This window comes from Bacillus sp. D386, assembly GCF_006346415.1.
This window is the reverse complement of sequence record NZ_VEMV01000004.1, coordinates 115,344-346,029: the sequence shown is the minus strand read 5'-3', so window position 1 is coordinate 346,029 and position 230,686 is coordinate 115,344. Positions and strand designations below refer to the sequence as shown.

213 protein-coding genes, 6 pseudogenes and 1 riboswitch (2 of these 220 only partly in view) are annotated in these 230,686 nt (G+C 38.7%); of the genes and pseudogenes, 40 read left to right on the top strand and 179 right to left on the bottom strand.

All coding sequences use genetic code 11. The features are described 5' to 3' along the window. The 8 genes from secA to FHY45_RS13640 all read right to left on the bottom strand — a co-directional run. Positions 1 to 1,242: the 5' portion of a preprotein translocase subunit SecA gene (secA, locus tag FHY45_RS13675; RefSeq protein WP_139892182.1), read on the bottom strand. 1,263 nt of this gene lie to the left of the window's left edge; the window shows 1,242 of its 2,505 coding nt (coding positions 1-1,242); it begins with the start codon at positions 1,240 to 1,242; its stop codon lies beyond the left edge, outside the window. 443 nt (positions 1,243 to 1,685) lie between these two features. Beyond that, positions 1,686 to 2,234, bottom strand: coding sequence for a ribosome hibernation-promoting factor, HPF/YfiA family (gene hpf, locus FHY45_RS13670; protein WP_066106072.1), 549 nt, complete (start codon positions 2,232 to 2,234; stop codon positions 1,686 to 1,688). Between the two features lie 179 nt (positions 2,235 to 2,413). After that, positions 2,414 to 2,767, bottom strand: coding sequence for a flagellar protein FliT (gene fliT, locus FHY45_RS13665; protein WP_139892181.1), 354 nt, complete (start codon positions 2,765 to 2,767; stop codon positions 2,414 to 2,416). Between the two features lie 68 nt (positions 2,768 to 2,835). Continuing rightward, positions 2,836 to 3,273, bottom strand: coding sequence for a YaaR family protein (locus FHY45_RS13660; RefSeq protein WP_066106067.1), 438 nt, complete (start codon positions 3,271 to 3,273; stop codon positions 2,836 to 2,838). Positions 3,274 to 3,291: 18 nt separating this feature from the next. Next, positions 3,292 to 4,116: a flagellin N-terminal helical domain-containing protein gene (locus FHY45_RS13655; protein ID WP_139892180.1), complete on the bottom strand. Its 825-nt coding sequence runs from the start codon at positions 4,114 to 4,116 to the stop codon at positions 3,292 to 3,294. 20 nt (positions 4,117 to 4,136) lie between these two features. Continuing rightward, a complete protein-coding gene (fliS, locus tag FHY45_RS13650; protein ID WP_139892179.1) occupies positions 4,137 to 4,562 on the bottom strand; it encodes a flagellar export chaperone FliS in 426 nt (141 codons plus the stop codon). Between the two features lie 42 nt (positions 4,563 to 4,604). After that, positions 4,605 to 4,904 carry an EscU/YscU/HrcU family type III secretion system export apparatus switch protein gene (locus tag FHY45_RS13645; protein ID WP_139892178.1) on the bottom strand — a complete coding sequence of 100 codons (300 nt, stop codon included), beginning with the start codon at positions 4,902 to 4,904 and terminating at the stop codon, positions 4,605 to 4,607. After that, the gene (locus FHY45_RS13640) at positions 4,901 to 7,117 is read right to left on the bottom strand and encodes a hypothetical protein (RefSeq protein ID WP_139892177.1); all 2,217 of its coding nucleotides are present in this window, start codon (positions 7,115 to 7,117) and stop codon (positions 4,901 to 4,903) included. The genes FHY45_RS13645 and FHY45_RS13640 overlap by 4 nt, the downstream gene beginning before the upstream one ends. A 236-nt stretch (positions 7,118 to 7,353) precedes the next feature. On the opposite strand from FHY45_RS13640, the gene FHY45_RS13635 reads away from it, so the two are divergent. Further along, positions 7,354 to 7,557, top strand: a complete 204-nt coding sequence (locus FHY45_RS13635) for a hypothetical protein (RefSeq protein ID WP_139892176.1) — start codon at positions 7,354 to 7,356, stop codon at positions 7,555 to 7,557. 65 nt (positions 7,558 to 7,622) lie between these two features. Here FHY45_RS13635 and fliS (FHY45_RS13630) read toward each other — a convergent pair whose 3' ends face one another. From fliS (FHY45_RS13630) to FHY45_RS13540, 20 genes are all read right to left on the bottom strand, one after another. Further along, on the bottom strand, positions 7,623 to 8,024 hold the full coding sequence (fliS, locus tag FHY45_RS13630; protein WP_139892175.1) for a flagellar export chaperone FliS: 402 nt from the start codon (positions 8,022 to 8,024) through the stop codon (positions 7,623 to 7,625). A gap of 21 nt (positions 8,025 to 8,045) precedes the next feature. Beyond that, entirely contained in the window at positions 8,046 to 10,010 is a 1,965-nt protein-coding gene (gene fliD, locus FHY45_RS13625; protein WP_139892174.1) for a flagellar filament capping protein FliD, read from the bottom strand. 12 nt (positions 10,011 to 10,022) lie between these two features. Then, complete coding sequence (gene flaG / locus FHY45_RS13620; protein WP_139892173.1) at positions 10,023 to 10,385, bottom strand: flagellar protein FlaG; 363 nt, start codon at positions 10,383 to 10,385, stop codon at positions 10,023 to 10,025. A 229-nt stretch (positions 10,386 to 10,614) separates the two neighbouring features. Then, the gene (gene hag / locus FHY45_RS13615; protein WP_139892172.1) at positions 10,615 to 11,448 is read right to left on the bottom strand and encodes a flagellin Hag; all 834 of its coding nucleotides are present in this window, start codon (positions 11,446 to 11,448) and stop codon (positions 10,615 to 10,617) included. A 201-nt stretch (positions 11,449 to 11,649) separates the two neighbouring features. Continuing rightward, positions 11,650 to 11,814 carry a carbon storage regulator gene (locus FHY45_RS13610; protein WP_066106037.1) on the bottom strand — a complete coding sequence of 55 codons (165 nt, stop codon included), beginning with the start codon at positions 11,812 to 11,814 and terminating at the stop codon, positions 11,650 to 11,652. A 305-nt stretch (positions 11,815 to 12,119) separates the two neighbouring features. After that, on the bottom strand, positions 12,120 to 12,893 hold the full coding sequence (locus FHY45_RS13605) for a flagellin N-terminal helical domain-containing protein (RefSeq protein ID WP_139892171.1): 774 nt from the start codon (positions 12,891 to 12,893) through the stop codon (positions 12,120 to 12,122). Positions 12,894 to 13,017: 124 nt separating this feature from the next. Continuing rightward, the gene (csrA, locus tag FHY45_RS13600) at positions 13,018 to 13,257 is read right to left on the bottom strand and encodes a carbon storage regulator CsrA (RefSeq protein WP_139892170.1); all 240 of its coding nucleotides are present in this window, start codon (positions 13,255 to 13,257) and stop codon (positions 13,018 to 13,020) included. A gap of 3 nt (positions 13,258 to 13,260) precedes the next feature. Then, positions 13,261 to 13,701, bottom strand: a complete 441-nt coding sequence (gene fliW, locus FHY45_RS13595) for a flagellar assembly protein FliW (RefSeq protein ID WP_139892169.1) — start codon at positions 13,699 to 13,701, stop codon at positions 13,261 to 13,263. A gap of 139 nt (positions 13,702 to 13,840) precedes the next feature. Beyond that, positions 13,841 to 13,972 carry a hypothetical protein gene (locus tag FHY45_RS20980; protein ID WP_257469099.1) on the bottom strand — a complete coding sequence of 44 codons (132 nt, stop codon included), beginning with the start codon at positions 13,970 to 13,972 and terminating at the stop codon, positions 13,841 to 13,843. 79 nt (positions 13,973 to 14,051) lie between these two features. Next, positions 14,052 to 14,927, bottom strand: a complete 876-nt coding sequence (gene flgL, locus FHY45_RS13590; protein WP_139892168.1) for a flagellar hook-associated protein FlgL — start codon at positions 14,925 to 14,927, stop codon at positions 14,052 to 14,054. Between the two features lie 10 nt (positions 14,928 to 14,937). Then, entirely contained in the window at positions 14,938 to 16,542 is a 1,605-nt protein-coding gene (flgK, locus tag FHY45_RS13585) for a flagellar hook-associated protein FlgK (protein ID WP_139892167.1), read from the bottom strand. A gap of 21 nt (positions 16,543 to 16,563) precedes the next feature. Next, the gene (locus FHY45_RS13580) at positions 16,564 to 17,058 is read right to left on the bottom strand and encodes a flagellar protein FlgN (RefSeq protein WP_139892166.1); all 495 of its coding nucleotides are present in this window, start codon (positions 17,056 to 17,058) and stop codon (positions 16,564 to 16,566) included. 60 nt (positions 17,059 to 17,118) lie between these two features. Further along, complete coding sequence (flgM, locus tag FHY45_RS13575; protein WP_066106018.1) at positions 17,119 to 17,382, bottom strand: flagellar biosynthesis anti-sigma factor FlgM; 264 nt, start codon at positions 17,380 to 17,382, stop codon at positions 17,119 to 17,121. A 223-nt stretch (positions 17,383 to 17,605) separates the two neighbouring features. Beyond that, positions 17,606 to 18,019, bottom strand: a complete 414-nt coding sequence (locus FHY45_RS13570; RefSeq protein ID WP_066106015.1) for a TIGR03826 family flagellar region protein — start codon at positions 18,017 to 18,019, stop codon at positions 17,606 to 17,608. Positions 18,020 to 18,083: 64 nt separating this feature from the next. Then, a complete protein-coding gene (locus tag FHY45_RS13565; protein ID WP_066106012.1) occupies positions 18,084 to 18,776 on the bottom strand; it encodes a ComFC family protein in 693 nt (230 codons plus the stop codon). Further along, on the bottom strand, positions 18,773 to 20,155 hold the full coding sequence (locus FHY45_RS13560; protein WP_306821557.1) for an ATP-dependent helicase ComFA: 1,383 nt from the start codon (positions 20,153 to 20,155) through the stop codon (positions 18,773 to 18,775). Before FHY45_RS13560 ends, FHY45_RS13565 begins: the two co-directional genes overlap by 4 nt. Before the next feature lie 66 nt (positions 20,156 to 20,221). Further along, positions 20,222 to 21,070 (bottom strand): DegV family protein, encoded by an 849-nt coding sequence (locus FHY45_RS13555; RefSeq protein ID WP_139892165.1) that lies wholly within the window; start codon positions 21,068 to 21,070, stop codon positions 20,222 to 20,224. 113 nt (positions 21,071 to 21,183) lie between these two features. Next, positions 21,184 to 21,684, bottom strand: coding sequence for a GNAT family N-acetyltransferase (locus FHY45_RS13550; RefSeq protein WP_077248102.1), 501 nt, complete (start codon positions 21,682 to 21,684; stop codon positions 21,184 to 21,186). A gap of 161 nt (positions 21,685 to 21,845) precedes the next feature. Then, complete coding sequence (locus FHY45_RS13545) at positions 21,846 to 22,532, bottom strand: response regulator (protein WP_066106006.1); 687 nt, start codon at positions 22,530 to 22,532, stop codon at positions 21,846 to 21,848. A gap of 118 nt (positions 22,533 to 22,650) precedes the next feature. Next, the gene (locus FHY45_RS13540) at positions 22,651 to 23,805 is read right to left on the bottom strand and encodes a sensor histidine kinase (RefSeq protein WP_066106003.1); all 1,155 of its coding nucleotides are present in this window, start codon (positions 23,803 to 23,805) and stop codon (positions 22,651 to 22,653) included. 300 nt (positions 23,806 to 24,105) lie between these two features. On the opposite strand from FHY45_RS13540, the gene FHY45_RS13535 reads away from it, so the two are divergent. After that, a complete protein-coding gene (locus tag FHY45_RS13535; RefSeq protein ID WP_066106000.1) occupies positions 24,106 to 24,738 on the top strand; it encodes a YigZ family protein in 633 nt (210 codons plus the stop codon). A 535-nt stretch (positions 24,739 to 25,273) separates the two neighbouring features. Beyond that, complete coding sequence (locus FHY45_RS13530) at positions 25,274 to 28,360, top strand: S8 family serine peptidase (protein ID WP_139892164.1); 3,087 nt, start codon at positions 25,274 to 25,276, stop codon at positions 28,358 to 28,360. 269 nt (positions 28,361 to 28,629) lie between these two features. On the opposite strand, the gene rfbD is transcribed toward FHY45_RS13530, so the two are convergent. The 22 genes and pseudogenes from rfbD to FHY45_RS13420 form a co-directional block, all read right to left on the bottom strand. Continuing rightward, positions 28,630 to 29,475 carry a dTDP-4-dehydrorhamnose reductase gene (gene rfbD, locus FHY45_RS13525; protein ID WP_139892163.1) on the bottom strand — a complete coding sequence of 282 codons (846 nt, stop codon included), beginning with the start codon at positions 29,473 to 29,475 and terminating at the stop codon, positions 28,630 to 28,632. 1 nt (position 29,476) lies between these two features. Beyond that, complete coding sequence (gene rfbB, locus FHY45_RS13520; RefSeq protein ID WP_139892162.1) at positions 29,477 to 30,463, bottom strand: dTDP-glucose 4,6-dehydratase; 987 nt, start codon at positions 30,461 to 30,463, stop codon at positions 29,477 to 29,479. Then, positions 30,463 to 31,023, bottom strand: a complete 561-nt coding sequence (rfbC, locus tag FHY45_RS13515; RefSeq protein ID WP_139892161.1) for a dTDP-4-dehydrorhamnose 3,5-epimerase — start codon at positions 31,021 to 31,023, stop codon at positions 30,463 to 30,465. The genes rfbB and rfbC overlap by 1 nt, the downstream gene beginning before the upstream one ends. Then, a complete protein-coding gene (gene rfbA, locus FHY45_RS13510; RefSeq protein ID WP_139892160.1) occupies positions 31,020 to 31,919 on the bottom strand; it encodes a glucose-1-phosphate thymidylyltransferase RfbA in 900 nt (299 codons plus the stop codon). The genes rfbC and rfbA overlap by 4 nt, the downstream gene beginning before the upstream one ends. Before the next feature lie 719 nt (positions 31,920 to 32,638). After that, entirely contained in the window at positions 32,639 to 35,287 is a 2,649-nt protein-coding gene (locus FHY45_RS13505; RefSeq protein WP_139892159.1) for an SH3 domain-containing protein, read from the bottom strand. 302 nt (positions 35,288 to 35,589) lie between these two features. Then, a complete protein-coding gene (locus FHY45_RS13500) occupies positions 35,590 to 38,268 on the bottom strand; it encodes an SH3 domain-containing protein (protein WP_139892158.1) in 2,679 nt (892 codons plus the stop codon). 265 nt (positions 38,269 to 38,533) lie between these two features. Next, on the bottom strand, positions 38,534 to 41,908 hold the full coding sequence (locus tag FHY45_RS13495; RefSeq protein WP_180349978.1) for an SH3 domain-containing protein: 3,375 nt from the start codon (positions 41,906 to 41,908) through the stop codon (positions 38,534 to 38,536). 266 nt (positions 41,909 to 42,174) lie between these two features. Then, positions 42,175 to 44,757 (bottom strand): SH3 domain-containing protein, encoded by a 2,583-nt coding sequence (locus FHY45_RS13490; protein WP_180349977.1) that lies wholly within the window; start codon positions 44,755 to 44,757, stop codon positions 42,175 to 42,177. Positions 44,758 to 45,508: 751 nt separating this feature from the next. After that, a pseudogene (gene tagH, locus FHY45_RS13485) lies at positions 45,509 to 46,288 on the bottom strand (teichoic acids export ABC transporter ATP-binding subunit TagH); the annotation flags it as partial. A gap of 18 nt (positions 46,289 to 46,306) precedes the next feature. Next, positions 46,307 to 47,113 carry an ABC transporter permease gene (locus FHY45_RS13480; RefSeq protein ID WP_139892154.1) on the bottom strand — a complete coding sequence of 269 codons (807 nt, stop codon included), beginning with the start codon at positions 47,111 to 47,113 and terminating at the stop codon, positions 46,307 to 46,309. Positions 47,114 to 47,172: 59 nt separating this feature from the next. Further along, entirely contained in the window at positions 47,173 to 48,369 is a 1,197-nt protein-coding gene (locus tag FHY45_RS13475) for a CDP-glycerol glycerophosphotransferase family protein (RefSeq protein ID WP_139892153.1), read from the bottom strand. Next, on the bottom strand, positions 48,362 to 48,760 hold the full coding sequence (gene tagD / locus FHY45_RS13470; protein ID WP_066105967.1) for a glycerol-3-phosphate cytidylyltransferase: 399 nt from the start codon (positions 48,758 to 48,760) through the stop codon (positions 48,362 to 48,364). Before tagD ends, FHY45_RS13475 begins: the two co-directional genes overlap by 8 nt. Positions 48,761 to 49,025: 265 nt before the next feature. Continuing rightward, on the bottom strand, positions 49,026 to 51,308 hold the full coding sequence (locus FHY45_RS13465; RefSeq protein ID WP_139892152.1) for a bifunctional glycosyltransferase/CDP-glycerol:glycerophosphate glycerophosphotransferase: 2,283 nt from the start codon (positions 51,306 to 51,308) through the stop codon (positions 49,026 to 49,028). 26 nt (positions 51,309 to 51,334) lie between these two features. Then, entirely contained in the window at positions 51,335 to 52,588 is a 1,254-nt protein-coding gene (locus FHY45_RS13460; protein WP_139892151.1) for a CDP-glycerol glycerophosphotransferase family protein, read from the bottom strand. An 87-nt stretch (positions 52,589 to 52,675) separates the two neighbouring features. Continuing rightward, positions 52,676 to 54,595 (bottom strand): CDP-glycerol glycerophosphotransferase family protein, encoded by a 1,920-nt coding sequence (locus tag FHY45_RS13455; protein ID WP_257469096.1) that lies wholly within the window; start codon positions 54,593 to 54,595, stop codon positions 52,676 to 52,678. Positions 54,596 to 54,713: 118 nt separating this feature from the next. Next, complete coding sequence (locus FHY45_RS13450) at positions 54,714 to 55,874, bottom strand: CDP-glycerol glycerophosphotransferase family protein (RefSeq protein WP_139892150.1); 1,161 nt, start codon at positions 55,872 to 55,874, stop codon at positions 54,714 to 54,716. Between the two features lie 34 nt (positions 55,875 to 55,908). Beyond that, positions 55,909 to 56,940: a ribitol-5-phosphate dehydrogenase gene (locus tag FHY45_RS13445; protein WP_139892149.1), complete on the bottom strand. Its 1,032-nt coding sequence runs from the start codon at positions 56,938 to 56,940 to the stop codon at positions 55,909 to 55,911. Then, positions 56,933 to 57,649: an IspD/TarI family cytidylyltransferase gene (locus FHY45_RS13440; RefSeq protein WP_139892148.1), complete on the bottom strand. Its 717-nt coding sequence runs from the start codon at positions 57,647 to 57,649 to the stop codon at positions 56,933 to 56,935. Before FHY45_RS13440 ends, FHY45_RS13445 begins: the two co-directional genes overlap by 8 nt. 159 nt (positions 57,650 to 57,808) lie before the next feature. Then, positions 57,809 to 59,821: a glycosyltransferase gene (locus tag FHY45_RS13435; RefSeq protein ID WP_139892147.1), complete on the bottom strand. Its 2,013-nt coding sequence runs from the start codon at positions 59,819 to 59,821 to the stop codon at positions 57,809 to 57,811. 165 nt (positions 59,822 to 59,986) lie between these two features. Beyond that, complete coding sequence (locus FHY45_RS13430) at positions 59,987 to 62,359, bottom strand: N-acetylglucosaminidase (RefSeq protein ID WP_139892146.1); 2,373 nt, start codon at positions 62,357 to 62,359, stop codon at positions 59,987 to 59,989. Positions 62,360 to 62,793: 434 nt separating this feature from the next. Then, positions 62,794 to 63,969 (bottom strand): DHHW family protein, encoded by a 1,176-nt coding sequence (locus FHY45_RS13425; protein WP_139892145.1) that lies wholly within the window; start codon positions 63,967 to 63,969, stop codon positions 62,794 to 62,796. Positions 63,970 to 63,981: 12 nt separating this feature from the next. Further along, positions 63,982 to 65,400 (bottom strand): MBOAT family O-acyltransferase, encoded by a 1,419-nt coding sequence (locus FHY45_RS13420; protein WP_139892144.1) that lies wholly within the window; start codon positions 65,398 to 65,400, stop codon positions 63,982 to 63,984. A gap of 309 nt (positions 65,401 to 65,709) precedes the next feature. Between FHY45_RS13420 and FHY45_RS13415 the strand changes: the two genes are divergently transcribed. Together FHY45_RS13415 and FHY45_RS13410 are read left to right on the top strand one after the other, a co-directional pair. Further along, positions 65,710 to 66,444 (top strand): WecB/TagA/CpsF family glycosyltransferase, encoded by a 735-nt coding sequence (locus tag FHY45_RS13415; RefSeq protein WP_139892143.1) that lies wholly within the window; start codon positions 65,710 to 65,712, stop codon positions 66,442 to 66,444. Between the two features lie 293 nt (positions 66,445 to 66,737). Beyond that, positions 66,738 to 67,811 (top strand): glycosyltransferase family 4 protein, encoded by a 1,074-nt coding sequence (locus FHY45_RS13410; protein ID WP_139892142.1) that lies wholly within the window; start codon positions 66,738 to 66,740, stop codon positions 67,809 to 67,811. 239 nt (positions 67,812 to 68,050) lie between these two features. On the opposite strand, the gene FHY45_RS13405 is transcribed toward FHY45_RS13410, so the two are convergent. From FHY45_RS13405 to FHY45_RS13395, 3 genes are all read right to left on the bottom strand, one after another. After that, the gene (locus FHY45_RS13405; RefSeq protein WP_139892141.1) at positions 68,051 to 69,067 is read right to left on the bottom strand and encodes an LCP family protein; all 1,017 of its coding nucleotides are present in this window, start codon (positions 69,065 to 69,067) and stop codon (positions 68,051 to 68,053) included. Between the two features lie 166 nt (positions 69,068 to 69,233). Continuing rightward, a complete protein-coding gene (locus FHY45_RS13400; RefSeq protein ID WP_139892348.1) occupies positions 69,234 to 69,779 on the bottom strand; it encodes a class D sortase in 546 nt (181 codons plus the stop codon). A 52-nt stretch (positions 69,780 to 69,831) separates the two neighbouring features. Beyond that, the gene (locus FHY45_RS13395; RefSeq protein WP_139892140.1) at positions 69,832 to 71,022 is read right to left on the bottom strand and encodes a processed acidic surface protein; all 1,191 of its coding nucleotides are present in this window, start codon (positions 71,020 to 71,022) and stop codon (positions 69,832 to 69,834) included. 190 nt (positions 71,023 to 71,212) lie between these two features. On the opposite strand from FHY45_RS13395, the gene FHY45_RS13390 reads away from it, so the two are divergent. Next, complete coding sequence (locus FHY45_RS13390) at positions 71,213 to 73,342, top strand: LTA synthase family protein (protein ID WP_139892139.1); 2,130 nt, start codon at positions 71,213 to 71,215, stop codon at positions 73,340 to 73,342. A 51-nt stretch (positions 73,343 to 73,393) separates the two neighbouring features. On the opposite strand, the gene FHY45_RS13385 is transcribed toward FHY45_RS13390, so the two are convergent. The 5 genes and pseudogenes from FHY45_RS13385 to FHY45_RS13370 form a co-directional block, all read right to left on the bottom strand. Then, a complete protein-coding gene (locus FHY45_RS13385; RefSeq protein ID WP_139892138.1) occupies positions 73,394 to 74,416 on the bottom strand; it encodes a DUF6270 domain-containing protein in 1,023 nt (340 codons plus the stop codon). A gap of 137 nt (positions 74,417 to 74,553) precedes the next feature. Then, positions 74,554 to 74,637: pseudogene (locus FHY45_RS21250) on the bottom strand (hypothetical protein); the annotation flags it as partial. Continuing rightward, positions 74,628 to 75,059, bottom strand: coding sequence for an Ig-like domain-containing protein (locus FHY45_RS13380; RefSeq protein WP_373925488.1), 432 nt, complete (start codon positions 75,057 to 75,059; stop codon positions 74,628 to 74,630). The gene FHY45_RS13380 and the pseudogene FHY45_RS21250, both read right to left, overlap by 10 nt. Before the next feature lie 85 nt (positions 75,060 to 75,144). Further along, entirely contained in the window at positions 75,145 to 75,747 is a 603-nt protein-coding gene (locus FHY45_RS13375; protein ID WP_180349975.1) for a S8 family peptidase, read from the bottom strand. 8 nt (positions 75,748 to 75,755) lie between these two features. Further along, positions 75,756 to 76,079 carry a S8 family serine peptidase gene (locus FHY45_RS13370; RefSeq protein WP_139892135.1) on the bottom strand — a complete coding sequence of 108 codons (324 nt, stop codon included), beginning with the start codon at positions 76,077 to 76,079 and terminating at the stop codon, positions 75,756 to 75,758. A 166-nt stretch (positions 76,080 to 76,245) separates the two neighbouring features. Here FHY45_RS13370 and FHY45_RS13365 point away from each other — a divergent pair, with 166 nt between their 5' ends. Then, positions 76,246 to 77,505, top strand: a complete 1,260-nt coding sequence (locus FHY45_RS13365) for a C40 family peptidase (RefSeq protein ID WP_139892134.1) — start codon at positions 76,246 to 76,248, stop codon at positions 77,503 to 77,505. A 160-nt stretch (positions 77,506 to 77,665) separates the two neighbouring features. Further along, a complete protein-coding gene (gene tagU / locus FHY45_RS13360; protein ID WP_139892133.1) occupies positions 77,666 to 78,604 on the top strand; it encodes a polyisoprenyl-teichoic acid--peptidoglycan teichoic acid transferase TagU in 939 nt (312 codons plus the stop codon). A gap of 37 nt (positions 78,605 to 78,641) precedes the next feature. Here the strand turns inward: tagU and FHY45_RS20595 are convergent, their stop codons facing one another. Together FHY45_RS20595 and wecB (FHY45_RS13355) are read right to left on the bottom strand one after the other, a co-directional pair. Next, positions 78,642 to 78,803: a YwzD family small protein gene (locus FHY45_RS20595; protein ID WP_180349974.1), complete on the bottom strand. Its 162-nt coding sequence runs from the start codon at positions 78,801 to 78,803 to the stop codon at positions 78,642 to 78,644. Positions 78,804 to 78,911: 108 nt separating this feature from the next. Further along, positions 78,912 to 80,063, bottom strand: coding sequence for a non-hydrolyzing UDP-N-acetylglucosamine 2-epimerase (gene wecB, locus FHY45_RS13355; protein WP_139892132.1), 1,152 nt, complete (start codon positions 80,061 to 80,063; stop codon positions 78,912 to 78,914). 425 nt (positions 80,064 to 80,488) lie between these two features. On the opposite strand from wecB (FHY45_RS13355), the gene FHY45_RS13350 reads away from it, so the two are divergent. Both FHY45_RS13350 and FHY45_RS20590 read left to right on the top strand, forming a co-directional pair. After that, complete coding sequence (locus tag FHY45_RS13350; RefSeq protein ID WP_139892131.1) at positions 80,489 to 80,809, top strand: hypothetical protein; 321 nt, start codon at positions 80,489 to 80,491, stop codon at positions 80,807 to 80,809. A gap of 138 nt (positions 80,810 to 80,947) precedes the next feature. Beyond that, complete coding sequence (locus FHY45_RS20590) at positions 80,948 to 81,124, top strand: hypothetical protein (protein ID WP_180349973.1); 177 nt, start codon at positions 80,948 to 80,950, stop codon at positions 81,122 to 81,124. 64 nt (positions 81,125 to 81,188) lie between these two features. Here FHY45_RS20590 and galU (FHY45_RS13345) read toward each other — a convergent pair whose 3' ends face one another. Then, positions 81,189 to 82,067 (bottom strand): UTP--glucose-1-phosphate uridylyltransferase GalU, encoded by an 879-nt coding sequence (gene galU / locus FHY45_RS13345; protein WP_139892130.1) that lies wholly within the window; start codon positions 82,065 to 82,067, stop codon positions 81,189 to 81,191. Positions 82,068 to 82,334: 267 nt separating this feature from the next. Between galU (FHY45_RS13345) and FHY45_RS13340 the strand changes: the two genes are divergently transcribed. Beyond that, positions 82,335 to 83,387, top strand: a complete 1,053-nt coding sequence (locus FHY45_RS13340; protein ID WP_180349972.1) for an acyltransferase family protein — start codon at positions 82,335 to 82,337, stop codon at positions 83,385 to 83,387. A 414-nt stretch (positions 83,388 to 83,801) separates the two neighbouring features. Here the strand turns inward: FHY45_RS13340 and FHY45_RS13335 are convergent, their stop codons facing one another. Beyond that, positions 83,802 to 84,047, bottom strand: a complete 246-nt coding sequence (locus FHY45_RS13335; RefSeq protein ID WP_139892128.1) for an Ig-like domain-containing protein — start codon at positions 84,045 to 84,047, stop codon at positions 83,802 to 83,804. Between the two features lie 217 nt (positions 84,048 to 84,264). After that, positions 84,265 to 84,352: riboswitch (cyclic di-GMP riboswitch) on the top strand. Positions 84,353 to 84,368: 16 nt separating this feature from the next. On the opposite strand from FHY45_RS13335, the gene FHY45_RS20975 reads away from it, so the two are divergent. Then, positions 84,369 to 84,500 carry a hypothetical protein gene (locus FHY45_RS20975; RefSeq protein WP_257469093.1) on the top strand — a complete coding sequence of 44 codons (132 nt, stop codon included), beginning with the start codon at positions 84,369 to 84,371 and terminating at the stop codon, positions 84,498 to 84,500. A 32-nt stretch (positions 84,501 to 84,532) separates the two neighbouring features. Here the strand turns inward: FHY45_RS20975 and FHY45_RS21245 are convergent, their stop codons facing one another. The 22 genes and pseudogenes from FHY45_RS21245 to FHY45_RS13225 form a co-directional block, all read right to left on the bottom strand. Beyond that, entirely contained in the window at positions 84,533 to 84,637 is a 105-nt protein-coding gene (locus FHY45_RS21245) for an IS3 family transposase (protein ID WP_139892347.1), read from the bottom strand. Positions 84,638 to 84,705: 68 nt separating this feature from the next. Further along, positions 84,706 to 85,113: pseudogene (locus FHY45_RS13325) on the bottom strand (DDE-type integrase/transposase/recombinase); the annotation flags it as partial. After that, positions 85,110 to 85,229 (bottom strand): annotated as a pseudogene (locus FHY45_RS21240) (IS3 family transposase); the annotation flags it as partial. The pseudogenes FHY45_RS21240 and FHY45_RS13325, both read right to left, overlap by 4 nt. Before the next feature lie 93 nt (positions 85,230 to 85,322). Beyond that, complete coding sequence (locus FHY45_RS13315) at positions 85,323 to 85,889, bottom strand: helix-turn-helix domain-containing protein (protein ID WP_139892126.1); 567 nt, start codon at positions 85,887 to 85,889, stop codon at positions 85,323 to 85,325. 404 nt (positions 85,890 to 86,293) lie between these two features. Continuing rightward, positions 86,294 to 87,289 carry a UDP-glucose 4-epimerase GalE gene (gene galE / locus FHY45_RS13310; RefSeq protein ID WP_139892125.1) on the bottom strand — a complete coding sequence of 332 codons (996 nt, stop codon included), beginning with the start codon at positions 87,287 to 87,289 and terminating at the stop codon, positions 86,294 to 86,296. A gap of 68 nt (positions 87,290 to 87,357) precedes the next feature. After that, positions 87,358 to 88,452, bottom strand: coding sequence for a non-hydrolyzing UDP-N-acetylglucosamine 2-epimerase (gene wecB, locus FHY45_RS13305; RefSeq protein ID WP_139892124.1), 1,095 nt, complete (start codon positions 88,450 to 88,452; stop codon positions 87,358 to 87,360). Between the two features lie 70 nt (positions 88,453 to 88,522). Further along, entirely contained in the window at positions 88,523 to 89,557 is a 1,035-nt protein-coding gene (locus tag FHY45_RS13300; protein ID WP_257469121.1) for a GDP-mannose 4,6-dehydratase, read from the bottom strand. Continuing rightward, positions 89,557 to 90,918, bottom strand: a complete 1,362-nt coding sequence (locus FHY45_RS13295) for a UDP-glucose dehydrogenase family protein (RefSeq protein ID WP_139892123.1) — start codon at positions 90,916 to 90,918, stop codon at positions 89,557 to 89,559. The genes FHY45_RS13300 and FHY45_RS13295 overlap by 1 nt, the downstream gene beginning before the upstream one ends. A gap of 44 nt (positions 90,919 to 90,962) precedes the next feature. Next, a complete protein-coding gene (locus tag FHY45_RS13290) occupies positions 90,963 to 92,240 on the bottom strand; it encodes a flippase (protein WP_139892122.1) in 1,278 nt (425 codons plus the stop codon). Positions 92,241 to 92,267: 27 nt separating this feature from the next. Next, entirely contained in the window at positions 92,268 to 93,539 is a 1,272-nt protein-coding gene (locus FHY45_RS13285) for a hypothetical protein (protein ID WP_139892121.1), read from the bottom strand. A gap of 21 nt (positions 93,540 to 93,560) precedes the next feature. After that, positions 93,561 to 94,673, bottom strand: a complete 1,113-nt coding sequence (locus tag FHY45_RS13280; RefSeq protein WP_139892120.1) for a glycosyltransferase family protein — start codon at positions 94,671 to 94,673, stop codon at positions 93,561 to 93,563. After that, entirely contained in the window at positions 94,670 to 95,845 is a 1,176-nt protein-coding gene (locus tag FHY45_RS13275) for a glycosyltransferase family 4 protein (RefSeq protein ID WP_139892119.1), read from the bottom strand. Before FHY45_RS13275 ends, FHY45_RS13280 begins: the two co-directional genes overlap by 4 nt. Then, positions 95,845 to 96,921: a sugar-transfer associated ATP-grasp domain-containing protein gene (locus FHY45_RS13270; RefSeq protein WP_139892118.1), complete on the bottom strand. Its 1,077-nt coding sequence runs from the start codon at positions 96,919 to 96,921 to the stop codon at positions 95,845 to 95,847. The genes FHY45_RS13275 and FHY45_RS13270 overlap by 1 nt, the downstream gene beginning before the upstream one ends. Continuing rightward, positions 96,918 to 97,838, bottom strand: a complete 921-nt coding sequence (locus FHY45_RS13265; protein WP_139892117.1) for an ATP-grasp fold amidoligase family protein — start codon at positions 97,836 to 97,838, stop codon at positions 96,918 to 96,920. Before FHY45_RS13265 ends, FHY45_RS13270 begins: the two co-directional genes overlap by 4 nt. Positions 97,839 to 97,843: 5 nt before the next feature. Beyond that, positions 97,844 to 98,944 carry a glycosyltransferase family 4 protein gene (locus FHY45_RS13260; protein WP_139892116.1) on the bottom strand — a complete coding sequence of 367 codons (1,101 nt, stop codon included), beginning with the start codon at positions 98,942 to 98,944 and terminating at the stop codon, positions 97,844 to 97,846. A 1-nt stretch (position 98,945) separates the two neighbouring features. After that, positions 98,946 to 99,809: an NAD-dependent epimerase/dehydratase family protein gene (locus tag FHY45_RS13255; RefSeq protein ID WP_139892115.1), complete on the bottom strand. Its 864-nt coding sequence runs from the start codon at positions 99,807 to 99,809 to the stop codon at positions 98,946 to 98,948. Next, positions 99,806 to 100,441: a sugar transferase gene (locus FHY45_RS13250; RefSeq protein ID WP_139892344.1), complete on the bottom strand. Its 636-nt coding sequence runs from the start codon at positions 100,439 to 100,441 to the stop codon at positions 99,806 to 99,808. The genes FHY45_RS13255 and FHY45_RS13250 overlap by 4 nt, the downstream gene beginning before the upstream one ends. 410 nt (positions 100,442 to 100,851) lie before the next feature. Next, positions 100,852 to 102,681, bottom strand: coding sequence for a polysaccharide biosynthesis protein (locus tag FHY45_RS13245; RefSeq protein ID WP_139892114.1), 1,830 nt, complete (start codon positions 102,679 to 102,681; stop codon positions 100,852 to 100,854). 59 nt (positions 102,682 to 102,740) lie between these two features. Further along, positions 102,741 to 103,616 carry a UTP--glucose-1-phosphate uridylyltransferase GalU gene (gene galU, locus FHY45_RS13240; RefSeq protein WP_139892113.1) on the bottom strand — a complete coding sequence of 292 codons (876 nt, stop codon included), beginning with the start codon at positions 103,614 to 103,616 and terminating at the stop codon, positions 102,741 to 102,743. A 345-nt stretch (positions 103,617 to 103,961) separates the two neighbouring features. Further along, the gene (locus FHY45_RS13235; protein WP_139892112.1) at positions 103,962 to 104,726 is read right to left on the bottom strand and encodes a tyrosine-protein phosphatase; all 765 of its coding nucleotides are present in this window, start codon (positions 104,724 to 104,726) and stop codon (positions 103,962 to 103,964) included. Positions 104,727 to 104,813: 87 nt separating this feature from the next. Continuing rightward, positions 104,814 to 105,512 carry a CpsD/CapB family tyrosine-protein kinase gene (locus FHY45_RS13230; RefSeq protein ID WP_139892111.1) on the bottom strand — a complete coding sequence of 233 codons (699 nt, stop codon included), beginning with the start codon at positions 105,510 to 105,512 and terminating at the stop codon, positions 104,814 to 104,816. Then, on the bottom strand, positions 105,502 to 106,245 hold the full coding sequence (locus tag FHY45_RS13225; RefSeq protein WP_139892110.1) for a YveK family protein: 744 nt from the start codon (positions 106,243 to 106,245) through the stop codon (positions 105,502 to 105,504). Before FHY45_RS13225 ends, FHY45_RS13230 begins: the two co-directional genes overlap by 11 nt. A 632-nt stretch (positions 106,246 to 106,877) precedes the next feature. Between FHY45_RS13225 and FHY45_RS13220 the strand changes: the two genes are divergently transcribed. The 5 genes and pseudogenes from FHY45_RS13220 (at position 106,878) to FHY45_RS13200 (ending at position 114,329) form a co-directional block, all read left to right on the top strand. Next, positions 106,878 to 107,642 carry an SGNH/GDSL hydrolase family protein gene (locus FHY45_RS13220; RefSeq protein ID WP_139892109.1) on the top strand — a complete coding sequence of 255 codons (765 nt, stop codon included), beginning with the start codon at positions 106,878 to 106,880 and terminating at the stop codon, positions 107,640 to 107,642. Positions 107,643 to 107,972: 330 nt separating this feature from the next. Further along, positions 107,973 to 110,036: an N-acetylmuramoyl-L-alanine amidase family protein gene (locus tag FHY45_RS13215; protein ID WP_139892108.1), complete on the top strand. Its 2,064-nt coding sequence runs from the start codon at positions 107,973 to 107,975 to the stop codon at positions 110,034 to 110,036. A gap of 320 nt (positions 110,037 to 110,356) precedes the next feature. Next, entirely contained in the window at positions 110,357 to 111,991 is a 1,635-nt protein-coding gene (locus FHY45_RS13210) for an N-acetylmuramoyl-L-alanine amidase family protein (RefSeq protein ID WP_139892107.1), read from the top strand. Positions 111,992 to 112,120: 129 nt separating this feature from the next. After that, positions 112,121 to 112,681 (top strand): annotated as a pseudogene (locus FHY45_RS21235) (DUF6944 family repetitive protein). A gap of 976 nt (positions 112,682 to 113,657) precedes the next feature. After that, positions 113,658 to 114,329: a TcaA second domain-containing protein gene (locus FHY45_RS13200; RefSeq protein WP_139892105.1), complete on the top strand. Its 672-nt coding sequence runs from the start codon at positions 113,658 to 113,660 to the stop codon at positions 114,327 to 114,329. Positions 114,330 to 114,695: 366 nt separating this feature from the next. Here FHY45_RS13200 and FHY45_RS13195 read toward each other — a convergent pair whose 3' ends face one another. Beyond that, positions 114,696 to 115,130 carry a ribosomal eL19 family protein gene (locus FHY45_RS13195; protein WP_139892104.1) on the bottom strand — a complete coding sequence of 145 codons (435 nt, stop codon included), beginning with the start codon at positions 115,128 to 115,130 and terminating at the stop codon, positions 114,696 to 114,698. 198 nt (positions 115,131 to 115,328) lie between these two features. Here FHY45_RS13195 and FHY45_RS13190 point away from each other — a divergent pair, with 198 nt between their 5' ends. Then, a complete protein-coding gene (locus FHY45_RS13190) occupies positions 115,329 to 116,240 on the top strand; it encodes a helix-turn-helix domain-containing protein (protein WP_139892103.1) in 912 nt (303 codons plus the stop codon). Positions 116,241 to 116,480: 240 nt separating this feature from the next. Here FHY45_RS13190 and FHY45_RS13185 read toward each other — a convergent pair whose 3' ends face one another. From FHY45_RS13185 to FHY45_RS13170, 4 genes are all read right to left on the bottom strand, one after another. Beyond that, entirely contained in the window at positions 116,481 to 116,981 is a 501-nt protein-coding gene (locus FHY45_RS13185; protein ID WP_139892102.1) for a VanZ family protein, read from the bottom strand. A 133-nt stretch (positions 116,982 to 117,114) separates the two neighbouring features. After that, positions 117,115 to 117,405 (bottom strand): hypothetical protein, encoded by a 291-nt coding sequence (locus FHY45_RS13180; RefSeq protein ID WP_139892101.1) that lies wholly within the window; start codon positions 117,403 to 117,405, stop codon positions 117,115 to 117,117. A gap of 183 nt (positions 117,406 to 117,588) precedes the next feature. After that, on the bottom strand, positions 117,589 to 117,918 hold the full coding sequence (locus tag FHY45_RS13175; protein WP_066105755.1) for a hypothetical protein: 330 nt from the start codon (positions 117,916 to 117,918) through the stop codon (positions 117,589 to 117,591). 187 nt (positions 117,919 to 118,105) lie between these two features. After that, on the bottom strand, positions 118,106 to 119,014 hold the full coding sequence (locus tag FHY45_RS13170) for an LCP family glycopolymer transferase (RefSeq protein ID WP_139892100.1): 909 nt from the start codon (positions 119,012 to 119,014) through the stop codon (positions 118,106 to 118,108). A gap of 129 nt (positions 119,015 to 119,143) precedes the next feature. Here FHY45_RS13170 and FHY45_RS13165 point away from each other — a divergent pair, with 129 nt between their 5' ends. From FHY45_RS13165 to FHY45_RS13150, 4 genes are all read left to right on the top strand, one after another. Further along, positions 119,144 to 120,760, top strand: a complete 1,617-nt coding sequence (locus FHY45_RS13165; RefSeq protein ID WP_139892099.1) for an SWIM zinc finger family protein — start codon at positions 119,144 to 119,146, stop codon at positions 120,758 to 120,760. Next, positions 120,747 to 123,563 carry a DEAD/DEAH box helicase gene (locus FHY45_RS13160; protein ID WP_139892098.1) on the top strand — a complete coding sequence of 939 codons (2,817 nt, stop codon included), beginning with the start codon at positions 120,747 to 120,749 and terminating at the stop codon, positions 123,561 to 123,563. Before FHY45_RS13165 ends, FHY45_RS13160 begins: the two co-directional genes overlap by 14 nt. A gap of 128 nt (positions 123,564 to 123,691) precedes the next feature. Then, a complete protein-coding gene (locus tag FHY45_RS13155; protein ID WP_139892097.1) occupies positions 123,692 to 124,291 on the top strand; it encodes a hypothetical protein in 600 nt (199 codons plus the stop codon). Between the two features lie 251 nt (positions 124,292 to 124,542). After that, positions 124,543 to 125,148, top strand: coding sequence for a DUF3920 family protein (locus FHY45_RS13150; protein WP_139892096.1), 606 nt, complete (start codon positions 124,543 to 124,545; stop codon positions 125,146 to 125,148). A 37-nt stretch (positions 125,149 to 125,185) separates the two neighbouring features. Here FHY45_RS13150 and FHY45_RS13145 read toward each other — a convergent pair whose 3' ends face one another. From FHY45_RS13145 to FHY45_RS13135, 3 genes are all read right to left on the bottom strand, one after another. After that, on the bottom strand, positions 125,186 to 125,629 hold the full coding sequence (locus tag FHY45_RS13145; RefSeq protein WP_139892095.1) for a CBS domain-containing protein: 444 nt from the start codon (positions 125,627 to 125,629) through the stop codon (positions 125,186 to 125,188). Between the two features lie 209 nt (positions 125,630 to 125,838). Continuing rightward, complete coding sequence (locus FHY45_RS13140; protein ID WP_066105730.1) at positions 125,839 to 126,027, bottom strand: hypothetical protein; 189 nt, start codon at positions 126,025 to 126,027, stop codon at positions 125,839 to 125,841. Further along, entirely contained in the window at positions 126,024 to 126,398 is a 375-nt protein-coding gene (locus FHY45_RS13135) for a single-stranded DNA-binding protein (protein WP_066105726.1), read from the bottom strand. The genes FHY45_RS13140 and FHY45_RS13135 overlap by 4 nt, the downstream gene beginning before the upstream one ends. Positions 126,399 to 126,657: 259 nt before the next feature. Between FHY45_RS13135 and FHY45_RS13130 the strand changes: the two genes are divergently transcribed. Further along, positions 126,658 to 127,068 (top strand): YwpF family protein, encoded by a 411-nt coding sequence (locus FHY45_RS13130; protein WP_139892094.1) that lies wholly within the window; start codon positions 126,658 to 126,660, stop codon positions 127,066 to 127,068. A gap of 34 nt (positions 127,069 to 127,102) precedes the next feature. Here the strand turns inward: FHY45_RS13130 and FHY45_RS13125 are convergent, their stop codons facing one another. After that, positions 127,103 to 127,501 carry a hypothetical protein gene (locus FHY45_RS13125; protein ID WP_066105720.1) on the bottom strand — a complete coding sequence of 133 codons (399 nt, stop codon included), beginning with the start codon at positions 127,499 to 127,501 and terminating at the stop codon, positions 127,103 to 127,105. Positions 127,502 to 127,875: 374 nt separating this feature from the next. On the opposite strand from FHY45_RS13125, the gene FHY45_RS13120 reads away from it, so the two are divergent. Then, positions 127,876 to 128,928 carry an SDR family oxidoreductase gene (locus FHY45_RS13120; RefSeq protein WP_139892093.1) on the top strand — a complete coding sequence of 351 codons (1,053 nt, stop codon included), beginning with the start codon at positions 127,876 to 127,878 and terminating at the stop codon, positions 128,926 to 128,928. A gap of 130 nt (positions 128,929 to 129,058) precedes the next feature. On the opposite strand, the gene fabZ is transcribed toward FHY45_RS13120, so the two are convergent. From fabZ to FHY45_RS12955, 32 genes are all read right to left on the bottom strand, one after another. Further along, positions 129,059 to 129,493 (bottom strand): 3-hydroxyacyl-ACP dehydratase FabZ, encoded by a 435-nt coding sequence (gene fabZ, locus FHY45_RS13115; RefSeq protein ID WP_066105716.1) that lies wholly within the window; start codon positions 129,491 to 129,493, stop codon positions 129,059 to 129,061. Positions 129,494 to 130,271: 778 nt separating this feature from the next. Beyond that, on the bottom strand, positions 130,272 to 130,559 hold the full coding sequence (locus tag FHY45_RS13105) for a DNA-directed RNA polymerase subunit beta (RefSeq protein WP_066105709.1): 288 nt from the start codon (positions 130,557 to 130,559) through the stop codon (positions 130,272 to 130,274). A gap of 12 nt (positions 130,560 to 130,571) precedes the next feature. Next, the gene (locus FHY45_RS13100) at positions 130,572 to 131,417 is read right to left on the bottom strand and encodes a flagellar hook-basal body protein (RefSeq protein WP_139892091.1); all 846 of its coding nucleotides are present in this window, start codon (positions 131,415 to 131,417) and stop codon (positions 130,572 to 130,574) included. A 37-nt stretch (positions 131,418 to 131,454) separates the two neighbouring features. Next, positions 131,455 to 132,288 (bottom strand): flagellar hook-basal body protein, encoded by an 834-nt coding sequence (locus FHY45_RS13095; RefSeq protein ID WP_139892090.1) that lies wholly within the window; start codon positions 132,286 to 132,288, stop codon positions 131,455 to 131,457. An 854-nt stretch (positions 132,289 to 133,142) separates the two neighbouring features. Further along, positions 133,143 to 134,144, bottom strand: a complete 1,002-nt coding sequence (gene mreB, locus FHY45_RS13090) for a rod shape-determining protein (RefSeq protein ID WP_066103249.1) — start codon at positions 134,142 to 134,144, stop codon at positions 133,143 to 133,145. A gap of 189 nt (positions 134,145 to 134,333) precedes the next feature. After that, on the bottom strand, positions 134,334 to 134,600 hold the full coding sequence (gene spoIIID / locus FHY45_RS13085; RefSeq protein ID WP_139892089.1) for a sporulation transcriptional regulator SpoIIID: 267 nt from the start codon (positions 134,598 to 134,600) through the stop codon (positions 134,334 to 134,336). Positions 134,601 to 134,939: 339 nt separating this feature from the next. Further along, positions 134,940 to 135,776, bottom strand: coding sequence for a stage II sporulation protein SpoIIQ (spoIIQ, locus tag FHY45_RS13080; protein ID WP_066103298.1), 837 nt, complete (start codon positions 135,774 to 135,776; stop codon positions 134,940 to 134,942). A 159-nt stretch (positions 135,777 to 135,935) separates the two neighbouring features. Then, positions 135,936 to 136,955 carry a stage II sporulation protein D gene (gene spoIID / locus FHY45_RS13075; RefSeq protein WP_066103256.1) on the bottom strand — a complete coding sequence of 340 codons (1,020 nt, stop codon included), beginning with the start codon at positions 136,953 to 136,955 and terminating at the stop codon, positions 135,936 to 135,938. A 660-nt stretch (positions 136,956 to 137,615) separates the two neighbouring features. Then, a complete protein-coding gene (gene murA / locus FHY45_RS13070) occupies positions 137,616 to 138,917 on the bottom strand; it encodes a UDP-N-acetylglucosamine 1-carboxyvinyltransferase (RefSeq protein ID WP_066103259.1) in 1,302 nt (433 codons plus the stop codon). 32 nt (positions 138,918 to 138,949) lie between these two features. Continuing rightward, a complete protein-coding gene (locus FHY45_RS13065; RefSeq protein ID WP_066103262.1) occupies positions 138,950 to 139,660 on the bottom strand; it encodes a YwmB family TATA-box binding protein in 711 nt (236 codons plus the stop codon). Between the two features lie 87 nt (positions 139,661 to 139,747). After that, positions 139,748 to 139,981, bottom strand: a complete 234-nt coding sequence (locus FHY45_RS13060) for a DUF1146 family protein (RefSeq protein WP_066103265.1) — start codon at positions 139,979 to 139,981, stop codon at positions 139,748 to 139,750. 307 nt (positions 139,982 to 140,288) lie between these two features. Next, positions 140,289 to 141,809, bottom strand: a complete 1,521-nt coding sequence (gene nuoN, locus FHY45_RS13055; RefSeq protein ID WP_139892088.1) for an NADH-quinone oxidoreductase subunit NuoN — start codon at positions 141,807 to 141,809, stop codon at positions 140,289 to 140,291. A 3-nt stretch (positions 141,810 to 141,812) separates the two neighbouring features. Beyond that, positions 141,813 to 143,333, bottom strand: coding sequence for an NADH-quinone oxidoreductase subunit M (locus tag FHY45_RS13050; protein ID WP_139892087.1), 1,521 nt, complete (start codon positions 143,331 to 143,333; stop codon positions 141,813 to 141,815). After that, positions 143,330 to 145,195, bottom strand: a complete 1,866-nt coding sequence (nuoL, locus tag FHY45_RS13045; protein WP_139892086.1) for an NADH-quinone oxidoreductase subunit L — start codon at positions 145,193 to 145,195, stop codon at positions 143,330 to 143,332. The genes FHY45_RS13050 and nuoL overlap by 4 nt, the downstream gene beginning before the upstream one ends. Positions 145,196 to 145,261: 66 nt before the next feature. Then, a complete protein-coding gene (gene nuoK, locus FHY45_RS13040; protein WP_066103278.1) occupies positions 145,262 to 145,576 on the bottom strand; it encodes an NADH-quinone oxidoreductase subunit NuoK in 315 nt (104 codons plus the stop codon). Beyond that, positions 145,573 to 146,127: an NADH-quinone oxidoreductase subunit J gene (locus FHY45_RS13035; RefSeq protein WP_139892085.1), complete on the bottom strand. Its 555-nt coding sequence runs from the start codon at positions 146,125 to 146,127 to the stop codon at positions 145,573 to 145,575. The genes nuoK and FHY45_RS13035 overlap by 4 nt, the downstream gene beginning before the upstream one ends. Continuing rightward, positions 146,127 to 146,543, bottom strand: a complete 417-nt coding sequence (gene nuoI, locus FHY45_RS13030) for an NADH-quinone oxidoreductase subunit NuoI (RefSeq protein WP_066103287.1) — start codon at positions 146,541 to 146,543, stop codon at positions 146,127 to 146,129. Before nuoI ends, FHY45_RS13035 begins: the two co-directional genes overlap by 1 nt. A gap of 33 nt (positions 146,544 to 146,576) precedes the next feature. Then, a complete protein-coding gene (gene nuoH / locus FHY45_RS13025) occupies positions 146,577 to 147,578 on the bottom strand; it encodes an NADH-quinone oxidoreductase subunit NuoH (RefSeq protein WP_139892084.1) in 1,002 nt (333 codons plus the stop codon). Continuing rightward, complete coding sequence (locus tag FHY45_RS13020; RefSeq protein WP_066103293.1) at positions 147,578 to 148,678, bottom strand: NADH-quinone oxidoreductase subunit D; 1,101 nt, start codon at positions 148,676 to 148,678, stop codon at positions 147,578 to 147,580. Before FHY45_RS13020 ends, nuoH begins: the two co-directional genes overlap by 1 nt. A 6-nt stretch (positions 148,679 to 148,684) precedes the next feature. Continuing rightward, positions 148,685 to 150,016 (bottom strand): NADH-quinone oxidoreductase subunit C, encoded by a 1,332-nt coding sequence (locus FHY45_RS13015; RefSeq protein ID WP_483861448.1) that lies wholly within the window; start codon positions 150,014 to 150,016, stop codon positions 148,685 to 148,687. Positions 150,017 to 150,205: 189 nt separating this feature from the next. Continuing rightward, positions 150,206 to 150,718 carry a NuoB/complex I 20 kDa subunit family protein gene (locus FHY45_RS13010; RefSeq protein ID WP_066109280.1) on the bottom strand — a complete coding sequence of 171 codons (513 nt, stop codon included), beginning with the start codon at positions 150,716 to 150,718 and terminating at the stop codon, positions 150,206 to 150,208. Beyond that, the gene (locus tag FHY45_RS13005) at positions 150,709 to 151,089 is read right to left on the bottom strand and encodes an NADH-quinone oxidoreductase subunit A (RefSeq protein WP_066109283.1); all 381 of its coding nucleotides are present in this window, start codon (positions 151,087 to 151,089) and stop codon (positions 150,709 to 150,711) included. Before FHY45_RS13005 ends, FHY45_RS13010 begins: the two co-directional genes overlap by 10 nt. 557 nt (positions 151,090 to 151,646) lie before the next feature. Further along, on the bottom strand, positions 151,647 to 152,054 hold the full coding sequence (locus tag FHY45_RS13000; protein ID WP_066109289.1) for a F0F1 ATP synthase subunit epsilon: 408 nt from the start codon (positions 152,052 to 152,054) through the stop codon (positions 151,647 to 151,649). Between the two features lie 28 nt (positions 152,055 to 152,082). Then, positions 152,083 to 153,504 (bottom strand): F0F1 ATP synthase subunit beta, encoded by a 1,422-nt coding sequence (gene atpD / locus FHY45_RS12995; protein WP_066109291.1) that lies wholly within the window; start codon positions 153,502 to 153,504, stop codon positions 152,083 to 152,085. A 60-nt stretch (positions 153,505 to 153,564) separates the two neighbouring features. After that, positions 153,565 to 154,422, bottom strand: coding sequence for an ATP synthase F1 subunit gamma (gene atpG / locus FHY45_RS12990; protein WP_066109294.1), 858 nt, complete (start codon positions 154,420 to 154,422; stop codon positions 153,565 to 153,567). A gap of 35 nt (positions 154,423 to 154,457) precedes the next feature. Next, positions 154,458 to 155,966 carry a F0F1 ATP synthase subunit alpha gene (gene atpA / locus FHY45_RS12985; protein ID WP_066109298.1) on the bottom strand — a complete coding sequence of 503 codons (1,509 nt, stop codon included), beginning with the start codon at positions 155,964 to 155,966 and terminating at the stop codon, positions 154,458 to 154,460. 24 nt (positions 155,967 to 155,990) lie between these two features. Further along, positions 155,991 to 156,527, bottom strand: a complete 537-nt coding sequence (locus tag FHY45_RS12980) for a F0F1 ATP synthase subunit delta (protein WP_066109301.1) — start codon at positions 156,525 to 156,527, stop codon at positions 155,991 to 155,993. After that, the gene (gene atpF, locus FHY45_RS12975) at positions 156,524 to 157,048 is read right to left on the bottom strand and encodes a F0F1 ATP synthase subunit B (RefSeq protein WP_139892082.1); all 525 of its coding nucleotides are present in this window, start codon (positions 157,046 to 157,048) and stop codon (positions 156,524 to 156,526) included. Before atpF ends, FHY45_RS12980 begins: the two co-directional genes overlap by 4 nt. 143 nt (positions 157,049 to 157,191) lie before the next feature. Further along, complete coding sequence (atpE, locus tag FHY45_RS12970) at positions 157,192 to 157,398, bottom strand: F0F1 ATP synthase subunit C (RefSeq protein WP_066109752.1); 207 nt, start codon at positions 157,396 to 157,398, stop codon at positions 157,192 to 157,194. 57 nt (positions 157,399 to 157,455) lie between these two features. After that, the gene (gene atpB / locus FHY45_RS12965) at positions 157,456 to 158,166 is read right to left on the bottom strand and encodes a F0F1 ATP synthase subunit A (RefSeq protein ID WP_066109305.1); all 711 of its coding nucleotides are present in this window, start codon (positions 158,164 to 158,166) and stop codon (positions 157,456 to 157,458) included. 7 nt (positions 158,167 to 158,173) lie between these two features. Further along, positions 158,174 to 158,554 carry an ATP synthase subunit I gene (locus tag FHY45_RS12960; protein WP_066109306.1) on the bottom strand — a complete coding sequence of 127 codons (381 nt, stop codon included), beginning with the start codon at positions 158,552 to 158,554 and terminating at the stop codon, positions 158,174 to 158,176. Between the two features lie 418 nt (positions 158,555 to 158,972). After that, positions 158,973 to 161,162: a S8 family serine peptidase gene (locus FHY45_RS12955; protein WP_139892081.1), complete on the bottom strand. Its 2,190-nt coding sequence runs from the start codon at positions 161,160 to 161,162 to the stop codon at positions 158,973 to 158,975. Between the two features lie 216 nt (positions 161,163 to 161,378). On the opposite strand from FHY45_RS12955, the gene FHY45_RS12950 reads away from it, so the two are divergent. Next, positions 161,379 to 161,966, top strand: a complete 588-nt coding sequence (locus tag FHY45_RS12950) for a hypothetical protein (protein ID WP_066109314.1) — start codon at positions 161,379 to 161,381, stop codon at positions 161,964 to 161,966. Between the two features lie 191 nt (positions 161,967 to 162,157). Here the strand turns inward: FHY45_RS12950 and upp are convergent, their stop codons facing one another. The 10 genes from upp to spoIIR form a co-directional block, all read right to left on the bottom strand. Next, the gene (gene upp / locus FHY45_RS12945) at positions 162,158 to 162,787 is read right to left on the bottom strand and encodes a uracil phosphoribosyltransferase (RefSeq protein WP_066109318.1); all 630 of its coding nucleotides are present in this window, start codon (positions 162,785 to 162,787) and stop codon (positions 162,158 to 162,160) included. Between the two features lie 499 nt (positions 162,788 to 163,286). Further along, entirely contained in the window at positions 163,287 to 163,436 is a 150-nt protein-coding gene (locus FHY45_RS20585) for a hypothetical protein (RefSeq protein WP_180349970.1), read from the bottom strand. A 141-nt stretch (positions 163,437 to 163,577) separates the two neighbouring features. Next, positions 163,578 to 164,819 (bottom strand): serine hydroxymethyltransferase, encoded by a 1,242-nt coding sequence (gene glyA / locus FHY45_RS12935; RefSeq protein ID WP_139892080.1) that lies wholly within the window; start codon positions 164,817 to 164,819, stop codon positions 163,578 to 163,580. A gap of 107 nt (positions 164,820 to 164,926) precedes the next feature. After that, on the bottom strand, positions 164,927 to 165,496 hold the full coding sequence (locus tag FHY45_RS12930; protein WP_139892079.1) for a TIGR01440 family protein: 570 nt from the start codon (positions 165,494 to 165,496) through the stop codon (positions 164,927 to 164,929). Between the two features lie 22 nt (positions 165,497 to 165,518). Beyond that, entirely contained in the window at positions 165,519 to 165,956 is a 438-nt protein-coding gene (gene rpiB, locus FHY45_RS12925) for a ribose 5-phosphate isomerase B (protein ID WP_066109324.1), read from the bottom strand. Between the two features lie 48 nt (positions 165,957 to 166,004). Continuing rightward, positions 166,005 to 166,448 carry a low molecular weight protein arginine phosphatase gene (locus FHY45_RS12920; RefSeq protein WP_139892078.1) on the bottom strand — a complete coding sequence of 148 codons (444 nt, stop codon included), beginning with the start codon at positions 166,446 to 166,448 and terminating at the stop codon, positions 166,005 to 166,007. A gap of 78 nt (positions 166,449 to 166,526) precedes the next feature. Beyond that, positions 166,527 to 167,087, bottom strand: coding sequence for a manganese efflux pump MntP (locus tag FHY45_RS12915; protein WP_066109327.1), 561 nt, complete (start codon positions 167,085 to 167,087; stop codon positions 166,527 to 166,529). A gap of 53 nt (positions 167,088 to 167,140) precedes the next feature. Beyond that, complete coding sequence (locus FHY45_RS12910) at positions 167,141 to 168,193, bottom strand: L-threonylcarbamoyladenylate synthase (RefSeq protein WP_066109328.1); 1,053 nt, start codon at positions 168,191 to 168,193, stop codon at positions 167,141 to 167,143. 171 nt (positions 168,194 to 168,364) lie between these two features. Further along, positions 168,365 to 168,799 carry a GNAT family N-acetyltransferase gene (locus tag FHY45_RS12905; protein WP_066109331.1) on the bottom strand — a complete coding sequence of 145 codons (435 nt, stop codon included), beginning with the start codon at positions 168,797 to 168,799 and terminating at the stop codon, positions 168,365 to 168,367. A 262-nt stretch (positions 168,800 to 169,061) separates the two neighbouring features. Beyond that, the gene (spoIIR, locus tag FHY45_RS12900; protein ID WP_306821554.1) at positions 169,062 to 169,874 is read right to left on the bottom strand and encodes a stage II sporulation protein R; all 813 of its coding nucleotides are present in this window, start codon (positions 169,872 to 169,874) and stop codon (positions 169,062 to 169,064) included. Positions 169,875 to 170,007: 133 nt separating this feature from the next. Between spoIIR and FHY45_RS12895 the strand changes: the two genes are divergently transcribed. Then, positions 170,008 to 170,379: a DUF2500 domain-containing protein gene (locus FHY45_RS12895; RefSeq protein ID WP_257469086.1), complete on the top strand. Its 372-nt coding sequence runs from the start codon at positions 170,008 to 170,010 to the stop codon at positions 170,377 to 170,379. A 473-nt stretch (positions 170,380 to 170,852) separates the two neighbouring features. On the opposite strand, the gene prmC is transcribed toward FHY45_RS12895, so the two are convergent. From prmC to FHY45_RS12850, 9 genes are all read right to left on the bottom strand, one after another. After that, positions 170,853 to 171,713, bottom strand: a complete 861-nt coding sequence (gene prmC, locus FHY45_RS12890; RefSeq protein ID WP_139892342.1) for a peptide chain release factor N(5)-glutamine methyltransferase — start codon at positions 171,711 to 171,713, stop codon at positions 170,853 to 170,855. A gap of 5 nt (positions 171,714 to 171,718) precedes the next feature. Continuing rightward, on the bottom strand, positions 171,719 to 172,789 hold the full coding sequence (gene prfA / locus FHY45_RS12885; RefSeq protein WP_066109335.1) for a peptide chain release factor 1: 1,071 nt from the start codon (positions 172,787 to 172,789) through the stop codon (positions 171,719 to 171,721). Between the two features lie 200 nt (positions 172,790 to 172,989). Beyond that, the gene (locus FHY45_RS12880; RefSeq protein WP_066109338.1) at positions 172,990 to 173,628 is read right to left on the bottom strand and encodes a thymidine kinase; all 639 of its coding nucleotides are present in this window, start codon (positions 173,626 to 173,628) and stop codon (positions 172,990 to 172,992) included. A 283-nt stretch (positions 173,629 to 173,911) separates the two neighbouring features. Further along, positions 173,912 to 174,130 carry a 50S ribosomal protein L31 gene (rpmE, locus tag FHY45_RS12875; RefSeq protein ID WP_066109340.1) on the bottom strand — a complete coding sequence of 73 codons (219 nt, stop codon included), beginning with the start codon at positions 174,128 to 174,130 and terminating at the stop codon, positions 173,912 to 173,914. Positions 174,131 to 174,253: 123 nt separating this feature from the next. Beyond that, positions 174,254 to 175,537: a transcription termination factor Rho gene (gene rho / locus FHY45_RS12870; RefSeq protein WP_066109343.1), complete on the bottom strand. Its 1,284-nt coding sequence runs from the start codon at positions 175,535 to 175,537 to the stop codon at positions 174,254 to 174,256. A 386-nt stretch (positions 175,538 to 175,923) separates the two neighbouring features. After that, positions 175,924 to 177,210 carry a UDP-N-acetylglucosamine 1-carboxyvinyltransferase gene (locus FHY45_RS12865; protein WP_139892077.1) on the bottom strand — a complete coding sequence of 429 codons (1,287 nt, stop codon included), beginning with the start codon at positions 177,208 to 177,210 and terminating at the stop codon, positions 175,924 to 175,926. Between the two features lie 142 nt (positions 177,211 to 177,352). Next, on the bottom strand, positions 177,353 to 178,003 hold the full coding sequence (fsa, locus tag FHY45_RS12860) for a fructose-6-phosphate aldolase (protein WP_066109349.1): 651 nt from the start codon (positions 178,001 to 178,003) through the stop codon (positions 177,353 to 177,355). A 162-nt stretch (positions 178,004 to 178,165) separates the two neighbouring features. Beyond that, positions 178,166 to 179,023 carry a class II fructose-bisphosphate aldolase gene (locus FHY45_RS12855; RefSeq protein WP_066109352.1) on the bottom strand — a complete coding sequence of 286 codons (858 nt, stop codon included), beginning with the start codon at positions 179,021 to 179,023 and terminating at the stop codon, positions 178,166 to 178,168. A 165-nt stretch (positions 179,024 to 179,188) separates the two neighbouring features. Then, on the bottom strand, positions 179,189 to 179,566 hold the full coding sequence (locus tag FHY45_RS12850; protein ID WP_066109355.1) for a response regulator: 378 nt from the start codon (positions 179,564 to 179,566) through the stop codon (positions 179,189 to 179,191). 215 nt (positions 179,567 to 179,781) lie between these two features. On the opposite strand from FHY45_RS12850, the gene FHY45_RS12845 reads away from it, so the two are divergent. Further along, the gene (locus FHY45_RS12845; RefSeq protein ID WP_066109358.1) at positions 179,782 to 180,327 is read left to right on the top strand and encodes a DUF2529 family protein; all 546 of its coding nucleotides are present in this window, start codon (positions 179,782 to 179,784) and stop codon (positions 180,325 to 180,327) included. A gap of 341 nt (positions 180,328 to 180,668) precedes the next feature. Here the strand turns inward: FHY45_RS12845 and FHY45_RS12840 are convergent, their stop codons facing one another. The 9 genes from FHY45_RS12840 to FHY45_RS12800 form a co-directional block, all read right to left on the bottom strand. Then, on the bottom strand, positions 180,669 to 182,267 hold the full coding sequence (locus FHY45_RS12840; protein WP_066109361.1) for a CTP synthase: 1,599 nt from the start codon (positions 182,265 to 182,267) through the stop codon (positions 180,669 to 180,671). 222 nt (positions 182,268 to 182,489) lie between these two features. Further along, positions 182,490 to 183,065 carry a DNA-directed RNA polymerase subunit delta gene (gene rpoE / locus FHY45_RS12835; RefSeq protein ID WP_066109364.1) on the bottom strand — a complete coding sequence of 192 codons (576 nt, stop codon included), beginning with the start codon at positions 183,063 to 183,065 and terminating at the stop codon, positions 182,490 to 182,492. Positions 183,066 to 183,463: 398 nt separating this feature from the next. After that, positions 183,464 to 186,721, bottom strand: a complete 3,258-nt coding sequence (icmF, locus tag FHY45_RS12830) for a fused isobutyryl-CoA mutase/GTPase IcmF (protein WP_139892076.1) — start codon at positions 186,719 to 186,721, stop codon at positions 183,464 to 183,466. 20 nt (positions 186,722 to 186,741) lie between these two features. Continuing rightward, positions 186,742 to 187,374 carry a TetR/AcrR family transcriptional regulator gene (locus tag FHY45_RS12825; RefSeq protein ID WP_139892075.1) on the bottom strand — a complete coding sequence of 211 codons (633 nt, stop codon included), beginning with the start codon at positions 187,372 to 187,374 and terminating at the stop codon, positions 186,742 to 186,744. 90 nt (positions 187,375 to 187,464) lie between these two features. Beyond that, complete coding sequence (locus tag FHY45_RS12820; RefSeq protein WP_139892074.1) at positions 187,465 to 188,607, bottom strand: acyl-CoA dehydrogenase; 1,143 nt, start codon at positions 188,605 to 188,607, stop codon at positions 187,465 to 187,467. Between the two features lie 20 nt (positions 188,608 to 188,627). After that, positions 188,628 to 189,764 (bottom strand): acyl-CoA dehydrogenase, encoded by a 1,137-nt coding sequence (locus FHY45_RS12815; protein WP_066109375.1) that lies wholly within the window; start codon positions 189,762 to 189,764, stop codon positions 188,628 to 188,630. 26 nt (positions 189,765 to 189,790) lie between these two features. Continuing rightward, on the bottom strand, positions 189,791 to 190,642 hold the full coding sequence (locus FHY45_RS12810) for a 3-hydroxybutyryl-CoA dehydrogenase (RefSeq protein ID WP_066109378.1): 852 nt from the start codon (positions 190,640 to 190,642) through the stop codon (positions 189,791 to 189,793). Positions 190,643 to 190,661: 19 nt separating this feature from the next. Next, positions 190,662 to 191,855, bottom strand: a complete 1,194-nt coding sequence (locus FHY45_RS12805) for an acetyl-CoA C-acetyltransferase (protein WP_066109381.1) — start codon at positions 191,853 to 191,855, stop codon at positions 190,662 to 190,664. A 224-nt stretch (positions 191,856 to 192,079) separates the two neighbouring features. After that, positions 192,080 to 194,191 (bottom strand): (Fe-S)-binding protein, encoded by a 2,112-nt coding sequence (locus tag FHY45_RS12800; RefSeq protein WP_066109762.1) that lies wholly within the window; start codon positions 194,189 to 194,191, stop codon positions 192,080 to 192,082. 387 nt (positions 194,192 to 194,578) lie between these two features. On the opposite strand from FHY45_RS12800, the gene uvsE reads away from it, so the two are divergent. Further along, a complete protein-coding gene (gene uvsE / locus FHY45_RS12795; protein WP_139892073.1) occupies positions 194,579 to 195,538 on the top strand; it encodes a UV DNA damage repair endonuclease UvsE in 960 nt (319 codons plus the stop codon). Between the two features lie 79 nt (positions 195,539 to 195,617). On the opposite strand, the gene argS is transcribed toward uvsE, so the two are convergent. The 4 genes from argS to speE all read right to left on the bottom strand — a co-directional run bounded on the left by argS (position 195,618) and on the right by speE (position 199,639). Beyond that, complete coding sequence (argS, locus tag FHY45_RS12790; RefSeq protein WP_139892072.1) at positions 195,618 to 197,288, bottom strand: arginine--tRNA ligase; 1,671 nt, start codon at positions 197,286 to 197,288, stop codon at positions 195,618 to 195,620. After that, a complete protein-coding gene (locus FHY45_RS12785; protein WP_066109390.1) occupies positions 197,285 to 197,737 on the bottom strand; it encodes a YwiB family protein in 453 nt (150 codons plus the stop codon). Before FHY45_RS12785 ends, argS begins: the two co-directional genes overlap by 4 nt. Before the next feature lie 150 nt (positions 197,738 to 197,887). Next, entirely contained in the window at positions 197,888 to 198,769 is an 882-nt protein-coding gene (speB, locus tag FHY45_RS12780) for an agmatinase (protein ID WP_066109393.1), read from the bottom strand. Between the two features lie 42 nt (positions 198,770 to 198,811). Continuing rightward, on the bottom strand, positions 198,812 to 199,639 hold the full coding sequence (speE, locus tag FHY45_RS12775; protein ID WP_139892071.1) for a polyamine aminopropyltransferase: 828 nt from the start codon (positions 199,637 to 199,639) through the stop codon (positions 198,812 to 198,814). Positions 199,640 to 199,851: 212 nt separating this feature from the next. On the opposite strand from speE, the gene FHY45_RS12770 reads away from it, so the two are divergent. Then, on the top strand, positions 199,852 to 201,933 hold the full coding sequence (locus tag FHY45_RS12770; protein WP_139892070.1) for a transglycosylase domain-containing protein: 2,082 nt from the start codon (positions 199,852 to 199,854) through the stop codon (positions 201,931 to 201,933). A gap of 183 nt (positions 201,934 to 202,116) precedes the next feature. Here FHY45_RS12770 and FHY45_RS12765 read toward each other — a convergent pair whose 3' ends face one another. Both FHY45_RS12765 and FHY45_RS12760 read right to left on the bottom strand, forming a co-directional pair. After that, complete coding sequence (locus FHY45_RS12765) at positions 202,117 to 202,626, bottom strand: YwhD family protein (RefSeq protein ID WP_066109401.1); 510 nt, start codon at positions 202,624 to 202,626, stop codon at positions 202,117 to 202,119. 20 nt (positions 202,627 to 202,646) lie between these two features. Continuing rightward, entirely contained in the window at positions 202,647 to 203,282 is a 636-nt protein-coding gene (locus FHY45_RS12760) for a site-2 protease family protein (protein ID WP_139892069.1), read from the bottom strand. Positions 203,283 to 203,423: 141 nt separating this feature from the next. Here FHY45_RS12760 and FHY45_RS12755 point away from each other — a divergent pair, with 141 nt between their 5' ends. Continuing rightward, a complete protein-coding gene (locus tag FHY45_RS12755) occupies positions 203,424 to 203,609 on the top strand; it encodes a 2-hydroxymuconate tautomerase (RefSeq protein WP_066109407.1) in 186 nt (61 codons plus the stop codon). A 144-nt stretch (positions 203,610 to 203,753) separates the two neighbouring features. On the opposite strand, the gene FHY45_RS12750 is transcribed toward FHY45_RS12755, so the two are convergent. The 4 genes from FHY45_RS12750 to FHY45_RS12735 all read right to left on the bottom strand — a co-directional run bounded on the left by FHY45_RS12750 (position 203,754) and on the right by FHY45_RS12735 (position 209,558). After that, positions 203,754 to 204,278 carry a YwgA family protein gene (locus FHY45_RS12750; RefSeq protein WP_066109764.1) on the bottom strand — a complete coding sequence of 175 codons (525 nt, stop codon included), beginning with the start codon at positions 204,276 to 204,278 and terminating at the stop codon, positions 203,754 to 203,756. 24 nt (positions 204,279 to 204,302) lie between these two features. Beyond that, entirely contained in the window at positions 204,303 to 205,613 is a 1,311-nt protein-coding gene (locus tag FHY45_RS12745) for an HD domain-containing protein (protein ID WP_175354323.1), read from the bottom strand. A gap of 138 nt (positions 205,614 to 205,751) precedes the next feature. Next, positions 205,752 to 209,219, bottom strand: coding sequence for a lamin tail domain-containing metallophosphoesterase family protein (locus FHY45_RS12740; RefSeq protein ID WP_139892068.1), 3,468 nt, complete (start codon positions 209,217 to 209,219; stop codon positions 205,752 to 205,754). Between the two features lie 117 nt (positions 209,220 to 209,336). Beyond that, on the bottom strand, positions 209,337 to 209,558 hold the full coding sequence (locus FHY45_RS12735; protein WP_066109413.1) for a YuzB family protein: 222 nt from the start codon (positions 209,556 to 209,558) through the stop codon (positions 209,337 to 209,339). Positions 209,559 to 209,787: 229 nt separating this feature from the next. Between FHY45_RS12735 and FHY45_RS12730 the strand changes: the two genes are divergently transcribed. Further along, positions 209,788 to 210,519, top strand: a complete 732-nt coding sequence (locus FHY45_RS12730) for an RsfA family transcriptional regulator (protein WP_066109416.1) — start codon at positions 209,788 to 209,790, stop codon at positions 210,517 to 210,519. A gap of 122 nt (positions 210,520 to 210,641) precedes the next feature. On the opposite strand, the gene lipL is transcribed toward FHY45_RS12730, so the two are convergent. Next, complete coding sequence (gene lipL / locus FHY45_RS12725; RefSeq protein WP_139063884.1) at positions 210,642 to 211,469, bottom strand: octanoyl-[GcvH]:protein N-octanoyltransferase; 828 nt, start codon at positions 211,467 to 211,469, stop codon at positions 210,642 to 210,644. Between the two features lie 61 nt (positions 211,470 to 211,530). Then, on the bottom strand, positions 211,531 to 212,508 hold the full coding sequence (pta, locus tag FHY45_RS12720; protein ID WP_066109419.1) for a phosphate acetyltransferase: 978 nt from the start codon (positions 212,506 to 212,508) through the stop codon (positions 211,531 to 211,533). Between the two features lie 184 nt (positions 212,509 to 212,692). Between pta and hemQ the strand changes: the two genes are divergently transcribed. The 3 genes from hemQ (at position 212,693) to gerQ (ending at position 214,795) form a co-directional block, all read left to right on the top strand. After that, positions 212,693 to 213,460, top strand: a complete 768-nt coding sequence (gene hemQ / locus FHY45_RS12715; RefSeq protein ID WP_373925480.1) for a hydrogen peroxide-dependent heme synthase — start codon at positions 212,693 to 212,695, stop codon at positions 213,458 to 213,460. A gap of 397 nt (positions 213,461 to 213,857) precedes the next feature. Next, positions 213,858 to 214,280 carry a cell wall hydrolase gene (locus FHY45_RS12710; RefSeq protein ID WP_066109429.1) on the top strand — a complete coding sequence of 141 codons (423 nt, stop codon included), beginning with the start codon at positions 213,858 to 213,860 and terminating at the stop codon, positions 214,278 to 214,280. A 32-nt stretch (positions 214,281 to 214,312) separates the two neighbouring features. Next, on the top strand, positions 214,313 to 214,795 hold the full coding sequence (gerQ, locus tag FHY45_RS12705; RefSeq protein ID WP_077248193.1) for a spore coat protein GerQ: 483 nt from the start codon (positions 214,313 to 214,315) through the stop codon (positions 214,793 to 214,795). A gap of 113 nt (positions 214,796 to 214,908) precedes the next feature. On the opposite strand, the gene FHY45_RS12700 is transcribed toward gerQ, so the two are convergent. The 3 genes from FHY45_RS12700 to FHY45_RS12690 all read right to left on the bottom strand — a co-directional run bounded on the left by FHY45_RS12700 (position 214,909) and on the right by FHY45_RS12690 (position 216,331). Further along, a complete protein-coding gene (locus tag FHY45_RS12700) occupies positions 214,909 to 215,280 on the bottom strand; it encodes a DUF423 domain-containing protein (protein WP_066109432.1) in 372 nt (123 codons plus the stop codon). 20 nt (positions 215,281 to 215,300) lie between these two features. After that, on the bottom strand, positions 215,301 to 215,573 hold the full coding sequence (locus FHY45_RS12695; RefSeq protein ID WP_066109433.1) for a DUF5327 family protein: 273 nt from the start codon (positions 215,571 to 215,573) through the stop codon (positions 215,301 to 215,303). A gap of 77 nt (positions 215,574 to 215,650) precedes the next feature. Next, positions 215,651 to 216,331: a uracil-DNA glycosylase gene (locus FHY45_RS12690; protein WP_066109438.1), complete on the bottom strand. Its 681-nt coding sequence runs from the start codon at positions 216,329 to 216,331 to the stop codon at positions 215,651 to 215,653. A 168-nt stretch (positions 216,332 to 216,499) separates the two neighbouring features. On the opposite strand from FHY45_RS12690, the gene FHY45_RS12685 reads away from it, so the two are divergent. From FHY45_RS12685 to bshB2, 4 genes are all read left to right on the top strand, one after another. Next, complete coding sequence (locus tag FHY45_RS12685) at positions 216,500 to 216,853, top strand: YflT domain-containing protein (protein ID WP_066109441.1); 354 nt, start codon at positions 216,500 to 216,502, stop codon at positions 216,851 to 216,853. Between the two features lie 453 nt (positions 216,854 to 217,306). Continuing rightward, the gene (gene pdxK, locus FHY45_RS12680) at positions 217,307 to 218,116 is read left to right on the top strand and encodes a pyridoxine/pyridoxal/pyridoxamine kinase (RefSeq protein WP_066109443.1); all 810 of its coding nucleotides are present in this window, start codon (positions 217,307 to 217,309) and stop codon (positions 218,114 to 218,116) included. A 151-nt stretch (positions 218,117 to 218,267) separates the two neighbouring features. Then, entirely contained in the window at positions 218,268 to 218,618 is a 351-nt protein-coding gene (locus FHY45_RS12675) for a YojF family protein (protein ID WP_139892066.1), read from the top strand. Positions 218,619 to 218,634: 16 nt separating this feature from the next. Continuing rightward, positions 218,635 to 219,312 carry a bacillithiol biosynthesis deacetylase BshB2 gene (gene bshB2 / locus FHY45_RS12670; protein ID WP_066109449.1) on the top strand — a complete coding sequence of 226 codons (678 nt, stop codon included), beginning with the start codon at positions 218,635 to 218,637 and terminating at the stop codon, positions 219,310 to 219,312. A 181-nt stretch (positions 219,313 to 219,493) separates the two neighbouring features. On the opposite strand, the gene FHY45_RS12665 is transcribed toward bshB2, so the two are convergent. Next, a complete protein-coding gene (locus FHY45_RS12665; RefSeq protein ID WP_066109452.1) occupies positions 219,494 to 220,354 on the bottom strand; it encodes a Cof-type HAD-IIB family hydrolase in 861 nt (286 codons plus the stop codon). Continuing rightward, on the bottom strand, positions 220,351 to 221,031 hold the full coding sequence (locus FHY45_RS12660) for a DNA alkylation repair protein (RefSeq protein WP_139892065.1): 681 nt from the start codon (positions 221,029 to 221,031) through the stop codon (positions 220,351 to 220,353). Before FHY45_RS12660 ends, FHY45_RS12665 begins: the two co-directional genes overlap by 4 nt. A gap of 531 nt (positions 221,032 to 221,562) precedes the next feature. Here FHY45_RS12660 and FHY45_RS12655 point away from each other — a divergent pair. Both FHY45_RS12655 and FHY45_RS12650 read left to right on the top strand, forming a co-directional pair. Next, positions 221,563 to 222,555, top strand: a complete 993-nt coding sequence (locus tag FHY45_RS12655; RefSeq protein WP_139063885.1) for a YeiH family protein — start codon at positions 221,563 to 221,565, stop codon at positions 222,553 to 222,555. A gap of 116 nt (positions 222,556 to 222,671) precedes the next feature. Then, positions 222,672 to 223,254, top strand: a pseudogene (locus tag FHY45_RS12650) (LysE family transporter). A 3-nt stretch (positions 223,255 to 223,257) separates the two neighbouring features. Here the strand turns inward: FHY45_RS12650 and FHY45_RS12645 are convergent. From FHY45_RS12645 to FHY45_RS12605, 9 genes are all read right to left on the bottom strand, one after another. Continuing rightward, a complete protein-coding gene (locus tag FHY45_RS12645; protein ID WP_139892064.1) occupies positions 223,258 to 224,613 on the bottom strand; it encodes an amino acid permease in 1,356 nt (451 codons plus the stop codon). A 141-nt stretch (positions 224,614 to 224,754) separates the two neighbouring features. Then, the gene (locus FHY45_RS12640) at positions 224,755 to 224,952 is read right to left on the bottom strand and encodes a cold shock domain-containing protein (RefSeq protein ID WP_066109465.1); all 198 of its coding nucleotides are present in this window, start codon (positions 224,950 to 224,952) and stop codon (positions 224,755 to 224,757) included. A 397-nt stretch (positions 224,953 to 225,349) separates the two neighbouring features. Next, the gene (locus FHY45_RS12635; RefSeq protein WP_139892063.1) at positions 225,350 to 227,539 is read right to left on the bottom strand and encodes a DNA topoisomerase III; all 2,190 of its coding nucleotides are present in this window, start codon (positions 227,537 to 227,539) and stop codon (positions 225,350 to 225,352) included. Between the two features lie 152 nt (positions 227,540 to 227,691). Continuing rightward, complete coding sequence (gene mnhG, locus FHY45_RS12630) at positions 227,692 to 228,045, bottom strand: monovalent cation/H(+) antiporter subunit G (protein ID WP_217491087.1); 354 nt, start codon at positions 228,043 to 228,045, stop codon at positions 227,692 to 227,694. After that, positions 228,023 to 228,307, bottom strand: a complete 285-nt coding sequence (locus FHY45_RS12625) for a Na(+)/H(+) antiporter subunit F1 (RefSeq protein ID WP_066109471.1) — start codon at positions 228,305 to 228,307, stop codon at positions 228,023 to 228,025. The genes mnhG and FHY45_RS12625 overlap by 23 nt, the downstream gene beginning before the upstream one ends. Next, a complete protein-coding gene (locus tag FHY45_RS12620; RefSeq protein WP_139892062.1) occupies positions 228,307 to 228,783 on the bottom strand; it encodes a Na+/H+ antiporter subunit E in 477 nt (158 codons plus the stop codon). Before FHY45_RS12620 ends, FHY45_RS12625 begins: the two co-directional genes overlap by 1 nt. Before the next feature lie 33 nt (positions 228,784 to 228,816). Next, the gene (locus tag FHY45_RS12615; protein WP_066109479.1) at positions 228,817 to 230,295 is read right to left on the bottom strand and encodes a Na+/H+ antiporter subunit D; all 1,479 of its coding nucleotides are present in this window, start codon (positions 230,293 to 230,295) and stop codon (positions 228,817 to 228,819) included. Continuing rightward, positions 230,288 to 230,626, bottom strand: a complete 339-nt coding sequence (locus FHY45_RS12610) for a Na(+)/H(+) antiporter subunit C (RefSeq protein WP_139892061.1) — start codon at positions 230,624 to 230,626, stop codon at positions 230,288 to 230,290. The genes FHY45_RS12615 and FHY45_RS12610 overlap by 8 nt, the downstream gene beginning before the upstream one ends. A 2-nt stretch (positions 230,627 to 230,628) precedes the next feature. Next, positions 230,629 to 230,686 carry the 3' portion of a Na(+)/H(+) antiporter subunit B gene (locus FHY45_RS12605; RefSeq protein WP_066109486.1) on the bottom strand. The gene runs 365 nt beyond the window's last position, so 58 of the gene's 423 nt are visible here — the last part of the coding sequence; the start codon falls outside the window, past its right edge; its stop codon occupies positions 230,629 to 230,631.

Here is a 230,686-nt window from a genome sequence, read left to right as displayed (position 1 = left end):
GAATTTCCCTTCCATAGAGGCAAAAATCAAGTCTGCACGGTCATCACGCACGATGTCGCGGTTCGTTGGAATCGCTATAACATTCATATTATAAATATTACGGAATTCCTCTTCCTCAGTCTTCGCTGTACCAGTCATACCAGCAAGCTTTTCATACATACGGAAGTAGTTTTGGAACGTAATCGTCGCAAGTGTCATGCTTTCATTCTGGATATCGAGGTTTTCTTTCGCTTCGATAGCCTGATGCAAGCCATCACTATAACGGCGACCTTTCATTAGACGTCCGGTAAATTGGTCAACGATGACAATCTCGCCATCCTGAACCACATAATCCACATCCAAATGCATGGAAACGTGCGCTTTTAACGCCTGGTTAATATGATGGTTCAAGGCAACATGGCTAATATCGAATAAGTTATCAATGCCGAATGCTTTTTCAGCACGGCTCATTCCTTCTTCAGTCAGCTGAACACCTTTTGTCTTTTCGTCGTATGTGTAATCTCTTTCTTTTGATAAAGTACGGACAAAGGCATTCGCCTGTATATAAAGCTGAGTTGATTTTTGAGCGGAACCAGAGATAATCAATGGCGTACGTGCTTCATCAATCAGGATGGAGTCAACCTCATCTATTACAGCATAATGAAGCGGACGCTGTACCATCTGTTCCTTATACAGCACCATATTGTCACGTAAATAATCAAACCCAAACTCGTTATTTGTACCATAGGTAATATCGGCATTATACGCTTCCTGTTTCTCTTCACGGCTCATTCCAGTAAGATTCAAGCCGACTGAAAGCCCAAGGAAGTTAAATAATTGCCCCATTTCAGTGGCGTCACGGCTTGCTAAGTATTCATTGACTGTAATGACATGAACACCTTTACCAGTAATCGCATTTAAGTAAACAGGCATAGTGGAGGTCAATGTTTTACCTTCCCCTGTTTTCATCTCAGAAATATTACCTTCATGAAGGGCGATACCCCCCATTAATTGAACCTGGAAAGGATACATGCCAAGGACACGGCGTGATGCTTCTCTGACTACTGCAAATGCCTCAGGCAGTATATCATCGAGTTTCTCTCCACCCGCGTAACGTTCTTGAAATTCCGTTGTTTTAGCAGACAGTTCTTCATCAGACAAAGCTTCCATGGCAGATGCCAAAGCTTCTATTTTATTTGCAGCCTTATTCAGGCGTTTAAGCTCAGATTTATTAGGGTCAAACAATTTATTCAAAATCCCCATTAAGCAGTCTCTCCTCTTATCTGTACAGGGTTCATTAGCCCTAGAATGATATAGATTAATAATCGTTCATATTTTTAAATTTCACATTAATAGTAACACTTACAAATGGACAAAACAACAGAAGGAGTGTGTACACACATGATATTTTTGGGTTATTTTACCTCAAAATATACTTAAGTTCATAACTGAGCTTTGAAATTTTGATAGAGAAATTGCATGAAGGGCTTAAATATTGAAGAGAGGTTTCCTCATAAATGGTTAGGCTGATTTCTAATTATAATAGAATTGATACACAAACATAGTAGACTAGGTGCCTCCATAGATGAGGTTTCAATAAGTTCAAGTTTTGATTGAACGAGATGGATTTATGCCCATTTTCTGATCACGATCATTCAATGAAAAAGCAGCCCCCTTACAGGAGCTGCCCATTATCAAGTATAAAATTAGCTTTGTGCTTCAATTAAGCCGTATTTGCCATCTTTACGTTTGTAAACGATGTGAGTGCCGTCAGTTTCTGCATCAGTATAGATGAAGAAATTGTGTCCTAGCATGTCCATTTGAAGAATTGCTTCTTCGCTGTCCATTGGTTTAAGATCAAAGCGTTTCACACGCACAACTTCTAATTTATCATCCTCTTCTTGCTCAACACCGACTTCTCCAGCTGGAAAAGTGAATAACTCTTTACCGCTTTCACGAGAACGACGGTTAACTTTTGTTTTATATTTACGAATTTGTCTTTCCAATTTATCGTTAATTAAATCGATACCTGCATACATATCTGTATTTGTTTCCTCTGCACGTAGCACTAGGTTAGGTAGCGGAATAGTGATTTCAACTTTTGTTGTTTTATCATTGTACACCTTCAGATTGACATGTACGTTTGCATCAGGTGTTTCTGTAAAGTATCTTTCCAATTTTCCGATTTTTTTCTCTACATATTCTCTGATTGCTGGAGTTACCTCAATGTTTTCACCACGAATGTTATAATTCATAAGTGAGTCCTCCTTTTCTACTCTATAACTATAATATTCTCTAATCCCTTTTAAAAATCCTGCCTATATCGACAATTTGTTTAAGTTTAAATATTCAGGATTTTCAAGGAATTCATATATAGTATACCCTATTCAACAACAAAAAAGCACTACTTCTCATGATAATTCATTTGAGGTAATCATTTCCTCTTATCGTAATAAACTCCATCTGTCAAAATCGCCTCATAGGGGTTGGCATATTTTTGATTATGCTGCCTTTGCTCCCGTACCATTTTAAGGTTCCGAGCCACTTCCATTCTCCGTTTGGCCATTGCTTTCGCCAGTTCTTCATTCAGCTTCACACATAACTCGCCAAGCTTTTTTTCCTCGTCAGTAAAAGGAGGCTGTATATCTTTTTGCAGACTTTCCCGAATACGAATGATTTCATCCAGCCTAGAAATAGCGATCTCGCGGTCTTTTTCCCAGCTCAAATCACTTAATACCTCTATCGCTTCCCTTGTTACCTGAAAATATTCCCGCAGTGCACTCATCATAAACCGAGCTCCTCTGTCTCTCATTTAAAAAAGCCCTGACTTCGGTAAAAGCCAAGGCCAAACCCCCATTACGTATAAATATTAATGAGCATTCCTTGGATTTCGCCAATCATGCCTAATAAATGTATACGTTTATCTTCCTTATCAAGGACAGCATTTGTGAGGTCAACCAGCTTTTTATCCACTTCTTTTACAAGCTTATACACCTTTGCTGATCCACGATGATTAAAACCGCGATGCTCCTCTAATTGCAGCCCATTTTTTACGGCATCATCTAAAAATTCTTTCACAAGCTTCTTATATTTTCGCAAATGATCAACCGACTGAGTTTCACCGAGCCTCTTGCCCTGCTCCTCAATCTCCTGCATTTTCCGTGTCAATCGCTCAAGAGTCAAATCATTGCGCCTGGTTCCCATAACCTCTTTAAAGGCAATCGAATCCTTGGCTACCTCTTCCTTAGAACTGACCTTTTGCAAACCAGTCCTGCCTACTCGTTGTACCTCCATGAGATCACCTCAACTTTGTTACTTCAATAATTGTAGCACACCCTGTGGAAGTTGGTTGGCTTGTGCCAACATGGCCTGTGCTGCCTGATTTAAAATGGTATTCTTTGTGAACTCAGTCATCTCAAGAGCCATATCTACATCACGAATCCGTGATTCTGCAGAGGTTACGTTTTCACTCATTGTTTGTAAATTCGTAATCGTATGCTCCAGACGATTCTGCATCGCACCTAAGTTGGAACGCTCAGCAGAAACGGCCGCGATCGCTGCATCAATTTTTGAAAGAGCAGCATTCGCAGCCTCTGCTGTTTTCACATTTAATGGTGCAGCTGCGGTTCCTAATCCGAGTTCTTCAGCATTCATTTTATTTATCGTTAACTCAATCGTTTGGCCTGCATTAGCGCCTATTTGAAAACTAAATTCAGATTGGCTTCCATCTAATAGCTTCGCACTATTAAACTCAGTCGTTTCACTAACACGATCAATTTCTGCTGTAAGCTGATTATACTCTTCCTGGATGGCTTCACGATCTTCATTCGTATACGTCCCATTCGCGCTTTGAACCGTTAACTCTCTCATACGCTGCAGCATTTCATGGACAGATGACAAGGAGCCTTCTGCTGTTTGAATGAGAGAAACTCCATCAAGGGCATTTCGTTCCGCCATATTTAGACCGCGAATTTGTGAACGCATTTTCTCTGAAATAGCTAGTCCCGCTGCATCATCCGAAGCTTTATTAATACGAAGCCCAGATGATAGCTTTTCTAAGCTTTTATTTGTATTGGTTGTATTAGTTGATAGATTACGATAGGCATTCAAGGCAGATATATTATGATTAATTTTCATGGAAATGCTCCCTCATTCTATTAGAATTTTTTCCTCATCACGTTATTTTCATAGGCCGATACCATCTTAATTAACGAATCAGCCTTTGCATTATTTTTCAGTTGCATGGCATCATTCCAGGCAGTGGATAGGGTCTCAACGATTTTGATCAGAAATGAAATGCTATCCGTATTCTTAGTTAGATTTACCCGGATCAGCTCATCAGCCAGGAAATTATAGAGGGTGTCCAAATTCTCCGTAATTGGGCCTGCTTCATACCGAAGTCCCACACCAAGTCGATGAACGATATCACTGGCCCTTTGCAGGCTTTTATTAGCCTGGAATAAATTAGGCTCGTCTATTTGATCAATTGCTTCATATAAATTGGTTAATAGTCCTTCATACAGCAATGCCGTTAATTCCTGAGATGATTTTTGCACAATAAGTTCCTCTGTTAAAAATTCCATTCACAAAAACCTCCATGTCCTCTTATTTTATATATCGACGGGCTAGTTATATTGTTTATCGAGCTCTTCTAATAAAAGGAGGATTTCAGCAATCACTGCATAAAGCTGCGGAGGAATCGAATCTCCAAGGTCAATGTCCAAAAGATGGCTGACCAATGACTCATCCTCCTGCAGGTGAATATCATTTTTCTTAGCTGTTTCAATAATCCTTCTGGCTACTTCCCCAGTTCCCTGAGCGACTAACTGCGGGGCCTCTCCATTTTGTTCATCGTACCTGATGACGGCAGCGGTCGGTCCATTCATCTTTTTACGGTTCATTTGATTGAAATATTGCTGTCTCATATCGTTATGTCATACCCCTTTTTCGTAAAGGCTGTTTGGACTGTTGGACTTGCCTCTCGTTCTGAGCTCTTCGTTTCCACGGTCATCGGTTTAAATTGAACCGAGCCAATCGAATAACCAATTTCCTTGAACCGATCAAGCGATGAATCCGATATCCGAGTCATTGATTGCTGTAAATCTTCCTTATCACTTTTAAAGGTTAGGAACAAATTTCGATTGGTTGCCGTCAGCGAAATCCCAATCTCACCAAGCCGCTTGGTCTCCATCACAAAGTAAAGGCTGCAGTTCTCCCAATCAATTTGATCCTTATCAGATTGAGAGTTTACAAATACTTTCACATTCTCAACTTCCTTATGAAGTAAAAGCGGAAGCTGCATGGCCAGATTCTGCATACCGGATGAGTCAGGCTTAGCTAGAAGCTGCTGACCGGTTAGATTTTGAACAGCCTGTTCCACCTGCTGAGCCAGCTTCGGATTAAGCTGGTCAGATTGCAAGATCGAAAGCAGAGAGGATTTTACAGTTTGCGGCATTTCAGGCTGTTTTCCATTCAAAAAAGATTTCGCCACCTCATGTTCATTCATCATCCCAAGTTTCCGAATCAACTCCAGCACATTACGTCCAGACTGCTCTGGCTTTGCACCTTGAGTAAATACATCTTCACCAACATTACTCGTCATGCCTGCCACAAAATGCTTAACTTTAACATCAGACGGTTTAAACAAAAGACCTTCTACAGATGCTTTAACTTCCTTCACAATCTGATTCGCCTCAAGGAACTTTCCACTCATAAGCAAATTCTTTGCTTCCTGCAATCTGCTGCTAGACTGCAGGAGCTTCTTCTCCGTCGACATATCGGTATAAAGCATGAATTCACCCTTTAAAATAGCTTGATCCAGCTGCTTAATGGTAGATTCCAGAACCTGCTTAACCTGGGGCTGTTTTTGCTCCATCATTTGGATAGACTGATCCAAATTTCTCGTAATCTCTCTTTTTATATGTATAAAATCGATCGTAAGCTGGGATAGCTTTTTACTAATTTCAGTAACGATCACATCTTTTGATGAGAGATTTAGCCCCTGGATGATCTGATTGATTGCATTCTGCTCAGATTCGGTTAATGAGTTGGCCGGTTTTACATCCATTAATTTTGGGTTTTCCTCCTGCATGATTGATAATGCCGTCATCAGTTCTTTGCGCGCTGACAATTCTCTACCCTTGGACACAAGCTCTGTTGCCTTTTCAACCACTCCTGTCAGACGTTCAATACCTTCAAATAGATTCGCAGAGTCACCACTCAGAAATTCCGTTGCTTTTGCAAATACCATCGCCATGGAAGAATCCTTTTGAACACTTTTCATCAAATCCATTACTTCCTTGCCATGAACAGAAACCTCCATATTCACTGGAGTGACTGCTACCTTGCTTTTATCAATGAGGGAAAGAATTTGAAGTAAAGCTTCTTTACCAGCCTGCAGAGATTTTAAGATGGCACTCTTTTCAGCTTGAGAAAGATCTGGTGAATCCTTTATAAATTTCATCACCTGTTCAGTGATTTTGGCAGAATCCTGTTGGTGTATGATGGCTGATTTTAAATCGCGGATTGTAGTTATCGGCAGATGAATAGATGGTGTAGAAATCCTCGAAATCTCCGGAAGCTCTTTTCCAATCTCACTGACCATCTTCCCAATCGATTCACCATGCAAGGCAGAGTGAATTGCTTTCAACTGTGGCATGCGTACCTCTAACTGACGTTCCGCCAAAGCCGTAATGGTAGCTAATTTTTGCTCCACTGTCCCTGCCTCTGTATTCATAAAGCGCTGAATCGTCTGTAAGCTATCTTTAGAAAGTGGATACCCTTTTTCCTGCAAAATTTGCACAGCTTGACGGAAGTCTTTATTAGATGCATCAACACCGGCCGCTTTCAGAATCTCTTCAACCTTGGTAGGAGCCTGGCCTTCTGCTGCGGGCTGACTTGTTGAAAGAGTTTTAACCGTTAATTGGTCATTGTTAATTGCTGTAATCTCAACTTGAGCCTTGTTCTGTGCCGGCACTCCATTTTCAAACGTCATGCTCATCTCTTTCCCTTTTAAAGAAACAACAGCTGTATTAACGGATACCCGTTCCTTAATGGTTACAGACTGGATCTGTCCAACTGAATATTGATTGCTTTTTCCGTTTAAGCTTTGCCCCGAATGGATTGCTTGAATCTGCATTGCGTTCACTCTCCGTCCAAATTCCTTATTCTTTTTATCGGTAAATTGCCTACAAATATTAGTTTGTGATAAAGAAATAGACACAATTTCCTAGTTTGCCTAAGCACTAATATTCGTTAAAAAGAACAAAAATTTCTTAATATACAACAAAACGCTTGCTATGACAGAAATAATCGGCAATAATGGGTATAAATAACACATAAGGGTTTTTAATCAAAATGGAAGAAGGATGAGAAATGAAAAGGGGTAAAAGTATCCATATACTGAATGGCTTACTAGTTGTATTAATCATATTTAACATCTATTCTTTCATAACTGGAAGATTACAAGGATTGAACTTAGCCATTCTTGGATCTGTGCAAATTCTCATGATTGGTATTATTAATAGTGTGCATCATATGTGGATCACTCATATAGAAGATCAAGATATAGTCGAGTAATATAGAAAGAAAAGGGCCGAAAGATGAACAATCTACTTCATCTTTCGGCCCTTCTTTAAATAGAATCAGGCTTGTCCGCCTGTGGAATATTGCTTTTGTCGATTAAGTTGAATAGCCTGCTTCCATGTATCACGAAACTCTAAAACTAACTCCTCCGCCTCATCCAACATAGCAGGATTATTTTTTGTATTCGCCTCTATCAACCGACTGTTGATATAATCATACATCGCCATCATATTTTGTGAGATCTCCATATCCATATTTAAAGTGATTCGTAATTCACTAATGATATTTTGCGCCTTTAGAAGATTCTCATGTCTGGCCTGGATTTGTTTCGACTCCATCGCAACTCGTGCAGCTTTAATAAATTTCAGGCATCCATTATACAGCATAAGCGTTAATTCTCCCGGTGAAGCAGTGGTAACAGTATTCGTTTGATAAGCCTGATACGGATTTTGTATTGCCATTTATACGTACACTCCTTTTTATTAACCAGTCGCAAACATCGATGATAAATATCCTGATTGGCTGTTTGCCTGTTGAATTGCTTTTTCCATCGCAGTGAATTGTTTATAGTAGCGATTCTCTACCTGGACTAGCCTGTCCTCAAATCGACTAATACGATCATCAATATTGGTTAAATCTCTTCCCATCGTAAACGTAGCATTGGTCGACAATGAGGTTCCCGCTCTTGCCTTCAGCTGGTCAGTAGCTGCAGATATATTTTTCTGCAGCTTTGATAGAATCCCATCCTCCGAAGCAAATAAAGCTTCTACACTTTCAGGATCATCCTCTAAAGCCTGTTTTAATTTGGTTTCATTGATTTCGAGTTTACCGCCTGCCATGTAATCAGAGGTTGTCGTGATTCCGATGCTGCTTAAGGATGAATACATACCTGTTGATGTATTAACCGAGCTATAAAAGCTCCCCCGCATGGAATCTAAAGCTCCATTTAAAATAGAATCATTGCGCAGCATTCCTGTCTTCGCAATATTTTCCCATTTCTCAACCTCTTTTTCACTCAAGCTATCACGTTCATCATCTGTTAAAGGTAAATAGTTTCGGTTACGTTCCTCGCTGACCTTACTTTGGATTGTTGCAATTAATTCATTGTATTTATCTACAAAGCCCTTTATGTTGTCGTACACTTTAGTAGTATCATTGTTAATTCCAACCGTAACCGCTTCAGTAAATTCACTCTTAAGCGTGAATGTGACACCATTCATAGTGAATGTGTTACTTGCCCGCTGAGTCTCTAAACCATTAATTTTTAATAACGCATTGGAACCTGCTTTGTAATCAGCTGAAGTCAATTGAAGGGCTTGAGCTAATGATGAATTATCTATTTGAATATCCTTCAAATCTGTGGAAAAGGTACCTGTTTCTTTTCTTGTCATAGATATTTTGTCTGTAAATGAATCATAGAACATGTTTAATCCAAGCTTTGATGAATTCACTTTACTGATTACGTTATCCAGAGATTGATCAGAAGTAATGAAGAATGTTTCACTCATCTCTCCACTTGAGGTTGTAGTCTTCATGTTCATGGCAGTATATTTTTTCGTATACTCAGCCTCTATTTCTATATCCTCACTTGCAGCAGTTTTAAGATCAACCTTACCTGTTTTGAAATTTACCGTACCAGATATAGTACCAACACTAAAGTCTCCATTTTCGTCAACCGTAACAGATTTACCCCCAACTTTCAGGGTCATAGACCCTTCATTAATGGCTACTTTAGAAAGTTGAAAGCTTGTGGCATCTTTAGCTATAGAGATTTTTTCTACCTTTTTATTGGTTACATAGTTTACTTCGATGGCTGACCCTGATGCAGGAATATTATTTTCGAATGTAATAGTTCCTTTATCAATCGTATAATTTTTAACGTCATTACCCTTGGCATCCTTTGAATATTGCTCCAACACTTTTCCTGCCACTTTAATTTGAACTTGATCATTTTGAATAGCTACAGTGTCAGGTAATTTAAGATCAATGGGTGACCCGTTGGCTGTAAACTTTTGTGTTTCGACCACACCTGTTTTCCATTCGATAGCTGAAGAAAAGTTGCCCAACATGGATTCTAGGGATTTACTGGAATCCATTTTTGGATTTTTACCAGACAATTCTATAGTTGTAAGAGAAGCAGCTTTCGCTAGTTTAACATCGGATAATTGATAACTGGTTGCGCTCGCGCCAGATGTTGCGGTGGCTGTAACCGCTGCATCATTTGTACTGCTTGTCGTTCTGGAACGATAGGAAGAACTCAGCTTCATATTCAATACATCTTGGCGAAAATTCGTTAACAGTGTATTGATAGAACGGTAATCATCACGTTTCCACTCAAGTGTCTGTTTATTTTGCTTTAATTTATCTAAAGGGATTCTTTCAGCCTGCATCAGCTGTTTAACCATCGTATCGGTATCTATACCACTAGCTAAACCGGAAATACGCATTTTTTCACATCCTTAAACTTTTCTGTCTACAAACAAAGCCATGTTCTCTACCATAGCTGCATACATATCAAGCATCTTCTTTGGAGGAATTTCACGTAGCACATTGCCTGTTACATCATCAACCACGGTTACATAATATTCATTTAGATCCTCGTGAAGCTCGAATTTTAAAGACGCATGCATCGGACCTATAAATTTATTCATAGCTTCCGTCGTTTCTGTAAGCTTCTCTTTCATTTGTACATCTGTCATAGGTGACTGTTCTTGTTGAGGAATAACGTTCTGAACCATAGCCTGCTCTTTTATAGGAACAGAACTTTTAGTAAAAGACTGTGGAGCCAAATGACCAATATCAGCCGAAATACCATTCACCATCTCGCACCTCCAACTATTCAGTTCACTGTTATTAGGTATATCGGTAGGATGGGGGAGATTTTAAGGAAGGAAGGGATAATTAAATGAAGATAAAAATGCGAATCTCTTAGAGCATTCAATTTTGAAGATTATGTCGCAGTTGATTCGTTCATGAAGGCTTACCATACACTCTTTACTTTAAATTAAAAAATCCGGCTTTCCATTAGGAAAAACCGAATTTTCATTATAATTAACGAAGAAGTTGAAGAACTCCTTGTGGTTGTTGGTTAGCTTGAGCCAACATTGCTTGCGCTGCTTGAGAAAGGATAGAATTTTTAGTTTGTTCCATCATTTCTTTCGCCATATCTACGTCACGGATACGAGATTCCGCAGCTGTTAGGTTTTCAGACGCTGTTCCTAAATTATTAATTGTGTGCTCTAGGCGATTTTGATTCGCTCCAAGGTTAGAACGTGCTGCAGAAACTTTTGAGATTGCTGCATCTACCAATGCGATATCTGTATCAAAAGAAGTACCATCTGCTACTATAGTTTTAACAGTTAATGCTGTAGAATCATACCCCGCTTTAGCATCTTTTGTTCCAGAATTAATAGCTATAGTATGTTGTTGCCCTTTATTTGCTCCAATTTGTAAATTTGCAGAATAATTACCATCTAATAATTTTTTTCCGTTAAATTGTGTGCGTTCTGCAATACCGTCTAACTCATCATTTAGTTGTCCAATTTCATCTTGAATAGCTTTAAGATCATCCGCTTCAAGAGTCCCAGCATTTCCTGATTGAACAACTAATTCACGCTGACGTTGTAAAATAGAATGCGTTTCATTAAGCGCTCCCTCAGCAGTTTGAATTAATGAAATACCATCTTGTGAGTTTTTAGCCGCTTGGTCTAAACCACGAACTTGACTGCGCATTTTTTCAGAGATTGAAAGGCCTGCTGCATCATCACCAGCTTTATTAATACGTTGTCCAGAAGCCAATTTCTCCATTGATCCTGCTTGTGCATTTGTAGCCGCACCCAATTGACGGTGTGTGTTTAACGCTGTGATATTGTGATTGATAATCATTTAATTTTCCTCCTTGGAATGTGTAGGTGGACTTCCTTTTCCACCTGTTAGATTTTAAATTTATATATTAATGGAAACTGGCCCGTTGCCTAGGATGGGGGTTTCCAGTAATAACGAGATAAAAAAAAGACGAGCGGTTCTGAAACTGGGATGCTTCCTGCATCGTAGTTTAGTACCGCTCGTCCATGAGCAAATAGGTATCTATTTGTTTTGTTGGTTATCTAATAGTTCCCCACGCGTAATTTTTACGTGTTTGGGGGCATCAATAGCTAAGCGAAGGTGTCCATCTTCACTTTTAACGACCTTTACAGTGATGTCATCACCAATTTTTATAAATTCACCAGGTCTTCTACCAAGTACTAGCATAGTTGTGGTCCTCCTCCTTGAGAAAAGTGATCAGTTTGTAAGACCCCCATAGAGAACATTACCCTCCTTATGCTTTAGTACACATAAAAAAAGTAAACATCCCCTATCTCACATTCGCGTCCTGCGAAGATTCAATAAGAAATATTTACTCGTCCTGAGTATTCAGTATGAAATTTTTTCGGGCTGTTTCTCTTACATAATCTATATCGGAAATTTATTTTAACATTTAATAGTTTTAATATAAAATTTTAACATTTTTATATAAAAAAAATCGAAACCCATAGAGGATTCCGATTTCTATAAAATTAACGCAGCAATTGAAGCACATTTTGCGGTGTTTGGTTAGCCTGCGCAAGCATCGCTTGAGAAGCTTGAGAAAGAATGGAGTTTTTCGTTTGCTCCATGATTTCTTTTGCCATGTCAACATCACGAATACGAGATTCAGAAGCAGTTAAGTTTTCATTTGTTGTATTCAAGTTATTAATCGTATGCTCTAGACGGTTTTGCTGAGAACCGTAAGTAGCACGTTGCAGGTTGATTTCACCAATAGCTGTATCAATATCCGCTACTGTACTTGTAGATGTTAAACCTTTTGTTGAATCTAATGTCGCAGCTGCAATAGTCAATTTAACCGCTGCATCTTCTGTTACCGTAATATCAACTTCAGATGCGAATACATTTTTACCATTGAATTCTGTTGTATTGATAATGTTATTGATTTCTGTTCCCAAAGCTGCCATTTCTAGGTCAATATTCGCCACGTCATCCGTATTGTAAGTTCCGTTTTCCTTTTGTACAGCCAACTCTTTCAAACGAAGAGCCATTGCAGAAACTTCAGTTAAAGCGCCTTCTGCTGTTTGCAGGTATGAGATCCCATCCTGACTGTTACGGGATGCTTGATCTAAGCCGCGTAATTGACTGCGCATTTTTTCGGAAACGGATAGACCAGCAGCATCGTCTCCGGCACGGTTAATACGTAGACCTGAAGATAATTTCTCCATGTTTTTAGCTTGGGCATTGTTAGCAACACTCAATTGGCGGTGCGTGTTTAAAGCTGCGATATTGTGATTAATAATCATAATAAAAAATCCTCCCTGATTTAACGGATCACGTCCATGTGGTCCTTTTTATGTACAAGAGTTGAAAAGCGGCCGTCTTTCCTTCTCTTGTACACTATTTGTATCGGGTGATTTCAATCGCTCTCTATGAGTCTTTCGTCCTATTTTTAGAGTTATTAATCAAATCTCCAATATTAACCGTAATCTCCGCTGCTTCAACATTTTCATGCTGGATTTCCTCAAATAGTTCCTTTCGATAGACGTCGACTTGTTTTGGGGCTTTGATGCCAAGCTTTACCTGATCGCCCTGTACAGAAACAACTGTAATTTCAATATCGGAACCTACTAATATGGATTCATCTTTTTTCCTCGATAGAATAAGCATACTTTACTCCCCCTTGCTTTCTACTTTTGGAAATAAAGGTGTTCTGGTTTGATAGTTTGTTTGATTCAAAATGATTTGTTTCCCTTTACCCTTCTTCGTATCAATAATAAGCGGAGCCTGAAGATTAATCGTCGACTCTTCGAAAGGATCCCTTGCCGTCACAATCGAAAACACCGTAATATGTTCCTCTGTTACTCCTAATGATTCCACAATTTCATCATCTAATTTAAATTCATAATCGGGGTACGTTAAGAACGGACTTGTAACCACAAATGCTAGATTCGGTGTCTTCACAGACTGAAGTACAAAGAAGGATTGATCATCTGTTAATAAAAGAAGCACAAATTTCTGTTCGTTCGGAAAACCGGGAATACCTTCATCAAAGGTAATGATATCTTTTTCTTCGATTACTTGCTCACCATGATATTTTGTTGTCAGCTTCACGTTAGCTTCACCCCTATATATTCATTTCGAATGGATTTTGATTGGCTATAAAAAATTCGAGAGATTGATATTGTTTCATATAATAGTTTATACTGCCTGGAATAATTAATCGTTGGCTGATGGGTTTGTACCTGAATATTCACCTTCTGAGGCTGTATATCTGTTCGATCGATACATCTGCAATCTGTTGTTCAATCGATTGATTAATAGGTTTGATTTGGTAGCCGAGCTGCACTGATGTTGAGTTCATTTGCAATTGGGCAATAGGCATGTATAGTCTCTCCTCCTCTTCACATACAAAAAGAGTTGACCCAATTGGTCAATGGGCGACCAGAGTCAACTCTCCTTTTTTATCGTAAGAAATCAACCAGGCTTGGCTGAATGATGCTCGCTCCCATTTGTAAAGCAGCTCTGTGCACACTTTCCTGCGTAATAAAATCCGTATAGACCTTTTCCATGTCTACATCTTCATTTTCACTCAGTACCTTTTTCGCCAATACCTCCTGGTTATCTATTCTGGATTCCAATAGCTCCAGGCGATTATAGCGGGCGCCAAGGTCGGAGCGTTCAGCTGAAAAGGTAGTGACCAAACCATCGAATTTCTGGAGTAAAGAATCAAGATCCATATCATCCTTTGATAACTCTCTCTCAATCTCTCCAATTGTATTAAATAATTCCTGACTGAATAGCTGAGAAGGATCTGCATTTGCCTTCAATTGAATTCCTCTTGATACTTCCACCAGATAAGGATCATTCTCTGAATTGACCACGACTCCATTTGCATCGGAGGTAACAGGCGCTGTATTCACACTCGTTCCATTAAAAATATAACGGCCGGCAACCTGCGTATTCGCTACGGATACTAAGTCCTCTTTCAGCTGAGCGATTTCCTTTGCAATGGCTTCCCGGTCGGTGGTTTCGTTTGTATCATTGTTTGCCTGAATCATCAATTCACGGATACGTTGAAAACTTTTGTTACCCTGATCCATTGAAGCCTCTGAGTTGTCCATCCAAAGATAAACTTCCGATAAATTGCGCTTATATTGCTCTACTTCATTCAGGCTTGTCCGATAATACATCCCCTTTTGGGCAATCACTGGATCATCGGAGGCCTTTGTAATCTTTTTACCTGTTGATAGCTGTTCAAGATACTGCGCCATCGATCCATAGCTCTTATTGATATTCCGCAAAGAATTGGCTGCAACCATACTTTGTGTGACTCTCATATCTATTCACCTACCTGCCACCGACGCCAAGGCCGTTGATTATTTTATCGAGACATTCATCTATCATCGTAATCATTCGTGCTGATGCATTATATGCCTGCTGAAACTGAACCATATTGGTCATTTCTTCATCCAATGAAACTGCACTGACGGAAGAACGTCGGTCGCTGACATTTTGCAGCAAAGTCGCACTGTTCACAGATAATCGGTCAGCCTGTTCCGTTTTAACCGCCAATGTTCCGATAACACTTTGCAGGTAAGCGCCTAAACTTTCTTTTTCAGCAGCTGGAGAAGAGTCAGCTAATGCATCCTTATAATTGAACTTTTCATAAAAGACATCCGCAAGCTTCAATAGATTGCTTGCATCACCATCATTAGGAGTAGCAACGGACGCATTAGCAATATAATCGTAGCTTTCTTTTATTTCATCGGATATTCGAATGCGGCTGGCAAAGCCCTTGACGTTCTGAGGATCAGCATTATACTCATCAGTAAAAAACAGAATATCTTCATTAAAATCTTCTATCTTCGCAGCTGGATCACTCTCGAGAGCTGTTTTCCAGGCTGCAAGCTCCTTCGCACTTAGACCATCCTTATGAACCTTATTAAACTCTGTCGCAAAGGTATAAGCCATATGATCAAGTTCTTTAATCATATCCGGCAAATCCCCTGCCAGTTTTCCTTCTGTATTTGTATATCCGTATGTTTGCAAAAGGGACAGCAGCATGCCCTCAGAAATAAAGGTAGCAGTAGGTACTGCATTCCCACCAATTGAAATGGTATCCACCGCACCATCCTCCCCATTAAACATTAAAGCAATAGGATTAACTGTAGTAGAATCAACCAAAGTCAACGGTTCAGCCGTGCCGTTATTTAGCTTTATTACAGCCGATCCCATTGCCTGCGCCTGTGAATTACCGCCGTTTTTCACATAATCGACCTTTATATTCATCATGGAGGATAGTTCATCAATCAACAAATCACGGGAATCGTATAAATCATTCGGCAAATAGCCATGCGGTTCAATCGCTGCAATTTGTTTATTAAGCTGGTCGATGCTTCCCAGCATGCTATTGGCCTTTTCAACCGTCACATTCAATTCATTCTTCAAATCGGAGCGGACCATATTTAGGGAGCTGTTCAGGTAGGTAAACGTATCAGCCAGTGCAATTCCTCGCTCACGTACAACAGCTTTACCACCTGAGTTGACAGAATTGGTGGCCAAGTCCTGTATGGATTGCCAAAATGAATCAATGGAATCACTAAGCCCTGTTCCCTTAAGCTCGTCCATGACATCCTCTATTTTGCTTAACCCTTCCGCTCTCCCCGTCCAATATCCTAGCTTCGTGCTTTCGCTTCTATATTGAACATCCAAAAAGCTTTCACGAACCCGCTGAATGGAGCCCGCTTTAACACCGGTACCCATTTGACCAGGAATTTGTTCGCGGTTCATACCCGGGTTTGGGTAAGCCGTTTCCGCTGCCATGTTAACCCGTTGGCGTGAATATCCGAGTGTATTGGCATTGGCAACGTTTTGGCCCACTACATATAAAGCTGCCTGCTGAGTCGTCAGTCCGCGCCTGGCTGTTTCTAACCCATGAAAGGTTGATGTCATAAATGCTCCCCCTGTTTCTTTTTAGGCCTTCGAATAAAATAGCGATTTACTTGGTTTTCTTGCACCCTCTGGATCCTGTGGCCTGTCGTATGTATAGCTCTCATTCTCTGGTAACATAAGATTTAAATTCAGATTCACAAATTGAAGAGATTGATAGATTAACTGCTGATTTAATTCATTCCGCTCTTTTAAACTGATAATCTCTTCTCGCAATTCAACGCCCAGGCTGGTAAGTTCTGTTCGCACGTTTTCCGAAGCATATTGAATACATTCTGATAAGAGTGCGGTTCCATTCTGCACGCCCTTTTCTCTAAGAAAGGCATGTACATCACTCTGCCGCACATTCTCAAGCCGTTCAATCGCAACGACTAGCTTCCTCTCCTGAACAAGCAGACTGCTTAACGACTTTAACTCTTCTGCTTTAATGGCCTCTGTTTTTTCCTGAGCCATTTTGTTCAATTCTCTGTGCAGATCGACCAGCTGCTGAAGGGTTTGAATGATAGATTGAGCTGACATTAATTAGTTCACCCCATATAAAAAAAGAAAGCCAGTACAAACCTTATACTGGCTTCAGGTTTAGTTTTTTGAGTAAAAATCCAATACGCCTTTTGCTGTTTCATTGACATTCACTTGATAGGTGCCGTTCTCTATCTGCTTTTTAATTTCGTCTATTTTAGCCTGACGCTCAACCTCTACACTCGATAGCTGTTGCAATTCTTTCGCTTTACTGGAAATTTCCACTTTATCGGCAAGCTGAGAAGGCTTCATGGAGGTATCGGCTTTATTAACTGCCTTTTGGTACGGATTTACGCCATATTGATTAAGATGATTAATTTTCATTTCGCGTTCCTCACTTTCCCTTCCGTCACACTAGCTTCCAAGGTCTATGTTGATCTTTTAATCTGAGTCATATTATGTCTCAGGCAGATCATCAAGAAGACCTTCTTGCTTATCTACTGTTAGTATCGACATCAAGGGTAATTTGTTTACTGTCTGTGATGAAAATTATGACATACAAAAAAGCAATATTCAAAAAGGACTTAACAGGTCTAAATGCTTATTTTTAGTGCGTTTTTCGGTAATAGGTCATTTGGCGCTCACGTTCCTCTATCTCTTTATAGAGTACCTCATCCCGTTCATGCCTCACAAGGTCTGCCTGAAGATCATCCCTGCAGTCTGCACAAAAGCGGCCCTCGCGAATGAGGGAACCGCAATGCTCACAGGCATAGCCCAAATTAGGGTTGGATGTAATACGCAGCTTTCCACTCCTGATAAATCTCATTAATAAAGATTCATCTACACTAGTTGCCTTCACCACCTGAACAATCGTTGCCGTGCGGTTCTCTCGCTTACGGATATAATGGTATACATCATTATAAATGGCCTCTTCTTTTTTATAGCAGCTCTCACATACATCTCTGAATTGATTTTTCACGAATAGAGCCTGGCAAGTCGGACAGTTGGTCAATTCATTCATATTCTTTACCTCCTCAGGAAATGCTCTTAGATTACTTATCGGATATTCTCTTCAAAGATAAAGATTATCGTGCAATCGTCAAAGAAATGATCCTTTTTGCCCCCGCCTCCTTTAAAAGCGCACCAGCATGCCTCAAGGTGGTGCCTGTCGTATAAATATCATCCAGTATAAGAATCGTTTTGTCCTGAAAATCTGAGGCTTTAGGATGGATACGAAAGACCTGTTCAGTGTGGATACGATCATACCGACTCTTCTTAGACTGTTTTTCACCATGTACACGAACTAACCCATTTTCCAAGACCATTCCAGCCATCATACCGATTGCTTCAGCCTGATTAAACCCACGCTCGTTCAGGCGCTCGTCACTCAGCGGAATCGGAATGACAAAATGAGCCTTCGGCGCTTTTTTACGCAGTTCGGCAGCAAATATACGTGCCAATTCATAATCACCCCGATATTTAAATCGGGCAATCACATCCTTCATAAACGGATTATAGGTATATAAGGAGACATTATAATCAAGTGCTTGACCAAACATGGGATCCACCAGCCATTCTTCACAATCCGGACATTTGTCTCCCGTCTGAAGCGGTTTACAGCAAATCACACACGTATTCCCCTGAATCGAAATAAGCCTGGAGCGACAGGCCAGACAGAGCAAATCAGCCTCCTCTAAAAAGAAGATATTCGCCCAGCCTGCACTCTCACGAATAGGGCTGTGACAATATAGACAAAGTGATGATTGGAAAATCTTCAATCCAGCAGCCCCCTTTTGACAGCTTCTCTATTCATTTGGTTGATTTGCTGAATCGCATCAAGCATGGCATTAGTTTTTCCATAATGAAAATATACACAATCACCGCGAGGATGGTCCTTACTTCTTCCAATCCGTCCTGCAATTTGGACGAGTGCTGACTCGGTAAAGATTTCATCCTCAGCCCCAATCACCGCTACATTCAATTTAGGAATCGTAACGCCTCTTTCCAATATCGTGGTTGTCAGTAAGCCCTGAATCTCACCTCTGCGCAGCTTCATTATTTTATCTTTACGTTCCGAATCCTCTGCATGGACAGAAAGAATTTCAGGAGCATAGCCTTGAAAGAGAGGAAGGGCTTTTTCCATTAATGCGATATTCGGGAAAAAAATAAGAAAGGGGTTCTTACATTCGATAGCAGTTTTGAGCCAATACAAGAGAGGATTGGGGAGTTTATTTTTCTGAATGGATGATTGCCAGTTTCCAACCCATTTCATAGTGGGGACAGGAATAGGGTGTCTGTGAAAACGGGCAGGGAGGAGAATTCCATTTCTTATACCCTGTTGAAATTCGAGCTGCCACTGTTTTGAAGGCGTTGCCGTCAAATAAATAACAGCAGCATCTTTCTTACACGCCTTTTGAACCGCATATTGGAGATGAGGATCAAAGGAATAAGGGAACGCATCTACTTCATCAATAATCATCACTTCGAAGGCATCGGCATAACGCATTAGCTGGTGAGTGGTCGATAAGACAAATGGAGCAAAAAGCTGTTTTTCTTGACTGTCACCATATAGGGCTACGATTGGAATATCTGGAAATACCCTGCGCAGCCTTGGAGCAAGCTCAAGGATAACATCTGTACGAGGAGTCGCCAGGCAAACCCTTTTGCCTGAGAAAAGAGCTTCTTCTATACCGGCAAAGATCATCTCTGTCTTCCCGGCTCCGCATACTGCCCAAATGAGTAAATCCATTTGATTTCGGACAGCTTCCATGATTTTTTCTGAAGCCTCCTTTTGGGAGAAGGAAAGTGAACCATCCCAACGAAGCCGGGCTAACTCAGGACTCCAGCGAGGCATTTCCCCCTTCCATCCAAAAAGAGTAGAGCAGGAGCTGATTCGGCCCATCATAATACAATGGCGGCAATACAGACAGTTTTCACCACACGCACTGTGGGGGAATGTTGCAAACAAACGGGAATCCGTATTGCCGCAGCGTCTGCATATACCATTCTCAATCCCTCTCACAGAATAAATTTGTTCATTTAAATCCAATTGTTCCTTTAATTCATTTGGAATTTCAGTTATGAGGAGTTCTTTACCAATGAGGAGCTGTTGCAGAGATATAGGTGAGGATCCTGTTGAGTGTCTGGATGCTTTCACGTTCAAATTGAAAACCTCCTTTTAAATAAAAAGGGGCGGCCAAACAGCCAAGCCCCATATTACTAGTTAATTATATCGTTTTGTCCAGCCAAGTCCCGTTGCTCCCTGGCCTAAGTGAGTACTAATAACTGCGCCAAAATAGCTTAGTCTAAATTCCGCTTCAGGGAATTTCTCTTTTAGCTCATTTAACATTTCAGTCGCTTCCTCTTCAATATTGCCATGGATTAAAACAGCCTGAAGAGGCTCACCTTTTTTATATTCCTGCTCAAAAAGCTCGACTATACGTTTTAATGCCTTTTTCTTCGTACGGATTTTTTCAAAAGGGACAATCACTTTGTTTTCAAAATGCAGGATTGGCTTCACTTGAAGCAAGCTGCCAATTAGAGCTGCAGCGCCATTTAAGCGGCCGCCCCTTTGCAGGTTGGATAGATCGTCTACCATGAAGTAAGCATTAGATGATTCGCGGAGTTCATGCAAGCGTGCGATGATTTCATCAGGATGTTTGCCTTCCTTCGCCATTTTGGCTGCTTCGAGTACAAATAATCCCTGAATCATGCAAGTGATCTCGGAGTCAAAAGCATAAACCTTAATGTCATCTACCATTTCTCCAGCTGTAATAGCACCTTGATAGGTACCGCTAATTCCACTCGATAAATGGATACTGATCACAGCATCATAGTGCTTCGCAAGCTCTTCATATTTTTCAACGAATTTTCCGGTTGCTGGCTGTGAGGTCGTTGGAAGCATATCCAAACGCTCGACCATTTCATAAAAGTCAGAAGCAGTTATTTCATTCTCCTCCTGATACACTTCATCTCCAAACACTACACTTAGCGGAATCATATGTATATCATATTGCGTTCGCAGGTCTTTTGGTATATAAGCTGTACTATCTGTAACTATTGCAGTTCTCATTATTGAAAACCATCCTTATTATTGAGATTTTCCTTATTATCTTCTCCATTTTAAATCATAATCAGTCTGTTTGCATTACATTGGTTAAAATGGTAATTTTTAAACTTTTCAATCTATATTTTTTTACCCAAAATCAGCAAATCTCTTTGCACTCCATCTAATTCTGCTACACTAGGCAAATGAGCCCATTCTTCAAATCCAAATTGCTTAAATAGACGTATGCTTGGCTCATTATGGGCAAAAATAAATCCCAGCAATGTATGAATCCTGAGGATGGGAGCATTCTTAATTGCATAGTCTAAAAATTTTGCTCCTATTCCTTTTTTTCGATAAGCCGGGTCAATATAGATACTGATTTCAGCAGTAGCTTGATAAGCAGGTCGTCCATAGAAATCCTGAAAACTGAGCCACCCTATAATCATACCATCATTTTCCATAACCCATAAAGGCCTTTTCTCAGAGGTATGATTCAAAAACCACTCCAAGCGACTTCCTACATCCACCATTTCCGTGTCAGCTGTCACCATTCTGCTCTGAATAGTAGAATTATAAATTTCAACGATGCGTGCTAAATCCTTCTCTTTAGCATCTCTAATTGTATACGGTTGATTCACAATATCTCCTCTCCTACCCTAATCTTTATTAAAAACTTTAACAAAATATGAAAAATGTATATACACTATTGAAAAAATTATATATAAACTGACAGTTTGACAGAATCCATCCCGATTAAAAAAGCACCAACCAATTGGTCGGCGCTTAAATCTATCATCTATTATAATCTAACTTCAACCCAGCCGTTTTTAATCGCATATACAACCGCCTGAGTACGATCATTTACATTCATCTTTTGAAGGATATTACTTACATGATTTTTAACGGTCTTCTCGCTGATAAATAAAGTCTCACCGATTCCTCTATTACTTTTGCCATCAGCCAATAATTGAAGGACCTCGCACTCACGTCTTGTCAGCAAATGCAATGGACGGCGAATCTCGACATTCATGACATTATCGCCATTTGCTGCTTCATCCGTTGCCAATCTTCTGTAATCACGTACTAGATTATGAGTAACCTTCGGATGCAGGTAGGAACCACCATCTGCAACGACTTTAACAGCGTCAATCAAGGCATCCGCATCCATTTCCTTTAATAAATAGCCGCGGGCACCTGTTTTTAAAGCATGGGTTACGTAATTTTCATCGTCATGAATTGAAAGCATAATTACTCTGGAATCCGGAAATTTCTCAATCAACTGGCCTGTTGCCTCAACCCCGTTGACGTTTGGCATATTGATATCCATGATGATAACATCCGGATGATATGTATCAACAATTGAAATCGCCTCGCTGCCATCGTCCCCCTCAGCGATTACCGAGAAAGAAGATTCGAAATCGAGAATCCGTTTAACCCCTTCGCGAAATAATTGATGATCATCTATGATTGCAATTGTAGTTGTCATTATCTCTCATCCCCCATCTTTTTACAGTAAGTAGTCATTATCCTAATTATATTCTTGACTACTAGTAAACTCCAAACATTTACAATAAATATAACTAAAAAACTATTTTATAAAAAAATTACACAATTATTGATGCCTTTAATGGAATCTGAATATAGACAAGCGTACCTCCACCCACACTTGATTGAATGGTCATTTCTCCTTCAAGTGTCTCAACACGCTCATTCATTCCCATGATTCCAAAGGAACCTTCCTTTTGTTTATGCGGCTCAAATCCACGGCCATTATCCCGTACAGTCAATGTCCCTTTATCATTCAAAAGTTCCAGTTTAACCTGAATCAGGCTGGCATTCGCATGTTTGATTGCATTTTGGACTGCTTCCTGGGCAAGCCTGAATAACGCAACTTCATAATTCGGCTCAAGTCTTTTTTCCTGTCCATAAATCTGAAATTTAAAATCAATCTCTGAATTGTATTCACCAATGGTTTGCAAATACTTACGCAGAGTCGGGATAAGCCCAAGATCATCCAAGGCCATAGGCCGCAGGTCATAGATAATTCGCCTAACCTCAGCCAGCGCACTCCGAACCATCTGCTTCAGAGATTTTATTTCCAGCAACGCTTCCTCAGGACCGCGTTCCCTGAATATCCGCTCCGTTAAATCTGAACGGACCATCACATTGGCAAGCATTTGTGCAGGACCGTCATGAATTTCACGAGAAAGCTTTTTGCGCTCGGCTTCCTGGGCCTCAATGATTTTAAAGCCAAAGTCCTGTTTCTGTTTATACATATCGAGAACCTCAGACACGTCCTGCAGGTCACTTGTTAAATAATGCAGAACAACCGTGATTTGCGAAACGAGATTCTCAGCTCTATCAATAGTTTCCTTTAGATTAATGAGCCTTCTTTCAAGGTCATCTCGACGTTTACGGAGCTGTTTTTCCAGCTCTCTGTTCATGGTCAGGTCAACCTGATACGTATGTGCCTGTTCATAGGCTGCCCTCACTTGTACCTCCGTAAATTCCTTGAAACGGGAGGAAACATCTGATAAGCATTTACGGGATTCACGCGCCTTTTGATCAAGCTCATCCCCATCAGCAATGACCTTCAGTACCATTGTTTTAACAGATTCTAATTCAGAAGAAAGTTGAGCAAATTCATGCTGACAGTGTTCCCCTATTTCATATATTTCTCCCTTACTATTGTCCACGGTACTGATCATATGATTAAGGATGTTATCGAGTGCCTTTCCATCCAGCTTAGGTACCCGCATAATCTTACCTCCTGTTTGACGCAAAAGAATCCTCCGCTTCTTCTGTACCAATTCATATAAAATAGTTCGGTCTTCACGAATTTCCTTTGTGGGTGTTTTTAGAAATTATTGGGTAAATAAGTTAATATACCAGTGAAATACTACATAATAGTTAAATTATAGCACGATTACCAGTATTTTTTTACTTTTTACTATTTCACATCTCCATCACAGCATATTACTCTTCTGTAATAAAGATGTCGTACGAACCGAATAATAAAGTATACTAGAAGGGATATAAAGAGAAAGGCGGCAGTTTAAATGCTGAATTCATATAAAACAGTAAAGGGATATGGCGAATCTGAACAAATCATCCAAAAGTCACGCTTTATTGCCTATGTGAATCGCGTGGAATCAGAGGAAGAAGCCATACAATTTATTCAATCAATCAAGAAAAAGCACTGGGATGCGACCCATAATTGTTCAGCCTATATGATCGGTGAAAATGACCTCATCCAAAAAGCCAATGATGATGGTGAACCTAGCGGCACAGCCGGTGTCCCTATTCTCGAAGTCATTAAGAAAAAGGGCTTGAAGGACACTGCGGTGGTTGTGACACGCTATTTCGGAGGAATTAAACTTGGGGCTGGCGGATTAATCCGCGCATACGGCGGAGCAGCTTCTGAAGGAATTAACGCAACCGGTGTGGTGGAAAGAAGATTAATGCGCATCATGAAATCCACGTTCGATTATACACTTCTCGGGAAAATTGAAAATGAACTTCGAAATTCGCACTATTCCATTAAAGAAATTCATTATCTGGACCGAGTCATGATTGAATCCTACGCAGAGGAAGACGCAAAGGAAGCCTTCATAGACTGGATGACGGATTTATCAAATGGACAGGCATCCATAGAAGAAGGCGAAATGCTATACCTCGAGCATGACCTCTAATTCTAAAAGAACTCAATTCCCCCTTCTTTGTCTAAAATCTTAGGAAAAAAGTTTAGTTTTATCGACAAAATACAACAAGAATTATAGTTGCAATTAGGTAAAATGAATCAATACGATATTGGACAAAGAAGGGGTTATTTATGAAAAGAGTATACCAGGTTCTATTCAGCCTCACGGTACTCGTTGTCTGTCTATTTGGCAACCTCCTTATCGGCAGAGGCACACGTGAAAAAAATATCCACTCCTGTATACGCCATGAAATAATTTTCAATTCTATTAAAATTTAGGCCAACTTCCCCGCTAACTTTAACCATAGCAACCTAATGCAAAATAACTAAGCCAAAATACAACCCACACTTTTTATTAACTCGACAATTAGCCACTAAAAACAATTTTTATAGAAAAGAATCCATATTAAAGTCTATTAAAAAGATCCAAAGTATAACTATTAAAATAGTTAAATATTACCATATTTATCCGATATAATAAATAGGGGATTATTGTAATTAATGCATTTAAACTAGGGGGATATTGAATGAGGAATTCATTAATTAAAGGAATTAGTGCCTTTATTGTATTTTTGTTTTGTTTCATGGTTTCCACTGCCAATGTAAACGCTGCGGAAACATTACAAAAACAGAACAATGCTCAAAAAGGCGGTATAAAATTATTCAGTACTGCGGATGAGAAAGAATACACAGAGCAAGAGTTGATTGTTAAGTTTAAATCTGTCCTTTCTAAGGGTCAGCGAAAGCAAATCATCAACAGCATTAAAGGTAGTGAGCTATCCTTTTCTGAAACAGGAAATTATTCTTTAGTCTCTGTAGTAAAAAATACTGACCTATCTTCTATTGCCAAAAGGCTCTCTAAGCACAAATCCGTTCAATTGGTTGAACCAAATATATTATACAAAACGGCTTATACCCCAAAAGATAAACATTATAAAAAACAATGGCATTTACCAAAAATCAATATGCCAAAAGCATGGGATAAATCAAAAGGATCCTCTTCGATCATAGTTGCTGTTATCGATAATGGAATGCAGACAAATCATCCAGATTTAAAAGGGAAAATTACTAAGCAAAAAAATATTGTACGCAACAACTCGACGATAACATCGGCAGCTCATGGTACCCATGTAGCTGGTATCATTGCAGCTACTCAGAACACAATCGGTATATCAGGTGTAGCTCCAAAGGTTAAAATCATGCCTGTTCAAGTTTTCAATGGGCAATATGCAGACGCTTATAGTATTGGTGATGGAATTATATATGCAGTCAATAATGGTGCAAGAGTATTGAATTTAAGCTTTGGAAGTTATTCTTACAGTTCATATGTAGACAGTGCAGTGGCATATGCGCATTCGAAGGGCGCTATTATTATTGCAGCTGCAGGTAATGACAGCACCTCCTACACTTCTTATCCAGCTGCTTTAAATCATGTGTTGGCAGTTAGTTCCACTAATAAGAAAGACAGCGATTCATACTTTTCTAATTTTGGAAACTACATAAATTATTCAGCTCCTGGTGAAGATATCTATTCTACCGTCAACGGCAGTTCTTATGAATATATGGATGGAACATCAATGGCGGCTCCTTTAGTAAGTGGAGTAGCTGCTCTAATGCTTTCTAAAAATCCTTGGTTATCACCAGACCAAATAGAAATTATTATGAATAAATCTGTCAAAGACCTCGGGAAAAAAGGCTGGGATTCTTTATATGGATATGGTCGAATTGATGCGAGCAAAGCAATGTCAAATACACCTGGGCAGTTATCAACGATAACCGCGAGTACAAAATTCACTGCTACAGGGAAAAATAAACATAACATCTCTGTAAGCGCATATGGCTCGTCAAAACTATCAATCTATGTAAAGGATTCCAAAGGAAAATTGGTTAGAAGTTTAGTCTCCAATAAACCGTGGAGTTGGGGGAAAATTTCCACATCATGGGACGGAAAGACAGGATCATATAGCTACGCCAAATCAGGAAAATATACGCTTGTTGCAAGAATGACTAGAGGCAGCAAAAACATTTATAAAACCAAAACTGTGACAGTTAAGGATAATGTAGCCCCAACAGTCACCAGTAAAGCTGCCAATTTTTCACACAAGGTCACTACATCAATAAAAGTTCCTTATGTACTTAACAAAGATTCAAAAGTAACTGTTAAAGTTTTGGATAGTACGGGGAAAACAGTTGGAACAATTATGAAGAGCAAGACCATCAAAGGTGGCAAACAATCAATTACTTGGAACGGGAAAAACTCCAGTAACAAGCTAGTGAAGGATGGCAGTTATAAACTGTCATTCGAAACCATCTCTCTAACGAAGGTCAAAGGAAAAACAGTTAAATCAAGTATCACTGTGGATACGACTATAAATGGCTCTCTAAATAATATAGCTACCCCATTTAAAGCAACAGAGAAGAATAAACAGAATGCAACCTTTAAATCCAAAGAAAAACTATATATGACTGTTTCTGTTTTGAATAGCAAGGGTTCGAAAGTAAAAACACTGGTTACTAACAAATTGTATGATCCTTCATCCATACAACATAGTTGGAATGGAACAGACAGTAAGAATAAATTTGTTACAGAAGGAATTTATGTTTTTCAGTATGAGTTAAAAGATCTCATCGGTAATAAAAAAACGATTAAGAGTAAAACTTTCAACCTCGAAGATCATCGTGCTAATTTTGTAAGTGGCAAAGGAACAAAGAATATCACCGGTAATACGGACGTTGCTATTCCATATACACTCATTAAAGCTTCCAGTGTGTCTATCAATGTTTATAAAGGCTCGACACTTGTAAAAACAATCCTAAAAGATGAGGACCAGAAGGCTGGCAGCTATGATTTCTCTTGGAATGGAACCAATTCTAATGGTGAGTATATTGGAGATGGAGTTTATACCTACAGAATCAACGCATCAGACAAGTATAAAAATAACGCAACTTACAGTGCAAATCTTAATGTGGATCGCCAAGTTATTAAAGTTGAGTATCCGAAGCACGTACAAAATAAATCTAAAGAGTATTATGAAACAGATATTGAGGTCTTCTATAAACTCTCTGATCCTGCTACCGTCACGGTTGAAATTTATGACGGAGATGATTCTCTAGTTAAGACTATCAGTAAAAATGTAAAACAAGAGGCGGGAATTCAGAATTTCACGTGGGATGGAGTAAGTGACGATGGCAACGATTATTGGTATTACGAACCTCTCAATTACGTTATTAAAGCCAAAACAGAGATGGGCAGAGAAACAAAAGTAACCGGCTCTATCTTAAGCAATTATTATGAGGAATATCCAGAGTGGATTCAAAGTCATTCCGTAGATACACATAATACGGGCATCGATATAGTAACAAACTTATCAAAAGATACAGAGATGCAATTAACTGTCTATGATTATAATCATTATAACTCCGGCAATCTTAGTAGCTATTATGATCAGCAAACATATACATTCAAAACAGGGCAAAACACCTTGAATTATCTTATACCTGACAATCTCTTTGTTGATAATAGTTACATCGATTTAATGTATGTACTATCCTTTAAGGATGAACTGGGGAATAAATACGAGTACGCCTATAACGATTGGTACTATAACTATTAATTTATAGGATCTTAAATTAGCTGTCTAAGATAACGCATCTTAGCCGTTACTCTAAGTATAACGATTATCTGGCCTGCCCGTGTTATCAACACTCTCATTTTATAGCTGATTTAAAAATAGACATAAACGCCCAGAAAGATGGTTTATGTCTGAATGCTTGGTCACCAATAGATAAAGCTTGAGTAAATAAATCACCAGAACTAAAAAAGCTGCGTACTATCCGTTTTTTAGGATAATCGCAGCTTTTTAGTTTGTCATGATCAGATCGGTCAATGGACTCTTTGCTTCATAAAGCGCTCTAGTGCATGCTTCCAGGTTGGTATGATAAAACCTGTATCCTTTACTTTATCCAAGGACAGGACAGAATGCTTTGGCCTTGCAGCCTTTTGCGGCAATTCAGCAGATGTCCCAGGCAAAACCTCTACCCGTTTACCTTTTAATATTTCTTTAGCAAACTCAAACCATGTCGCCACTCCATCATTCGAAAAATGATAGACACCTGCCCCGACTTCATGATTCACAATATAAACCATGAATGCCGCTAAATCATGCGCATAGGTCGGCCTTCCATATTGGTCTTTGACCACCTTAATCGTATCCATTTTCTTAGCTAAATCCAACATGGTATAAACAAAATTACGGCCATGTTCTCCAAATATCCAAGAAGTACGAATGATATAGGCAGAAGGACTGTATTTTAAAATTTCCTCTTCACCTGCAAGTTTAGCCGCACCATATTGATTAATAGGATTTGTTTGATCTGACGGTAAATAGGCCGCCTCTTTTGTTCCATCGAATATATAATCTGTACTTATATAAATAACTCGAGCCCCAGTCTCCGCTGCCGCTTTACTAATATAAGCAGATCCATCTCTATTAATTCTCCAATTCGCTTCCCTGCCTTCTTCCTCCGCAGCTTCAACATCCGTATAAGCTGCACAATGCAAAACCCAGTCCGGGTGAATGGAAGATATGGTCTCGGAAACTTCCTGTTCATTAGATATATCCAACTCTTCCTTAATAAAGGGGAATACCGTGTGTATCCCATCCTCCTTTAGCAGGGTAACAACTTCAGTCCCGAGTTGGCCATTCGCTCCCGTTACTAGTATCTTCATCTTATTTACCCAGTTTGGCGCGTTCCTTTAATGGACGCCACCATTCCTCATGATTTACATACCAATCAATTGTTTCCACAATCCCCGTATCAAAGGTAAACTTTGGCTTCCAGCCCAGCTCAGTTTCTAGCTTTGTGGGATCAATCGCATAACGGAGATCATGCCCGAGCCGATCCTCTACATAGTGAATCCTATCACTTGAGAGACCGAGATGCTCTACAATTTTTTGAACGATTTCATTGTTGGTCCGCTCATTATGACCGCCAACATTATACACTTCTCCACTTTTTCCCTTATGGAGCACTAAATCTATCGCGGCACAATGATCGGTAACATGCAGCCAATCGCGGATATTCTCTCCATTTCCGTAAATCGGTAACATGTCCCCATCTATTCCATTCGTTATCATCAATGGAATTAATTTTTCAGGAAAATGATAAGGCCCATAATTATTTGAGCAGCGTGTGATAGTAACCGACAAGCCATAGGTCTCATGATAAGCACGGACGAGCATATCTGCTCCTGCTTTACTTGCTGAATATGGGCTGTTCGGTGCTAACGGTGTCTCTTCTGTAAAATAACCTGTTTCCCCCAGCGATCCATAGACCTCATCCGTCGATACCTGTAAAAACCTTTGTATATGACATTCCTTCGCTGCATCCAATAAAGCCAATGTTCCCTGAATATTCGTTTCAATGAATATTCCTGGATTCAAAATACTGCGATCCACATGTGACTCAGCCGCAAAATTAACAATTGCCTGGATATCATATTGTTCGATTAAGCTCTTGATTAGCTCACGGTCCGTGATATTCCCTTGGACAAAATAGTGATTTTGATTCTCCATCACATCATCCAAGTTATGTATATTACCCGCATAAGTTAGTAAATCCAAATTAATAACTCGATAATCAGGATAGGTAGTTAATAGATGACGGACAAAATTACTTCCAATAAAGCCCGCTCCTCCTGTAACCAAAATGTTCATCAGGCATCCTCCCAAACAAAATTATAATCAGCTCCATGAAGCATCGAATGTTTTTGGTCCTTATCAGATAAAATCGGAACCGAAACTGGCCATTTAATAGCTAGCTCCTCATCATTCCAGGCAATTCCCCGGTCATGTTCAGGTGAATATAATTCATCCACCTTATAAAGTACATTTACATTTTCCGTAATGGTACAAAATCCATGTGCAAACCCCTTTGGAACGAGTAATTGGCGCTTATTAAATTCACTGAGGATAAATCCTTCCCATTGCCCGAAAGTTGGCGATCCTTTTCGTATGTCTACCACTACATCATAGATTGCTCCTGTTACCACACGTACTAATTTGGTTTGGCCCTTAGGTTCCAATTGGTAATGCATCCCTCTCAATACGCCGGCTTCCTTTGAAAGGGAATGATTATCCTGAACAAACCGATCAAGAATGCCATGTTCATGAAATAGCTTTTCATTATAGCTTTCCGTAAAGAAACCACGATGGTCACCATAAACGGCAGGTTCGATTAATTTAACACCCTTCAACCGGCTTTCAATAACATTCATAATTCCACCTCTTCTTTAGGCGCCATTTGATCTTGCTCGATCATCCTCATTAAATACTGTCCATACTCATTTTTCGAAAGTGGTTCAGCCAATTGTCTGACCTGCTCAGCATCAATATAGCCCATCCGATAGGCGATTTCCTCTAGGCAGGCAATCTTAAGCCGCTGTCTTTTTTCCACTGTTTCTATGAATGTGGAAGCTTCGAGCAGGCTCTCATGCGTACCTGTATCCAACCAGGCAAAACCGCGTCCCATGATTTCTACGGTCAACTCGCCATTTTCAAGGTAGATACTGTTTAAATCTGTAATTTCCAATTCTCCTCTGGCAGATGGCTCAATTCTTTTCGCATATTCTACCACTCTATTATCATAAAAGTAGACACCTGTCACAGCATAATTGCTCTTCGGGTTCTTCGGTTTTTCTTCTATGGATATAGCCTTCATCTTATTATCAAACTCTACTACACCAAAGCGTTCTGGGTCATGTACATGATAGCCAAATACAGTAGCTCCATATTCCTTCGATGCCGCTTTTTGTACCATTTTGGATAATCCCTGTCCATAAAATAGATTGTCCCCTAAAATGAGCGCAACAGTATCTTCGCCAATGAAGCTTTCACCGATAATAAAAGCCTGTGCTAGCCCTTCCGGGTTTTCTTGTACAGCATAGGAAAGGCTTATGCCAATATTGGAACCATCTCCTAACAGTTGTGCGTAACGTGATGTATCTTCTGGAGTTGAAATGATTAAGATTTCCTTTATACCTGCCAGCATCAATATGGATAAAGGATAATAAATCATCGGTTTATCGTAAACCGGCAGCATTTGTTTAGAAATAGCACTGGTTAATGGATATAGTCGGGTACCGCTTCCGCCCGCCAATATAATTCCCTTCATTTCCATCCTCCTTAATAGTCAACATCACTCACTTGAACAAATTCTGTATTCATACTCCGTCCGTATCCAACGGGCGCAGTTCATACCAACCATTTACACTGGGATAGATTGTTAACTCTACTCCACTTTCTATATAGTGATGAACGACAATAGAATTCACAGAAGGCCGTGCATATTGTAAACATCGCTTTTATTTGTCCTGGCTTTCATCATCCCAACCCCTCCACCATTCTATTCATAACTGTAGACGGCAGTTTTACATTGAGGGATATATTGTCAAATTTTTCTGTAAAATAAGAGCGCACGGTATAGCTTAAGTGAAACGATCCTACTTTATTGCTTCGATTAATTCCATTTAAATGCCTGGCCGCATTATAAATGGGTATAGCTGCAGTAAGGTATTACCCATTCAGGTACCTTTCCCACCTGCCAGAATCTCTGCATAAATCACTTGTTTACCCCCATTTCAAACTAGAATACTTACTAAATCCATAAGACTAGATTATTAACATTTAATTCCTTAAATAGAAATAATATCATTTAACAAAATCATACAAAAATTAAGAAAATATATCTACCTATTTTTACTGGGGAAGTCTGAACGATCCTAATTTGATAGAGCTTGTGCCTAGTTTAAAGTGATTTGATGGTCAAAAAATGCATAATCCCCCTGATGTAAACAAAAAAAGTTGTCAGAATTCCGACAACTTTTGAAGATATTACTTATTTAATTCCATCGTTAGATAAGCAGAAGAAACCCAGCCTTGTGTTCCATTTGATAATTTAACTTTATACCAAGATCCACTTTTAATAGGGTTTTTACTTGAATCCACCACAAGCTCGACATATTGATGATTTGGCAATGATCCCAATATAGCGCCCACAGTACTCGCTGTTGCCCGTACATTCAGGGTACTCGAACCACTGACACTCACCCGAGCTAAGTTTTTAACAGTCATATACTGATTATATTTGCTTAAGCTGACCGTATTTGTATAATATTTCTTGCCTTTATAATTGACTGTCAACCAGTAATCATTCCATTTTTCCAATAGATTAAAGGTTTCACCCTTTCCAATTGTTGCTGCCACAGTCGCAGAGCTGCTTGTCTCATTTCTTAGACTTATAGAAGAATTGGCAACAGCAATTGTACCTGTCGGAAATACATCCTTGCCAATTGGATAGCTTGGCTTGGCTGGTACTGTCGTATTTGCACTTTGGCTGACTGCCCCTTCCTTACTGTAAGCTAAAATCTCGGACATATGGTTGGCAATCTTACTTCCCCAATTGGAATCACTGGCATAGTAAAAGTTCATTCCTTTACTTAAATCTGCACTCCGATTTCCATTGGCATCCTTAATGATATATCCAAGTGTCGCCCCCTGATACTTCCAGTTAGATGGATTTAAATAAGTCGCCTTCATTTCCTGTGCAATAAAGAGAATATTCTCATCAATGGAGGAAAATTTTACAGAGCCTACAAATGGTGCTAGATCATAGGATCCAAAACCAAATAAATTGTTTTTCCCCAAAGAAATCGTCGATTTTCCAAAATCACTTTCATGAATCGCATGTGCTGCTAAATACAAGGCATTTAGGCCATATTTATTGGCGGCAGTGATAAACACCGAGCCTTTGTTATAGAGGACACTATTACTCGATGTTGCATTCTTCGCAATATAAGTATTAATTTGTGCAGCTGTAACAGAGGACTTCGTACGCAAATCCATATGTATAAAGGAATTCTTATTCGCTTCATAAGAGTTCATTTTATCGTAGTTCGCTTTTGTAATTAAGTAATCTCCTGATACATAGCCTGTTACTCCATCATACGTTACCCGATACCATCCCTCACTGGTTTTATAGGTTGATTTTACTTGTGTGTATTTAGGGATTAAACCGATTTTAGTAGACGATGTCGTATCGGAGGCACGAATATTCAAATCAGCAATCGGCAAATAGGTTGTTTCAGTAATAGTAGAACCGCTCGGAGTGTTGCTTGAGGTACTACTATATGCAACCAAATAAGTGCCGCTAACCCAACCAGTTTGACCATTATAGCTCACTTTATACCAATCTCCTGATTTTGCTGTGGCCGTCACGATTGTATTTACAGGAATAGTGTCCAATTTATCTCCGGAAGTGGACGCTGTCTTTCGTAAATTCAGATTGGCCGTCGTCTTATACTTTGTAGCTGTAATTGACGTGTCTGTTGATGATACCGTTTTCGAGAATTTAGCTATGTTGATATAACCCGTTTTTCCTCTATACGTTGTTTTATACCAATCCCCAATTCTATAAGTGGTTGTTATTTTGACTCCCTTAGGGATAGCAATCAATGTTCCATGTTTCTCCCCAGCAAAGGAATATAAATACGTCGCTTCTTTTGCCGTATAGGAAGTACTAGTAACCTTAGCTGCAGACACCTTACTTACAGACCCGGATTTAATGAAATAATTCTTCCCTTTATAGGAAACTCGATACCAGGTTTCTCCTATACTATTAACTACCTTTTGAGTAGATGTAAATATATTATTCTTTGGTATAGAATAGACCGCAGCTTTTTTTGTATTGGCAGCGCTATACAAGGAGCTTGTCGCATTCGTCTTATAGTAAGTGGTACTTGTAGTCGTAGTTTGATTGTATTCTTTTATATACGAACTGCTTACCCAGCCAGTTTTACCACTATAAGAAACCATATACCATGAGCCTGATTTTGCTGTAGCCGTGATCATTTTATTCTTTGGTATAGTAAGGAGTCGAGTGCCACTTGTTGATGCTTTTGACCTCATGTTTAAATTTGCTGTCGTTTTAAATTTAGTCGACTTAATCGAAACAGTGGCAGAGAAACTCGTTTTTTTAGTGACCTTGATATATTTTGAGCTTACATAACCTGTTTTTGTTCCATATTTCACTTTATACCAGTTGCCGCTTTTTGAAAGATACGAAACTGTTTTTCCTTTTGGTATAGTCGTAATGATGGCCGCACTGGTTGAAGCTGATTTGCGTAAATTCAGATTAGCTGTCGTTGTGTATACTGATGTACTCGTTGGCAAAACGGCTTTTAAATAGCTAGAACTGACATAACCCGTTTTTGTTCCATATTTCACTTTATACCAGCTGCCGCTTTTTGATAAGTATGTAACTTGTTTTCCTTTTGGAATCGTTGTAATAATTGATGCAGTCTTACTTGCAGACTTTCGCAAGTTCAAATTAGCTGTTGTCTTATAATATGTCTCCGCAGCTGCTTCTACTTTTAATTCCCAAAAACTATCCTTCAATCCAATTTCAGGCCCAAAAATCAAGCCTGTAGATAGAAGAACGGATGTTGCCATAACTCTAATTGGTTGTTTATACCTTTTATTCATTGAACTCTCCCTTTTTAGTAAATAAGACGCACCGTACTAAACTATTATTTAGATATACATTATATTCTCTTATAAGCATATATTCCCCCCATTAATAGAATTACGAATAATAGCGCGTTTTTCTAAGGGTAAGCACTGAATTAATTCATTCATTAATCAATTTTCTTGTAAAAATGCTTACTTTTCACACTACCATTTCATTCTCTTCCCATAATAGTTTCAATCTTATTCGTGCCCACTTTCTTAATGATGACCAACAAAAAGAGGCTGTTGACATGATCAACAGCCTCTCTTTCTTAAACCTATTTATTTAACTCCCTTACTAAATAACTACCCGATACCCAGCCAACTTTTCCATTTGATAGCTTAACCTTATACCAACCGCCATTAGTGATTGGACTTTTACTTGAATCCACCACAAGCTCGACATATTGATTGTTCGACAAAGATCCCACTTTAGCAGCTTCCGTACTAGCGGATGCGCGTACATTCAATGTACTCATACCACCAACATTTACACGGGCTAAATTTTTAACAGTCATATAATTATTATATGTGCTTAAGCTAACCGTATTTGTATAATATGTTTTGCCCTTATAACTAACTTTCAGCCAGTAATCATTCCATTTTTCGAGTAGGTTAAAGGTTTCACCCTTCTTAATTGTTGCGGCTACAGTCGCTGAGCTGCTTTTTGAGTTTCTTAGACTAATAGATGAATTGGCAACTGCATTCGTACCTGTTGGGAATACATCTTTCCCGCTTGGATAGCTTGGTTTGGCTGGTATCGTCGTATTTGGACGTTGACTGACAGCTCCTTCCTTGCCATAAGCCAATATATTCGACATATGGGTGGCAATCCTTTTTCCCCAATCAGAATCACTCGCGTAGTAAAAGTTCATTCCTTTACTTAAATCAGTGATTCGATTTCCATTCGCATCCTTAATTGTATAACCTAGCGTTGCACCCTTGTACTTCCAGTTAGATGGATTTAAATAGGTTGCTTTCATTTCCTGTGCAATAAAGGCAATATTCTCTTCAATAGAAGCAAATTTGACGGAGCCCACAAACGGCGTACTATCGTAGGACCCAAAACCAAACAAGTTATTTTTTGCTAACGCAATTGTAGATTTTCCATAATTACTTTCATGAATGGCATGTGCTGCTAAATAAAGGGCATTCACTCCATATTTATTGGCTGCTGTAATAAATGCAGATCCTTTATTATAGAGAACACTATTAGTCGATGTTGCATGCTTTGCAATATAGGCATTAATTTGCGCAGCCGTTACAGAGGATTTTGTACGTAAATCCATATGTATATAGGAATTCTTATTATTTTCATAAGAGTTCATTTTATCGTAATTCGCTTTTGTAATTAAGTAATCTCCTGAGACGTAGCCTGTTACTCCACCATATGTTACCCGATACCAGCCCTTGCTAGTTTTATAGGTAGATTTCACTTGAGTATATTTAGGGATTGAACCTACTTTAGCCGATGATGTCGAATCGGAGGCACGAATATTCAACTTAGCAATTGGCAAGTATATGTTTTCCGTAACACTAGAACCGCTCGAGTTGCTGCCCGTATTGTTGCTTGAACTATTATACGCAGCCAAATACGTACCGCTGACCCAGCCGGTTTTACCATTGTAGCTCACTTTATACCAATCTCCCGATTTTGCAGTAGCTGTGACAATCGTATTTTTAGCTATTGTGTCTAATTTCTCTCCGGAAGTAGATGCTGTCTTTCTTAAATTCAGATTGGCGGTAGTCTTAAACATTGTATCTGTAATAGACGCGCTTGATGAAGTTACCGCTTTTGAGAATTTAGCCATATTGATATATCCTGTTTTTCCACCATACGTTGTTTTATACCAATCTCCAATACGATAACTGGTTATTATTTTGGCTACCTTTGGAATAGAAACCAAAGTCCCGTGTTTTTCCCCAGCAAATGAATATAAGTAAGTATTTTGGTTTGCCGTATAGGAGGTACTTGTAACATTTGCTGCAGATACCTTACTTACTGATCCAGCTTTAATATAATAATTTTTCCCTTTAAAAGAAACTCGATACCAGGTTTCTCCTATACTATTGACGATCTTTTGGGTAGAAGAAAATATATTATTCTTAGGAATCGAATAAACAGCTGCTTTATTTGTATTGGCAGCACTATACAGGGAGCTTGTCGCATTCGTCTTATAGTAAGCAATACTTGTCGTTGTAGTTTGATTGTACTCCTTTATATACGAGCCGCTGACCCAACCGGTCTGGCCACTATAAGAGACCTTATACCACGAGCTCGATTTTGCGGTGGCTGTAATAACTTTATTCTTTGGTATAGTTAAGAGCCGACTGCTGCTCGTTGTGGCTTTAGACCTCATGTTTAAATAGGATGTTGTTTTATATTTAGTCGACTTAATCGTTGTTGACGCAGACGTAGATTCACTTGTTTTGTTCGTAACCTTTATATAGCTCGAACTGACATAACCGGTTTTTGTTCCATATTTCACCTTATACCAACTGCCGCTCTTCGATAGATACGAGACTGTTTTCCCCTTTGGGATGGTCGTTAAGATTACCGAACGGGTTGAAGCTGTTTTGCGTAAATTCAAATTGGCCGTCGTTGTATATACGGATGTACTTGTTGCCGGAGCAGTCGAACTCGGTACAATCTTCAGATAGTTGGAGTTGACATAACCTGTCTTCGATCCATATTTCACCTTATACCAACTTCCATTTTTAGATATATAGGTGACTTGCTTTCCTTTGGGAATGGTTATGATAATTTGGCCCTTAATACTGGCTGTTTTTCTCATATTTAGATTGGCTGTTGTTTTATAATATGATTCAGCAGCTTGAGCCACTTGCATTCCCAGAAAACTTTCTGTCGGTTCAAGACTGCTCCCCAAAACTAGACCCGTAGATAGAAGAACGGATGTTGCCATAACCTTAAGTGGTTGATTATACCTGTTATTCATTGCAATAAAATCTCCCTCTTTAGTAAATAAGACACCAAACTAAATTACTATTTTTATATATCTTTATTTTTATATAAAGTTTTAAAATTATCAAATATTTTGTAAATATCCAGATTTAATCAACTTTAAAACATATATTAATTGCTGATTAACCAATCAAATATTATGTCTAAATAGTTAATTTCCATCGTATTCGCTATAACTAATGGCTTACTTCATGAAAAAAGAGGTTGTTGACATGGTCAACAACCTCTTTTCCTAAATTCTATTTATTTAATTCTCTTGCTAAATAAGAACCTGATGCCCAGCCAACTGTGCCATTAGATAACTTAACCTTATACCATCCGCTACTAGTGATTGGATTATTGCTTGAATCTACCACAAGTTCGACATATTGATGGTTTTTTAAAGTTCCCACTGTAGCTGACGCCGCATTAGCTGACGTGCGGACATTCAACGTGCTGGCACCATTGACTCGCGCTAAATTTTTCACGGTCATATATTGATTATAGGTGCTCAGACTAACCGTATTTGTATAATACGTTTTGCCTTTATAACTGATTGTTAGCCAATAATCATTCCATTTTTCCAGTAGATTAAAGGTTTCACCCTTCTTAATCGTTGCAGCCACAGTCGCTGAACTGCTTTTTGAGTTTCTAAGACTGATAGAAGAATTGGCAACAGCGATTGTACCTGTCGGGAACACATCCTTGCCGCTTGGATAGCTAGGTTTGGCTGGAACCGTTGTATTTGGACTTTGGCTGACTGCCCCCTCATTGCCATAATCCAGGATGTTAGACATATGTTTGGCAATCTTATTTCCCCAATCGGAATCACTGGCATAGTAAAAGTTCATTCCCTTACTTAAATCAGTGATACGATTTCCATTAGCGTCCTTAATCGTATATCCAAGTGTCGCCCCCTTGTACTTCCAGTTAGATGGATTTAAATAAGTGGCTTTCATTTCTTGTGCAATAAAGGCAATATTCTCTTCAATAGAAGAAAATTTAACGGAACCTACAAATGGCGTAATGTCATAGGATCCAAAGCCAAACAAGTTATTTTTTGCTAACGCAATTGTAGATTTTCCATAGTTACTTTCATGAATCGCATGTGCTGCTAAATAGAGGGCATTCACACCATATTTATTAGCCGCTGTAATAAATGCCGAGCCTTTATTGTAGAGAACGCTATTAGCTGATGTTGCATGCTTAGCAATATAAGCATTAATTTGTGCAGCTGTTACAGAGGATTTTTTACGTAAATCCAAATGCATATAGGAATTCTTATTTGCCTCATAAGAATTCATTTTATCGTAATTCGCTTTTGTGATTAAATACTCTCCCGATACAAAACCTGTTACTCCACCATATGTCACACGGTACCAGCCCTTACTTGTTTTATAGGTAGATTTCACCTGTGTATATTTAGGGATTGAACCAACTTTAGCTGATGAAGTAGAGTCGGAAGCACGGATATTTAATTCACTGATTGGTAAATATGTTGTTTCAGTTATAGCAGTGCCACTCGGTAATGTTGTTTGATTTCCGTTGTTACTACTTGAGCTGTTATTACCAGTACTGCTAGTGTATTTTGTCAAATAAGCACCACTTACCCAGCCGGTATAACCATTGTATGTAACTTTATACCAATCACCTGATTGTTCTGTAGCTGTAACTACTGTATTCACAGGTATTGTAGTCAATTTCGCACCCGATGCAGATGCTGTCTCACGTAAATTCACATTAGCCGTTGTTTTAAACTCCGTAGCCGTAAAAGACGGTGTCGTTGAAGAGACTGTTTTTGTGAATTTAGTCAAATCAATGTAACCTGTTTTCCCGCCATAGGATGTTTTATACCAATCACCAATTCGATAATCAGTGGTTATTTTAGCTCCCTCTGGAATAGTAACCAAAGTTCCGTGCGATGCTCCAGCAAAGGAATACAAGTAAGTCTTTTCTTTTGCCGTATAGGACGTACTCGTAACGTTCGCCGCTGTTACCTTACTTACTGAACCAGATTGAATATAATAGTTATTTCCTTTATAGGAAACTCGATACCAGGTTTCTCCTATACTATTCACGACCTGTTGGGTAGAAGTGAACACATTATTCTTTGGTATAGAATAAACAGCTGCCTTATTTGTATTAGGAGCACTATACAAGGAGCTTGCAGCCTTTGTATTATAGTAAGTCGTACTTGTCGTCGTAGTTTGATTATATTCTTGTAAATACGAGCCGCTTACCCAACCGGTCTGACCACTGTAAGAGACCTTGTACCAGGAGCCAGATTTTGCAGTAGCTGTGACAACAGTATTCGCAGGGATTGTATTTAATTTCGCACCGGAATCGGAAGCTGTCTTACGTAAAATTAAATTAGCCGTAACCTTATATTTTGTAGCCTTAATCGATGTTTCCGAAGTAGCAACTGTTTTCGTGAATTTAGTCAAATCAATGTAACCTGTTTTTCCGCCATAGGATGTTTTATACCAATCCCCAATTCGATAATTGGTGGTTATTTTAGCTCCCTTTGGAATGGCAACTAAAGTTCCGTGTGTTGCTCCTGCAAAGGAATATAAATAAGTTGCTTCCTTTGCCGTATAGGAGGTGCTCGTAACACTCGCTGCTGTCACCTTATTTACTGAGCTGGACTGAATATAATAGTTTTTTCCTTTATGAGAAACTCGAAACCAAGTTTCTCCGATACTATTGACTACTTTTTGGGTAGAAGTAAATACATTATTCTTTGGAATAGAATAAACAGCTGCTTTATTTGTATTAGCAGCACTATATAAGGAGCTTGCAGCCTTTGTATTATAGTAAGTCGTGCTTGTCGTCGTAGTTTGATTGTATTCCTTTAAATATGATCCGCTTACCCAGCCGGTCTTACCACTGTAAGACACCTTGTACCAGGAACCTGATTTTGCAGTAGCTGTGACAACTTTATTCTTTGGTATAGTAAGGATCCGGGTACCGCTCGTTGATGCATTGGATCTCATATTTAATTTTTCTGTCGTTTTGTATTTAGTTGCCTTCATCGTTGCAGATGTAGATGTAGACGTAGATGTTGAGGAACTTATTTTTTTAGTAACTTTTATATATTTGGAGCTAACATATCCTGTTTTCGATGCGTATTTCACCTTATACCAGCTGCCACTTTTTGATATATACGTGACTGTTTTCCCTTTTGGAATGGTCAATAACGTGGCTGAACTAGTTGAAGCTTTTTCCCTCAAACGCAACTTGTCCGTTGTTGTATATACAGAAGTACTTGTAGTAGTTGCAGAAGTACTTGTACTAGATGCAGAAGATGATACAGTTGAACTCGTCACTTTTTTCAAATACTTAGAACTGACAAATCCCGTTTTTGTTCCGTATTTCACCTTAAACCAGCTTCCACTTTTCGATATATAAGTGACTTGTTTTCCTTTTGGAATTGTTATTATTTTTTGCGCCTTAGCACTAGCCGACTTCCTCATATTTAAATTGTCGGTCGTTTTATAATATGTTTCAGCCGCTTCAACTACTTGAATACCCGTAAAACTATCTGCTGGCCCAATACTGCTTCCTAAAACCAAGCCAGTAGATAAAAGAACAGATGTCGCCATGACCTTGAATGGCAGCGTTTTTCTTTTATTCATTAAGATCCTCCTTTGTAACAAAATATCAGACATAAATATTATTTTAATAAAATTATAATTCCTTATAACTCTTGATATATAAATAAACCACATTTCAAATTATATAATTTATTATTTTAAAATAATATCACTATATTTCAAAATATGTTTTATTGGTAATTATTAAATCAATCTCATAAAATTCATTACCTACCGTTTCTATCTTTTAAAGCAGCAAACGCAAAAAAGATGACAACTGAACTGCTATCAGTTGTCATCTTTTGAACTTATTTACTTTTATTTAAATCGATTGAAATATCAGATTTTGAAACCCATCCTGACTTAATCTCACCTTTAGAATATTTAACCTTATACATATTATTCTTTAATTCTGGTTTATTTTTCTTATCCAAAACTAATTCAATATATTGATAGTTTTTAAATGTACCAAGTTTATCAGAGTCAGTACTAGCTGCTTTCCTAACATTCAATGTGGTTGTCGTAATATGAGCTAGGTTTAAAACTGTCATATACTCATTATATTTGCTTAAACTGACCGCATTTGTATGGTAGGTTTTACCGCCATATGTAACCTCCAGCCAGTAGTCATTCCATTTTTTCACTAGGTTAAAGCTAGCTCCTTTTTTAATGGTTGCTGCTACTTTTTTGGTATCTCCCTTTTTGCTATAAAGCTTGATATTGTCATTTGCTACTGCTTTTGTACCCGCAGGAAAACTGTCATACGTGTTTGGCCTAGCTGGCTTCGTTGGAACAGATGTATTAGCCTTTTCGTTCCTCGCCCCTTCCTTGCTATAGGCAAGAATTCCGGACATATGTCTGCCAATCCCCTCTCCCCACTTGGAGTCACTCGCATAGTAAAAGTTCATACCTTTACTCATACTGTCTACTCTGGCACCATTGATATTTTTCACGGTATATCCCAGATAGGCCCCGTTATATCTCCATTCTTTTGGATTTAAATAGGTAGCCTTTAATTCTTTGGCGATATAGTCGATGTTAGCTTCAATCGATGAAAACTTAACAGCTCCTACATAAGGGGCTAGATCATAAGCGCCAAAACCAAATAAATTCTTTTTACCCATTGAAATAACGGAAGTTCCATAGCCGCTTTCATGAATAGCGTGGGCTGCAAGATATAGGGCATTCACTCCATTGGCTTTAGCTGCATCAATAATGACTTGCCCTTGACCAGCTAAGGCACTACTCTTACCATTAGCTCCCTTGGTAATATAATCATTTATTTGTTTAGCGTTTACCGAGGACTTAGTACGTAAATCCATAAACAGATAGCTATTTTTATTTCCCTCTAGCTTTTTAACCCGGTCCATCTCTGCTTGCGTGAGTAAATACGTCCCCGGCACATAACCTTTTTCGCCCCCATAATTCACTTCATACCAACCGTTATTTGTTCGATACGCACTGGAAATAGCTTCCCCTCCAGGTATCGTTCCAAGTTTTTTAGAACTCGTGTCATTTGACGCATAGTAGTCAGCACCTGTTGTAATCAATACATAAGTACTCTTATTAATCACTTTTCCAGCTAGCCGATCAGGGACAGGCACAGGCACAGGCACGGGCTTGGGTACCGGTTTTGGAGTTGGCTTTGGCAGCGGATTCGGAACTGGCTTGGGTGCAGGAGCTGGAGTTACTGCCGGTGCCGTATATTTAGAAAATTTACTGATATCAATATAGCCTGTCTTCCCTTTATAGGTGACCTTATACCAGTTGCCCACGCGATAATTTGTTTTCACGACTGTACTTTTAGGTACAGTCAGCAGACTGCCATGCGTAGCTCCTGCTGATTTATATAAGAAAGTGTTCGACTTTGCCTGATAGCTTGTTTCAGTCAGATTAGCAGGAGTTATCTTACTAACCAAGCTGGAAATGACATAATAATTCTTGCCTTTGTAAGATACTCGATACCAAGTTTCTCCTTTGCTATTTACGATTCTTTGGGTAGATGTAAATACATTATTAGTAGGTATCGAGTATACCTTTGCTTTTTTTGTATCTGGTGTGGAATGTAACGAACTTGTTTTTTTATTAGATAAATAGGCTGTCTTCGTTGTTATATATTGATAGTATTCTTTCATATAGGAGCCGCTGACCCAGCCGGTCTTTGATCCATACTTCACCTTATACCAGCTGCCATACTTTTCGGCTGAGGACAAAATTTTGTTCTTCGGAATGGTAACCAGGACTTTTCCCTTTGTTGAATATGTGGAGCGCATATTCAATTTGGCGGTTGTTTTAAATTTGGTTGCTGCTATTTTTGTGATTTTGACCGTTTTTGTGGTTTTTGTAGTTGTCTTTTTGATATATTTAGAACTTACATAACCGGTCTTGGATTTGTAGCTCACTTTATACCAGCTGCCTGACTTCGATTTATAGGCAACCATTTTGCCTTTCGGTATAGTCAGCAGGACCTTGCCTTTAGTGGATGCACTCTTCCTCAAATTCACATTGGCAGTTGTTTGATAAGTTGCTTTTGATGTAGAAGTTGAAGAGGATTTGGCTACTGATGAAGATGAATTTGTTACCTTACTCAAATATTTTTTGCTGACATAACCGGTTTTAGAACCATATTTAACCTTGTACCAGTCCCCAGTTTTAGAAATGTACGCAACTTGCTTTCCTTTAGGAATGGTAGTTATAACAGATTTCTTTATACTCGCGCCGCTTCTCAAATTCAACTTGTCTGTTGTTTTATAATAAGTTGTTGCAGCTGCCTCCACGTGAGTGCTGCCAAAACCTGCAGTTTCTATAACCGATTCCCCCGTTGTAAATGCTGCAAATAAAAGAAGCATAGTACTAACAATAATGGCCGAGATTCTATTTCGCTTATCCAATAGGACATCCCCCTTTATTTTGCATAATATATAAAACAGTTCATATGACATCTTGTTATTCCATTTTCTATTAGCAAAATTACTAACAATCTATGTATCGGTCATTGTTATTCCTTTTTTAGTAATTCACCTAAATATAACCACTAAAAATTAAGCCCATCATATCAAACTATAACGAACTTAAATTATGTTATTTTAGAAATTATGGAGAGTTGGTGGGCTGGAGGAGATTCGTCTTGGCGAAAGCTTGCCCATCTATCTGAAGGAAACAAGGGTATCAATCATGGCTATCTATAAAAACGTAATTTCAATATCCTAAATTTGCGTAACAAAGTTGTTAGGATGCTGAAATTACATTTATGTTGATTTATTAAGGGGTATATTTACTCTTTAGGGGTTGTATTTTCAAGATATATATTAGAAGTTTTGCTTCTTTCTCTTTTTGTCTAGAAAAGCTAATCTCATTTTGATTTTACTTTACTTCCTTTGTTCCGCTAAAACTAATTGTATAATAGCCACTCGTCTATTCCGATACATTTATTACAAAAGACATATCGGGTCTTCTCACACTTCTTCCAAACTTATTCATTACTTGTTACTTTCTCTAATCTGACAATACCCGTTCCTTGGTCGCTTTTAGTGTCCATCTTCAGATTTAGTTTAAAAAACGCAAGCAAGCTATCATCCTGAGATGATAGCTTGTTGATGAAAATAATTTTCAGGTATTTTATTTAGATGTAATCGTCATGCTGCTTTGTTTTTGGATAGCAGCTTCTCTAAATGCTTTTTGTTGAGCTGGAGTCATAGTTCTATATTCTTTTAAAAATTTCTCATATTTTGGTACAACATCTTCAACTGTACCAAAGTCTTTTATTTCTCCATACTCAAGCCATAAAGCTTTATTACAGAAATCCTTAATTTGTCCAATTGCATGACTAACAAAGAAAATCGTTTTTCCTTGATCCCTAAAGCTGTACATTTTCTTTTTGGATTTCTCAGCAAAAGCTTGGTCACCTACTGATAAAGCTTCGTCGATAATCAGAATATCAGGATCAACTGTTACGGAAATTGCAAAACCAAGTCTTGATTTCATCCCGCTGGAATATTTCTTAACAGGTTGGTCAACGAACTTGCCAATATCAGCAAATTCAATGATTTCCGGCTCCAATTCCTTAATCTGCTTCTTATTGAACCCAAGCATTAGGCATTTCAACTCAATATTCTCCCGGCCTGTCAGCTGATTATTCAAACCGGAAGCAATCGCAATCAAGGAGGTTTGTCCAACTGTTTTAACTGAACCCATCGTAGGAGGAACAACCCCCGCTATTATATTGGATAATGTTGATTTTCCTGATCCATTAACCCCAATCAGTCCAATAACATCGCCTTTACTGGCTGTAAAACTTATATCCTGAAGCGCATAGAAATCATCTCCATATCCTCCCGGCAGAAGGATATCAAGTAATTTTTCCGAGGTTTTGCTATGCATTCTATATCTTTTATAAACATTTTCTACAATAACTGTTTCCATAGTAGACCTCACTCCATTTTACAAATAATCTACAAAATGATTTCTAAATTTCAAATGAAGCGCTGATCCAATCATGAGTAACACAATCGTTACTCCCCAAAAATATAAGGTATAGTGTGAATGCTCGATGAAATACCAGGATTGACCTAACATCGCTGCACGATACCCTTCCACTAAATAGGTAAGTGGATTAAATTTTATAATCATTTGCAAAAATCCTGGCAAACTATCTGATACCCATAATATAGGCGTTAAATAAATCAGCATCCTCATAATAGCTTGTACTATCATCGTTACATCTCGAACAATGGTAGCCAGTGTGGATGTGACAAGCGCAACGGCAAAGAGCAAAATAACCGCTGCAGCCATAAAGTAAGGCAACTGTATATAATAAATGGATATTGGGAATCCACCAAATTGCAAAATGATGGATACAATAATCACGATGACAATATGCTGATAAAATTTCGACATAATAACATATGAGGGAATAGCACTCATAGGGAAACTCATCTTAGAGATAAAATTGATCCTCGTATAAATCGATTTCGTCCCATCCATAATGGCAGGATTAGCAAAGAACCACAGAGAAATACCGGATAACATCCAGAAGATAAACGGTACGTCTCCAATTTCTCTGCCTCCCCGGATTCCCATACCGAACACTACCCAATATACTCCTATTTGTATCAAAGGATTTAAGAACTCCCATAATATACCTAAATAATTGTTGTTATTAGCACTTTTTAATTCAAATACAGACAATCGTCGAATTAAATAAAATGAACGTATTTGTTCTTGTATGACCGTAAACATAGACTTCATAAATTTTGAATATCCTTCCCCACTATTTTACAACAGATACATGTATTGCAAAGAGTCTATTATAACGCTCTCTGTCTGGATAGTATTGTTTTTTCATCAAACAAATATGAAATTAAGTTTTCGCTGGAATGTCCTTTTGAATACTTATTCCATTTATTTGCATACTCTTCAATCGTGTCCATATCAAAACTGTTCTCTTTAATGAGGTCAATAATAGCCTCTGTATTGTTTACTACTGGTCCTGGGACCATTTTTTCATATTGATCCCATAACCCTCTGTCTTTTGTGTATTCACCTAAATCATAGGCGAAGAAAATCATCGGTTTCTTTAATAAAGAGAACTCGAATGATATAGAGGAGTAGTCTGTTATTAAAATGTCCGCAACCACCAGTAATTCGTTAATATCGTACTCTGGTTTAGAATAATTCAGGACAAAATCGGGATAGATTTTAGTATAGTCCGGAATATTCTTAATCGCTGGATGTAAACGTAACATAACAACATATTCATCATGCAATTCATCATATAATTTTTTTAAATCTAATTCTAACTGAAATTCATTCAGTTCGTTATCACGATAAGTTGGTGCATATAATATTACTTTTTTATCCCAAAGCAATCTGTTTTCCTTAGTTAATTGATTGAATACATTTTCTTTTTCAGCCTGATTATAAAAAAAGTCAGTTCGGGGGATACCAGTTCTAAGGATATTTTCTCCCTTTAAATCAAACGCATTCATGAAATAAGTGCCCATGATGTCAGAACCAACAACCACTTTATTAAAGCGTTTATACACATCCATGAATCGTTTTACTGCTTGATCAGATCTGTTTTGAACAGAAGCATCTTCAAGACCAAATTTCTTAATGGCTCCTGAGGCATGCCAAAGCTGAACACATTCCACTTCAGGTCTGAAGTCAGTAGCTGCCAAGAAACCATAATAATTATCAACCATTACATAGCGAGATGTGGCTAAATGATATATAGATTGAATGAAATCAACCGGATTTTTATTTTCAATCAAAGCTATAGTGGCATCCTCATATTGCTGAAATCTTTTATAGCTTGCACCCTTACATAAAAAAACCACGTCAAAAGAAATATGTTTCCGACGCATTTCTTCATACACATACTGAGTGTTATCACCAAAAGATACAACAAATACCACCTTGTTTTTGAGGGGAAATAGATTAAAAATATTAAATATTATTTTAAAGATCAACAAATACAACTGAATAACTAGTTCTTTAGCCATTTTTCACCTTAAATAAATCTTTTTTGATTTGAGATGTTGAAATACCGATCGTTCTTGGTAAATAAACGACCTGGCAGTGCTCTTTCAGAAAGTCGAAATGGCCTTCCCAATCATCTCCCATGACAAAAACATCTATATCATGTTCCTTAATATCTTTAATCTTTTGTTCCCAGTTTTCCTCTGGAATCACTTCATCAACAAATTCGATTGATTCCAAAATCAGTTTTCTATTTTCATAGCTATGATAAGCTTTTTTATTTTTCGCCTTATTAAACTCATCAGTGGACAAGCCCACTACTAAATAATCGCCCATTTCTTTGGCTCTTCGTAAAATATTGATATGACCGACATGTAATAAGTCAAAGGTGCCATACGTAATAATCTTTTTCATTTCTACATCTCCTTACCTAGTTCATTAGCAAACTGGTAACTGACCAAAAAACGGAGCAACGTACAGTAACATCAAAAAACATATTCTTAATTATATAACTCATACATAAAACTTTCAAACCTGTGTCGAATACAATCTAAATTATAACGTAATCATGTATTATTTGTAACATAAAGTTTTTTGCAGTGCATGATGGTATATATGTTTATAACATGCCAGAAGAGTGAATTCACCTCACAAAAAAAGGAAATCATGATCGAATTGATCATGATTTTTTAATCGGTTTTATTAATGTTTCAACAAAACGTTTGGACGCTTGTCCATCAAAGTCTTCAAAGAATCGTTCTTTAAAAGCTTTAACCTTTTGAATATCAAAGGAATTTTGTTGAACCAGAGATATAACTTGTTCGGTATTTTCTGCAAGAGGACCAGGAATAAAATCCCTATACTCATAATAGAACCCTCTATCCTGCAAATATTCCTCTAAATCATACGCATAGAAGATCATCGGTCTTTCAAGCAGTGCATATTCAAAAATAACGGATGAATAATCACTGATTAGTATATCTGTAATGGAAAGAACATTATTGATATCATTCTTACTTAAATTTAGCACGAAATCCTTTGCTTCTTTCGGGATGTCAACACCTTTTGTAACAGATGGGTGAAGTTTCAAGATCAATACATATTCATCAGAAAGCTCTTTAGCCATTTTCTTCAAATCAAGCTGGATATTGAAGCTGGAGCGCTTTCCCGGACCTCCTCTGAAGGTTGGGGCATACGCTATAATTTTTTTATTACGCATAGCTGGATAAACCGCCGCATATTTTTGCCTTAAATATTCAATTCCTTCTTGATCAAAAAACACATCTGTTCTTGGTAGGCCCACCGGATATACATTCTTTTCAGATATATTAAAGGCCTCCGCATAGTGAGGGATAATTTCCTTACTCGTAACAGCCACCTTCGTATAAGAACCATGAGCTTGATTTTCAAACTCTTCCGTATTGCTTTCGCGGTAACCTACTGCACTATGCCCAAATTTCTTAAAGGCACCGGCAGCATGCCAGGTTTGGATCACTTCTGTTCTTTTTCTCACCTTCAATTTATATAACGGACGGTAATAATCATCAAGAATGACATATTTTGATGTAGCAATGTCATAATATAATTTGGCGAAATCTCTAAAAGATCTTTTCTTTTTAAAATGCCCTACTACCTTATATTCAGGTCTTATTTTAATCAGTTGATTATAAATATATTCAAAGGAATCCTGCAGTTCTTGTGTTTTATTAGTAACAAAAGTAATTTTATTTTGTTGAGGCATATATCCGCTTACCGGAAATATTATATGTCTTAAGATTGCCGTTTTGATTTTTGAAGTGGCTCTTTGAAATTTTCTTTTATAAATATACTGAAGTATTGGAATCATACTATTTTTTCTTCCTGCCTTCAATACTGCATTGAATGATTCTTGAGAAATCTTGATGTTCATTTCAGTCTTTAATGAAATCTTTGAATGAGCCATTCTTACTAATTTTAAATACAGTCTTTTAGCTGGATTGGTAAGTAAATCGTAACGATTTACGATATTTTTATAAATAACCGTATGCAATGCAGGAATATCATTAAATAAAGTCATATCAAGATTTTTTACCCATGAATAAAAAATCTCCATAGTATCTAGTTGGGCTTTAGTATTCCGACTATCTATAGCATTCCGTACAGCCGGCCAAATATCTGCAGATACCAATCGATTATAATAATATTTCTTTAAATGATAACGGGAAACTTTATTTTCGATATAGTTTTCCCAAAGCTGATTCGAAACAAGAATGCTCTTCATGATATCCTGCATAACATGAACCGAATTAACCAATACAGTTTGTGATAATGACAAGTTATCTGCTGCTTCACGTGTACGATAGCGATAAATGACCTTATCAATCGTATATATATTAAACCCCGCTCGTAAATAGGCCTCAATTACAAACGGTTGATCTTCAGTGACCTTAATTACAGTAGGAAATCTCAGATCCCGGATTAAAGATTTACTATAGAGCTTATTACAAGGACCTAAAGAATATAGTAATTCCTGATTGGAAATAAGGTTCTTATACCCTTCAGTATATACACCATTATTATAATGGCTTGCAATAAACCAGGTTTCATGTTTATTAAAACTTTGAGAAGCTCCAATCACTAATTCAACCTTTTTTTCAATAGCTGCCTCATATAGATTCTCCAAGGCGTCAGTGGGCAAGATATCATCCGAGTCTACAAAGCTGATATATTCACCTTTAGCTATATCTAACCCAGTATTTCTTGCTGTTCCCGGTCCTGCATTATTCTGCTTTAAGTATATTATATTCGCATGCTTTTTCTGATAACATTTAATTATCTCAGCACTCTTATCACTTGATCCATCATCAATCATAATTATTTCTATAGGTGATAATGTTTGTTTTACTAATGACTCCAAAGTTTCTTCAATATATTCTTCTACATTATAGACTGGGGTGATAACACTTACCTTAACCTGGTTCATATTGTTGTACCTTTCCTGAGTTGGGATTATTTTTCTAAAATTACAGTTATTAAATCAACTATTCTTTCACTAGCCTTACCATCTAATTCATCAAAGAAATATTGTTTAAAGGATTGAATTTTTTCCTTTTGAAAATCTCCTTCAGAAATAATCTTTATCATTTCACCTTGTGATGTAGCTAATCTACCTGGAATAAATTCTTTATAATCATAATAGAAGTCTCTATCAGACGTATAATCTTCTAAATCTGGAGCGTAAAATAGCATCGGTTTGTTTAACAATGCATATTCAAAACAAACCGATGAATAATCCGTAATGAGCAAATCCGAGATAAATAATAAATCATTAATCTCACTATACTCGGTAAGGTCATAAAAAAAGGAACTATATTCCGTTGGTATTTCCCACTTATCTTTGACAAATGGATGCTGCTTAAAAATAAAAATATAATCGTCTTTTAAATTTTGATAAATGTTCTCAAGATGAAGAAAATCTAATGGATAGTAAGCTGATTGTTGCCCATTCCCCCGAAAAGTTGGAGCAAACAAAATTACTTTTTTATCTTTAAAAGCGGGAAACTGTTTATATAATTTATCTTTAATTTCCGATCCTTTTTTCTCGTCAAAAAAAAGATCCGTCCTTGGAATACCAGTAGCAATCACTTTACTCTCATCTATTCGAAAACCATCTGCATAATGCTTTATGACATTTTTCGAACTTACAATAACCTTAGTATAGTTTCTATGGTTCTGCGAATCAGGTTCAGGCCCTCCTGGCATACCTAAACGACTAAACCCAAACCTTTTAAAAGCCCCTACTGCATGCCATACTTGAATTAATTCTGCTCCTTTTCTTATTTTCAAAGGGTAGATCATAGGATAGAAATCATCCAAAAATATCACCTTAGATGTTGCAAGATTATAAGCAAGTAATAGCATTTCTTTATAAGTTTTTTTTGCAGCTGTACTTTCCTTAAACAACATATGACAGCGAAACTCTTTATCGCTTGCCATTAGCTTTTCATATATATAACCTAGGTTCCCCCCCATTTCGGTACGACTATCAGAAATAAACAATATTTTCTTTTTTAATGGTAGTAAACAGAAATAATAATAAAGTAACTTAAATATATAGGTTCGAAAAAACCTATAAAATAAATTCCCTCTATTCCTTTCTATTTTTTGTACTACATTTTTGGAAACAGCTATGAACTTTAACATAGTTGTCTTCACTTCTTCCAATTTTATTAGTAATAAAATTACATCTTTTAATAAATACAACACACCTAGGGAAAAACCCTTTGTTTGTGTGGAAAATTTTTATAAAAAAAATAACCCCAATTAAAGATTGGAGTTATTTTAGTCAGTCTATTCTGCATCTTCTTCCGGATTCTTATTTAAAATCAGTTGATCAACTACCCTTGCGCTCGATTTACCATCCAATTCCCCAAAGAAATAATTAACAAAAGGAGGTATTTTCTCCATTTTATAATCACCCTTGGCAATGGTGGCAACAATTTCATCTGCCGTTCTGACAAGTGGACCCGGGATGAAAGAATGGAATTCATAATAGAAGTCCCTCGTTCTCACATATTCCTCTACATCATACGCAAAGAATAGCATTGGCTTGTTTAATAAAGCAAACTCAAAACAAACCGAGGAATAATCCGTAATCAATATATCCGTGATAAATAACAAATCATTAATTTCTCTATAAGAAGAAAAATCATAATAAAAATCACTGTATTGATATGGGATGCTGATATCATTTTTAACAAATGGATGAATTTTAAATAAAAATACATATTCATCACTTAAATTTTCATAAAGTCTCTTTAGATCAAGGACTTCCATAGGATAATGAGCTGATTGTTGTCCATTCCCTCTAAAAGTTGGAGCAAACATAATTACTTTTTTATTTTTCAGGAATGGATATTCCTCATATAATCTCTCTCTAACTTCTTGCTGATATTCAGTATCAAAAAATACATCTGTTCTCGGAATACCAGTCGGAATAACATTTTCCTGATCAATTCCAAAGCCTTCAGCATAATGCTTCGCAACCTTTTCAGAGCTTACAATCGCTTTCGTATAGTTCCTATGATTAATTGATTTTGGAGAAGGACCACCTGGACGGCCAAGACGGCTGAAACCAAATGTTTTAAAAGCCCCCACAGCATGCCATAATTGTATTAATTCGGCTCCTTCACGAATTTTCAATGGATAAATCAGCGGGTAAAAATCATCCAGTAATATATATTTAGAGGTAGCCAACTGTTTAGCAAGGTCTATTAATTCCCTATATGTTTTCTTCTCATCTACCGCTCTTTTCAGCATAAATTTAAATTCAAAATCTTCATTTCTACGCAATAACTCATCATAGACAAATTGAAAGTTTCCACTGAGGTCATCGCGGCTATCTGAAGCAAACACAATTTTATTTTCTTTTAAGGGATATAAGGAATAAAAACGATACGCCGTATTAAACAAAGCTTTAGATAAGGCTTTATAAACAAATCCTCTTTCTTTTTCTTCTGCATCCAATGCCATCTCAGCTGGATCCATATCCTTTAATTTAGTAGAGGTGATTTTTAATGTTTTCTTAGGCAAGTCATATGTTACCAACAAATTAAAAGCCATTTCTCTTTTTGCTGTAAAGTATTCCATTTTGGTGGAATGGAATCCGTTAGCCAAAAATTCATTGACATTTCCCAATGTAAAACTCTTACTATATTTTCGATCACCAAGTATATGAACCTCTACCTCTAGATACACACGGTATTCCCCTTGATAAAGAGGCATATTCTTATCAGATATAGTAGCAAAATTGACTTTACCTTTAAATCCAGCCCAATAATATTGTTCATCTATTATGTCTTGATCTGTAATAACTTCTGTTATCGCAACATCTGTTAAAGGGATAATGATGCTGCTATTCGCCTTTGTATTTACTAATAATAGTCTCTTTTTAACGAGATCTTCATCTAACATAGGGATGCCCTCTAAATAAAAGTAACCACCGACTTCCATGATAGGTCCATTCCACTCCAAAGAAGTTACTTTCCTTCTTGGAATAAGCTTTTCCTCTAGATTTGCAAGTCTTTCAATAATCGGCAAGGATTCCTCTAACATGTCCCGTTTTACAATCACTTCATTATCATTTATAACCAAAGGATCTTCTTCCAAATAAACGTCTGAAATTACCTCAGGGTTTTGATCAATTGGTGTTGAGGATTGTTTATTTCCAAATAGCATTCTCTTGATGACTCTTTTCATTCTTGAAAACATGGTTGTTTCTCCTATCTATATCAGAATACTCTTATTTAATTGTATAAAAAAACATGCAAAAGAAAAACTTTTTTCGTATATTATATAAAAAAAAAAGGGTATATACCCCTTTTTAATTTTAACCTAAAAGGTCTTTTACAATTCTTTCAGACGCTTTTCCATCTAACTGATCAAAAAAACGTAGACGGAAGCATTTAATCTTCTCTAAATCTTTTGATTCATCGATTATCCATTTAATCAAAGCTTCACTCTCATAAAGAATAGGACCTGGAACAAACGACTCAAAAGAATAGTAAAAATCTCTTTCCTCTAAATATGATTCCAAATCATGAACAAAGAAGGCAATTGGCCTATTAAGAATACTGTAATCAAATATGATAGAGGAATAATCCGTTATAAGAATATCTGAAAGAAGTAATAATTCTTCGATAGAAAAATCTTTATGAATATGATAGGCAAAGCCCTTTAGATTTTCATCTAATCTGACCCCATTAGTCATATACGGATGTAAGTGAATTAAAAGGGCATACTCATCACTTAAACTATCCTTCATTAACCTCATATCAATAGGAATATTAAATGTCTCCTGGTAATGACTTTTCCCTCTAAATGTTGGAGCATACAAGATTAACTTTCTATTTTTCAAATCAGGAAATGAACGGTATAACTTTTCCTTAACAAGATTCTGCCTTTCTTCATCAAAGAAATAATCAGTTCTCGGCACACCCAGCGGGTATATACGTCCTTCATCCATTCCAAAAGCATCAGCATAATGTGGTACAACCTCTTTTGAACTAACGTAAACCCTTGAGTAATTGGCATGAATTTTAACATGTTTTAAATAATCACTACTTGGACCAAAAGACTTGCCCATCGTACTTAAACCAAATTTTTTAAAAGCTCCAGCTGCATGCCAAACTTGTACAATCTCGGTTCCTCCCCTCGGATGAATAACGTATACAGGGAAGTAAAAATCATCAATAATAAAAAATCGAGAAGTGGCCATATGAAAACTAGCCTTTATTAAATGAATGGCATATTCTATTTTGCCAGCCAGAGAGCTATTAAACTTCTTTGCAAGGACGATACATTTGATATTGGGATAATTTTGATCTATTTCTTCTTTAATAAAAGCTAGGTTACCTTCCAAACCGGTGGAGCGATAAGTGGCAATCGTTATTTTATTGTGATCAACCTTTAAAAAAAGAGAGGTCAGGAAATAGGCAAGCTGAATAAGATACTTAGTAAATAATGTAGGTAATATACGTAAGTGTTTCATTTATTCGCCTTCCTGCCCCTCTTAAAAGTAAATCTTATATTTTCCACTCCATCACAGTCTTACCCCAAGAGGACGTCAAATCTTTTTCAAACGCAGATAGAATATCGCTGATTGTCTTAACCTCTTGTACTTCACCAACTAATGTTCCCAGATACTCAACAACATCCGGGTTTTCTTTTAGGAAGTTAACTGTTCTCACAAAATCTTCACGTCCGCTGCGGCTGCTTCCAATTAGTGTGATTCCTTTTTCCAAAATCATTCTTGTATTAACCTCAACAGGGAATTCTGATACCCCCATTAGAGCTATAGAACCTTCTGGATGAAGATGATCGATCATCTGATCAATCGCATATTGGCTTCCTTTCCCACCAACACATTCAAATGCATGATCAATTCTCAAATCCGCCGGGATTTCATCAATTGTATAAACTTCATCTACGAAGGAGAAGTTGTCCAATTTATATCCGGTTTTACCGAAGATAATAACTTTACAATCTTTGTACATTTTTTTAAGGAATAGAGTCGTAATGAACCCAAGGTTTCCATCTCCCCATACTCCAAATACATTACGGCGTTTATGAGACCGACTCTCAAATCTGGATAAAACATGTGTTGTAATGGTCATTAATTCCGTAAAAGCGACAACATACGGGTCAATTCCTTCCGGTAATTCGACAATACGGTCACGTCCCATGAAGACATAATCCTGCATGAAACCATCATAGCCACTAGAACGGAATTTGCTGGAACGCAAATAGTTCTCACCAATTACTTCATCTTTCTCTGTAGGTGTGTTAGGTATCATAACGACCATTGTACCATTCTTAATTTCACCCTTAGGATCGTAGACGACTTTACCAATAGCTTCGTGTATTAAAGCCATTGGCAGCTTTTTCGCCATCGCTTCTTTCCCTCGAGATCCAGTATAGTATCGTTGGTCAGCAGCACAAATAGATAGATGCGTTGGTCTAACTACAACAAAATCTTCATGGTACTGTAGTGAACGATCATTATAAGCTACTTCAAATTGCCTAGGAGATACAAGTCTATATACCTGATTAATCATTATTTATTCGCCCCTGTATAATAGCATTCGCCACTTTCAAATCATATGGAGTAGTAACCTTAATATTAAATACTTCTCCTTTAACGATTCGAACTTTTTCGCCTTTTAATGCACAGATTTTACACGCATCTGTTAAAATACGCTTTTGCTCATCTGTAAGCGAGTTATAGTGATCAGTTAGCATTTTGATATTAAAGCTTTGCGGGGTTTGCCCCTGAAACATTGTGTCACGAACAGGAATATCTGAGATAGTTTGCCCATCCTCAGATTGAATGATAGTATCGATTGCTTCAATCACTGTATCAACAGCACCATATTGAAGACTGGCATCAATATTCTCCTCTATTATCCGATGTGTCAAAAACGGACGTACGGAATCATGGGTAATAATAACATCATCATCATTAATCCCAAATGTATTCTCAATATAACGGATACCGCTCATAATGGATTCGTTACGGTCTTTACCGCCTTCCACTACGACAATATGTTGATTTTCACCAATAAATTTCCTGATAATATCTTTAGTATGATTGATCCATTCTTTCGGTGTAACGACCAAAATTTTATCAAATCGATCGTTTAACATAAATTTTTCAATTGTATGAATGATGATCGGTTTATTATTCAAAGGTAAATACTGTTTAGGCATATTCGTATTACCCATACGAGTGCCCTTACCACCTGCTAATATTTCTGCATATATCATTACCTTACCTCATTTCATTTTTATTCAAATTTATGACAAAAAGGATTAAAATTCACCATGGGTATACATATTAAAAATCCATGTAAACTATACACTTTTTTATTTACTATTTCAAGCACACTGAGGTTATCTATAAGCATTAGCATAATATCCCACAATTTATTTGATATGGAAAGATAGATTACCATGCGGTTTAGTATAGTATGGTTTAACAGAACCTTTTAATAAAAGATATGCCTTTGGTTTATCTAGGGCTGCTGACGAACTTTTCTTATATCCTAATCTCTTCTCTATATAGGCATTCTCCATATTAAAAACCGCACTTATATCCCACACGCCTTTATATAGTTGGTGTTCTTTAAACCATCCAAAAATGTCAAATTGCGCGTAAAGTTCAATTTCATTTCCCTTTATATTCATAATTTCCGCTTTAATGTTAAAGGATTGCTTGTTCTCACGATTTATAACTTTAAAATATATATCTGCATTATTTAAAGAATCATCTTTAAATTTACCTTCTAATGTCATAACACATTTTATTTCGAAGATTCCTTTTACTCTGTTTTTCCAAACTGCTTTATCCAAATTTAATTCAAAATCATGGATGCTATTACGATGTACTCTTTGCTCAACTATTGTGTTAAACATACCGGACCATCTATTGACAAATTCTTCTATTCCAAATGATTTTACACTTTCATAGGAATTGCTAATCATATTTTGCAATTTATCAGGTTGTGTAAACAATGAAAGCATTCTATCTGACAGTTCATCTGTGTCCCCAGGTGTAACCAGATAACCATTCACTTCATTTTCAATCATATCACTTGGTCCGTATTTAATATTATAACTAACAACTGGGCACCCATGAGCCAAACTCTCTAATATAACCAAACCAAATCCTTCATACTTACTTGTTAATATGGAAAAAGCTGAAGTATCATATAATTCACTGGCATTATTAGTAAATCCTTTCAACTCCACATTCCCTTCTATCCCCAGTTGTTTTATCAAACCATATAACTTTTCTTCCTCTTGACCTGATCCATATAATTCTAATACAGCATCTGGAACTTTTTTTATTACTTTTGCAAATGCTTTAATGACATGATCAAGTTGCTTTTCCTCGTGATATCGAGCAATCACTATTGCCCTTTTAACATTCCTTTCTCCTGCATAATTTCTTTTTGCAGAGACTGAATAGGAATGCGGTATCACAAAGTAATTTTTCCTATCTCCAAATCTTTCCGCTATATCTCTCTTTTGTTGATTTGTTAAGAAAACTATAGCATCTGGTTTATAAGCATTATTTAATACTGCTCTGTTCCCTAAACGAATTGTCGAATCAACTTTGTAAGGAGGGCGCAAATGAGTGCTATGAGTTACAAAAACACTATACACATTATCTCTTTGATAAGATAAAACTACTGAATCCATTGCTCTTCCATCAACAATGAGAAAATATTTCATTGTCATATCAGAAGTTAATAACTCTAACCAATATTGCTGAAACTGTAATTCACTGCGAAATAATTTTATTATTTCCCCATCGTTGTTCAGCAAATGGATTCTGTCAATATAATTTTTTCCTTCTTTAATTTTGTACCACTTACTAAGATAACAAGTACCATCTTTTCTATAAAATAGTTCTTGGCTTGGAACATTAAATTGATAATTCATGTAAGTAATTCTTCTAACTCTGCCTTCTAAATCAAAGTCTTCCCGCTTGATTCTATAGCGATTATCATTAAAATAATCTATAAATTTTAACGTTCCATCCGGTCCTTCAAAACTCTTATACATAACATAGAGACCATTTTTAAAAATACGAAATGCTTTTTTTCCCTCTACTGGATCTGCATAACAACCGGGTTCATTAACGGATTGTATAGGATTATTATTTTCTATTTCTAAGGTATTATCTCCACTAAAATATTCATAAATATTGAGTATAGCGATATTTGAGTTTATTTTCCCTTTATTCATTAATGTTTCACGAATATAACGATAAAAAGGATTGAAATTAAAGGTAAGAATATCAGAATGTATATTGGCTTTCTCCCCAAAAATCCTTCCTCTTTGTAACATTGCATTTGTTAATCCACCAAATTCTTGATTCACTGAATTAACTAAGAAATAATATTTAGCTCTTTCTGGAAAGTTTTTATTCATTCATATTTATTCCTTTCGTTTATACAATTAAGTCTATCGAATTTTTTAAATTATACCATATAGCTGATATACTCTATTTTTTTAGGATAGCAAAAAAAATAGATTTTATCATTTGGCTTGATTGAAAAAAGCACCTTATCCAAATTGGACAAGGTGCCTTTAATCTTATTTATATCTAGGTATATCCAGAACGATATGATATTCGTCTAATAATTGATATAACTGGTACATTCTAGAGGTTTGTTTATATGCCCATGCAATATCTGTAGCATATTGGTGTGATGCTGTCCCATAAGTTGCAGCATATAAAGGATTCCAACGCATTTTATAAAGAGTATCCTGGCCTCTATTCACATAGCCATTACCTATAAATGCAGCTCCACCTTTAATTGCAGCCTCTGGAGTAAACCACTCCATCTCATATGCATAAGTTGCACCACCCACTAATGGATTACTGTCTATAGCATTGATTCCATACATGTTATAAGTCTTTTTGATAGCTGTTAAATTCTTTCTATTACTATCATTAGCCACCACTAAATTTCCTTTACTATCGCGGCCTACTTCGACGCCAGTTGCTAATTGAGAAGTTCCATTTCCTGTTTCCAGTAACGCGTGGGCGATTAGGTAAATCTCATTTACACCATTGGCCTTTCCACCATCAATGAAAGCTTTTGCTTTCTCAGCCAATATTCCCTTACCAGCTAATATTTTCTGATTAACCTCATTTATATTCAAATTTGCACTCTCGGAGAGTTTCACGAATTGCATGGAATCTTTTAAAGTTCCTGTAAAGTTGGTAGGATTTAAATAGTATTTTACATCTTCAGGATTAGCATTAACCCATCCAGAAGTATTTTTCACATGATACCATGTGTATCCATCAGTTCCTTTTGCATTATCATAAATTGTAAGAACAGTCCCACCGTTAACTTGGCCATCAGCCATATAATTTGTTCCAGGTCCCCTTCTTAAATTCCATTTATCTCCCTGTATCGTTCCTTTACCATTTGCTATACTCCCTGACTTAAAGGCATCCTCCCTAATCCAAAGCTTATAGCTCTTATCGGTTTGAGGAGAAACTGGAGAAACTTTCATTTGAATATCTAACATGCTACTAAGGCTTATACTATAGTCAGTATATGACTTTAATACTACACTACCCTCATGAACATATGATTCATGAATCCATACTGTCTTGCCTCCCAAAGTACCACGGTACCAAATATTATTTCCGACTTTTTCTGTTAGATTCACAGCGAATTTATTATTCTTATAGTCTGATAACGAAGAATAGACAATATCTTTGCTACCGCCCCAAGCCTTACTATATGCTTTGCCTGTCCCTTTTATATAAAGAGTTTTGGCGTTTTTATCCACTCCAACATGGGTATAAGATTTTAGATCTGATGCATTCACCCAACCAATTACTCCATTCTCTCTGCTTGGTTTAGTACTGATCAAATAAAAAACCTGATCACCAATTTTTGCTTGTTTCTTAATAAAATAAACTGAATTAATATACTTTGTTCCAGCCGCAAAAGCAGATGAAGAATCTCCTATTGTCTTATATATCTTAACTTTGGAATCTAGCATTTGTCCCAGACGGCTTGTATTGCTCTCAACTATTTCTGCAAGATAGCTTGAGTGAATCCAAACTGTCTTACCTCCCAAGATACCACGGTACCATGTGTTATTTCCGACTTTTTCTGTTAGATTCACCGCAAATTCACTATTTTTATAGCTAGATAGCGAAGAATAGACAATATCTTTGCTACCACCCCAGGCCTTACTATATGCTTTGCCTGTCCCTTTTATATAAAGAGTTTTGGTGTTTTTATCCACCCCAACATGGGTATAAGATTTTAGGTCAGATGCATTCACCCAACCAATTACTCCATTCACAGAGCTGGGTTTAGTACTGATTAAATAATATGTTCGGTCCCCGATGACAGCCTGTTTTTTTATATAATATACGGAATCTGTATATGAAGAACCTGCTGTGAAAAAAGAAGAGGTATTATTCAAATCTTTGAATATTTTAGCAGTTGTACTTTTAATTTGTCCAAGCCTGCTTATAGAGGATTCTTGTATTTGCTGTTTTATTTCTGTATTCAATGTTGTTGCGTCTTGAGTATTTACATTCTTTTCTACTGTTTCTTTCTGTGATTCTAAAGGAGTTTGTTCGCGATCTACATTGGTTTGATTCACTTTGTTTTTATCTTCTTCTGCAGATTCGCTTGTTTCTCCAATAGTCGAGCTATCGGGTTGATCTATTGTAATATCCTCTATCATTGTTTCTTCTTTATCAATAGATTCAATTAAATCACTCTCATTTGATTCGCTCTCTGACGCATTTTCTATTTCTGATTGGTTAATTGTTGAATCAGGATTTATACTCTCTTTAGTAAGTGTATCTTCATTTCCCGTTTCAATTTGACTGCTGTCTGTTGTGTTTCCCTCTGCTTCTGCATAATAAGGTCCCACCAAACTAAGAACCAGCATTACAATCAGAAATGTTGCTACAAACCTTCTCATTAGTACCCTCCCAGTATTATCTGTTTTTTGTGTTATAAGCAAACAAGGAATCCAGTCAGAATTTGTAAAAACATCAACAACACACCTATTGATTTTAACTTCTTTCACAATGAAAATACCAAAAAAATAGCACCCATTTTTGGTTAAATAAGGTATAAGAAAACCAGGTTTTTTAAGTGATTTTGATTACAGAGTGGGAAATACTTATCACCTTTATTAAACAATCATTGGAATTTAAGCTAACTTAAAAAAGGAAATTCGCAGGATTTTTACAGTGGGGAAAGGACAATTTTTCGAGTATGGTATTATAGTGACCTTCATTTTTAAATGAGAAAGTTATGTATCATTTACCATTTAAATAGAAAAAGAGGGTTGCACTCCAAAATCCGTAGATGAATTTTAGAGCGCAACCCTTTCTTTATTATTACGAGAAATCAAAATTTAATTAACTGTGGGGTAATGAGAATAGAATTAATATTGTGGACAAATACCACAGCATCAATGTCATTTTTATTAATATAATCCTTAACAGTCATATGTTTATAATACCTTAAATCCAGTATTCTTGTTTCCTCAAAATGGGAAGGGAAGAATTGAATCATCGCATTAGCATAGGAATCTTTAAGGATTAATACTCTTTTTCCATTTTGCACGTTTGGATTTTGGATAATACCCTCTGGTACATCTCCAGAAAAATAACTAACATAACGATTCGTATAAACATCTTCTTTTTTCAATACCTCTTCATTAAAAAGCGGTTGATTACTTTTGCCCCTATAGGATATTTCAAGAGGTTTTCCTTCTGACTTTTTCTCCACTATAGTAATTGTGTCAGCTTGGGATATATTTTCTCTACCAACCTTTCTCGCCTCAGATCCATAAAAGGGTGTTATATCTTCCCTCCAATTGTAGGAGGACATTGGTAAAGGTTGTCCAATATCGGGAATTTGCATATTCATATTTCTTATAATTTCACTATAAGCATAATACGCTGCCTTTGGCTTCCAATGATGATCGGTATAAAAGTACATATTTTCTTCATCCATGTGCGGCTCAATAGCTGATCTTAAATCAAGTAAATTCACATCTTCATTAAAACCTTTGGATAACTCGTCAGACAATTCATTGGCTCTACTCTCTATATAATCAGGCAATTGATACTCTAGCATCGTTGTCTTATTGGGAGTTAAAGCAAAAAAGACAGGAATATCTTTTTCCTTTAGCTCAGTTGTGAAATCATTAATCTTCGAATGGACGCGTTTGATGGATTCCTGAGGATTATCCAATTCCACAGTGCTAATCAGATATCCATCATCGTTAATATAAACACCCTTGAAGAGGTGTTGTCCAAAAACTTTATGACTCGCAGATGAATTAGTTTCAATCCACTGATTACGCAAAGGAAAACTATCATTATAATAGTCCTCAAACCTACTGAAATAATCGCCGGAGGTTACAGTTTCTAAATTTAAATCAGGTCGCTTCTCCAAAGTCCTTCCTTCCATTTCTGAACTTACACGATCATTATCTATCAAGGACCATATGCCAAAAATGAAAATAGAACATAAGAAGAATATTGCTATAAAATATTGGCTCGCTTTTTTTTCCATGTGATTACTCCTTTAAAAACGGAAATAAATAAATGGGTTAAAAGTATTAGATACAACATACGTAACTGAAAGGAAAAATATAGCTAAGTAAAAGACAGCAGACATCATTTCTCTTCCACCAATCATCAATTTGGATGATGAAAACACTAATTTCTCTTGTAGTAATTTAAATATAGGTGTCGCAGCTATAATAGCCACTAAAATAATAATTCCATATTCAAAACTGTAATATTTCGCCTCAAGATCCCATATGCCAGTTCCATTAAGACCAAACATGGTCTGTATATAAGCAAATGCATAATCAAAGGTTTCTGATCGAAAGAAAACCCAACCTATAACTACAATAACTAGTGAGTATACATGTTGCAGAGCCGCTGGTAATTTCTTTAGCAGATTACCAAGGAACGCTCTTTCCATCATAATAAATAATCCATAATATAGACCCCATGCTATGAAAGTCCAACTTGCTCCATGCCATAAACCTGTGGCAAACCAAACAATTAGTAGGTTTCTATAAGTATTTAAATTCCCTTTACGGTTACCCCCCAATGGAATATACAGATAATCTCTAAACCAGGATCCTAAAGATATATGCCATCTTCTCCAAAATTCAGCTATTGACCTAGATATGTATGGATAATTAAAGTTCTCCAAAAATTCAAACCCGAACATTTTCCCTAAACCAATTGCCATATCAGAGTATCCTGAAAAGTCAAAGTAAATCTGCAGGGAGTACGCAATAATTCCAATCCAAGCCAGACCAGTTGACATCTCTGAAGGATGCAATGCAAATATTTGGTCAGCTACTAGCCCACAGTTATTGGCAAGCAGCATTTTTTTTGCGAGACCAATGATAAATCTTTTTACGCCCTCAGAAAATTTATCGAAGTTTTCAAAGCGTACTTTAATTTGGTCTGCCACTGTTTGATACCGCACAATAGGGCCGGCAATCAATTGTGGAAACAAAGAGATATATAAAGCCATATTAAGAGGGTTTTTCTGTACATCACCGTCTCTCCGATAAACATCTATTACATAACTCATAGCCTGGAATGTAAAGAACGATATACCAATCGGCAACGGAATGATTGGTATAGAAATGGAAGTATTAAGAATCCCATTGATACTATCCACTAGGAAGTTAGCATATTTAAAAACTCCCAATAGTAATAGATTACAGCCAACCATAATTCCCAATATCCATTTAACCTGAATCTTTTTGTCCCTTTTAGCGTCTACAAATAAGGCAAACAGATAATTCATTATAATCGATATAATCATAACAATTACAAATCTTGGTTCACCCCAGGCATAAAATAACAGACTGGCCGCCAACAGCACTATATTTTTAAGTCCTGGACGGACCATGAAGTATGCCACTAAAACTATGGGCAGGAATAAGAATAAAAAAACAGTCGAACTAAATAACATGTACTTCCCTCTCTTTTTCTTGGCAATAAATCAATTCTAAATAAGATAGTAACATATATTGCCAAAATTAGTGCATATATTCCACTGATATTCAAGCTATAATTTTTCATCTGTAATTAATTCCAATGTAACGAGCTCTTACTTCGCAGAGACTCAATTCGAGAAGTACTCCCTATATTCTTGTCTCATCAAACAACTGGCAGTTTATCCTTACCTTATTATTGGAGAATTAATAATGATATTTCCTTTTTAACCTTCAGTGAAGTAAAATAAGGAAAGTACGATTTTTAGAAGGGCAGACTCAAAGATATGAAGAAGAATGTGGTTTATATAGAAGATATACCTTTTTATTCATCAACAATGAAAGATTTTATTCATATAGAGATTAAAAAACGGATAGATGAAGGGCAAAAAACCTTTATCGTCACTGCCAACCCGGAGATTGCCGAATATGCACGCAGTCATAACGATTACCGTTCAATAATTCTGCAAGCTGACTATATTACACCGGATGGAGTTGGCATTATTATAGCTTCAAAAATTCTCAATAAACCATTAAAAGAGAGAATAACTGGCTATGATATGATGCTTGAATTTTTAAAAATGAATACAAAGCGGCCATTACGCATATATATGCTTGGAGCTGAAGCTGAAGTAATCAAAAATTGTGCTGAAAAAATCAAAGCATCCTACCCCAATGTTGAACTGGTTGGATACCATCATGGTTTTATCGATATAGATGATAGTCAATTTGCCGAGAAAATTAGTGCATTAGAACCTGATCTCGTTCTACTTGGCATGGGTTTTCCACGTCAGGAAAACTGGATTACCAAACACTATGATAAGTTTAACAAGGGGGTCTTCATTGGTATTGGCGGCAGCTTTGATGTTTTTTCCGGCAAACTGAAAAGAGCACCCGAATTTTGGATTAAGCTAAATCTCGAATGGCTGTATAGATTGCTAAAGCAGCCAAGTCGTTGGAAACGGATGCTGGTTCTTCCCTTATTTCTTCTAAGAGTTTTAAAACATAAATTGCTTAAATGAGCTGAAAGGAAATCTTTTCCCTTTCAGCTCATTTTGTTAATTTTTCACATCCCTCTATCCTAGTTCTATAGAGTTAACTAAAAATAGATATTTATAAGTTACATATTTTGTAAGAACACTGGGGAAAAATCAATTTTTAGTAGAGGTTTTGACATAAACCGTATATAATTGATAGTTGAGGTTGATATATTTATACAACTATTTCAATCTACTATTATATTTACTGCAATTTGGTTTAAAAATAATCATATTGGGTATTTATATTCAGACTTATAAGATAGAGGGTGGACAATTTGTTAATTGCAGCTTTTTTAGTTGCCATATGCCTAACCATACTCATCACCCCATTTGTAATTAAATTAGCGCATAAAATAGGAGCAACCGATGCTCCCAATAATAGAAAAGTGCACAAAAAAGTGATGCCAAGCATGGGCGGATTAGCAATTTTCCTCAGCTTTATTATAACGCTTCCGATTTTTTCACCGGAAATTGCCCGTTCAGACACATTTTCAGCCATGTTTTTGGGTGCAGCCGTCATCTTGATTCTTGGTATATTTGATGACAAATATGAATTGAATGCAAAAGTGAAGTTAATCGGGCAAATTGCTGCCGCTTTAATTATTGTTATTGTCGGCGATATCCAGGTTAACTATATTAATACACCGTTTGGGGAAACGATTGAATTTGGATTTATGGCGATCCCAATCACCGTTATTTGGATTGTGGGCATTACAAATGCTATTAACCTAATTGACGGATTGGATGGATTGGCAGCAGGTGTTTCAACAATAGCTTTATTAACCATCTCCGCGATGGCGGTATTTAGAATTGGCGATATATTCGTTGCCATGATTGCTTTGATTCTTGCTGGAAGTACATTAGGATTCTTGAAATTCAATTTCTTCCCAGCCAAAATATTCATGGGCGATACAGGAGCTATGTTCCTTGGATTCATGATATCCGTACTATCCCTGTTAGGATTTAAAAATATTACGGTAATTTCCTTAATCATACCGATTATAATATTAGGTGTACCAATTTCTGATACGTTCTTTGCAATGGTACGGAGGTTCCTGCAGAAGAAACCATTACATGCACCGGATAAGTCTCATTTGCATCACTGCTTATTGCGATTAGGCTATTCCCACAGAACCACTGTACTGATGATTTATGCAATGGCTGCTGTCTTTGGACTGGCTGCTTTCATCTTTAGTATGGCCACACTATGGGGCGGAATATTCTTCAGTTTTATTCTGCTTATAGCACTTGAATTGATGGTTGAACGAATTGGCCTTCTTGGCGAAAATCATAAACCTTTGCACAAACTTTTAGCATTACGTTCGGCTGATTCAAAAGAAAGATTTTAATAATAATTGTTATAGCTGCCATAAAAATATATGGCAGCTTTTTAATGAGATTTTAATTATTGGACCTGGAAACTGTCGCTTCCGCTTCATTTCATTAATGCACATTAAAAATACCATACGCTTGCTATTCTTTTGAGCTTGCGCATAATGAATACAGTCTTGTACCTACCAATATCTCTTGAAATGCTAAAAAAACCCCTAATTCTATTTAAGAATTAGGGGTTGATGTTTATTAATCTTTATTCAACTATAACTGAATCATTAGGAATGGAATCTGTTTCCGCATCCTTTTTATAATCAAGATGAGCTTGGAGCTCCTGTTTAATATTTTCCAGGGATTGCTCATCTAACTCATAATAATACGTACCGCCAATGTAAGAATCCTTCCCTTCCAGACTAATGGATTCGATTTGAAGGTTGGATGCTGCCAGTACATAGCTAGAGAAACTCTTCATCTCTTTGAAGGTCATATTGGTTTTCATATTTTTACCGATACCTTCAATGACATCAGCATATTTCGTAATCGATTTAGCTGAAGCTGCCTTGTCAATTATAGCTGTCAGAATCTCCTGCTGGCGTTTACCACGCTCAATATCACTGTCTTTCTTTCTTGTTCTGGCCAATGCCAAAGCTTCTTCACCGTTTAATGTTTGCAAACCTTCTTCAAGGGTGATTGCACCTTGCTCATCATTTGAGTTCTGCTCTGAGAATGTATAAGGCACATTAACTTCGATGCCTTCCAATGCATCAACTACATCAACAAAGGCATTAAAGTTCATTTTCACATAGTAGTCAACTGGAACATCCAGTAATTCTTCGACTGTATCGATTGTATATTTTACCCCGCCATATGCATGAGCATGAGTAATTTTTGAATAGTTATCTTTCCCAGGGATGTATACATATGAGTCACGCGGTATACTTAACAATTTAACTGTTTTTTCTTTATCATTGAATGTAGCAAGCATAAGCGCATCTGTTCTGGAACCTTTTTCATTATTGCGCACACTGCTATCATCTACTCCCATAAATAATACGGATACATTATCTTTAGCAGGATTTACTCCACGTCCATCGTTTGCAAAATTTTCATCATATGATTCAGAGAGTACATTTTGAGCTTTCACATATAAGTAACCTGCATAACCACCAGCAATTAAAATAACAATAAGAATCGGAAATAAGATGACCGCTGCAATGCGTTTCTTATTTTTCCGTCTGCGCCTTACCTTGCGCATATTTTGCCTATTTTGCATTGGTTTTCTCCTTTTATATATATTAAAAACATAGAAGTCATTTTCAGTCTTACATCATTGTACCCTTTTTCTTATATTGCGTAAATTAATTTTTTCTCCCAAAATAAGGCTATTACTCTAAATCTCATCAATATAATTCAAAAAAAAGACACTAGAATAAACCACTCTAGTGTCTTTCCATTTTTATTAAATTGGCTGACAGTATATAACGCTGCGGCGCATCCCCTATATAATCAAACGGATAACACGTAGTGACTGTCAGAACAGGACGTGACTTAGGCACAATAACGGTCCGATCATCTGCATCTACAATTCGGGCGCCAAATACTTTATAGGTAAAAGTCCCAGCCGTTGTTTGAACAATCAATTCATCGCCTTTACCAACCTGCCCGAGTTTACGAAATACTGTATCACGATGGCCAGATAGAACTGAATTATCTTTCATTCCAGGCAGTACACTGTCTGAATAGTGTCCTACACCCTTTTCCAGTTCATCTTCATCTGTTCCTTCAATAATCGGGAGATAAGCTGATATCTTCGGGATAATTAACTCACCGAATTCTTCACCCTTTTTTGGGTACACTTTATATAAATCATCCGATTGATTCGTAACTTGCGACTCGGAAACAGATGCAGGTTCGGGAGTCTCTTCGACTATTACCGGCTCAGGCGCTTTTGCCGTTATAAGAGGCAGACCATACTTCACTATCATGCCAGCACCTATGAAAATCAGAATGCCGGCCAAAAGCACCACTATTCTTGCTTTAGGAATCATGCAGCATCCTTATTTTCCGACGGAAGAATAATAGTCCGGCTCCTGCTGCCAAGGCTCCTATTCCTAGTAATACACCTTCAGCATAATTGCCGGCTGTATTAGGCAATTTACCTCCGCTAATTGTTTTATTAATGGCTTTTCCTTCTTTATTCTCAATTTTCTCTGCCTTATTCTCCACCAGTGGCTTTGGAACTGTCTTAACCGGTTCAGTAACCTTATCAATTAAATCAGAACCAAACATTTCTGCTGTAATAATCATGTCTGCAAGTAATTCACCTTGTTTATTATAAAGCTCGATTAGCAGATCTGCACCATTAGTTGATTCAAGTACCATAAGTTCATCAATGGAAATCGTCTTTTTGCTGCCATCTTTCGTTAAATGAAATTTAGCTTTCATTTGGTAGATGTCCAAAACTTCATTAAACAAAGCTACAATCTCTTTCATCTGTGCCTCAGTTAACTCTGAAGAACTCTCAAATTCCGGTAAATTATCTGCTCGTTTTTCTAATTCCAGGAGTTTCTCCTCAAGCGCAGGATCGTCAAAATCTATGGCAGAGATGTGTTTTTCTAAATTCTCTAACTCTTGCCTATCAATTCCGAATTCAGCAAGCCCTTCTAATAATGCATCAATAAACATATAACCTAAAACAGCTGCTTCAAGATCTTCAAGGTATTGATAATTAGATAAGCTGTCTCCATTGCTGGTTAGCAATTCATTTAATTCCTCTAAAGTCATTTCGTAATCCACAAGCCATTGTTTCAAGGATTCATCTGTTATTTCAGTGCCCTCAAATTCTTCCCAGCTTAATGCATGCTCTAAAATATTTAAATAAACGTAAGTGTCCTCAATTGATTTAGACTTATCGTAGCCATCTTGGTATTCCAATTCATCCATCAATTCATCTTTGTCGGTAAATCCGTATGTTTCAATCAACTCTTGAAGATTTTCTTCAGTTATTCTTTCACCCAATGCTACTTTTAAATCGTTAATCGAGTTATATTCTGTATATTCTTTTCCGAAGTATGTAAGTATGAGTTCTTCTAATTGATCTGGTGAAATCCCCTCTGTTTCGGCAAACTTGTCAAAATCCCCTTCATTAATTGCAGCAAAACCTACCACCGGCTTTATAACCGTGAATAACAGCATACAAGCAACTAAAGACATGGCTATACGTTTCATCTTCTTCCCCCTATATTGTAATGTTACAAAAATATTACGCTCCAAATTTAGTATAGTTTGTATTAGAAAATAATTCCATGTATTTTTCAAAAAATACAAAAATGTATATATTAACCTGTTTGATTAGGATAAAATAGCCTTGTGTGCTTCAGTATTTATAATAGTATAATTTGTAAGGAGGAAGCTAGCTTTGCTGGAAACAAGAAAGCAATTACATTCGCCCGTCTATGTGAATAAAAAAATGAAAGTCTCTATTTGGCTTTCCATTATGACTATATGTTTTATCTTTCTCTTACCGTTAGGTGTCATGATTATCTGTGAAACCATGGTCAGGAATGACCTGAATTTATACACACTCGGTCAATTTTTTGATTTAAAGACGAAAGCCTTCCTATTAAATTATCTGATTTATTTTGCCGTCATTAATCTATTCTGTATACTTCCACGTAAATTATATTATGTTACTTCTCTAGTCATAAGCGGTTTATTCATTCTCTTTACGATTGCTAATCAAATGAAACTTGAATTGCGAAATAGCCCCATTATGTTATCCGATATAAGTCTTATTAAGGAATTGCAGGGGTTAGATAATCTAGAATTACCAATGAAACCTATTATATTGGGACTTGTAATTTTAATTGTCGGTATACTGATCATCTACTTCTTACCAAAAGGGAAAGAGTTTTGGATTCCCAAGACTCTACTGTTTACTGGTTCATTCGTTTTTCTCCTTATATTATGGAATGAGAAACCGATATCTCCAATGGCCCAGGCTAATCTTTGGTATACACGCTGGCGACCGGAACTGGGCATCAGCGAAAATGGCTTAATAGGCAATTTCACTCTCTTTGCAAAGAAGGCACAAATCCAGCCACCCGCAGGGTATTCTGAAGCTAAAATTAAAGCGCTCGCTGAAAAATATCAACCCGAAACAATGAAACAAACAAATGAAGAAAGCGAACAACCAAATGTGATTTACATCATGAGCGAAGCCTTTGTTGATCCATATCTTTGGGGTGAGAAATATTTCAAGGAGGATCCCACGCCTAATTTCAGAAAAGCCTTCCAGGAATCAATGCACGGGTTTATGTATTCACCCGAGTATGGCGGAGGAACGGCAAATGTCGAATTTGAGGCGGTAACTGGTTTAAGCAGACAATTCCTCCCCGGAGATGATGTAGCCTATAATCAATATTTAAATCATCCAGTTCCATCCGTTGCAAGGGAATTTAACGAAGCAGGATATCACTCAACAGCTATTCATGCTTTTAAGAATTGGTATTATCAGCGTGCCACCGCATATAAAAACTTGGGATTCAACCGGTTTATACCTGGTGATTTTATGAATCTTGATTATCCATTCAATAGTGGGAAAGGCTACCCCTCCGATCGACATATGACTGATTCTATTTTAAAAATTGTGAAGGAAAATGAGAATCCTTCCTTTATTCATGCTGTTGGACTTGAAGGCCACATGCCGTATCCAAGAGCAAAAAAAGGCTCACCTTTTCTTGATAAAGCTAAAATGGACGTGAACACTTACGAAATCTTTGGTACCTATGTAAATAAATTAAACAGCGTGGACAAAGATTTGGGCAGATTTTTGCAGGAACTACAGAAACTTGAACGACCTACCATTGTCGTCTTTTGGGGTGACCATTTCCCTGGGTTCACACCCTTTCAAACTGTGTACGGAAAAGAAGGATTAAATTTTACTGCCAGCCTAAATGGCAGCTTCGAGGACTGGATGAAACTTCATAAAGTCCCTTACTTTATCTGGAACAGTCAAGAAAACAAGCCGCTTGAAAGAAATCTTACACCAAATATGTTCAGCCAAATTGTTACAGAAATGGCCAATATCGAAGGTAATGCTGTAACAAACTTGTTGACTCAGGTCGCGGAAAACGGAAACTCCTATTTCCCATATAAGCAATTCACAAAAGAAATGGGAGACTTTACAAGTGAAATGAAGGATTTGCAAATGCTTCAGTACGATATGCTTCACGGCAAAAGGTACTTCATCAAGACCTCCTTAGCTACAAATTTTTCTTCCGACTCTGACTACATCGTTGGATGGACAGAAAATCCAAAAGTTAACATAACTAAGAGTAATGGGGAAATTCTGATTCATGCAGAAGGAATACCTAAATACGCCAAACTATTTGATGAATCTGACGACATGCTAGATATTACTTGGGAGAAATCAGAAGAGGGTAGCTCTACTTTTAAGGTTAAAGGTAATCCAAAAGAAGTGTATTTTATAGTACAAGATGACCGCAAAACAACACTGCAAAAAACCAAGAAGTTTTCTGTTGACTAATGACCGAATTGAACCCCCTCATTATTTCAGAGGGGGTTCATTTAAAAGAAATTATATGCCACTTTTCACTTTTACTCTCAATTTTCTTTTTAAAAAGGTAATAATCGATTCTTTTTTATATTTTTCAAGTTCTTTTTGGTTTTCTTCCCTAGTCATATTAATTATTTCCTGTAATTCCCCTGAAATTTTCATTTCATTTAATAAATTTTGAGATAGCTGTTCATTTTTCAAATTATCATAATGCTTAAAGATATCTACCAATATTTTATTCACAGCCTGATCTTTAATATGGTTGACGCACACAATCCGATGCAATTTCAATAAAAAGTTATGATAATAATCCTCTGTGTAGTGAACATAAAAAGGTCCCCATGGATGTTCTTTATATGTATGATATTCTTTATCATTTATTTCGATAACTGATACATGATAATGATCAATTACATATTGATCAAGCTCATCCCAGTACCGGTTTAAGAGCTGTACATTTTCTTTTTTGACATGTCCGCTCGTTGCTAAATCGATTAATGTACCATCATCATTGAAAATATTAACATTCCTAGCCTTATGTATTATGACATGACAATTAGGCAATTTCTCCTTTAAAAAAGCGAACAACTTATCCACACTCTGTTTCCACTTCAGGAAATATTCTTCCGTATAATCTTTTATCGCTAACCTCTCGATGGCACCCTTCTCAATTAGGCTTTTATAGTAAGGAGTTTTCCATAACTTCCAGCGATTATCCGTAATACATTGATTAGTCGCCAAAGAAATTACCCCAAAGTGAATATCAGCAAAAAAATCAATAATTAGATAGGATGGTTCCAGCTTAATTAAATCTGTAAGGAAACTCTTCGAGAAGTCCATCTCTACATTCCATCGATCATATTCGGTTAAATCACCAATATCATTTTCGGTATAATTCAACGGAGAAGACATCAAACTAATTAGAGATGTTTGATTTTGCGTTAAAATACACTCATAAAACTCCTTATAGTTTGGATTGAACTTTGAGTTAAAATTATCTCTCGTCGCACAGCTACCTAAAACCGCTACTTTTATATTATTCATAATCGACTCCTTTTGTATGTCTCGATAAATGAATTTCATCATAAAAAAATTGCCTATAATAATTATAGACAATTTTGTGTGTTTTTCTAATTTCAACCATGCCAATTCCTAAAAATCCCCCAAAACAACTACTCTCCTTACTTCCTTACCGTCAATCGGTAGGAGCTTGTGTTTCCAGCAGCATCAGACAGGTAAACTCTCATGGTTGTCTTTAACTTTTGCTTCTTGACAGAAACGGAGAAGCCACCTGATTTATTTGCTTTACCTTTTCCACCTTACTGTTGACCTTAATTATGACAGTAGCATTCGGTTCTGTTGTCCCTTTTACCTTTGTCGATTTGGGCGTAAATTTATTAATATTAATTAATGCAGGTGCCGTTTTATCCTTTACAATCGTTTTGATGGCCGGACTTTTATTTCCTGTTTTATCAGTTGCTTGAATGAAGCGTGCCGTTCCAGCCTTTTGGGCTGATTTCATAGTTATTTTAAAACTTCCCTCACTGTTCGCATTGCCTGATGCCAGTTGAACATTGCCCTTGCGAACAGTAATTTTAGAACCCGCTTCTGCTTTTCCTTGAACGACTCTACTGTTATTTCCCATACTTTTAATCTTGGGACCAGCAGGCGGAGTTGTGTCTTTCACCTTTCGCTTGACAGGCCAACTTTCATTCCCTTTTTCATCGACTAACTTAATAGAAACAATTGTATCTCCCTTTTGGAGAGGGATATTAATCAACTGAATTAAATGCCCGGTCTGAGCTTATCTTCATTTCAACCTTCGTTTTTCCTGTAATGATAACTTTACCCTTAAATGCTTCTTTATACTGTATACGAATAGCTTTATCTTTATCGGTAAGTTGGCTGACCACCGGGGTTGCAAGCAATCGGTATTTCAGGGCATTCGCTACGTTTATCCTGCCCGTTCCATAGCTGGTATCTTTCCCCTTTTCCCCAAGGTCATCCGCTGTAGACACCAACCGATAAGCCACTTGCTCATTCGTTAATTTCGGTTCCTTTGATAAAATCAATGCAGCCGCCCCGGCCACAATCGGAGAAGCCATTGATGTTCCGCTCATTGACCCGGATTTATTATTAGGAAGAGTAGATGTTATCTCTGAACCTGGCGCAGCAAGGTCTATCGAAGTCCCATAATTAGAGAAATATGACTTTTTATCAAACTTCGTTGTAGAACTGACAGATAATACATTTTGCAATGCTGCCGGGAAGGTTGGTCTGGTAGTTTGATCATTACCAGCTGCAGCGACAATTAAAACGTCTTTTTTATAAGCAGCCTGAACAGCATCATTAAGCGCTTTTGAGCTTTCATACATCCCGAGGCTCATATTAATAACATCTGCACATCCAGCGTTACTTTATAATCAGGCTCAGCATAGAGAACCCCAGGATTTTTCTTTAACTCCTTCAAAAATGAAGCCATTGATTTACTATTTGGCTTTTGAAGCGTCATGAGGTTAGTATTCTTTTCTATTATCGAACTTCCGTATTGAAGAAATCGGTTCAAAAGCTTCGAATGGCTGACCTTCACAATAACCCTATCAGTCGTTTCTTTGCTATTTTTCGAGTTTTGTATAGCTGCTTCGACAGGAGTTAACGGCGCCAACACCCATGCGATAATGCTCAGCGCCACTATCATTCTTTTCATTCTACTGCTCCTCTTCCCCCTTATATAAATGTATAATTCGACCAATTTTACCAGCGTTTCCTATAAACTCACATAGCTCTTTTGTATCATAAAAATAGAAATAGTTTCCAATATTTTTTTCTTGTGTTACCATATTATAGTAGATACATCGAAAGGGGAGTCCAAAATGAAATCAAAAGCTGTCGCATTCGCCGCCGTCGCCTTACTTTCTGCAACATATGCAGGATCTGCATCTGCCGATTCCACTTCATATACAATTAAAAAAGGGGATACATTGTCGGCTATTGCCAATAAAAGCGGAACAACTGTAGCTGCTCTTAAACAAGTAAATCTACTAAAATCCGACTTGATTTACCCCAACCAAGTATTAAAGATTAAATCTACCAATGCTGCCAAACCGGTAACAACTAAAAAGACCACCCAAGCCAAAAGTCCTTCCCAGACAAGCTCTACTAAAACATATAAGGTTGTAGCAGGAGACAGCCTCTCAAAGATTGCAGCCAAGTATAAAGTCTCCATTAACAATCTAATAGAGTGGAATAATCTCAAAAGTACCATCATTTATCCTAATCAGGTGATTAAATTATCAAAAACTACAGGGACTATTAACCAACCAGATGCCCCTAAGTCCCCCTCCACTTCAAAAACTGCAGTATATGTCGTGAAGAGTGGAGATAGCCTAAGCCATATTGGACAAAAGTACGGATTGACAGTCGCCAAGCTAAAATCCCTTAACAATCTTAAGTCCGATTTAATTTATGTTGGGCAGAAACTAAAGGTCCCAGTTGTAACTTCAAACAATCCTTCCAAACAACCTGTCGCACCCAAATCTCCAGCTCCATCAACGAAAACAACATACTCTGTCAAAAGCGGGGATACGTTGGGCAGAATTAGCCAGCAATATGGAATGACAGTGGCACAGTTAAAATCATTAAATAATCTTAAATCAGATATGATTTATGTAGGACAAACACTAAAGTTATCAGGTAACTCTGCAAGCAAACCTGCTCCTAAACAAGATGAAATTGTACGAGATGGTTCAGATAGCCAAATCGGTAATTCCACTTTCACTTCTAGACTGATCAATGAAAGTAAAAAGGTTATTGGAACCAAATATGTCTTTGGTGGCACTAGCACATCAGGCTTTGACTGCAGTGGTTTTATCTATTATGTATTTAATAAGGCCGGATATGATATTAATCGCTACTCAGCAGCAGGCTATTATGACCGTTCTTATTATGTAGATAATCCGAAGCCGGGCGATTTAGTATTCTTCGAAAATACCTATAAAAAAGGCATTTCACATTTAGGTATTTATATAGGAAATAATCAGTTCATTAACGCAGATAATAGCGGCGTCAGAATCGTTAGCTTAAGTAATTCATATTATAAGAAGCACTTTTCCAGCTTTAAGAGATTCTATTAAACTCAGGATCCAGCCTATTTGCTAGGCTGGATTTTTTTTATTACATCGTAGATACTCTTAAATTAATAAAAGTACTAAATGTAATTTCTTCGTTTCAATCATACAGATATAATATATAATATAAATAGAATGTAATATTTTGTAGAAAACGGGGAGCTATATGAGAACAGATAGAACAAAAAAGAAAAAGATGAAGACCTGGAAAAAGATAGTTTTAGGAATCATTGGACTGTTTATTTTAGTTGGAGGCGTATACGCCTTTACGGTGTATCGTTCTTTCGACAATGCCTTAGACGCGATGCATGATCCTATCGATCGGGATGGTTCTAAAAAGAGGGTAGAGAAGGTCAGCTTGAAGGATAAGACACCTTTTTCTGTACTTTTATTAGGTGTAGATGAAAGAGAAGGCGATAAGGGCCGCTCCGATACGATGATTGTTCTGACGGTAAATCCAATCCTCGAATCAGTCAAAATGGTAAGTATCCCTCGTGATACAAGAACGGAAATTATCGGAAAAGGAATAGATGATAAGATCAACCATGCATATGCCTTTGGCGGTGTAGAAATGTCCATGGATACTGTAGAGAACTTACTTGATATTCCGATTGATTATTATGCACAGGTTAATATGGAAGGATTTAAAGATATCGTCGATGCTGTTGGTGGTGTCACTGTTGTAAACGATCTTGATTTTACAGCTGATGGTCATCACTTCACAGAAGGAACGCTTAATTTGAATGGCGAAAAGGCCCTGGCATATTCACGAATGAGATATGAAGACCCACGCGGTGATTTCGGGCGCCAAATGAGGCAAAGGCAAGTTATCCAGGCAGTCCTTAAAGAAGGCGCAAGCCTTTCTTCTCTAACCCGCTTTGATGGGATTTTTGACGCACTGGGTGATAATGTGAAAACAGATATCAGTTTCTCTCAAATGGTCAGCATTCAGCAAAACTACAAGGAAGCAGCTAAGTCGTTAGAACAGCTGCAGCTTGAAGGGCAAGGAACAAAAATAAATAAAATTTATTATTATATTCCTTCTGATGAATCTCTGACAACCCTTCAGGATACGTTAAAGAAACATTTACAAATCAATAAGTAAATAAAAACGGATTAAGCAGCTCGCTTAATCCGTTTTCTCATTTATAGATATTCTTAATCTCTGATTTAATTTCTTCGATGAATTCCTGTGCAGTTAATGTTTCATCTGTTGTTCCCCGAGTGTAGGCATTTTTGATTAGGTCCATAAATGCTCTTACCTGGGTATCCTCAGTCTCTCTGTATTTTAGTTCATTAGTCATCTCACTTTTCTCCTCCAAAAACCATTACCTAATTATACAAATTTATCTATATCTTGTAAATAACTGAAAGATTTTGACATAGAAAAATAATACTGATGAAACAATCATCTACTTAGATGACAAAAAATCTACCGGTCTTTCATTTCTTTCCCTTTTATAATAGAGAATGGCCTCGACAATACGTCTGGATGCTTGCCCATCTCCATAAGGATTAGATGCTTTTGCCATTTCGGCATGCGCCTTTTCATCTGATAAAAGCTCATTTGCCATATTGAATATAACATCCTCATCTGTACCTGTGAGCCTCAATGTACCGGCTTCTATTCCTTCCGGCCGCTCTGTCGTGTCTCTTAATACCAATACCGGAACCCCAAGAGATGGAGCTTCTTCCTGAACACCGCCTGAATCAGTCAGGATTAAATAGGATCTGGATGCAAAGTTATGAAAATCTATCACATCCAACGGTTCGATTAAATGAATACGCGGATTTTCACCCAAAATTTCAGCTGCCAGCTCTCGAACGACAGGGTTTAAGTGGACAGGATAGACCACTTGAATATCCTGGTGAACTTCAGTCAAATGCTTAATAGCTTTAAACATATTACGCATCGGCTGACCTTGATTCTCCCGGCGATGAGCGGTCATTAAAACAAGACGGTCTTCGCCCACAGCATCTAAAATAGGATGAGAATAAGATTCTTTAACAGTTGTTTTCAATGCATCAATCGCTGTATTTCCAGTGATAAAGATTGATTCGTCCGGTTTATTTTCGTTTAATAAATTGAGTTTGGATTGATAGGTAGGTGAAAAATGCAAATCACTTAAGACTCCAGTCAGCTGACGATTCATTTCCTCAGGATATGGAGAATATTTATTATGTGTCCGCAAACCTGCTTCGACATGCCCAACCGGGATGGAATGATAAAACGCCGCAAGGCTTGCTACGAAGGTTGTTGTCGTATCACCATGGACAAGCACAATATCCGGTTTAACCTCCCCCATTACCTCGTGAAGCCCTTCAAGTGCACGTGTCGTAATCCCGGCCAATGTTTGTTTATCTCTCATAATATTCAAATCATAATCCGGTTTAATATCAAATATATCAAGTACCTGATCAAGCATTTGACGATGCTGGGCTGTTACCGTAACAATCGTTTCTATTTGCTCTGGATACTTTTCTAACTCTTTAACCAAGGGAGCCATTTTAATCGCTTCCGGCCTTGTACCAAAAACAGTCATTACCTTTATTTTTTGAGCCATCGGAACTCTCCTTTTTTCGACAATCAATAAACGTTGAACTCAAAACTCCAAGTTAGTTCATATATCCTATACTAACAAGTAAGCATCATTTGAACAAAGGAAATATTAAAAAACATCCTCATATTACCATATACATATATATTATAGATAATAAACTCCTCATTATTTATATAATCTTTGGCTATTCTCTATTACCCTGAATCATAAACATTATCCCAGGAACTCATAGGCATACTTTCCAAATTTTAGTTTTTTATCATACATATTATGGTCCATTACACTTTTTATTTTCGTGAGAAAATATCCTACCTCTATCTCAACAACTAAATCGAACAGACAATTTCACATGTTATAAAAGTTACTAAAATAGCCTATTCAGACGGAAACTAACGTGTTAATATTTGGAAAAGAATAAGAGGTGATCTATGAAGCGAATAGGGATTACAGGTGTAACAGCTCTATTGTGTATTGGATTTTTAGTCTATGGGAATAACCATTATCATGCGGAAATTGAGGAGACCCGTGCAGAAGCGTACAAGCAATACACGGAGGATCAGGCAAACCAGAGCGTAGAAAAAGCACAACTCGAGAATGAACGAAAATCAATTAATGACCAGCAGCAGAAAAAGCTAAAAGAAGCCCAAAAGGTGATCAAAAAAGTGTATGATGATTCGAAGCACCAAAGCACTGAATTAAAAGGGGTACTACAGGACCTTACTCCTCTAATTGAACAAAAAGAAGACTGAACTGACTAGACTTTAGAGTGTTCAGTCTTTTTTCTGTAAAAAGGACTCTACCCTTTTACCTATATTTGGGACGAAAGAATTATTTTAGAATTAGAAGGGAGTATATATTTTATATACTGAACAAAAAGAGGTGCTAAAATGATACTCCTAAAACATCTTTGGTTTGAATATAGACTAAAACGCCTTATCAATAAAGCGGATTCCTGTACTGACTCCGAACTGAAAAAAGAATTAAATAAAAAAATATATGATTTACATGTAAAGCTTAACGAAATCGAGAAATTTTACATTTCAGGTGAACAATCCAATGGATGATCCATTCATATAAAATGGAGTAGAATTGGAGGACGTTCAGAACATTCTACTCCATAAAATAAACTCATCTTCTCTCCATTTCGATCAACCGGACAAGATATTGCAATACGTCCTCCCGTAACTCTTCATTTTTCAAGGCAAAATCAAGTGTTGTCTTGATAAAGCCAAGCTTTTCGCCGACATCGTATCGTTCTCCCTCAAATTCATAGGCATAGACACGCTGGATTTGGTTGAGCTTTTGAATGGCATCTGTCAACTGAATTTCACCACCCGCTCCTACTTCCATTTCACCGAGAAAATTGAAAATCTCTGGCTTGAAAATATATCGCCCGATTATAGCAAGATTAGAAGGTGCTGTTCCTCTCACCGGCTTTTCTACAAAGCTGCCTACCATATGACAACGTCCATCCATTTGAATCGGATCGATAATACCATACCGATCGGTTTCACCTTCAGGAATAGCTTTAATGCCAATAACCGATGAATCGAGTTCCTCATACTGTTCAATCAATTGCAGTAAGCATGGCTTATCATGGACGACAATATCATCTCCAAGCAATACAGCGAATGGCTCATCCCCGATAAAATTACGCGCACACCAGATGGCGTGGCCGAGACCTTTTGGTTCCTTTTGGCGGATATAATGAATATTCGCAAGCTCAGATGGCTTCTGTACCTCCTCCAATAAATTGAATTTACGTTTCTCTTTTAAATTCTGCTCCAATTCATAGGCATGATCAAAATGATCCTCAATGGCTCTCTTACCCTTACCTGTTACGATGATTATGTCCTCAATCCCTGATGCAACAGCTTCTTCTACTATGTATTGAATGGTCGGTTTATTAACTATTGGCAGCATTTCCTTTGGCATGGCCTTAGTGGCTGGTAAAAACCTCGTTCCCAGACCTGCTGCCGGTATGATGGCTTTCGTAATTTTTTTCATACGCATCCCCTTTTCAGTATTATTATTCATTCTATATAACTAATATCCCAACATAAATAATAGACCTATATGATAAAATGGTATAACTCGTTTAATATGTCAGTATTTGAATATCAATAGTTAACTATCATCATTATTTAAATACCTTATAATCTCTTTAACTTTATTAACCTATATGACCCAAGTTGTATTTTTCCACATTTTTCTTTATTAGGATAACGATGAATGATACAATAAGACAGAATTTAATGATTAGGTGGTAGAATCGTGATTAAAGAATGGAATTTACTGCGTGTTATTGCTTGTCTAAGTATCGTTTTATTACATTGTACGACTCAAATCGGCAGAAGTATTGGCTATCCCGAGATAACAAACTATCATTTTTATAGGATGCTATTATGTTATGCTACCCCAACATTTATTGTTTTATCGGAGATTATTTTGGCTAATAGGTATCCATCTAAGCTTCCTCAAAACTTTTGGATGAAAAGATTAAAGTTTATTTTTATTCCTTATTTAGCCTTCGCTTTAATTGATGCATTTGTAACGTTTTATTTAAATCCAAATACAGACCTTTCAGAGAAAATCATTAATAATGCTGTATTTGGCAGATATGAAGGATATTTTATACTGATTATTTTTCAATTTTATATTCTTCATTATATTGTAACGAAGTTTAAGCTTTCCATGGTTTGGATGATACCATTAAGTATATATCTAATGTCATTTTACTTAGATATGATAAGGCTAAATCCAGAGCTTTCAGCACAATATGGAATGACTATACACATACCTTTTCTTGCTTGGTTTGCTTACTTCACTATTGCATATGCTGTGGGTAAAAATTATAAAATTGTTTCAGAGATGTTAATGAAATATAGATGGATGACAGTGCTTCTATTTATTATCTCTTTAGCCGTTATGTATATTTCCTATGAATCTGGAAATACCAGCGTATCATCCAAAAGATTCGATTTACTACTATTTGTTATTATTACTAGCGCAATGATCCTGGCTTGGGGTCAAAAATTACCTAATTATCGTATTATCAATATAATTAGTAATTATTCATTCGGTATCTATTTAATTCATTGGCAGGTTCAACGGCTTGTAGCACCATATATTGCTGGTTTCTTTGATCATACATCAACAAGAGTATTAGCCTTATTTTTTGTTTCCTTGCTAATCAGTATGAGTCTGATCAAACTAATTTCACTTTTACCATTTGGCTCTTATATCATAGGACAATTGAAAAAATCAGCACCTAAACAAAATTCTAAGGATCTAACCTTCTCTCCTCCCTTACAAGCTATGAAATAGAATTTATAGATTTAAAAGATTATAATTGGTAGTATGATCTAACCTTATGCAGACTGCCGGAAATACTTTCAGCAGTCTTTTATTATGGATAGAATTAAAGTAATTCAATAATTTCCACGTTTTATCCGAACGGTTCATCCCCATAAAATTTAGCAAATACTAGATGGTGTAGCACTTCTTTTAGCATCGTCTTTCTAGCTTAGCTGGAAAACCCTTATACCTAGTCCTGCTATCATAAGCTTATGAATCCCTATAACCCACCAGTATGATCATTCATACTATATAATTAATACTCTATTTATTATTCTATTCCTCTAAAAATAAAAATACCCTGCTCAAGCTCCGATTTCCTCCGGAGAGCAGGATGTCATAGTGGATCCTGTTTATTTTAATCTTACAGAAGTTTCCTTACTTTTACTTCGAAGCGTCTATAGCTGTAATTGTTAAAACCGTACCTTTTCTGTAATTGATGTGTGCTTTAAAATAGCCTTTTGTATTCGCTTTTGTGACAGCTACCACATGGTTTTTGTGCTTAATTGTGATGGTTGAACCTGGTTCAGCCCAACCTGAAAGCTGCCTTTGGAAGGAATAGGGAAAAACGAGATTAGTAATGGCACTCGTCAGCTGAAATGTGGGGATTGAGATTGTACAGGTCATCATTTTATTGTCTTATTGCCGGTTCAATTCTCACATTTGCATTGGGGACTTATTGGCTTATCGAACGAATAATGTTATAATAAAATAACAAAGATATTAGTTCTGTAACGGGCTTGGTATCTTTTTTCTGTCATCATAATACATAATATTCTTTTATTCTCGACAAAACGTGACTTTAGTCCCTGTTTTATATTTAATACATTTTGTACCATTATATTAAACGCTGAAAAAGCAAAGCTAGCGAAAACTAGTGACGCAAAACCATAGGGACCAAGGCTCGGTTCACGCTAAGTCAGCCAGTTACCAAAACTAGGAGGTACGAATTTGAGTTACTATCAAACCCCTGAGGAAATGTACAGAAAAAGAAAACTTAAAAAGACTGCAACCTATGCAGGCTTAATTGTAGTAGCTGTCGGAATCATTTTAGGATTACAAGTGCTACTATACAATATGTAAAGTGAAGTGACCCCCAAAAGTTAGAGTTATTGTTACGCAGTTAATTGGCTGGTGTGAAGACGGTATTCAACCGGACTCATACCAGCTAATTTTGCTTTAATACGTTTGTAATTATAATAATGGATATATTCTTCAATCTTCTTTTTAAGTTCCTCAAAAGAACATAATGCTTCTCCATAGGTGAGTTATCCAAACAGTTCCCTTTCCGGGACATACTTTGGAATATCTTGTTTTTCTTTAGAGTTTTCACCCATTTTATATGTTGATAGTGCCATCCCTGATCTGAATGAACGGTTGTCCTAAAGGGAGAGTCTTTCACGAATTCCAACGCTTCTTCAAGAGGTTGAAGGACAAATTCCAAGGTTGGGCGCAAGCTGATTCCAAAGGAAAGTACTTCGCCATTGAATAGATCCATGATGGGATTTAGGTAAAGCTTTACGCCATCTTTACATTTTAACTCCGTGATATCGGTGGCCAACTTTTGATGACAAATACTTGTATAAAAACACCGTTGAATACGGTTTTTCGCAACTGTTCCAACGTTTCCTTTATAAGAACTGTACCGGCGTGTTTTCCTTCTAAATTTATCTCCTTTGAGCCCAAGTTTCTTCATAAGGCGTTGTACCTTCTCTGATTCACTTGAATTCCTCTGTTCCTCAGTTCCAGGTGGATACGACGATATCCATAGTTACCATGATTGTCCTCGAAAATGGCTTGAATATACTCTTCAAGTTCCTCGTCCGGATTCTTTTTTCTCCATCATTACTTTTATATGATAATGATAGGTAGAGTCGGGCAGACCGACAGTGCATAACACATCTTTTAATCGGTAGTTTTCTTTGAGTTCGAATGATAACGCTGCGTGTGCTTTTCGAGATAGCCTTCCGGATCCATCCGAAAAGCTCTCAACTTTTTTAAGTAATCGTTCTCCAAGCGAAGGAGTTCATTTTCTCTTTCTAATTTTTGTTCATACGTCATTTCATTTTGTTCTGTGTTTTTATTTATTCTCTTATTCTTCGCTTTATCAGACATGGGTGGCCGTCCTTTCGGTTTATCCAGGGATTCGGTTCCGCCCTCAAGAAAAGCCTTCTTCCACGAAGCAATCATAGGAGGATTCGTTATCCCGAAGTGTAGGGCTGTTTCTGTTTCTGAAGAACCTGTCCTTTTCATAAAGCTTAATACATCCATCTTGAATTGAACAGGATAAACGCCCTTTCGCTTCTTCCTCCTTAATCCTTCCTTTCCGAATTTATTGTAGAGTTTCACCCATCTTATAATCTGCGCACTAGACTTAATCCCATGTTTCTCAGCCAGGAGGTCATATCCTAGTTTTCCATCTTGATACTCATTCACAATCATAAATTTAAATTTCTCACTATATTTAGCCATAAATAAACACCCCAAAAAGTTAGATTTTAACTCTAACTTTTGGGGTGCAGTACAAGTTCCATTCTTTTTATATTCATTCACCTTATTATTTAATGTAAGAAGAGCCTTCCTTCTAAAAAGCCATGTTTAATGCATAAATCTACGAATGTACCTGAATCCTCTAAAGTAAACCTTCTATCAAGAGATTCATAACAATCTTTATGATAGATGGCATTCGCAAAATCCAGTATAACTTCATCCTCATAATCATACCATATTTTACACTCTGGACACCTAATCGTTCTATGATCCAACCTTCTTATCATTTCCTAAAACCATATGAGATCTCGATACATTCAAAATAATTCCGATTCGCTTTCTGTCCTACTTCCTCATAACTTTTAAGATATTAGCCTAACGAACACCTAGCAATTATTCGATGAATAACCATGAGGATTATTCTTGTGCCAATTCCAAGCATCAGTAATTATCTTTTCCAGTGAGTTAAACTGTGGTTTCCAACCTAAAATATTCTTCGCTTTCTCTGACGAAGCAATTAAGACAGCTGGATCCCCCGCTCTTCTTTCTTTTACTTCTGCTGGTATTGGATGGTTTGTTATACTTCTCGCCACATCAATAACTTCTTTAACAGAGTATCCGTTACCATTGCCCAAGTTAAAGATATTGCTTGAGTTTCCTTTTCTTAAGTGTTCTAATGCTAAATAATGTGCTGATGCCAAATCCATTACATGGATGTAATCGCGAATACACGTTCCATCCTCTGTAGGATAATCATCACCAAACATATAAACCCTATCTCGTTGACCAAGCGGAACCTGTAAAACCAATGGAATAAGGTGTGTTTCCGGGTCATGCATCTCTCCAATATTTCCAATCGGATGAGCTCCAGCAGCATTAAAGTATCTTAAAGAAACATATTTAATATCATATCCCTGATCAAACCACTTCATCATTTTCTCCATGGCAAGTTTAGTCTCGCCATAGGTGTTAGTAGGATTCGTTTCATTATCTTCAACTATTGGAATACTCTTCGGCTCCCCATAAGTAGCAGCTGTTGATGAAAATACAATTTTGTCGACATTATTATTTTTCATAACATCCAGTAAACACATCATGCCGTAAACATTATTATAATAGTATTCATACGGCTTTTGCATACTCTCTCCAACTAAAGAATTAGCAGCAAAATGAATGACTGCTTCGATATTATGTGTCTTAAAGACCCTATCCAAAGCATCTTTATCTCTAATATCAATCTCATAAAAATTATTTATCTCTACTGCTTGTCTATGGCCGCTTTGTAAATTATCGACAACTACAACTTCTTCGTTCTGGTCTAAAAAATACCTTACTGTATGGGAACCAATATATCCTGCTCCACCAATTATTAGTATGGACATTTCCTTGTCTGCCCCCTATAAGTATATCCTAATTATAAATAATATATAGTACGAATTGATAAAGAATATTATTTCCCTTCTAATACATCAGCAATTCTTTTACTTGCAAATCCATCACCATATGGATTACTAGCTTTACTCATTTTTTCATACGCTTCTTTATTTTCCAAGAGTAATTTAAAGTTTATATAGATGTTTTCTTCATTAGTACCTACTAATTTAAGTGTTCCAGCCTCTATTCCTTCAGGACGCTCAGTAGTATCCCGCATAACCAAAACCGGTTTTCCTAAACTTGGCGCTTCTTCTTGGATTCCACCACTATCTGTCAGGATTAAATATGATTTAGAAAGGAAATTATGAAAATCTAACACTTCTAATGGTTCAATAATTCTTACTCTATCATTGTCACCGAGGATTTCGTTTGCTGCCTCCCTGACAGCTGGGTTCATATGGATGGGATAAATAACCTTAATATCTAGATGTTCTTCCACAATTCTTTTAATTGCTCTAAACATATTTCGCATTGGTTCTCCAAGATTCTCTCTTCTATGGGCAGTTATCATTATAAGCCTACTATCTGCTGCCCAAACAAGTTGTTCATGTGAATAGTCTTCTCTTACCGTCGTTTTGAGTGCATCAATAGCAGTATTACCAGTTACATAAACAGTAGAAAGTTCTTTTCCTTCTTTCAAAAGATTCTGTTTAGACATTTCAGTAGGCGCAAAATTATACTTTGCAACAATACCTACAGCCTGACGATTAAACTCTTCTGGAAAAGGCGAATAAATATTATAAGTTCTTAACCCTGCTTCTACATGACCAACTGGAATTTGTAAGTAAAAACACGCTAAAGACGTGACAAAAGTTGTAGATGTATCACCATGGACTAACACAACATCAGGTTTTGTCTCTTCCAATACATTCTTCATTTTTTCTAAAATATTAATAGTTACATCAAATAGGGTTTGCTTTGCTTTCATAATTGATAAATCAAAGTCTGGAACAACATTAAAAGCATCTAAGACTTGATCTAACATCTCTCTATGCTGGCCCGTTACGCAGACAATTGTCTCCAATGTATCTCTTTTTTTTAATTCTCTAACTAAGGGACACATTTTAATAGCCTCGGGTCTTGTCCCAAAAACGACCATTACTCTTTTCATTTTTATCTCCCATCTAATAAATTACATAAAAATAATACCCCCATAAACTGGGGGTTATTAAATCTATAATTTACCTTTTATTATAATAATCAACATACCAATCCGCAAAATGCTGCAATCCTTCTTCAATAGAAGTCTTTGGCTTAAATCCGACAGCCTTTTGCAACTGATCTGTTGAAGCATAGGTAGCAGGTACATCACCTGGCTTAATTGGCTCAAATACCTTATTAAACGAAACTTCTCTTCCTAATGATTTACTTAAGGCGTTCTCAAGTATTCCAATGAAAGTCATCAACTTTTCAGGATTGTTATTTCCAATGTTGAAGACCTTATAAGGTACAGTCTCTCCTCCTGTTGGAGGGTTATTAAGAAGGCGTTCAATTCCTTCCACGATATCATCAATATAAGTAAAATCGCGGTATAAGTCATTCTCAAAATCGCCATTGTTAAAAATCTTAATAGATTCCCCAGCAAAGTACTTATCTGTAAAACCGAAATACGCCATATCTGGTCTTCCCATTGGACCATAAACTGTAAAGAAGCGAAGTCCTGTTGTCGGGAATTTATACAGATGACTATAAGTATAAGCCATTAATTCATTTGACTTCTTAGTCGATGCATAAAGGGAAACAGGGGTATCCACAAAGTCCGTTTCTTCAAATGGAACCTTTTTGTTTGCTCCATATACAGAACTGGAGGATGCATAAACAAGATGATCCACTGGATAATGTCTACAAGCCTCAAGAATATTATAGAAACCAATAATATTACTTTGAATATAAACATCTGGATTTTCAATAGAATAGCGTACACCCGCTTGTGCAGCTAAATTCACCACGATATTCGGCTTGTACTTTTCAAATACATTTGTGACTGCATCTTTATCAGAAATATCCCCTTCAATAAAAGTAAAGTTATTAAAAGGCTTCAACTGTTCTAAACGAGCATACTTAAGATTCACATCATAGTAATCATTTAAATTATCAATTCCGATTACTCTGCATCCTTGTCCTAGTAATTTCTTTGAAAGATAGAATCCAATAAATCCTGCTGCTCCTGTAACGAAGTAGGTTTTATTCGTATCCAACTTGTTATAAACTTCTATCAATGCACTCTAACTCCTTCACTGCTTTTACTCGCAGGAACCCCCATTTTCCTACCAATAGAGTGGTATTCAACTCCAGCTTCACTCATCGCATCAACTCCATAGATATTCCGTCCATCAAATACTAAAGAAGTTCTCATCAACTCTTTGTAAGCCTCAGGAGTAACTGCTTTCACTTCACCCCATTCGGTAAAGATGAAGCATACATTTGCACCTCTTAAAGCTTCTTCTGGATTGGATACGTATGTAATACTTCCCTTGGCAACCTTCCCTTCTGGATAGACTTTAGCAAAGTTCTCTGCTCCAACAGGATCAAAAGCATAAATATCTGCACCTTGCTCTAGTAATAAAGGAACATTTTCTAAGGAAGCAGCTTCTCTTAAATCGTCTGTACCCGGCTTAAAGGTTAATCCAAGTACTGCTACCTTTAGACCATTAAATGTGATAAGTCTCTTACTAGCTTTTTTATATAACATGGTCTTTTGTTCTTTGTTCACATCAATTGCAGCCTTAATCGTTTTAAGTTCATAACCGTTTTGCTTCGCAATATATTCAAGTGCTTTCGTATCTTTAGGGAAGCATGATCCACCAAATCCGATACCTGCATTTAAAAACTTATTTCCAATACGCTCGTCAAAACTCATCCCTCTTGCAACGTCCTGAATATCCGCACCAACTAACTCGCACAAATTAGCAATATCATTCATATAAGATATTTTAAGAGCAAGAAAATCATTTGATGCATACTTAATCATTTCAGCTGATCTTCTATTAACTGAAACAATCGGTAAACGGAATGGCTCATAGATATTCATTAACAATTCTTCAGCCCATTTGCTTTCTGTACCAATGATTACTCTTTCTGCATATAAAGTATCTTGTACTGCAGATCCCTGTGCCAAGAATTCTGGGTTTGATGCTATTTCAACTCTTACATTATTAACAAGGAAATCCTTGATAAATTGCTCTACCTTATCATTCGTTCCAACTGGCACAGTAGATTTAACAACAACAAGACAATCTTTTTCTACCGATTCAGCAATTTGTCTAGCTACTGTTGCAATATGTGATAGATTAGCAGAACCATCTGGTTGTTCTGGAGTCCCTACACCGATAAAAATTGCATCTGCATCTTTATAAGCAGATTGATAATTTGTTGTATAATCGAGTCTTCCAGCAGCATAATTTTTCTGCATTAACTCTTCCAATCCCGCTTCATAGATTGGTGAAATACCAGATTTCATAACATTCACTTTGTCTTCATCAATATCCACACATGTTACTTGATGGCCCTTTTCAGCAAAACATACACCTGCGACTAATCCGACATAACCTGTACCTGCAACTGCTATTTTATACATTAACAAGACCCTCTTCCTATATGATCAATATCTATCTCATACTTTTATCTATTAACCATATTTATTCTAATTCGATTTATTTTGTTGATTTGATATAAAATGCCTAGTGTCAAAATAATTTCTGATATTAATGTAGCACTCGCAACACCAAACATCCCCCATAATGGTCCAAACGTAATATTTAATATAATTAAAAATATAATACTAATATTAAAGGCTTTGCTGTATTCCTTTAAGTATCCACTAGCTATTAAACTTTGGACCCCTAGAAAATTATTTAATATACTAAAAAAAACCCAACAAGACAAAGGTATTAAAAGAGAGGAAAAGTCGGAATATTCATTTCCAAAAAACATATCAACAATTTGCTCAGAAAAAAGAATAAGTAAAGTACTTATTCCGCCGACTAAAGGCATTATTAATCTAGATACCTTTAGTACTGTTCCTCTTCCACTCTCATATGAATCCTCAAAACGTTGACTTATATATGGGAATATTGCTTGACTAACAGGGGCAAATAACATGATTACTAATAATGGTACCTTTTGTATCGCTGAATATACTCCTACTATACTATCACTGTAGTGCGCAATTCCTAACACAGTAATACCAATCCCACTTAAGACTTTTGACATCGCAGATGTTGTAAATGTATACCATCCAGCCTTCATTTCTGATAATATATCTTTCAATCTAACTTTACGCAGCTTTATTTGTAATTTATACCTTACTAAAAATATACTTAACATACCACTAACTAAAGATGTAATTGCATATAATGCACAATACAAATATATATCGTTGGAATTCTTCACTAATAAAAATATCAAAATTACCGATATAGACCTTGCAATTACATTAATAAGCGTAATAAATTTCATCTTTTGAAGCCCATGAAATAACCAATTTTGTTGAATTGCAGTACCTATCACTATTATATATAATATAATAGTAGTATTAATGTATTTTTGTTCCAATCCTAACGATAAAGTTATGATTATCATACTAATAAATGAAGCAATGCATAATAATATCTTCGTAACAGTTATGCTACTGTAAATCTTTGATTGTTCCTTTATATCATTGGTTAGTGCCAGCTTCCTTGCTCCTGTTAAATTAAAACCGTATTCAACTAAAACCTGAAAATAGGTTACTATATTCAAACTGAAAGAAAATACCCCATATTCGGAACTCCCCAAAACCCTAGTAATATAAGGTAAAGTTAATAATGGTATTATTGTGTTAAAAAACTGGAGTAAATACAACCAGGAACCATTAATGAAAACCTTATTTCTTATGATTGATTGAATTTTTATTTGCATTATATAAGACCCCCCGAAAGAAAATATTTAATTTATTAGGTGCTTCCTCCTTGCATAATTCCATTTAAACCAAGTCAAAAAAGCACTTAAAGGGGCTAATATATAATAAACTAACATAGCATCTAAGCTTTGAGTTAATAAACCAATTATCAACATAAGATATAGTGCTTTTCTAGGTACACTTTTGCAATTATCTGCCCAACGGCACAAGATAAGCAATAATAATATAGTAAATAAAATACCTAAAGCAACACCAAGATTAGCTATACTCATCTCAAATAAAGACGGCGTCATCCCTGCAGGTATATCCATAGGAGATGTACCATATAATTCTGCAGTTAAATATCTATAATGCGGAAATGGCTTTGATGGCCAGATTTCTCTAGGAACAGGCATAAATACAGTAGATATAAACGTCTGTCCCCTGTATTCTAATATTGGATCATCTTCTACCAACTCTTTATAAAGAACAAACTTTGTGACATCATCTCTTCCAAAGTCAATTCTATATGTCATATAAAGAGAGTCAAAACTATTCGTAGCAATAGGCTTTACATAAATTGCGTATATTGCATTAAATAATATAAAAACAGTCGCAATTAGTGCAAATAATGGTTTAATAGGTAATCTCTTTTCCTTAGCCTGTATACTATTCAAATAGAAGAATAAAAACATTAATAATAAAGTCACAATAATATATCTCTTACCGTCTATCCATATAATTGAAATAGCATATAATAGAAGGAGAAAATATAGACTTTTATATCTAACTTTGTAGAAAAACAAACAACAAAATGCAAAAATACTTAAAAAAACTAAAATTGAATTCATTTGATAAAATGAATTTGTTAAACCACGCGCACTATAAGTGCCATAAACAAAATATTTAGAAACATTACCTGTTATAATGATGTGTATATATGGCAGAAGGATAACAATAGGCAGGATATATTTATTAAAAACGACCGAGTTATTATGTGTATATACAATTTTCACACTTTCTTTGTTATCGTATCTTGTATACAGTGAGAGTATGCTAATTGTGAGCAATAGATATATAGAGTATACAATACTTACCTTATCATTACCTAAAGCAATTTCAAAATAAGAATACCAAGAATAGTAGCTTGGTATTCCAATCGTATTATCCATTAATACAGGTAAACAATTAAATATATATATTACAGCGATTATATAATCTGCTACTGAGCTAGACTTATAATTTAGAATTCTTTTTAACGAATTATAAAATAGAACTGATGAAATTATTATCAAAAGCCAATCAATTATATTTGCCATTTTACCCTACCTTAACATTCTCTAATCTTCTTTGAAAATCTCCTCAATAATCCTCTTTATTATCAAATTATTATCAACACTTTCATAGAAGCTTTTCGCATTATCTACATACTCTGAATAATTACTTTCAATTTTTTTTATTGCAGATACAATTGATAGTTTATCAGTAAAATCTATGCATTCTCCCGCTCCAGATTTGCCAATAGTATTTACTAACCCTGGAACATCGCTACCTAGTATAGGTTTTCCAAAGTGAGTATATTCAAATATTTTATTTGGCGCACAAAACAAATTATTTAATGATGAATCATCATAATTTGCGATTCCTATAGTGGCATATGGCGTTATTTGAAGATGCTGAGGAGCAGGGAAATAACCCAAGTATACGGTTTTATTATATATAGATTTCACTTTATTTACTCCGTCATAAAATGATTTTCCAATAAGAACCAAGAGGTATTCCGAATTCATTTCTTTCAAAGCTTCAGCTAGTATCCCAAGATCCCTATCGGCAGAAATGACTCCTTGATACAATATTACCTTTTTATTCTGTATTTTGGATATTGCGTCCTTTATTTCTGTAGAGCCTTCCATTTCATACATATCATTATTTGGATATGGCTTATTAGGCATTACGTAAGGTAGTGTTTGTAAATTCCACCAAGATTTCATAATCCTCGCCCTTGTTTCTTCACAGGCAATCACTATAGCAGCATCACCAATTAGCCGTTTTAGACCCTTGAGGTAAAAGGGATACTTGTCATAAAGCTCTAATACACTTAAAACATATTTCTTATTTTCTAACTTACCAGATAGTGCAATTGCACTATCTGCCGTCCCAAACCATAATACTGTATTTTCATCATATAGTTTCTTGAATAGATTTAATATGTTATATCTAAATTTCAGATAACTGAATACTTTTCCAAACAGTTTAATTTTAACTCTTTTATTACCCGTTAAAATACAATTAATATTTCGTTTTCTGAAAATATCTATTAATTTGGAATCACAGTCCCCGCATATAACCGTTACATCAACCCCATTATCATTTAAAAACAATATTTGTGATATGCAAGGAGGATATAAATGTAATGACTCTCTTACAATATATAAAACTTTTTTTTGTTTCATTCTTTATTAATCCCCTCAAAACTAGTAACAAATCGCTTATAAAAATCTAACCTGATTTTGTTTAAAGAACTAATGTCATATTCCTTAGCCTTTTCAAAACTTCTTACTGCTTCTTTTTCCAACTTTGACTTATCTAATTTCTTTAATAAATCACATAAACCCTGTACTGAGCCACTATTAAATATAAATTCTTGATTTAATAACTCTGGAATTCCCCCAGTACTGGATCCAATTGCTGGACAACCTCTACTCATTGCTTCAACTAAAGCCCTTGGTAATCCTTCTTGTTTACTAGGCTGAACATATATATCTATTTCATCTAAATAATCAAAAACCCTTTGATGTGGCAATGAACCATAGAATTTCACTTTATCAGAAACTCCAAATTTTATAGATAACGCCCTCAAATAACTATTATCTCCACCTCCAACAAGGTGGTACTCGAAATTATAACCTTGTTTGTTAAGTTGTGATATAGCTTCAATTACATATTGCTGTCCCTTATATTTCACATTAACAGCAGCCGTTGTCCCTAAAACAATGGGTTTATCTTTATTTAATTTTTTAATTTTACTTAGACGTTTTTCTAAAATATTTTCTTCCAATGAAGGTAATGAAACATCTGAACATCCAATATTAACTCCATCAGTTGGATATCTTCGTTGTAAAAATTCATTTGTAACATATAATACATATTGAGCATTTTTGACTCTTTTTTTAGTTTCATTATACATTATTGGAGCCATAATCTTACCCTTTAAACTATGGTTCCAATATGCATCCCATGGACAAGCAACTAGTTCGACAAGATATGGTTTTTTCAACTTTCTTGCAATGTCAATCGCAAGATTACCACTGTGGCTAGGCAATCTGGCTATTATAAAATCTGAACATTCAACTTCTTTTTCCACTATTTTTAATGCATTCTTGCGATTAACGAGATAACCCTTGACAGAAGAGAGGTTGGGAAAACTAACAACCTTCAGTTGTTCTTTTTTAATTTTAGGTTGCTTTGTATCCTTAGGATCAATTACCCTTGTTCGTACAAGCATGGTGAATTTTTCACAAATCGAGTAATATCGATTCAATACGTCCTCAGTAAGATTTTGTGGATAAGCATTCCCATGTTTATCAATTGACATTGGTCCATCATGACAAAAAAGTAGTTTCATTATTTTATATCCTCCAAAAATACCTCACTTAGCACTTCATCAGTTAATTCACCAAATAGCGGCCCTATTGTTTGCTGATGATGATTCAGTCCTTGGTACATAAGATTAACTTCAATTAACACTGGTTCTCCATCAATACCTATTGCAAAATCCCATGATATTATTCTAAAATGGCCAAATTTCATATGTTCTTTTTTAGTAATATCTTTAATTTTTTCAAAACTAGGTATTTGAATATCACTAAACCTATAACCACGTGGATGTGTTAATATTTTATCACCCTGTTTATATTTTATGGCGTATTCTTGTAGGTATCCATCGTCCTTTATCCCACATACAATTCCATAGTGGTCATATATAGAATCCTCATTTCCTATACGCAAATGGGAAGTTAATACGGATACTTTGTTTTGGTGGAGAAAAGTGGTGATTCTAACAGTATTAACAGACGAAGGGTTTAACATTTTTAAAGTATCATGCTGTTCAAGAACTTCTTGTATTACAAAGTTCCCATTAAACTTTTGCAATACTTTACTAATTTCTTCTCTCATATTAGCAGGACTTTCTGAACGAACTAAATATATATTTTTGCCAGAACCACTATCAATAGTGGCCTTAATAATCACCTTTTTCTTGCTCTCACATTTTGTTAATACTTCTTCTAAAGTTAATGGGTTATAGTTTTCATCGTAGTTAATCCCACTCATATTCTTTGCAAGAGTCAAAGGTCTATTAACATTTGGGAACCAGTAATCATATAATGCTTTATCTGCATAAGCTTTACCAAACGGCAGTTTATTATAGTAAGGTAATATTCTTGTATAAAAGATATCTTCTGGAATATACTTCACATCCATTTTACCATTTATAGAAGTATACCAATTATGCCAATCTGTACTTATCTTCACATTATATTTTCCCCAATATTCTAAGATGTCGCTCTTATACTTCGAATCAATTTTCTTTATATTTTTCGCCAGGGATTGGTTTAATTGTCTTCGATAAGCTATTTTAAGATAAAAATTAAAACAATCCCTATTAATAAATTGAATAATTTTTTTTATTAAGTTTTTCATAAAGCCTCCCTAGGTTGTACATCTTTCACGAAAGGTAGTTGGAAATGCTCACCCAATATAAAATCAAACTCATCCGGATCGAATTCAATATAGCCGCTACCATGAAAGAATGTCATCTCTCCAAAATAGATTTTTCCATTTATATTATACAAATCGACTCTTACATGAGGAAACTCATTAGATAGTGTTTCAGCAATCTCAACCATTTTCTCAAAGTTTATTGGCTTACGGATTCTATTATCTGTATTTTTTAAACCCTTACGTGAGTAAGGGAGAATTTCAAAGTCCCTGCTATATATACCAAATCGCATAATATCGTCTGAGTATCTTTCAGCATTAACAAAAACGCATGCTATCTTACCGTCAAAACAAATAAACTTATAATCTACAAGATCATTATTTTCATCTTTTTCAAGAAACTTTTCACATATAATACGTGGGCTAATATTGTAATATGGCCACTCTCTCCCAGCTTTACTTGTGCGTTTTATCAACCAATTATTAAGTAATTCTCTCGTAGCCTCTAAGTCTAACTTTGATTTATCTTCACAAAGTAAATTTGTACGACTTCCGTTTGTTGTTTTAATGACAAACTTGTCTGGTAGCTGTTTAAAATCTATTTCATCTACTCTTTCATAGACCCCATACAATGGAACTAAAATATCTTCGAAACCTTTAGAAATGATATAGTCTCTAACGGCATATTTATCAGCACACTGAGTCATAATTGGTTTACGATAATAGAGCTTGTACCATTGGAGTTTTTCAGTGAATCTTTGCGGATTTTTTAAATTTAGTTTTCTACCTGTTTTAATCCTGTATTGTAATCTAATCATGACCTCATCTGGGATAAAATTTGTCAACCCTAAAATTCTCAACCTAGTATCTTGGCTTGGTATTAACTTCTTATAGTCCATATCTTTCACCCTAATACTTTCTGTATTTCATTTATATAAGCTTCAATAACAATCTGTCTGTCAAATTCATTTTCTACTTTCCTTCTACCTGCTAAGCCCATGTTTCTCTTGGCCTCAAAATCAAGTTTTAAGAAACTCTCAATCTTATTAATGAGGTCTATACTATTTTGCTGTTCGATAATATAACCATTAATTCCACTATCTACAATCTCTCGACATCCACTTCGGTTAGTCGTAATTACAGGTCTGCCGCAGGCGGAACTTTCCAACAACACATTTGACATTCCCTCCGGATAATAGGTGGGATGAATTGTACAATGCGTTTTATTCAAAATTTGTCTAACATCACGCAACATGCCGTGATATTTAACAATTCCTTTTTCTTCCAAGTCTTTTAATTTTTCTTCATATTCTTCTTCGGTGAAACCACATATATGAAATCTTGTTTGTGGATATTTTCCTCTTATATATTCTGCCGCTTCAAGATATTGCTCGATTCCTTTCTCCTTCATTATTCTAGAGATAAATACAAACTCAATCATTTCATCAGAAGGATAGTTAAGAGTGCTGAAGTGCTCCAAATTCACACCTGATCCTGGTACCAAACGATGTCTATGATTTGCTATCTCATTTTTTGAGAAGAATTGCATATTTTCATCATTTTGGAAGAATACAGCAGATATTCTTCCAAAGGCAATTCTATAAAGGAATACTGTAATCTTTTGCATAGGGCCCTCTTTTTCTACAGCGGTTCCGAGTCCTGTGATATTAGCTATATAAGGAATTTTTAGTATACTTGCTGCAATTCCACCATAAATATTTGGCTTAATTGTATATGTGAGAACAATATCAGGACTAACTTCTTTCATCACCTTTAAATAATAACGAACCAGCTTGATTTCTTTAAAAAGATTTTTCCCATGGCGTTCAAGAGAAGCCTCAATATATTTACACCCCATTTGGACTAAATCATCTATCCTCTCTCCATAAGGGGAAGAAATATAGACTTCATACCCTTCCAATAGAAGGCGTTCTACCAACTCACGTCTAAAGTTATATATGACCACATCGTGATTAACTAAAATTAGCACTTTTTTTTGTTGCAAGTTACTTCCTACTTTCAGTTAGTTTAATCGATTCTTTTAAATCATGTATATGATACTTTTCTTTATAAAGGCTCATATTTTTTTCATAAACTAAATTACCAAATATCTTATTAATGATTCCTAATTTTAACCCCAACAGCTTTATTGCCGGATTAAAAACTTGTGTAAGTTTAATCTGTTTTCCGTGGCATTCAGCTATTAAACGAACCATGTCACTTGTCTTTACATATTCTTGATTTTGTGGGAAGAAGAGCCCACTTTCCTGATTATCGATTAGCACTCTAATAAACTCACACAGATTATCAATATGAAGCATACTACGTTCGTTGTTTATATCCGGAAATACAGGTAATAATTGAGCTGCTTTAGACAATTTTAAATAGTTTCCTTTAGAACCTTTTCCATATATCATTGGTGGTCTAATAATAGCAACCTTAAAATTCTCACTTTCTAATGGTTTAATTCCCTCTTCAGCTTGAAGCTTGCTATTTCCATAAAAGTTACTTGGTGTTGGTATAGTATCTTTATCAATTACTCTTCTCTCACCACTACTGTCACCATATACAATGATACTGCTCATAAAAATAAACTGATAGACACCTTCAGCCTTTGCCTTCCTGGCTATCTCAATGGTTAGATCACGATTAATTCTATAATAAGAATCTTCCATTTTAGGGTCAGTTGAAACATGAGCAATTCCTGCAACATGTAAGATAACGTCATATGCGGATAAATCAGTTTCTCTCCACTTTTCATCTCTTAAACTAATGGTAGAAATTTTATATTTATCAGGGTAGTTTTCTATCCATTTTTCAAAACTTTTGCCAACATAACTATTTACTCCGGTGATCAAAATATTTATCACTTTGATAGCCTCTCCTTAGTACTTGCTAAATCTTGCATAGATCGGGTTCCAGTCCCACCTTCAATAACACCATCACTTTTTACAACACTTATGATGGTTCCAATGAAACACTTAAGATCCATCATAAAACTTATTTTTTGAACGTACTCCCCATCCAATTTTGCTTTTATCTCAATAGAAAGTTCATCTCTTCCATTAATTTGTGCCCAACCAGTAAGCCCAGGTTGAACATCATTAGCACCATATTTATCCCGTTCAGCAATCAAGTCATATTGATTCCACAGCGCTGGTCTAGGCCCAATAATACTCATCTGTCCTACAAGAATATTCCAAATTTGCGGTAGCTCATCTAGTGAAGTCTTTCTTAAAAACTTACCCACTTTAGTTATATACTGTTCAGGGTTTTCTAGTAAATGAGTTGGGGTGTCCTTTGGTGTATCTATTCTCATTGTACGGAACTTCAAAATATTGAAATATGTCTTATTGATTCCAACACGCTTTTGTTTAAACAGAATCGGCCCCCTTGAATCAAGTTTAATAGCGATAATTAAAATCAAAATAAATGGTGACAAAATAACTAATCCAATTAAAGAAAGTAAGAGATCTATCAATCTTTTCACCTTCATATATATCATGTTATAACACTCCTTAAAATGTGATCTATAATAGATTAGGACTTAATTGGAATGCTGATTTTATCTATTCCAATGAACTACTAAACCACTAAAATTACATTTACCTAATAAAAAACTCTCGCAACTTAATAATTTTATTACAAAGAGGGGGAGACTTATTATGTTGTTTTTGCAATCGAATATTCCATTATATCAGTTCAATTATTCTTAACTACCACTCTTTATCTCATATTGATAACATTGCATCTCATAGATAGACACTATCAATTAACGTTAAAACCATATCACTGTAGGAAAAAGTTGGTTAGCAATTCTTAAAATCACTAACCAACAATCAATTCTTCTTATCAAACAACAATTCTGTCATTATCGTAGATTTTTTTGGCAAGGTTTGTTTTTACCAATCCTTAACTACCAACCACTAAAGACTTCTTTTCTCCAAACTTCGTATTAGCAATCCCCACTAGCGTATCCTTCATATCAACTGAATCCTTATCAAGAAGTGACTCAATCACCTCATAAAGCTCTCGCTTATCCATTGGCTGTGCCTTTCCAATAAAGATCTTAGGAAACACATGATCTTTCTGAACCTCATTCTCATTAAGAAGCTCTTCATACATCTTCTCTCCAGGCCTCAAACCAGAGAATTGTATTCCAATCTCATCTACCGAATATCCTGAAAGGGTAATCAGATTTTTAGCCAGATCAACGATTTTTACTGGTTCACCCATATCAAGGACAAATATTTCTCCTCCACGAGCCAATGCCCCTGCCTGTATCACAAGCCGTGAAGCTTCCGGAATCGTCATAAAGTACCTTGTAATGTCTGGATGTGTAACCGTTATAGGACCACCTGCTTGAATTTGTTTCTTAAATAGCGGAATAACACTGCCGCGGCTACCCAACACATTCCCAAACCGTACTGCAACAAACTTCGTCTTACTTTCTTTCGCTAAATTCTGAATAATCATCTCAGCAAAACGCTTTGTTGCTCCCATTACATTAGGGGGATTCACGGCCTTGTCAGTTGAAATCATTACAAAAGTACCGATTCCAAACGTATCTGCCGCTTCTGCGACATTTTGAGTACCTAGAATATTATTTTTCACTGCTTCTCGAGGATTATATTCCATCAATGGGACATGCTTATGCGCTGCCGCATGATAAATAACGTCTGGTTTGTATTCATCCATCACATCAAAAATTCGATTTCGATCCTGTATATCTGCAATAATCGGAATAATCTCAATAGAGTCACCATATTGTTTTCTTAATTCCATATCGATTAAATAAATACTATTTTCTCCATGCCCCAGCAACAGGAGCTTAGCAGGAGTAAACTTACAAATTTGACGACATATTTCAGAGCCAATTGATCCACCTGCACCGGTAACAAGTATCGTCTTCCCTTCCACATATTCAGAAATGCTACTAATATCCAGTTGTATCGGTTCTCGTCCCAATAAATCCTCAACCTCTACATCCCTAAACTGTGTGACGGATACATTACCAGACATGATCTCTTCAATCATTGGCATGATTTGAACCTTCACCATTGTTTTTGAGCATTCCTCGTAAATACGTTTTATCTCACCCTTTGACAGGGAAGGAATGGCAATAATAATAACTTCAATCTCATGTAAGGCAACAGCCATCGGAATAAAGGACGTATCACCAACCACCGGTAATCCGTGGAATTCAAGTCTTTGTTTATTTGAATCATCATCAATAAAGGCAACAGGTAGTAAATCAGAGTCCACCTTATGAAGTAGTTGTCTTGCTACCATAGTTCCGGCTGCACCGGCTCCAATAATTAACGTACGCTTTTTTGTTGCATCAGATGTGCTGATGTAACGATCTCTGATAACTCTCCAAGAAAATCGCGATCCACCTATCAATAGGATATGAAGCATCCAGGTAATTCCTAAAGCCCGTACGTAAACATCCTGAAAAACGATTAGCTGAATGACAGAAGTGGTTAATATTGAAAACGATACAGCTTTTACTATCGCAATTAACTCTCGTACACTCGCATATTCCCATGCCTTGTTATAAAGTTTATAGATAAATGCATATACATGATGGCAGGTTAATAATGCTAAAGAGGTAATTAATAAGGTTTCCATTTTGAAAATTCCCAAATACGGGTGAAGGACAAGATAACTGCAATATATAGCTGTCAACACGATAAGGGAGTCTAGTAGGACCAGTGTGGTCAGCCTTTTCCGGTACGTCACGTTCTAACATCTCTCCTCTAAAAAAGACCGATACAAAGTCCGGTCTTCTCCAAAATATTTTATTTTTTAATTAAGTTTAATTTTTCTTCCATAAAACGTAATAAATCCGAACGCAAAGTTTCATCTTGAAGGGCAAACTCAATAGATGTTTCAATAAAACCTAATTTCTCTCCTACATCAAATCGTTTACCGTCAAAGTCATAGGCAAATACGCGCTGAATTTCATTTAACTTTTGAATCGCATCCGTCAGCTGGATTTCTCCACCAGCCCCTATATTCTGCTCACCTAAGAACGTAAATATTTCGGGACGCAATATGTATCTTCCCATGATGGCTAGATTAGATGGAGCCGTACCTTTTTCTGGTTTTTCTACAAAGCTCTTCACCTGATAACGGCGGCCTTTTTGCTCTATCGGGTCAATGATTCCGTAGCGATTTGTTTCTTCCATTGGCACATGTTGTACACCTATAATAGAAGAAAAAGTTTTTTCATATTCATCCATCAATTGGCGTAGGCATGGCTTATCTGCTTGGACAATATCATCACCAAGTAAGACAGCAAACGGTTCTTCGCCAATGAAATTACGCGCGCACCAAATTGCGTGTCCCAAGCCTTTTGGTTCTTTTTGGCGGATATAATGGATATCGACCTTGGAAGGAGCCTGTACTTTTTCGAGAAGATCAAACTTGCCCTTTTCCATCAAGTTATTCTCTAAATCATACGCATGATCGAAATGGTCCTCGATGGATCTCTTTCCTTTACCGGTCACAATAATGATATCCTCTATCCCGGATTCAATCGCTTCTTCTACGATATATTGAATTGTTGGCTTATCAACAATCGGCAACATTTCCTTTGGCATCGCTTTTGTCGCAGGCAGGAATCGTGTTCCAAGTCCAGCAGCTGGTATAATTGCTTTCCTTACTTTTTGCAAGGTATAGCCTCCTTTTTAAAATCACTATATATAACGGATCATAAATTTTACATTTCCGAGGAAAATATCTAGGTATAAGTTCTTAATTACCAAAAATAACTAAAAATTATTAGACAATTGCAATTACTATGTTTCATAATCAATATTAAGGGTATTTAATATTCGTTTTTGTTTTTTTTACACACATCTAATCTATTACTTAAACATTAATAAATATGGGCATCTAACCCACCCTCACACCATCCTACCGATGACTTGCATCTAAGGAAGTTTATTGTACTTCCCACAGCATGGCCGAGTGTCTCCTTTGATAACGGTTAGGAGGCATCACCTACATGATTATCATTAAAATAGCCCTAAAAACTTACGCTGTCTGACTGGCTGCGGCATTTCTCTCATGATCGTCTGCCCGCTAATGAGTAACTCTGCATTTTCTTCGAAATAATAAATTTGGTCCAAACCAAATTGTTTCTCAATTTCATCTAATGCCTGGTTCATCCAAAATTGTCTTGTTGATACATTATGTGCATCAGATGCCACAAAATGAATTAAATTAGAGGATAGTAAATCCATTGATACTTTTTTAATTTTTTTCCCAAATTTACCTGCGATGCTACCGCATGTAAGCTGAGTGCTGACGCCCTTTTGGACAAAGTCGTATAGGAGATTTGGATTTTCAACAATGGCCATATTCCTTTCCGGATGGACCAGAATTGGATTAATACCCTTTTGTTGAAGTTCAAAAAATAATGTACTTGCATACCTTGGTATATGATTTGAAGGAAATTCAATCAAGAGATAAGAGGAATGGTTTACTGTTTGAATCAAACCCTGCTCCAGATCCTCGAGCAATTCACCGTACACCCTGACCTCTTGGCCGGGGAGAACCTTTAATGGAATTTGGTTTTTCTCCAAATGTTCATTTAATTGATCAATCTCGGGTAATAGTTTTGTTCTTATATTTTCATACGCACCATTTTTATGATGCGGGGTTGCGATGATCGTATCGATACCTTCGCTCACAGCAAGCCTTGCCATGTCTATTGAATCTTTTAAACTCTGTGCACCATCATCCAAACCTGGCAGTATATGACTGTGTATGTCAATCATTTCATCAAGCAACCCCAATCGTTGTATATTTATTCCAATCAATGAGTCTATCTTACTCACTTTTAATGGAAAAGTCTAGCTAAACATCTACTTTTTACCGTAATAATAGTACGTATTGTCCCTCATTTTTTTGTTATTGAGAACAGCCCCTAGGATTTTAGCCCCGGTTTTCGATAATAATTCCTTCGTTTTGACAGCATCGTCTATCTGTGTTCGTCCGCTGCTTACTACCAGAACGACTCCTTGGCAAAGATTCGAAATGATTTGCGCATCGGTTACAGCAGTCACCGGTGGTGTATCAATAATAATGATATCAAAATGTTCCTTTGCCTGGGTAATTAATTCGCCCATCGCTCTTGATGATAATAGCTCTGCTGGGTTTGGCGGTAGGGGGCCGCTAGTCAACACGTGTAAGCCTAGAGGCTCAACAATTTGTAATGCCTTTTCAAACTCTATTTGTCTTGTTAATACACTTGTTAACCCTACGCTGTTCGTAAACGAGAACGTGTAATGCGAAGAAGGTTTGCGTAGGTCAGCATCTATGAATAAGGTTCTTTTCCCCTGCTGGGCGAAAGTCACGGCTATATTGGCAGCTGTTGTCGATTTTCCTTCTGTTGGTCCTGAGGATGTAATCATAATCGTTTGCATTTCCTCGTCTACCGAAGAAAATTGAATATTTGTTCGCAGCGTACGGAACTGCTCCGAAATCGGTGATTTTTGTTCAAAATACGTGATAAGTTTCCTTTGTTTGCCGTTCCCGATCTGTTTGCTTTTCTTACGCACCATGCTGCACACCTCTTCCTGATCGCTTAGCTCTTGCTCTTGACTCCATTTGAGCATTACTTTCTTCAATAACACCAATCACACCGATAACCGGTAAATCAAGGATTCGTTCGATATCCTGCTCGGTTTTAATTGTATTGTCTAAATAATCCATCAAGAAGGCTATTCCGACACCAATCATTAGTCCGACTACCATCGCAACCGCGATATTAAGTAGTGGCTGTGGTTTAATCGGTGAAGCATTCTCTGAAACTGTTGCTTTCGCTAGGATACTAACATTATCGACATTCATAATATCAACGATTTCCTCTTTAAAAATCTCCGCAGTTGTATTGGCTATTTTCGCCGCCATGTGTGGGTCCTCGTCTGTAACCGATACATTCACTACCTGAGAATTTTGCTCACTGGCAACGGTGATTTTATTAGTTAGTTCACCTGCTGATAAATCCAAATTTAATTTCTCAATGACCTTATCTAATATGGCTGGACTCTTCATAATGACGTTGTATGTTTCGATGAGTTGTAGATTCGTTTGAACCTCATTGTAGTTATAAGTAGTTTCTTCACCCTTCGCTTGATTGACAAGCAGCTGTGTGGAAGATTGATAGATTGGAGTCAAAATAAAAAAGCTTGTTACTCCGCTTATCAAAACTGACAAAACTGTAATCATGATAATGAACCATGCACGTTTTTTTAAGGTTTCAAACAAATCCTTCAAGCTGATAGTTTCTTCCATTTCATCCTCCGATTAACATAATATTAAGTATTATACAATAAAACGACAAAAAATCCTTTATTTTTCGGGAATTTTATTTATTTTTTTCAATTATAAAATGTAGTGTGCGCGTTGTTCTTTCATAAATTAATCCTGTCTGAGATTATAAATTCACCCACACTTTCTCTATGCAAGAGTTTCTATCTGTGATTAGATTCACATTGTCCATCTAAAAATCTTAATGATTTCTCTATCTAAATTGTCACACTTACTTCATACTAAAAAACTCCCCTTATTTAAGATAATGGAAAATACCTAAATACGGAAGTGGAAAATAATACTCCAAATTCATTTTTCTGAAATTTTCATATTGTTATACCGAGCTGAATGTTCAAACTGTTATGTATAAGAAGTCGCCTTTTTTATTAATTACTCAATTAAATATAATATAATTTTATTATATTTATAAGGATTACTACAATATGAATTTATTTCAGACTCTTTCAAAAAAATAATGTCTGCGTTAAACTGTAACTGAGTCATCCTCTCTCTCATTAGGTTAAGTAACGCAACTAACCCACGAGAGGATAAATAGATTCATTTTTCAATACAATATAGAATATAAAAATTATTTATCATCCGGAGGAAGGAAAATGAAATATGTCACAATGCTTTTACTCACAATATTCACCGTTCTTGTTATAGTTTTTGGACAAACATACTGGAGTAATCAAATTGAACAAACTGTTGCCATGGAGAATGAAAAGAAGCAAGCTGAACCAAAAAAAGAAGTGAAGCCCTCCTCTTCATTTGAAGGTGTTGAAAATCAAGAACTAAAGAGCGCTCTTGAAAAAGGAGTCAGCAAGCATAAAAAAGCTAACGTCTTGATCGCCGGCTCCAAAGCATTGGGAAATCAAGATATCGGTTTAGGAAAAACCCTCAGTCAGGAAATAAAAGAAGAATTCGAAGATGGTGTGACGGTATCTCATATAGAGTTTGCAGGTACATCCACCCAATTAATAGAAGAAGGCCTAATCAGTGATTATCAAGAAACTGAGCCAGATGTTCTTATTCTTGAAGCCCTTACCCTAGCCGATAATGGTAATGTTGAAGTGGAGGATAATCACGATAACATTGCAACGATTATCCAAGAATTGAAGTCGGTGAACGAAGACCTATACGTAATTCTTATGCCTACTCACCCTATTCCAAATGCCACTATCTACCCTAAACAAGTAGACGCATTAAAAGAATATGCAGTAGAGGAGAAAATTACTTATATCGATCATTGGGAAGCTTGGCCTGATTATACAAATGAAGCCGAGTTGATGGAGTACCTGAAAGAAGATAAGAGCGCTCCGAATGAAAAAGGTATAGAGGTTTGGAGTAAAGAGGTCTTGAAGTTATTTGGAATATAATAAGAAACTCTGAAGTTTAAATATGATAAATTCGATTTTGTATTAATCAAACTTATAAAGTTACCATTTTTATAATTTATTTTCACTTGATTGAAAGAGTATCTAAGCACCCATTTTGGGTGTTTTTTGTTTTGAGTCTTAACCAATAAAATCTCCAGTTCACTCTTTCCTTTCTCCACTAAAATATATTTCAGGAAATACTACTCACTAAAAAATTTAGATATCCTATTTTCATCCTAGTTTTTTTACATTCTTTAACAAACCTCTTTAAATCTATTCGATTCATCCGATGAAAAGAAAAGAATAAATAAAAAAGAGGTGAAAGAACTTTTGGGAAAATATTTTATTAAAGCTGCCAGTTTGCTGATTTTGCTATCATTTATCATTACTCTGTTACCAGAGAAAGCAGATGCCGCCAGCTTTTCATCTAAAGTCAATGCTGATGTCCTAAATGTCCGTTCCAAGGCAACTACCAAATCCTCTGTCATCGGAAAAATCAAAAAAGGCAAAGTGGTCACAGTTCAATCTGAGCAAAATAACTGGAGCAAAATTACATACGATAAGAAGACCGGCTGGGTAATGAGCAACTATCTTACCTATGTCAATTGGACTGGGTATGCAAAAGTTAATAATCTGTCCATAAAAAAAACAGCCTCTTCCTCTGCCAAATCTCTTGCAACTATTAAGATTGGGACAGCTGTTTCAGTAAAAGGGCAAACGGGAAGCTGGGTTAACGTCTATTATTCCAGTAAAAAGATAACAGGCTGGGTATCCATTTCAAGTCTGACAAAGTCAAAGCCTGCAACTGGTACAACGAACCTGGGAACCTATTATGTAACAGCTACCAGCCTAAATGTTCGTGCATCAGCGAGCACAAAAGCAAAGGTCATCACAACCGTGAAGAAAAACGCTTCGGTTACTCTTCAGCAAAAAAGTGGATCTTGGGGGAAAGTAAAAACCTCTAATGGTAAAGTTGGGTGGGTGAGTCTCTCTTATCTATCTACTAAAAAACTGGTTGCAAATCTTGGTACCTACTATGTGACAGCTAGCAGCTTGACTATTCGCGAGAAAGCCAGTACCAAATCCAAGGTCATCACTACAGTAAAGAAAAATACTGCGGTTACTCTTCAACAAAAGAGTGGATCTTGGGGGAAAGTGAAGACTTCAAACGGTAAAGTGGGCTGGGTAAGTCTCTCTTATCTTTCTACTAAAAAACCGGCTATGAATCTTGGAACCTATTATGTGACAGCTACTAGCTTGAATGTTCGTGAGAAAGCCAACACTAAAGCTAAGGTTATCACTACAGTAAAGAAAAATGCTGCGGTGACTCTTCAACAGAAAAGCGGTACCTGGGGGAAAGTGAAAACTTCTAACGGTAAAGTCGGCTGGGTAAGTCTCTCTTATCTTTCTACTAAAAAACCGGCTGTGAATCTTGAAACCTATTATGTTACGGCTAGCAGTTTAAGTGTACGTCAGAAGGCGGACACATCTTCCAAAGTCATCACGACTGTGAAGAAAAATGCTGCCCTTACTCTTCAACAAAAGAGCGGTACCTGGGGAAAGGTGAAAACTTCTAACGGTAAAATCGGCTGGGTTGCTATGAAACATATTTCAACTAAAAAACCATTCAATACGAAAACACCACAGCCGGTATCAAATAAAACGGAGTACCTGGTTACCAACGCCAATACTTCTCTGTACAAAAATGCTGACTCAAAATCTACCGTATTGGCTTCAGTTTCAAAAAACTCTAGTGTGATGAAACTGAATACAAATGGTAGCTTTACACAGGTAAAACTGACATCCGGCCAGATTGGATGGATTACCAGCAAAACACTGATCGTTTCCAAAAGTGTGAGGGGAAAAATCATCGTTATTGATCCAGGGCATGGCGGATCTGATTCGGGAGCTATTGGGGTAAAGTTAAAAACGAAGGAAAAGAATATTAATCTAAGTACAGCCAATCAATTGGCAGCCTTACTGAATAATGCCGGGGCCACCGTCATCATGACTCGTAGCAATGACACCTTTATTTCATTAGCCAACAGGGCAGCACTCAGTAACTCAAAAAAAGCAGATGCGTTTTTAAGCATCCATTACAATGCAGCTCCAGACTCACCAACCGCGTCTGGAATAGAGACTTATTACTATCAAAATAGTAGTCTGGCAAGTGCTATACACGGTGAATTGATTAAAGCAACAGGGTTGAAAGATAGGAAAGTTAAACAAGGTAATTTTCAAGTCATCAAGAGTAATAAACAACCAGCTACCTTGCTAGAGCTTGGATTTCTTACAAATGCAGCTGAAGAAAGAACCATTTCTCAAACCAGCTATCATAAAAAAGCAGCCCAGGCAATCTATAATGGCTTGAATGTATATTTCAAACAAAAATAATAGTATTTCAATTTACAGCTTCCTATTCAAAGGAAACCGAAGACTATATATAAAAAGCACCCTATTTGAACTGCGCCCCAGTTGTTAGACACTTCTAACATATTTGATGCAGTTTGATTTTTGGGTGCTTTTCACTTATAAATTCCATACATAATTAACACCTTTTTCTTATTTACCCCTTCTAGCCTTCTATTATATTTTAATATATGGGCCTTTACGCTCCATAAGGAAAAATCTATTTCACATTCTTAAAGAAACACATTAGATTTGATAGATTTGTCCGATTAAAAAATAGAATAGTTTATGTAAGAGGTGATATTTTGAGGAAACTCTCTATTAAAGCTGTCAGTCTGCTGATTATGCTATCTTTTTTCATTACTATGTTACCGGAGAAAGCAGATGCTGCCAGCTACTCATCTAAAGTCAATGCCAGCACATTAAATGTCCGGTCTAAACCTTCGACCAAATCCTCTATAGTAGGAAAAATTAAAAAGGGCAAGGTAGTAACTGTTCAATCAGAACAAAATAACTGGAGTAAGATTACATATGATAAAAAAACGGGTTGGGTATCGAGTTCTTATCTTACCTATGTAAGCTGGACTGGCTATGCAGGGACAGACAACCTGTCCATTAAACAAACAGCTTCTTCCTCTGCCAAATCTCTGGCAACTATTAAAAAAGGCATAGCCGTTTCAGTAAAAGGGCAAAAAGGAAACTGGCTTAAAGTCTATTATTCAAGCAAAAAGGTGACCGGATGGGTACCTGCTTCAAGCGTGACTAAGACAAAGCCAACGACTGCCACAGCAAATCTGGGTACATATTATGTCACAGCTACTAGTCTAAATGTTCGCGCCAGTGCGAGCACTTCTTCCAATGTCATCACGACTGTGAAGAAAAATGCTGCGGTGACTCTACAGCAGAAAAGTGGATCCTGGGGGAAAATCAGAACTTCCAACGGTAAAGTTGGTTGGGTTTCTTTATCCTATATTTCTACTAAGAAACCGGTGACTTCGACGAATCTCGGTACCTACTATGTCACAGCAACCAGCTTAAATGTTCGCGCTTCAGCAAGTACTTCTTCCAAGGTTATTACCACCGTGAAGAAAAATGCTGCTGTTACTCTTCAGCAAAAAAGTGGATCCTGGGGGAAAATCAAAACCTCCAATGGTAAAGTTGGTTGGGTTGCTATGCAATATATATCAACTAAAAAGGCCGAATTGGCTGCAATAGAATACCTTTACACTACCGCCAACACCTCCCTGTACAAGGAGGCTGACTCTAAATCTACTATTTTAGCCTCAGTTGCTAAAAACACTAGTGTGATAAAACTTACTACAAAAGGCAACTTTACACAGGTCAAGCTGACATCCGGTCTGATTGGATGGATTCCAAGCCAAACACTGGTATACAAGAGTGTGAAGGAAAAAATCATCGTTATTGATCCTGGTCATGGCGGCTCAGAAACGGGAGCTATTGGTGTAAAATTAAAAATAATGGAAAAGGATATTAATCTAAGTACGGCCAATCAACTGGCTACCCTACTTAAGAATGCCGGTGCAACCGTCATTATGACACGCAGTAATGATACCGTTATTTCATTAGAAGACAGAGCAGCACTCAGTAACTCTAAAAAAGCAGATGCGTTTTTAAGCATTCATTACAATAATGCACCAAATGTACCATCAGCATCTGGAATAGAAACTTTTTATCATCATAATAGCACCTTGGCAAATGCCATACATGGTGAATTAATTAAAGCTACTGGCTTGAAAAATCGTAAAGTTAAATATGGTAATTATCGAGTCATACGAGATAATAAACAGCCCGCCGCTCTGCTCGAACTCGGATTCCTTTCAAATGCAGCCGAGGAAAAAACCATTTCCCAAACCAGCTATCACAAGAAAGCAGCACAGGGTATTTTAAATGGCTTAAATGTATATTTCAAAAATAAATAACGTCCAGCCTTAAGCCTCCGATCATTCCTCGGAGGCTTTTAATTTTCACTAAAATCCAATCCATCACCAAATCCTCGGAATACACTATAACGATTATCCACAAACGGATGTGATAGGGTGTCAAATCAAATGAAAGAAATAGTTGAAGCCTGGCTGACGGCTATCGGAGCCATTGTTGTAGCCATCGGCTCTACTCCAAACACTGGATTATCAAACAAAATACAAAGAGAACTTAATTTAGTCGGGAATGCACTGGAAGCAGTCGGTGCCGGCTTAGCCGCAGACGGGCAAGATAATAAATCCTCACTTGAATATGCAGGGAATGTTATATCTAGTATCGGAGCCTTGGAAGTCATTACTGGAATTGCTGTTGTTTTCCCTGAACCTACTAATACGAATATTGCGATTCAGGGTAATTAATTACAGGCATTAGGCAGCGGAGTCAGTGCAGCTGATGAATTAGGCGATCAAACCACTTTAGGAGAAACAGAAATCTTAATAGGTAATATTATCCAAACCATTGGCAGTGTCATCCAAGCATTCGGCGTTAAAATTCAAGTTAATGACCAGCAGGAGGGACAATTCTATGTTGCATTGGGAAGCTGGATTCAAGCCGTTGGCGCTGTTCTATCCGCCATCGGTCAACAATTCGAGGAAGCTCATGAAAATAAACCAGGTATTAACGAATAAGATGCCCTCCTCTGGAGGAGGACATTTTTACATACAGGAATAGCTTTAAATAGTAGGGAGAAAAGCGGAGAATCCAATAGATGTATATATCGGGACCAACTTTCTGTGCCCTCCGCTAGATGACGAGCTGATTAGCGACAGTATATTCTGGACAACAAGATTTCCTGAAGTTTGATGGATAGTGGTAGTTGGTTTATAGAATATGTCGGAAAGAAATAGCTGCCATCGGAACATTTGAGAAGATTCCCATGATGACAATAAGTCTAATCCCCTAATAAACGTTCTTTTTTATAAATTTCTTAAACTTTTTACCGACACCTTCTGCTATTCAGATAGCCGTTATACAGGTTTCCCTATCACTTTTCCACAGTTGCTGGCTAACCATTTCATTTAAAATGACTATTTGTTGGTATTTGTTTTGTTTTACTTCGTGTTTTTTACGGTATAAATAGAGTACAACTATTCCAAATTATGTATAAAAAGGGAGGCGCGAAACTATGAGAATCCGAGCAGGCAGTTGGAGAATGCTTTCTAAACAAGAAAAGATCTTTATCCTAAATGCAGTCAGTCAGCGTCGGACATTTTAATCATCGCCAATCGGATGGTTCCTTACCTCAAGTATATTTGTAGGGCAGGAACGTAGGTTAAAGGTCTTTTCCTCTGTTCACTTCTAAAAAGATAAATATACAATCCTTCGCTTTATTTTCTTTCTCACTTTTCCTCCATTGTTGCTTTCAAGTAACCAATCATCCGTATCTTGACGGGTGATTATTTTATTTGGGCCTATTCATTAATCGATTGATTAATTTGGTCTTCTAACTCCTCTGGGTTGAAAGTATACTATACATATAGATGGTTACTGTCTTTTGTCATAAAAAATTCAATATGTATTATTTGAAATTATCTTCGATATGCCGATATAGTAGAAGTAAGCAACCGTTACTTATGACCCAATCCTAAAGGTGGTGTGAGGAAAATGGCGAATCTAAAAATATCCCCACTATTTAAAATATCCCTAATGATTATACTTACTGTCATTTTATTCGTTAGCTTTTATTTTATAAAGGGACCGTTTCTCGATAAGGATACTCTTGTCAAAAAAGTTGAGACCGCTCTCGCCGATCAAAATGTACATCAGCTCTCCCGGATTCTAACCTCATCAAATGAAGACCTGGTTATTGACGAAGAAAATACAAAGATCTTGATGGATTACCTTCAAAAAAATCCTGATTACACCCAAAGCCTTCTGACAGTTCTCCATGAACAATCCCGATATTATGATGATGATTCATCCAAATCAGGTAAGGAACAGCCCAGGATTGAAGGATTTTTAACACTGAAAAAGAATACGAATTCCTGGCTGCCGGACAACTATTCAATTGAAATCGATCCAGTTTATCTGACGATCACTACAAATTCTAAGCATGCCACCTTAATGGTGAATGGTGAACAAGTCATTAAGGCCAACGAAGCCATTTATGAAAAGAAAGTCGGCCCCCTTCTTCCGGGAGAATACAAAGTCGAGGCAAAATTGAAAACAAATGATACGGATATCAACGAAAAGAAGCAGGTTGTTTTGTGGAATAGTGATGAGAAAATCAACATGAATTTAAATGATGAGGAAGTCGGCTTGGATACAAATGAATAATGATAAGAAAGACAAAGATCGGTCTTTGTCTTTTTTTATTTCATTCTTTACAAATATATACTGAAATATCATAAGCAACAAAAAAGAAACTTAGGTCTATTCTCTTATTATATTGTTAAAACTTCTCAGTATACTTTTACAAATAGGAAGTTTGAATCAAGCACAGAAAACGAACATTCGATAATATTGTAGAAGAAAGCCCATTTTTATGATTCGTTTTTCCATATAAAAGTACTGAGAAAATCATTTCCTCAGTACAGAAAAATTATTCTGATGTAAACAGTTTCTTAATATACTGTTGGCAACTCATCCGACGTCTTATCATCTTTTTCCTTCTGTCTCACATATAAAAATTCATCAATATGGTTAGCCAATTGTATTCACTCCGTTACTCAGTTTTACATTGTACTGTGTTGGCAATTCTGCTACTCGCGTCGGTTTCACACTGTACTGTGTTGGCAATTCTGCTACTCGTGCTGGTTTCACACTGTACTGTGTTGGCAATTCTGCCACTCGCGCTGGTTTCACACTGTACTGTGTTGGCAGCTCTGCTACTCGTGCTGGTTTCACACTGTACTGCGTTGGTAATTCTGCCACTCGCGCTGGTTTCACACTGTACTGTGTTGGCAGCTCTGCTACTCGTGCTGGTTTCACACTGTACTGTGTTGGCAGCTCCGCTACTTGTGCTGGTTTCACATTGTACTGTGTTGGCAGTTCAGCAAGGTCTGTTTTAGATGTAGAAATTGAAAAAACACTCATGCCTAACACGCAAGCACCGATTAACATAATTTTCTTTTTCATCCGAATTCCCCTTTTCATTATTTAGCTTAAAAGTATAATTAATTTATGATTATAAATATATTTAACCATATATTTACTTTCTTTAGATTGATGAATTCAGGGACTTTTGATTCAATTTATTCTGTATAACAAGCAAATACACAACTATTTGCCTTTAAATATAACTATAGGAATACTCTTGGAAAGGGGATACCATAAATGGACTTCTCCGCAATTGGTCAACGAATTAGAGAACTAAGAAAATCTCTTAAACTTTCCCAGGATGAGTTGGCACAGGGGGTTTGTACACAAGCACAGATAAGTAAAATTGAAAAAGGTGACGTATATCCTTATGCTAATACTTTATATCTTATTTCAAAGAAACTGGGAGTGGATGTCAATTACTTCTTCGAAATTGGCTCTACTCCCAGAGTAGACTATGTTAACGAAGTAAGCAGACAGCTGCGCCTAACTCGTCGCCATCTTCTCTATGATGAAATGAACCGAATTGTAAAATTAGAAGAGAATAATCCGCTTTTTACTCAAAACGGTCGTAACAAACAACTGATTCTATGGCATAAAGGTATTTACGAGCATGCGGTAAATAATAATGTGGAAAAATCAATAGACCTGCTGCAAAATGCAATTGACTTAACGCATGTATTAGATAAAGTTTGGAATGAAAGAGAAATAGAAGTGTTAATGTCCATGGGAGCAGTCTATGTTACTGATAATCAGAATGAAATTGCCTTAAAAATTTTTTTAGAAGCTAAAGCACACTTATCCCAATTATTTTTTATTAGCGATCATTCCATCCTTCCACGGCTGTATTATAATATCGCAAGAGTATATACAAGAATCAAACAATATGATGAATCCATTACATATTGTAAAAAGGGCATCCAATACTGTATAGAAAAAGACAATCTCTTTCCTTTAGCCGAATTACATTATCAAGTTAGCTACAATTACGAAAAACTTGGTGATTATTCACAATCTATATTTTATGTGGACAAGGCTATTTCAATCTTTGAATTAAATGAAGATACGAGGTTTATGAATCTTGTAAAGGAAAAAAAGAGATCATTAGAAGTCCATCTTTCAGAATTAAAAAAAGCTGATCAATTATAGAATGATCAGCTTTTTCTATTCTACCGTAACAATCTTAGCGCCCATTGATGAGGCAGCGTAGATATTTACTTTTCCAAATGTTGTAGCGTAATACTAACGACTGACAACACCATCTGCGGCAGTCTGATAGCTACGTTACCTACGCGATATCTACTCCAAACTGATTCTTGGATTTATAATTTTACGTATCTATAAATAAAAAGAGAGCCTGTTTTTTTTGATAAAAACGAGGCTCTCCGATTAATGTGGCTTTCGATATTTTCTCCATACAAAATATAAGACAATCCCTGTCAATCCACCCACTGTATCAATCATTACATCGTGGAAGAGTGGCGTGCGGTCACCTGTGAATGACTGATGCCATTCATCTGAGCAGGCATATAGAAAGACAATTCCCAGCGTGATTGCCGTTACCTTCACCGCTCGCTGTACCCATACTCTGACGATACTGGCCAAGATAAAAGCCATTACAAAGTAAACGCTAAAATGGGCACCCTTACGGATAAAAAACTCAATAAAACCCGGCAACCCTAACGCTTCCACACTAATCTCTACACCAGCATAGGTGAAGCTTATTTTTGAAAGCAAAGCCACTATCGAATCGGGAAGCTTCAAGTTCTCACTCAGCAATGGTTGGATATTTTGTTCGGTATAAGGCTGCGAGGATGAATAAAATACTACTCCCACAACCAACAATAAAAGGATTAAACGGTATATGATCTTTTTCCTAGCATTATTCATATTCCTATCCTAGCTGAATTCATCCGCAAGGTAAATGCCAAAGACTTGCAGAATGGAGATTTTCTCTTATTCAATCGATTGATTAATTCGTTTTGTATGTACCATGTATGCTTGCCTATCAGTATGAAAGATATTAAAACATGGCTATTACTCCCATTGCTGCATATACCATTCCGAGGATAACCATAAACCAACCTATAGGATTCGCTCTTTTAAACGCTACTTCATTTAAATAAATAAAATAACCTGTCAAAAGACTTACCGTAACTAACTTAATCCAACCTGCTATATAGACATAGTTCAGAGGCACGAAGGAAGAATAGGTCCCAATACTCGATATAAACAATATGACCGTTAAAATAGTTAAAAAAGTCATGTCTCTAACAAATCTTTTTCTCGCTTTTATTTCTTTCATACTCTTCAAATGACATCCCACCTCCTCTGCATGACTTTAATTCCACGCTAGAGGATAATTTTCCTGCAAAATACGGTTCATTCCTACTCGTGTATAAGGACTATTCATAAGGGAATCCATTGCATTATCTACATAGTAAAAAGACCAAATCCCGCCTCCCAAGAGCAAAATTTGGTCTAACTTTATATTGATTTATGCCATACTGGCTAGTCGATTATCTTGGTAACGAATATTTTGGATTCCAATGACGTTTAGAAATTTTTTGATTTCATTAATAGCGGCTGTTTTATGTCCGTCTATGACTGCTAGGTCCGTGACAAAGGCAATTTTCGGGTATTTTGTTTCACGTTTCTTAGGGTTTAGCATCGGCTTTTCTTCAATAAGTTGAGCGTCCATTTCCTCTTCACATGTCAGAATAACCGCTTCACCAATTTTCATGTTTTCCCAATCAAAAGAGAACGAAAATTCAATTGAACACTCACCGTCAATAAACTTTGGTTGTACTTTTACGTTTAACTCCACTATGCCCAGCCTCCTTCATTGGTTATTTGTTCCTAGTATAACAGGAGTGCCTATGAAGGTGGCCTGACCACATATGAGTAAAACACCAATATTCTTACATGTTTATTCAAAAATGCTCGCTCTGACGCATATTTTTATAACTCCAGGAATATTCCTAGACGAATATTTTATATTCTTTATTCTACCTTTAATCCCTAAAATATTCCATATGTTTTTGTAAAATCCCTTTAATTCTTTTGACCTCTTCCGCGCGAATTACCTCATAATAGATTCCATTTATTTTTTCGGCTGTGCCTTCCATACTGATATGATCAATATGCTGAACTGCCTCCTGATAGTTATTTTTTATTTTTATCATCTCTGAAATTGTGATATTTGTTTTCACATTATTCATTAAGGTAGTAGCGATTTGATCATAGTGAGTTAAGCTTCGGATATTGGCACCTGTTCGAATTACCTCTCCAATGACCTCGTACCGGCGTTGTTGCCGCCCTTCTTCACCATTTGGCTCCAGCTGGCGCATGCGCATATAGGCCAATGCCTCTTCACCATTTAACTGGATTTTACCTTTAGCAAAATGTTGGCCATCATAAGAGAAGTCTAACTGGTTTTCAACGGTAATACCTCCGATGGCGTCCACCAGCTCCTCCACCCCATCCGTATTGATGCTCACATAATAATCAATCGGGATTCCGAAAAACTGTTCAACTGTCTCCATCGACAGTTCCGCTCCGCCTTCTTGATAGGCATCGCTGATTTTATCCCAATTCTTGCTTCTAGCAATTTTTACTCTTGTATCCTGTGGAATACCAAGCATTTTAATGTTATTGTGTTCCGGATTGACCGTTATGACCATTGTTGTATCCGGTCTGCCGTTTGTATCTATACCAAGCAGCAATAATGAAAATGGCTCTTTTTTAGTTAAATCAAGCTGTTCTTCTCTATAGGGAGATTGGCGTTCCCGCAGTGGATCCTTTATTGCTTGAAGGGCCTGATAAATAGGATATCCGACAACCATGACAATCACAATTACGAAGCCGGAAATCCCTAACCATCTATATTTCTTTCGTTTATCTGCACCTCGATTTACATTCATCGCATTCTCTTCTTTTTAGTTTTTATCTTTAGTCTTCTACTTTCCTCCCCCTTTTCATACGTTTTTTTGATCAGTTTTGTTACAATTAAGATTAAACTTGGTTAAACTGTCTCGTAAGGAGAATGATATATGCACGATGCACTTAAATTCTACGGGGAGCGAATTTCGGATATTCTCTCTCCTAAATCAACTAATGATGTTAATTTAGTTTCGAAGGGTCTTGTTCTTTATCGTCAAGGGACAGTGGTAAAGCTATCAATCGAATCTGATCTTATTCAAGGTGTCGTACAGGACGTGACAAAGGTGAACGTCACTTTGGATTTAAGTTTTCCAAGCAATAGCTCTTGTTCCTGTCCAGCGATTGATTTATGCCGGCATCAGCTGGCTGTATTCTTTGCTGCCTACAGTAAGGAAGCCAGCGTTACGGAATGGGTGGATCATTGGAAGAATAAAGAGGACCCCATGTTCCGTTTAAAGGAATCACTAAAAAATGGCCCCGTATATAAAGAAAAAAGCAAGCCTTCTAAACCGGAGCATACATACAGTGCCTGGAAGGAATTTTTCATCCGTTCCGCACGGGAAGAGTTAGCCATCCCTCCTTACTTTATGGCCGGGATAAACCGCTCTGCTTCTAATTTTCAGCGTGCGATCCAGCGCAGCGAGCCCTCCAATCAGCAATGGGTGCCTTTATACCGCAGCATTGCCTATTATATGGGCTTGGTACATTTATTTGATCTGCAGAGCAGTACGAAGGATCACTTTCAGGAGGAACTGCTGGAATCCATGATTCACGAATTGTTCCTTGCCTTTAAGGATGAGGTTCATCGGTTTGAATCCTCTATCCGTCCATTTGATTCAGAGGAGTTTATCCATTCCTGGATTGATGAAACAAAGAATTTGCCAACTGGTGAAATGGGAAGCGGTTATTATCGCTGGGATATCTATCGCACAATTTGGACAAATATCATTACAACTAAAGAAGAGCGCGGGGCTGAAATAGATCGTTTGTCAAACCAGCTTCCGACTCTCGCCGACTCCTTGCAAATTGAGTTGGTCTTTTGGATGATGATTCACATATATATGGTCGATGGCAAGGATGAGCAGGCGTTAGAATGTTTAAATAAGCTTGGTCCGATATCCTGCTTCTTCCTTACCTTTGTGTTAGAGGAACTGCATAATGCAAAGGAACATGCACGAATGGTTCCCTTTGTTGAATTCTTCTCAAAAAATATTAAAGCTTATTTACATGATTATCAGACTCAGGAGTATAAGAGAACTCGATTTTTATATAATGCCCTGCAAATTATTCGTCCTTTTTGCTCTGCCGCCAAACGGTTCGACTTACTCGAACGTATTCTAAGGGAAACCATTCCTTACTCCCTTATTCCATATTCACACTATTTGTATGAGAAGAAGGAGTATAAAAAATGGGTCGAGCTCCAGGTTGCTGAGCGTGTTGATGTCCTTTATGAATGGTCCAATCAAACGAAGGAAATTCAAAAGGAACAGCCTGAAGTCCTCCTTCCTATTCTGCATCTGCAGGTAGTTAATTTGATTGCGGCTAAAAATCGTTCATCCTACCGGGAAGCGGTCCGTTATTTAAAAAAGCTGAGAACTATTTATAAAAAACTTAAGCGCGTAAACGTTTGGGAATCTTATATTGAATATATCAGCGATGATAATAAGCGATTACGCGCTTTTCAGGAAGAACTTAAGAAAGGAAAGTTAATTGATGCAGCTGATTGAAACTCTTCATATTCAAATTGAATTACTTGAAGGCGGACGTGTCTTTATTTATGGAACGGACGAGGGTGAGCCCGTTCCTGCCGAATTGTGGGCAACAAGCTTCTTTCTTTGGGACGCGGATAGTTTCTTTGGGACCAAATTGGATATCCAAACACTGGATGGTAAAAGCGGTGTCCTCATGAGCGCCCATAAATGGATGAAGGTGCTGGCAGAAGAGCCTTTCAATAGCTTTATTAATTGGTCCTGGTCCAATTGGGCATCCATTAGTTTAGCTTTGGCCCAATCCTTATATGAAACCGTTGAAAACGGAACGGTTATGCCTGATTTTAACGATCGGAATCAAGACGGCATTACCTTCCCGCTCCCACAGGAAATTCTCGAAGACTTTCAGGACTCCTTTTGGGAACAGGAAATGGCCAGACACGAGCATGACGGAATCCAAACCATTACGGTTCGGCGTTTTGCGGAGGAATGGTTAAATGAAGCGATTAAAGACCGTCCCGGCAATCATCGCGTAGGTGATTTGCTTGATTTGTTTGCTGAAAAAAATATCTCCACCAAGGTACTCAGCCGCTTCTTTGACGGAGACCGTTGGGAAATTTGGACCGGTGCCAAAGAAGATGAATTGCCTTTTTCTATGGGAATGCGCCTGAGCGAGCCTGATTTTGCAGCGGGTGATGAGGTTGACCAATGGAAGCTAGAACCGTTTATGCGCGGCAAGCGAAATGAGGAGCAATTTTTCGTTTGGGATGATCGTCATAGGATTCCTTTTGCCTGGAAAAAGCATATAGAGATGGCTGAGAAGGAAATCGCTCGCTGGAAGGATATTTTCCCTTGGATTGATGATATTGTCACTGAGGATCAGGCCTGGGATTTCTTGACGGATGCATCCGAGGTCCTGCATATGCTTGGCGTAGAAATTCTATTGCCATCATGGTGGCAGGCAATTAAGGATGCGAAAATCGCCATGAAGGCTAAAGTGAAAAATTCACCAAGTCGCCGAAAATCATTTGTGGGTATGAATGCCTTGCTCGATTATAATTGGCGTTTCTCCGTCAATGGCGCTGAGGTTTCCGAGGAGGAATTTAACAAGCTTGTTGAGGAAAAACGGAAGCTTGTCTATATTAGAGGACGCTGGGTGAAACTGGATCCTGCCTTAATGAGGCGCATGCAGGAATTGAAGAAGGAAGCAGATGAGCGAGGATTGCGTATCAATGATCTACTTCAGCAGGAGTTCGCACAGGATGAGGAGCTTGAGGATGAGAATGAAGGGGATTACGCACGAATTCAATTTGAGCTGAATAGTGACCTGAGACGCTTTATGACTCGCATCAACTCACTTCAGGATATCCCGACTGTCCAGGTACCCGATGCCTTCCAGGGCGAATTGCGGCCGTATCAGCAACAGGGAATGAGCTGGCTGATGTTCTTACGTGAATATGGATTCGGTGCCTGTCTGGCCGATGATATGGGTCTAGGGAAAACGATTCAGCTCATCAGCTATCTGTTAGCGGTGGAGGCGAAGAATGGTCCAGCAAAATCTCCATCCTTGATTGTCTGTCCGACTTCTGTGCTCGGAAACTGGCAGAAGGAGTTTGAAAAGTTCGCTCCATCCATGAACGTCCATCTTCACTATGGTCCAAGTCGTATGAAGGGTGAACAGTTTAGGGATGGGTTTGGCAATGCCGATGTGATTCTGACAACCTTTGGGTTGCTTCATCAGGATGAGGAAGACTTTTTATCCATGCAATGGAATGCTGTTGTGCTCGACGAAGCGCAGAATATCAAGAATTCCCATACGAAGCAATCCCGTTCTGCCCGTAAGCTTGAAGGCATTCATCATATCGCCTTAACCGGTACTCCAATGGAAAATAGACTGAGTGAGCTTTGGTCCATTTTTGATTTTATTAATAAGGGCTATCTTGGCTCACTAACGCAATTTGATAAAAACTTTGCCGGACCGATTGAACGCAATGGTGATAAGAATAAAATTGCCACCCTGCAAAGGCTAATTCAGCCTTTCCTTTTAAGAAGGACGAAAAAGGATGAAGAGGTTGCTCTCAATCTGCCGGATAAATTGGAGCAAAAGGAGTTTATCAGCCTAACAACCGAGCAAGCCGCTTTATACGAACAGCTTGTTAAAGATACGCTTGATCAAGTTGAAAAACTAAGCGGTTTCGAACGGAAAGGGCTTATTTTGCAGATGCTAACCAAGCTGAAGCAAATCTGTAATCATCCTGCCCTTTATCTAAAGGAAGAGGCACCAAAGCATATTCTTCATCGATCCGGGAAAATGGAAAAGCTAATTGAATTGCTCGATATCATTTATGAACAGGATGAAAGTGTGCTTATTTTTACACAATACATTGAAATGGGTAATATGATTAAGCAAATCGCTGAGCGCCGCTATGGTCATGTCGTTCCATTCCTGAACGGCAGCGCCAATAAAAAACAACGGGATACCATGGTGGCCGATTTTCAGGATGGCAAGTATCCGATTCTTCTACTTTCCCTGAAAGCGGGCGGTACAGGGCTTAACCTGACGGCTGCCAACCATGTCATTCACTATGACCGCTGGTGGAATCCAGCTGTTGAAAATCAGGCGACCGACCGTGCCTACCGTATTGGGCAAACGCGCTTTGTACATGTCCATAAGATGGTTTCCTCCGGTACACTTGAGGAGAAAATTGACGTTATGCTGGAGAAAAAACAATCGCTTAACGATGAAATCGTCCAAAGTGACAATTGGATTACCGAGCTATCCTCAGATGAATTAAAGGATTTGCTGGTGCTTGAAAGATAACTTTTTGGCCACCCCCTTCTTAAAAAATAGGGGATGGCTTTTTTGTATCTATTAGAGTCGGAATAATAAAAATTGATTAAACAAATAAAATAATTTACAGTTATTAGTAAAAGGAAATGGAAACAGAGGTGAGGAAACTGAGTTTTAAAGAGGTTGTACAAACTTTTGAGAAGACACAAGAGTTAGCTGATGCACCGCTCACGTATATTGCGGTGATCTGTTGGACAATCATTGGAATAGCTATTTTCTATCATGTCATACGTGATCGGAGATCTTTATCCAGTGTTGCGGTTGGTATAAGAGTGATTTCCTTGGCCGCAGTTGGCTTCATTGCGTTTCACTTATATACGAATATCTCTGAATATGATTATTCACTCGATGAGGAAAAATGGAAACAAGAATATTTACTTGCTTACCTGGATTCACAGCCTGAGGAAAGGTTGACCATTGAACAGGTGGAGGCGACAAATACAGATGGTGACAAGGCAATCCCTTCAATGCATCTAAAAAAGGGATCACCTACCGTACACGTAAAATTTTTAACGATCGGGAAGAATGGCGACAAGCAGGAGATTTCCACTCAAGTAAAGATTAAACACGTACAGGCAAAAACCGCTCCATATCTCACCTATAAAACTATAGAGGACGAATTATCCAATCAATATAGAGATGATATGTACTATGAAACGACTCTATATATCAATCAAGATAGCAATTTGTATAAGTAAGGAAAGAGGGTCTCTCCTCTTTCCTTTTTTAAGCAATTTATTTACTTACCCTCTTTTAAATAATGTCAAACCACTTATTTGACGAAATTTGTGCTTCGTTGTATACTTTTCTACATTATTCCTTCTTTTTCCACATTTTCTATATCCATTTATGTAGTAATTTGTTGCGAATGTATAGTCACAGTCCTGGCATATCATGTTATATGCCCAATTAAAACAGCCAGATTAATTAACAGGAGTTGCTTACATTAATGATCGTAGAAGAAAACATCTCTCTTGAAAGTACCTTAAATCGCCCCTCCAGATTAGCGAAAACAGTTTTACGTAATCATTCAAATATCCTACCCGATTTCCAGCTTAAACAAATACTCAAATTACTTTATGACGATTATAAATACTTAGGAATGACCATTTCCATATACGATCATCCAGATCAAGTCATTGCAGACCGAACCGATTATGGAAAGGAATTTATTGATGATTGGTGTTATGAGGATTCTTTAAATGGCACATTGGGCGGATACCATAAGCTTGGTAAGATTGCATTATTTCCCTTTAACCATAAGGTAAAAAACAAAAAATACGAGCGCGGGCTTATGCAGCTGTTTTTACTACAGGATCTCTTTCATGAAATTCGCCATGCCTACCAGCGTGTCTATATGAAGAGGCAGTATAATACGCCTTATGTCAACACAGGCAGAAATGGCTATCAATCACAATGGGTTGAACGGGATGCTAACATGTTTGCCCAAAGGATGATTGAGAAGCATCGCAACTCTATCAACACCATTTTAAATATCGACTTCTTATGGCAAAGCTGCTGGGGACGTTTTTACGTAACAATTGTACGCCAATAGAAATAAAAAGGAGACTCAGGAATGAGCCTCCTTTCTCTTACAATTTTTCAAGTAGTAACTCGCCTAATTTACGAATCATATCCCCACGGCTAATTACACCCACAACCTCACGATTTCCATTGACTACAGGTATCTTTTTGAAGTGGTGTGTTGCCAGCAGCTTGAGTACATCTTCAAGCTCATCCTCTTCTCGAACAAAGACTACTTTTTTCTTCATAATAGCTTTAACCGGAGATTCACTTTTTGATTTTAAGGTTTCATCCAACTCTTCTATATAAGTGACATAAGAGGAAATGAAGGCTTTTGGGTTCATATATCTCAGGACATCCCCATCTGTTACGATCCCCAACAGTTTATTGTTTGGATCGACCAGAGGAAGTCCTCCGATTTTATGTTTCATTAAAACTTCCAGCAATGTTTTAATACTTGCCTCTTCATTTAAACTAATTACATCCTTGATCATGAAATCCTTTGCTTTCACCTTAAATCCCTCCTGGCTGTAATAAGAAAATATGTATCTACCGTTATCTTACCAATAATTTCAATTCTATTTCTAATAGAAATTTACCTTTTAGCAAAATAATTATCCCAAAACTGAAAAAAAGCCGCGCATTGGCGGCTATCAAGAGGGGGTATAACTTTTATAAGTGTATTGGAGGCATTTTGTATGCAGATTATGTTTGTGAGGGATTAATGTTCGTGGAGTTGATACGTTTGTTCACATAATTGATATTGAAGCTCCTTCATGTTAGACAATTCTTTTATGAGGATTTGCAGAGTCTGTTCGATTTTTCTCAAATCTGACTCACTTTTGGATACACGGCTATTTACACTGCCAACGATTCGGATTAAATCAGCGACTACTTCCCGCTCGTTCATAAAATAGGCACTGCGTTCGTTTCCAGACTGCCTTCATGAAGGTTATTCACCCGTTTTCGATCTAAAAAGTTAACACTTTCCACTATAACTTCTGTTACATACGTACGCTTTCCTTCTGGATTTTCATAATTACGTGTATGAATTCTTCCAACGATACTGACTACAGAACCTTTTTGACAATAGGATGCGGTATTTTCAGCTGCCCGATTCCAAAGTGTACAGTTTACAAAGTCCGTCCCATACTCGCCATCAGCATTCTTAAAATTTCTCGTAACGGCCAAAGTAATGTTTGATACAGCTTTTCCCTCCGGTGTATAACGCAGATCAGGATCCTTCGTCAACCTTCCAACAAGCGCAACCTGATTTAACATACTACCTTCACCTCTCTTTTATATAGCTTACAGAGGTATCATAAAAGAGTTATGGTTAAAAGTAAAAGAGGCGATTTGGGACTTTAGAGGGAGATTTTCACTCAAATTTCCTTTTTGAATATATAAATATGGTGTTTGTAATCAATATTTATAATCTGTGAATTATTTAACAAACTCTTCGACAAACAATATAAATATTTTTTCTTTTTTTTACCATGCTATAATGAACATATAATAATTTAAAATTGGAGGTAAGTTGATGAAAACCTTTAAGTTAGTTTCCTTGCAGTTACTTCCAGACAATCAGCATCCAACCGAATTACATATCCTCGACGGATTAATTATTAATAAAGAAAATGAGGCTAACACTTGGCTTATTGAGGCAGTCGTTGATTATGAACATTTCAATCTTTTCAAGGAAATCACTGCTGATACTGACAAGCTTACCGTTAGCTGTATCATCACAAAGAAGGATAATATCCCTGCCTACTTCGATGCAACTATCGCTGATGTCCGCAAGATGGATCAATTCGCCAGCATCCTGTTTCGGGCAAAGATTCGCAATCGCAGAAGAGAAGCCGTTGAATTCCTATTGGATACACTAGTAGATGAAGGATATAATGGTGAGGATTTAAAAAACGCCTTTAAAGAAGGCCTGGGTAATAAATAACAGCTGGCGAGATTACCTCGCCAGCTTAAACTTGTTACTTATTTTTATCTTTACCATTGTTATTGTTGTTATCAAGGATATCGTCTGCGCCTCGATCTGCATCGTTCCTGATTCTATCCCCATCTTCTCTTACATCTGTATCTAAATTGCCACTATCTAGATCGGAACCATTATCATTGATATCATTCATACCATTATTATCATTGTTACGATTGATACCATTGTTACCATTCGTTCCGTTGTTACCATTTGTACCATTATTATCTTTTGTACTTTCGTTCGTATCTATCCCATTATTATCGTTCGTACCGTTATTTTGCTCATGGTTGTTGTTACCTTCTGGAGGCGGGTTATTGTCATCGTTATTATTACACCCCACCATTAACACAGATGCCAACGCAACCCCCATAATCGCTTTATAAAACTTCTGCATTCGGCATGCTCCTTTCAAACTTTTATGACCTGATCAGGTCTGTTTTTAGATTACCCAGAAGAGGGCAGATTATGATGGAGCAAAAAAAAGCAGGCCCAAACATTTGGGCCTTCAAATAGGGAGAAGTGATATGGTTATCCACGTGCCAGTGCTTTTACACTAGCCTATATTCCTTTAATAACACAAACAGGTAAATTCTAAACGTATTTGTGAAAATTCCCTTCACCGTAAATGTGTTCGCTCCTTATTTCAGCTGATGCTTACCCTAATTTTTATTGTATGGATGGTTCATACTAATACAGCCGGAGTTCCTGAAAGCATTTTGCATAAAGGCCTCAAGGTAAAAGGCATACATCATAAGTGAGGAATACTTTATGGATATAAAAAAAGTCGAACAGATGAAAGATCAATCTATGGAGAGACTCCATTTAAAGGAGCTGAAAGACCAGGTAATTGTTATTACTGGTGCTTCTAGTGGGATTGGGCTTGTTACGGCACGTATGGCAGCTGAAAAAGGAGCCAAGGTTGTTGTGGCAGCCCGGAATAAAGATGCCCTCCAGGAATTAGTCTACGAATTGAAAAGCAAGGGGCATGAAGCAGTCTGGGTTGATGCAGATGTTGGTGTTGAAGAGGATGTCCTTAAAATTGCTGAAACAGCCATCTTGAATTTTGGCGGCTTTGATACATGGGTGAACAATGCGGGTGTTTCGATTTATGGAAAAACAACCGAAGTCAGCATAAAAGATATGCGCCGCATGTTTGATACTGTTTTTTGGGGTGTCGTATACGGATCCAGAATCGCGGTCGAGCATTATAAAAAACGTGGTGGTCCAGGTGCCATTATTAATATCGGCAGCTTCTTCGGCGATAGGGGAACTGTTGTTCAGTCAACCTATTCTTCCGCAAAATTTGCTTTACACGGCTGGACGGAGAACCTGCGGATGGAGCTCGAGAAGGAAAATGCGCCGATTTCTGTGACACTCATTCATCCCGGAAGAATTGACACACCTTACAATGAGCACGCTCGTAGTTATCTGGAAAAGCAGCCGACCCATATAGGGATAATTTATGCACCTGAAACAGTAGCCGAGGCCATCCTTTTTGCCGCAGAGCATCCAAAACGCGATATGTATGTTGGATCGCAGGCTAAACTCCTGGCTATGCTTGGCCGGTTTGCCCCAAGGCTTACTGATAAATTTATGGAAAAGACTATGTATCATACACAGCATGATGACCGTCCCTCCAACCCACCGGAGGAAAGCGCCTTGTATAAAGCTGGATATGGATTGCATGAACGCGGCACCAATAAAGGCTGGATCCGCGAAACAAGCTATTATGTAAAAGCATCCAAACACCCAGTCCTAACTTCCGTACTGGCAGCCGGGATCGGCGCTTGCCTATTGGCTACCTTCATGCAAAATAAGTAGGCAATATTAAAAAAAAACAGAAAGGCTATTTATGTGAAATGCCCCTTAAAAGTTGTTTGTTGTCTAACTTTTAAGGCCAGTACATTTTGGCCCTTCTGCTTTTTTATTTTTTACGTGAGTATTAAGGATTTCAGGATTTCTGATCGCCTAAAGCAAATGTTATTTCAGCTTCACAAGCCAGCTCACCATTCACAGTTGCCCTGCCAATTCCTTTTCCAATCGGACCGCGTACTCTTGTCAATTCTACTTCTAAACGCAGTTGGTCACCAGGACGCACCTGTCTCTTAAAGCGGCATTTATCAATACCGGCAAAAAAAGCAAGCCTGCCCTTATTTTCCTCTTTAATCAAAACAGCCACCGCTCCCACCTGAGCCAGCGCCTCCACAATCAGCACCCCCGGCATAACCGGATAATCCGGAAAATGACCATTAAAAAACTCCTCATTCGCCGTCACATTCTTAACCCCAACTGCCCGCTTCCCCTCATCAACCTCCAAAATCTGATCAACCAACAAAAACGGATACCGATGCGGAATAATCTCCTTAATTTGCTGAACATCTAACATATAATTTCCCCCTTTATTTATAAAGCTGAAGGGCCTTGGTCAGCCGCGACAAGTGTAAGGAGAGGCACGTAGGGAGGCTCTTCTCCCGCAGTGGCTATCCTTACAACCTCGAGCGGCTAGGCCCTGAAGCTGGATTGACTAAAAAGCTGAGACGACTGCCCAGGAGCGACAAGCATAAGACGAATACTCGGAGGGAGGGTTCTCTCCCGTAGAGTATTTGCTTATGACTCGAGCTCCTAGGAGTCGAAGCTGGATTACATCAAAAAGCTGAAGGGCCTTATTCAAGGAACGAAGACTAAATGCGCCACGTCCTGTGGCAACGTCTTCATGACCTACATCCTGTAGGCCCGCGAGGAGCATAAGACAGGACATCGGAAGGAGGTGTTCTTCCTCCTGCAGAGGTCATGCTTATGTCCTGAGCTTCTAGCCGTCGAAGCTGGATTACACTATAAAGCTGAAGGGCCTTATTCAAGGAACGAAGACTAAATGCGCCACGTCCTGTGGCAACGTCTTCATGACCTATATCATATAGGCCCGCGAGGAGCATAAGATAAAGGCACGTAGGGGCGTTTTTATCCCCCGCAGTGGCTTTATCTTATGTCCTGAAATCCTAGACCCTGAAGCTGGATTACACTAAAAAGCTGAGACGACTTATGCGCCACGTCCTGCAGGCCAGCAGCAAGTGTAATTAGACGCGAAAGTGGTAAGACCACTTTTCATCAAACTTCTCCTACCTAATAAAAAACAGGAAGGGATATATCTTGCCTTCCTGCCCGTATTATTTGTCTTTATTCTCCGTCGTGTCCTTATTGACCAAATCAACGATATGAGTCCATGTAGATTTCTTAAAAACATCCATTGCTTTTCCATCACCCATAACGGAATAGCCAACCATGGCTCCACCAACAAGGGCCATCATCGTCAACACAAGGACAATTATAATACGAGCCCAAAGTGGCACTAACCGGATTTTGATTTTTTGATCATTACCCAGTTTTTTTCTATCTATTCGACTGTTTGGTTCAGACTCAGTCTGCTCACTTTTATTATTAACCAACGCTTGCATTCTTTTACTCCTTTAACGAATACCGTTGACCAACCCCATCATTTGATCGGCCATACTAACCGTTCGTGATTGAAATTGATATAACCTCTGAGTTTGCATCATTTCTGTCATCTCAGTACTAATATCGACATTAGATTGCTCCAAGTTTCCTTGAACCATAGAAATTTCTTCTCTAAAAGCACCGGTTAGTTGGGTATATATGTCGTTTTCTGATACATCCAATTGTGCCATATTTTTCGGAAGAGTGAAAGTATTATTATTTATCATTTCCATAAATTGTGGCTTCTTGACGGAGATAATCCCCAGATTAAATGATTGAGTCCCATTTTCAGTAGTGACATTTAGCTGGCCTTTATCTGTAAATGTTATGTCATTAGGGTTACCATTTATCCTAATTTCCTGATTATTTTCATCCAATACTGCACTGCCATTTGATGTTACCAATTGCACTTGATTAGATCCATCAGAAGCTGGACTAAGATAAAAAGCCCCATCCCTTGTGTAACCAAGCTCACTGCTAGTGCCATCTGCCGTGCGAATGGCAAAAAATAAATTCTCATTAGTAAGGGCGACATCCAAGTCACGTTCCGTTTTTTGCAGATTACCCTGTGCCAAATTAAGCTGAGACTGACTCATTTTTGCGCCAACACCCACTCGAATACCATTTGGCGTCAATCGGCCTTTTTCCTTCTCAGTTCGCTCCTGATTATTGAATTCCTGAGCGAGCATGTCTGAGAAATAGGTTTCTTTTCTTTTAAAACCGGTCGTCGAAGTATTTGAGATATTATTCGAAACTGTTTCCAGCTTCTTTTGCAGCTGCCCCATTGTATTTGATGAGGTTATCATCATTCGATTCATCCTTATTTACCCTCCTCTTCATTCAGCTCTTTATCGTTTACAGCTTACCTATTTCATTGACGGTTTTTTGCATGCTTTGATCATAGGCTTGTACAATCTTTTGATTGGCTTCAAATGTACGATAGGCAGCCATCATATCAGTCATTGTTTTAGATGAATCCACATTAGACTGTTCAATTGAACCTTGTTGAACAGCAAATTGAACATTATTTAATGTATAGGCAGAAGGCAGCTCTCCTTCATTGATCCGGTATAATCCATCGCCTTCCTTGATGAGCTGTGCCGTTGGAGTAGCGCTAAAGCTTATTCCAATTCGTCCTCTATTCAATGTTCCCTCAGATATCTCACCCTGAGAACTAATCGCAAAATTTTCGGAGTTTAAAAGGATACGTTCCCTATTTTCATCTAAGACATAATAACCGTTAGCAGTTGTTAAATAGCCTGAGCCATCTAATGTAAAATTCCCGTTTCGTGTATATCTCAAGCCATCAGGAGTCTCAACTGTAAACAGGGCCGTACCCGATTGATTCGTTTCAGGATCAATAGGCATAGCTTGATCTACAATAGCCATGTCCGTAGTATTGTCGGTTGTTTTAACATCACCCTGTGAAAAAGATGGGATAGTCTCTTGTACATAAACACCCGTGTTCAATGCACCCACATATTTTGAATGATTGATGGATACTGATTCCTCTACGGGAAGATTCACTTTTTCATAACTGCTAAGCAGCATTTCTGGAAATGAGCGTACACTCGCTTGATCCTCTTTATATCCGACCGTATTGGCATTCGCTAAATTATTTGCAAGCAGCTCCGTTTTGCGTTGCTGAGCTAGCATACCGGATGCCGCTGTATAGAATCCTTTAAACATTTCTCCACCCCCAAATAGGCCTAACAAACACCCATATTACCATTATATAGGGAATAATTTTATAAGATACGGACTTTTTTCCTAAAAACCGATTTCTCTCGACATAGGGGGAGTATATGTGGACTTTGTAGTGTTAACTGGAGTCTTTTTTTGTCGACTTTTCTTTTTGTGTGGGAGGAGAGATGTTGTAGAGGTGTTGCATAGGTCGGGTATAGGTGCTCCATAGCCGGGGCATAGGCGGAGCATAGCTGCTTTCCTCTACCCTTCACCTACCTTTGACCGACCTATACCCGGGTATAGGTGCCTCATAGCCAGGGCATAGGCGGAGCATAGCTGCTTTCCTCTACCCTTCACCTACCTTTGACCGACCTATACCCGGGTATAGGTGCCTCATAGCCAGGGCATAGGTGGACCATACCTGCTTTCCTCTACCTTTCACCTACCTTTGACCGACCTATACCCGGGTATAGGTGCCTCATAGCCAGGGCATAGGTGGACCATACCTGCTTTCCTCTGCCTTTCACCTACCTTTGACCGGCCTATACCCGGGTATAGGTACCTCATAGCCAGGGCATAGGTGGACCATACCTGCTTTCCTCTGCCTTTCACCTACCTTTGACCGGCCTATACCCGGGTATAGGTGCCTCATAGCCAGGGCATAGGCGGACCATACCTGCTTCACTACAACCTCTCACCTACCTTTCACCTGCCTTTCACCCACCTTTACACAGGCACAGGTCGCATCATAGATGAATCATTCCCATGCACTGCATTGCCCTCCAACAGAGGACATCCCTTTATACATATAAAAAAACCAGTTCATCAACTGAACTGGTTTTTTTATTGCCTGGCGATTAAACTAATTTACGGCGCGTGATGCGATCGATATTATCAAGCATCATACCTGTTCCTATTGCTACGCAATCCATTGGATTTTCTGCGATTAATACAGGTACCTTTAGTTCTTCAGCCAATAACATGTCCATGCCGTGAAGCAGGGCTCCGCCGCCTGTTAGAATTACTCCGCGATCAATAATATCAGCGGATAGTTCTGGAGGTGTTTGCTCCAACACAGATTTTGCTGCATGAACAATGACATGAATGGACTCACGTAATGCCTCTTCGATTTCTTCTGAACCAACTGTGATGGTTTTTGGTAGCCCTGTCACCATATCACGTCCGCGAATATCAATAGTTTCATTACGGGAACCTTTAAAAACGGTCGCAACTTTCACTTTTATATCTTCAGCTGTACGCTCTCCGATTAAAAGCTTGTATGTACGTTTGATGTAATTTAGAATCTCGGCATCAAATTTGTCACCAGCCATTTTTATGGATGCTGATGTAACGATATCCCCCATTGATAATACGGCAATGTCAGTTGTGCCTCCGCCGATATCGATGACCATGTTACCGCTTGGTTGGAAGATGTCCATACCTGCGCCGATTGCCGCTACCTTTGGCTCTTCCTCAAGGTAAATCTTTTTGCCGCCACTTTTCTCTGCTGCTTCACGAATCGCTTTTTGTTCAACGCTTGTAATATTAGTTGGACAGCAAATCAAGATACGTGGTTTTGATAAGAATCCTTTTACGTCCAATTTGTTAATGAAGTATTTTAACATGGATTCCGTTACATCAAAGTCAGCAATCACTCCATCTTTAAGCGGTCGAATGGCAACAATATGTCCTGGAGTACGGCCAACCATACGGCGTGCTTCTTCTCCAACAGCTAATACACGATTAGTATTCTTATCCAAGGCTACGACAGATGGCTCATTCAGCACAATTCCTTTACCCTTTACATAAATGAGTACATTTGCAGTACCTAAATCGATTCCAATATCTCTCGAAAACATAACCTAATTATCCTCCTCAAGGAACTCTACAATTCCTTCTACTGTACTAATTAAAAATTTTATCATATTTTGTAGAACAAAAGGAACTATATTACCAAAAAATCTGCCATATTCAGGAACAGTGTAGGGAATATGACTCAAATTAAAAAGGCCGTTGATTTCCTCCGGCCCCTTCCTCCTGTTATTCAATTACTGAACCGGCTCTTCCTCTGTTTTTTTATACTTCTGCTTGGTTGCTTCTCCGCCTCTTAAATGCCTGATTGATTTATGATAATCAAGTATTTCCTTAACCTCATTAGCCAATTCCGGATTTATATCTGGCAGTCGTTCAGTTAGATCTTTATGGACAGTACTTTTGGATACACCAAACTCCTTCGCGATTACGCGAACTGTTTTTCTCGTTTCCACGATATACTTTCCAATCTTGATAGTTCTTTCTTTGATGTAATCGTGCAATTCCCTCGCCCTCCCTATTTTTTTGAGAAGTACGAGATGTTGATTCGCTGTATTGCAGCCTTTAGTATGTATTTTTATGAATGAGTAATTCATTGTCTTGGATTCCTGATAGATTTAACGAGTCTTCACCTCTTGCATTCTCTATGTGTCAGGTTTGTAAAAGTTTATTAGCTTGGTTCCACTTTTATGCACAAAACATGCAATAAGGACAAGACTTCTTTGGTTTTCGTGCCATTTAAGCCTATTCGACAACTTTTTTTCCTGCACTATTTCCCGAGAAATAACAGGCAATACGTCGAAAAAAATGCCTCCAGACAATAGAGCCTGAAGGCATTTTCTTTATTCGTTACCTGGTTCTTGATTTGGATCGGACTCTTGATTCTCATTTGAGTCCTCAGATGTTTCATTACCTGCATCATCTTGATTTTCAGTTGTTTCTTCTTTTTCTTGATCAGCTGAATCTTTAGCCTTTGTATCGGCTTCCTTTTTCTCAGCTTTCAAAGAACTGATTGGTTTATCAAGATACTCTAACGGGTTGACAGCAACATTATCTTTTCTCACTTCGAAATGGACATGGGTGCCAGCTTCTTCATTAATAGCACTTGTTCCGCCTTTGGCAAAGGTTTCACCTTGTTTAAGGTTGTCTCCCTCTTTTACTTTAATATCCTTAATGGAGGAATAATGAGTTTCTATCCCTTTATCGTGCTCAACAACAACTAAGTTACCGAGTAATGCATCTTCCTGCACACTTTTCACTTTTCCGCTCATAGAAGCCGTAACATCAAAGCCTTTTCCATCCTTCATGGCATAGTCGATTCCTGTGTTAGGCTGATACGTATTATTATAGACAACAAGGGATGCTTCCTGTTGCTTTGTATCTCCATCCACATCATAAAATTCCTTTTTAATGACAGCAGACTCTGCCTCGCTCATTGGAATTGTGAAGGTTTCCAGCGAATTGTTCACTTCAATAGATGGCTCATTATTTTCAGACGTAATGTTTTGTTTGTTCTCAGATGGATCTTGCGTAAATTCATTATCGCTTGCTTGATAAACTAAAATACCTGTCAAAAGGACCGCTGCACTAAAAATATAAACTGCCGGCAAAAACCAACGCTTTTTCATTATACTTTTTACTTTTGACTGAGAAGATCGTTTATTTTCTTCCTCTCTCATTTTCATCACCTCTGTCATCATTCTGAACACTTTTCAGAAAATATATACATGGGCGGTGAAAAAATTTATATCTTTTGTAAAACAAGCTGAAATTATGCATGAAATAATTTATTTATAAGAAGAAAATAAAAAAGAGCCTATACAAAGGCTCTGGTCAGTTCACTTCTTCGCTGTATACGTAGGCAGGTAGGCTGTTGCCTGTGATATTTTTACGTCTTTATAATAGTAGGAGATGATATCCTTATAGGATTTACCTGACTGTGCCATTCCGTTCGCTCCATACTGACTCATTCCTACTCCATGACCGTAGCCCTTTGTCGTGATTACAACTTGGTCGCCCTTTTTGTACCAGGAGAAATCACTTGATTTAAGGCCAAGCTGCTCTCTTACCTTTTTACCAGTGAGACGTTTACCGCCTATCTCGATTTCTCCAATTCGATTTCCTTCTGTTCGGCTAATTATCTTGCCAACATCCTCTTTGCTCGCAACCTTCACATTTAGGAGACGTTCAAACTCTGATAACGATATCGTTGTTTCGCTTAAATATTTTGGGGATTTCTCATCCCAGGGACTGGCCACACTGCGCAGGTATGGAAGTGCATTCGGCCAGTAATCTTCTGAGTTCTCGGTGTATCCATTGCTGGTTGAGAAAAAAGATGGAGTAATTAATTCTTCCTTATAGGTTAAAAGCTGCCCTTTCGTTGCGGAAACGGCCTCTTTAATCTTTTGCATATTCGTTTGATATTTATTTCCCCAGGCAGCTTTTAACTCTTTATCATTTAAATAGACCTGATCATTCACAGTATCCGTTATATCGGCACCCTTTGGAATTTCCTTCTTCGTTGTGGCTGTAAGTGCCTTTACGATAAACGTTCTGGCTGTCAGGGCTTGTGCCTTTAATGCCTCTAACTCGAAATTAGCAGGCATTTCAGCCGCAACTACACCAGCTACGTATTCCTCCAAATCTACAGCCTCCACCGTCTTTTGAGTGTTTCTGTACACTTGGATGGTTGTTTGTATCTCGGCCTTTTTCTCCGGCTGCTGTTTCGGTTCCCTTAACACGTGCTGCTCAGCCTCTGCTTCATCATCATTAAAAGGTGCGACCAGGAGTGTGGGAATCATAATAGTAACGGCTGCAACAAGACTAATAGCAAAAATAATCGGTTTCCAATGCTTCATATAGTAGTCTCCCCTCTATTCAGTTAACTGTCCAACACTTCATATGTATGAATTCTCTTATATGAATATGTCTATAAATAGTTAAGAGGGGCAAACTATTTATTAGGAATGATTCTTCTTTTTCTTTTCATAGTTTCTGTAAAGACTAAATAAAATATATAGAATGATTCCAAACAATAAAACATCAAATAAAATCTTAGCTACCTTAAAGATTAAAACCGCTAAGCAAACAATTAAAATAAGTTTTATTATGGTCGATACGCTTATGTCTTTCAAACTAAAAATCTCCTTTCCTTTATTTTATCAATTATAGTCTATCAAAATTTCAGATTATTTAGTGAGTTACCCCCAGAAGTGATGGAATTGTGTATAAAGTTGTGGATAACTAGTGAACGACCAATATTTTTAATAAAATCTTTAAAAAAACTTGAAAAATAAAGGTTTGAAATGTTGGAGAGCTATTTTCACACCCATTTATGTGGATAAGGCTGTTGATAACCCTGTTACAATTGTGAATAACTTGTTGTTAATTTGTTTATACACCTGTGGGTAACTCTATATACGTTGATATTTATATAAAGGTAACCAATAAATTGTCCACCGTTTTTCGTGAAAACGAAAAAGCCAGACATTTCTGTCTGGCTTTCAACGCACTAAAATTTACGCGTTTTCCGCAATAACTGTAGATTCTTCCTGCTCAGAGGATTCATTAATACGCTCGATATCTGCACCAAGCGCAGCAAGTTTACCATGGAAATTCACATATCCACGATCCAAGTGCTTAAGCTCTGTTACCCGAGTGACACCGTCAGCAACAAGTCCGGATAAAATCAAGGCTGCTGCTGCGCGCAGATCTGTAGCTGCTACTTCAGCTCCCTGAAGGTTTGCTTCTCCAGAAATTATAACAGAACGGCCATCAATTTTAATATCAGCGTTCATGCGACGGAATTCTTCTACATGCATAAAGCGGTTTTCGAAGACCGTTTCAGTAATCATGCTTATTCCATTGGCACGTAACAACAATGCCATCATTTGAGATTGCATATCAGTCGGGAACCCTGGATGCGGCATTGTTTTAATATCTACTGCTTTCATGCTATCTGACCCAATTACACGCAGGCCATCTTTCTCTTCTTTGATTGTAATACCCATCTCTTCCATTTTAGCCACAAGAGAGGATAAGTGCTCCATTACTGCACCTTGCACCAATACATTTCCGCCTGTAATTGCAGCAGCAACCATGAAAGTTCCAGCTTCAATACGGTCAGGAATAATGTAATGTTCAGTACCATATAGCTTTTCTACACCCTCAATACGGATTGTAGCTGTTCCTGCACCCTTAACCTTTGCACCCATTTTATTCAAATAGTTAGCCAGGTCCACAATTTCAGGTTCTTTTGCACAGTTATCTAATACAGTGACACCATCTGCCAATGCAGCAGCCATCATGATGTTTTCAGTAGCTCCTACACTTGGGAAATCCAAATAGATTTTTGCACCTTTAAGACGACCATCAACCTCAGCTTCGATAAAACCGTTGCCGACTCTCACTTTAGCGCCCATTGCTTCAAACCCTTTTAGATGCTGATCAATTGGACGTGAACCAATTGCACAGCCGCCAGGTAAAGCGACGCGAGCTTTTCCGTTTCTAGCCAATAAAGATCCCATTACAAGGACTGAAGCACGCATTTTACGAACGTATTCGAACGGCGCTTCTTCTGCTAATGGCTTTGAGGCATCCACTGTTACAGTATTATTGCTAAAAGTGACTTCTGTATTTAAATTTCGGATTACTTCATTAATTGTATATACATCGGATAGCTCCGGAACGTCTTTAAGAACGCTTTTTCCTTCACTTGCTAATAATGTTGCAGCTAATACAGGTAAAACGGCGTTTTTTGCACCCTCTACACGAACTGTACCTTCTAACCTGTTTCCGCCGCGGACAATGATTTTTTCCAAAGTTATTCCCCTCCGCGTTCAATATCTCTATATTAGTATTCAAATGCTATTATCGGTGTGCCAATGGTAAACTGTGTCCCACTGTTCTTTTGATCCTCTCTGATATCTCGAAAGGCCAGTTGGAGGTTCATTCCATTGGTCATCATATTCTTAAATTGATTGCTTTTTGCAGCAACAGAAATAAAATTACTTTCTATTGCACTTTCCATTGACTTAGCTTCATATTCATTCATCCAGTTTTTTAGTAGAACCTTATCCATATTAGCACCGGTTATCCCTTTGATACAAGAGAAATAGTGAGGGGGGTCCTTAAACATGACCTTTGTCCCATTTTTTAGCCAGTTTTGGATAAAATCAACTTGTCCACGTGTCCACTCAGTCCCTTCTATACTCGTAATTAGAACTGTTTTTTGTGAATCACTGGACATGATTTTAATCTTCGAGGTAATATTCAACTTTTCATTCAGATATGTACCAACCAATGTTTTTCCGTTGCTGCTGGAATCTTCGCTCCAAACATAATTGGTATATTCAGTCTGTATGTCAGCCGCCACTTCAGAAAATTGATTATCAACACTTGCTCGGGCCAAAACAATCCAATCCGTTATTTCTGCTGCTGGATCGACACGCTTTATACCCTCAGCAATCATTAGCAAGTCGCTTTTAGCCAATGCTTCTGTCGTTTTATTCCCCACATATAAAATCATCAAACCAACAATTATTGAAAGAATCACTTTTTTCATGTATGCCACTCTCCCCTATTGCCTTAGTTTTACCTTAGGGAATCATATGCATACAGAAATCCGTTCGTCACTTTCTGACAGCTTCGGTTAATTAAAGAGATTCGTTAATTGCTGAGCATAACTCCAGTAATCAAGAAAAAATCCGCTGACTGCTGAACCGATGGTAATGGTCAGCAATATATACAGCACTCTTGCCTGAAATACTCTTCCTGCTCTCAGCAGCTTATCAAAGTGCAGCGCTTGTAATGCCCACCATGTAACAGCTATAAAAAACAAATGACTCACAATACTGAGCAAAGCTTGCATTCCGAATGAATTCATGGTCTTTTTTCCTTTCAAAACTAAAGATATACGAATTCAGTGTACCATATTTAAAAGGACCGTTCCTCTTTTTCTACAAATTATCGACATTTTCTAACAAAAAGAATCTAAATCGTATGAAATAAACGGATTCTATCAAATAATGTAATAAACAGACATATTTAGGCACGCATAATATTATTTTACAACATAACACCTGTTAATAGCTAGATTCACTTCTTCACAATTTAATGGTAATTATTAAGTTTTCTTTACAAAGAAAACAAATAAAAAGCCAGGAGGTATTTTCCCTCCTGGTCATGTAAATTTATTTTAACATTTGATATATATCCGTGAAGTTCTGATGGAAGAAATCGAGCAAATAATGAGGGAATAATCCGAACAGGATCGATCCCACAGCACAAATTCCGATTACATAGTGGATGACTGATATTTTCATCTTACCTTTTGTTTCTTCTTCCGTCCTCATAAAGAGATGGACAATGATGTTGAAGTAATAGAGATAGGAAATTACGGTAGTCACCAGCATGATTGCTGCCAGTATATAATGGCCTTGTTCCTTCGCAAAAAGGTTCATGAAAATATTCAGCTTTGCAATGAATCCTGCCGTACCAGGAATTCCTGCCATGGAGAGAATGAAAATACACATGGAAACCGCCAAAAATGGTGATTTTTTATACAGGCCGGCCATCATATATTGATCCTCGTCCCCAATCTTCCTATCTTCTGCTATGAATTGGATGACGGCAAAGGCCCCGGTCATCATTAGGATGTATGCAGCAAAATAGTACCAAATCGATTCAATCGTATATTCTCCAAAGGCTGTAACCGCAGCAAGCAAATATCCTGCATGGGCAATGCTTGAATAAGCAAGCATTCGTTTCAGATTCTTTTGCCTTAATGCAATTAGATTTCCGGCAATCATCGTTATACTAGCCAGGACAGCCAGATAGTTTTGATTGGCCGTAAAAATCGATAGGAATCCGATATCATCCATTGTTGCTGTTAAAAACACGGTAACAACGATACGAAGTAAAAGCGCAAAGCCTGCTGCTTTTGAAACAATACTCAAGAAGGCAGTCACCGGCGTCGGCGATCCTTCATATACATCAGGTGCCCACATATGGAAAGGCACGGTTGCCAGCTTGAAGGATATCCCGATTACGAAAATAAAGAAGGATAGTCCAGCAATATATTGAAGCTGCGAGTTTTCTTGGGTGGCAAATATAGTTCCAATTTCGAATATATTCGTCGTCCCGCTCACGCCGTACATATAACTCAGTGCAAACAGGATGATGGCTGTCGAGATTCCCCCATTGACCACATATTTCATTGAAGCTTCAGCTGATTTTCGGTTATTTTTCTGCATTCCAGCCAGAATATAGGATGAAACGGACAAAAGCTCTAGCCCCACAAACAATGTAATCAAATCTCCGCTTGATGTCATGATCATGGCACCTAATAAAGCAGTTAGAAGTAAATAATAAAATTCTGCCTGATACGGCTGCATCCCAGCTCTCGGTTTATGTACCACAGCCAGCACCATGACAAAGGCTAATCCAATCAAAAGTATAAGCTTAAATGCTTTGGCAAAGGCGTCCAATCGGAATGTATCATACAAAATCGAGCCAGCCTCCAATGGGAATAAGCCAATTAAAGAAATGATGGCAAGCCCGATACTACCAAAAGCAAACCAGCCAAGTACCTTTCTTCCAAATTGTTTAGGCATGCATAAATCCAATATAGAGAGGATGATCGCTGCACCAAGGATTATAAATTCAGGTATCATTAAATTCCAGTTCATCGACAGTAATGTTTCCATATCCATATCTTAGTCACCCCCTATCCCTGTCATCATGTCAGCAATTTCAGCCTGAAGCGGTCCTTCCAGGATGGCAGGGCAGACGCCGATCAAAATAATAAAACCAAGTAATACAAATGCCAGTACCGCTTCGTTCGGTTTTAAGTCGGCGATGGATAACTCGTTCTTGGGCGCTCCAAATGTCATATTTAGAACGGCACGCAGCACGTAAACAGCAGTCAATACAATTCCTAACGTACCAATGGCAGCAAGGATTGGTTCGGTCTTAAACAATCCCATGAACGCCATGAATTCACTGATAAAACCGGACATCCCCGGCAAACCGAGTGAAGCCATCCCTCCTGCCAGTAAAATCCCCGAGAAAACCGGAATAGATTTAGCCAATCCACCAAGTTCTTTCAGATTTGTAGTTCCGACTCTTTCATAAAGAAAGCCAACCAGTAAAAAAAGCAAGGCGGCGATCAAGCCATGAGATACAACCTGAAATAAAGCACCCTGAATTCCTGCTGTATTTAATGCCCCCAGTCCCATAAGGACAATTCCCATATGAGAGATTGAGGAATAGGCCAGCACGAGCTTGAAATCCGTTTGTTGCAAAGCAAGCCAAGCACCATATAGGAAATTAATGACGCCAAGCAAAGCAATCCAAAAGGCCATCTCTTTAAACTCACCTGGGAACAATCCCATTCCAAATCTGATTAACCCATAAGCACCAATCTTCAGTAATACTCCGGCATGCAGCATAACAATTGCTGGAGGCGCCTGTACATGGACTCGCAGCATCCAGGAATGGAACGGAAAAATCGGCAGCTTGATTCCAAAAGCGATGACAATCCCCGTAAAGAGGATATATTTCAATTCTGTACTGATTGGAGCTAGAAGCGTCTGCCCGCCAACTGATAAGATTTGCCCCAATATCTCAATATTGGCTGTGCCGGTTCTCGCAAAAAGTACCATGATGACAAACAAGAGGATACAAGAGCCTAAGCCGTTATAAATCAAGAAGCTAAATGCGGCTTTTTCTTTGTCGAAATAACCCCATTTCCCAATCAAGAAGAACATGGCCACCAAGGTAACCTCAAAGAAGAGGAAGAATAAAATCAGATTCTGAGATAGGAAGACACCCAGCATACCAACCTCTAATAAGAGAAGAAGAATAAAATAGCCCTTCCATTCTTTTTTTATCTGAAGAACAGAGGCTAGTGCTGCCAATGTTGATAAAATCGCTGTAAGAATTACCATCACAAGGGAGATTCCGTTCAGGCTCAGTTCAAAGGGTATGGCATATAATTGACTTTGCCTAACTCCCCCGCCTCCTAATTGAAACCACTTATGAAAAACCGAAAACACCGTAAATTTCGTTCCAGATAGATATTCACTATATAGGTAGATTGTAAGAATCAATGGTGGAATGGTTCCCAATATACCTAATCGTTTCAGTGCGTTTTCATTGTTTTTCGAAACAAACATTAATCCAGCTATCCCTAGCAAAGGGGAGAAAACGAGCAAACTAAGAATATATGGGTTCATCTGACATACCCTCCTGTCCATGCAAAGATCACAAGTACGGCAGCCAGGCCAATCAGAGCAATCGTCCCATATATCTGCATTTGGCCATTATGCGCATTGGCACCTTTAGTAGCGCCAAAATTGATCAAGTAAGAAACAGATGACACAATTCCCTGCAGGATATATTTTTCAACCCAGGAGAGAATCATTCCGAAGCCCTTCACCATCCGCACAATTGTAAACTCGTAAAATTCATCGATATAAAATTTGTTCTCCAGTATTTGATAAAGCGGTCCCGGAACTTCCTTCTCCACACCGACACTTTTCCTTTTACCATAAATCAGCCAGGCGGTGCCGCTTCCAATTAAAAAGGCAAGAGTTGCCACAATAGGTATCCAAATTGGCCCCTCTATATGTGCATGGTCCAGATATCGGTTCCCATCAGCCAGCCAATCCCCAAGAAAAGTTCCAAACCACGGGGTGTTAACATAGCCTGCAAAGATAGAAAGTACAGCAAGTATCATCATCGGAGCTGTCATGGAACCAGGTGATTCCTGCACATCCTTTGTTTCATTACATGATGGTCCCCAAAATACGATAAAGAACAGGCGGAACATATAAAAAGCCGTCAAAATGGATGTTAGTAATGCAACTATAAATAGGACGGTATGGCCGCTCTCCCAAACAGATATAAGAATCTCATCCTTACTAAAGAATCCTGATAGGAGTGGAAATCCGGTTAAGGCCAATGTCCCGATTAAAAACAATGGACCAGTTCGCCGTAATTTTTTCCACAAGCCACCCATCTCGTCGATATTTTGAGTATGAACAGCATGGATGACACTGCCGGCTGCCAGGAACAATAGTGCTTTAAAAAATGCATGAGTCGTTAAATGGAATACACCGGCCACATAGCCTGCTGTCCCAAGTGCGAGCATCATATAGCCGAGCTGGCTGACCGTGGAGTAAGCCAAGATCCGTTTAATATCCTTTTGGACTGTGGCAATTGCAGCGGCAAAGTTGGCTGTAAACGCACCAACAATCGCTACAGTCAGCATGGCTGTTTCACTCGCTGCAAACAGAGGAAACATCGTTGCGACTAAATAGACGCCGGCTGCCACCATGGTAGCGGCATGGATTAATGCCGATACGGGAGTCGGGCCTTTCATCGCGTCAGGAAGCCATGTATGTAATGGAAACTGGCCAGATTTCCCGATAGCACCAATAAAAATCAACAGCGCTGTGGCTGTAATCCAGCCTGAAGTCAGGACTCCATTTTCTACAGCTGAGAAAATCGCTTCATACTCAAAGCTGCCTGTTTTCCAGAATAAGAGGATAATGCCGATTAAAAGTCCGATATCTCCAATTCTGGTCATAATAAACGCTTTTTTAGCTGCGCGCCTGGCAGCATCCTTGTAAAAATAAAAGCCAATCAACAGGAATGATCCCAATCCGACCAATTCCCAAAAGATATAGAGCTGCAGGAGATTCGGTGAAACCACCAAACCCAGCATGGCGAATGTAAACAGCCCCAAATAAGCAAAGAAAACAGGCACCCTTCCATCGCCTTGCATATACCCAATTGAATAAATATGTACCAGTAAGCTTACAAGTGAAACAATCACCAGCATCAACGCATTTAATTGGTTTACCTCTACCCCCATTGTCACTTGGTTCTCACCAATTCTTAGCCAATCCACTACAGAGCGATAGTCTGGTGATTGAAGGCGGCCAATGAGAACCAGGAGGGAGAAAAGGAAAGTAAGTAACGTGAAGCCAATCCCTATGTATGCACTCGAAGCCTTCAGCCTCTTTCCAACCACAAGCAGAAGCACAAATGACAGGAGCGGGAAAAGAGGAATGACCCATACAAGCTTCATCATATAAACATTTCCCCTTATGATTGAAGAGCAGCAGTTCCCCTCTTCAATTCGTGTTATCCATTGACGTTAATTTTTCAATGTGTCCATTTCATCTATATTGACAGTTTTTCGATTCCGATAAAGTGAAAATAAAATCGCGAGTCCTACTGCAGCCTCGGCAGCTGCTACTGCAATCGCAAACAAAGCAAATACCTGCCCGGTTATGGCAGGGGCCGGTCCAAGCTTACTGAAAGCTACTAGATTGATATTCACGGCATTTAGCATTAATTCAATCGATACGAGGACAATAATTATATTTCGCTTTGTCAGAGCACCATAAAGCCCAATACAGAATAGTGTCAACGCTAGTGTTAAATAGGCAGGAAGCGGAACTGAAGTCATTTCTCCTCCCCCTCCTTCTGATCATCTTTTTTCGCCAATACGACGGCACCTACCAAGGCAACCAGCAGCAATACGGATACAAGCTCAAATGGAATCACAAATTTCGTATAAATAGCAATCCCAATTTTCTCTGTATTATTTAAATGCAGAGTACTCGATTGGCTGACCAGATCTGTCTCGCCACCTGCTGTATTGACAGTCTCTGCAAAGTTTAAATTGTAGATGCCTGCATAGACTGCACCTGCAAAGCCCAAAACTCCTATTAGGACAAAGGCTTTCCTCCACATGCCTGCCTTTGTTACACTTGGATCCCGGTGATTGGTCAGCATAATTCCAAAAAGCATAATGATTGTGATCGCTCCAGAATAAATCATGATTTGGACTACCGCCACAAACTCTGCTGACAGTAACACATAGATTCCGGCAATGCTGATAAAGGTAAACACAAGTGACACCATCATATGCATGACCTTGGTTAGATGGATCATCAGCACAGCGCCGCAGATTGCTATTAATCCCAGCACAATGAATGCTGTCATTTCTCCACTCATTATTGATTCACCTTTCGAATATTTTCGTCATTTTCATCAAGCCACTCCAGATTCTTAAATAACTCATCCCGGCTATACTCCGCCAGTTCAAAATTATTCGTCATCACAATGGCTTCAGTCGGACAAACCTCTGTGCATAAATCACATAGTATACAAATCTCAAAATTTATATCATAGGTATCGATAATTTTGCCTTTTTTAGTAGAGTCAGGGTGTTTTTTACCTGTCAGATGAATACAATCTGTTGGACAAATATTCATACATTGATTACATACAATGCATTTTTCGGGATAAAATTTTTGAATGCCGCGGAAACGATCGGGTACCATAATCGACTCATTTGGATAATCGTAGGTCACTTTTTCACGAGATAAATTCTTCAGTGTGTACTTCAGACCCTTAGCTAAACCGAACATTTTTTTCTCCCTCCCTCTATTACTCTCTCTATCTTAGGCTATTATTTTTATGACTAATGCTGTTACAAAGATATTTAGTAAGGCAACCGGCAATAACACCTTCCAGCCAAACTCCATTAAATGATCTGCTCGTAAACGTGGGAACGTCACACGAATCCAAACTAGGAAAAACGTGACCGCAAACCATTTCAAGCTGAACCAAACGGCACCTGGAATCCAATCAAGGAACGGGAGAGGCTGCCACCCTCCAAAAAACAGGATTACAGTCAATGTGGCCATCGCAAACATGTACACATACTCTGAAAGCATAAAGAATGCCCATCTAAAACCCGAATATTCAACATGAAATCCTGCTACCAGCTCCGATTCAGCCTCGGATAAATCAAAAGGAACGCGATTTAATTCTGCTACTGCCGCTATCAGAAAGACAACAAACGCAATTGGCTGGCGGATAATATTCCAAACACCTGCCTGGGATTCTACAATATCATTTAAATTTAAGCTGCCTGTTAAGAGAACAATCCCAATCACAGACATGACGAGCGGAACCTCATAGGAAATCATTTGTGCACCTGCACGCATCCCGCCCATTAAGGAATATTTATTATTGGAAGCCCATCCTGCTGCCAATATCCCAACTGTACTAACCCCAGATACTGCAATATAATAGAGCAACCCTACACCCAAATCCGCAAATTGCAGAGCTTCTGTGAATGGCAATGTAGCTACAACAACCATCGCAGGTGCAAACGCAATAAAGGGAGCCAATTTAAACAATGGTTTATCAGCCTGATCCGGAATCGTATCTTCCTTAAGTAGTAATTTGAGGACATCTGCAACTGTCTGGAGTAAGCCCCATTTCCCTCCAAGCTGATTGGGTCCATGGCGCAGCTGCATATACCCCATAACCTTTCGCTCTGCTAAAATGGCAAATGTCACGAATCCCAGTATGACGAACATGAGTACAATTGCCGAACCAGCAAAGACTGCAAATGAACTCCAGCTCGGAGTTGAGGTAAGTAAATTTTGAATCATTACCCATCAACCTCCCCAAGGACAATATCAATTGCACCCAATATTGCAACCAGATTGGCGATATTTTCTCCCTTTAATAACTTCGGCAAAATTTGCAGGTTGTAAAAAGACGGGCGCCTGAATTTAAGACGGTACGGCTCTTTTTTTCCCTCGCTCGCTATGTAACAACCGATTTCTCCTCTTGGTGATTCAATTCGGACGTACCCTTCCCCTTTTGGCGGCTTTATTATTTTTGGAACCTTAGCCATAACAGGCCCATCAGAAGGAAATTGTTCAATACATTGTTCAAGAATCTTTAAGGATTCTTCGATTTCATCCAGACGAATTTCATATCTGGATAACACATCCCCTGTTTCACGTGTAACTATTTTAAAATCAAAACGGTCATAAATCGAATAAGGAGCCGTTTTTCGTAAGTCCTGTTTCACACCTGTGCATCTTAAATTTGGACCGCTTAATGAATAGGCAATCGCTTCTTCAGCGGAGTAAATTCCTATACCCTTCACCCGTGTCAAAAAGATCTCATTTCCGCTTACCAGTTGACGGTATCCCTGCAGCTGTTCACGCATATATGGAATAAATTCAGCCACCTTTTGAATCCATCCATCCGGTGCATCCCATTTCACACCACCAACACGCATATAATTAAATGTCAGTCGGGCACCAGATAGCTCATTCAGGAAATTAAGAATCATTTCCCTTTCCCTGAATGCATAGATAAATGGACTGGTCGCTCCCAAATCCAGCACGAATGTCCCCCATGCCACAAGATGGCTCGATATCCGCCCCAGTTCCATGGCCATAACCCTTAAATACTCAGCCCGGTCCGGCACTTCAATCTTCATCATTGTTTCGACCGCATGGCAGAGCACATAGTTATTGGTCATGGCAGATAAATAATCAAGCCGGTCGGTGTAGGGAATAATTTGAGTGTATTGCAGGTTCTCCGCCAGCTTTTCCGTTCCTCTATGTAAATAGCCAATAACCGGTTTTGCCTCGGTAATGATTTCTCCATCAATTTTAACGACAATCCGCAGAACACCATGTGTACTTGGATGCTGCGGCCCTACATTCAAAAGCATTTCTTCCGTTCGAATCATGCCCTCCTACACCTCCACATCATCATACTGCTCATAATCCTTGCGCAGTGGATGACCAACCCAGTCTTCCCCAAGTAGTATTCGTTCTAAGTTCGGATGGCCTGTAAACGTTATGCCCAGCAAATCATATATTTCTGACTCTGCCCAATTTGCACCTATCCATAACGGCACGACAGATTCCAGCTCTGGCTGCTCTCGATCCACCTTGACCTTAATGACAATTTCACGCTGATATGGAAATGAATACAAATATAAATATACCTCGAAATGGGTGACAAAGTCTGTTCCGTGAATCTCAGATAAATAATTAAACTTCAGTTGCTCATTTTTTCGTAAAAATTCGAGAGTTCGATAGTATGCTTCCTTTTTTAAAACAATCGTTGGTACATCCTTAGAAAGCCTATTAATATAGGCATCTTCCAAAATTTCAGTTCCAATATTGGTTTCAAGTATCGTTCGATAGGTATCAAGCAGGGATTGATTTGGAGATGGCGCTTCTTCTGATGCAGGTGCGGATGTTTTTTCGGCAAGTTTTGATTTCGCCTTGGCTGCTGCCGCGGCTTTTGCCTTTGCTACTGCAATAGCTTTGGCTTTTTCTGTTTCTTCTAGTGGTTTGGTGGATTCGGTGTCTCCCTCTGTCCGTTTTTGCTTCGCTAATGCAGCTGCCTTTGCCTTGGCTGCGGCTGCCGCCTTTGCTTTCGCGAGGGCGATGGCTTTTTCTTTTTCTGTTTCCTCTGACGGTGTGGCGGATTCAGAGTTTGCTTCTCCATCTGTGCGTTTTTGCTTCGCCAATGCTGCCGCCTTTGCTTTGGCCGCTGCTGCCGCTTTTGCTTTCGCGAGGGCGATCGCTTTTTCTTTTTCTGTTTCCTCTGGCGATGTGGTGGATTCAGAGTTTGCTTCTCCCTCTGTTCGTTTTTGCTTCGCCAATGCAGCTGCCTTTGCCTTGGCTGCGGCTGCCGCTTTTGCTTTCGCGAGGGCGATGGCTTTTTCTTTTTCTGTTTCTGTTTCCTCTGGCGGTGTGGCGTTCTCGGAGTTTGCTTCTCCCTCTATTCGTTTTTGCTTCGCTATTGCGGCTGCTTTTGCCTTGGCTGCGGCTGCCGCTTTTGCTTTCGCGAGAGCGATGGCTTTTTCTTTTTCTGTTTCCTCTGGCGGTGTGGCGTTCTCGGAGTTTGCTTCTCCCTCTATTCGTTTTTGCTTCGCTATTGCGGCTGCTTTTGCCTTGGCTGCGGCTGCTGCTTTTGCTTTCGCGAGGGCGATGGCTTTTTCTTTTTCTGTTTCCTCTGGCGGTGTGGTGGACTCAGAGTTTGCTTCTCCCTCTGTCCGTTTTTGCTTCGCTATTGCAGCTGCCTTTGCCTTGGCCGCGGCTGCCGCTTTTGCTTTCGCGAGAGCGATATCATCTTTATCTTGATGAGGATCTGCTTTAGGTGATTGCTCGGAGGATTGCTTTTCAGCAAGCTTTTGTTTGGCTGCTTCCTTCGCCTTTTCTGCTGCCTCTTTCTTTTGCTGGGATAAGTCTTTTTCGCTCAACTACAACACCTTCTTCCCAGTTTTCGCCTCATATTTAATCTTTTCCTTCAATTTATTGATTCCATATATGAGAGCTGCAGGATTGGGAGGACATCCTGGTATATAGACATCAACCGGCACTATTTGGTCGACTCCCTTCACTACACTATAGGAGCGCACATATGGACCTCCTGCGGTAGCACAGGAACCCATCGCGATGACCCACTTCGGTTCAGGCATTTGGTCATACAGTCTTCTTAAAATAGGAGCCATTTTCTTTGTCACAGTCCCTGAAACAATCATGACGTCTGATTGACGTGGAGATGTACGAAAAAAGGAACCAAATCGATCAACATCATAATGCGAGGAACCAACAGCCATCATTTCAATAGCACAGCATGCCAGTCCAAATGTAAGTGGCCATAGGGAATTTCCTCTCGCCCATCCCTTTACCTGTTCCAGTGTTGCCAAAAATATCGTACGTTGCAGTTCATCCTTCTCCCTTGGAGAGAGCTCTTCCAATTTTAATTCCATTTCAGCACCTTCTTTTTCCAGGCATAAAGTAATCCAAGTACAAGCATCAACACAAAAATCAGCATTTCAATTAATGCAAATACGCCTAATTTTTCATAGGCTACCGCCCATGGATAAAGAAATACGGTCTCTACATCAAATAAAACAAACAGCAAGGCAAAGATATAATAACGTACATTAAATTGAACCCTTGAATCATGAAAGGGCTCCAAGCCACTTTCGTAGGTTGTACCTTTTGCGTCGGTAGGTTTGTGAGGTCTTAATAACTTCCCTAAAGACAATGCTACAATTGGAAGCAATATTCCAAGGCATAAAAAAACCAGAACGATTATATAATTGTTCTGATACCAATGTAGTGATGCCAATCTCATCCCCCCATTTTTCCCACTAAAATTTTCTAAATATTCAATATGTAACCGTATACATTATAACATTCTGATATATACGTGTCGATATGATATGGTGATTTTGGTCATACCACTTTTATCTCAATTTTATTGGATAGGTGGGGATGATAGGTGACTCATAGGTAGTTGATAGCAGAGCTTTCTACGACCTTTCACACACCTTTGACCGACCTTTACCCCGGTATAGGTGGGGTATAGGTGCCTGATAGGTACCCCAGAGCTCCTTTCCCCCACCTTTCACATACCTTTGACCGACCTTTACCCCGGTATAGGTGGGGCATAGGTGCCTGATAGGTACCCCAGAGCTCCTTTCCCCCACCTTCCGCATACCTATCACCGATCTTTCACCCATCTACCACCGACCTATGACCGACCTCCCACCGACCCAACAGCAAGAGACAAAGTCCTCTCATCCCACTTGTTCCATTCTTCCTTCCTCATATTCTATATATATTTCTCATTTGCCAAGTTATGTACAAAAAAACTCCAGGGGCCCCTCTCCCCTGGAGTTTATTCAACGTTTAACGTTGTCTTTGTTCAGCAATATCTAGACGGTTTAAAGCACGCTTAAGTGCCAATTCAGCACGATGTGCATCAATTTCAACTTGTCTGTCTTGAAGTCGTCTTTCAGCACGTGCTTTAGCCTGTTTGGCGCGAGCAGTATCAATATCTTCAGCACGTTCAGCTGACTGTGCGAGTATGGTTACTTCTTCACCGTTGACTTCCATGAATCCACCGGATACAGCAACCCATTCTGTATTGTTACCCGTTTTTAAACGAACGGAACCGATATCAAGTGGAGCTACCATTGGAATATGTCCGGCAAGAATACCAAGTTCCCCCGTTTTTGCTTTCGTACTGACCATTTCTACTTCTTCATCCAACACAGGACCGCCAGGAGTAACTACAGAAACTTTAATCGTTCTCATATATGTGCCCTCCTATAAGATCCTTCGGTTAAGCCTCAACGCCCATTTGCTTAGCTTTTTCTACAACATCTTCAATGCGTCCAACTAGGCGGAATGCATCTTCAGGAAGGTTGTCGTATTTACCATCAAGGATTTCTTTGAAGCCTCTAACAGTTTCTTTAACTGGTACATAAGAACCTTTTTGACCAGTAAACTGTTCAGCTACGTGGAAGTTTTGAGATAAGAAGTTTTGAATACGTCGTGCACGGGCAACAACTAATTTATCTTCTTCTCCCAATTCATCCATACCTAGAATGGCAATAATATCTTGCAACTCTCTGTAACGTTGTAATGTAGATTGAACGCTACGGGCAACTTCATAGTGTTCTTCTCCTACGATTTCAGGAGAAAGCGCACGGGAAGTAGATGCCAACGGATCCACCGCTGGGTAAATACCCATTTCAGAAAGTTTACGCTCAAGGTTTGTTGTTGCATCTAAGTGGGCAAATGTTGTAGCTGGAGCCGGATCCGTGTAGTCATCGGCTGGTACGTAAATTGCTTGAATAGATGTAACAGAACCCACGTTAGTGGATGTAATACGTTCTTGTAATTGACCCATTTCTGTAGCCAATGTTGGTTGGTAACCAACGGCAGATGGCATACGTCCAAGCAGGGCAGAAACCTCTGAACCGGCTTGTGTGAAACGGAAGATGTTATCGATGAAGAAAAGTACGTCCTGACCTTGTGCATCACGGAAATACTCAGCCATTGTCAAACCTGTCAAGGCAACACGCATACGTGCACCAGGCGGTTCATTCATTTGTCCGAAGACCATGGCTGTTTTCTTGATAACACCGGAGTCAGTCATTTCGTGGTAAAGGTCATTTCCTTCACGAGTACGTTCTCCAACGCCTGCGAATACGGAGATACCACCGTGTTCTTGGGCGATATTGTTGATTAATTCTTGGATTAATACAGTTTTACCTACACCGGCACCACCGAACAATCCGATTTTTCCACCTTTGATGTAAGGTGCAAGTAAGTCTACTACTTTGATACCTGTTTCAAGGATCTCAACTTCAGTAGATAACTCTTCAAATTTTGGAGCTTCTCTGTGGATTGGATCTTTTTGATAGTTGCCTTCTAAAGGAGCATCTAAATCAATTTTTTCACCCAATACGTTGAATACACGACCAAGTGTTATGTCTCCAACCGGTACAGAAATTGGTGCTCCTGTATCGATTACTTCTGCATTACGGACTAATCCGTCTGTAGAAGCCATTGCAATCGTACGAACCGTATCATCGCCTAAGTGAAGAGCAACTTCCAAAGTAAGGTATTCTGCCTCATCAGCAGGCGCTCCTTTGGAAATGTTGATCTTCAGAGCGTTATAGATCTCAGGTAGTTTGCCGTTTTCAAATCTAACGTCGACAACCGGACCCATGACTTGAGTAACGCGTCCTATGTTCATTCCATTCCCTCCTATTTACTCTATGCCGTGTGAATGTTCGAATCTATATTTCCATTTTATCTATTCGAGTGCAGCGGCTCCGCCGACAATCTCGGTAATTTCTTGTGTAATTGCAGCTTGGCGTGCACGGTTGTATGTCAATGTTAGAGAGCCGATAAGCTCAGAAGCATTATCAGTTGCACTCTTCATTGCTGTCATCCGTGATGCGTGTTCGCTTGCCTTACCATCCAACAATGCGCCATATATTAAACTCTCAGCATATTGTGGCAGTAACACTTCAAGAATCTCTTCCTGGTTTGGTTCGAATTCGTAAAGTGTAGCTACAGCATCGCTTTCTACACTTCCAAGAGGTAAAAGTTTAGTTTCCGTTACTTCTTGGGAAATAGCACTAATAAAGTGGTTGTAGTACATATAGATTTCGTCAACAGTTTCGTCTGCGAATAACTTTACCGTACTGGCGGTTATTTCTTTAATGTCATCAAAGCTTGGCTGATCAGACAATCCGACCATTTCCTGGATAACGTTCATACCGCGGATACGGAAGAATTCACTTCCCACCCGCCCAAGAACGATAATACCGTATTCATCCGGGGATTTATGGCGTTCATTGATTGTCTGATAAACTTTTCTTAAGACACTACTATTATATGGTCCAGCTAATCCGCGATCGGAAGTGATAACCAGATATCCGGTTCTTTTCACAGGACGAGTGACCAGCATCGGATGAGATGCATCCGAGCTTCCATTCGCAATGCTCGCTACGACCTCTTGGATTTTCTCCATGTACGGTACAAAAGCTTTCGCGTTTGCTTCGGCACGATTCAATTTGGAGGCGGAAACCATTTGCATGGCTTTTGTGATTTGGCTCGTCTTTTTCGTTGATTTTATACGCGCATCTATATCACGTAATGATGCCATTTCTTCTCACCATCCTTTATTAAATGCCTATCCTGTTATTCCGATACAACAAATTGTTTTTTAAATTCAGCGATTGCTGCTTTCATATCCTCTTCTTTTGGCAGATCGCCAGTAGTGCGGATATGTTCAAATAATTCGTTGTGGTTACGTGCAGTCCATTCAATGATTTCAGCTTCAAAACGTCTGATATCAGCCAATGGAATATCATCTAAGAATCCACGAGTCAAGCAGTATAGAATTAATACTTGTTGTTCTACACGCAATGGCTTATGAAGATCTTGTTTTAATACTTCAACTGTACGTTGACCACGATTTAATTTCGCTTGAGTTGCTTTATCCAAGTCAGATCCGAATTGGGAGAATGCTTCAAGCTCACGGAATGATGCCAAGTCCAAACGTAGAGTACCGGCAACTTTTTTCATTGCTTTAATTTGCGCTGATCCACCTACACGGGATACGGATAGACCCGCATTAATCGCAGGACGTACGCCGGAGAAGAATAAATCAGATTGCAAGAAGATTTGTCCATCTGTGATGGAGATAACGTTTGTTGGGATATAAGCGGAGATATCTCCAGCTTGTGTTTCAACGAACGGTAATGCTGTGATTGAACCCGCACCAAGTGTGTCGTTCAATTTAGCAGCACGCTCCAATAGACGGGAGTGCAAGTAGAATACATCCCCTGGGAATGCTTCACGGCCTGGAGGACGACGAAGCAACAAGGAAAGCTCACGATATGCTGCTGCTTGCTTAGATAAATCATCATATACAACAAGGACATGCTTGCCTTGGCGCATGAAATATTCACCCATTGTTACCCCACTGTAAGGAGCCAAGTATAGCAATGGAGCTGGTTGAGATGCAGATGCTGAAACAACGATTGTGTAATCCAATGCACCATGCTTACGGAAAGTTTCAACTGTTCCACGAACTGTTGATTCTTTTTGACCGATTGCTACATAGATACAAATCATGTTTTCATCTTTTTGATTCAAAATGGTGTCAATCGCTACAGATGTTTTACCTGTTTGACGGTCACCAATGATTAATTCACGTTGTCCACGTCCGATAGGAACAAGGGCATCGATCGCTTTAAGACCTGTTTGTAAAGGCTCGTGTACAGACTTACGATCCATTACACCCGGTGCATTGTTTTCGATCGGTAATGTTGCAGTTGTAGCGATTGGACCCATACCATCAAGTGGTTGTCCAAGAGGGTTAACGACACGTCCGATAATAGCCTCACCTACTGGTACTTCCATGATGCGGCCTGTACGGCGTACTTCGTCTCCTTCTTTAATGTCGCGGAAAGGACCGAGGATAATAACACCGACGTTATTTTCTTCCAAGTTTTGCGCCATACCAACTACACCGTTTGAGAACTCAAGCAGCTCTCCGGACATGACGTTGTCCAATCCATGAACACGCGCGATACCGTCACCAACAACGATTACGGTGCCGACTTCACTCATTTCTATATCAGATTGATAGCCTTCAATTTGTTTCTTAATCAGCGCGCTGATTTCTTCAGCTCTGATGCTCATGAATTTCACCCCTAACTTCTAATATTAACCCAGCAAACGACGTTCCAAGCGTTCTAGCTTACCTGAGACCGTACCATCAAAAATACGGTTACCGATTCGCAGCTTGATTCCACCCAGAAGACTGCTGTCTACGATATTTTCAATGCGCAGTGCCTGTTTTCCAATTTTTTGGGCAAAAACCTTTGAAATGCCTTCTTGTTCCTGCTTCGTTAAAGGACGGACAGAATAAACTTTAGCATCGACTACACCTGTGTATTCGTTTACTAATAAAATAAACTCATCTGCCAAAGTCGCCACAATATCCTCGCGATGACGGTCTACAAGAATCATTAACAGGTTTTGAATAGATGGAGACATAGTAGCAAAAGCCGTTCTTATGGCGTCTTTTTTGCTCTCCATAGATACCTTTGGATGCTCAAGGAATAAAGTAAGCTCCTTGTTTGATAGAAATACTTCCTTCAAAGTCCGCATTTCGCCTTCCAAACGGTCTATTTGATTATCTTCCTTGGCAATTTGGAAAAGAGCATCTGCATAGCGTTTTGCTACAACTGTATTACTCATCGCTCTTCTCCTGCCTCTTGAATGTAATCGTTAATCAATTTTTGTTGATCAGCTTCACTAAGTTCTTTTTCAATCACTTTAGACGCAATTAGAACAGACAAGGATGCAACTTGCTCACGAAGTTGAACCATAGCTTGTTCTTTTTGCTGTTCAATTTCACGTTTCGCTGACTCTTTCACACGTTCAGCTTCCTGACGGGCAACAACGATGATTTCTTCGCGTTGTTTTTCACCATGTTTCTTAGCCTCTTCAATAAGAGATAAAGATTCCTGGCGCGCTTCTTTCAGCATAGTACGTTGTTCTTCTAACAAAGCGGCTGCTTCTGCACGATTCTTTTCTGCTACTTCAATTTCACTCGCAACGTGTTGTTCACGTTCTTTCATAATGCCCATAAGAGGACCAAATGCGAATTTTTTCAGTAAAAGCATCAAGATGATGAAAGAGACTAATTGGAAGATGATATCTCCTGTATTAAGTCCGCTATGTGCTGCAGCTCCAAGTACCAAATTATTAAATAACACCCCTATTTCACTCCCTTCAGAAGTCTTTACGGCTTACCTTTTTAGTGCATATACGTTTAAACCGTGAACTCACGGTCAGATTTTAGTAAACATAAAGGAATGGCGAAGATAATCACTCGATTCTCCGCCATCAGTATTGTCAATTACATTACCATGAACGCGATAACAACCGCGATGATAGGAATCGCCTCAACTAAAGCTACCCCGATGAACATTGTAGTTTGAAGCATACCACGTGCTTCTGGTTGACGTGCAATTCCCTCTACTGTACGAGATACGATCAAACCATTACCAATACCTGCTCCAAGAGCTGCTAAACCGATTGCGATTGCTGCTGCTATAACTCCCAAATCCATTATGAAGTTCCTCCTTTAATTTGTATAACTATAGTTAAATTTTTTATATTATTAATGGTCTTCGCTGACTTTGTGGGCCATGTAAACCATTGTTAACATCGTAAAGATAAATGCCTGGATTGCTCCGATAAATATACTGAAACCTTGCCATACAATGGTTGGACCAATAGCAAGGGCACTGCTCCAGAAATCTGTTGCAAGAGATCCTGCCAGTAGGCTGAGTAAGATTTCACCCGCATAAATATTACCGAATAGACGCAAGCCCAGTGTGAGGGTATTCGCGAACTCCTCAATAATCTTAAGCGGAAATAAGAACGGCATAGGTGATACAAAGTTTTTACTGTACCCTTTAAAGCCTCGCATTTTGATACCATAGAAGTTTGTAAGGACTACGATCATTACTGCAAGGGTTAAAGCGACTACTGGATCGGCTGTTGGTGACTTCCACCATAGGTCTCCATTATAAGTAACTGAGAATGGAAGACCGAGCATATTTGAAACAAATATGTACATGATGAGCGTCGTTCCAAGCACTAAAAAGCGCCCGCCAGTGTTCCAGTCCATATTGCTATTAATAATGTTTCTGACGAAGTCAATGACCCACTCCATAAAGTTCTGCATACCAGATGGCTTAACTGCCAATTTTCTTGTCGACAGTACGGCGATTAAAAATACAATCACACTTGCGACCGTAATCATCAGAACGTTACCAAGATTAAAAGTAAGGCCCATTAATTCGACTGTAGGTGCTCCATGATTCAATCTAAATTCACCTCTTTTCCCCCCGCCTTATGTTATGGATTGTTAAATCTATCATAATGACAAGGTAACCCGTCATTAATCCCAATACGACAAAAAAAACATTAAATTGATCAGGATATCGCATAGCAATGGCGACAGCTAAAACTGCAGCTGCCATTCTTGAGATTGTCCCAAGTGATTTCATGCTGCTTCCCTCAAGCACTTTCTCACCTAATTGAGCAGTTTTTCTTGATAAAAGCCAAATATTATAAATACCAATTATACTGCCAAGTGTCATTCCCAAGGCTTCTGTTTTATAAGGGGTTACTCCCCATAGGATAACATAAATGGATAATAAGGTGAACGTATACCTCAGATAGCGTCTGAAAACAATGTGGACTTCTAGCATTTGAATAGGTTTCTCCATTTAGTAGTTATTTGAACGGATAGCATATACACCTTTCACCAATCCGATCAGGAGACAATATGGGGTTCCAACTGTAAGCGATTATAGACACCCACCAATAAAGATCCGATAAGCATTGGGCCGATCAATTATAATAAACCAGCAGACATTGTAAATTGTTGCAGAAAAACACTGCGATTATTATTTTGTATCGAATCAACTCAGATATGTATATTAGAGGTATATAATCAACACAATTGACAATATAAATGGAAAATTGTCTGTCAATTTGAAAACCCTACCATTTATACCCTATGTAAGAATACAATAGGCAAAAATGATTGTCAATTCAGATAGGTATGAAATCCATTCCCTATACTAGAATAAATTATCAATTATGTTAAAAATAAGTGTATAAATTTCATTCTAACTGAAATTTCAAGTAATTTGTATTCTTAAGCACTACTTTTTGATGGTCTTTTTCAACTTCTGTCACAATTTCGTAATAATTTGAGAGGATATTTTCCGGTAAGTCGACTTTTTGTTTAAGTACCCCTCTTTTAACACCTTTCACTTCTACTAGATCTTTTATGTAAAGAAGTGAATCTGCATTATACAAGGTAAATCTTACAGAATCGGCTCCAAACGGTAAATAAACACTTATTTCCATCTTGCGATCGCCTTTCTCTTGAACAACCTCTACCCCTTCAGCAATTGGGTAATCAGGTTTCGTCATTGCAAAAATGTAAGGGATCTTGCGCACCTTATTTCTTCCCGCTTCATTGAGGTATAGATAACCATCATCCAGTTCACTTTTCTCTTTCCAATTATCCAATTCAAGCTGAACTTCCAGTTTCTTCTTTTGGCCTCCTTCAAGTACAAAAGCTAACGGCAGTTTCCATGTCATAAATCTTTCCTTACGTGGAATAGAAAAATAATATCGCTTTTTTCTACTACTTCTATTTTCTACTACTATATTCGCTTTATACATTCGACCATTGCTTGCCATGCCAAAAGTTACAGATGACGGAGCTAAAAATGTATCCTCTTGCAGTGCATCCTTCACATTTACCCGACCAGCTCCCTGTTCAAATGTATGATATATTTCATCCTTATCATTTTTCAATGATATAGCACTGGTCATTAAAGCCGATTTGATTTTTTCTGGGCTCCAATCAGGATGAACCTCTTTAATCAATGCACACACCCCCGCCACATAAGGAGCAGCCATACTCGTTCCTTGCAAAGAAAGATACGTTCCGCCCGGTATCGTACTTTCAATTCTCACACCTGGCGCTACTACATCCGGCTTTATCGCTATGCTATGAATAACCGGACCTCTTGAACTAAAGGAGGCTAATTTCTCTTTTTCTTCTATATCAATTGTCCTACAGGTGAGTTGTCCATTTTCCAGAGCCTTTTTCATTTTTCGCCCATCTTTTTGCGAAACGGTGATTACGGGAATTTTTGAATTCATTTCGAGAGAAGCGCTTAATTCACCAGGTTCATTATTAAAAATAATTACACCCAGAGCTTCGGCATTCACTGCATTTTTTACTTTATCTTTAAATGATATTACTCCCCGCTCCACTAACACAATTTTATTTTTCGCATTGATATTTTCGTAATTCTCCCTTTTACCAAGGCCTGCATAAGTCATGATCATAGAATGTGAAAAATCCCACTCGGGGGAGCCTGCTGTTAATTGAAAATCAATGTCCGCCCATGGTTTCGTAAAATTCAACCTCTTCGATTTACCTGCATCTGAACTCGCCCCTACACTGATCGCTCCCCCTGATGTCCCAGGCGTACCTACCGTCCAAATACCCGGTCCATCATTTCCATTTGCTACAACAGCCACTATTCCCTTTTTAACTACCTTATCGAGCGCTTTACTTGTAGGAAGATCCGGACCATTCATCGTATCTCCCAAGGACAGATTGATAATATCCATCTTGTCCTTTACCGCTCTTTCTATTGAAGCAATGACTTGATCAGTTGTTCCGTATCCTCCCGGCCCTAGTGCTCTGTATGCATAAATGCTTGCTTCAGGAGCTATCCCTTTCATTTTTCCATTAGCCGCAATAATTCCAGCCACATGCGTCCCATGAATGGTTGCTTTTTTAGAGCTCCCCATCGTCTCCATTGGGTCCTCATCTTGATCCACTAAATCATAGCCGCCTTTATAGTTTGCTTTAAGATCAGGGTGCCTATAATCAATTCCCGTATCAATCACTCCGACCTTTACACCTTTGCCCGTAGCCTGAATTGGCTGGTTGAATTGAAGTTGCGGCTGACCTTTTGGCAGAGAATTCTTTTTAATAGTAGCTTTAATTGGACCCGATAGAAAAATAGCTGAAACTGATTCTTCCTTTTTTAATCTCGGTATTAATATAGAAGGTACGCTAGCAGAAAAGCCGTTGCACACTAAATTGAAATAATAGCGCGGTTTGATTGCTGGATACTTTTCTATCAGCTCTTTCGCCACTCGATGAGCTGATGTGTCTTTTACTGTTTCAATCATCACCACCTCTATATCCTCAGCAGAACTATGTGGAGCATATACTATTAATTGAATAAATATGAAAGCTCCAATTAAAATTTGCTTCAATGATTATCACATCCTTGTTTTTAGAATGGATTAACGGCAGTCTCTTATGCATGTAAAAATAAATAGTGGTTGTTCTGTGTTCTCCATTTTCGGGTAATGGATTGATTCTCCTGATTACAAAAAAATGAATGTCCACATTCTTCCTGTTTGTATGTTAAATAGGTCTGGGTATGAGTGTCAGGTATATGAGTAATTTAAGTTAGGATGTGTAGAGTTATGTTTGGTCTGGCCGATCTTACGTCATTAGTGATTTCTGCCTTTATCATCTTGCCTGTCGTTGTTTTTCTTCGGGAGACAGGCTATCTGTTAGTCAGCTGGTTATTTGGCGTAATCAATCCGAGACTTACGATTGGTTCCGGCCCCCGTATCAAAAAAATTGGAATGATCGATATTCGCAAATACTACCACTTATATAGCTGGTTTTCGTATGATGAATTAAAGCGCAAGAGTAAGTTTGCTTACATCTGCATCTATCTAGGTCCGATTTTAATGAACCTATCCATCGCCCTCCTCATCAACTTTTTAATTGCCAACCATTTTATTGAGGAGTTCAAGACATTTTGGGATCGCTTTGCTTTCTATGCGATTTATTATGTTCTGTTTGACGTTATACCAATGCATACAATTAACGGAAAACCTAATAATGGTATGATCATTTATGAAATGATCCGTTACGGAAAAAGGGTTGATTATAATAATGAATCCTTCCTTCCGGCCACATCAGAAGTCGAGGAACAATATCAGGAAGAAATAAAGAGAATTCAAGAAATCAAAAAAGAGCGCGATGAACATTTAAAATCTTAGGCTTTTAATGAAATCAGTTCTGCTATCACAGCATATTTTTATGCCTGAATAGCATATGCTGGAATCCTTAAAGCGGTGTAGTTGAGGTATCGCCCAGAGAACTTACTTGATCTAAGACGAGTCAATTATCCGCAAAAAAAAGAGGTATTCATCAGTCAGAAACGGCTGATGAACACCTCTATAAATTATCTTTATTTTGTTCCGAACAATCTGTCGCCCGCGTCACCTAGACCTGGAACGATATAGCCGTGATCATTCAATTTTTCATCAAGTGCAGCGATGAAAATATCGACATCCGGATGGACTTCTTCCACTGCTTTAACGCCTTCAGGCGCAGCAACTAGACAAACGAATTTAATATTTTTTGCCCCGCGCTTTTTGATTGCGCTAATGGCATCGACAGCAGATCCACCTGTCGCAAGCATTGGATCAACTACAATAAATTCTCTTTCCTCTACGTCAGCAGGAAGTTTTACATAATACTCAACTGGTTTCAATGTTTCTGGATCTCTGTATAAACCTACATGTCCAACTTTTGCTGCCGGAATAATTTTAATCATGCCGTCAACCATACCAAGACCAGCACGTAAAATAGGGATAATGGCTACTTTTTTACCCGCAATTGTTTTAGATGTTGATTTGCTGACTGGCGTTTCAATTTCCACTTCTTCTAACGGGAGATCTCGGGTGATTTCAAAAGCCATTAAAGTAGATACTTCATCTACCAATTCTCTGAATTCTTTTGTACCCGTATTTTTATCACGGATAAATGTTAACTTATGCTGTATTAACGGATGGTCAAACACATAAACTTTTCCCATATGGATCTCTCCTCACTTTTATGTTCCTATTTTTGCACTCGTTTTATTGTACAGAAAATTCTCCATTAGTTCAATTAAGTTTCTGTATGCCAAAATCTACCGCATTCAAGGTTTATTTAATCTAGCTTCAACAGCTAGAAGCTCAGGACATAAGCATGACCTCTGCAGGAGGGAAGTACACCTCCTTCCGAGATCCTGTCTTATTCTCCTCGCGGGCCTACAGGATGTAGGTCATGAAGACGTTGCCACAGGACGTGGCGATTTTAGTCTTCGTTCCCTAAATGAGTTTCAGCTTTTTATTCAATCTAGCTTCGGCTCCTAGCTCCTCGAGGTCATAAGTGTAGCCACTACGGGAGGAAAGAGCGCCTCCCTACGTGCCTCCTCTTATGCTTGTCGGAGCTGGGCAGTCGCCTCAGCTTTTTAGTCTTCATTAGTTTTTTAATAAAACATGATTCTATACCTTCTTCTCTATTATCCACTTTTTAAAGTGTTAAAATCGTTAAAGAAACGTAAATGGATGTGAAATTTCCGTGAATTGAGCGGAAATGAGAATTAATTGAGCCAATGCGGCAATTATTCCAGCCAATTTTAATATTAATTCAGCCGAACCACGGATTTTACCAGCCAAAACACTCCTCATTCCAGCCATTCCTAAATTTCCAGGCTCATTGATCCCCATTCAGCATCGTTTTGCCCAAACCATATAAAACGACATGTTATACTGCCAAACATCATAAAAAGAGGTGTCAATAAGTCCTATCAGACTCACCAACACCTCTTCTATTCACCCTTAATACTCAGGGTATAATTCATATTTTCCAGATAGCTTAGTCACTCGCTCTGCAGCTTCTTTCAGTTTCTCTTCGTCCTCATGGTTCTTGAGGGCGAGACTGATGATTGCCGCGATTTCATCCATATCCTCCAATTTGAATCCACGGCTTGTAACAGCCGCTGTTCCAATACGAACCCCACTCGTTACAAATGGGCTTTCTGGGTCAAATGGAATCGTATTTTTGTTCACTGTAATACCAATATCGTCCAGTACCTTTTCTGCTACTTTACCAGTTAAGTTGATGGAGCGGACATCGATTAATAATAAGTGATTATCTGTACCGCCTGAAACGAGCGTAAGTCCTTCCTTCTGCAGACTTTCACCAAGGCGTTTTGCATTCTCTATAATTTCCTTTGCATAATCTGTAAAGGAATCCTGAAGTGCCTCGCCAAATGCCACTGCTTTTGCAGCAATTACATGCATTAGAGGTCCTCCCTGAATACCAGGGAAAATGGACTTGTCTATTTTCTTGGCAAACTCTTCTCTGCAAAGGATCATTCCTCCGCGTGGTCCGCGCAATGTCTTGTGAGTTGTCGTCGTGACGAATTCCGCATAAGGAACTGGACTTGGGTGCAAACCGGCTGCAACAAGCCCTGCAATATGAGCCATGTCCACCATTAAATAGGCGCCTACTTCATCTGCAATTTCACGGAATTTCTTGAAATCAATTGAACGTGGATACGCACTCGCACCGGCAACAATCAATTTAGGCTTACATTGGATTGCTTTCTCTCTAACATCCTCGTAATTTATAAGATGGGTTTTTTCATCAACACCGTATTCAACAAAATTGTATTGGATTCCGCTGAAGTTTACAGGGCTTCCGTGAGTTAAGTGGCCTCCGTGGGATAGGTTCATTCCAAGTACCGTATCTCCTGGATTCAAAATCGTAAAGTAAACAGCCATATTTGCTTGAGCGCCTGAATGTGGCTGTACGTTTGCATGCTCCGCACCAAATATCTTTTTGGCACGTTCCCTAGCCAAATCCTCAACTACGTCCACATATTCACAGCCGCCGTAATAGCGTCTGCCTGGATATCCTTCCGCATACTTATTCGTAAGCACGGATCCTTGAGCTTCCATTACTGCTTCGCTGACAAAGTTTTCTGAAGCAATCAGCTCAATCTTACCGCGTTGTCTGCCCAATTCTTGTTGAATTGCATCAAATACTTGCGAGTCTTGCTTTTGCAAATGCCTCATCTTATAGCTTCCTCCCTTTTCGTCAAAACGGACAAATCTTCAATTTAATCCCTTCAATTCTAGCACGAAAAAGGACAATAGTCATTTATTCCATTGACGTATAATTCTTACATTTCTCTAATATTTACTCTATCATATTGAGCTCTCGGCCCACCTATCAGTTTCGGCCGGGTCATAGCAAATGTTACATGCGCCTTCCCAATCTCTCTAATCGCTGAACGCAACGGGACTGCAACATGCTTCAGATGCATTCCAATCATTGTATCCCCAATATCGATGCCTGCATCAGCACGAATATGCTCAACCACAACTGCATTCTCGAAATTAGCAAATGCACAAACGGCCAATGCTCCACCCGCATTCCGGGCAGGCACAACTGATACTTCATCCAGATTATATTGAATAGCTGTCTTTCGTTCAATAATCAGAGCCCTATTAATATGTTCACAGCCCTGAAAAGCCAAGTAGACTCCCTTTTGTTTTGAAAAATCATATATGGCCTCAAAGATTGCTTGTGCCACTTCCATCGTCCCGCTTGTACCAATTCGCTTTCCGATTACTTCACTTGTACTGCAGCCAATTACCAACAAACGGCCATTCATCGGAAAATGAGCTTCCAAATCTTCGAGAATGGCAGTCACCTGAGTTTTTATTTCTTTTAAATTAATCTCACTCATTCTTCTACTGCCCTTCTAAGATTTATTTTTCTGCCTCAGCTATTTTTCCAATCCGTGTTTCATGGCGGCCGCCTTCAAATTCCGTTGTCAGCCAAACGCGGGCAATTTCTCTGGCTAAACCAGGACCAATTACACGCTCTCCCATTGTTAGTACGTTACTGTTATTATGAGCTCTTGTAGCTTGGGCACTAAACATATCATGTACCAATGCTGCACGAATTCCTTTTACTTTATTCGCCGCGATGCTCATTCCGATTCCAGTACCGCAGATCAAAATCCCTCTGTCAAATTCTCCTTTTGCCACTCTTTCAGCAACAGGCAACGCATAATCCGGATAATCAACAGATGTTTCACAATCGCATCCAAAATCCTCATATTGAATCTCAAGCTCTTCCATTAGGTTCATAATTTCTTTTCTTATATTTATTCCACCGTGATCTGATGCAATGATAACTTTCATGGTAACATGGCTCCCTTCAATTTGAACTGCACAGTTTCTATCCTAAATCTAGTCTTTTAATTTTTCCACAAGCTTTTTAATCCATTTAGATAATTCATGGAAAGTTTGCTCATATACTTGTTCATTACCCCCGAATGGATCTGAAATATCTCTGTTCCCAGGATCGTCACTTACAAATTCCTTTAATGTAAACGTCTTTTCAATCGCCTGAGGGTAATGCGAAGCAATTAACTGCTTATGGCCTTCTGTCATCGTTAATACATAGGTTGCCCACTCGATGTCTTCTCCTTTTAATGGAGATGAGGCATGGTCCTGCACAATTTTGTGTTTATCAAGTACCGTAACCGTATACTCAGATGCCGTTTGACCCCCATAGGCATAAACCCCTGCTGATTTTACTTCTATATCAGACAGATTATAATTTCGCAAAATAGCTTCTGCCATAGGACTTCGACATGTATTTCCTGTACAAACGAATAAAATATTCTTCAACGTATTTTCCCTCCTGTCCCCATTATAGAATATTTACGGACAATAAAAAAATGTATCAGATTAATCTGATACACATCTTTATCCATGCAGGTGCAGGATGATCTTTAACCCAACCGCAAACATGATGCTCCCCCCAAAAACAAGGCTGTATTTGCCGAGATATGTATGTACTCTTCTCCCTAACAACAACCCTGACACCGTCAAGAAAAAGGCGGCAAAGCCAAAGCACAGGATGGTCATCAGCGCTCGGGATCCCAGCATTCCGAGGCTCAGTCCAACTGAGAAACTATCCAAACTGACACTTATCGCAAATAGAATCAATCCTGTTCCAACTGGAGCCACAACCGTTTCACCTTTACCCTGAATTCCAGTGAGCAGCATTTGCAAGCCAAGAAATAGTAATAAACCAGCACCGGCGTATGAGGCAAACAATCCAAACTGAGCGGATAATAACTTTCCTGAAAAGATACCCAAGAGCGGCATCCACACATGAAAAATACCAACAGTAAAACCAATGATGAGTACTTGCTTAAGCCTCAGCTTGTACGATCCCATTCCCAATCCAATTGAGAAGGCATCCATTCCGAGTGCGAAAGCCATAAAAAGCAGGCCAAAAAATTCAACCATCGTTTGTTCCATCCAAGTAACCTCCCGGGACCAGCCTAAATAAACATATGCCTGTCCCGGATCAATTAGAACTTGTCTTGTGTGATGATTCTTCCTCCTGCCGCTTTCTTCAAGCGATTCATGATTGCAATCCCAATCCCATCCTCCGGATACACTTCTCCGAAAATTAGATCTGGCTGCTCTTTATCAAATTGGCGCAGCACTCCATACATTTTTTCAGCCACAGTGTCCAGCTGCTCACGGCTTCCGCCAGTAATAATAACATCAGCTTCATACAAATGGGCATGTTCGTCAACCGTGTACACACCCACTCGCTTACCTAAGTCCCGCTCTTCATTTATTAATGTTTGGATAAACTGAGGGGTACCCTCAACCAAGGTCAATGGGGCTTTCGGTGCGTAATGTGTATATTTCATACCGGGAGCTTTCGGTGCATCACTGTCCTTCACCAAGCCAGGGTCCACAGACACTTCACCGACTACCTTCTCCAGTTGTTCACGCGTAATACCACCAGGTCTAAGTATTTGCGGAATACTGCCAGTCACATCAAGTACTGTTGATTCCAAGCCAACCCCAGTTGGACCTCCATCCACGATCCCAGCAATTTTACCATCTAAATCCTCGCGAACATGCTCTGCTGTTGTCGGACTTGGTTTACCAGACAGATTTGCACTTGGCGCGGCTGTGGGACAGCCCGCCTTTTTCAGTAAATCCAATGCCACCGGATGATCCGGCATTCGGATCGCTACTGATGAAAGACCTGCTGTTACAACATCCGGGAACACGCCCTCTTTCTTTTGGAAAATTAGCGTCAACGGACCTGGCCAAAATTGTTCCATTAGTTTATCTGCGACTGCAGGAATTTCTCCCACCAATCCATGAACCTGTTCCTTTTCTCCAATATGGACGATTAAAGGATTATCACTCGGTCTTCCCTTCGCCTCATAAATAGCTGCTACAGACCCTCCAAGTAAAGCATTTGCTCCAAGTCCATAAACCGTTTCAGTCGGAAAAGCAATCAGCTCTCCGGCTTTCAATTTTTGGGCCGCATCCATCAATTGTGGATAACCCTCTTCTTTATCCACAATTTTATCCACTGTCCACATTTTTGTTTCCACTATTATCACCTGCCACCAATCTACAACATTCTCTATAAATTACTTATTAAATAAGGATTCCTCGACATTTTTCACAAAATCACCTTGCAAGTATAAAAGAATTTATACAATAAAACAAGCTTTATCCACAGTCTGTGAATAAAGCCAATAAAATCGTGGATAATTTCATCCTTATAGGGCTCTTTCCATGATATATGTTTCGTTTATTGTCCACACCTTTTCCACAACCGAGGAATCTCTTACGTCTTTAGGAATCTCCCCGTTTTTCACTCTTTCAAATTGAAGAGCCTCAAAAAATCCTAACGCTTGCAGTTTATTCGATATCAGAAATATCTTTTTCAACCCTTTTTCCTTTGCTAAAGCCAAGATCGTTTCAAACAGGGCAGGTACTTGCACCTGAGCCTCCTCTTTAAACAGAAAAGACCTAAGCACCCCATAATCTCCACATGGCTCCAGACCAATCATTCCTTTAATAGAGCCTTCTTCTTTTAATAAAACAAATTTTCCTGAACTAATGTCTTCATGATGCAGCTCAACTCCTTGAGGTGCCGCAAACCGCTCAATTCCTTCAATATCGGTACTTTTTGATATAGATAAATAATACACCTTCTATTCTCCCTTCACTATCAAATCACAACTACTATATGGATATGAATTAATAGGGAAAATAGAACCGGATCAGGCTGATTATCCGGTTGGCTGCTATTTTGGCAAATTCAGCTGAATTCTATGCCAGTTCGGCTGAATTCTGTTCAACTTCGGCTGGTATTTCCCAGTTTCCCGCTCTATTCTGAAACCACTTCGGCTCCAGCACAACACTTCCTATTTGTACTTTTAACTTGATTTGCTCCGAGTACTATTCTGTTTCTCAAAACAAATCCTTCAAGATCTCTTTTAAAAAGAATTTCACCTTAACCGGCTCTTCATCCTGATTTTCATAAACAGGAGGGGCGATATCTTGTCCGGCTTCTTCAGACTGGTTCTCGTAATCCATTTGCGTTTCTTGATCTTCTGCCTTTTCAATCGATTTATCCGTTTGGGCGGCAGTCTTAATCGGTTGTATTTTTTGATCATCCGTTTGCGTTTGTTCTGCAGTTTCCTCGTTCATACTATTATTAACTGGCTCAACTTCTTCAGCTGACTCTTCATACGCTGAATCATTTGCTACAGCTGTTCCGCTGTTGAAATCCAGAAAGCATAGCGGCGGGAAAAGGACGCACCACCAGTTCTCACCTTGACCCTCACCCAATGTGATTTTAATAGCTTCATACTTGCCTGCCGGATATAAATATTGTCCATATAGCTTAGTTGGAAAAACAGTTTCACCAAAATCAACCTGTATCTTTTGTACATTACCTTCTTTGACCATAACATCTTCAGCTATAGCTTCTATATCAGACAAACGGGAACCAATCACTTTTCTGGCTTCCTCAATTGAAGTTAATTCTGCTACCCATTTGTTAATTTCTTTATTGACCTCATCCCTGATGGATCGTTTCAATTCCTGGTCAGCTTCTTTATTACTGTTTGCTAAGATCCGTAAGCGGATCGCTTCATTCGGGATTACTTGAACCTCTGTTTCTGTCGCAGAAGAACTGTTTTTCGGTGTAATCATTCCAGTCATTGTTGCCGCACAAAGTAATACAATATATATTAAAGGCAAATATTTTTTTGCCATCATCGTAAACACCGTCCCTTCACTTACAAACAGTGTGGACAGTTTTTTTCTATCTTAAACTATAATTATCTGAATTTTATTTCTACCGCGTTTTATTTACCGCATTCTTGAAAATAAGGGAAGGGAGAGTATAAAAATGGATAATTTTATGATGGATGATGGTGGGTTCTTTGGCATTTTTTTAACTGGCTTTCCAATCATCTTTGGTATTATTTTTATTTTAGTCATTGGCACTTTTCTATTTATTATCATCAAAAGCCTATCTAAATGGAGTCATAATAATAAACAGCCCAGGCTGAATGTAGTTGCTAAGGTTGTCACCAAACGATCAGAGAGCAGAGGAAGTGACAATTCGTCCAGCACCTGGTATTATGCGACGTTTGAGATGGAAAGCGGTGACCGAATGGAATTGACTTTAAGTGGAAAAGACTACGGGATGTTAGCAGAAGGAGATATTGGGAATCTATCTTTTCAGGGCACACGGTATCTCGGATTTTTGAGAATCTAGCTTCGACTCCTAGCTCCTCGAGGTCATAAGGATAGCCACTACGGAGGTCAACAGGACGTTGATCACAAAGACGCTGCCACACGATGTGGCGTTCTTAGTCTTTGTTCCTTAATAGCCTCCCTTCATGCCTCTCCTTATGCTTGTCGGAGCTGGGCAGTCGCCTCAGCTTTTTATGTAATCCAGCTTCTGGGCCTAGGAGCTCGAGTCATAAGCAAATACTCTACAGGAGAGAAGAACGCCTCCCTCCGAGTATTCATCTTATGCTCGTCGCGGGCCTACAGGATGTTGGTCATGAAGACGTTGCCACAGGACGTGGCGTCTTAGTCTTCGTTCATCGATACAGGCTCTTCAGCTTTTTATGTAATCTAGCTTCAACGGCTAGAAGCTCAGGACATAAGCATGACCTCTGCGGGAGGGAAGAGCACCTCCCTCCGAGCCCCTGTCTTATGCTCCTCGCTTCTGATCAAGCCGTTTCAGCTTTTTATTTCGCCAAAGACCATTCGATCTTTTCCGTTGATATCGAACAGGACTTCTACATGGGCTTCAGGGTAAACAGCTTGCATTAGTTCTGCTACTTGCTCTCCCTGACCGGCGCCTACTTCAAATCCAACCAATGCTTTGTCTGTAAGTACATTTGGCAGATCTGATGTAATTTGGCGGTAACAATCCAAACCATCATTTCCAGCAAACAAGGCGAGATGAGGTTCATGGTTTTTAACCACATCCGAAAGGATTGCATGATCTGATTCAGGAATATAAGGAGGATTAGAAAGAAGAACATTCACCCTTTTACCAGCATCTATTAATGGTTTGAGCAAATCCCCCTGCAAGAACGCCACCTCAGCCTGAAGGCGTTGAGCATTTTCAGCTGCCTGTTTCAATGCTTTCTCTGACAAATCGACAGCCGTCACTTTCATATCAGGACATTCCAATGCCATCGTAATCGCAATAATCCCGCTGCCTGTCCCAATATCAGCCATGTCCAGCTTCTCTTCAGGACTAAAAAGCTTTTTTAGTTTAGCTAAGGCATGAAATATCAGCTCTTCCGTTTCAGGACGCGGAATCAATACATCTCCATTCACCAGAAATGTCCTGCCATAAAACTCCTCGCTGCCAATTATATGCTGCACAGGTACTGCTTCGATTCCATGCTTTTTTACATCCTTTATAAAGATAGCTTCTTCCTCTTCCGTTAACTCATCATGCATATTCGCAAGCATTTGAGCACGGGATAGACCCAGCTGATTCATCAACAGCCATTCTCCAGCATTTTCATCACGGCCATTCTCCCTTAAAAAAGAAGAAGCCCATCGAAGAGCTTCATACACTTTCATCATTCTTAATCCTCCGCATTTTGAAGACGGCTAGCCTGGTCCTCAACAATCAATGCATCAATCACTTCATCCAATTTGCCTTCCATGATTTGATCCAGCTTTTGAATGGTTAATCCAATGCGGTGATCTGTAACACGGTTTTGCGGATAATTATACGTACGGATACGTTCTGAGCGATCCCCTGTTCCGACTGCAGATTTACGAGCACTGTCATACTCAGCCTGTGCTTCCTGCTGGAATTTATCATAAATACGAGCACGCAATACTTTCATTGCTTTCTCTTTGTTTTTAATCTGGGATTTTTCATCCTGGCAGGATACAACAATCCCCGTAGGAACGTGAGTAAGACGTACAGCTGACATGGTAGTGTTAACACTTTGTCCGCCCGGTCCGCTGGATGCAAACGTATCTACACGGATATCTTTGTCATGAACTTCAACCTCAACCTCTTCTGCCTCCGGTAAGCAAGCCACAGTCGCTGTTGATGTGTGAATACGACCGCCTGATTCTGTTTCAGGGACACGTTGTACACGATGGGCACCGTTTTCGAATTTCATCTTGGAGTATGCGCCATTTCCATTAATCATAAAGATGATTTCTTTATAACCGCCAAGCCCCGTTGGATTTGAATCCATTACATCAATCTTCCATCCTTGTGCCTCAGCATAACGGCTGTACATTCTATAAAGACTTCCTGCGAATAGGGCCGCTTCATCACCGCCGGCTGCTCCGCGAATTTCCATAATAACGTTTTTATCATCATTAGGATCTTTGGGAATCAGCAATACTTTAAGCTTTTCTTCCAACTCTTTCATTTGTCCGGAAAGTTCATCTACTTCTTCCTTCACCATTTCACGCATTTCAGCATCCAGCTTCTCTTCAAGCATTGCTTTCGCATCAACAAATTGGGAACGTACATCTTTATATTCTCGATACGCAAAGACAGTCTCCTGAATATCTGATTGTTCCTTGGAATATTCGCGAAGCTTCTTAGTGTCATTTACGATTTCCGGGTCACTCAAAAGCTCATTTAATTTGTCATATCGGTCTTCTACCGCTTGTAAACGATCGATCAATTTCTTCACCTCATTAACAGGTTTTTAAAAGAGGTTTTTACCTCAGTATTTGATTTGTTTATTGTACCACAATCAGACGGAAACGAAAAAAAGAGACGGCAAAGATGAACATACATCCTTTAATCTGCCATACCCTTTTATTTCTGACATACAAAAACACCCCCAAATTCCACTTATTCCTCCGGAGGTGTTCATTCCTTTTAAAGCCTGTTTGTTTTTATGTTTTCGATACCACCGTTAATCGGTGTATGTACCGTTTCTTGTTTGCCTGGTACTTCATGATGATGACGGCATCTTGGCTCATAGGATTCCGATGCACCCACTAAAATAACAGGGTCCTCATAGCCTGCAGGCTTCTTATCAATCAAACGCTGCGTCCGGCTTGCAGGGGATCCGCATACGGAACAAACTGCCTGTAGTTTTGTTACCTGTTCTGCCAGGCACATTAACTCCGGCATCGGCCCGAATGGCTCTCCTCTAAAATCCTGATCAAGGCCAGCCAGGATTACTCGATAGCCGCTGTCTGCCAAATGCTGAGCAACCTGTACAATTTCTTCGTCAAAAAACTGCACTTCATCAATGGCAATTAAATCTGTATCTAAATCTATATGATCGAAGATATGGGATGAATGCGTAATGCCTTTGGCAATAACAGAAGTTCCATTGTGGGAAACCACCGCTTCCTCACTGTATCGATTATCAATAGCCGGTTTGAAAACAGCAATGGATTGCTTAGCAAAGACCGCTCTCCTTACCCTGCGAATCAGTTCTTCAGATTTTCCGGAAAACATGCTGCCACAAATTAATTCTATCCAGCCAAATTGTTTCGTTTCGTACATGTGTTGGGGTCTCCCTTCCTGTCTTTACTAGGTTCATTAGGATTTTGCTTGTAACATTCCTGCATTTACTATACCAATAGATAATTATACATCATAAACTGCTCAAGAAAAGATTTTTTATCATTTGTTAATAGAGACCTTTGTTGTTAAAAAATTGATATAACTCCTCTAAAAACATACAAACACAGACCAACATGTTTTTCTCAGTACATTAGCCTGTGTCTGCCTTAAAGCAAAAAAACAGGCAAGCGGCTTACCCGCTGCCTGTTTCCGAAAATCAAAATTATTGTTCTTGTTGTTGGGATTTGAAACCATACTTCTTGTTGAAACGCTCAACACGTCCATCAGCAGAAGCAAACTTTTGACGTCCAGTGTAGAATGGGTGGCATTCATTGCAAACCTCTACGCGCACCTCTTCTTTAACAGAGCCAGTTACAAATTCATTACCACAAGCACATTTAACAGTTGCTGTTTTGTAATTAGGGTGAATTCCTGTTTTCATCTTTTCCACTCCTTCCGCCCTGAGTCTTTCGAAACAGAGTTATCAAGCGTGCTCTTTTTAGTATAAGCACACTCAAGATATTATAACAGACGTGTTATTTTAAATCAACAGCTACTGCTACTATTACAAGATTCTTTTCGATCCGCCCGTTGACTTTTTCATCTCGTCATCGAGGTATTGAAAGAATTCTTGGTTGGTTTTAGTTTGTTTAAGTTTTCGTAACAGACGCTCAGCAAAATCAGGCATATCTGACATCGTTTTGCGAATAGCCCATAATTTTTCCAAATGGTCTTTCGGAATAATAAGCTCCTCTTTCCTTGTCCCAGATCGGCGAATATCAATAGCAGGGAATATTCTTCTTTCTGCTAGTGAGCGATCCAGGTGAAGCTCCATATTACCCGTTCCTTTAAATTCTTCGTAAATAACGTCATCCATTCTTGAACCTGTATCCACAAGAGCTGTTGCTAAAATGGTTAAGCTACCGCCTTCTTCAATATTACGTGCAGCTCCAAAGAAACGCTTCGGACGGTGAAATGCCGCCGGGTCAATCCCACCTGACAATGTTCTGCCGCTTGGAGGGATTACTAGGTTATAAGCACGTGCCAATCTTGTTATACTATCCATTAAAATAATAACATCTCGTTTATGCTCAACCAGACGCATAGCACGCTCTAATACAAGCTCTGCTACTTTGATATGGTTTTCAGGAACCTCATCAAATGTTGAGCTGACTACATCTGCCTGTACAGATCGCTCGATATCTGTTACTTCCTCAGGACGCTCGTCAATTAAAAGGACGATTAATTCCGCATCCGGGTGATTCGTTGTAATGGCATTGGCGATTTCTTTAAGAAGCATCGTTTTACCAGCCTTTGGAGGTGCGACAATCAATCCACGTTGCCCAAAACCAACAGGTGCTACGATATCCATTACACGTGTAGATACATTGCGGGGAGTTGTTTCAAGTACAACCTGACGATCAGGATACAGCGGAGTTAATGCAGGGAAATGCACCCTCTCCTTAGCTGATTCAGGATTATCCCCATTCACTGCTTCAACATGCAATAATCCATAATACCGTTCATTTTCTTTTGGAGGACGTACCTTACCGGATACTTTATCACCGTTTCTTAGATCAAATCGGCGAATCTGAGATGCCGAAATATAGATATCCTCTGAACTTGGTGAGTAATTGATCGGTCTTAGGAATCCAAACCCTTCAGATGGAATGATTTCTAAAACACCTTCCATGAATAGGTACCCATCTCGCTCCGCCTGAGCTTTTAAGATGGCAAAGATCAATTCTTTCTTTGTCAGCTTACTATAATAGGACACTTTATACTTTTTAGCTTGTTCATAAAGCTCTTTTAGCTTTAAATTCTCTAAATCGGAAATTGTTAATTCCATTATGACACCACACTTCAGTAAATTAATTAGATTGATTTTAGTGATTTGTTTATTACTACATGGATAGGGTTATCAAGAAGAAAATATTTAGGAAGGTAAAAGGATGAGTTGCGGTTTAAATCCACGTAAACCATTTGTTGCTTTCATTAGCAATTATATTCTATTCTATTTTTTTCTCAAAAACAAATCCATTTTACTCGCTTTTGATTCAGACTTCAACTATTAACATCACATAGAGGTTTTTAAAACTATTGCAACATTCTCAATATATCACAATTTCATAATTTTTATAATAAAGTCCTCCAGATTTTCACCTGGAGGAACTACTATTTTTATCTAAATTACGTTTTCATAACCAAATTTGGTTTCTTATTTAGATTGTTACATTAAGAATTCTTAAGCTGCTCAATCTCTCTCGGCGATAATTGTTCTCTCCATATGGTCGCTCCCAGTCCTGAAAGCTTGTCCACTATAAAGCTGTATCCCCGATCGATATGCTCGACACCGGTTATTTCGGTAACTCCCTCTGCTAATAGACCAGCAATAATTAAAGCAGCTCCGGCGCGCAAATCACTTGCCTTCACTTTTGCTCCATTAAGCTGAACAGGTCCATTAATAATTGCAGAACGGCCTTCTACCTTAATATCGGCGTTCATCCTGCTTAATTCATCTATATGTTTAAATCGAGATCCATATATGGTATCCGTAACAACGGAAGATCCAGTAGCCTTCGTCAATAATGCTGTTAAGGGCTGCTGTAAATCCGTAGGGAAACCAGGATATACAAGGGTTTTTATATCTACTGCTTTTAATTTTTCAGCCTTCGGTATATAAATCTGGTCGTCCCGCTCTTCAATACCAATTCCCATTTCTCTTAGCTTTGCAATCAGGGATTCAAGATGCTGCGGTATTACATTATCAATCAATATACCTTCTCCAACTGCTGCGGCAACAATCATATAGGTTCCTGCCTCGATACGGTCAGGAATAATGGTATGTCTGCAACCATGAAGTTTTTCGACACCCTCGATACGAATGACATCCGTACCTGCACCTTTGATACGGGCTCCCATATTCGTTAACAATGTTGCAACATCGATAATTTCCGGCTCTTTCGCAGCATTTTCAATAATGGTTTTGCCTTTAGCTAATACAGCTGCGAGCATGATATTAATCGTTGCTCCTACGCTGACAACATCCAGGTAGATTCGGGCTCCACGTAATTCTTCAGCACGCAAATAGATTGCCCCCTGCTCATTTGTTACCTGAGCACTGAGAGCTTCAAATCCTTTGATATGCTGATCAATTGGGCGAGGTCCCAAATAGCATCCCCCCGGCAAGCCAATAACTGCTTTCTTAAATTTACCGAGCATCGCTCCCATTAAATAATAGGAGGCACGTAATTGTTTGACCCTTCCGTTTGGAAGAGGCATTGATATCATCTTACTCGGATCAACAGTCATTTCAGTTGAGTCAAGTGTTACCTGACCGCCGATTTCTTCAAGTAATCCTTTAAGCATTTCTACGTCAGAGATATTTGGAAGCCCCTCAATTGTTACAGATGAGTCAGCAAGAATAGTTGCTGGTATTAAAGCAACTGCACTATTCTTTGCACCACTTATGCGAACTTCCCCTTTTAGCGGATACCCACCCGCTATTTTAAGCTTTTCCATAATAACTCCCTTCTGCGCCCTTGATGTGATTTTATCCGTCCGGCGAGAATAAGGTAAATATTACCACAAAAATCACCTGAATTAAAGCTAGTCTGTCAAATTATTTCACAAGCTCGGATCATTCATACATATTTTACCACGATTATTTTTCTGTTCTTGTTTCCCAATCCTTAAGGAATGCTTCAATTCCTTTGTCTGTTAGCGGATGCTTACAAATTTGAAGAATTACGTTATAAGGAACCGTTGCAATATGTGCGCCGCGAAGTGCTGCTTGCGTCACATGCTGTGGATGACGGATACTTGCTGCAATAATCTCTGAATCGATATCATGGATTGCAAAGATTTCTGCAATTTCAGCTATTAAATCAAGTCCATTTTGTCCAATATCATCTAATCTTCCGATAAAAGGAGAAACATATGTTGCACCTGCTCTAGCAGCTAATAAAGCCTGATTGGCATTAAAAATTAAAGTTACGTTTGTTTTGATTCCTGCTTCAGTCAATGCATGAACTGCTTTTAATCCGTCTGGAGTCATTGGTACTTTTACTGTGATGTTCGGAGCAATCTCAGCTAATTCTTTACCCTCACGAATCATACCTTCCGCATCCAGTGCAATAACCTCTGCACTTACAGAACCAGGTACCAACGCTGTTATTTCACGCAGACGATCATGGAAAGAAACATCTTTTTCCTTCGCAACTAATGATGGGTTCGTTGTTACACCTGCCAAAATACCAAGTGCATGGGCCTCTTTAATTTCATTTAAGTTTGCTGTATCTATAAAAAACTTCATTTAAATTCCTCCTTGAATGAATTTCTATGTCTTTTATATTGTGTCATTGTTCTCCATTTTGAGCAAATAATTTCACCTTTAAAAACGTATGATTTAACCAAAATTATGTATAGTAAAAAAGAGGATCCCATGATGAGTGGCATCCTCTCGTAAAGATATCTTTTATGCTTTGTTATTAGAACCGAATTCACGAATTTTACCGATAACCGTTTCTTTAATTGCTTCACGAGCTGGTCCAAGGTATTTACGTGGATCGTATACTTCTTTGTCCGCAGCCAATACTTCACGTACCGCTTTAGCAGAAGTGATTTGGTTTTCAGTATTTACATTAATTTTAGCTGTTCCAAGAGAAATAGCTTTTTGGATATCGTGTAAAGGAATACCGGATCCACCGTGAAGTACTAATGGCATACCAGTTTCTTTTCCGATTTCTTCCATCTCTTTGAAACCTAATTTCGGTTCACCTTTGTAAGGTCCGTGAACAGAGCCTAACGCTGGAGCAAGACAGTCGATATTTGTACGTTTTACAAGATCTTTACACTCTTCAACGTCAGCATAGATAACGCCATCAGCTACTACGTCATCTTCTTGTCCGCCAACTGTTCCAAGTTCTGCTTCAACAGAAACACCATTTGCATGAGCATATTCAACCACTTTAGAAGTAATTTCAATATTCTCTTCGTATGGGTGATGAGAAGCATCAATCATAACGGAAGTGAATCCTGCATCAACAGCTTCTTTACATTTTTCAAAGCTGGAACCGTGGTCTAAGTGAATAGCAACTGGAACTGTTGTCTTGTATTCTTCCATTAAGGCTTTTGTCATTGCTACACACACTTTAAAACCGCCCATGTAACGAGCTGCCCCTTCAGAAACCCCTAAGATTACTGGAGATTTTTCTTCCTCAGCAGCTTGAAGAATAGCTTGGGTATACTCTAGATTATTGATATTAAATTGTCCAACTGCATATCCTTCTTCTTTTGCTTTGTTCAGCATTTCAGTCATTGATACTAAAGGCATTTTTCTTCCTCCTTGTTAATAATAAGCTCGAGCCAAACGGCTTCCCTTATCATTTTCCCTAATGGATCGATATGTATTCCCCCTTCTGCAAAAAGCGTCAGAGGGAAGTTATCTCTAGCATATCAACTTGTCCTCAAACTATCAACAAGTGTGCAAAATGTACATTTAACTGTCAATTTTAGCAACCGGTAAATGATCCTTTACCGCTTTCCTAATATCATCAATATCAAATGGTTTTGCAAAATGAGTCAAGGCTCCCAGGTTCATCGCTTCCTGAATCATATCTAATTCTCCATACGCTGTCATAATTAATACACGAATGCCCTGATCTTCTTCTTTCATTCTTTTTAAAATCTCAATTCCGTCCATACCGGGAATTTTCATATCCAGCAACACTAAATCTGGTGATTCACTTTTCTGGAGCGCCAATGCCTGCTCTCCATTTGCCGCCAGAAATGTTTGATATCCTTCCTGCTGCAGTACTTCATTCAGCAAAATACGGATGCCAAATTGATCATCAACAATTAAAATTTTTTCATTCATTTTACACAGCTCCTTCTTTCCGTTAGCCTGTATAAATAAGACACTTAAATCTATAAGTTCTACTAATAGGTAAATAATACCTTTATTCAAACGAAATTGTCTTTCGACAATTTACGTTCAAGCATTTATACTTTGACAGGAACTTATCATTTTAATGCTGTAAAAACAGTAAAAATGAAAGCATCTATTACTATTAAAATCAGGAGTTGACCCAAATGCTGAAAATATATTTAACTCAATTAACTGGTATTTATAAAAAAATTGAACAAGATGAACAGGAAAATATGGAGGACGCAGCGAGATTATTAGCTCAGGCTTTAGTCAGCCATGGTATTGTTTATCTTCATGGTTTTAAAGAAATGGATGGGATTATCAGCCAGGCAATCGATGGACCTGAACCGATCAAAGGCGTGAAGCGATTGTATAACGGCCAATATATGGCTCAAATCGAGCAACGAGACCGCGCCATCATTTTTGCACGAACTGCAACCGAACCGGAAGCAGTTGCTTTAGCTGAATCCTTAAACGGACAGCGTATCCCTTTTGTTGCCGTTTCCCTGGCTCCTGCTGCAGATGATATCAATACGCCGAACCTTGCCAATCTGGCAGATATCCATATTGATTTAAAAGCAACACGAGGTCTTATTCCAAATGAGGATGGAACAAGAAGCGGGATTCCCACCCTTGCAGCCGCCCTCTTCGTTTATCAGGGAATCACTCTGTCAATCGATGAAATCATTAAGGAATATGAAGAAGAATAATTATCCTGCTTGGCCAAAAAATAACTTTACATTACGTAAGCGCATACCAGCAAGTTTCTTGTCTGTTTTTGTTTGATAAAAGTTTTCTGATAATGATTTCGTTTACTATATAAAGTTGTAAGTTTGGACGATTGAGGTTAGTTGAAATTTTATAATTTCAACTAATTGAATAGCCTTTTCAGATGAGCGTTTTCCAATTTATTGAACCTTTATAGGACGAATTGTATATTTAATCGCCCTTATGAGTACAAATATCACTTTTGAGTAAAAAATCACTCGAAAATAAAAAAGGTGTACAGAGCTATCAGTAGTAACTGATTTTCTGTACACCTTTATTTTTATTATTTTTCGCCTAGTGATGCATGAATGAATTCACGGAACAATGGCTGCGGACGCTGTGGTCTTGATTTGAATTCTGGATGGAATTGAGAAGCAATGAACCAAGGATGATCCTTCAATTCAATAATTTCTACCAGACGTCCATCCGGGCTGGTACCTGAGAAGATAAAGCCTTGTTTCTCCATATCTTCGCGGTAATGGTTGTTGAACTCATAACGATGGCGGTGGCGCTCATATACCACTTCATCTTGATAAGCTTCAAATGTTTTCGTTCCAGGAACAATTTTACATGGATATAAACCAAGTCTAAGAGTCCCGCCAAGGTCCTCGATATCAATTTGTTCAGGAAGTAAGTCAATGATTGGGTTTGTCGTTTCCGGATTAAGCTCAGAAGAATGAGCATCTTTTAACCCAAGAACGTTACGTGCAAATTCAATGGATGCTAACTGCATACCAAGACAGATTCCAAAGAACGGCTTTTTGTTAGTGCGGGCATATTCGGTTGCCAGGATTTTTCCTTCAACACCACGGTCTCCAAATCCGCCCGGCACCAAAATACCATCCACATCATCAAGCATTTCATTTACATTCTCTTTATTTACATGCTCTGCGTTAATCCATTTAATCTTCACATCTGCATCAAATGCATAGCCGGCATGTTTTAATGCTTCTACTACAGAAATATAGGCATCTTGAAGCTCTACATATTTTCCAACAAGACCGATTTTCACTTCTTTGGTCAGATTCGTTACTTTATGTAGCAACTCTTTCCATTCTGTCATATCTGCATCGTTTGTTTGCAATTTCAAATGGTTACAAACAATTTCGTCCATTCCTTGTGCCTGAAGATCCAATGGAATGGAATATAAAGTTTCTGCATCACGGCACTCGATGACAGAATTTTTATCAATGTCACAGAACAGAGCAAGTTTGTCTTTCATATCCTGAGAGATTGGTAATTCTGTACGCACGACGATAATATTTGGCTGAATACCTAAGCTGCGCAATTCTTTAACACTGTGCTGTGTAGGCTTTGTTTTCATTTCACCAGCAGCTTTAAGGTAAGGAATCAATGTACAGTGAATGTATAGAACGTTATCGCTGCCAATATCACTCTTAATTTGACGAATCGCTTCCAGGAATGGCAAGGATTCAATATCCCCTACTGTTCCGCCAATTTCGGTAATAACGACATCCGCATTTGTATCATGGCCAGCTTTCAAAATCCGCTCTTTAATCTCATTCGTAATATGCGGGATTACTTGCACCGTTCCGCCTAAATAGTCTCCGCGGCGCTCTTTCTTTAACACGTGAGAGTAAACTTTACCTGTTGTTACATTGGAAAGCTTAGATAAATTGATATCAATAAAACGCTCATAATGGCCTAAGTCTAAATCTGTTTCTGCACCATCATCTGTTACGAAAACTTCACCATGTTGATAAGGACTCATCGTTCCCGGGTCCACATTGATGTATGGGTCAAATTTTTGGATTGTCACTTTCAAGCCTCTGTTTTTCAATAAGCGGCCAAGTGAAGCAGCTGTAATCCCTTTTCCTAAAGAAGATACAACTCCGCCTGTAACAAAAATATATTTTGTCATCTATAAAAACCTCCTAAAAGATCGTATTGATTTCATTTGGTAAGCACAAATCTATTAATAGTGATTAGTTTTTGTTTTTTCATCGGGCCTATCCCCTAAAAAAAATAAAAAAGCCCCCTTGCAAGCAAGGGAGCTTAAAATCGCTTAATAGTGTTTCCTTTATTTTAAAGGAGCCCAATGAATATTCTACAAAGATTGACACTTTAAGTCAAGGTTAAAGGATTAGCGATTGTCGTCCTCTTCTTCTTCGTCAATCACAAGATCTTCTTCCTCTTCTTCTTCGTCGTCAAGATCATAATCATCCTCAACGATAACTTCGTCCTCGATTAGATCCTCGTCATCATCATCCTCATCATCATCGATGTCATCGATATCGTCGAAATCATCAATTAAAGAATCATCCTCATCATCGTCGTCATCGAAGTCATCAAGATCATCAAAATCAAGAACTTCATCCTCATCATCAAAGTCATCAACGAGTGCTTTTTTGCCTTTTTTCTTCTTCTTCACTTTAGAAGCTGGAACTGTTTCTTCTTCAACTTGTTCAACAGGGTACCATCCTTTTAGTCCCCAGCGATTGTCTCCAATACTGATAAAACGGCCGTCTACATTTAGATCTGTATAGAATTGGCCCATTTTTGCACTAACTTCTTCATCTGTCAAACCAAGTAATTTTTGGATTTTATCCATCATTACCTTAAAATCTATTGCTTCTTTCTTTTCTATAAGTAACACGTTCGCAATTTCAATGTAAGCCATTTCACTTACTTCTTCCTTAGACAGGTTGGCTAGTTTCATTGTTCGCACTTCCTTTCTATCAAATCAACATGAATGCCCAATTATGCATATCCCATTATAACCAAACGATTCATCTTTTTGCCACTTTATTTTATCCGTTCTATCCTTTTTCCTCTTGCGGCTTTATAAGAATATAAATAAAAAGCCATCACAAGGACTTAAAGGGGCACTGATCGGTCTTTGTTCAACCCGTTTCCAGTATCCTCTCGTTTCTCCATTATAACCTGCTTTTATGTATCTTATAATAAAAAGCTTCTACTTTTTTATCCTACCATACAACCAGCTATTAATGTTCAATCCCATACACAAATATTGAGCAAATGATCAATCCTTTGAATGTCATCCTAAAAAATCAGAGTACAGACATTAATTAGTCTGTACTCTGGTAGCACAGAAACTTACATATTTCTGCGATATTGCCCTCCAACTTCATATAATGCATGGGTGATTTGGCCAAGACTGGCTGTTTTAACAGTTTCCATCAGCTGTTCAAATATGTTCTCTCCATTAATGGCAGCCTCTTTGAGTTGAGTTAGAGCATTTTCTGCAGCCATTCCATGAATCTCCTTAAATTTATCTAGATTAGCAATTTGTAAATCCTTTTCATCCTTTGTGGCACGGGCCAATTCCATATTGTTTACTTCATCTTCACTCGGCGGATTAGGATTTAAATAGGTGTTCACACCAATAATCGGAAGCTCACCCGAATGCTTTTTCATTTCATAAACAAGAGATTCATCCTGAATTTTGCCACGTTGATACTGCATTTCCATTGCTCCAAGGACTCCACCTCTGTCGTTGATTCGTTCAAATTCGCGGAGAACCGCTTCTTCTACTAAATCCGTTAATTCCTCAACAATGAAGGAACCCTGAAGAGAATTTTCATTCTTCATCCAGCCAAATTCTTTCGTAACAATCATCTGAATGGCCATGGCCCTTCGTACGGATTCCTCCGTTGGTGTAGTGATTGCTTCGTCATAGGCATTGGTATGCAGGGAGTTACAATTATCCTGCAAAGCAAGCAAAGCCTGCAGAGTCGTACGGATATCATTAAAATCAATTTCCTGAGCATGCAGGGAACGTCCCGAGGTTTGGATATGATATTTCAGCTTTTGGCTTCGTTCATTCGCACCGTATTTATCTCTCATAACAATTGCCCATATTCGCCTTGCCACACGTCCGAGAACAGTATATTCTGGGTCCAGTCCATTTGAGAAAAAGAACGAGAGATTCGGTGCAAACGAATCAATGTCCATACCTCGGCTTAAATAATATTCTACATACGTAAAGCCATTCGACAGTGTAAATGCTAATTGTGAAATGGGATTTGCTCCTGCCTCAGCGATGTGATAACCGGATATGGAGACAGAATAATAATTTCTCACCCGATTTTTTACGAAGTACTCCTGGATATCGCCCATCAGTTTTAATGCGAACTCAGTAGAAAAGATACATGTATTCTGTCCCTGATCTTCCTTTAAAATATCTGCCTGAACGGTTCCTCTGACAATCTCCAGGGTCTCTTTTTTTACAGTTTCCTTTTCCTCAGAAGTAAGAGTTCTTTTAAGCTCTGCTTGCTTTTTCTCTATTTGTTGATCAATGGCGGTATTCATAAACATAGCAAGAATGATGGGAGCAGGGCCATTGATTGTCATAGAAACGGAAGTACTTGGTGAACATAAATCAAACCCATCATAGAGTTTTTTCATATCCTCAAGGGTACAGACACTTACACCGCTTTCCCCAACCTTCCCATAAATATCTGGGCGTATATGCGGATCCTCGCCATATAGTGTGACCGAATCAAAAGCCGTGCTCAGCCGTTTGGCCGTATCATCCTTTGATAAATAATGAAAACGGCGGTTCGTTCTCTCCGGTGATCCTTCTCCGGCAAATTGCCGCTTCGGATCCTCTTCCTGTCTTTTAAACGGAAACACACCTGCAGTGAACGGAAATTTCCCGGGAACATTCTCTTTCTGTACCCAGCGCAGGATTTCTCCATAATCCTGAAACTTAGGTAAAGCTACTTTCGGTATGGTCAGACCACTTAATGTACTAGTCCTCAATTCTGTCTTAATTTCCTTATTTCGTACTTTCGTAATCAGTTCTGTTTTTGAATATAATTCCTTCTGATTATTCCAGCCATCAAGAATGGCTTTTGACTCATTGGTTAGATTTTGCCTGTATCCCTTTTGAAGCTCGCTCAGCGGCTCTGTTCCATCCGCTGAATATCCCTCTTCCTCTAACGCCTGTATGGTACCTTCTATTTGAAATAATCGCCTGGCAATCTGTTGTTGCTCAAGTGAGGCGGTATGATATTGCTTTACTGTTTCAGCGATTTCCCGTAAGTAATATTGACGGTCGGGAGGGATGATGACATTTTGCTTTTCTGAACGCACAGATGTATTAAAACGGCTTTTGTATTCCTGACCTGTTTTCTTCTCAATGACTTCAAGCAACGCAGCAAAAAGTGCGTTTGTACCCACATCATTAAACTGGCTCGCAATCGTTCCGTACACCGGCATTTCAGCCAGATCCTTATCAAATAGATTGCGGCTGCGCTGGTATTGTTTTTGAACCTGGCGCAATGCATCCTCTGATCCTTTTCTTTCAAATTTATTAATAACAATTAAATCAGCAAAATCAATCATATCTATTTTCTCAAGCTGTGAAGGGGCTCCAAACTCACTTGTCATGACATACATGGATATATCACATACTTCCGTTATTGCCGCATCTCCCTGGCCAATTCCGCTTGTTTCAATAATTACAGCATCAAATCCGGCTGCTTTTACGACAGCTATTGCATCTTTTATCGAATTGGAAAGCTCAGAGTGTGAGTTCCGCGTCGCCAAGCTCCTCATATACACACGCGGATGAAAAATGGCATTCATTCGTATTCTGTCTCCAAGCAACGCTCCGCCTGTTTTCTGCTTCGTTGGGTCAATCGAAAGAATTGCTATGTTTTGTTCAGGGATTTCATTAATGAATCGCCTTATTAATTCATCTGTAAGCGAGCTCTTTCCCGCTCCCCCAGTACCGGTTATCCCAATTACCGGAATATGATTAACCTGTTTATCATCTATTTTTTGCAGTTCATCTGACAAAGCAACGGCTTCCTGCCCAGCCAGCAAGCGATTTTCCACCATCGTAATCGCGCGTGCTACAGTTAATGGGGCCGATACGGATAGATTCCCCTCATTCAACTCTTCAAGCGGGGGCAGTGGATAATCACATTCACGTATTAGCAATTCCATCATGCCCTCAAGGCCCATTTCTCTTCCATCATCCGGTGAAAAAATCTTTGCAATCCCATATTCATGCAGCTCTTTAATCTCCCTTGGTATGATGACTCCTCCGCCGCCCCCATAAATACGAATATGGCCGGCTCCTCTTTCCTTGAGCAAATCGTACATATACTTAAAAAATTCTACGTGACCACCCTGATAGGAAGAAACAGCAATCCCCTGAACATCCTCCTGAATAGCTGCATTAACAATTTCCTCAACAGAACGATTATGACCAAGGTGAATCACCTCCGCTCCTTTTGCCTGAAGAATTCTTCTCATAATATTGACACTGACATCGTGCCCATCAAATAAACTCGAAGCAGTCACAAAACGGATAGGGTGTTTCGGTTTATATCCTTTATTCATCTTTTTTCATTCCCCTTTGCTTATCTGTTTTCCCCATTGGCTAAACCGCTTAAAAGAAGATGCGATTGCATTTCAATATATTGATCGATTGTAAAGCTTTTTCTAAGTCCCCATCTCCTGAATGCCCACATTTGTCCATGAACAATAATGTTATGTGCAAGCAGGTGAATTTGTATCGGGCTTAAATCAATTTCCTCATGCTGTACACATGTCTGAATAAGTTCCTCAAACATTTTCGTCATTTCATTTTCTTTATTTAATACATATGGCAGTGCTGCCCTACTCAACGATTTTGCTTCCTGGTACATCACCAATACTTCATCCTGCATTTCATCACAAATTTTAAAATAATAGGCGATACCTAAGCGCAGTCCGGCAAATGTCCCCTCGCTTTCTTCAAGCGCCTTTTGAAGCCGGTCCTTCACCTCATCGTAAATATTGTCACAAACGAGATATAAAATATCATCCTTGGATCTGATATATTCATAGAGCGTTCCAATACTGAATCCTGCTGCCTTCGCTATTTCCCTTGTTGTTGTTCGGTGGTAGCCCTTCTCTATGAATAAAGAGACCGCCCCTTTGATCATCTCGTCCCGGCGTTTTTTCACTAGCCTCTCATCCTTTACTGAGGCATGGACTACGATTCTCTTCACCCTTTCACCCACCTACCTACAAGTATTTCTTTTAAAAATCAATTCTCCCCGGATAAAGATAGCCGGGAAGAACCCTATAAAAATTTGAAATTAGTTTTTGGTGAGCATTCTTGAGATAACAAGTCTTTGGATTTCCTGTGTTCCTTCATAAATTTGTGTTATTTTCGCATCACGCATATAGCGTTCAACCGGATAATCCTTTGTATATCCATACCCGCCAAATACCTGTACCGCTTCTGTTGTGACCTTCATTGCTGTATCGCCGGCAAATAATTTGGACATAGCCGACTCTTTTCCATATGGAAGTCCCTCGGATTCCAGCCAAGCAGCCTGATAGGTTAAAAGTCTTGAAGCCTCTATACTGGTTGCCATATCTGCAAGCTTAAAGCCAACTCCCTGCTGGGCAGAAATTGGTTTGCCGAACTGAACTCGCTCCCTCGCATAATCCACTGCAGCGTCGAGCGCTCCCTGAGCGATTCCAACAGCCTGCGCAGCAATGCCATTTCTTCCTCCATCAAGGGTCATCATGGCGATTTTAAATCCTTCTCCCTCTGTACCTAATAGATTCTCCTTCGGTACTTTACACTCTTCAAAAATAATCTCTGTTGTTGGAGATGAACGAATCCCGAGTTTCTTTTCCTTTTTTCCAACACTAAAGCCAGGGAAATCTTTCTCCACAATGAATGCGCTTGTACCTTTATGTTTAGAGGACGGATCTGTCAATGCAAAGACCACATATGTATCCGCCACGCCCCCATTTGTAATGAATATTTTAGAGCCATTTAAAACATAATGATCTTCTTCCAGACGGGCAGTTGTTTTCATAGCTCCCGAATCCGAGCCCGATCCCGGCTCCGTCAGCCCATACGCTCCAATTTTCTCTCCCTGCGCCATAGGTCTTAAATATTTTTGCTTTTGTTCTTCATTGCCAAATTTATAAATTGGCCAGCCAGCCAATGATGTATGAGCAGATAGCGTAACACCTGTTGAAGCACAGACACGCGAAAGTTCTTCAATGGCAATGCAATAGGCTACATAATCACTGCCGATTCCACCATACTCCTCTGGCCAAGGAATACCTGTAAGCCCGAGCTCCGCCATTTTGTTAAAGATTTCCCTGTCAAAACGCTCTTCCTCATCCCGTTCGGCCGCAGTCGGTGCGACTTCATTCCGGGCAAAGTCCCTAACCATTTTGCGAATCATTTCATGTTCCTCTGATAATTTAAAATTCATTCCTATTTCCCCCTGTTCTATTAGCCCATCAAATGCTTACTGATTACTATTCGTTGGATTTCGCTTGTACCTTCGTATATTTCTGTCACCTTTGCATCCCTGAAATAACGTTCTACTGGGTATTCCTCGGTATAGCCATAGCCTCCAAAAACCTGGATTGCTTCGGTCGCCACTTCAACTGCCGTACGCGAGGCAAACAGCTTTGCCATGGATGCCTCCTTTGTACAAGGCTGATTCGAACTTTTTAAAGCAGCTGCCTGATAAACCAGTAATTTTGAAGCCTCAACCATTGTCCCCATATCGGCGAGCTTAAAGCCTATTCCCTGCTGAGCAGAGATTGGTTTCCCAAATTGGCTGCGATTCTTTGCATATTGGACAGCATGCTGAAAAGCCCCTTCCGCTATCCCAAGTGCCTGTGCTGCAATCCCAATCCGCCCTGTATTCAGGTTATTCAGCGCGATGGACATTCCCTGTCCTTCTTCCCCTAGCAGATTCTCGGCCGGTACTCTCATATCCTCAAAGATGAGCTGAACTGTTCTTGATCCATGCAAGCCCATTTTATTTTCATCCTTGCCGATGGTAAGTCCGGGCGTGTCTTTGTCTACAATAAAAGCGCTGATTCCCTTATTTCTCTTAGAAGGATCCGTAGAGGCAAAAACAATATAGACATCTGCCTCACCGCCATTCGTGATAAATATTTTTGAACCATTGACGATATACTCCCCATTTTTTCTTACAGCTCTTGATTTCAGGGAGCCTGCATCTGATCCGGCACTTGGTTCAGTTAGACAGAAAGCACCCAGATATTCGCCACTTGCAAGCTTCGGTATATACGCCTTTTTTTGTTCTTCATTACCAAAATTCAAAATCGGGTAGGTTCCAACAGATGTATGGACGGATAAAATCACGCCGACTGTCGGACTTATTTTCGATATTTCATGTATCGCTGTAATGTAGGAGATATAATCCATTCCGGCCCCGCCATATGACTCCGGTATCGGAATCCCCATCAGTCCAAGCTCCGCCATTTTGGATACAATCTCCCTCGGAAACAATCCAGCTTCCATCTTTGGTACAAATGGCTCGATTTCCTTGACGGCAAATTCACGAACCATTTTTCTCATCATTTGCTGCTCATCCGTAAACGTGAATTCCATTGCAGCCAGCCTCCTTTTTGACAAACTTAGTTGTATTGGTAAAATCCTCTGCCGGATTTCTTGCCGAGCCAACCGGCACTTACATATTTACGTAGCAGCGGACATGGCCGATATTTGTCATCTCCAAGACCTTCATGCAAGGTTTCCATAATGTACAAACATGTATCAAGCCCAATAAAATCAGCGAGCTGCAGCGGACCCATTGGATGATTCATCCCCAGCTTCATCACTTCATCAATGGCTTCCTTGGAAGCAACCCCTTCATATAGGGTGAATATGGCTTCGTTGATCATCGGCATGAGTATGCGGTTTGAAACAAAGCCAGGAAAATCATTTACTTCTACCGGAATCTTTCCGAGCTCTTTAGCGGTCTCTTCAATTTTTTTATATACTTCTTCAGAAGTTGCGAGACCGCGAATGATCTCCACAAGCTTCATGACAGGCACAGGATTCATAAAATGCATACCGATTACCTGCTCCGGACGTTTTGTTGCTGCTGCAATTTCCGTAATTGGTAAGGAAGAGGTATTCGTAGCGAGAATTGTGTGAACCGACGCAACCTCATCAAGCTCTTTAAATATTTTCTTTTTGATATCCATATTTTCTGTAGCTGCTTCAATTATGAGGTCGACATGACCTGCATTTTTCATTTCAGTTGAGGGTGTTAATCTTTCCAGGATCTCTACTTTTTCCTGTTCACTTAAACGCCCCTTCTCCACTTGCCTTAACAAATTATTTTCGATGGTAACCAGACCCTTTTTTACAAACTCTTCAGTTAAATCGTGCAGAAACACCTCGAACCCTGATACCGCACAAACCTGTGCAATTCCAGACCCCATTTGCCCTGCACCGATGACCATTATTTTTTTAATCTCCATCCCACTTCACCCCGTTTTTTTATTCTTTTGCCTTTGGCACTTCGATCATAATGGCATCTCCCTGTCCGCCGCCGCTGCAGATAGACGCGATCCCTATGCCGCCGCCACGTCTCTTCAGTTCATACATGAGGGTGAGAATGATTCGCGCCCCACTAGCTCCGATTGGATGGCCAAGGGCAACCGCTCCACCATTTACATTCACTTTTTCAGCATCAAGATTGGCAAGCTTGCCACTCGCAAGGGCAACCGCTGCAAATGCCTCATTCACTTCAAATAAATCAATATCATCCAGTGATTTTTCTGTTTTCTTAAGCAGCTCATTAATGACTAAGCCGGGAGTTTTTGGGAAATCCTTTGCTTCCACAGCAATTTCGGCATGGCCGATAATTCTTGCACCAATCTTGTATCCTTCATCAATTGCTTTATCCTCACTCATTAAAACAAGTGCTCCAGCCCCGTCATTAATCCCCGGTGCGTTTCCAGCCGTTATTGTTCCATCCCGGTCAAATGCCGGTTTCAAGGAACTCAGCTTCTCCACTGTCGTATCTTTTCGCGGCGCTTCATCGATTTCCACAACAACCGGCTCACCTTTACGCTGTTTGACCGATACTGGAACGATTTCTTCCTGCAGAAGGCCGGATTCAATTGCTCGAATTGCCTTTTGATGGCTCTGATAAGCCCAGTTATCCTGATCACTTCTTGATAATTCCAGGTCCTCAGATGTGCTGTTACCGTAAGACCCCATATGTACACCGGTAAAGCTGCATGTCAAACCATCATGGACCATCATATCGACCAGCGGCGTATCTCCCATACGAGCTCCCCACCTTGCTTTCGGAAGAATATATGGAGCATTGCTCATTGATTCCATCCCGCCGGCCACGATAACTTCTTCTTCACCAAGCCGAATGATCTGGTCTCCGAGCGTGACGCTTCGTAAACCCGATGCACATACTTTATTAATCGTCTCTGTCTTTACTGACCATGGAAGCCCTGCATGTCTTGAGGCCTGACGAGAAACGATTTGCCCTTGGCCACCCTGTAATACACATCCCATAATGACTTCATTCACATCTGCCGCATTTACACCTGCACGTTCTATAGCCTCTTTGATTGCTATTCCGCCTAACTCCGAAGCTGTTAAACTGCTTAATGCTCCTCCAAATTTTCCAAAAGGCGTCCTAGCTCCATCAATAATTACGGTTTTCCCCATCGTTATCCCTCCGCTTTCAAATTTCATACTTTGGTTAATTGACTGAACGCTCGCTCGTCGTTGGCAGAAAATATGTAAGCGCTTTAATTTGGTATATTTGTATTTTACTGTAAATAAGAAAGAAACGGAAATATTTACGCAATATTTCGAAAACAAATAGTTGTGTAAATTTCCGTTTCTGTCTCATCTATTACTATATGAACCCCTTCATATATCGGTGAAAATTAAGATGCAAGCTCCCTATGTTCCCCAAATACCGCTTTTTCAAGCAGTTCTGCCACATCGTATGTTTTAACTTCTTCTTCAACTTCCTTCGCCTTTGTGCCGTCACTTAACATAGTTAAGCAATATGGACAGCCCGAGCTGATAACTGTCGGATTGACCTCAAGAGCTTGTTCCGTACGGGCAACATTGATACGGTGGCCTGTTTCCTCTTCCATCCACATCAAGCCCCCACCCGCTCCACAGCACATTCCATTTTCGCGATTTCTTTCTATTTCTACAAATGAGGCTCCCGGAATTGCTTTTAAAATATCCCTCGGTGCATCATAGACATCGTTGTACCTTCCCAAGTAACAAGAATCATGGAACGTAATTTTTTCATTAACGGCATAAGTTGGTTTTAATCTGCCTTCCTTCACTAGATCAGCCAGCACCTGTGTATGGTGATAAACCTCTGCCTGTAAGCCGAAGTCCGGATATTCATTTTTGAAGATATTGAAAGCATGCGGATCGATTGTAACAATCTTTTTGACCTCATTTTTTTCGAACTCTTCAATATTCTTTGTAGCCAGCTCCTGGAACAGGAATTCGTTCCCAAGACGTCGCGGTGTATCTCCGGAGTTTTTCTCCTTATTACCGAGAATCGCAAATTTAACGCCGGCTTCATTTAAAAGTTTCGCAAATGATAAAGCAATTTTTTGTGAACGGTTGTCATAGGATCCCATTGAGCCGACCCAGAATAAGTATTCAAACTCTTCACCAGACTTCTTCATTTCCTTCACAGTCGGTACAACTACATCCTCACGAGCTTCACGCCAATCTTCACGCTCTTTACGGTTTAATCCCCAAGGGTTTCCCTGACGTTCGATATTTTGCATCGCACGCTGAGCATCAGCAGGTACTTTACCTTCCGTTAATACAAGAAAGCGACGCATATCAATAATGGTTCCAACATGCTCATTCATAACCGGACACTGATCCTCACAGTTGCGGCATGTAGTACATGCCCAAAGCTCTTCCTCTGTAATAACCTCACCCACCAAAGCTGGATTGTACAATTCAGCTGCTGCCGCAGACTCCGCAGCACCCGCACCCTGTGCAGCCACCGCGATTTGATTGCCTTTCGTATTACTGAATACAAATCCCGGAACCCATGGCTCTTTCCTTGTAACTGCAGCTCCCGTAAACGTTAAATGGTCACGCATTTTAATTAGAACGTCCATTGGTGACAGCATTTTTCCTGTCCCGGTTGCCGGACACATATTGGTGCAACGGCCGCACTCCACGCATGCGTATAAATCGACGAGCTGCAGATCCGTAAAGTCCTGAATCTTACCTGCTCCATACGTTTCCTGTGTTTCATCCTCAAAATCAATTTTCTTTAATTTTGGCGGAGTTAATCTGTGCAAATAAACATTGGCTGGTCCGGCAATTAAATGTGCGTGCTTCGATTGCGGAATATATACCAAGAACGTCAAAATGAATAGTAAATGTATCCACCAGGCCACATAGAATACAGCTATGGCAGCTGTCTCATTCATCCAGCCAAGCGCCATCGCAATCGTAGAAGCAACAGGCTCTGACCAATGAAGCTCACCGCCATGCCATACAATAGCAGCCCCGTTCGCTACAAGCGTTGCTAGCATTAATCCTCCGATAAAGATCAGAACTAGACCGGCTTTAAATCCCCTCTTTAGCCGAACAAGCTTCTCAATATAACGGCGATAGAATGCCCAAACAACAGCCACCAGTACCAGGAGTACAACTATCTCCTGGAAAAAAGTAAAAATCGGATATATAGGTCCCAATGGCAAATGAGATCCCGGTTTAATCCCTTTCCAAATTAGATCAATCGCTCCAAATTGGACAAGGATAAACCCGTAAAAGAAGAGCACATGCATCGTTCCGCTTTTCTTATCCTTCAGTAATTTTTTCTGCCCAAATACAAATACCCAAATCTTTTCCAGCCTCTTCTTTACGTCATTATCAAACTCAGTTTTCTTGCCAAGTTTAATATAGGCAATCCTTGTTCTGATCAGATACGTGAACAGCCAAACTGCGTAAGCGGTTACAAGAACAGCTGCAACTAAGTTGATCCATAGAAGACCATTCATCTCCATCCCCGTCTTCCCCCTTTTGCTACCGAAAGCATGATTTAAAAGTTACCTACAACATAAAACGACACTAAACCCAATATAGTATAACTATATTTTATATAATGAATGAGCATTCAGTCAATCAATAACTTACATATTTTAGATTAATTATTAAAACATGGTAAATATAATCTAGTTTGTCGAATAGATCATTTGAGATTTATTTTTATATTTTTAGTCATACTAAGATGAGTAGATATTGGTTAGAGGAACTACTTTGAGGTATACATTGATTCAGTTTCAATCCATATCCAGGAAGTATTTTACAGTTTAATACCAATACCCTGCCGCATAGCTTAATAAACGGCTACTACTTAAAAACATGGAAAGGAGAGGCCTTTATTTATGGATATTCGATTTGGATATGTATCCACTGCTTTAAATCTTTGGAATTCAACCCCCTCCAAAACCATCACCTATACACGATGGAGCGGACTATCTCAAGAAGAGCAAATCGAACGATTACTCGCAATTACTAAACAAAATATCGAAACCACCAAACGAATTCTCCATTATAATATTGCACATGAAATACCGATCTATCGTTTCTCAAGCTCGATTGTACCGCTTGCAACTCACCCTGATGTTAAGTGGGATTTTATTACACCTTTCAAAAAAGATTGGGCTGAAATTGGCAAACTGGTACGGAAACACAAGCTTCGTGTCAGCTTCCACCCGAATGCCTTTACACTTTTTACCTCTCCTAATCATGATGTGACAGATAAGGCGGTTGAAGATATGGTTTACCATTATAAAATGCTGGAGGCTATGGGAATGCCAGACCAAGCACTCATTAATATCCATGTCGGCGGATCATATGGAAATAAACAAACGGCTATTCAACGGTTTTATGCCAATAGCCAAAAAATCCCTGAATCCATTAAGCAGCTCATGACACTCGAAAATGATGATAAGACTTATACAACTGAAGAGACTCTGCAGGTTTGTGAGCATGAGGATATCCCGCTTTTATTTGATTACCATCATCACGTGGCAAATCCTTCTATGACTCCATTGGAAAAATTGTTGCCCCGTATTCTTCTGACATGGGAATTGAGAGGCTGGAAGCCTAAAATCCATATATCTTCTCCCCGTTCGGAAAATGAAATTCGCGCACACGCAGCCAACGTCGACGTTGACTTTATCATGCCATTTATCCAAATGCTGAAACAAATAGGGATTCCTGAAATTGATTTCATAATCGAGGCAAAAAATAAGGATATTGCGATGATGAAGCTGATTGAGGATTTGGCTTCATTAAGAGGAATCAATCGAATAAGCGGCGGAAGCATCAGGATTAGATAATATTTGATAGCATTCTGTTACTAGCTTAAAAAAACAACCCACACCTCTCTTAAGGTGTGGGCATTTTATTAATATGAGATTACATTTTTTCTGGAGCAGATACACCAATTAGTTTTAATGCATTTGCCAGTGTAATTTTTGTTGCCTGAACAAGAGCAAGTCTAGCTTTACTTCTTTCAGGCTCTTCCTGATCTAATACTTTATCAGCATTATAGAAGCTATGGAATGTGGAAGCCAGATCAAAGATATAATTCGTGATTCTGTGCGGCATACGTTTTTGAGCCGCTTCTGCAACCGCTTGTGGGAATTCACCAAGTTTCTTCAGAAGGTCAATTTCTTTTTCAGAACCCAATCGGCTAAGCTCTGCGTCGCCTTCCAATGTAATACCCACTTCAGCTCCCTGACGAAGGATACTGCAAATACGAGCATGTGCATATTGAGCGTAGTACACTGGATTATCATTGGATTCGGATACAGCCAGATCAAGGTCAAAGTCCATATGCGTGTCCGCACTTCTCATCGCAAAGAAATAACGCACGGCATCTAAACCAACTTCCTCCATCAAGTCTCTCATTGTGACAGCTTTTCCTGTACGCTTGGACATTTTCATTTTCTCACCATTTTTGAACAGGTGAACAAGCTGGATGATTTCTACCTCCAACGTGTCTTTTCCGTAACCCATCGCCTGAATCGCAGCTTGCATACGAGGAATATACCCATGATGGTCTGCTCCCCAAATGTTGATTAATTTTTCAAATCCGCGTTCCAGCTTATTTTTATGGTATGCGATGTCTGGTAGGAGATAGGTGTATGAACCATCATTCTTAATTAATACACGGTCTTTATCATCGCCAAAATCAGTAGATTTGAACCAGGTAGCTCCATCCATCTCATAGATATATCCTTTTTCTCTTAACAGCTCCAATGCAGGCATAATTTTGCCATCTTCATAAAGAGATGTTTCAGAGAACCATACATCAAATGGGACACGGAAGCTCTCAAGGTCTTTTTTCAATTTTTCCATTTCATATTTCAACCCGTACTCACGGAAAAATTTAAAGCGCTCTTCTTCATCAGCATTTACATATTTATCGCCAAATTCTTCAGCCATACGTTTACCGATATTGATAATGTCTTCTCCATGATAGCCATCTGCAGGCATTTCTTTCTCCATTCCAAGCGCCTGTAAATAGCGAGCTTCAACTGAATATGCCAGATTATTGATTTGGTTACCCGCATCATTAATATAGTATTCACGGGATACATCCCAGCCAGCTTTAGCCAGGATATTGGATAAAGAATCCCCAACTGCCGCACCGCGGGCATGACCCAAGTGAAGATCTCCTGTTGGATTCGCAGAAACAAACTCAACCTGAATTTTTTCTCCTCCGCCTACATTAGATTCACCATAAGCTTCCCCTGACTCCAAAATAGCGGGAATCAGATTTGTTAAGTATCCATTGTTTAAATAAAAATTGATAAATCCCGGTCCGGCAATTTCAATTTTTTCAATTGATGCCTTTGAAGTATCAAAATGATTAATGATTTCCTCTGCTATTGTCCGAGGTGCCTTCTTAGCAATACGGGCAAGCTGCATAGCCATATTAGTAGAATAATCTCCATGTGTTTTATCCTTTGGCAATTCAAGAATTACACTTGGAATCACTGCTTCTTCCGCTAATCCAGCCTTAATTACTGCCTGCTTAATCTCTTCTTTAATCTGATCCTGAATCTCTGTTACGATGTTCATCTTGTCTTTTCCTCCTTGACCGTCAATGTAAGTGAGTAGTTGCCCACATTCTCTTGTTGTAAAAATAGGTTGTAGGAAACATGGAAAATCTCTTCCTTCGTTTCCGGATGGACGGTATGCTCCAGCTTATTTGTACGTGTCGTTAAATCCAGTGTACCATGAATGCTTTCATAAGAGCCGCTGGTTTCTGTGCCAATTTTGTAAAGCTGTCTCATTTTAACCGCGCCGCTTCTAATAATTAGCATTTCATCCCCGTCATATTTAACAGTTGTATTGATTTTCCCATTGTTTTCAACGTGCTCAATATAGCGGATATATGTGGCATTTGGCATGTGATGCAACGTGCCAAATGTAATTAGCTCGATGTTCTCTTCATCGTCAACATATTGGATATGCGTCTTTAGCCGTACCATGACCTCTATGGGTGCGTTGCTTTTTTCCTCGGTCATTTAATGAATTCCCCCTGGAATTGATTATTTTACTCAATCATACAAGTATAAGGTAAAGAAAAACTCTCTGGCAACTTGTCCGAATCTTTTTTTCTAAAAAAAATCCCCTTGCTCTACTATCATAGACAGGGGATTGCTAGTCTTATTCAATTACAGGCGTTTATTTACCCAACCTAAAAGAATTTCGCGAATAAATTTAGCTGCAGCAATTTGTGTTTGTTCAGAGGAATCATAAACAGGAGCAACTTCTACAAGATCTGCTCCCACCACATTTACGCCAGAGTTTGATATAGCAGTTATAGCCTCAAGCATTTCTTTAGATGTAATACCGCCTGCTTCAGCAGTTCCCGTACCCGGTGCATGTGCTGGGTCAAGTACATCAATATCAATGGTGACATACACATTTCGGCCGGCAAGGGTGGGCAGTACTTTTTTTAATGGCTCCGCCACATCAAATTTATACATATGCATTCCGGAATCCTTGGCAAATTGAAACTCTTCCCTCATACCTGAACGAATGCCGAAAGAATAGACATTCTCTGCACCAATCAAATTACAAATCTTCCGAATCGGAGTTGAATGGGAAAGCGGCTCGCCTTCATATTCTTCTCTCAAATCTGCATGAGCATCAAAATGGATAATAGCCAAATCCTCATACTTCTTATGAATTGCTTTTATAATCGGCCATGTAACGAGATGCTCGCCGCCCATACCAAGCGGGAATTTCCCTTCTGCCAAAAGGGTTTCAATGTACGCCTCTATCATATCAATGCTTCTTTGCGGATTTCCAAAAGGGAGCGGAATATCGCCCGCATCAAAAAATTTAACAACCTCTAAATGTCGATCGATATAAGGGCTGTATTCTTCCAAACCAAGGGATACTTCTCGTATACGCGCTGGGCCAAACCTGGATCCAGGACGAAAGCTAACTGTCCAATCCATTGGCATTCCGTAGAGAACCGCCTCTGAATCTTTAAAATTGGGATGACTTCCTATAAAAACATTACCGGAATAGGCTTCATCAAATCTCATAATCTGCACTCCTTTAATCCTCATCTATATGTTCATTTCTGTTTATTTTAAAAGATCAGCTACAAATTTAGGCAGCACAAAGGCAGCCTTATGAAGCTCCTTTGTATAATACTTTGTTTCCATTTCAATGAATCTATCATCACAAATCTCTAAAGGATGGTGTTTTTTTGAACCAATTGTAAAGGTCCATAAACCGCTCGGATAGGTTGGGATATTAGCCGTATATAGGCCGGTAATCGGAAAAATCTCTTTTACATCTTTAAAGACCGATTGAATTAAATCCGCTTTAAACCAAGGGTTATCCGTTTGTGCAACAAAGATGCCCTCTTCCTTTAATGCCTGATAGATTCCTGCATAGAAGCCCTTCGTAAACAAATTTACGGCCGGTCCAACCGGCTCTGTAGAATCTACGATAATTACATCATATTTATTTTCGCTTTTGGCAATATGCATAAATCCGTCATCAACCAGTACTTCAACCCGATGGTCAGTCAGGCTTCCTGCAACTTCTGGTAAAAACTGTTTTGAGTACTCAATGACTCTGCCATCAATCTCTACCAAAGTAGCTTTTTTTACATTCTCATGCTTAAGCACTTCACGGATTACGCCACCATCCCCGCCTCCTACAACGAGGACATGCTCTGGACAAGGGTGCGTATGTAGGGGAACGTGGGCTACCATCTCATGATAGACAAATTCATCCTTCACAGATGTCATCACCATATCATCCAGCAGCAGCATCTTACCCCACTCTACTGTCTCTACAATATCCAGTTTTTGAAAGTCTGTTTGTTCCGTATGCAAGGTACGACTTATCTTCATGGTGATTCCAAAATGATTTGTTTGCTTCTCCGTGAACCAAATACCCATGATGAACCTCTTTTCTTGTTTCAGTTTCAGCGGCCCAATTATCATTCACTATCTATTAAACTTAGAAGAGTATAGTGCATTCTTATAAAAAAGTAAAGATTTTCCGATATTTCCAATATTATCGTTTCTATGTCTGTTTTACGTTTAAAAATGTTGGTTTATTTTCATACTACTAATATGAATAATTTCACAACAGATCAGGGGGAAGACATGTGTCTCCAAGCAGACTTAGAAGAAGGAAATTACTTGCCTATAAGAGATCCCTTATACTTTTCGGATCACTGATTGCTACATTTGGAGTGATTGGGTTTGTTACCGTCCTACTTATTGTAAAGCTTGCCGGACCTCCAGCCATATCCGTCCCGCAAACCACTCAATATTTAGCTGATGATTTAAGTACATTTACGGAAAGCCACGGGGCCGAGAGGCGGTATTGGGTACCTCTCAGTGAGATATCGCCTTATTTAATACAATCTACTCTGGCAGTTGAGGATCGAAATTTTTATCATCATAACGGGTTTGATACAAAGAGAATTATAGGAGCAATTGTATCTGACACGATTGCCATGGCCAAGGTGCAGGGAGCCAGTACAATCACTCAGCAGTATGCCAAGAACCTCTTCCTTGATTCAGAAAAAACCTGGTCACGAAAGGCTAAGGAAGCTCTCTACACTCTTCGGATTGAAGACCATTTCAGTAAGGATGAGATTCTCGAAGGTTATTTAAATACGATTTATTACGGGCATGGAATGTATGGTATACAGGCTGCGAGCCACTATTATTTTCATAAGGATGCCAAAGATCTATCCTTGGCTGAAGCAAGCCTGCTTGCTGGCATTCCAAAGGGACCAGGCATTTATTCACCACTTGTTTCGAAAAAGAACGCAAAGGAACGGCAGGCTATTGTCCTCAACTCTTTAAAGGAAACCAGTCAGCTGAGTGCAGAACAGGCAAAAGAAACATTGGCATTAGCCGACCGCTTGCCCATATACGGTTCCCTGATTACAGAGAAAAAACAGGAGGCACCCTATTTTCTGGATGCAGTCAATCATGAGTTACGTCAGGTCTTAAAGGGGAATGAGGAGCTAATCAGGCAAGGGGGATTAAAGGTGTATACAACCTTCAATTCCAAGCAGCAGGCCATTGCTGAAGAGGCTATTGCCAAGCATGTGCAGCCGGAAGGTGATTTTCAGGCTGCTTTAATTGCGATGAATCCCCATAACGGTATGGTTAAAGCATTGATTGGCGGAACCAATTATGAGCATAGCTCATTCAATCGTGCGACCCAGGCACTTAGACAGCCCGGTTCCACGATTAAGCCGCTGCTATATTACACAGCTTTAGAAAAAGGGTTCACACCATCGACGACCTTGCGAAGTGAAGTGACCACCTTTTCATTTGAAGGAGGAAAAGAAAAATATACACCCCATAATTTTAATAACCGATATGCCAATGAATCGATTACACTGGCTCAGGCCCTGGCTGTATCAGACAATATATTTGCCGTCAAAACACATCTGTTCCTTGGAGAGGATGAACTGGTTAAGGCTGTAAAGCGATTTGGATTAACCACTCCTATGACCAAGGTTCCCTCACTGGCGCTTGGAACGTCCGGAGTTAAGCCTTTGGAAATGACAAATGCCTATAACTTATTTGCCAACGGAGGAAAAAAGGTTAAACCTTACTTTATCACTAAGGTTACAGGGCGTGACGGAGAGGTTTTATATCAGAAAAAATTAGAACGGACAGCCGTACTGAAGCAAGCGGATGCCTATGTCATGACACAAATGCTGACAGGTGTGTTCGATAAAAAGCTAAATGGTTACGCATCTGTGACAGGCGCCTCAATCGCACCTAAGCTTTCAAGGCCCTATGCTGGAAAGTCAGGCTCAACTGAGTATGATAGCTGGATGATTGGCTATACTCCTCAGCTTACGACAGGTGTTTGGACCGGATATGATCGCTCTCAGAAAATCGAAACTAAACAAGATAAAATTGCAGCCAAAGAAATTTGGGCGAGCTTTATGGAGCAATCCCTAGAGGATGAGCCTGTTAAAGAGTTTAAACAGCCGAAAAATATTGTTGCGGTAGAAATTGACCCCGAAAGCGGCTTGCTTGCACACGGAGCCTGCCCGGTTAAACGCCTTACTTACTATAAAAAAGGAACCGAGCCGAAACAGTATTGCCATAATCATATAAACAAGGGAAACGATCTAAGCCCTTCTGATGAAAAGAATAAAGAAAAGTCACATGATCCGTGGTACAAGAGAGTATGGCCATTTGGAAAGCTTTAAACAATCCGACCCATGAGCATAAGAAAACAAAAATCCCCAAACCATTAACGGTTTGGGGATTTTTGCGTCCTAGCTCTACGTGCTTGCACACTGTTTTTAGTGTACTTTTTTTACTGAAAACCGACAAGTAATATGCTGAATTACTTTACAAAAAAATCCATAATTTTCACGTTTTTGTCAATATTAGTTAGCGTTTAGCTTTTCCTTCAATTCATCAGGGGAGTTTTTCCAAAGCTCTTCATTATGTTTTTTCAGGAAGTTAGCTAAGATGATTTTTGAAGGTTCATCCATATGCTCAACGATAATATGTCTTTTCAATGATTTATCCATGCGATTCACATGCTCTGGCAATGATTTATAGCCGCGGCGAATCTCTTCATCAACCGTCATTTCGCATGCCGTCACACCAGCATAATAGGCTCCCTGTTTCGTCTGTTCAATTGTAACCCAAACAAGCCAGTATGGCTTTCCGTTTGGTACTTCATCTTTATTCGGTAAAAATTTGATTCGTCTTTCGATAGCACTTCTTGCATGCATAGCACCAATATCGACAAACGCTTCACCTGCTTCCACATCAATAATGACAGGTGAAACATTTTCCAGGCTCAACGCCCCCATTCCAAAGCCTTTATGGCCATCAGTAGGGTCGTTTTTGATGATATTAAAAGTTGGTTTTTTCTTCTCTTGACTCATGGATATGTACAAGCCTCCCTTTAAATAAATATTGAAACTAAGAATCGCTCAATCGCTGGTACTAACTTATAAATGATTGGATCGATTGTGTAATTACCAAGCGGTGTAATCACCAGGATAAGGAAAATCAACGCTCCATATTGTTCATACTGTGTCATTTTTGGACGTATATCAGCCGGAACGAGGTCCTCAATAATACGATACCCATCAAGTGGAGGAAATGGCAATAAATTAAATACAAACAGTACAACATTCAAGCGGATAAAAATATTAAAAAACGTGTAGATAAACTCAGGTAAATTAAATCCTGCGATGCTTATAATATATATCAATAGGACACCAATAAAAGCCAGCACAAGATTACTCAAAGGGCCTACCACTGAAACAACAATACTGTTCATCCGTGGATTTTTAAAGAAGAAGCGATTGACCGGTACAGGTTTCGCCCAGCCAAACCCGACCAATATAATAAATATCGCACCTAATGGATCAATGTGCCGAAGCGGATTTAATGTCAGCCGTCCCTGATTTTTTGCAGTCATATCTCCAAATTTATAGGCCGCATAGGCATGTGCATATTCATGAACAGTAAACGCAATGGCGAGAGTTACAAGTGTATATGGTAAATTGACCAATATGCTTTGAAAATCAAACATCAAAACATCCCCTTTTTCCTTAATATAAAACCTTTCAGTTAGGTTCAACTTTCCATTCTGCTTTTCACCACTTGCTTTCCGCCGGCGATTATGAAAAACTATCAACATAATCACTTGTTTTACAAATGAGGAGGACATTATATGCCGTATGTAACCGTTAAAATGTTGGAGGGCCGCACTGAAGAACAAAAAAAGGCCTTATGTGAAAAAGTCACTGAAGCAGTTTCTGAAACAACAGGAGCACCAAAAGAAAGAATTACGGTGTTCATTGAAGAAATGACTAAATCTCATTATGCGGTTGGCGGTGTACGCGCCAGCGATCAATAAACTTTGTTCGGATTGCGTGTCTTTCATCCACACCGAACATTATTGATCCAATTACATATTATTGGACCCGACTTTCGTTTTTAAGTGGGAGCCGAATGGAGCAAATATGCTCCATTCTTTTTATTTCTCCAGTATTAAAAAGAACTAATTCGCGTACATTGGTTTATTTTCCTTAATAAGCTGTGCTGCATAATTGAAGGCTTCCTCTATTTCCTCAGGCAAATACTGTTGCTCCGCCTTTAGTTCCTGGATTTTCTTAATAATCTCATCCTTGGATAAATGGTCGAAATAAAAAACCGTAGAAACCAATTCAAGAAAACGTGCATTATGATTGTTCAATCCCTTCACACATGCAGACAGCTCGTCGTTTTCATTGTCTTTGCTGTATAAAGAAAGAAATTCTTTGCCTGCCTCTGTTAAAGAGTAGTCATAATGAACATAGCCATTTTCCTTATCCTTTATTTCAGATAAAAGCCCTAAATTGCAAAGCTCTTCTATCTTTAACGTTAATTCCTCTGAATAGGGTCCATAAAAATGAAATTCAAATCTCTCCTGAAAAGGATATTCGAGTTTTTTTGAGATAAACACCATCTTTTGAAGCTTTTTTCTTCCCCCAATATGCCCGGCCGCATCTATGGCTGAAAGAATTCTGGCATGCTCCTTCAACACCATTCTTCACTCCTTCAATATCAATTAATCCCAATCAAGCAATTCTTTTATTTTTTCCTTTATTTCTTTATGATTCGCTTCATCTTCTAAAATATCAGCAGGAAAGTACAGTTTATGATCCGTGCGTCGTTTACCGGAAATCGCGTCTACGATATCCGATTGTCTGGAAAGCTCTTTAAGTTCTCTCGTTTTGGATAACAGATAAATCGGTACCCTTTCTCCTTCTTCTCCAGGCCGATAAAAATCATACGGTAAATCCGATGAAGAATCTAGCACCAAATAATACTCCGGATCGAGACCGGCTGCTGCGAACAATTGAGTGAGCTCCATCACTTTTTTCATTTCCGCACTGGATGACGGAAGGAATTCTACATACTGGAACAAATTCCGGTTCATGAACCTCGTGCATAAATCACTCAGTATGCTATCCTCTTCTTCTCCCCATAACTGAAAATAGTACAGCATTATACTATCGTCTAATTTCAAATAATCATATAGGGTAACAGACTGGGTAAATAAAGACGAAAAATGATGAGGTTCCTGTTTAAATTGATAATTCTTCTTATATAAATCTTTAGCGCGGTGCAAGATTTTTGTCAAAATCACTTCTGCGCTTCGAGATACTGGATGGAAATAAACCTGCCAGTACATTTGATAGCGGCTCATAATGTAATCTTCTACAGCATGCATACCGCTTTGCTTGAAAACTACCTGATCCTCCGTCGGTCTCATCACTCGGAGAATCCGCTCCATATCAAACTGGCCGTAGCTCACCCCAGTAAAATAAGCATCCCGTAACAAGTAGTCCATCCGGTCTGCATCAAGCTGACTCGAGATTAAGCTGACAACCAATTTATTGGCATGTGTTTTGGCAATGACTTCAGCTACCTCTTTCGGAAAGCTGGCATCTACCTTTTTTAAAATTGCATTAACCTCAGTATCCCCTAAAATAATCTTCCTTGTGAATTCCTCATGGTCCAAATCAAAGACTTTTTCGAAGGCATGTGAAAAAGGACCATGCCCGAGGTCATGGAGCAAAGCTGCACATAAAGAAAGAAGACGATCTTTCGGGTTCCATTCCGGCCTATTAGCAAATACCCCATCCACAATTCTTCTCACAATCTCATATACTCCAAGAGAGTGATTAAAACGGCTGTGTTCAGCCCCATGAAATGTTAAATAGGTCGTTCCAAGCTGTTTAATTCGCCTTAAACGCTGGAATTCCTTTGTATCAATTAAATCCCAAATGACCCGGTCATTCACATGCACATAGCGATGCACCGGATCCTTAAATACTTTTTCTTCGTTTAATTTTTCCAGAGAATATTCTATCATTCTATTCCCTCTTCCTAATCGGTCATGGTTTTATTATAGCTTGTTTAATCTAAAAAAACATAATCATCTTCTTCCACAATAATACACAACAAAAACCCTTTGAATAGAAATCGATTCTGTTCAAAGGGCACTTTATCTTTATTTAGTCGTAAATTTCCAGACCGGAGAACGTGATCGCCCTCCATAGCTGTCGCTCACTTCTACATACCAGAAATAATCCTGCTTGTTTTTTAGATCCTTTAGGCGGATTTGTACTTTTTCCCGATTCCTTCCGTCCTTATCTTCACCCAATAAGGTATTCGAGTACACATTTACGCCAATATAGTCTGTTGCCACCTGTTTCTGAATCGGGTTCAGCTCCAGTTGGTCAATTGTAAATTCATCGACTTCCGGCTCAAAATAATTATAATCATCCAAGTAAGGCGAGTACGTTTTGACTGATAACTGCTTTGCCTCCGGATTGAAATGGAGCATCCGCATATACCCCTCGCCGCCTTCCGGACCACTCTGATAATCGGCCAGCATTTCATACACTTTACGGAATTTCGACGGTTTTCCCTTCAGAGGAATGGTAGCTACATTACGGCTTGCCCCTGAAATATGCCCTGCAAGAACCAATTTAATATTCTCGTATTTCCGGACAATTTCTTTAAAGACCTGATTACCGTTATACGTCCGTTTTCCTTGATGGTCGAGATAATTATGGACCGCAAGCACCACATTTCTCTCTGAGTATTGGTTTAATACCTTATTAACCCAATCCAGGGTTGCAGTCGTGGTTTCTTTACCCCAGCCCAGATACAGGAAGAGGAAATCGTGCCCGCCAAAGGATGCTAAATCATAGTGATTTGTGTTATTTTCCATCCCACCTCCGTAATGGGATGTATGCTTAAATCTTTTTTCTCCAAAGTATTTACCATAATTGCGATAATCCAGTACCAAGTTTCCCACATCATGATTTCCGGACACTACCCCATAAGGAACATGATGTTCGTCCAAAATGCCCATACTCTTATCTGCGGTATCCCATTGCTCCAAATCCCATCTGACATTAATAATATCCCCTGTATGAATAACATATTCCGCATTTCCAAGCTGATTTTGGATTCTAATCCAGTTCGTCATCACTGGGAAAATATGTGGGAATGATTCAGAATAATATTGGGTATCTGACATCCAGATCAAATTAAATGGACGATTCACTTCTCCAATAACCTGGTCCTGCACAAGGACCTGCAGCTTTTGATTTTTCAAATAGGCCTCTGTCTCAACCTTTGCTTTCAACGAAAAATCCTTATTGCCGTAGCCATACGCTAATGCATCCCATCTAGATTTTTGTATGTTCCAGGCATATAGAGTGACCTTTCTTCCCTGTAAGGAATGCCCGATCCACTTTACTTCAACCTCTTTCATTTCCGCGGGTGTTTCATCCAGTGAAATTTCGAATCGCTGATACGGAAATCCTTTATTTGAGGCAGTCACCCAATAAGTCTTATCCGCTTTGGCTATCTGCTTTATTTGCTTGGCTAAGATACCTGTTTCACGCGGATAAGTCTGATTGGGCGGCGGTTCCTCATCTGCAATATTGGAAAATGCTTTTAATTGATTCCTCCCTTTGGAGGTAAAATCATAGCGATTGCCTGAGAAAAACTTAGCCACTATTTGATCATTAGTTGGATCTTCTACCTTCACGCTTAGCTTCGGATGAACAGATACTTTTGTATCATTATCAAGCGGTATGGCTTGATTCATAATAATAGGTGCTTCATCCACAATCTTAAAATGAATCGTTTCCTTTTTGCGATTCCCAGCTGCATCTACTGACATGAAGGTTACCTTGTGTTTCCCTTTAGACAGTCTGCCGGAGGAGGTCGTATATGGCAGAGTGATTTCCCGACCATCCAGATAGCCTTTAATGGAGGCTATTGAAGTCACCTCATCCTCGGGGTTTGCATCAATGGTGAATGTTCCCTTATAGGTTCTGCCATTCAGCGGTGTTTTTACATGGAGCTTTGGTGCTGTATTATCAAAAACAACATCTGCTTGGTGAATGGATGTGCCTTTAGATTGAATACTATGGACTCCATCCTGATAAGCCATCGTATCAATCTCTGCCTCTTCTGCTGTGAACATAGCTGCCGGGATGATAAATTCGTAGGATAGGATGAACACTCCCTGATTACCCACCTTCCATTCCTGGGCTTCCCGAGTGCTTTCTCGATTCTCATCACCATCTCCCGTGATTGAATTTACACTGATTGGGCGAATCATCGTACCATCACCCATCAGCAGCTTTATATTCTTGATAGAAAAGCGATCGACATCTTTTTCTTCAACTGTACTTCCGGGCATAAATGTTTCCTTCTTCGTGCCTGTGTGGATGGAAATCGTATTTTTACCCGGTTTGAGTTCATCAATTGGAATTGACAATTCATATGGAAGATATAACCCTGCTGTAGGTTTTAATTTGGATATTAAACGGTCTCCCATGTAAACTGCACTTTTCTTTCTTTCATCAATGCCAAGGCCTTCAAATACAATTGCAGCAGGACGGCTCAAGATCCTCTGTGTCTTCAGTTTTTGTCCATCAACCGTAAGCTTAATCTGTTCCTCAGCTGTTGCCTTTTGAACTTGTATCTTTTTTGTACCTTTTAAAATCGTATTTTTTTGGACAGAAAGCCCCGGCTTTAGGGGTTTGTACATATCTGGATTTCCTATTTTTATCGTCTTTGTCCCTTTTTCGGGGTATCTAATGACATGCTGTCCATCCGATATTTCTATATAATACTCAAAGGTTGGAACAGAACCATAAACATCGTATCGAGATATAATTGATTGATAAGAAGTCGTGGTTTTCATAAGCATATTTGCTTGTGTAAAGGCAGAATCCTGACCTCTTTTATAAAATATTTCTGCCCGCTTAATTAGATGTTCATCCTCAATTTGAATCTCGATAGAGACATCCGAGCGTTCTGGTACTTCTTTTGGCATGGTCACAGGTCTAACAATCGGCTTAGTGGTATCCGTCTGCTTATTGGCATTTAACGGCACCTGTTCATTACTCACTTGACCTGGTGTACTTTCTTTGATTTGTTTATCCTGTTTTAATTTTTTTGCTCCCATATCCTGCTTATAATGGATGAGTCCCTTATCGTAGGTTACATATGAAATAACCGCTCCTGTATCAGTTGCCAGAACGACCGTATTTTTGCTGCTATTGTGTAAGTTACCTTCCAGGCGAATCAGTTGCTTATGATCCACCGAGGCATGAAAGTGGTGTTTGAAATCCTCAAAATCAAACTCATCTTTGCTGGCAGCATTTTTAATCCAAATGATTTTCGTAGATTTTGGCTCTATAAAAGTTGATTCTTTTATATCCCATACTTGCATCGATTTATTCATAGAGAGGTATCGCAGATTGTAATCACGTAAATCGATTGGTACGTCTGTATTATTATAGATTTCGATATATTCATACGTTTTCCCCTGCGGAGAAATCTCTGTAATCAGTAAATCTGGTGGATCATTCGAAAGCGCTATGCTAATTTCGGGATTAAGCCATATACAACAAACTACAGTTAGAATCAGTACACCTATTTTTTTCATATATAATCCTCAATTCCCCATTCAAAGATTGATACCTTAGTATGGATTATTAGATAGGATTTTATGAAAAAAAGTCGCTCTTCTAAAATTTGATCTTTTAGAGGAGCGACTTTTTATTTATTTTATCTTAGCTTTTACTTTTTCAATTAATTCATCTTCTGTTGGTGCAGCTACTGGACGATTATTGACGAACGCAAATGATTTTTTGCGTCCAGGTCCACAGTAGGACTGGCATCCAATCTCAATTTTTGCATCGGGATCGAGCTTGTTTAATTTTGGTAGCAATGTCTTTAGGTTTGTAGCCTGACAGTCGTCACATACTCTAAATTCGTTCGACATGACCGCCTATCCTTTCTTGCCAAAAAATTTGACTCTTTGTTAGTTGTGAGCCTCTTGGGACTAAAGCGTATTGTATCACTCCGGCTCCCTTATTTGCAAGAATCGGCTAAATATCTATTAGGTTAATGAAAAAATCTAGTAACCTGTATAAACTTTGTTCTTTTTGTCCATGCTAGAACCATAATTTGCAAATTTATTTTAAATCTTATAGAAAAGGGAGTTGCAGATCATGAAAATCAGACAAGATGCATGGACTGAAGAAAATGATTTATTACTAGCAGAAACTGTTTTAAGACACGTCCGCGAAGGCAGTACCCAATTGAATGCATTTGACGAAGTTGGAGATAAATTGAACCGTACCGCAGCTGCTTGCGGATTTAGATGGAATGCGGTTGTAAGACACACTTATGAGAAAGCATTGCAGCTTGCCCGTAAACAGCGTAAACAACGCCAAAGATTGCTTGGAAAGGATCAGGGCGGCAAAAAGAAAATCCTGTACCAGCCACCGACTCCATCTTTACGAGACTTTGAAACAGTAACTACCGCAATGGAAGATGAATTGATGGACATGGATATTTCCACCGAACAAAAAGATACTGAAACATTTGAGCAAACAAGCCTATTTCCAGTGCTGGAAGAATACAAGACTCCGGCTTTGACGATGGACGATGTTATTGTATTCTTACAATCTTATGATACAAACAGCCTGAAACTGCAAGCATTACAATCTGAAAATGAAAGATTGCGCCTTGAAATCAGGGAACTGAAAAATACAAATAAAGAATTGCAGCACAAGCTTGATAATGTTGAAGAAAATACCGTTACGATTCAGGAAGACTACGAAACACTCATGAATATTATGAATCGTGCCCGTAAATTAGCTTTATTGGATGAAGATGACCGACAAGCTACTAAATTTAAGATGGATCGTAATGGAAATCTAGAAAAAATCGCAGAATAAATATAAAAAGCCGGCTCTTTTCAGAGGAGCCGGCTTTCATCTGTAATATCAAACCATGCTCACTTTCATTCGAGCATGTAAGAGACTACTTTTAACAGCCCCTCCTAAAACGATGGAAAGAATTAATCGATTTCCAATTTCGCATTGCGGTCTTGCATTCTTTCTAAATAGGATTCGAACAGTGGCATTTCTGCTTCCGCCAAAGAATTCATCTCAATCTGCCCGGCATGATCCTGTAATGCCTTCATTAAGCGAAGCATTACATCATTTACAGTCAGCTCGACACCGAGCAAATCAGATAAGGAAGCCATAACTTTTGGATTCACAGTAGGGTAAACAAATTTCGTCTCAGTCCCATTTAGAGCAATTTTATAAAAATCTCTCACTAATGCAGCTCTTTGTTCAGCATCCCCATTGATATCCAAGTAGATTTGTACTGCTACACCATGACGGATTCTCCTTTGAGAGATACCGGCAAATTTTTTGCCATCAATGCTTAAATCATAGCTTCCCGGACAATAAGAGCCTACGATTTCACCCGCTTTAATCTCATTATCAAAGTCTCGAAACATGTACTTGATCAGTTCCCACATAGCGTCATATCCGCGATTAATCTCAATTTTCCGGTCTTTTTCCGGAAAAACAAGCGTCAGGTTCAAAATTCCTTCATCCAATACAACGGCCAATCCGCCTGAATTTCGGACAATACAGTCATAGCCCTTCTCATGCAGGAAATCAGCAGCTTGCTTCAGCATCGGGAGCCTTCCGTCCTGGATACCCAACACAACTGTTTTTTGATGAACCCAAGCCCGTGCGGTAACTGGTGAGTTCCCAGCTCCAACCGAAGCGCATAATGTATCGTCAATCGCAAATGATTGAATGGCACGTGTATGCATACCTGATTGACTATGGTCAATGATTCTCCAGCGATCCTGCTGTAATAAATTCATCTTACCTCTCTCCATCTATAAAAAAATAGGCGCCAAAGGGCGCCATAGGTCACTTATAAACTTATTTTACCAAAGCTTGAGAAGCTGTGATCAGTGCAAGGTTGTATACATCCTCTGCGTTACATCCTCTGGATAGGTCGTTCACAGGAGCATTTAGACCTTGCAGGATTGGTCCAACTGCTTCAAATCCGCCTAGGCGTTGTGCAATTTTATATCCAATATTACCTGCTTCAAGGCTAGGGAATACAAATACATTTGCAGAACCTTGAAGTGGAGAGTTAGGAGCTTTAGATGCAGCAACAGATGGAACAATCGCTGCGTCGAATTGAATTTCTCCGTCTACGATTAATTGTGGGTCCATCTCCGTTACAAGCTTAACAGCATCCGCCACTTTTGTTGTTTCTTCAGATACAGCAGAACCAACTGTGGAGAAGCTAAGCATTGCAACACGTGGATCTAGATCAAACATACGCGCTGTTCTAGCACTTTCAATTGCAATTTCAGCAAGATCCTGGCTGTCAGGAGCAATATTGATTGCGCAGTCTGCAAATACGTATTTTTCATCACCTTTAACCATGATGAATACGCCAGACGTCTTTTTAACGCCTGCTTTTGTTTTAATGATTTGCAATGCCGGACGTACTGTATCTGCTGTAGAATGCGCAGCACCGCTGACCAAACCATCTGCTTTATTTAGATATACAAGCATTGTTCCGAAATAGTTTTCGTCAAGCAAGATTTTACGTGCTTGTTCTTCAGTCGCTTTACCTTTACGACGTTCAACGAAAGCTGTCACAAGCTCGTCCATCATAATATATGTAGCAGGATCGTAAATTTCCATATTATCTACAGAAATATTCATATCCTTCGCTTTTTTTGTGATTTCATCAATATTTCCAACTAAGATTGGAATGATTGTTTTCTCAGCTGCCAATCTTCCTGCTGCTTCAAGAATTCTTTCATCCATTCCTTCTGGGAATACAATTCGCAATTGATTGCCAGAAACTTTTTCTTTTAAAGTTGTAAATAAATTACTCATTTTTTATGTCCTCCTCAAAATGTCACTCTACCTAGAATACACCTTTATGATGAATTATTTAATAGGTTTGCCTTATTTTTTAAAATTATAGCGGTATGTCAAAATATCGACAAGTTTATCGAAGCCTTGATTCAAGAAAATATGCCATTGATTGTGATATAGTAAATGGCATGAACGAAATGTTATGTGGGAGATGATAAGTATGAGTGAAGCAGCTAAAACATTAGACGGTTGGTATTGTTTACATGATTTCCGTACAATTGACTGGTTATCCTGGAAAATGTTACCTGAAGACGAACGTGCCACTGCCATCAATGAATTCCTGGGATTGGTTGAAAAATGGAATAAAACTCAGAATGAAAACCAAGGCAGTCATGCTCTTTATACAATTGTCGGACAAAAAGCAGACTTTATGATGATGCTTTTACGCCCAACAATGGAAGAATTAAATGCACTTGAATTAGAGTTTAATAAAACTAAATTAGCAGAGTTCACAATTCCGGCACATTCTTATGTATCTGTTGTTGAGCTAAGTAATTATCTGCCTTCTGATTCAGATGAAGATCCATATCAGAATCCTCATGTTCGTTCCAGACTATACCCGATCTTGCCGACATCTAAGCATGTTTGCTTCTATCCGATGGACAAGCGTCGTCAAGGCAATGATAACTGGTATATGCTTCCGATGGAGGATCGTAAAAAACTTATGTATTCTCACGGAATGATTGGCCGACAATATGCTGGCAAGGTTAAACAAATTATTTCTGGATCCGTTGGATTCGATGACTATGAGTGGGGTGTTACCCTTTTCGCAGATGATGTTCTCCAATTTAAAAAATTGGTTTATGAAATGCGTTTCGATGAAGTGAGTGCCCGTTACGGTGAATTCGGTTCCTTCTTTGTTGGAAATATCCTTACACCGGACTGTGTCAGCGAATTTTTACATGTTTAAATAGGATAAAAGGAAGTGCCTTTAAAAGCCATTATACATGGTGGATAGGGCACTTTTTTGTTGTCCAAGCACCAAGATCCCCTTTATTTCAAAATACTCTGTTCCCCTCAGATAAAGGTTGAAGCATTTCCCCAATAACCGCCTGTCTCTTCATTTGCTTCAGTATCGACTTCCCCTGTGTTGTTAACCTTTTTAAATTCCACCACACAGGAAAATTATGTGAATAGTGCGACCTGCAAAAACAAAGCAATCTCTTCTGCTCTTCTTGAAATGGATGAAGTAATATCCTTTTTTATCATAAGCCGGTCTCCCCCTGCATAATTTTCTATAGTGAGCATACCTTTTACGTATCTACAACACATCATGAAATGACCTATCGAAAAGAGGTGCTTCAAGCATGGCAGTTATAAAAGCTACTGAGGAGGATATAAAAGTTCTTGCCCGATTAATGAGAGCAGAAGCTGAGGGTGAAGGAAATTTGGGCATGTTAATGGTTGGCAATGTAGGTGTCAACAGGGTACGTGGTGAATGTTTGGATTTCGTAAATATCCGATCGATTCCTCAAATGGTTTTCCAAAACCCCGGTGGATTCGAAGCGACACAGAAAGGATACTTTTATCAACGTGCCAGAGAGAGTGAAATCAGGCTGGCAAGAAGAGTCGTCAACGGGGAACGTTTTAATCCGGCCACGAACGCTCTTTGGTTCTTCAGACCGGAAGGGGACTGCCCGGCACAATGGTTTGGACAATACAATTCTGGGCGTTACAAATCACACTGCTTCTTTGCACCGACACAATCTGATTGTCCAACTGTTTTTTAGAATACTATTGTTTATAGAGGAGGAGTCATTTTATGAAACAACCGGGTTCACAATCATACGGCGGGGGGCAAACGTATGGAGGCGGATATCAAGTCCCTTATAATCCCTATATGGCAGGACAAACAGGCATGGGGCAGCAGCAACAGTTTCAGCCACAACAACAGCAACAACAACTGCCCTTTCCGGCGCAGTCGTATACTCTAGGCGGTGGTGGATCACCGTTCCAAACTTCTCCGTCGCCTGCTCCGGGTCAATTCGTAGAACAATCCTATATCGAAAATATTCTGCGTTTAAATCGCGGTAAACTCGCTTCGGTATATATGACCTTTGAGGGAAGTAAGGATGGTAATACAAGACTATTCAAAGGAATTATTGAAGCAGCCGGCCGAGATCATCTTATCTTAAGTGATCCGCAAACAGGCATGCGCTATTTATTGCCACTGATTTACCTCGATTATGTAACTTTTGATGAAGAAATCGAATACTCCTATCCTTTTGGTTCTCCATCTCGTTAATCGAGAATGGTTAGCATACCGAGAATAAAAAATATTTGACGAACTAATCCCTATAGTACATAGAAGAACCGCTTATGTCAGACATAAGCGGTTCTTCTATGAACATATCAAACTTATGAATATTTATAAACAGCCACAATCATTAATACCCAGGAAGCAATAAATGCAACTCCGCCAAACGGCGTTATAATACCAAGCTTACCAATACTTGCTACACTGAGTACATATAAGCTTCCAGAAAAGAGAATAATTCCAACTAACATGAGCCAACCTGACCAATTTAACAATTGATGTGAGGATAATCGATCCCACAACAATCCTATTGCCAATAATCCACCTGCATGGAACATCTGATACTGAACGGCTGTTTTCCAGACCGCCAGAGACTTTTCAGAAATCTTCCCCTCCAGCCCATGAGCTCCGAATGCACCGCATGCCACGGACATCGCCGCATTAATGGCTGCAATAATAATAAATGTTTTCATCCCCATTCTCTCCTTTGCGTTTAAAAATCAAGCAGTGAATCCCCGTTTGCGTCCTCCATCTTAACTGGTTCCTCCTGAGGAAGAGAGACAGTCGGATTCGTTTGCTGAATTGGATTATATGGAACAGTTTTCTTCACAGTTTGTCCTTCCGCCTTCGTATGATCACTTATGACCAAGTCGATTAAGCTTTGAACGGCAATTAGGTATCCATTCCTTTTTTCAGCAGGCGCCATTTTAGCCTTATGAATCAGTTCATCCATTTTGTCCAATACCTTTTCTGATGTTATTTCCACAGATTCACACCTCTTACCTTCATCTCTTCTTATTCAATTCTATCCTAACTTCGCCAAGGAATCTATTTTTCACAACCTCACAAATCAGGAATGGCCCAATCGATTTCCTTCAGCCCATTTTGTCGGAGAAGTTCATTCGTTTTAGAAAATGGCTTACTTCCAAAGAAACCTCGCCGAGCAGATAGCGGGCTCGGGTGAACCGAGGTAATGATGTGATGCTTCTTCTGATCAATTAAGTGAATTTTGGATTGTGCTGGTTTTCCCCATAATAGGAAAACAACCGGTTCTGATTTTTCATTCAATGTCTCTATTATTTTATCTGTTAATCGCTCCCATCCTCTCCCCTTATGTGAATGGGCTTCTCCCTGTCTGACAGTCAAAACGGTATTTAACAAAAGTACCCCCTGATCCGCCCAACTTTTCAAGTATCCATTGTTAGGGACTGGAATTCCTAAGTCATCATTTAGTTCCTTGAAAATATTCCGTAGCGAGGGCGGGAGAGCAACTTCAGGCTGTACAGAGAAACTTAATCCATGAGCCTGATTGGGGCCATGGTAGGGATCCTGCCCGAGCAATACCACTTTTACGGATTTAAAATCAGTATAGTTCAAAGCGTTGTAGATATCTTCAGCCTTTGGATAGACAATCTCGTTTTCATACTCCTTTTTTATAAAATTACACAGGGCTGCATAATATGGTTGTTTAAATTCATCCACTAAATACTCCAGCCAGTCATTCTGTAAAATTTGGTGACTCATCCAATCCACTCCTCTATATACTTCAGAAATTATTATATTTGTCGAACAATATTTTCCGCTTACACTCTCTTTACCCTGCTCAACTTATGTTTATAGATTTTTTAATAGGTTATATAAACACTGTAACTACATTTTAAATTAAAATCCAAAAATCGAGGAGGATGCAAGATGTATCAAGTTTTTGTAGTAGAAAATTCAGTTCAAGCTAAAGAGAAAGTTGAACAACTTGCAGCTGAGGGATTTACAAAAGAGAATGTTTATCTGTTTTCCCATAATAAAGAGTTTTCGAAGGATTTAACTGATGCTACGGATACAGGCAACATTGGTATTGGTGAGCAAGGTTTCTTTGAAAGTGTAGGAAATCTGTTCAAAAAACGTGGCGACGAATTGCGCAGCAAGCTCCAATCACTTGGATTATCTGAGTTAGAAGCACAACAATATGAAAAAGATCTTGATGACCACAAAATTGTTATTGTTACTTCGAACCAGGCAAGTGATATTGATAATACAAAAATAATGTAACGCATACAGCATAAAAAGGGCTTAAGGATGGGTTCTCCCTTCCTTAACGCCCTTTTTTTTACTGGCTTTTTTACTACTCTGATCAAGTTACAATGCATAAGAAAAAACTTTTTTGCATATATCAATCTGATGTTATTAGAATCAATCATTGTTCATTCTCGTCTCCATGATCACGAGCATCTGCTTACTATGTCTTAAATCATATAAGCGTTATTGTTATCCACTATTTTTCACTTATAGTATCATTACTATATGAGCTTTTACCTTTATAAACTCTTACTGTATACTTCCGGTTTATACCTATGATAAAATACCGCAAAATGGTAATTCGGAATTTATTGTTCACGGATTATGTATACAATTAACAGCATCAGTTTTTTTCCATACATATTGTTTTGGTATGTATTATAAAGTATAACTAAATTAAGTTTTATAATGAGGGAGGATAGGCCAATGAGTCTAAAAAAAGCATTGACTATAGCTGGATCAGACAGCAGCGGCGGAGCAGGACTTCAAGCAGATTTAAAAACATTCCAGGAGCTTGGCGTTTATGGAATGACTGCTGTTACTTCAATTGTTGCAATGGACCCTAAAAATAACTGGTCTCATAATGTATTTTCTATTGATGTTTCAACTGTGGAGGCACAACTGGATACAATCCTTTCTACAGGAATTGATGCCATGAAAACAGGGATGCTTGGGACCGTTGATATTATTGAATTGGCTGCACGAAAAATTAAAGAGTATGGCCTTGATAAAGTCGTCATAGACCCTGTAATGGTTTGCAAAGGGACAGATGAAGTGTTAATGCCTGAGAATACAGTGGCAATGAGAGAATTGCTTCTCCCTCTTGCTACGGTTGTAACACCAAATCTTTTTGAGGCTTGGCAATTATCCGGGATTGGCCCCATCACTACTATTGATGAAATGAAACAAGCTGCAAAGATTATCCATGATCAAGGGGCAAAATATGTCCTTATCAAGGGTGGCACTAAACTTGATGGGCAAGATAAAGCAATTGACCTAATTTATGATGGAACAGACTATACCATCCTTGAATCCGAAAAGTTTGCGACTACTTATACCCATGGTGCCGGTTGTACAACTGCTGCAGCCATTACTGCTGAGCTGGCTAAAGGAAAAACAGTTGAAGAAGCCTTGGCTACTGCAAAGGAATTTATCTCAGCCGCTATTGAACATAGCTGGAAGCTAAATGAATTTGTTGGACCAGTTATGCATGGTGCTTACCGTACATATAAATAATTTCTTCTTTATTACAGGCTGTCCGAAATTTAGGACAGCTTTTTTCCATCTCCATTTTTAGCAATTTTTCAGATACTTTAGTATCATAATTAATACAACACTAATTTAATAGGAAACTAATGTGTTCCTTTTTATATAGGAGGTAATCTTAATGAAGCCAATTGACCTGCTTGATTCACAAAAAGCGCTGCAATCATATGCCGGTTTACAGGTTTATTTGCATTTAGAGACAACAAACGGCGCTTATGCCACTCATAATGATGAATCATTCTTCTCAGCAGGTGCGTTTATCCGTAATGTTTCTATTTGTTTTGAAGAAGGTAAAATTATCGGAGATGGCCCTTATCGGGTAGGATTAAGAATGAAGGAAGGCTGGGTATACGCTGAAGGGATTACCCATTACGAAATCGATGAATTCGGCCGCCTTTTAATGGCTGGACTTGACCAGAGCGGAAGACTGGCTGTCGCTTTTGAAATCAGTACCGTCCCATTTGATAAATAACAAGGAGTTGGGATAAATGGATAAAGAGAAACATGTATTAGTCATATTCCCTCATCCTGATGATGAGGCATTTGGGGTTTCCGGAACAATCGCCTCTTATACAAGAGCTGGTATCCCCGTTACCTATGCATGCTTAACGCTTGGTGAAATGGGACGTAATCTTGGAAATCCTCCTTTTGCAACACGGGAGAGTCTCCCGAAGATTCGCAAGAAAGAATTAATAGACGCAGCACAAATAATGGGTATTAAGGATTTACGTATGATGGGACTGCGCGATAAAACTGTTGAATTCGAAAATGAAGAGTGGCTAGCTAATCAAATGACTAAGCTTATTGATGAGCTTGATCCTTCCCTCATTATCACTTTCTATCCGGGATTCAGTGTCCATCCGGATCATGAGGCTTGCGGAAGAGCTGTCGTACAGGCAGTCTCTGAAATCAATCCTGAAAAAAGGCCAAAGCTTCATTGTGTAGCCTTTTCCAACAACCATCAGGATGTCCTTGGAGAGCCTGATATCATAAATAATATTCAGGATGTAATCGAGACTAAACTAAAGGCAATCTCTGCCCACCGCTCTCAAACTGAGGCGATGATGGCTGGTTGGCCTGAATTACTCGCCCAAAAGAATAAAGAGCTTGAAAGCCGCCTTTGCTTTGAAAGATTTTATTCATATAAATGGCCTGAAAAAATATAAGAATTAGATTTATAAAAGCTGTCATACTAATGACGGCTTTTTTTGCGGGCATCTTTATTTCATAAAAAAACCGCCTTCATTACTAAAGGCGGTTCAAAAAAAAGGGGGGGGATACTTTGGAAAACTTCATTGTAGTACTATGATAGCCATATTCTGGACCACCTATACCTAATTTTTAAATTTATTTTTGAACGATGTACTTATAAATGATATGGGCGACACCATCCTCTTCATTTGTTAAGGTAACATCCTTGCACAGCCCTTTAATCTCATCGGATGCATTACCCATAGCAACGGACATCCCCGCTTTTTCGAACATAGATAAATCATTAAAGTTATCTCCCACAGCAATTGTTTCTTCAAGTGGGATTCGTAATTTTTCTAGCAATTTCTCCAAAGCTATTCCCTTAGAAACACCACTCTGGTTAATTTCAATATTCCCCTTACCGGATGAAGTGACAGTTATTCCTTCCATCTCTCCAAGAATAGTGCCAGTATTTTTTAGTTTATTCATATCAGAGGAAAAGACTAGTATTTTGTATATTTCGATATCCTCTTCATTAATTAGCTGGAAGTAATCGTCTGTCGCAAATAAGAATCCAAATTTAATTCTGCCTTCAGCAAATTCACGAACTTTATCTTCTTCCTGATCAGGATTGGCACTCAAGAAGATATCGACAAGTGAATCAATAGCCTTTTCGGGGTTTTTGGAAAATGTCCCCCTGTTTGTATACATTTCAAAATAAAGATCCATTTCTTCCAAAAGCTTGACTGTCTCCACTAAGCTTTCTTGCTTCATCGGATTGGAATCCACCAAACTGCCTTCCTGATTATAAACAGCTGCTCCATTTAAACTGATAATAGGACAGTGAAAGTTAATCTCATCAAGTGCAAACCTTGCTTCTTTATAAGATCGGCCCGTAGCAACAATTACTTGTCCCCCGCTATCCCTTACTGCCTCCATCGCCTTTCGGTTCTCGTCACTTACCATTTGATGCTCATTCAGTAATGTTCCATCCATATCGGTTGCTATACACTTCATACAGTCTCCCCCTTTAGAAAATGCTTACTACCTTCTCTTCTGCTGAGAGGTGCAAGCTCTGTTTTTTTTATAAAGTTCTTCACAGACTCCGGATCCGTTTTTGAATATTCTCTCAGTGCCCACCCAATCGCTTTTTGAATAAAGAATTCTTTACTATCCGCATTTTTCAATATGTAGTCATATAAGATTCTCTCATTTGTTTGACCTTTATAGGAAAGTTGAAAGAGGATTGCTGTTCTACGTAGCCACATATTATTATCTATTACCCAATCATTCATGATAGTATCTATTAAATCAGGATTTCTTAATACCAAATTGCCAACCTGCTTAGAGGCAATCATATCTACGGTATCCCACCAAGATTTTGTCGTAATTAATGTTTTTAGTAGCGGTAAATCCTTTACTTCCAGTTTGTCGATATAGTTAGCAAGGTAATCAAGCGCAGCATTTTGCCATTCTCTCTCCGGCATATTCCAAAGCTTTAAACAAAATTCATGTGAAAGCGGCATAGCAAGAATACCTGTTTCCTTAAAGAATACAGACATACATTTTCTTCTTTCCGGGGTTTTAATCCCGTAAAAAGGAAATTGATTCTTCATATATTGCGCCATTGCTACTGCTTGTTCTTCATTCTTTTCATTCTCAAATAACTGTTTTAAACGATTAATATAATCCACATTTCCACCTCACCTATTCTTCCCTTATAAGCCAGCTTCCGGGCCTAACCGCTCGAGTCATAAGTGTAGCTGCTGCAGTAGAGGAAAAGCGCTCTCCCTCCGTGCTTGTCGGAGTTGGGCAGTCGCCTCAGCTTTTTGTATAATCTAGCTTCGGCTCCTAGCTCCTCGAGGTCATAAGGATAGCCTCTACGGAGGTCAACAGGACGTTGATCACAAAGACGTTGCCACACGATGTGGCGTTCTTAGTCTTTGTTCCTTAATTCGCCTGCCTTCGAGCCTCTCCTTATGCTTGTCGGAGCTGGGCAGTCGCCTCAGCTTTTTGTATAAAAGAACCTGTATTGGATAAACATACAATTAATTAATTGAGTGTTACCTCTTTTTTATTAAGTCTAAGAATATTAAACTAGGGAAGTGGCTTCATGGAAGCTATTGCCAGAACTCATAATAACCTGGCTATGTATATACATATATTCTACGCATACATAATGACTGTTTTCAAATATAGTGATGAAAGAATTAGGAGTGACTACTATGACTAAACAAACTCAATCTCCTTTATCATTTTGGGGAGGTCTGGGCTTTACGGCCTTATTGGCGCTGCTTGGATTTGTCCTTGCTGAATTGCCCTTTTTCGAATACATAGGACCATTAGCATGCAGTATTTTGCTCGCCATCCTGTATCGTAATATTCGCAGCTATCCAACAAATTTACGGACGGGCGTTCATTTTTCAGCAAGAATTCTCTTACGTGCTGCCATTATTTTATATGGGTTGAAATTAGATATGCAGATTATTTTTAGTGAAGGTCTTGGCCTTTTGGGTAAAGCTCTGATTTGTATCGTATTCTCTGTAGCCCTCATGGTATTGCTTGGCAAATGGCTGAAAATTGATCCAATGATTTCTTTCCTGCTTGGTGCAGGGACAGGAATATGCGGCGCAGCGGCTATAGCAGCGGTTTCACCTATAGTGGATTCAAAAGAAGAGGACACGGCGATGAGCGTCGGGATGATTGCATTGATTGGTACTATTTTTTCAGTCGCCTATACGATGCTTATTCCGATTCTCCCCCTAACACCTACTGAATATGGAATTTGGTCCGGACTTAGCTTACATGAATTGGCTCATGTAGCTTTAGCGTCTGAGCCTGCTGGGGAAGCTGCTGTTACAATGGCTTTATTAGCTAAATTATGTCGTGTTTTCTTATTGATTCCTTTCTGTTTTGTATTAGTGTTCTGGATGAAACGTAAACAAGGCGCTGGCAGCCAATCCTCCATTCCATTTCCATGGTTTCTTCTAGGATTTCTGGCCTTAAGTATTTTTAGAACTTATCTTGCTGGATCCTGGTTTCCTGAATACCTATATGATTACATTGCCATGCTGACCACTTTTCTACTTTCGATGGCTATGGCTGGGCTAGGCTTAACGATTGATTTAAAAGAGCTTAAGAAACGAGCAAGCCTTCCCTTGCTTACAATGGTTATTACATCCGTTCTTTTATCAATTCTGACATATTTTTGGGCATGAGCCATTTGAGGCTTATGCCTCTTTTTTATGTTTTCCTTAAACTATTCTTTTTTGTCGTACAAGCCTGTATACATGCATATGATAATTTGAGCAATTAAAATGGAGGTATAAATTGTATGTATGGATTATTGGGATATGTCTATCTAGGAATTTCCTTATCGGCTCCTATCGGACCAATTAATGCTGCACAAATGGAAATTGGTTTAAGGCATGGATTCTTAAATGCCTGGGTATTCGGTCTGGGCGCTATACTAGCCGATATCTGCTATATGCTTGTTGTTTATACCGGGTTGGCTCAATATATGCAAGTTCCTCTAATCCAAACCTTTCTCTGGTTATTCGGGGCTTTCGTGCTTACTTATTCCGGAGTAGAGAGTCTGGTTGCTGTTTATCATAAAAAAAACCAAAGCAATATACGGAACAAGGATATCACTCGTTCCTTTCGCTCTGGCTTTTTTATGTCGTTATTGAATCCATTATCCATTCTTTTTTGGTTGGGCATCTATGGCTATCATCATTAACAGCTTGGCCATCCTTTTGGGGATATTAATTTGGGACTACTCGATGGCGATGATGGCATCCATATTTAGGCGCTATTTAACCAATAAACTCTTAGCGGGAATTTCAATCATATCCGGAATTTCCTTAGTTGGCTTTGGGATCTATTTTGGAGTTATGGGGGTTCAATCCCTAATTTAATCGTTAGTTATGGATTCTTCGCCTTGTTAAAGGCCGTTTTCGTTTTCGAATAATAGCCATAATAATTGTAATCAGGCTTACAAAAGAAACAAAAGCTAGACTTACGAAAAAGCCCATTCTCGTGTCCTTTTCAATGACCGTCCCAACAATAGCCAGCAAAATAAGCCCAAGCCCTATAGTTCGTTTTATTTTATCCTTTGTTTTTAGGTCAGCAAGCTTGGAATACGTCAACAGGATTAATATCCAATTGTAAAGGATGAGTAAACTCGCACCAGTCGTAAAGTATTCATAGACCTTATCCGGCATCACTCTCGACAGAACGATAGAGATTAGCAAACCAGTCACTGTTACAGCAAAAGCAGGCAGAGGGATTGCGAACTTCCCTTTTTTTCCCAATATTTTCGGGGCATCTCGATCCTCAGCTAAGGTCGTCAGCATATTTGCAACAGAAAAAAGTGAAGCCGACATTGTTGAAAAACCGGCAATTATCAAAGCTCCATTAAAAAGATGCATAATGAACCTAAATGGATAATAACTCAAGACCGTTAAAAACGGGCTTTCTTTTAGATTAACCTTATCCCATGGCAACAGCATTACGACTAAGCCTAGGGATATGATGTAAATGACGGTTAATGCTAGAATCATGACTCTCCCTGCTTTTGGAGCATCCTCTTTTTTCTCTAATCGCATAGACATAATACCCAGAACTTCAATACCTCCAAAGGCAAAAAAAGCAAAAACGAGAGATGACCAAGTTTTCTTCCAATCTGTAGGAAAAACCTCCTTAACCGTTGAAGGAAAATCAAGTGTTTCTTTTCCATCAATCACACCACACAAGCCAAGGATCACGATAATGACAAACATTAAAATTGCGGATACTTTAACGATTGCACTGACATTCTCCATCGGTTCAAACAGCTTTGCCCCAATAATAATAACAATCAGTCCAAGTGCTCCGTAGATGGCTGCAAATATCCATAAAGGAAATTCAGGAAACCAAAACCTAGAAAATAGAGACAGGGCTGTTAATTGGCTTCCCATTATAAGCATTTCTGAAAACCAGTAAACCCACCCATTTAAGAACCCAAAAGAACGTCCAAACGCCTTACGGGAGTATGTACGAAAAGACCCTTTTTGAGGATCTTTTTCCGTCATCTTTGCTAAAGCTTCATATACGATATATGTCGTACAAGCGGCAAGTATAAACGCAATTAATATTGATGGGCCGGCAAGCCTGATTCCTAATCCGGAACCTAAGAAAAAGCCGGTTCCAATCGTACAGCCTATCCCTATAAGGGAAAGCTGCCACCATTGCAGTTTTTTCTTTTCTTGATTTTTTGTCGCTGCTGCTTTTTTCATATCCTATTCCGCCCTTTGATTTATATCAGACTGTATCCTCAATTAATCTGCTCCATCCAGGCGAAACTTATGCTTTATTTGCTTGCCAATATAAAAAGGGTACAATCCGAAAAGGATTGTACCCGATGGTTTTAAATTTAATTAGATACGCTCTACATTAGCAGCTTGTGGTCCGCGATTTCCATCAACGATTTCGAATTCAACTTCTTGACCTTCTTCAAGAGTTTTGAATCCTTCACCTTGAATAGCAGAGAAGTGTACGAATACATCGTCACCATCTTCACGCTCGATAAAACCAAAACCTTTTTCTGCATTAAACCATTTTACTTTTCCGACCATTTTTTTGGCCCCCTAACTTTTAGTGAAAATTTTAAAAGTAGAAAACCAGAAAAACCTTTTCTGTCTAAGCATGTACTTAAAGACTGTAAAAATTTTTTTGATCTTCAAACCTTTTTGCTGTTTTATTGTAACATACAGCTTACTAATTAACAAACAATTTAAACAAATCAAACTAATCCAAAATGTGATGGTTATTCCAATATAGGGTAAAAATATAATTTGTATCTTCTTTATCAATACAAAATGAAACTTTTGAACTAGAACTGTCTTCTTCGTAAAGGCTCGTTAATTCATCTGGTACCACTTGATCTTCATCAGTCTCCTGATTTTTAACAAAAACGCCTATCCTCTAAAATTAGGATAGGCATTTTTGTTTTTGAAAAATTAACTTAATTCTCTAGTCAAATTTCATTCCTTTTAATAAATCAGCAAATGGATTGTTGATAGGCTCCGTTTCCTTTTCTTGCTGTTTCAGGTACTTTTGTACAGTTCGTTTATCCACTTTTCCGCCAGACTCTTTTTTACGTCTCTCTTCAAAAGCAGATAATTTTTCACGGTATCCACATTTACAGGTAAATATTTGTCCCTGACCTTCGCCACGGAGTTCCATTTTCTTTTTGCATTGAGGGCATCGTGCATTAGTGACACGTGACACGTTCTTTCTATGACCACATTCGCGATCTTGGCAGACAAGCATTTTGCCTTTCTTTCCGTTTACTTCTAACATTGGTTTCCCGCATTCTGGGCAGGATTTTGTGGAGATATTGTCATGCTTATACTTTTTATTGCTGGCTTTAATTTCTGCCACAATCTCTTTTGTATGCTCTTTCATCTCATTAATGAACACAGCCTTTTTCATTTTCCCTTTAGCGATTAGCTCAAGTTTTTGTTCCCACTCTGCTGTTGTAGTTGGCGACTTCAATTCTTCCGGTACTAAATTAAGTAACTGGCGTCCTTTAGAAGTAATATATATATCTTTTCCACCACGTTTTTCGATTAAGAATGAATTGAATAATTTATCTATAATATCTGCACGGGTTGCAACTGTACCAAGCCCGCCAGTTATCTTTATCGTATCTACAAGCTTTTTATCTTTTGTTTCCATGTACTTCGTAGGGTTTTCCATCGCTGACAGTAAAGTAGCCTCTGTAAAACGCGCAGGGGGCTTAGTTTGACCTGAAGTTTGCGATATTATCGTAATTGCTAATTTGTCACCCTTATTGATTTTCGGAAGTAACTGTTCCTTCACCTCATCGCCAGATTCCTCTTCCTCAAAACGATTGTTATAGACTTCCTTCCAGCCTGGCTGAATCACTGTTTTACCACGGGCGATAAAGGACTCTGGGCCAATCTTCGCATGGACTGTTAATTGCTCGAATTCATGGGCCGGAAATAGAACAGCGAGAAACCGCTTCACGACCAAATCATAAATTTTACGTTCCTTATCATTAAAGGCAGCATAATTAACGAAGCCTTCCGTTGGAATGATGGCATGGTGGTCGCTGACTTTACTGTCGTCAACAAAGGCCTTCGTCGCCTTAATAGGCTTATTTATAATCTTAGTTACTAACTTACGATACTCATTACCGCCGATTGCCTTTAAGCGCTCTGGAATGGTGCTGACAATATCAGATGATATATAGCGTGAATCAGTACGTGGATATGTTAGTACTTTATGTTGTTCATATAGTTTCTGCATAATATTCAGTGTTTCTTTAGCTGAATAGCCAAAGATCTTATTAGCATCACGTTGAAGTTCTGTTAAATCATATAAGGCAGGTGAAAAGTTTTTCTTTGCTTTGCGTTCAATAGAAACTACATTCGCATCTTTATATCCAAGCGATTTAACAATTGCATCTATTTTTTCTTTATTAAAGCTGCGGCTATTACCATTCACATCTTGCCATGTTAATTTAAGCCCATCAGCTTGCGCTTCAATACCATAATAAGTTTGCGGTTTAAAGTTTTTGATTTCATCTTCACGTGCCGCTACCATAGCAACTGTTGGTGTTTGGACGCGACCACAATTTAATTGTGCATTAAATTTAGTTGTTAATGCACGACTTGCATTTAAACCGATATACCAGTCTGCTTCTGAGCGTGCTACTGCGGAAGCATATAAATTTTCATACGATTTACCAGGTTTTAAGTTATTAAATCCGTCTTTTATCGCTTTATCTGTTACAGAAGATATCCATAGGCGCTTGATTGGCTTATTGACTTTTGCTTTATCAATAATCCAACGTGCAACTAATTCTCCTTCCCTTCCCGCATCAGTAGCCACAATTATTTCATTCACATCACTGCGACTTAATTGTGCTTTTACAGCATTAAACTGTTTTCCAGTTTGTTTAATGACAACTAATTTCATACGTTCTGGAAGCATAGGAAGATCTTCTAGATTCCATGTTTTATATTTATTATCATAAGCTTCAGGATCAGCTAAAGTAACTAAATGCCCTAATGCCCAAGTAACTATATATTTGTTTCCTTCGAAAAATCCATTGCCCTTCTTTGTACATTTCAGTACATTCGCAATATCACGGGCAACGGAAGGTTTTTCAGCAATGACTACACTTTTTGCCATATTTCTAAACTCCTTTACTAACTATGTACTGTCAATATACCATAGTTTCAATGTTTGAATTGAATAGACATCCTATCGCTTTTTTTCCAAATTAAAACTGCCCCATAAAAGTTAGATTTAGTCTAACCTTTAGTGGGCAGTTCAACTATCTTTCATTTAGACTTCAATAATTTCTTCAAATCATCACGGACTGTACGGTCGGTAAGTTTTACGTTTGAGCGATAAGCTGCCCGGCAGATGATATGGCCTGCTACCGGAGCAGTCAGGAATACAAAGAATATTCCGAGAAGCAGCCGTATACTAACATATCCTTCACCAATTAAAAAAAACAGAAATGCTCCCAGAAGGATGAATAGTACTCCAAGTGTTGTACTTTTTGAAGCTGCATGTGATCGTGTATAAACATCCGGAAGCCTAATCAGCCCAACACCACTTAGAAGCGTTAAGATTGTCCCCGTAAGAATACAGACAGCAGCAATCCACTCACTTATCATTTCCACGTTCAATGACCACACCCCTTTCTATGAATCTCGCAAACGCGATAGTCCCGATAAAAGAAAGGATCCCTAACAACAATATGATGTCCAAGAAGGCATGGGATTTGAACAGTACAGAAAAAATAGCCACACCTGAAATTAAGTGGATTCCAATTGAATCCAGTGCCATAACCCTGTCTGGCATGGATGGACCTTTATAGAGGCGATAGATGGAAATGAGAATGGATAACGTTAAAATGAATAGCGCTACAGTCATGGCTTTTTCAAACATTATCGTGTAACCTCCTTAATCGCCTTTTCAAAGCTCATTTTTGCCTGAATAATCGCTTGTTTAGATTCTTTGTAGTCCATGGCATGAATATAGAATGTTTTGTTGTCCGGCGAAATCTCCAATACCACGGAGCCTGGTGTCAGCGATAATAGCAAAGCCAACATTGGTATTTCCCAATCTCCATTCAGATCTGTCTTTAAGGCAAAAACCGCCGGCTGAACATCTATTTTTTTACGTGTGACCTGCCTCAGAACAAGCACCGTAGAAGAAACGAGCTCTTTAAGAAATACAAATAGCAACTTTAATATAGAGAGAAATGTCCCCATGTAGAAGGATTTATTGAAAAAGCGACGCACAAAAAACAAAATAACGATTCCCACTAGATATCCGGCAAAGAACGAAGGGAAACTCCATTTATCCTGCAAGAGCATCCATAAGAAACCAATGAATATATTAAGCAAGACTTGAACGGGCACAACGACCACCCCTTTTTGTTTATAGACTAGCTACTATTCTCCTAAAACCGCATCGATATATAAATCAGGGTTCATCAAGCCTTCGGCAGCCAACTGGATATAAGATGAGATTATTTCTCCACCCAATCCCAGAAAAATTGTTGCAGCCGTCAAAAGCGTAATTGGTATAATAACCCCTCTTGTTGTCCCTTTCTCCATTTCTTCACTTAGGTTTGTCTCACCCCAGAATGCATTCATGAAGATTTTCATAACAGAATATAGCACTAACAAGCTTGATAGTAATCCAATTGCCCCCAGCCAATAATCTCCGGCTTCAAAGGTACCTTTTGTAATCAGCATCTTCCCGAGGAAACCACTGAAAGGTGGGATACCTGCCAACGCCAAGGCTGCGACAAAGAACATCCAGCCAAGAAACGGATGAGTCCGGATCAAGCCGCTGATTTCCTTTAATTTAGCAGTGCCAGTTAGGTAAATAACTGTACCGCCGATTAGAAAAATCAGTGCTTTCACATTGATGTCATGCACAAGATAAAAAATGGAACCTGTGATGCTGCCTGTGGTGAAAGCAGCAAGTCCGGCCATAATCAAACCGACAGAAATGATAACATTGTAGGTCAAAATTCCTTCTATATCCCATCTCGAGACCGCACCGATTGCTCCGAGTAACATTGTCGCTGCCCCTAGGATTCCGATCAACAAGTGGGTGATTTCCGGTTGATGATAGAAAATCAATGTAAACATACGGAAAATAGCATAAATTCCAACCTTGGTGAGCAAAGCCGCAAAGATTGCTGCCACCGCTGTAGGTGGAACACTATATGATCCTGGTAACCAATGAAATAGCAAGAGACCGGCCTTCAGGCTGAAAACCATGAGCAGTAAAATCGCAACGGTCGTCAGCAGCCCATTTTGTCCCGCTTCCGCAACACGGACAGACAGATGCGCCATATTCAACGTACCTGTTACAGCATATAGGTAGGCAACGGACACAAGGAAAAAGAAGGATGACATGACATTAATCAATATATATTTGATTGATTCCCTGAGCTGTTTTTTCTCCCCGCCAAGTGTAATCAATGCATAGGAGGAAATCAGCATCAGTTCGAAAAAGACAAATAGATTGAAGATATCTCCGGTCAAAAAAGATCCGTTCACACCGCTGATCATAAACAGGAACAATGGATAGAAGAAATTTTTCTCTCTTATCTTTCCAATTGTGTAAAAGGCGTAAAGCAAACAACAGAAAGACACAAATGCCGTTATAATCAACAGAATGACCGCAAACATATCGGCGACAAGGCTAATTCCATAAGGGGCCGCCCATCCCCCTGCCTGCAGAACCTGTATTCCCTCCACCTTTACTTTCATAGCCATTAGCACTGAAACCATTCCCGTGGCTAGAATTGCCAGAAGAGCAATTGATCTTTGCGCATATAAGTTTTTTCTGAATATGACCATGATAAGTCCCGCGATAAGCGGAATAATGACCGGCAGAATGATTATATTATTCATCTTCATTTCCCCTTAATTCATTCAAATCGTCAGTTCCCAAGACTCGGTAACTACGATAGGCAACCACCAGAAAAAGACCTGTAACTGCAAAGTTAATAACAATCGCTGTCAGGATGAGCGCCTGTGGCAGCCCGTCTGTAAAGGAAGTGCTTTTCAATCCTAACAATGGCGGACCCCCGGTCTTTAATCCCCCCATTGTTAAGATTAAAAGATTGACAGCGTGGCCGATCACCGAAGTCCCAAGAATGATTCTCAGCAGGCTTTTGGATAGGACCATATATGTTCCAATTGTGAAAAAAATACCTACAAGTATAGACATAACTGTTTCCATAATTATCGATCCTCACTTATGCTCAGGATGATTGTCACAGCTGAACCAATGACAGCTAAC

Coding starts and splice junctions, on each gene's coding strand:
- FHY45_RS12740 (WP_139892068.1), bottom strand. CDS start 209,219: ATGAAAAAAATAGGTGTACTGATTCTAACTGTAGTTTGTTGTATATGG.
- FHY45_RS12765 (WP_066109401.1), bottom strand. CDS start 202,626: ATGAGTCAAGAGAAGAAAAAACCAACTTTTAATATCATCAAAAACGAC.
- rfbD (WP_139892163.1), bottom strand. CDS start 29,475: ATGAAGATACTAGTAACGGGAGCGAATGGCCAACTCGGGACTGAAGTT.
- FHY45_RS20595 (WP_180349974.1), bottom strand. CDS start 78,803: ATGACTAATGAACTAAAATACAGAGAGACTGAGGATACCCAGGTAAGA.
- FHY45_RS12845 (WP_066109358.1), top strand. CDS start 179,782: ATGCTGAAAATATATTTAACTCAATTAACTGGTATTTATAAAAAAATT.
- FHY45_RS13165 (WP_139892099.1), top strand. CDS start 119,144: ATGCACGATGCACTTAAATTCTACGGGGAGCGAATTTCGGATATTCTC.
- FHY45_RS13570 (WP_066106015.1), bottom strand. CDS start 18,019: ATGAATGAATTGACCAACTGTCCGACTTGCCAGGCTCTATTCGTGAAA.
- FHY45_RS13125 (WP_066105720.1), bottom strand. CDS start 127,501: ATGCAGAAGTTTTATAAAGCGATTATGGGGGTTGCGTTGGCATCTGTG.
- spoIIQ (WP_066103298.1), bottom strand. CDS start 135,776: ATGAGAGAGGAAGAAAATAAACGATCTTCTCAGTCAAAAGTAAAAAGT.
- FHY45_RS12685 (WP_066109441.1), top strand. CDS start 216,500: ATGTATCAAGTTTTTGTAGTAGAAAATTCAGTTCAAGCTAAAGAGAAA.
- upp (WP_066109318.1), bottom strand. CDS start 162,787: ATGGGAAAAGTTTATGTGTTTGACCATCCGTTAATACAGCATAAGTTA.
- pdxK (WP_066109443.1), top strand. CDS start 217,307: ATGAGTCTAAAAAAAGCATTGACTATAGCTGGATCAGACAGCAGCGGC.
- flgM (WP_066106018.1), bottom strand. CDS start 17,382: ATGAAAATTAATCATCTTAATCAATATGGCGTAAATCCGTACCAAAAG.
- rfbB (WP_139892162.1), bottom strand. CDS start 30,463: ATGAACATTTTGGTTACAGGAGGAGCGGGCTTTATTGGAAGTAATTTT.
- FHY45_RS12840 (WP_066109361.1), bottom strand. CDS start 182,267: ATGACAAAATATATTTTTGTTACAGGCGGAGTTGTATCTTCTTTAGGA.
- FHY45_RS12980 (WP_066109301.1), bottom strand. CDS start 156,527: ATGAGTAATACAGTTGTAGCAAAACGCTATGCAGATGCTCTTTTCCAA.
- FHY45_RS13150 (WP_139892096.1), top strand. CDS start 124,543: ATGATCGTAGAAGAAAACATCTCTCTTGAAAGTACCTTAAATCGCCCC.
- FHY45_RS13020 (WP_066103293.1), bottom strand. CDS start 148,678: ATGATTCGAACGGAAGAAATGCTTTTGAATGTAGGGCCGCAGCATCCA.
- FHY45_RS13160 (WP_139892098.1), top strand. CDS start 120,747: ATGCAGCTGATTGAAACTCTTCATATTCAAATTGAATTACTTGAAGGC.
- FHY45_RS13120 (WP_139892093.1), top strand. CDS start 127,876: ATGGATATAAAAAAAGTCGAACAGATGAAAGATCAATCTATGGAGAGA.
- FHY45_RS13185 (WP_139892102.1), bottom strand. CDS start 116,981: ATGAATAATGCTAGGAAAAAGATCATATACCGTTTAATCCTTTTATTG.
- rpiB (WP_066109324.1), bottom strand. CDS start 165,956: ATGAAAGTTATCATTGCATCAGATCACGGTGGAATAAATATAAGAAAA.
- FHY45_RS13290 (WP_139892122.1), bottom strand. CDS start 92,240: ATGCAAATAAAAATTCAATCAATCATAAGAAATAAGGTTTTCATTAAT.
- nuoH (WP_139892084.1), bottom strand. CDS start 147,578: ATGATTCAAAATTTACTTACCTCAACTCCGAGCTGGAGTTCATTTGCA.
- glyA (WP_139892080.1), bottom strand. CDS start 164,819: ATGAGGCATTTGCAAAAGCAAGACTCGCAAGTATTTGATGCAATTCAA.
- FHY45_RS13335 (WP_139892128.1), bottom strand. CDS start 84,047: ATGATGACCTGTACAATCTCAATCCCCACATTTCAGCTGACGAGTGCC.
- FHY45_RS12815 (WP_066109375.1), bottom strand. CDS start 189,764: ATGGAATTCACGTTTACGGATGAGCAGCAAATGATGAGAAAAATGGTT.
- FHY45_RS13200 (WP_139892105.1), top strand. CDS start 113,658: ATGGCGAATCTAAAAATATCCCCACTATTTAAAATATCCCTAATGATT.
- rfbA (WP_139892160.1), bottom strand. CDS start 31,919: ATGAAGGGAATTATATTGGCGGGCGGAAGCGGTACCCGACTATATCCA.
- icmF (WP_139892076.1), bottom strand. CDS start 186,721: ATGAATAAAGGATATAAACCGAAACACCCTATCCGTTTTGTGACTGCT.
- FHY45_RS13140 (WP_066105730.1), bottom strand. CDS start 126,027: ATGAACGAGCGGGAAGTAGTCGCTGATTTAATCCGAATCGTTGGCAGT.
- FHY45_RS13605 (WP_139892171.1), bottom strand. CDS start 12,893: ATGATTATTAATCACAATATCGCAGCTTTAAACACGCACCGCCAATTG.
- FHY45_RS13480 (WP_139892154.1), bottom strand. CDS start 47,113: ATGAAGTCTATGTTTACGGTCATACAAGAACAAATACGTTCATTTTAT.
- FHY45_RS13135 (WP_066105726.1), bottom strand. CDS start 126,398: ATGTTAAATCAGGTTGCGCTTGTTGGAAGGTTGACGAAGGATCCTGAT.
- FHY45_RS12610 (WP_139892061.1), bottom strand. CDS start 230,626: ATGGAAACAGTTATGTCTATACTTGTAGGTATTTTTTTCACAATTGGA.
- FHY45_RS13065 (WP_066103262.1), bottom strand. CDS start 139,660: ATGAAAAAAGTGATTCTTTCAATAATTGTTGGTTTGATGATTTTATAT.
- FHY45_RS13050 (WP_139892087.1), bottom strand. CDS start 143,333: ATGAACCCATATATTCTTAGTTTGCTCGTTTTCTCCCCTTTGCTAGGG.
- FHY45_RS13635 (WP_139892176.1), top strand. CDS start 7,354: ATGAAAAGGGGTAAAAGTATCCATATACTGAATGGCTTACTAGTTGTA.
- FHY45_RS12640 (WP_066109465.1), bottom strand. CDS start 224,952: ATGGTCGGAAAAGTAAAATGGTTTAATGCAGAAAAAGGTTTTGGTTTT.
- FHY45_RS13530 (WP_139892164.1), top strand. CDS start 25,274: ATGAGGAATTCATTAATTAAAGGAATTAGTGCCTTTATTGTATTTTTG.
- FHY45_RS12625 (WP_066109471.1), bottom strand. CDS start 228,307: ATGTTTGAAAAAGCCATGACTGTAGCGCTATTCATTTTAACGTTATCC.
- atpG (WP_066109294.1), bottom strand. CDS start 154,422: ATGGCATCATTACGTGATATAGATGCGCGTATAAAATCAACGAAAAAG.
- FHY45_RS13465 (WP_139892152.1), bottom strand. CDS start 51,308: ATGAACCAGGTTAAGGTAAGTGTTATCACCCCAGTCTATAATGTAGAA.
- FHY45_RS13660 (WP_066106067.1), bottom strand. CDS start 3,273: ATGGAGGTACAACGAGTAGGCAGGACTGGTTTGCAAAAGGTCAGTTCT.
- csrA (WP_139892170.1), bottom strand. CDS start 13,257: ATGCTTATTCTATCGAGGAAAAAAGATGAATCCATATTAGTAGGTTCC.
- FHY45_RS12735 (WP_066109413.1), bottom strand. CDS start 209,558: ATGTCGAACGAATTTAGAGTATGTGACGACTGTCAGGCTACAAACCTA.
- hag (WP_139892172.1), bottom strand. CDS start 11,448: ATGATTATCAATCACAATATCACAGCGTTAAACACACACCGTCAATTG.
- FHY45_RS12960 (WP_066109306.1), bottom strand. CDS start 158,554: ATGCTAGAAGTCCACATTGTTTTCAGACGCTATCTGAGGTATACGTTC.
- nuoL (WP_139892086.1), bottom strand. CDS start 145,195: ATGATGAAGCTTGTATGGGTCATTCCTCTTTTCCCGCTCCTGTCATTT.
- FHY45_RS12690 (WP_066109438.1), bottom strand. CDS start 216,331: ATGAGTCACCAAATTTTACAGAATGACTGGCTGGAGTATTTAGTGGAT.
- FHY45_RS13405 (WP_139892141.1), bottom strand. CDS start 69,067: ATGCAAAATAGGCAAAATATGCGCAAGGTAAGGCGCAGACGGAAAAAT.
- FHY45_RS13395 (WP_139892140.1), bottom strand. CDS start 71,022: ATGAAACGTATAGCCATGTCTTTAGTTGCTTGTATGCTGTTATTCACG.
- FHY45_RS12855 (WP_066109352.1), bottom strand. CDS start 179,023: ATGCCTTTAGTATCAATGACTGAAATGCTGAACAAAGCAAAAGAAGAA.
- hpf (WP_066106072.1), bottom strand. CDS start 2,234: ATGAATTATAACATTCGTGGTGAAAACATTGAGGTAACTCCAGCAATC.
- wecB (WP_139892132.1), bottom strand. CDS start 80,063: ATGGCTCAAAAAATAAAGGTAATGACTGTTTTTGGTACAAGGCCGGAA.
- FHY45_RS13580 (WP_139892166.1), bottom strand. CDS start 17,058: ATGTCAGCTCAATCTATCATTCAAACCCTTCAGCAGCTGGTCGATCTG.
- speB (WP_066109393.1), bottom strand. CDS start 198,769: ATGAGATTTGATGAAGCCTATTCCGGTAATGTTTTTATAGGAAGTCAT.
- FHY45_RS13270 (WP_139892118.1), bottom strand. CDS start 96,921: ATGAAAAACTTAATAAAAAAAATTATTCAATTTATTAATAGGGATTGT.
- pta (WP_066109419.1), bottom strand. CDS start 212,508: ATGAGTAATTTATTTACAACTTTAAAAGAAAAAGTTTCTGGCAATCAA.
- FHY45_RS13230 (WP_139892111.1), bottom strand. CDS start 105,512: ATGGTGCGTAAGAAAAGCAAACAGATCGGGAACGGCAAACAAAGGAAA.
- fliS (WP_139892175.1), bottom strand. CDS start 8,024: ATGGCAATACAAAATCCGTATCAGGCTTATCAAACGAATACTGTTACC.
- nuoN (WP_139892088.1), bottom strand. CDS start 141,809: ATGGATATGGAAACATTACTGTCGATGAACTGGAATTTAATGATACCT.
- FHY45_RS13505 (WP_139892159.1), bottom strand. CDS start 35,287: ATGAATAAAAGGTATAAACAACCAATTAGAGTTATGGCAACATCCGTT.
- FHY45_RS12805 (WP_066109381.1), bottom strand. CDS start 191,855: ATGGGGAAAACCGTAATTATTGATGGAGCTAGGACGCCTTTTGGAAAA.
- FHY45_RS13540 (WP_066106003.1), bottom strand. CDS start 23,805: ATGCGGGTACCTAAGCTGGATGGAAAGGCACTCGATAACATCCTTAAT.
- FHY45_RS13000 (WP_066109289.1), bottom strand. CDS start 152,054: ATGAGAACGATTAAAGTTTCTGTAGTTACTCCTGGCGGTCCTGTGTTG.
- FHY45_RS12675 (WP_139892066.1), top strand. CDS start 218,268: ATGAAGCCAATTGACCTGCTTGATTCACAAAAAGCGCTGCAATCATAT.
- FHY45_RS13005 (WP_066109283.1), bottom strand. CDS start 151,089: ATGAGATTGGCATCACTACATTGGTATCAGAACAATTATATAATCGTT.
- tagD (WP_066105967.1), bottom strand. CDS start 48,760: ATGAAAAAGATTATTACGTATGGCACCTTTGACTTATTACATGTCGGT.
- FHY45_RS13495 (WP_180349978.1), bottom strand. CDS start 41,908: ATGAATAAAAGAAAAACGCTGCCATTCAAGGTCATGGCGACATCTGTT.
- fliT (WP_139892181.1), bottom strand. CDS start 2,767: ATGATGAGTGCACTGCGGGAATATTTTCAGGTAACAAGGGAAGCGATA.
- FHY45_RS12710 (WP_066109429.1), top strand. CDS start 213,858: ATGGCAGTTATAAAAGCTACTGAGGAGGATATAAAAGTTCTTGCCCGA.
- galE (WP_139892125.1), bottom strand. CDS start 87,289: ATGTCCATACTAATAATTGGTGGAGCAGGATATATTGGTTCCCATACA.
- FHY45_RS13385 (WP_139892138.1), bottom strand. CDS start 74,416: ATGAATAATATAAAAGTAGCGGTTTTAGGTAGCTGTGCGACGAGAGAT.
- FHY45_RS13555 (WP_139892165.1), bottom strand. CDS start 21,070: ATGAGAACTGCAATAGTTACAGATAGTACAGCTTATATACCAAAAGAC.
- FHY45_RS12865 (WP_139892077.1), bottom strand. CDS start 177,210: ATGGAAAAGCTTAAAATAGCGGGTGGGTATCCGCTAAAAGGGGAAGTT.
- FHY45_RS13285 (WP_139892121.1), bottom strand. CDS start 93,539: ATGGCAAATATAATTGATTGGCTTTTGATAATAATTTCATCAGTTCTA.
- FHY45_RS12615 (WP_066109479.1), bottom strand. CDS start 230,295: ATGAATAATATAATCATTCTGCCGGTCATTATTCCGCTTATCGCGGGA.
- FHY45_RS12730 (WP_066109416.1), top strand. CDS start 209,788: ATGAAAATCAGACAAGATGCATGGACTGAAGAAAATGATTTATTACTA.
- FHY45_RS13535 (WP_066106000.1), top strand. CDS start 24,106: ATGCTGAATTCATATAAAACAGTAAAGGGATATGGCGAATCTGAACAA.
- FHY45_RS13545 (WP_066106006.1), bottom strand. CDS start 22,532: ATGACAACTACAATTGCAATCATAGATGATCATCAATTATTTCGCGAA.
- argS (WP_139892072.1), bottom strand. CDS start 197,288: ATGAACATCGTAACAGAGATTCAGGATCAGATTAAAGAAGAGATTAAG.
- FHY45_RS13190 (WP_139892103.1), top strand. CDS start 115,329: ATGGACTTCTCCGCAATTGGTCAACGAATTAGAGAACTAAGAAAATCT.
- FHY45_RS13220 (WP_139892109.1), top strand. CDS start 106,878: ATGAAATATGTCACAATGCTTTTACTCACAATATTCACCGTTCTTGTT.
- FHY45_RS13350 (WP_139892131.1), top strand. CDS start 80,489: ATGAAGCGAATAGGGATTACAGGTGTAACAGCTCTATTGTGTATTGGA.
- FHY45_RS13455 (WP_257469096.1), bottom strand. CDS start 54,595: ATGTTTTCAAGAATGAAAAGAGTCATCAAGAGAATGCTATTTGGAAAT.
- FHY45_RS12655 (WP_139063885.1), top strand. CDS start 221,563: ATGACTAAACAAACTCAATCTCCTTTATCATTTTGGGGAGGTCTGGGC.
- uvsE (WP_139892073.1), top strand. CDS start 194,579: ATGGATATTCGATTTGGATATGTATCCACTGCTTTAAATCTTTGGAAT.
- FHY45_RS13435 (WP_139892147.1), bottom strand. CDS start 59,821: ATGAATAAAAACTTTCCAGAAAGAGCTAAATATTATTTCTTAGTTAAT.
- FHY45_RS13295 (WP_139892123.1), bottom strand. CDS start 90,918: ATGTATAAAATAGCAGTTGCAGGTACAGGTTATGTCGGATTAGTCGCA.
- FHY45_RS13095 (WP_139892090.1), bottom strand. CDS start 132,288: ATGTTTAAAGGATTCTATACAGCGGCATCCGGTATGCTAGCTCAGCAA.
- rfbC (WP_139892161.1), bottom strand. CDS start 31,023: ATGAATGTTATTGAAAGCCGGTTGAAGGGTGTTAAATTAATCGAACCT.
- rpoE (WP_066109364.1), bottom strand. CDS start 183,065: ATGAAACTAGCCAACCTGTCTAAGGAAGAAGTAAGTGAAATGGCTTAC.
- FHY45_RS13265 (WP_139892117.1), bottom strand. CDS start 97,838: ATGGACTATAAGAAGTTAATACCAAGCCAAGATACTAGGTTGAGAATT.
- prmC (WP_139892342.1), bottom strand. CDS start 171,713: ATGAAAGTGTATGAAGCTCTTCGATGGGCTTCTTCTTTTTTAAGGGAG.
- FHY45_RS12810 (WP_066109378.1), bottom strand. CDS start 190,642: ATGGAGATTAAAAAAATAATGGTCATCGGTGCAGGGCAAATGGGGTCT.
- gerQ (WP_077248193.1), top strand. CDS start 214,313: ATGAAACAACCGGGTTCACAATCATACGGCGGGGGGCAAACGTATGGA.
- wecB (WP_139892124.1), bottom strand. CDS start 88,452: ATGAAAAGAGTAATGGTCGTTTTTGGGACAAGACCCGAGGCTATTAAA.
- FHY45_RS12850 (WP_066109355.1), bottom strand. CDS start 179,566: ATGAATGAAAAAATTTTAATTGTTGATGATCAATTTGGCATCCGTATT.
- lipL (WP_139063884.1), bottom strand. CDS start 211,469: ATGAATTTATTACAGCAGGATCGCTGGAGAATCATTGACCATAGTCAA.
- FHY45_RS13610 (WP_066106037.1), bottom strand. CDS start 11,814: ATGCTAGTACTTGGTAGAAGACCTGGTGAATTTATAAAAATTGGTGAT.
- FHY45_RS12895 (WP_257469086.1), top strand. CDS start 170,008: ATGGATAATTTTATGATGGATGATGGTGGGTTCTTTGGCATTTTTTTA.
- fabZ (WP_066105716.1), bottom strand. CDS start 129,493: ATGTTAGATGTTCAGCAAATTAAGGAGATTATTCCGCATCGGTATCCG.
- FHY45_RS13425 (WP_139892145.1), bottom strand. CDS start 63,969: ATGGAAAAAAAAGCGAGCCAATATTTTATAGCAATATTCTTCTTATGT.
- FHY45_RS13370 (WP_139892135.1), bottom strand. CDS start 76,079: ATGAAAAGAATGATAGTGGCGCTGAGCATTATCGCATGGGTGTTGGCG.
- FHY45_RS13195 (WP_139892104.1), bottom strand. CDS start 115,130: ATGAAAAAGAAAATTATGTTAATCGGTGCTTGCGTGTTAGGCATGAGT.
- FHY45_RS13035 (WP_139892085.1), bottom strand. CDS start 146,127: ATGAGTGGAGAAATGACAGCATTCATTGTGCTGGGATTAATAGCAATC.
- fsa (WP_066109349.1), bottom strand. CDS start 178,003: ATGAAGTTTTTTATAGATACAGCAAACTTAAATGAAATTAAAGAGGCC.
- bshB2 (WP_066109449.1), top strand. CDS start 218,635: ATGGATAAAGAGAAACATGTATTAGTCATATTCCCTCATCCTGATGAT.
- FHY45_RS20980 (WP_257469099.1), bottom strand. CDS start 13,972: ATGCCTATTGCCCAATTGCAAATGAACTCAACATCAGTGCAGCTCGGC.
- FHY45_RS12745 (WP_175354323.1), bottom strand. CDS start 205,613: ATGATAGAATATTCTCTGGAAAAATTAAACGAAGAAAAAGTATTTAAG.
- FHY45_RS12700 (WP_066109432.1), bottom strand. CDS start 215,280: ATGAAAACATTTATTATTATTGCAGCCATTAATGCGGCGATGTCCGTG.
- spoIIR (WP_306821554.1), bottom strand. CDS start 169,874: ATGATGGCAAAAAAATATTTGCCTTTAATATATATTGTATTACTTTGT.
- spoIID (WP_066103256.1), bottom strand. CDS start 136,955: ATGAAGCATTGGAAACCGATTATTTTTGCTATTAGTCTTGTTGCAGCC.
- atpD (WP_066109291.1), bottom strand. CDS start 153,504: ATGAACATAGGACGCGTTACTCAAGTCATGGGTCCGGTTGTCGACGTT.
- FHY45_RS12785 (WP_066109390.1), bottom strand. CDS start 197,737: ATGACCGAGGAAAAAAGCAACGCACCCATAGAGGTCATGGTACGGCTA.
- FHY45_RS13400 (WP_139892348.1), bottom strand. CDS start 69,779: ATGATAGTGAAGTATGGTCTGCCTCTTATAACGGCAAAAGCGCCTGAG.
- FHY45_RS13235 (WP_139892112.1), bottom strand. CDS start 104,726: ATGATTGACATACACAGTCATATACTGCCAGGTTTGGATGATGGTGCA.
- FHY45_RS13105 (WP_066105709.1), bottom strand. CDS start 130,559: ATGCAAGCGTTGGTTAATAATAAAAGTGAGCAGACTGAGTCTGAACCA.
- FHY45_RS13430 (WP_139892146.1), bottom strand. CDS start 62,359: ATGAGAAGGTTTGTAGCAACATTTCTGATTGTAATGCTGGTTCTTAGT.
- tagU (WP_139892133.1), top strand. CDS start 77,666: ATGAGAACAGATAGAACAAAAAAGAAAAAGATGAAGACCTGGAAAAAG.
- FHY45_RS12915 (WP_066109327.1), bottom strand. CDS start 167,087: ATGGAACAAACGATGGTTGAATTTTTTGGCCTGCTTTTTATGGCTTTC.
- FHY45_RS13645 (WP_139892178.1), bottom strand. CDS start 4,904: ATGAGACAGCAATATTTCAATCAAATGAACCGTAAAAAGATGAATGGA.
- fliS (WP_139892179.1), bottom strand. CDS start 4,562: ATGGAATTTTTAACAGAGGAACTTATTGTGCAAAAATCATCTCAGGAA.
- FHY45_RS12755 (WP_066109407.1), top strand. CDS start 203,424: ATGCCGTATGTAACCGTTAAAATGTTGGAGGGCCGCACTGAAGAACAA.
- FHY45_RS13445 (WP_139892149.1), bottom strand. CDS start 56,940: ATGATTAATCAGGTATATAGACTTGTATCTCCTAGGCAATTTGAAGTA.
- FHY45_RS13420 (WP_139892144.1), bottom strand. CDS start 65,400: ATGTTATTTAGTTCGACTGTTTTTTTATTCTTATTCCTGCCCATAGTT.
- FHY45_RS13640 (WP_139892177.1), bottom strand. CDS start 7,117: ATGCAGATTCAAGCAATCCATTCGGGGCAAAGCTTAAACGGAAAAAGC.
- FHY45_RS13010 (WP_066109280.1), bottom strand. CDS start 150,718: ATGGAATTAAAATTGGAAGAGCTCTCTCCAAGGGAGAAGGATGAACTG.
- FHY45_RS20585 (WP_180349970.1), bottom strand. CDS start 163,436: ATGGCTGGAATGAGGAGTGTTTTGGCTGGTAAAATCCGTGGTTCGGCT.
- FHY45_RS13375 (WP_180349975.1), bottom strand. CDS start 75,747: ATGTATGAAAGCTCAAAAGCGCTTAATGATGCTGTTCAGGCTGCTTAT.
- FHY45_RS12800 (WP_066109762.1), bottom strand. CDS start 194,191: ATGAATGGTCTTCTATGGATCAACTTAGTTGCAGCTGTTCTTGTAACC.
- FHY45_RS13225 (WP_139892110.1), bottom strand. CDS start 106,245: ATGGAAGAAACTATCAGCTTGAAGGATTTGTTTGAAACCTTAAAAAAA.
- FHY45_RS13440 (WP_139892148.1), bottom strand. CDS start 57,649: ATGATATATGCAGAAATATTAGCAGGTGGTAAGGGCACTCGTATGGGT.
- FHY45_RS13100 (WP_139892091.1), bottom strand. CDS start 131,417: ATGAATCGAATGATGATAACCTCATCAAATACAATGGGGCAGCTGCAA.
- speE (WP_139892071.1), bottom strand. CDS start 199,639: ATGGGTATTTGGTTCACGGAGAAGCAAACAAATCATTTTGGAATCACC.
- FHY45_RS12645 (WP_139892064.1), bottom strand. CDS start 224,613: ATGAAAAAAGCAGCAGCGACAAAAAATCAAGAAAAGAAAAAACTGCAA.
- FHY45_RS12930 (WP_139892079.1), bottom strand. CDS start 165,496: ATGAGTGAGATTAATTTAAAAGAAATAAAAACTCAGGTGACTGCCATT.
- nuoI (WP_066103287.1), bottom strand. CDS start 146,543: ATGTTCGGTTTAGCTAAGGGTCTGAAGTACACACTGAAGAATTTATCT.
- rho (WP_066109343.1), bottom strand. CDS start 175,537: ATGGAATTAACAATTTCCGATTTAGAGAATTTAAAGCTAAAAGAGCTT.
- flaG (WP_139892173.1), bottom strand. CDS start 10,385: ATGGTGAATGGTATTTCGGCTGATATTGGTCATTTGGCTCCACAGTCT.
- FHY45_RS13655 (WP_139892180.1), bottom strand. CDS start 4,116: ATGAAAATTAATCATAATATATCTGCCTTGAATGCCTATCGTAATCTA.
- FHY45_RS13170 (WP_139892100.1), bottom strand. CDS start 119,014: ATGAATGTAAATCGAGGTGCAGATAAACGAAAGAAATATAGATGGTTA.
- FHY45_RS12820 (WP_139892074.1), bottom strand. CDS start 188,607: ATGAATTTTAAATTATCAGAGGAACATGAAATGATTCGCAAAATGGTT.
- FHY45_RS12665 (WP_066109452.1), bottom strand. CDS start 220,354: ATGAAGTGTATAGCAACCGATATGGATGGAACATTACTGAATGAGCAT.
- rpmE (WP_066109340.1), bottom strand. CDS start 174,130: ATGAAAACAGGAATTCACCCTAATTACAAAACAGCAACTGTTAAATGT.
- FHY45_RS13060 (WP_066103265.1), bottom strand. CDS start 139,981: ATGAATTCATTCGGAATGCAAGCTTTGCTCAGTATTGTGAGTCATTTG.
- FHY45_RS12950 (WP_066109314.1), top strand. CDS start 161,379: ATGTTTGGTCTGGCCGATCTTACGTCATTAGTGATTTCTGCCTTTATC.
- flgK (WP_139892167.1), bottom strand. CDS start 16,542: ATGACATCAACCTTTCATGGGTTAGAAACAGCCAGGCGCGGACTGACG.
- FHY45_RS13275 (WP_139892119.1), bottom strand. CDS start 95,845: ATGAAACTACTTTTTTGTCATGATGGACCAATGTCAATTGATAAACAT.
- FHY45_RS12880 (WP_066109338.1), bottom strand. CDS start 173,628: ATGTACGAAACGAAACAATTTGGCTGGATAGAATTAATTTGTGGCAGC.
- fliD (WP_139892174.1), bottom strand. CDS start 10,010: ATGCGTATTTCCGGTTTAGCTAGTGGTATAGATACCGATACGATGGTT.
- galU (WP_139892130.1), bottom strand. CDS start 82,067: ATGAAAAAAATTACGAAAGCCATCATACCGGCAGCAGGTCTGGGAACG.
- hemQ (WP_373925480.1), top strand. CDS start 212,693: ATGTGGGAGATGATAAGTATGAGTGAAGCAGCTAAAACATTAGACGGT.
- mreB (WP_066103249.1), bottom strand. CDS start 134,144: ATGTTTTCGAGAGATATTGGAATCGATTTAGGTACTGCAAATGTACTC.
- flgL (WP_139892168.1), bottom strand. CDS start 14,927: ATGAGAGTCACACAAAGTATGGTTGCAGCCAATTCTTTGCGGAATATC.
- atpA (WP_066109298.1), bottom strand. CDS start 155,966: ATGAGCATCAGAGCTGAAGAAATCAGCGCGCTGATTAAGAAACAAATT.
- FHY45_RS13315 (WP_139892126.1), bottom strand. CDS start 85,889: ATGGCTAAATATAGTGAGAAATTTAAATTTATGATTGTGAATGAGTAT.
- FHY45_RS13130 (WP_139892094.1), top strand. CDS start 126,658: ATGAAAACCTTTAAGTTAGTTTCCTTGCAGTTACTTCCAGACAATCAG.
- FHY45_RS13415 (WP_139892143.1), top strand. CDS start 65,710: ATGAAGAAGAATGTGGTTTATATAGAAGATATACCTTTTTATTCATCA.
- FHY45_RS12760 (WP_139892069.1), bottom strand. CDS start 203,282: ATGTTTGATTTTCAAAGCATATTGGTCAATTTACCATATACACTTGTA.
- FHY45_RS13450 (WP_139892150.1), bottom strand. CDS start 55,874: ATGAAACACTTACGTATATTACCTACATTATTTACTAAGTATCTTATT.
- FHY45_RS20590 (WP_180349973.1), top strand. CDS start 80,948: ATGATACTCCTAAAACATCTTTGGTTTGAATATAGACTAAAACGCCTT.
- FHY45_RS13500 (WP_139892158.1), bottom strand. CDS start 38,268: ATGAATAACAGGTATAATCAACCACTTAAGGTTATGGCAACATCCGTT.
- nuoK (WP_066103278.1), bottom strand. CDS start 145,576: ATGACTTCAGTTCCGCTTCCTGCCTATTTAACACTAGCGTTGACACTA.
- FHY45_RS13475 (WP_139892153.1), bottom strand. CDS start 48,369: ATGGCTAAAGAACTAGTTATTCAGTTGTATTTGTTGATCTTTAAAATA.
- FHY45_RS13280 (WP_139892120.1), bottom strand. CDS start 94,673: ATGAAACAAAAAAAAGTTTTATATATTGTAAGAGAGTCATTACATTTA.
- FHY45_RS12635 (WP_139892063.1), bottom strand. CDS start 227,539: ATGGCAAAAAGTGTAGTCATTGCTGAAAAACCTTCCGTTGCCCGTGAT.
- FHY45_RS13365 (WP_139892134.1), top strand. CDS start 76,246: ATGAAATCAAAAGCTGTCGCATTCGCCGCCGTCGCCTTACTTTCTGCA.